General features: G+C 42.2%; 216 protein-coding genes, 6 riboswitches and 3 other annotated features (2 of these 225 cut by a window edge). Of the genes, 163 read left to right on the forward strand and 53 right to left on the reverse strand.

Going from position 1 to position 230686, the window contains the following annotated elements; genetic code table 11:
• The 9 genes from AC0MXB_RS00980 to AC0MXB_RS01020 form a co-directional block, all read left to right on the forward strand.
• Positions 1 to 369, forward strand: the 3' end of a protein-coding gene (locus AC0MXB_RS00980) for an ABC transporter permease subunit (protein ID WP_474037583.1). 471 nt of this gene lie to the left of the window's left edge; 369 of the gene's 840 nt are visible here — the last part of the coding sequence; the start codon falls outside the window, past its left edge; its stop codon occupies positions 367 to 369.
• Between the two features lie 15 nt (positions 370 to 384).
• Complete coding sequence (locus AC0MXB_RS00985) at positions 385 to 1389, forward strand: ABC transporter ATP-binding protein (RefSeq protein ID WP_474037584.1); 1005 nt, start codon at positions 385 to 387, stop codon at positions 1387 to 1389.
• Positions 1367 to 2332, forward strand: coding sequence for an oligopeptide/dipeptide ABC transporter ATP-binding protein (locus AC0MXB_RS00990; protein ID WP_474037585.1), 966 nt, complete (start codon positions 1367 to 1369; stop codon positions 2330 to 2332). Before AC0MXB_RS00985 ends, AC0MXB_RS00990 begins: the two co-directional genes overlap by 23 nt.
• Positions 2325 to 3233: an aminopeptidase gene (locus AC0MXB_RS00995; RefSeq protein ID WP_474037587.1), complete on the forward strand. Its 909-nt coding sequence runs from the start codon at positions 2325 to 2327 to the stop codon at positions 3231 to 3233. The genes AC0MXB_RS00990 and AC0MXB_RS00995 overlap by 8 nt, the downstream gene beginning before the upstream one ends.
• Positions 3234 to 3265: 32 nt before the next feature.
• Entirely contained in the window at positions 3266 to 3805 is a 540-nt protein-coding gene (locus tag AC0MXB_RS01000; protein ID WP_474037589.1) for a helix-turn-helix domain-containing protein, read from the forward strand.
• 333 nt (positions 3806 to 4138) lie between these two features.
• On the forward strand, positions 4139 to 5725 hold the full coding sequence (gene pckA, locus AC0MXB_RS01005) for a phosphoenolpyruvate carboxykinase (ATP) (protein ID WP_474037591.1): 1587 nt from the start codon (positions 4139 to 4141) through the stop codon (positions 5723 to 5725).
• Between the two features lie 112 nt (positions 5726 to 5837).
• Positions 5838 to 6839: a nucleoid-associated protein gene (locus AC0MXB_RS01010; RefSeq protein ID WP_474037592.1), complete on the forward strand. Its 1002-nt coding sequence runs from the start codon at positions 5838 to 5840 to the stop codon at positions 6837 to 6839.
• A gap of 19 nt (positions 6840 to 6858) precedes the next feature.
• Complete coding sequence (locus tag AC0MXB_RS01015) at positions 6859 to 7089, forward strand: hypothetical protein (protein WP_474037593.1); 231 nt, start codon at positions 6859 to 6861, stop codon at positions 7087 to 7089.
• Between the two features lie 14 nt (positions 7090 to 7103).
• Positions 7104 to 7568 (forward strand): CRISPR-associated protein Cas4, encoded by a 465-nt coding sequence (locus AC0MXB_RS01020; protein WP_474037594.1) that lies wholly within the window; start codon positions 7104 to 7106, stop codon positions 7566 to 7568.
• A gap of 24 nt (positions 7569 to 7592) precedes the next feature.
• Here AC0MXB_RS01020 and AC0MXB_RS01025 read toward each other — a convergent pair whose 3' ends face one another.
• From AC0MXB_RS01025 to AC0MXB_RS01045, 5 genes are all read right to left on the reverse strand, one after another.
• On the reverse strand, positions 7593 to 9272 hold the full coding sequence (locus AC0MXB_RS01025) for a sensor histidine kinase (protein ID WP_474037595.1): 1680 nt from the start codon (positions 9270 to 9272) through the stop codon (positions 7593 to 7595).
• Positions 9269 to 9961 (reverse strand): response regulator transcription factor, encoded by a 693-nt coding sequence (locus AC0MXB_RS01030; RefSeq protein ID WP_474037596.1) that lies wholly within the window; start codon positions 9959 to 9961, stop codon positions 9269 to 9271. Before AC0MXB_RS01030 ends, AC0MXB_RS01025 begins: the two co-directional genes overlap by 4 nt.
• A gap of 118 nt (positions 9962 to 10079) precedes the next feature.
• The gene (locus AC0MXB_RS01035; protein ID WP_474037597.1) at positions 10080 to 10514 is read right to left on the reverse strand and encodes a DUF2680 domain-containing protein; all 435 of its coding nucleotides are present in this window, start codon (positions 10512 to 10514) and stop codon (positions 10080 to 10082) included.
• 94 nt (positions 10515 to 10608) lie between these two features.
• Positions 10609 to 12825 carry a heavy metal translocating P-type ATPase gene (locus AC0MXB_RS01040; protein WP_474037599.1) on the reverse strand — a complete coding sequence of 739 codons (2217 nt, stop codon included), beginning with the start codon at positions 12823 to 12825 and terminating at the stop codon, positions 10609 to 10611.
• 37 nt (positions 12826 to 12862) lie between these two features.
• Positions 12863 to 13132 carry a metal-sensitive transcriptional regulator gene (locus AC0MXB_RS01045; RefSeq protein WP_474037600.1) on the reverse strand — a complete coding sequence of 90 codons (270 nt, stop codon included), beginning with the start codon at positions 13130 to 13132 and terminating at the stop codon, positions 12863 to 12865.
• Positions 13133 to 13464: 332 nt separating this feature from the next.
• Between AC0MXB_RS01045 and AC0MXB_RS01050 the strand changes: the two genes are divergently transcribed.
• The 16 genes from AC0MXB_RS01050 to AC0MXB_RS01125 all read left to right on the forward strand — a co-directional run bounded on the left by AC0MXB_RS01050 (position 13465) and on the right by AC0MXB_RS01125 (position 33064).
• The gene (locus AC0MXB_RS01050; protein ID WP_474037602.1) at positions 13465 to 14028 is read left to right on the forward strand and encodes a TetR/AcrR family transcriptional regulator; all 564 of its coding nucleotides are present in this window, start codon (positions 13465 to 13467) and stop codon (positions 14026 to 14028) included.
• 67 nt (positions 14029 to 14095) lie between these two features.
• On the forward strand, positions 14096 to 15262 hold the full coding sequence (locus tag AC0MXB_RS01055) for an efflux RND transporter periplasmic adaptor subunit (RefSeq protein WP_474037603.1): 1167 nt from the start codon (positions 14096 to 14098) through the stop codon (positions 15260 to 15262).
• Positions 15263 to 15273: 11 nt separating this feature from the next.
• Complete coding sequence (locus tag AC0MXB_RS01060; protein ID WP_474037604.1) at positions 15274 to 18414, forward strand: efflux RND transporter permease subunit; 3141 nt, start codon at positions 15274 to 15276, stop codon at positions 18412 to 18414.
• Between the two features lie 95 nt (positions 18415 to 18509).
• Positions 18510 to 19085: a flavodoxin family protein gene (locus tag AC0MXB_RS01065; RefSeq protein ID WP_474037605.1), complete on the forward strand. Its 576-nt coding sequence runs from the start codon at positions 18510 to 18512 to the stop codon at positions 19083 to 19085.
• 116 nt (positions 19086 to 19201) lie between these two features.
• A complete protein-coding gene (locus AC0MXB_RS01070; protein ID WP_474037606.1) occupies positions 19202 to 20596 on the forward strand; it encodes an NAD(P)/FAD-dependent oxidoreductase in 1395 nt (464 codons plus the stop codon).
• 135 nt (positions 20597 to 20731) lie between these two features.
• Positions 20732 to 22084, forward strand: a complete 1353-nt coding sequence (locus tag AC0MXB_RS01075) for an MATE family efflux transporter (RefSeq protein WP_474037607.1) — start codon at positions 20732 to 20734, stop codon at positions 22082 to 22084.
• A gap of 151 nt (positions 22085 to 22235) precedes the next feature.
• A complete protein-coding gene (bioB, locus tag AC0MXB_RS01080; RefSeq protein ID WP_474037608.1) occupies positions 22236 to 23213 on the forward strand; it encodes a biotin synthase BioB in 978 nt (325 codons plus the stop codon).
• A 21-nt stretch (positions 23214 to 23234) separates the two neighbouring features.
• The gene (gene bioB, locus AC0MXB_RS01085) at positions 23235 to 24230 is read left to right on the forward strand and encodes a biotin synthase BioB (RefSeq protein ID WP_474037609.1); all 996 of its coding nucleotides are present in this window, start codon (positions 23235 to 23237) and stop codon (positions 24228 to 24230) included.
• A 364-nt stretch (positions 24231 to 24594) separates the two neighbouring features.
• Positions 24595 to 26142 carry a 2-isopropylmalate synthase gene (locus AC0MXB_RS01090; protein ID WP_474037611.1) on the forward strand — a complete coding sequence of 516 codons (1548 nt, stop codon included), beginning with the start codon at positions 24595 to 24597 and terminating at the stop codon, positions 26140 to 26142.
• Entirely contained in the window at positions 26143 to 27405 is a 1263-nt protein-coding gene (leuC, locus tag AC0MXB_RS01095) for a 3-isopropylmalate dehydratase large subunit (protein WP_474037613.1), read from the forward strand.
• Positions 27405 to 27890: a 3-isopropylmalate dehydratase small subunit gene (leuD, locus tag AC0MXB_RS01100; RefSeq protein WP_474037615.1), complete on the forward strand. Its 486-nt coding sequence runs from the start codon at positions 27405 to 27407 to the stop codon at positions 27888 to 27890. The genes leuC and leuD overlap by 1 nt, the downstream gene beginning before the upstream one ends.
• Positions 27891 to 27892: 2 nt before the next feature.
• Positions 27893 to 28969: a 3-isopropylmalate dehydrogenase gene (leuB, locus tag AC0MXB_RS01105; protein ID WP_474037617.1), complete on the forward strand. Its 1077-nt coding sequence runs from the start codon at positions 27893 to 27895 to the stop codon at positions 28967 to 28969.
• Between the two features lie 120 nt (positions 28970 to 29089).
• Positions 29090 to 29194: riboswitch (SAM riboswitch) on the forward strand.
• Between the two features lie 111 nt (positions 29195 to 29305).
• Entirely contained in the window at positions 29306 to 29455 is a 150-nt protein-coding gene (locus AC0MXB_RS01110; RefSeq protein ID WP_474037618.1) for a hypothetical protein, read from the forward strand.
• Between the two features lie 26 nt (positions 29456 to 29481).
• Positions 29482 to 30303, forward strand: coding sequence for a MetQ/NlpA family ABC transporter substrate-binding protein (locus tag AC0MXB_RS01115; protein WP_474037620.1), 822 nt, complete (start codon positions 29482 to 29484; stop codon positions 30301 to 30303).
• A 234-nt stretch (positions 30304 to 30537) separates the two neighbouring features.
• Entirely contained in the window at positions 30538 to 31794 is a 1257-nt protein-coding gene (locus tag AC0MXB_RS01120; RefSeq protein WP_474037622.1) for an NAD(P)/FAD-dependent oxidoreductase, read from the forward strand.
• Positions 31795 to 31984: 190 nt separating this feature from the next.
• Positions 31985 to 33064 (forward strand): TAT (twin-arginine translocation) pathway signal sequence, encoded by a 1080-nt coding sequence (locus AC0MXB_RS01125; protein WP_474037624.1) that lies wholly within the window; start codon positions 31985 to 31987, stop codon positions 33062 to 33064.
• A gap of 71 nt (positions 33065 to 33135) precedes the next feature.
• Here AC0MXB_RS01125 and ilvD read toward each other — a convergent pair whose 3' ends face one another.
• Positions 33136 to 34788: a dihydroxy-acid dehydratase gene (gene ilvD, locus AC0MXB_RS01130; RefSeq protein ID WP_474037625.1), complete on the reverse strand. Its 1653-nt coding sequence runs from the start codon at positions 34786 to 34788 to the stop codon at positions 33136 to 33138.
• Between the two features lie 191 nt (positions 34789 to 34979).
• Here ilvD and AC0MXB_RS01135 point away from each other — a divergent pair, with 191 nt between their 5' ends.
• The 5 genes from AC0MXB_RS01135 to AC0MXB_RS01155 all read left to right on the forward strand — a co-directional run bounded on the left by AC0MXB_RS01135 (position 34980) and on the right by AC0MXB_RS01155 (position 43197).
• Positions 34980 to 36734, forward strand: a complete 1755-nt coding sequence (locus AC0MXB_RS01135) for a SpoIIE family protein phosphatase (RefSeq protein WP_474037627.1) — start codon at positions 34980 to 34982, stop codon at positions 36732 to 36734.
• Positions 36735 to 36747: 13 nt separating this feature from the next.
• Entirely contained in the window at positions 36748 to 37050 is a 303-nt protein-coding gene (locus tag AC0MXB_RS01140) for an STAS domain-containing protein (RefSeq protein ID WP_474037628.1), read from the forward strand.
• A 102-nt stretch (positions 37051 to 37152) separates the two neighbouring features.
• A complete protein-coding gene (clpB, locus tag AC0MXB_RS01145; protein WP_474037629.1) occupies positions 37153 to 39729 on the forward strand; it encodes an ATP-dependent chaperone ClpB in 2577 nt (858 codons plus the stop codon).
• Between the two features lie 150 nt (positions 39730 to 39879).
• Entirely contained in the window at positions 39880 to 41721 is a 1842-nt protein-coding gene (gene asnB / locus AC0MXB_RS01150; protein WP_474037630.1) for an asparagine synthase (glutamine-hydrolyzing), read from the forward strand.
• 150 nt (positions 41722 to 41871) lie between these two features.
• Complete coding sequence (locus AC0MXB_RS01155) at positions 41872 to 43197, forward strand: sensor domain-containing diguanylate cyclase (RefSeq protein ID WP_474037631.1); 1326 nt, start codon at positions 41872 to 41874, stop codon at positions 43195 to 43197.
• Here the strand turns inward: AC0MXB_RS01155 and AC0MXB_RS01160 are convergent.
• The gene (locus AC0MXB_RS01160; RefSeq protein WP_474037632.1) at positions 43194 to 43532 is read right to left on the reverse strand and encodes a cupin domain-containing protein; all 339 of its coding nucleotides are present in this window, start codon (positions 43530 to 43532) and stop codon (positions 43194 to 43196) included. The two genes, AC0MXB_RS01155 and AC0MXB_RS01160, sit on opposite strands and share 4 nt — an antisense overlap.
• Before the next feature lie 187 nt (positions 43533 to 43719).
• On the opposite strand from AC0MXB_RS01160, the gene AC0MXB_RS01165 reads away from it, so the two are divergent.
• Complete coding sequence (locus AC0MXB_RS01165; protein ID WP_474037633.1) at positions 43720 to 44169, forward strand: nuclear transport factor 2 family protein; 450 nt, start codon at positions 43720 to 43722, stop codon at positions 44167 to 44169.
• A gap of 50 nt (positions 44170 to 44219) precedes the next feature.
• Here the strand turns inward: AC0MXB_RS01165 and AC0MXB_RS01170 are convergent, their stop codons facing one another.
• A complete protein-coding gene (locus AC0MXB_RS01170; RefSeq protein ID WP_474037634.1) occupies positions 44220 to 45149 on the reverse strand; it encodes a bile acid:sodium symporter family protein in 930 nt (309 codons plus the stop codon).
• Between the two features lie 191 nt (positions 45150 to 45340).
• Here AC0MXB_RS01170 and AC0MXB_RS01175 point away from each other — a divergent pair, with 191 nt between their 5' ends.
• From AC0MXB_RS01175 to AC0MXB_RS01190, 4 genes are all read left to right on the forward strand, one after another.
• Positions 45341 to 47065 (forward strand): hypothetical protein, encoded by a 1725-nt coding sequence (locus tag AC0MXB_RS01175; RefSeq protein WP_474037635.1) that lies wholly within the window; start codon positions 45341 to 45343, stop codon positions 47063 to 47065.
• Between the two features lie 209 nt (positions 47066 to 47274).
• A complete protein-coding gene (locus tag AC0MXB_RS01180; protein ID WP_474037636.1) occupies positions 47275 to 48300 on the forward strand; it encodes a glutamate cyclase domain-containing protein in 1026 nt (341 codons plus the stop codon).
• Positions 48301 to 48351: 51 nt separating this feature from the next.
• Positions 48352 to 49143: a putative hydro-lyase gene (locus tag AC0MXB_RS01185; protein WP_474037638.1), complete on the forward strand. Its 792-nt coding sequence runs from the start codon at positions 48352 to 48354 to the stop codon at positions 49141 to 49143.
• 178 nt (positions 49144 to 49321) lie between these two features.
• Entirely contained in the window at positions 49322 to 50458 is a 1137-nt protein-coding gene (locus AC0MXB_RS01190) for a zinc ribbon domain-containing protein (protein ID WP_474037639.1), read from the forward strand.
• 54 nt (positions 50459 to 50512) lie between these two features.
• Here the strand turns inward: AC0MXB_RS01190 and AC0MXB_RS01195 are convergent, their stop codons facing one another.
• The 4 genes from AC0MXB_RS01195 to AC0MXB_RS01210 all read right to left on the reverse strand — a co-directional run bounded on the left by AC0MXB_RS01195 (position 50513) and on the right by AC0MXB_RS01210 (position 52749).
• On the reverse strand, positions 50513 to 50974 hold the full coding sequence (locus tag AC0MXB_RS01195; RefSeq protein WP_474037640.1) for a hypothetical protein: 462 nt from the start codon (positions 50972 to 50974) through the stop codon (positions 50513 to 50515).
• Between the two features lie 65 nt (positions 50975 to 51039).
• Complete coding sequence (locus tag AC0MXB_RS01200) at positions 51040 to 51723, reverse strand: energy transducer TonB (RefSeq protein ID WP_474037641.1); 684 nt, start codon at positions 51721 to 51723, stop codon at positions 51040 to 51042.
• On the reverse strand, positions 51720 to 52130 hold the full coding sequence (locus AC0MXB_RS01205) for an ExbD/TolR family protein (RefSeq protein ID WP_474037642.1): 411 nt from the start codon (positions 52128 to 52130) through the stop codon (positions 51720 to 51722). The genes AC0MXB_RS01200 and AC0MXB_RS01205 overlap by 4 nt, the downstream gene beginning before the upstream one ends.
• A complete protein-coding gene (locus AC0MXB_RS01210) occupies positions 52117 to 52749 on the reverse strand; it encodes a MotA/TolQ/ExbB proton channel family protein (RefSeq protein ID WP_474037644.1) in 633 nt (210 codons plus the stop codon). The genes AC0MXB_RS01205 and AC0MXB_RS01210 overlap by 14 nt, the downstream gene beginning before the upstream one ends.
• A gap of 167 nt (positions 52750 to 52916) precedes the next feature.
• Between AC0MXB_RS01210 and AC0MXB_RS01215 the strand changes: the two genes are divergently transcribed.
• The 5 genes from AC0MXB_RS01215 (at position 52917) to AC0MXB_RS01235 (ending at position 62211) form a co-directional block, all read left to right on the forward strand.
• Positions 52917 to 54080 carry a DEAD/DEAH box helicase gene (locus AC0MXB_RS01215; RefSeq protein WP_474037645.1) on the forward strand — a complete coding sequence of 388 codons (1164 nt, stop codon included), beginning with the start codon at positions 52917 to 52919 and terminating at the stop codon, positions 54078 to 54080.
• Positions 54067 to 55371 carry a DEAD/DEAH box helicase gene (locus tag AC0MXB_RS01220; protein ID WP_474037646.1) on the forward strand — a complete coding sequence of 435 codons (1305 nt, stop codon included), beginning with the start codon at positions 54067 to 54069 and terminating at the stop codon, positions 55369 to 55371. The genes AC0MXB_RS01215 and AC0MXB_RS01220 overlap by 14 nt, the downstream gene beginning before the upstream one ends.
• An 18-nt stretch (positions 55372 to 55389) precedes the next feature.
• Positions 55390 to 55776, forward strand: coding sequence for a CoA-binding protein (locus AC0MXB_RS01225; RefSeq protein ID WP_474037647.1), 387 nt, complete (start codon positions 55390 to 55392; stop codon positions 55774 to 55776).
• 315 nt (positions 55777 to 56091) lie between these two features.
• Positions 56092 to 60699, forward strand: a complete 4608-nt coding sequence (gene gltB, locus AC0MXB_RS01230) for a glutamate synthase large subunit (RefSeq protein WP_474037648.1) — start codon at positions 56092 to 56094, stop codon at positions 60697 to 60699.
• Positions 60700 to 60726: 27 nt separating this feature from the next.
• Positions 60727 to 62211 (forward strand): glutamate synthase subunit beta, encoded by a 1485-nt coding sequence (locus AC0MXB_RS01235; RefSeq protein WP_474037649.1) that lies wholly within the window; start codon positions 60727 to 60729, stop codon positions 62209 to 62211.
• A 293-nt stretch (positions 62212 to 62504) separates the two neighbouring features.
• Here the strand turns inward: AC0MXB_RS01235 and AC0MXB_RS01240 are convergent, their stop codons facing one another.
• The 3 genes from AC0MXB_RS01240 to AC0MXB_RS01250 all read right to left on the reverse strand — a co-directional run bounded on the left by AC0MXB_RS01240 (position 62505) and on the right by AC0MXB_RS01250 (position 64292).
• Positions 62505 to 62780, reverse strand: coding sequence for a hypothetical protein (locus AC0MXB_RS01240; protein ID WP_474037651.1), 276 nt, complete (start codon positions 62778 to 62780; stop codon positions 62505 to 62507).
• 37 nt (positions 62781 to 62817) lie between these two features.
• Positions 62818 to 63759 carry a hypothetical protein gene (locus tag AC0MXB_RS01245; RefSeq protein ID WP_474037652.1) on the reverse strand — a complete coding sequence of 314 codons (942 nt, stop codon included), beginning with the start codon at positions 63757 to 63759 and terminating at the stop codon, positions 62818 to 62820.
• Positions 63760 to 63938: 179 nt separating this feature from the next.
• On the reverse strand, positions 63939 to 64292 hold the full coding sequence (locus AC0MXB_RS01250; RefSeq protein ID WP_474037653.1) for a helix-turn-helix domain-containing protein: 354 nt from the start codon (positions 64290 to 64292) through the stop codon (positions 63939 to 63941).
• A gap of 143 nt (positions 64293 to 64435) precedes the next feature.
• On the opposite strand from AC0MXB_RS01250, the gene AC0MXB_RS01255 reads away from it, so the two are divergent.
• Positions 64436 to 64603, forward strand: coding sequence for a helix-turn-helix domain-containing protein (locus AC0MXB_RS01255; protein WP_474037655.1), 168 nt, complete (start codon positions 64436 to 64438; stop codon positions 64601 to 64603).
• A 1000-nt stretch (positions 64604 to 65603) separates the two neighbouring features.
• A complete protein-coding gene (locus tag AC0MXB_RS01260) occupies positions 65604 to 66320 on the forward strand; it encodes a DUF4145 domain-containing protein (protein WP_474037656.1) in 717 nt (238 codons plus the stop codon).
• A gap of 302 nt (positions 66321 to 66622) precedes the next feature.
• On the opposite strand, the gene AC0MXB_RS01265 is transcribed toward AC0MXB_RS01260, so the two are convergent.
• Positions 66623 to 67168: a cysteine hydrolase family protein gene (locus AC0MXB_RS01265; RefSeq protein WP_474037658.1), complete on the reverse strand. Its 546-nt coding sequence runs from the start codon at positions 67166 to 67168 to the stop codon at positions 66623 to 66625.
• A gap of 138 nt (positions 67169 to 67306) precedes the next feature.
• On the opposite strand from AC0MXB_RS01265, the gene AC0MXB_RS01270 reads away from it, so the two are divergent.
• The gene (locus AC0MXB_RS01270; RefSeq protein ID WP_474037659.1) at positions 67307 to 67720 is read left to right on the forward strand and encodes an Lrp/AsnC family transcriptional regulator; all 414 of its coding nucleotides are present in this window, start codon (positions 67307 to 67309) and stop codon (positions 67718 to 67720) included.
• 71 nt (positions 67721 to 67791) lie between these two features.
• Here the strand turns inward: AC0MXB_RS01270 and AC0MXB_RS01275 are convergent, their stop codons facing one another.
• From AC0MXB_RS01275 to AC0MXB_RS01285, 3 genes are read right to left on the reverse strand one after another with little or no spacing between them, the layout of a single operon-like run.
• The gene (locus tag AC0MXB_RS01275) at positions 67792 to 68268 is read right to left on the reverse strand and encodes a hypothetical protein (protein ID WP_474037660.1); all 477 of its coding nucleotides are present in this window, start codon (positions 68266 to 68268) and stop codon (positions 67792 to 67794) included.
• A 30-nt stretch (positions 68269 to 68298) separates the two neighbouring features.
• A complete protein-coding gene (locus AC0MXB_RS01280; RefSeq protein WP_474037661.1) occupies positions 68299 to 69555 on the reverse strand; it encodes an NRAMP family divalent metal transporter in 1257 nt (418 codons plus the stop codon).
• Positions 69552 to 70841 carry a magnesium transporter gene (locus AC0MXB_RS01285; protein ID WP_474037662.1) on the reverse strand — a complete coding sequence of 430 codons (1290 nt, stop codon included), beginning with the start codon at positions 70839 to 70841 and terminating at the stop codon, positions 69552 to 69554. The genes AC0MXB_RS01280 and AC0MXB_RS01285 overlap by 4 nt, the downstream gene beginning before the upstream one ends.
• A 185-nt stretch (positions 70842 to 71026) precedes the next feature.
• On the opposite strand from AC0MXB_RS01285, the gene AC0MXB_RS01290 reads away from it, so the two are divergent.
• Both AC0MXB_RS01290 and AC0MXB_RS01295 read left to right on the forward strand, forming a co-directional pair.
• Positions 71027 to 71626, forward strand: a complete 600-nt coding sequence (locus AC0MXB_RS01290; protein ID WP_474037664.1) for a manganese efflux pump — start codon at positions 71027 to 71029, stop codon at positions 71624 to 71626.
• A gap of 169 nt (positions 71627 to 71795) precedes the next feature.
• A complete protein-coding gene (locus AC0MXB_RS01295; RefSeq protein WP_474037665.1) occupies positions 71796 to 72860 on the forward strand; it encodes an alpha/beta hydrolase in 1065 nt (354 codons plus the stop codon).
• Positions 72861 to 72929: 69 nt separating this feature from the next.
• On the opposite strand, the gene AC0MXB_RS01300 is transcribed toward AC0MXB_RS01295, so the two are convergent.
• Entirely contained in the window at positions 72930 to 73817 is an 888-nt protein-coding gene (locus AC0MXB_RS01300) for a LysR family transcriptional regulator (RefSeq protein WP_474037667.1), read from the reverse strand.
• A gap of 168 nt (positions 73818 to 73985) precedes the next feature.
• Here AC0MXB_RS01300 and AC0MXB_RS01305 point away from each other — a divergent pair, with 168 nt between their 5' ends.
• From AC0MXB_RS01305 to AC0MXB_RS01345, 9 genes are all read left to right on the forward strand, one after another.
• A complete protein-coding gene (locus AC0MXB_RS01305) occupies positions 73986 to 74288 on the forward strand; it encodes a hypothetical protein (protein WP_474037668.1) in 303 nt (100 codons plus the stop codon).
• 81 nt (positions 74289 to 74369) lie between these two features.
• Positions 74370 to 74747 (forward strand): MerR family transcriptional regulator, encoded by a 378-nt coding sequence (locus AC0MXB_RS01310; RefSeq protein ID WP_474037669.1) that lies wholly within the window; start codon positions 74370 to 74372, stop codon positions 74745 to 74747.
• A gap of 47 nt (positions 74748 to 74794) precedes the next feature.
• Positions 74795 to 74989 (forward strand): hypothetical protein, encoded by a 195-nt coding sequence (locus AC0MXB_RS01315; RefSeq protein ID WP_474037670.1) that lies wholly within the window; start codon positions 74795 to 74797, stop codon positions 74987 to 74989.
• Positions 74990 to 75025: 36 nt separating this feature from the next.
• Positions 75026 to 75430 carry a cupin domain-containing protein gene (locus tag AC0MXB_RS01320; protein ID WP_474037671.1) on the forward strand — a complete coding sequence of 135 codons (405 nt, stop codon included), beginning with the start codon at positions 75026 to 75028 and terminating at the stop codon, positions 75428 to 75430.
• Positions 75431 to 75441: 11 nt separating this feature from the next.
• Positions 75442 to 76545, forward strand: a complete 1104-nt coding sequence (locus AC0MXB_RS01325; RefSeq protein ID WP_474037672.1) for an MBL fold metallo-hydrolase — start codon at positions 75442 to 75444, stop codon at positions 76543 to 76545.
• 150 nt (positions 76546 to 76695) lie between these two features.
• Positions 76696 to 77487, forward strand: coding sequence for a carboxymuconolactone decarboxylase family protein (locus tag AC0MXB_RS01330; protein WP_474037674.1), 792 nt, complete (start codon positions 76696 to 76698; stop codon positions 77485 to 77487).
• Positions 77488 to 77551: 64 nt separating this feature from the next.
• Entirely contained in the window at positions 77552 to 77755 is a 204-nt protein-coding gene (dmpI, locus tag AC0MXB_RS01335) for a 4-oxalocrotonate tautomerase DmpI (protein WP_474037675.1), read from the forward strand.
• Positions 77756 to 77821: 66 nt separating this feature from the next.
• On the forward strand, positions 77822 to 78370 hold the full coding sequence (locus AC0MXB_RS01340; protein WP_474037676.1) for a flavodoxin family protein: 549 nt from the start codon (positions 77822 to 77824) through the stop codon (positions 78368 to 78370).
• Between the two features lie 135 nt (positions 78371 to 78505).
• Complete coding sequence (locus AC0MXB_RS01345) at positions 78506 to 79603, forward strand: DUF362 domain-containing protein (RefSeq protein ID WP_474037678.1); 1098 nt, start codon at positions 78506 to 78508, stop codon at positions 79601 to 79603.
• A gap of 130 nt (positions 79604 to 79733) precedes the next feature.
• Here AC0MXB_RS01345 and AC0MXB_RS01350 read toward each other — a convergent pair whose 3' ends face one another.
• Both AC0MXB_RS01350 and pyc read right to left on the reverse strand, forming a co-directional pair.
• On the reverse strand, positions 79734 to 80030 hold the full coding sequence (locus AC0MXB_RS01350) for a zinc-ribbon domain containing protein (RefSeq protein WP_474037679.1): 297 nt from the start codon (positions 80028 to 80030) through the stop codon (positions 79734 to 79736).
• A 176-nt stretch (positions 80031 to 80206) separates the two neighbouring features.
• The gene (pyc, locus tag AC0MXB_RS01355) at positions 80207 to 83653 is read right to left on the reverse strand and encodes a pyruvate carboxylase (RefSeq protein ID WP_474037680.1); all 3447 of its coding nucleotides are present in this window, start codon (positions 83651 to 83653) and stop codon (positions 80207 to 80209) included.
• A 293-nt stretch (positions 83654 to 83946) separates the two neighbouring features.
• On the opposite strand from pyc, the gene AC0MXB_RS01360 reads away from it, so the two are divergent.
• From AC0MXB_RS01360 to AC0MXB_RS01420, 13 genes are all read left to right on the forward strand, one after another.
• On the forward strand, positions 83947 to 84246 hold the full coding sequence (locus tag AC0MXB_RS01360) for a hypothetical protein (RefSeq protein WP_474037681.1): 300 nt from the start codon (positions 83947 to 83949) through the stop codon (positions 84244 to 84246).
• Between the two features lie 108 nt (positions 84247 to 84354).
• Positions 84355 to 85521: a putative heme d1 biosynthesis radical SAM protein NirJ1 gene (gene nirJ1, locus AC0MXB_RS01365; protein WP_474037682.1), complete on the forward strand. Its 1167-nt coding sequence runs from the start codon at positions 84355 to 84357 to the stop codon at positions 85519 to 85521.
• A gap of 57 nt (positions 85522 to 85578) precedes the next feature.
• Positions 85579 to 86268 carry a VIT1/CCC1 transporter family protein gene (locus tag AC0MXB_RS01370; protein WP_474037683.1) on the forward strand — a complete coding sequence of 230 codons (690 nt, stop codon included), beginning with the start codon at positions 85579 to 85581 and terminating at the stop codon, positions 86266 to 86268.
• A gap of 128 nt (positions 86269 to 86396) precedes the next feature.
• Positions 86397 to 86661, forward strand: a binding site (T-box leader).
• Between the two features lie 33 nt (positions 86662 to 86694).
• Positions 86695 to 86958: a binding site (T-box leader), on the forward strand.
• Positions 86959 to 87002: 44 nt separating this feature from the next.
• Positions 87003 to 88043: an anthranilate phosphoribosyltransferase gene (trpD, locus tag AC0MXB_RS01375; protein ID WP_474037684.1), complete on the forward strand. Its 1041-nt coding sequence runs from the start codon at positions 87003 to 87005 to the stop codon at positions 88041 to 88043.
• Entirely contained in the window at positions 88040 to 88657 is a 618-nt protein-coding gene (locus AC0MXB_RS01380) for a phosphoribosylanthranilate isomerase (protein ID WP_474037685.1), read from the forward strand. The genes trpD and AC0MXB_RS01380 overlap by 4 nt, the downstream gene beginning before the upstream one ends.
• The gene (trpC, locus tag AC0MXB_RS01385) at positions 88647 to 89411 is read left to right on the forward strand and encodes an indole-3-glycerol phosphate synthase TrpC (protein WP_474037686.1); all 765 of its coding nucleotides are present in this window, start codon (positions 88647 to 88649) and stop codon (positions 89409 to 89411) included. Before AC0MXB_RS01380 ends, trpC begins: the two co-directional genes overlap by 11 nt.
• Positions 89412 to 89466: 55 nt before the next feature.
• A complete protein-coding gene (gene trpB, locus AC0MXB_RS01390) occupies positions 89467 to 90660 on the forward strand; it encodes a tryptophan synthase subunit beta (protein WP_474037687.1) in 1194 nt (397 codons plus the stop codon).
• Positions 90648 to 91439, forward strand: coding sequence for a tryptophan synthase subunit alpha (trpA, locus tag AC0MXB_RS01395; protein WP_474037688.1), 792 nt, complete (start codon positions 90648 to 90650; stop codon positions 91437 to 91439). The genes trpB and trpA overlap by 13 nt, the downstream gene beginning before the upstream one ends.
• Before the next feature lie 3 nt (positions 91440 to 91442).
• On the forward strand, positions 91443 to 92927 hold the full coding sequence (locus AC0MXB_RS01400) for an anthranilate synthase component I family protein (protein ID WP_474037689.1): 1485 nt from the start codon (positions 91443 to 91445) through the stop codon (positions 92925 to 92927).
• Between the two features lie 3 nt (positions 92928 to 92930).
• On the forward strand, positions 92931 to 93497 hold the full coding sequence (locus AC0MXB_RS01405) for an anthranilate synthase component II (RefSeq protein ID WP_474037690.1): 567 nt from the start codon (positions 92931 to 92933) through the stop codon (positions 93495 to 93497).
• A 65-nt stretch (positions 93498 to 93562) separates the two neighbouring features.
• Positions 93563 to 93822, forward strand: a binding site (T-box leader).
• Between the two features lie 39 nt (positions 93823 to 93861).
• Positions 93862 to 94707, forward strand: coding sequence for a prephenate dehydratase (pheA, locus tag AC0MXB_RS01410; RefSeq protein WP_474037691.1), 846 nt, complete (start codon positions 93862 to 93864; stop codon positions 94705 to 94707).
• A 59-nt stretch (positions 94708 to 94766) separates the two neighbouring features.
• Entirely contained in the window at positions 94767 to 95606 is an 840-nt protein-coding gene (aroF, locus tag AC0MXB_RS01415; protein ID WP_474037693.1) for a 3-deoxy-7-phosphoheptulonate synthase, read from the forward strand.
• 134 nt (positions 95607 to 95740) lie between these two features.
• Positions 95741 to 98668 (forward strand): ABC transporter substrate binding protein, encoded by a 2928-nt coding sequence (locus AC0MXB_RS01420; protein ID WP_474037694.1) that lies wholly within the window; start codon positions 95741 to 95743, stop codon positions 98666 to 98668.
• A gap of 78 nt (positions 98669 to 98746) precedes the next feature.
• Here the strand turns inward: AC0MXB_RS01420 and AC0MXB_RS01425 are convergent, their stop codons facing one another.
• The 3 genes from AC0MXB_RS01425 to htpG form a co-directional block, all read right to left on the reverse strand.
• The gene (locus tag AC0MXB_RS01425; RefSeq protein WP_474037696.1) at positions 98747 to 100312 is read right to left on the reverse strand and encodes a diguanylate cyclase domain-containing protein; all 1566 of its coding nucleotides are present in this window, start codon (positions 100310 to 100312) and stop codon (positions 98747 to 98749) included.
• Between the two features lie 232 nt (positions 100313 to 100544).
• Positions 100545 to 100772 (reverse strand): hypothetical protein, encoded by a 228-nt coding sequence (locus tag AC0MXB_RS01430; protein ID WP_474037697.1) that lies wholly within the window; start codon positions 100770 to 100772, stop codon positions 100545 to 100547.
• 129 nt (positions 100773 to 100901) lie between these two features.
• The gene (htpG, locus tag AC0MXB_RS01435) at positions 100902 to 102794 is read right to left on the reverse strand and encodes a molecular chaperone HtpG (protein WP_474038723.1); all 1893 of its coding nucleotides are present in this window, start codon (positions 102792 to 102794) and stop codon (positions 100902 to 100904) included.
• A 317-nt stretch (positions 102795 to 103111) separates the two neighbouring features.
• Between htpG and larE the strand changes: the two genes are divergently transcribed.
• The 9 genes from larE (at position 103112) to AC0MXB_RS01480 (ending at position 115050) form a co-directional block, all read left to right on the forward strand.
• Positions 103112 to 103930: an ATP-dependent sacrificial sulfur transferase LarE gene (larE, locus tag AC0MXB_RS01440; protein WP_474037698.1), complete on the forward strand. Its 819-nt coding sequence runs from the start codon at positions 103112 to 103114 to the stop codon at positions 103928 to 103930.
• 26 nt (positions 103931 to 103956) lie between these two features.
• A riboswitch (SAM riboswitch) is annotated at positions 103957 to 104056 on the forward strand.
• 75 nt (positions 104057 to 104131) lie between these two features.
• Positions 104132 to 104479, forward strand: coding sequence for a DUF2292 domain-containing protein (locus AC0MXB_RS01445; protein WP_474037699.1), 348 nt, complete (start codon positions 104132 to 104134; stop codon positions 104477 to 104479).
• Between the two features lie 62 nt (positions 104480 to 104541).
• A complete protein-coding gene (locus AC0MXB_RS01450; RefSeq protein WP_474037701.1) occupies positions 104542 to 105912 on the forward strand; it encodes an N-acyl-D-amino-acid deacylase family protein in 1371 nt (456 codons plus the stop codon).
• Between the two features lie 152 nt (positions 105913 to 106064).
• Positions 106065 to 108089, forward strand: coding sequence for an ATP-binding protein (locus AC0MXB_RS01455; protein WP_474037702.1), 2025 nt, complete (start codon positions 106065 to 106067; stop codon positions 108087 to 108089).
• Between the two features lie 23 nt (positions 108090 to 108112).
• Entirely contained in the window at positions 108113 to 109432 is a 1320-nt protein-coding gene (locus tag AC0MXB_RS01460; RefSeq protein WP_474037703.1) for a hybrid sensor histidine kinase/response regulator, read from the forward strand.
• A 33-nt stretch (positions 109433 to 109465) separates the two neighbouring features.
• A complete protein-coding gene (locus AC0MXB_RS01465) occupies positions 109466 to 110632 on the forward strand; it encodes an HDOD domain-containing protein (RefSeq protein WP_474037705.1) in 1167 nt (388 codons plus the stop codon).
• A gap of 147 nt (positions 110633 to 110779) precedes the next feature.
• A complete protein-coding gene (locus AC0MXB_RS01470) occupies positions 110780 to 111175 on the forward strand; it encodes a DoxX family protein (protein ID WP_474037707.1) in 396 nt (131 codons plus the stop codon).
• A 166-nt stretch (positions 111176 to 111341) separates the two neighbouring features.
• On the forward strand, positions 111342 to 112967 hold the full coding sequence (locus AC0MXB_RS01475) for a mannitol dehydrogenase family protein (RefSeq protein ID WP_474037709.1): 1626 nt from the start codon (positions 111342 to 111344) through the stop codon (positions 112965 to 112967).
• A gap of 16 nt (positions 112968 to 112983) precedes the next feature.
• Positions 112984 to 115050 (forward strand): tetratricopeptide repeat protein, encoded by a 2067-nt coding sequence (locus AC0MXB_RS01480; RefSeq protein WP_474037711.1) that lies wholly within the window; start codon positions 112984 to 112986, stop codon positions 115048 to 115050.
• Here AC0MXB_RS01480 and AC0MXB_RS01485 read toward each other — a convergent pair.
• Both AC0MXB_RS01485 and AC0MXB_RS01490 read right to left on the reverse strand, forming a co-directional pair.
• Positions 115042 to 116052, reverse strand: coding sequence for an ATP-binding protein (locus tag AC0MXB_RS01485; RefSeq protein WP_474037712.1), 1011 nt, complete (start codon positions 116050 to 116052; stop codon positions 115042 to 115044). The two genes, AC0MXB_RS01480 and AC0MXB_RS01485, sit on opposite strands and share 9 nt — an antisense overlap.
• 209 nt (positions 116053 to 116261) lie before the next feature.
• Positions 116262 to 117146 carry a lysophospholipid acyltransferase family protein gene (locus tag AC0MXB_RS01490; RefSeq protein WP_474037714.1) on the reverse strand — a complete coding sequence of 295 codons (885 nt, stop codon included), beginning with the start codon at positions 117144 to 117146 and terminating at the stop codon, positions 116262 to 116264.
• 183 nt (positions 117147 to 117329) lie between these two features.
• A riboswitch (cyclic di-GMP riboswitch) is annotated at positions 117330 to 117415 on the forward strand.
• A 63-nt stretch (positions 117416 to 117478) separates the two neighbouring features.
• Here AC0MXB_RS01490 and AC0MXB_RS01495 point away from each other — a divergent pair.
• The 4 genes from AC0MXB_RS01495 (at position 117479) to AC0MXB_RS01510 (ending at position 121158) form a co-directional block, all read left to right on the forward strand.
• Entirely contained in the window at positions 117479 to 117967 is a 489-nt protein-coding gene (locus tag AC0MXB_RS01495; RefSeq protein WP_474037716.1) for a response regulator, read from the forward strand.
• A gap of 336 nt (positions 117968 to 118303) precedes the next feature.
• The gene (locus AC0MXB_RS01500; protein WP_474038724.1) at positions 118304 to 119677 is read left to right on the forward strand and encodes an NAD(P)-dependent oxidoreductase; all 1374 of its coding nucleotides are present in this window, start codon (positions 118304 to 118306) and stop codon (positions 119675 to 119677) included.
• Positions 119678 to 119959: 282 nt separating this feature from the next.
• Positions 119960 to 120310: a hypothetical protein gene (locus AC0MXB_RS01505; RefSeq protein WP_474037717.1), complete on the forward strand. Its 351-nt coding sequence runs from the start codon at positions 119960 to 119962 to the stop codon at positions 120308 to 120310.
• The gene (locus tag AC0MXB_RS01510; RefSeq protein WP_474037719.1) at positions 120307 to 121158 is read left to right on the forward strand and encodes a diguanylate cyclase domain-containing protein; all 852 of its coding nucleotides are present in this window, start codon (positions 120307 to 120309) and stop codon (positions 121156 to 121158) included. The genes AC0MXB_RS01505 and AC0MXB_RS01510 overlap by 4 nt, the downstream gene beginning before the upstream one ends.
• A gap of 1 nt (position 121159) precedes the next feature.
• Here the strand turns inward: AC0MXB_RS01510 and AC0MXB_RS01515 are convergent, their stop codons facing one another.
• A complete protein-coding gene (locus AC0MXB_RS01515) occupies positions 121160 to 121903 on the reverse strand; it encodes a response regulator (RefSeq protein WP_474037721.1) in 744 nt (247 codons plus the stop codon).
• A gap of 92 nt (positions 121904 to 121995) precedes the next feature.
• Positions 121996 to 122097, reverse strand: a riboswitch (cyclic di-GMP riboswitch).
• Positions 122098 to 122238: 141 nt separating this feature from the next.
• Between AC0MXB_RS01515 and AC0MXB_RS01520 the strand changes: the two genes are divergently transcribed.
• Both AC0MXB_RS01520 and AC0MXB_RS01525 read left to right on the forward strand, forming a co-directional pair.
• A complete protein-coding gene (locus tag AC0MXB_RS01520; protein WP_474037723.1) occupies positions 122239 to 122811 on the forward strand; it encodes a 3D domain-containing protein in 573 nt (190 codons plus the stop codon).
• A gap of 123 nt (positions 122812 to 122934) precedes the next feature.
• Entirely contained in the window at positions 122935 to 124095 is a 1161-nt protein-coding gene (locus AC0MXB_RS01525; protein ID WP_474037725.1) for an aldo/keto reductase, read from the forward strand.
• Between the two features lie 71 nt (positions 124096 to 124166).
• Here the strand turns inward: AC0MXB_RS01525 and AC0MXB_RS01530 are convergent, their stop codons facing one another.
• Positions 124167 to 125435 (reverse strand): nickel-dependent lactate racemase family protein, encoded by a 1269-nt coding sequence (locus AC0MXB_RS01530; protein ID WP_474037726.1) that lies wholly within the window; start codon positions 125433 to 125435, stop codon positions 124167 to 124169.
• A gap of 193 nt (positions 125436 to 125628) precedes the next feature.
• Between AC0MXB_RS01530 and AC0MXB_RS01535 the strand changes: the two genes are divergently transcribed.
• The 4 genes from AC0MXB_RS01535 to AC0MXB_RS01550 all read left to right on the forward strand — a co-directional run bounded on the left by AC0MXB_RS01535 (position 125629) and on the right by AC0MXB_RS01550 (position 129514).
• Positions 125629 to 126516, forward strand: a complete 888-nt coding sequence (locus AC0MXB_RS01535) for a LysR family transcriptional regulator (RefSeq protein WP_474037728.1) — start codon at positions 125629 to 125631, stop codon at positions 126514 to 126516.
• Between the two features lie 103 nt (positions 126517 to 126619).
• Positions 126620 to 126720: riboswitch (purine riboswitch) on the forward strand.
• Positions 126721 to 126827: 107 nt separating this feature from the next.
• Positions 126828 to 127397, forward strand: a complete 570-nt coding sequence (locus AC0MXB_RS01540; protein WP_474037730.1) for a xanthine phosphoribosyltransferase — start codon at positions 126828 to 126830, stop codon at positions 127395 to 127397.
• Between the two features lie 26 nt (positions 127398 to 127423).
• A complete protein-coding gene (locus AC0MXB_RS01545) occupies positions 127424 to 128722 on the forward strand; it encodes a nucleobase:cation symporter-2 family protein (protein ID WP_474037731.1) in 1299 nt (432 codons plus the stop codon).
• Positions 128723 to 128872: 150 nt separating this feature from the next.
• Complete coding sequence (locus AC0MXB_RS01550) at positions 128873 to 129514, forward strand: hypothetical protein (RefSeq protein ID WP_474037733.1); 642 nt, start codon at positions 128873 to 128875, stop codon at positions 129512 to 129514.
• On the opposite strand, the gene AC0MXB_RS01555 is transcribed toward AC0MXB_RS01550, so the two are convergent.
• Positions 129478 to 129810, reverse strand: a complete 333-nt coding sequence (locus AC0MXB_RS01555) for a winged helix-turn-helix transcriptional regulator (protein ID WP_474037734.1) — start codon at positions 129808 to 129810, stop codon at positions 129478 to 129480. The two genes, AC0MXB_RS01550 and AC0MXB_RS01555, sit on opposite strands and share 37 nt — an antisense overlap.
• Positions 129811 to 129924: 114 nt before the next feature.
• On the opposite strand from AC0MXB_RS01555, the gene AC0MXB_RS01560 reads away from it, so the two are divergent.
• The 5 genes from AC0MXB_RS01560 to AC0MXB_RS01580 all read left to right on the forward strand — a co-directional run bounded on the left by AC0MXB_RS01560 (position 129925) and on the right by AC0MXB_RS01580 (position 133824).
• Positions 129925 to 130587 (forward strand): flavodoxin family protein, encoded by a 663-nt coding sequence (locus AC0MXB_RS01560; RefSeq protein ID WP_474037735.1) that lies wholly within the window; start codon positions 129925 to 129927, stop codon positions 130585 to 130587.
• Positions 130580 to 131386 (forward strand): nitroreductase family protein, encoded by an 807-nt coding sequence (locus tag AC0MXB_RS01565; protein ID WP_474037737.1) that lies wholly within the window; start codon positions 130580 to 130582, stop codon positions 131384 to 131386. The genes AC0MXB_RS01560 and AC0MXB_RS01565 overlap by 8 nt, the downstream gene beginning before the upstream one ends.
• Positions 131387 to 131432: 46 nt before the next feature.
• Positions 131433 to 132314: a lysostaphin resistance A-like protein gene (locus AC0MXB_RS01570; RefSeq protein WP_474037739.1), complete on the forward strand. Its 882-nt coding sequence runs from the start codon at positions 131433 to 131435 to the stop codon at positions 132312 to 132314.
• A 24-nt stretch (positions 132315 to 132338) separates the two neighbouring features.
• On the forward strand, positions 132339 to 133523 hold the full coding sequence (locus tag AC0MXB_RS01575) for an MFS transporter (RefSeq protein ID WP_474037741.1): 1185 nt from the start codon (positions 132339 to 132341) through the stop codon (positions 133521 to 133523).
• Positions 133524 to 133611: 88 nt separating this feature from the next.
• Positions 133612 to 133824 carry a small, acid-soluble spore protein, alpha/beta type gene (locus tag AC0MXB_RS01580; protein WP_474037743.1) on the forward strand — a complete coding sequence of 71 codons (213 nt, stop codon included), beginning with the start codon at positions 133612 to 133614 and terminating at the stop codon, positions 133822 to 133824.
• A gap of 75 nt (positions 133825 to 133899) precedes the next feature.
• Here the strand turns inward: AC0MXB_RS01580 and AC0MXB_RS01585 are convergent, their stop codons facing one another.
• Positions 133900 to 135102, reverse strand: a complete 1203-nt coding sequence (locus AC0MXB_RS01585) for an MFS transporter (RefSeq protein WP_474037744.1) — start codon at positions 135100 to 135102, stop codon at positions 133900 to 133902.
• Positions 135103 to 135234: 132 nt separating this feature from the next.
• Between AC0MXB_RS01585 and AC0MXB_RS01590 the strand changes: the two genes are divergently transcribed.
• Positions 135235 to 136590, forward strand: coding sequence for an aminotransferase-like domain-containing protein (locus AC0MXB_RS01590; RefSeq protein WP_474037745.1), 1356 nt, complete (start codon positions 135235 to 135237; stop codon positions 136588 to 136590).
• A gap of 262 nt (positions 136591 to 136852) precedes the next feature.
• Here the strand turns inward: AC0MXB_RS01590 and pdxR are convergent, their stop codons facing one another.
• On the reverse strand, positions 136853 to 138247 hold the full coding sequence (gene pdxR, locus AC0MXB_RS01595; RefSeq protein ID WP_474037747.1) for a MocR-like pyridoxine biosynthesis transcription factor PdxR: 1395 nt from the start codon (positions 138245 to 138247) through the stop codon (positions 136853 to 136855).
• Between the two features lie 194 nt (positions 138248 to 138441).
• Here pdxR and AC0MXB_RS01600 point away from each other — a divergent pair, with 194 nt between their 5' ends.
• On the forward strand, positions 138442 to 138819 hold the full coding sequence (locus tag AC0MXB_RS01600) for an FMN-binding protein (RefSeq protein ID WP_474037748.1): 378 nt from the start codon (positions 138442 to 138444) through the stop codon (positions 138817 to 138819).
• Positions 138820 to 139117: 298 nt separating this feature from the next.
• Here AC0MXB_RS01600 and AC0MXB_RS01605 read toward each other — a convergent pair whose 3' ends face one another.
• Entirely contained in the window at positions 139118 to 139606 is a 489-nt protein-coding gene (locus tag AC0MXB_RS01605) for a VOC family protein (RefSeq protein ID WP_474037750.1), read from the reverse strand.
• A 161-nt stretch (positions 139607 to 139767) separates the two neighbouring features.
• Here AC0MXB_RS01605 and AC0MXB_RS01610 point away from each other — a divergent pair, with 161 nt between their 5' ends.
• The 4 genes from AC0MXB_RS01610 (at position 139768) to AC0MXB_RS01625 (ending at position 144224) form a co-directional block, all read left to right on the forward strand.
• Complete coding sequence (locus AC0MXB_RS01610) at positions 139768 to 140115, forward strand: winged helix-turn-helix transcriptional regulator (protein ID WP_474037752.1); 348 nt, start codon at positions 139768 to 139770, stop codon at positions 140113 to 140115.
• Between the two features lie 198 nt (positions 140116 to 140313).
• Complete coding sequence (locus AC0MXB_RS01615; RefSeq protein ID WP_474037754.1) at positions 140314 to 141684, forward strand: diguanylate cyclase domain-containing protein; 1371 nt, start codon at positions 140314 to 140316, stop codon at positions 141682 to 141684.
• Positions 141685 to 142018: 334 nt separating this feature from the next.
• Positions 142019 to 143257 (forward strand): beta-ketoacyl-ACP synthase II, encoded by a 1239-nt coding sequence (gene fabF / locus AC0MXB_RS01620; protein ID WP_474037756.1) that lies wholly within the window; start codon positions 142019 to 142021, stop codon positions 143255 to 143257.
• Positions 143258 to 143336: 79 nt separating this feature from the next.
• Positions 143337 to 144224 (forward strand): AraC family transcriptional regulator, encoded by an 888-nt coding sequence (locus AC0MXB_RS01625; protein ID WP_474037757.1) that lies wholly within the window; start codon positions 143337 to 143339, stop codon positions 144222 to 144224.
• 33 nt (positions 144225 to 144257) lie between these two features.
• Here AC0MXB_RS01625 and AC0MXB_RS01630 read toward each other — a convergent pair whose 3' ends face one another.
• Complete coding sequence (locus AC0MXB_RS01630) at positions 144258 to 145175, reverse strand: DMT family transporter (RefSeq protein ID WP_474037759.1); 918 nt, start codon at positions 145173 to 145175, stop codon at positions 144258 to 144260.
• 117 nt (positions 145176 to 145292) lie between these two features.
• Here AC0MXB_RS01630 and AC0MXB_RS01635 point away from each other — a divergent pair, with 117 nt between their 5' ends.
• From AC0MXB_RS01635 to AC0MXB_RS01695, 13 genes are all read left to right on the forward strand, one after another.
• Positions 145293 to 146654 (forward strand): aminotransferase-like domain-containing protein, encoded by a 1362-nt coding sequence (locus AC0MXB_RS01635; RefSeq protein ID WP_474037761.1) that lies wholly within the window; start codon positions 145293 to 145295, stop codon positions 146652 to 146654.
• A gap of 352 nt (positions 146655 to 147006) precedes the next feature.
• Entirely contained in the window at positions 147007 to 148941 is a 1935-nt protein-coding gene (locus AC0MXB_RS01640; RefSeq protein ID WP_474037763.1) for an aconitate hydratase, read from the forward strand.
• 157 nt (positions 148942 to 149098) lie between these two features.
• On the forward strand, positions 149099 to 149845 hold the full coding sequence (locus AC0MXB_RS01645; RefSeq protein ID WP_474037765.1) for an MBL fold metallo-hydrolase: 747 nt from the start codon (positions 149099 to 149101) through the stop codon (positions 149843 to 149845).
• 21 nt (positions 149846 to 149866) lie between these two features.
• Positions 149867 to 150829, forward strand: coding sequence for an NAD(P)-dependent oxidoreductase (locus AC0MXB_RS01650; RefSeq protein WP_474037766.1), 963 nt, complete (start codon positions 149867 to 149869; stop codon positions 150827 to 150829).
• Between the two features lie 26 nt (positions 150830 to 150855).
• Positions 150856 to 152319 carry an SLC13 family permease gene (locus AC0MXB_RS01655; protein WP_474037767.1) on the forward strand — a complete coding sequence of 488 codons (1464 nt, stop codon included), beginning with the start codon at positions 150856 to 150858 and terminating at the stop codon, positions 152317 to 152319.
• A gap of 63 nt (positions 152320 to 152382) precedes the next feature.
• The gene (locus AC0MXB_RS01660; RefSeq protein ID WP_474037768.1) at positions 152383 to 153648 is read left to right on the forward strand and encodes a lactonase family protein; all 1266 of its coding nucleotides are present in this window, start codon (positions 152383 to 152385) and stop codon (positions 153646 to 153648) included.
• Positions 153649 to 153788: 140 nt separating this feature from the next.
• Complete coding sequence (locus AC0MXB_RS01665; protein ID WP_474037769.1) at positions 153789 to 155642, forward strand: sigma 54-interacting transcriptional regulator; 1854 nt, start codon at positions 153789 to 153791, stop codon at positions 155640 to 155642.
• A 108-nt stretch (positions 155643 to 155750) separates the two neighbouring features.
• The gene (locus tag AC0MXB_RS01670; protein WP_474037771.1) at positions 155751 to 156281 is read left to right on the forward strand and encodes a TetR/AcrR family transcriptional regulator C-terminal domain-containing protein; all 531 of its coding nucleotides are present in this window, start codon (positions 155751 to 155753) and stop codon (positions 156279 to 156281) included.
• A 159-nt stretch (positions 156282 to 156440) separates the two neighbouring features.
• Positions 156441 to 157403, forward strand: a complete 963-nt coding sequence (tyrS, locus tag AC0MXB_RS01675; RefSeq protein WP_474037772.1) for a tyrosine--tRNA ligase — start codon at positions 156441 to 156443, stop codon at positions 157401 to 157403.
• A gap of 138 nt (positions 157404 to 157541) precedes the next feature.
• Complete coding sequence (locus AC0MXB_RS01680) at positions 157542 to 158414, forward strand: LysR family transcriptional regulator (RefSeq protein WP_474037773.1); 873 nt, start codon at positions 157542 to 157544, stop codon at positions 158412 to 158414.
• A gap of 68 nt (positions 158415 to 158482) precedes the next feature.
• Positions 158483 to 158860 carry a PrpF domain-containing protein gene (locus AC0MXB_RS01685; RefSeq protein ID WP_474037774.1) on the forward strand — a complete coding sequence of 126 codons (378 nt, stop codon included), beginning with the start codon at positions 158483 to 158485 and terminating at the stop codon, positions 158858 to 158860.
• Positions 158861 to 159188: 328 nt separating this feature from the next.
• Complete coding sequence (locus AC0MXB_RS01690) at positions 159189 to 160154, forward strand: NAD(P)-dependent oxidoreductase (protein ID WP_474037775.1); 966 nt, start codon at positions 159189 to 159191, stop codon at positions 160152 to 160154.
• A gap of 18 nt (positions 160155 to 160172) precedes the next feature.
• Entirely contained in the window at positions 160173 to 160793 is a 621-nt protein-coding gene (locus AC0MXB_RS01695) for an RraA family protein (RefSeq protein ID WP_474037777.1), read from the forward strand.
• A gap of 228 nt (positions 160794 to 161021) precedes the next feature.
• Here AC0MXB_RS01695 and AC0MXB_RS01700 read toward each other — a convergent pair whose 3' ends face one another.
• Positions 161022 to 161786, reverse strand: a complete 765-nt coding sequence (locus AC0MXB_RS01700; protein WP_474037778.1) for a serine hydrolase — start codon at positions 161784 to 161786, stop codon at positions 161022 to 161024.
• 162 nt (positions 161787 to 161948) lie between these two features.
• Here AC0MXB_RS01700 and AC0MXB_RS01705 point away from each other — a divergent pair, with 162 nt between their 5' ends.
• The 7 genes from AC0MXB_RS01705 to AC0MXB_RS01735 all read left to right on the forward strand — a co-directional run bounded on the left by AC0MXB_RS01705 (position 161949) and on the right by AC0MXB_RS01735 (position 167158).
• A complete protein-coding gene (locus AC0MXB_RS01705; protein ID WP_474037780.1) occupies positions 161949 to 162395 on the forward strand; it encodes a MarR family winged helix-turn-helix transcriptional regulator in 447 nt (148 codons plus the stop codon).
• Positions 162396 to 162528: 133 nt separating this feature from the next.
• Positions 162529 to 163110 (forward strand): hypothetical protein, encoded by a 582-nt coding sequence (locus AC0MXB_RS01710; protein WP_474037781.1) that lies wholly within the window; start codon positions 162529 to 162531, stop codon positions 163108 to 163110.
• Between the two features lie 61 nt (positions 163111 to 163171).
• Positions 163172 to 163657: a pyridoxamine 5'-phosphate oxidase family protein gene (locus tag AC0MXB_RS01715; RefSeq protein WP_474037782.1), complete on the forward strand. Its 486-nt coding sequence runs from the start codon at positions 163172 to 163174 to the stop codon at positions 163655 to 163657.
• A gap of 153 nt (positions 163658 to 163810) precedes the next feature.
• Positions 163811 to 164416 (forward strand): hypothetical protein, encoded by a 606-nt coding sequence (locus AC0MXB_RS01720; protein ID WP_474037783.1) that lies wholly within the window; start codon positions 163811 to 163813, stop codon positions 164414 to 164416.
• 243 nt (positions 164417 to 164659) lie between these two features.
• Positions 164660 to 165424, forward strand: a complete 765-nt coding sequence (locus tag AC0MXB_RS01725; RefSeq protein WP_474037784.1) for a 4Fe-4S binding protein — start codon at positions 164660 to 164662, stop codon at positions 165422 to 165424.
• Positions 165425 to 165562: 138 nt separating this feature from the next.
• Positions 165563 to 166261: a helix-turn-helix transcriptional regulator gene (locus tag AC0MXB_RS01730; RefSeq protein WP_474037786.1), complete on the forward strand. Its 699-nt coding sequence runs from the start codon at positions 165563 to 165565 to the stop codon at positions 166259 to 166261.
• A gap of 96 nt (positions 166262 to 166357) precedes the next feature.
• Positions 166358 to 167158: an epoxyqueuosine reductase gene (locus AC0MXB_RS01735; protein WP_474037788.1), complete on the forward strand. Its 801-nt coding sequence runs from the start codon at positions 166358 to 166360 to the stop codon at positions 167156 to 167158.
• Between the two features lie 18 nt (positions 167159 to 167176).
• Here AC0MXB_RS01735 and AC0MXB_RS01740 read toward each other — a convergent pair whose 3' ends face one another.
• On the reverse strand, positions 167177 to 167620 hold the full coding sequence (locus AC0MXB_RS01740; protein WP_474037789.1) for a MarR family winged helix-turn-helix transcriptional regulator: 444 nt from the start codon (positions 167618 to 167620) through the stop codon (positions 167177 to 167179).
• A 191-nt stretch (positions 167621 to 167811) separates the two neighbouring features.
• Between AC0MXB_RS01740 and AC0MXB_RS01745 the strand changes: the two genes are divergently transcribed.
• From AC0MXB_RS01745 to AC0MXB_RS01755, 3 genes are all read left to right on the forward strand, one after another.
• Positions 167812 to 168726: a bifunctional helix-turn-helix transcriptional regulator/GNAT family N-acetyltransferase gene (locus AC0MXB_RS01745; RefSeq protein WP_474037790.1), complete on the forward strand. Its 915-nt coding sequence runs from the start codon at positions 167812 to 167814 to the stop codon at positions 168724 to 168726.
• A 170-nt stretch (positions 168727 to 168896) separates the two neighbouring features.
• Positions 168897 to 169790 carry a LysR family transcriptional regulator gene (locus AC0MXB_RS01750; RefSeq protein ID WP_474037791.1) on the forward strand — a complete coding sequence of 298 codons (894 nt, stop codon included), beginning with the start codon at positions 168897 to 168899 and terminating at the stop codon, positions 169788 to 169790.
• A gap of 20 nt (positions 169791 to 169810) precedes the next feature.
• Positions 169811 to 171007, forward strand: a complete 1197-nt coding sequence (locus AC0MXB_RS01755; protein WP_474037792.1) for an MFS transporter — start codon at positions 169811 to 169813, stop codon at positions 171005 to 171007.
• Positions 171008 to 171088: 81 nt separating this feature from the next.
• On the opposite strand, the gene AC0MXB_RS01760 is transcribed toward AC0MXB_RS01755, so the two are convergent.
• From AC0MXB_RS01760 to AC0MXB_RS01770, 3 genes are all read right to left on the reverse strand, one after another.
• Complete coding sequence (locus AC0MXB_RS01760) at positions 171089 to 171925, reverse strand: 4Fe-4S binding protein (RefSeq protein WP_474037793.1); 837 nt, start codon at positions 171923 to 171925, stop codon at positions 171089 to 171091.
• A 201-nt stretch (positions 171926 to 172126) separates the two neighbouring features.
• Positions 172127 to 172711 carry a helix-turn-helix domain-containing protein gene (locus AC0MXB_RS01765; RefSeq protein ID WP_474037795.1) on the reverse strand — a complete coding sequence of 195 codons (585 nt, stop codon included), beginning with the start codon at positions 172709 to 172711 and terminating at the stop codon, positions 172127 to 172129.
• Positions 172712 to 172775: 64 nt separating this feature from the next.
• On the reverse strand, positions 172776 to 173696 hold the full coding sequence (locus AC0MXB_RS01770; RefSeq protein WP_474037796.1) for a carbon-nitrogen hydrolase family protein: 921 nt from the start codon (positions 173694 to 173696) through the stop codon (positions 172776 to 172778).
• Positions 173697 to 173805: 109 nt separating this feature from the next.
• Between AC0MXB_RS01770 and AC0MXB_RS01775 the strand changes: the two genes are divergently transcribed.
• On the forward strand, positions 173806 to 174696 hold the full coding sequence (locus tag AC0MXB_RS01775; protein WP_474037798.1) for a LysR family transcriptional regulator: 891 nt from the start codon (positions 173806 to 173808) through the stop codon (positions 174694 to 174696).
• Between the two features lie 77 nt (positions 174697 to 174773).
• Entirely contained in the window at positions 174774 to 175109 is a 336-nt protein-coding gene (locus AC0MXB_RS01780; RefSeq protein WP_474037799.1) for a winged helix-turn-helix transcriptional regulator, read from the forward strand.
• Positions 175110 to 175228: 119 nt separating this feature from the next.
• Here the strand turns inward: AC0MXB_RS01780 and AC0MXB_RS01785 are convergent, their stop codons facing one another.
• Positions 175229 to 176416 carry an MFS transporter gene (locus tag AC0MXB_RS01785; RefSeq protein WP_474037800.1) on the reverse strand — a complete coding sequence of 396 codons (1188 nt, stop codon included), beginning with the start codon at positions 176414 to 176416 and terminating at the stop codon, positions 175229 to 175231.
• Positions 176417 to 176598: 182 nt separating this feature from the next.
• Here AC0MXB_RS01785 and AC0MXB_RS01790 point away from each other — a divergent pair, with 182 nt between their 5' ends.
• Positions 176599 to 177171: a TetR/AcrR family transcriptional regulator gene (locus AC0MXB_RS01790; RefSeq protein WP_474037802.1), complete on the forward strand. Its 573-nt coding sequence runs from the start codon at positions 176599 to 176601 to the stop codon at positions 177169 to 177171.
• Positions 177172 to 177198: 27 nt separating this feature from the next.
• Here AC0MXB_RS01790 and AC0MXB_RS01795 read toward each other — a convergent pair whose 3' ends face one another.
• Positions 177199 to 178107 carry a LysR family transcriptional regulator gene (locus tag AC0MXB_RS01795; RefSeq protein WP_474037804.1) on the reverse strand — a complete coding sequence of 303 codons (909 nt, stop codon included), beginning with the start codon at positions 178105 to 178107 and terminating at the stop codon, positions 177199 to 177201.
• 129 nt (positions 178108 to 178236) lie between these two features.
• Between AC0MXB_RS01795 and AC0MXB_RS01800 the strand changes: the two genes are divergently transcribed.
• On the forward strand, positions 178237 to 178920 hold the full coding sequence (locus AC0MXB_RS01800; RefSeq protein ID WP_474037805.1) for a hypothetical protein: 684 nt from the start codon (positions 178237 to 178239) through the stop codon (positions 178918 to 178920).
• An 87-nt stretch (positions 178921 to 179007) separates the two neighbouring features.
• Here AC0MXB_RS01800 and AC0MXB_RS01805 read toward each other — a convergent pair whose 3' ends face one another.
• A complete protein-coding gene (locus tag AC0MXB_RS01805; RefSeq protein ID WP_474037806.1) occupies positions 179008 to 179646 on the reverse strand; it encodes an acyloxyacyl hydrolase in 639 nt (212 codons plus the stop codon).
• A gap of 173 nt (positions 179647 to 179819) precedes the next feature.
• On the opposite strand from AC0MXB_RS01805, the gene AC0MXB_RS01810 reads away from it, so the two are divergent.
• Positions 179820 to 180638 (forward strand): amidohydrolase family protein, encoded by an 819-nt coding sequence (locus tag AC0MXB_RS01810; RefSeq protein WP_474037808.1) that lies wholly within the window; start codon positions 179820 to 179822, stop codon positions 180636 to 180638.
• 6 nt (positions 180639 to 180644) lie between these two features.
• Here AC0MXB_RS01810 and AC0MXB_RS01815 read toward each other — a convergent pair whose 3' ends face one another.
• A complete protein-coding gene (locus AC0MXB_RS01815) occupies positions 180645 to 181094 on the reverse strand; it encodes a DMT family transporter (RefSeq protein ID WP_474037810.1) in 450 nt (149 codons plus the stop codon).
• A gap of 164 nt (positions 181095 to 181258) precedes the next feature.
• On the opposite strand from AC0MXB_RS01815, the gene AC0MXB_RS01820 reads away from it, so the two are divergent.
• The 4 genes from AC0MXB_RS01820 to AC0MXB_RS01835 all read left to right on the forward strand — a co-directional run bounded on the left by AC0MXB_RS01820 (position 181259) and on the right by AC0MXB_RS01835 (position 184615).
• Positions 181259 to 181738 carry a YbaK/EbsC family protein gene (locus AC0MXB_RS01820; protein WP_474037811.1) on the forward strand — a complete coding sequence of 160 codons (480 nt, stop codon included), beginning with the start codon at positions 181259 to 181261 and terminating at the stop codon, positions 181736 to 181738.
• Between the two features lie 144 nt (positions 181739 to 181882).
• The gene (locus tag AC0MXB_RS01825; RefSeq protein WP_474037812.1) at positions 181883 to 182449 is read left to right on the forward strand and encodes a helix-turn-helix domain-containing protein; all 567 of its coding nucleotides are present in this window, start codon (positions 181883 to 181885) and stop codon (positions 182447 to 182449) included.
• A 65-nt stretch (positions 182450 to 182514) separates the two neighbouring features.
• The gene (locus AC0MXB_RS01830) at positions 182515 to 183705 is read left to right on the forward strand and encodes a pyridoxal phosphate-dependent aminotransferase (RefSeq protein WP_474037814.1); all 1191 of its coding nucleotides are present in this window, start codon (positions 182515 to 182517) and stop codon (positions 183703 to 183705) included.
• Entirely contained in the window at positions 183695 to 184615 is a 921-nt protein-coding gene (locus tag AC0MXB_RS01835; RefSeq protein ID WP_474037815.1) for a DMT family transporter, read from the forward strand. The genes AC0MXB_RS01830 and AC0MXB_RS01835 overlap by 11 nt, the downstream gene beginning before the upstream one ends.
• An 80-nt stretch (positions 184616 to 184695) precedes the next feature.
• Here the strand turns inward: AC0MXB_RS01835 and AC0MXB_RS01840 are convergent, their stop codons facing one another.
• Together AC0MXB_RS01840 and AC0MXB_RS01845 are read right to left on the reverse strand one after the other, a co-directional pair.
• Entirely contained in the window at positions 184696 to 185709 is a 1014-nt protein-coding gene (locus tag AC0MXB_RS01840) for a molybdopterin-binding protein (RefSeq protein WP_474037816.1), read from the reverse strand.
• Positions 185710 to 185731: 22 nt separating this feature from the next.
• Entirely contained in the window at positions 185732 to 186931 is a 1200-nt protein-coding gene (locus tag AC0MXB_RS01845) for a molybdopterin molybdotransferase MoeA (protein WP_474037817.1), read from the reverse strand.
• Between the two features lie 151 nt (positions 186932 to 187082).
• Between AC0MXB_RS01845 and mobB the strand changes: the two genes are divergently transcribed.
• The 5 genes from mobB to AC0MXB_RS01870 all read left to right on the forward strand — a co-directional run bounded on the left by mobB (position 187083) and on the right by AC0MXB_RS01870 (position 192996).
• Complete coding sequence (gene mobB, locus AC0MXB_RS01850) at positions 187083 to 187571, forward strand: molybdopterin-guanine dinucleotide biosynthesis protein B (RefSeq protein WP_474037818.1); 489 nt, start codon at positions 187083 to 187085, stop codon at positions 187569 to 187571.
• 13 nt (positions 187572 to 187584) lie between these two features.
• Positions 187585 to 188049 carry a pyridoxamine 5'-phosphate oxidase family protein gene (locus tag AC0MXB_RS01855; protein ID WP_474037820.1) on the forward strand — a complete coding sequence of 155 codons (465 nt, stop codon included), beginning with the start codon at positions 187585 to 187587 and terminating at the stop codon, positions 188047 to 188049.
• Between the two features lie 130 nt (positions 188050 to 188179).
• Positions 188180 to 188761 carry a TetR/AcrR family transcriptional regulator gene (locus AC0MXB_RS01860; protein WP_474037822.1) on the forward strand — a complete coding sequence of 194 codons (582 nt, stop codon included), beginning with the start codon at positions 188180 to 188182 and terminating at the stop codon, positions 188759 to 188761.
• A 48-nt stretch (positions 188762 to 188809) separates the two neighbouring features.
• Complete coding sequence (locus AC0MXB_RS01865) at positions 188810 to 189895, forward strand: efflux RND transporter periplasmic adaptor subunit (protein ID WP_474037824.1); 1086 nt, start codon at positions 188810 to 188812, stop codon at positions 189893 to 189895.
• Positions 189895 to 192996, forward strand: a complete 3102-nt coding sequence (locus AC0MXB_RS01870; protein WP_474037825.1) for an efflux RND transporter permease subunit — start codon at positions 189895 to 189897, stop codon at positions 192994 to 192996. The genes AC0MXB_RS01865 and AC0MXB_RS01870 overlap by 1 nt, the downstream gene beginning before the upstream one ends.
• 103 nt (positions 192997 to 193099) lie before the next feature.
• Here the strand turns inward: AC0MXB_RS01870 and AC0MXB_RS01875 are convergent, their stop codons facing one another.
• A complete protein-coding gene (locus AC0MXB_RS01875) occupies positions 193100 to 195160 on the reverse strand; it encodes a methyl-accepting chemotaxis protein (RefSeq protein WP_474037826.1) in 2061 nt (686 codons plus the stop codon).
• A 247-nt stretch (positions 195161 to 195407) separates the two neighbouring features.
• Here AC0MXB_RS01875 and AC0MXB_RS01880 point away from each other — a divergent pair, with 247 nt between their 5' ends.
• Together AC0MXB_RS01880 and AC0MXB_RS01885 are read left to right on the forward strand one after the other, a co-directional pair.
• A complete protein-coding gene (locus AC0MXB_RS01880; protein WP_474037828.1) occupies positions 195408 to 198161 on the forward strand; it encodes an ATP-binding protein in 2754 nt (917 codons plus the stop codon).
• Positions 198162 to 198189: 28 nt separating this feature from the next.
• On the forward strand, positions 198190 to 198573 hold the full coding sequence (locus AC0MXB_RS01885) for a response regulator (RefSeq protein ID WP_474037830.1): 384 nt from the start codon (positions 198190 to 198192) through the stop codon (positions 198571 to 198573).
• A gap of 76 nt (positions 198574 to 198649) precedes the next feature.
• On the opposite strand, the gene thiM is transcribed toward AC0MXB_RS01885, so the two are convergent.
• Both thiM and thiW read right to left on the reverse strand, forming a co-directional pair.
• Entirely contained in the window at positions 198650 to 199480 is an 831-nt protein-coding gene (thiM, locus tag AC0MXB_RS01890) for a hydroxyethylthiazole kinase (protein WP_474037831.1), read from the reverse strand.
• Positions 199461 to 199994 carry an energy coupling factor transporter S component ThiW gene (gene thiW, locus AC0MXB_RS01895; RefSeq protein WP_474037832.1) on the reverse strand — a complete coding sequence of 178 codons (534 nt, stop codon included), beginning with the start codon at positions 199992 to 199994 and terminating at the stop codon, positions 199461 to 199463. The genes thiM and thiW overlap by 20 nt, the downstream gene beginning before the upstream one ends.
• 252 nt (positions 199995 to 200246) lie before the next feature.
• A riboswitch (TPP riboswitch) is annotated at positions 200247 to 200355 on the reverse strand.
• A 191-nt stretch (positions 200356 to 200546) separates the two neighbouring features.
• Here thiW and AC0MXB_RS01900 point away from each other — a divergent pair.
• The 6 genes from AC0MXB_RS01900 (at position 200547) to AC0MXB_RS01925 (ending at position 205544) form a co-directional block, all read left to right on the forward strand.
• Positions 200547 to 201515, forward strand: a complete 969-nt coding sequence (locus AC0MXB_RS01900) for a diguanylate cyclase domain-containing protein (protein ID WP_474037834.1) — start codon at positions 200547 to 200549, stop codon at positions 201513 to 201515.
• Between the two features lie 194 nt (positions 201516 to 201709).
• A complete protein-coding gene (locus tag AC0MXB_RS01905) occupies positions 201710 to 202783 on the forward strand; it encodes a transketolase C-terminal domain-containing protein (RefSeq protein ID WP_474037836.1) in 1074 nt (357 codons plus the stop codon).
• Positions 202784 to 202795: 12 nt separating this feature from the next.
• A complete protein-coding gene (locus tag AC0MXB_RS01910; RefSeq protein WP_474037838.1) occupies positions 202796 to 203584 on the forward strand; it encodes a thiamine pyrophosphate-dependent enzyme in 789 nt (262 codons plus the stop codon).
• On the forward strand, positions 203568 to 204311 hold the full coding sequence (locus AC0MXB_RS01915; RefSeq protein ID WP_474037839.1) for a 2-oxoacid:acceptor oxidoreductase family protein: 744 nt from the start codon (positions 203568 to 203570) through the stop codon (positions 204309 to 204311). Before AC0MXB_RS01910 ends, AC0MXB_RS01915 begins: the two co-directional genes overlap by 17 nt.
• On the forward strand, positions 204304 to 204573 hold the full coding sequence (locus AC0MXB_RS01920; RefSeq protein WP_474037841.1) for a 4Fe-4S dicluster domain-containing protein: 270 nt from the start codon (positions 204304 to 204306) through the stop codon (positions 204571 to 204573). Before AC0MXB_RS01915 ends, AC0MXB_RS01920 begins: the two co-directional genes overlap by 8 nt.
• Positions 204574 to 204722: 149 nt before the next feature.
• Positions 204723 to 205544, forward strand: coding sequence for an RMD1 family protein (locus AC0MXB_RS01925; protein ID WP_474037842.1), 822 nt, complete (start codon positions 204723 to 204725; stop codon positions 205542 to 205544).
• Between the two features lie 55 nt (positions 205545 to 205599).
• Here AC0MXB_RS01925 and AC0MXB_RS01930 read toward each other — a convergent pair whose 3' ends face one another.
• From AC0MXB_RS01930 to AC0MXB_RS01940, 3 genes are read right to left on the reverse strand one after another with little or no spacing between them, the layout of a single operon-like run.
• Positions 205600 to 205812, reverse strand: coding sequence for a hypothetical protein (locus AC0MXB_RS01930; RefSeq protein WP_474037844.1), 213 nt, complete (start codon positions 205810 to 205812; stop codon positions 205600 to 205602).
• A 25-nt stretch (positions 205813 to 205837) separates the two neighbouring features.
• Positions 205838 to 206968: a zinc-dependent alcohol dehydrogenase gene (locus tag AC0MXB_RS01935; protein ID WP_474037845.1), complete on the reverse strand. Its 1131-nt coding sequence runs from the start codon at positions 206966 to 206968 to the stop codon at positions 205838 to 205840.
• A gap of 25 nt (positions 206969 to 206993) precedes the next feature.
• A complete protein-coding gene (locus AC0MXB_RS01940) occupies positions 206994 to 208331 on the reverse strand; it encodes an FMN-binding glutamate synthase family protein (protein WP_474037846.1) in 1338 nt (445 codons plus the stop codon).
• Positions 208332 to 208559: 228 nt separating this feature from the next.
• Here AC0MXB_RS01940 and pruA point away from each other — a divergent pair, with 228 nt between their 5' ends.
• From pruA to AC0MXB_RS01975, 7 genes are all read left to right on the forward strand, one after another.
• Complete coding sequence (gene pruA / locus AC0MXB_RS01945; protein WP_474037847.1) at positions 208560 to 210191, forward strand: L-glutamate gamma-semialdehyde dehydrogenase; 1632 nt, start codon at positions 208560 to 208562, stop codon at positions 210189 to 210191.
• A gap of 149 nt (positions 210192 to 210340) precedes the next feature.
• The gene (locus AC0MXB_RS01950) at positions 210341 to 211228 is read left to right on the forward strand and encodes a LysR family transcriptional regulator (protein ID WP_474037849.1); all 888 of its coding nucleotides are present in this window, start codon (positions 210341 to 210343) and stop codon (positions 211226 to 211228) included.
• A 132-nt stretch (positions 211229 to 211360) separates the two neighbouring features.
• The gene (locus AC0MXB_RS01955; RefSeq protein WP_474037850.1) at positions 211361 to 212494 is read left to right on the forward strand and encodes an HD-GYP domain-containing protein; all 1134 of its coding nucleotides are present in this window, start codon (positions 211361 to 211363) and stop codon (positions 212492 to 212494) included.
• 138 nt (positions 212495 to 212632) lie between these two features.
• Positions 212633 to 213760 (forward strand): HD domain-containing phosphohydrolase, encoded by a 1128-nt coding sequence (locus AC0MXB_RS01960; protein WP_474037851.1) that lies wholly within the window; start codon positions 212633 to 212635, stop codon positions 213758 to 213760.
• 23 nt (positions 213761 to 213783) lie between these two features.
• Positions 213784 to 214152, forward strand: coding sequence for a response regulator (locus AC0MXB_RS01965; protein ID WP_474037852.1), 369 nt, complete (start codon positions 213784 to 213786; stop codon positions 214150 to 214152).
• An 11-nt stretch (positions 214153 to 214163) separates the two neighbouring features.
• Positions 214164 to 215006, forward strand: coding sequence for an HD-GYP domain-containing protein (locus tag AC0MXB_RS01970; RefSeq protein ID WP_474037853.1), 843 nt, complete (start codon positions 214164 to 214166; stop codon positions 215004 to 215006).
• A 205-nt stretch (positions 215007 to 215211) separates the two neighbouring features.
• Positions 215212 to 217245 (forward strand): OPT family oligopeptide transporter, encoded by a 2034-nt coding sequence (locus AC0MXB_RS01975; protein WP_474037855.1) that lies wholly within the window; start codon positions 215212 to 215214, stop codon positions 217243 to 217245.
• 74 nt (positions 217246 to 217319) lie between these two features.
• On the opposite strand, the gene AC0MXB_RS01980 is transcribed toward AC0MXB_RS01975, so the two are convergent.
• Positions 217320 to 218243, reverse strand: a complete 924-nt coding sequence (locus AC0MXB_RS01980; protein ID WP_474037856.1) for a TIGR01777 family oxidoreductase — start codon at positions 218241 to 218243, stop codon at positions 217320 to 217322.
• A 141-nt stretch (positions 218244 to 218384) separates the two neighbouring features.
• On the opposite strand from AC0MXB_RS01980, the gene AC0MXB_RS01985 reads away from it, so the two are divergent.
• The 7 genes from AC0MXB_RS01985 (at position 218385) to AC0MXB_RS02015 (ending at position 223491) form a co-directional block, all read left to right on the forward strand.
• Complete coding sequence (locus AC0MXB_RS01985; protein ID WP_474037857.1) at positions 218385 to 218879, forward strand: ferritin; 495 nt, start codon at positions 218385 to 218387, stop codon at positions 218877 to 218879.
• Positions 218880 to 219015: 136 nt separating this feature from the next.
• Positions 219016 to 219399, forward strand: coding sequence for a holo-ACP synthase (locus AC0MXB_RS01990; RefSeq protein WP_474037859.1), 384 nt, complete (start codon positions 219016 to 219018; stop codon positions 219397 to 219399).
• Entirely contained in the window at positions 219396 to 220949 is a 1554-nt protein-coding gene (locus tag AC0MXB_RS01995; protein ID WP_474037861.1) for an NAD(P)H-hydrate dehydratase, read from the forward strand. The genes AC0MXB_RS01990 and AC0MXB_RS01995 overlap by 4 nt, the downstream gene beginning before the upstream one ends.
• A gap of 125 nt (positions 220950 to 221074) precedes the next feature.
• Entirely contained in the window at positions 221075 to 221350 is a 276-nt protein-coding gene (locus AC0MXB_RS02000; RefSeq protein WP_474037862.1) for a CopG family ribbon-helix-helix protein, read from the forward strand.
• A 3-nt stretch (positions 221351 to 221353) separates the two neighbouring features.
• A complete protein-coding gene (locus AC0MXB_RS02005) occupies positions 221354 to 221704 on the forward strand; it encodes a type II toxin-antitoxin system PemK/MazF family toxin (protein ID WP_474037864.1) in 351 nt (116 codons plus the stop codon).
• A gap of 141 nt (positions 221705 to 221845) precedes the next feature.
• Positions 221846 to 222907 carry an N-acetylmuramoyl-L-alanine amidase family protein gene (locus tag AC0MXB_RS02010; protein WP_474037866.1) on the forward strand — a complete coding sequence of 354 codons (1062 nt, stop codon included), beginning with the start codon at positions 221846 to 221848 and terminating at the stop codon, positions 222905 to 222907.
• Complete coding sequence (locus tag AC0MXB_RS02015) at positions 222904 to 223491, forward strand: GerMN domain-containing protein (protein ID WP_474037868.1); 588 nt, start codon at positions 222904 to 222906, stop codon at positions 223489 to 223491. Before AC0MXB_RS02010 ends, AC0MXB_RS02015 begins: the two co-directional genes overlap by 4 nt.
• A gap of 43 nt (positions 223492 to 223534) precedes the next feature.
• On the opposite strand, the gene alr is transcribed toward AC0MXB_RS02015, so the two are convergent.
• Positions 223535 to 224647: an alanine racemase gene (gene alr / locus AC0MXB_RS02020; RefSeq protein ID WP_474037869.1), complete on the reverse strand. Its 1113-nt coding sequence runs from the start codon at positions 224645 to 224647 to the stop codon at positions 223535 to 223537.
• Between the two features lie 193 nt (positions 224648 to 224840).
• On the opposite strand from alr, the gene thiL reads away from it, so the two are divergent.
• The 7 genes from thiL to AC0MXB_RS02055 all read left to right on the forward strand — a co-directional run.
• Positions 224841 to 225833, forward strand: coding sequence for a thiamine-phosphate kinase (gene thiL, locus AC0MXB_RS02025; RefSeq protein WP_474037871.1), 993 nt, complete (start codon positions 224841 to 224843; stop codon positions 225831 to 225833).
• 8 nt (positions 225834 to 225841) lie between these two features.
• Positions 225842 to 226315 (forward strand): tRNA (adenosine(37)-N6)-threonylcarbamoyltransferase complex ATPase subunit type 1 TsaE, encoded by a 474-nt coding sequence (gene tsaE / locus AC0MXB_RS02030; protein WP_474037872.1) that lies wholly within the window; start codon positions 225842 to 225844, stop codon positions 226313 to 226315.
• Entirely contained in the window at positions 226296 to 227036 is a 741-nt protein-coding gene (gene tsaB / locus AC0MXB_RS02035; protein WP_474037874.1) for a tRNA (adenosine(37)-N6)-threonylcarbamoyltransferase complex dimerization subunit type 1 TsaB, read from the forward strand. Before tsaE ends, tsaB begins: the two co-directional genes overlap by 20 nt.
• On the forward strand, positions 227023 to 227469 hold the full coding sequence (rimI, locus tag AC0MXB_RS02040; RefSeq protein WP_474037876.1) for a ribosomal protein S18-alanine N-acetyltransferase: 447 nt from the start codon (positions 227023 to 227025) through the stop codon (positions 227467 to 227469). Before tsaB ends, rimI begins: the two co-directional genes overlap by 14 nt.
• Before the next feature lie 144 nt (positions 227470 to 227613).
• Positions 227614 to 228651 (forward strand): tRNA (adenosine(37)-N6)-threonylcarbamoyltransferase complex transferase subunit TsaD, encoded by a 1038-nt coding sequence (gene tsaD, locus AC0MXB_RS02045; protein WP_474037878.1) that lies wholly within the window; start codon positions 227614 to 227616, stop codon positions 228649 to 228651.
• 109 nt (positions 228652 to 228760) lie between these two features.
• Positions 228761 to 230191, forward strand: coding sequence for a sensor histidine kinase (locus tag AC0MXB_RS02050; RefSeq protein ID WP_474037879.1), 1431 nt, complete (start codon positions 228761 to 228763; stop codon positions 230189 to 230191).
• A 5-nt stretch (positions 230192 to 230196) separates the two neighbouring features.
• Positions 230197 to 230686, forward strand: the 5' portion of a protein-coding gene (locus AC0MXB_RS02055; protein ID WP_474037880.1) for an ANTAR domain-containing response regulator. 89 nt of this gene lie beyond the right edge of the window; 490 of the gene's 579 nt are visible here — the first part of the coding sequence; its start codon is at positions 230197 to 230199; its stop codon lies beyond the right edge, outside the window.

Consider the following 230686-nt stretch of genomic DNA (forward strand, 5'->3'; position numbering starts at 1 on the left):
TTAGTACGCGGGCAGGTACTGTCCCTCAAGGAACAGCCTTATGTGAAGGCGGCGCGAACTTTTGGCGCAAATCGGTTTTGGATTTTATCGCGCCATATTGTACCGAATTGTCTGGCGCCTGTTTTAATTCAGGTTACCCTTGGCATCGGCGAAGCCATTTTGACAGCCTCTTCCCTTTCTTTTATTGGACTGGGGGCGCAGCCGCCTACGCCGGAATGGGGCGCTATGATCAGTACAGCTAGAATTTATGCCTTGGATCAGTGGTGGTATGTGGCTTTTCCCGGCATTGCAATCTTTATTACGGTGGTTGGGTTTAATCTATTAGGCGATGGGATTCGCGACTTATTAGACCCCCGTTCCAAAAATTAGACAGGGAGAGTAACAATGGCAGAAACGATATTAGAGCTTCGGAATGTGGTTGTTGATCTTCCCGTAGGCAAAGAAGTAAGGCGTATTTTGCATAGCATTAGTTTTACCGTGCAAAAAGGTGAAATTCTCGGCTTGGTAGGGGAGTCCGGTTCGGGAAAGTCGGTTACGGCTAGTGCCATTTTGCAACTTTTGCCTGGCGGGTCAAAAGCCATTCAATCAGGTAAGATTTATTTCAAAGGACAGGATATTACGCAAAATAGTCCTGAAGGGATGCGGAATTTGCGCGGCAAAGAGATTGCCATGATCTTTCAGGAGCCTATGACGAGTCTCAATCCAGTATTTACGATCGGTCGCCAATTTACGGACATGCTGCGCACTCACCAGCCTTTGAGCGCAGCAGCAGCATTAAAGCATGCTGCTTTCATGTTGCAGTCTGTACAAATTCCTGAACCTGAGCGGATTTTGAAAAGCTATCCTTACGAATTAAGCGGCGGCATGCGGCAGCGGGTAATGATTGCCATGGCCCAGGCTTGCGCGCCAGCCTTACTTATTGCTGATGAACCGACAACAGCCCTTGATGTTACGATTCAAGCGCAAATCCTACGTCTTTTTCGCGCTGCTGCGGCGGAATCAGGCGCTTCGGCTATTTTTATTTCCCATGATTTAGGTGTTGTTTCCCAGCTATGTCAACGCGTAGCAGTCATGTATGCCGGTGAAATTGTTGAGGTGGGGCCAGTAGACGCTATATTAAAAGCGCCGAAACATCCTTATACAAAGGCGCTCCTTCATTCAATTCCTGATTTTCAAACCGAGCGCGGCGCGCTGCAAGCGATTCCGGGGAGCGTGCCTGATCTAAGATCGCCCCTAGCAGGCTGTCCCTTCACCCCTCGGTGTGAGCAGGCGCAGCCCTTGTGTCAAACAGCTAAGCCTGCTTCGCGTCAAGTTGATGCAAGTCATCAGGTAAGTTGCTGGAACTATGCAGAGGAGGCGATCACTTATGGCAGCGCTGCTGGAGCTTGAAGCAGTAGAAAAACATTTTACGAAAAAATCTTTTTTAGGGCACAAGCAGACTGTCCGTGCGGTTGATGGTGTGAGTCTGAAGGTAGATAAAGGCGAAACTTTAGGAATTGTCGGAGAATCAGGCTGTGGCAAAAGTACTTTGGCTAGCTTAATGATTCGGTTGGAGGAAGTGACAAGCGGTCAGATCTTACTCGAAGGGACCGACTTGGGAAAACTGTCTGAAAAAGAGCTTAGACCGCTTCGCTCACGGATTCAAATTGTTTTTCAAGATCCTTATTCATCCTTTAATCCTCGGTTTACAGTCAGACAGATTTTGTCAGAGCCCATGCGGGTTCTTGGTAAATGGAGCCGTAGTGAGATGGAAGTAAAAGTAATTTCTTTACTGCAGAAGGTTGGTTTAGGTGCAGAGCATTTAGCGCGGTATCCTCATGAATTTAGCGGTGGACAGCGCCAGCGACTGTCGATTGCCCGAGCTTTGACTACCGAACCGGATATTTTGATATTAGATGAACCGACTTCGGCCCTTGATGTATCTGTTCAGGCGCAGGTTTTAAATTTACTGCTGCAGTTGCAGCAAGATCTTGGCCTTACTTATATTTTTATTTCTCATAATTTATCTGTCGTGAAATATGTAGCGAATCGCGTGGCTGTCATGTATCTTGGCAAGGTGGTAGAAATTGGCCAGCGCGACGAAGTACTTCTTGAACCGCAGCATCCTTATACCAAGGAACTGATTCAAGCTGTTCCGTTGATTGGCAAGCCGCTAAGTCAGTCAGGCCTTGACTATGAACAGCGACAAGGGGCTCGTCAAAGGAATTGTGGCTGTGCTTATTTTTCACGTTGTTCTTTTGCTGTCCAGAGCTGTCAGCAAACGATTCCCCAGCTAGAGCAGTATCGCCAAGGCCATTGGGTTTCTTGTTTGGAGATGAAAAAATTTGAATAAATTACAAGCCAATTTATGTGCTTCTATCGAAAAAAGTGATTTTCCAGTTCGTCTTGTAGCTGTCTATTATCAGAAAAATCAGCAGCTTGCCGAAAAGATTGCAGATCTGCTACCTTACCCTACGATTGTAGTCGATGCTGTTAGGCAAGGCTTTACCGAAAAAATGCGTCATGACGTCAGCCATGCGATCGAGTTGTCCCATCCCGCTGAGCCAGACTATGAACTTTGTAAGTGGCAACGTGCCAGACTTCTATCTGCGGACTGCTTAGTTCTGAATCTCTATGATTGGCAAGAGTCGTATTTAGCAGATTCTTTTTGGGGGATTACTGATTATCGTGAGCTTGCTGGCTTTTTAGAAAACATTAAGCATGATTTAGAAAAAGTGAGCACTTTTCATATTACATCAGATATTGGTACTGATATTTCTTTTTCAGTGAAAAATCGTCGCTGGATTATGGCAAATGGTTTGTTTCGTCAAGATGAACTGTCGCAAATGCCTGACGGTGAAATTTATACCTGTCCCGTTGAAGATACTTTCGAAGGGGTGCTGATGGTTGACGGAACGATTACGCGTTCGTGGGTTCCTAAGGAGCCGCAGCGTCTGGAATTTGCTGCGGGAAAGCTAGTCAAGGCGTCGCCTGATTTTGCCGAGTATATTCGTCCGCTGGGACCCGATATTTATTTGATTGGCGAGTTTGCTCTTGGGTTTAATCCTGCCCACAAAGCGATTGTCCATAATATATCGGTGGATGAAAAAGCAGCCGGAACGATTCACTTTGCCTTAGGGGATAGTTATCAAATCGGAAAAAATCATTGTTCTTGCCATGTGGATATGGTAATTCGCGAACCGAAAATCGTAACAGATCCTTTAATTTCTTTACCGTTTTTTACCAAAAGATAAATTTAGAAAACTTTGTATTGTGTGGTGAATAGATGGAATTTGGTAAAAAGATTCGCCAGTTAAGAAAAAAACAAAAATTAAGTATTGAACAGTTGGCGGCGAAAGCGGAATTGAGCAGCGGCTTAATCAGTCAGATGGAGCGAGATTTGACGACGCCGTCCGTTGGATCTTTGTGGAAGGTAGCGAAAGCTTTGTCTGTTCATATTAACTATTTTTTTGACGAATATGAACAGGAAAGTCCCATAGTGAGAAAAGCGGAGCGAAAAAAAATTATATTGCCTCATTCTAGTATTACTTATGAGCTATTAAGCCCTAGTTTGCAGAAAAAAATGGAATTCTTAATGATTACCATTGAGCCTGGACAAGAAAATTTTGAAGAGCAGATTTGTCATGATGGAGAAGAATGCGGTTATATGCTGCAGGGAACAATGAAAATTAAATGGGGCAGTCGTGAGTTTATTTTGGCGGAAGGGGATAGTATTTATCTTGACAGCGCAATGCCTCACCGATTTATTAACTGCGGAACTGTAACGGCTGTTTCGATTTGGGCGATGACACCGCCTAGCTTCTAAAGTCTGCTTAATTTAACCATGGCTAGTGCCGTGGTTTTTCTTTTAAATTAAATAGTATATACTATTTGACAAAATATAATTAATAGTATACTATTTAGAAGTCGCACATTTACGGCATTCTTTAAGCTTCAATTCAGGGGTGTATTAGTCGGTTGGATTTAAATTTTTATTAGACTGCACCTATGTATACAATGTGCAAAATTCTTTTTTTTAGCAGTAAGACAAGTTTTTTTGTTTGTTCACAAAGCATAGACTAAAGATAAGAATTTTCGTATGACTATAATGAAGTAACTGTAAAGTCACTATAAAATGAGCTAGAAGGATGGGAGAGTTATGGAAAACCTGCATCAAGAAAAAGAACGAATTATTGTATCAGCAAAAAAAGTTCATTGGAATCTTTCACCAGCAAAACTTGTTACTGAAGCACTTAGCCGCGGTGAAGGCGCACTAACCTCTACAGGCGCTTTCCGGGTTCTTACAGGCAAACATACAGGACGCTCTCCTTACGATAAATATGTTGTGAAAAGCAAAAATGTTGCAACAGAATTAGACTGGGTGTGCAATCAGGCCATTAGTGAAGAAGCTTTTCAAGCCCTTTATCTGCGGATGGAAGCTTATCTTAAGAATCGTGAAATTTTTGTTTTTGACGGACTAGCTGGGGCCGAACAAGCAAGTCAGCTAAAGGTACGGTTTATTAATGAATTCGCTTGGCAGAATTTATTTGTCCATCAGCTTTTTATTCGTCCCGAAGAAACTGCTGCAGAGGCTGACAGTGATTTTACAGTTCTTTGCGCACCGGGATTTGCCGCGATACCGTCAGTTGACGGGACCCGCTCTGAAACGTTTATTATGATTCATTTTGAACGCAGACTTGTCTTAATTGGCGGAACGAGCTATGCAGGCGAGATGAAAAAGTCAATTTTCACTGTGATGAATTATTTGCTGCCGAAAGCAGGCATACTATCGATGCATTGTTCGGCAAATGTAGGCGAATCGGGCGATACTGCTCTGTTTTTCGGACTGAGCGGTACAGGAAAGACAACTCTTTCCGCTGATCCAGCGCGACGGTTAATCGGCGATGATGAGCATGGCTGGAGTGAACAGGGGATTTTCAATGTAGAAGGCGGCTGTTATGCCAAGTGTATTCATTTGAGTCAGGCTGGCGAGCCGCAGATCTGGTCGGCTATCAAATTCGGTACAGTACTTGAAAATGTAGCGATTGATGATACGAACCGGACTGCTGACTATGACAGCGCTATTCATACGGAAAATACACGGGCAGCTTACCCGATTGATGCGATTCCCAATGCTCTTTTGGCTGGGCAGGGACGCCATCCGAAAACCGTCATTTTCTTGACGGCTGATGCTTTCGGTATTTTACCGCCTGTAGCTAAGTTGACGCCGGAACAGGCCATGTATCACTTTTTATCAGGCTATACAAGTAAGCTAGCCGGAACAGAAAAGGGCGTAACTGAGCCTGAAGCAACTTTTTCCGCTTGCTTTGGCGCACCGTTTCTCCCTCTATCACCACTCGTTTATGCAAACCTTTTGAAAGAAAAGCTGACAGCTCATAACACGAACGTCTATCTGATTAACACCGGTTGGTCCGGCGGTCCGGCAGGCGTAGGCAAACGCATGAATCTTGCCTTTACGCGCGCTATGGTCACAGCCGCTCTCGATGGTTCTCTTGCACAGGCTGAGTATCGACAGGATCCTCTATTTCAACTGTTTGTACCGACGACTTGCCCGAATGTGCCTGACGCCGTATTGCAGCCACGTTCTACATGGCAAGATCCAGCCGAATATGATATGACGGCATTGCAATTGGCTAAACGCTTCATTCGGAATATGGAAAAGTTCGGCGATCAGATTCCTGAGGAAGTTTTACAAGCTGGTCCCGTAATCGATGGCGTAAAATAAAAAGCAAGGCTTTTTGGCGCAAGCAGCCAAGAAGCCTTGTTTTGTTTTCGCGGCCTTGCTACAATAAAGGGCAGAGTTATACAGGGCAGAGCAAACAAAAGAGGGGATTTTTTTGATTACAATTCATAAAGCAATTTTGCATATTTTAGATTTTCAGTCAGGTCTTACGGTCTTTTCCGAAGAAGAACTGGATCTGGGCAGTGACAGTATTTTTACATTTTTAACAAAACATTTGGAAAGGGCCAGTCAGGATCAACAAGCGCAACCAGGCGAGTTTTATCCGGAAAGTTCTTTCTTGATTCAAGTACAGGATTATTTTACGGAGCAACTTGATTTTGTAGAGTTTTCTCGCCATATTGCGGAACTGCTTTACAAAGCTTTATCTCAGTCTGACGCCCTTGTGTCTACTGATTTATTAGTATGCGATGCAGCACTTGATGATGCGCGGTTTTTGGCAATCTTACTCTGCAATAACCGCGTTGGTTTTACTCACCAAGTGAATCAGGCGGATGGTAAAGTAAGAAATGAGATTATTCATCATTACGCTATCTTGCCGGGGTTATCGCAGAAAATTGACGAATATGCTTTGATTTCTGTTGACCCCTTAGCGATTCGACTAGTTGAGAAAAAGCGATCCATGAACGGACAGGAGGCCTTAGCGCTGTCGGAACAAGTTCTTCAGTGCAGTACGAAAATTTCACCGCAGGAAACGGTTAAACTTGTCAGTACGATTGCAAAAACAGTAGCGGAAAATCACGGTGAAAGCGCTGTTGCTGCTGTGTCTCGTGCCAAAAGCTTTATGGTGGAAAATACGGAACTATCGGACTATCTTGACCCGAGCGATCTCAGCCGTGAAATTTTTCCCATGTCGCCGATGTTGCAGGCTGAATATTTAAAGGAAGTACAGGAAGCCGGGATTACTGAAAAAGTAAAACTTGATAAGGAATTTACCGTAAAAAAAGGACGCAATCATAAAATTAAGACAGATACGGGGATTGAATTGTCCTTTCCTGTGGATTATTTTGACAGCAAAGAGTTTATTGAGTTTATTAATAATCCTGACGGGACAATTTCGATTTCCCTTAAAAACATTGGTAAAATTGTAAATAAGTAGGATGAAAAGGGGGGAGACTGTGAGACCGTCTTTTTTATCGGCTACGGAATTAGCGAAAATGGGAAAGTGTGAACAACAGCTCTATTATGATTGTTGTTATGGCGACGATCATAAATATACCAAAGAACAAATCCGCCGCGGCAATCAGGCTCATCAAGCTTTTGCTGACCGTATTACTGGCAGAAACAGTAGTTTTTTAGCTCGGCTATGGCGTGGTTTTTGCCGTTGGCTAGGGCTAGGGATTTCTTAGAACGAGGTTGATTTATGGATGGTCTAGGTTTAGTAATTGGTGCCGTGTTTCTCGCGGTCTGGTATTTTTGGCATAGGTCAGCGGCAAAGCTAGTGTTGTACCGCACCGAATGGTATATGGAAATCGTTGATCCAGTGCCGCTATGTGGTGCGCCCGATGTAGTATGGCGCTCTCGCAATAAGCTGATCGTCGGTGACTATAAAAGCCGCAGTTCTTGCAAGGTCTATCCTTCTGATAAAATTCAGTTGTCTGTGTATCGCTTGCTGCTCAAGAAAAATCAGAAGATGCCTGTAGCTGATTATGGTTTTATCCACTTTGCGAATGGTAGAAAAGAAACGGTAAAGCTTTATTCAGAAAAGGAAATTCTACAGCTTGTTAAGCGTTATGGTGCGATTCGGGCAGGAAAAATAAAACCAGAGAAAAAATGTGATACTTTTTATTGTCGCTATTGTTCACATCAAGGGCGCTGTAAAAGGTGATAGGCTGTCTCACCATGAGACAGCCTATTTTTTCGGAAAGTAAATCGTGAAAGTGGTGCCATGGCCTATTTCACTGCTGATTTCAGCTGTAGCTCCATGACGGTCTAATATGGCTTTCGCAATGGCAAGTCCTAAGCCAGTGCCGCCGGAAGCACCTGAGCGGGTTCGGCTTTTATCGCCTTTATAAAATCGGTCCCAGATGTAGGGAAGATCAGCTGGGGCAATCCCGTGACCTTGATCAGATATTTTGAGACAGACTGTGTTGGCTGCGGTAAATACTTCTAGGGAGATTTCGCTTTCTGGCGGTGAGTATTTTACGGCATTATCCAAGAGAATCAAAATAAGCTGAGTCAAACGATCTCCTTCTGCTAAAATAAGCGGTAAATCTGGGGCGATGGCGCTGATCAGTTTGACATTTTTTTGTGCGGCCTGTTGTTCCAGGAGAAACAGAACATTGACGGCGACTTCGCCGATATTTACTGGTTCTGGTGTCCAACTAATTTCTTCTGATTGCAGGCGACTTAAATCAAGCAGCTCGGCGATTAACTTTTCGAGCCGAGTCGTTTCGCTGCGAATGAGTTGTTGGTAGCGGGTGATTAGCGATGGATCTGTTACTGTGCCATCAAGGAGCGCTTCATTATAACCGCGGATAATTGTCAAAGGCGTGCGTAGTTCATGAGAGATATTTGCCACAAAATCACGGCGGACTCGGTCCATTTTGGCCAGTTGATCTAAGGAGGCGCTGAGGGCTTGACTTAAAGAATTCAAGGATTTTCCTAGATCGCCTACTTCATCACGCGGCAGGTTGGTAATTTTAGAATTATAATTGCCTGCGGCCATGGCTGCGGCAGTAGATCGCATGGCTTTGAGCGGACGAATAATTTGTAGCGATAGAAAATTAGCCAACAGTAAAGCTAACAGGCAGGCCACGAGGGCTGTCAGCAGTAAATAAAGATAAATATGCTTTAAGAAAAAATCAATATCCGCAAGGGGCGTATGAATCAGGACAGTGCCGTTTACAGTTCCGTCACTTTTGATCAGGGGAATGCCTACCATGAGCATATTTTCTTCATAATAAGGATGATAATAGGAGACTGACCAAGTTTCACCGCTATGGTCTTGAATCAGCTTGATAATATTGTCCATTCCGGTGATATCTGACAGTGACAAAGGGGCGTCAGTGGATTTAAAGGCAGCGGGAGGTTCCGGTGTTGTCTGTGTCGGTAACTGTGGCGTCGGCGCTGGCGCTTGTGGCGGTAATGGCGGCTGTTGATTCAGCGGACCGCGGTGGTTGTGATGCTCCGCCATCATCGGCCCCATCATATCGGGCCGCATGGAAGGGTTCATGAAATGATGCATAGGGCTTTCGCGGATCGGACGGCGGTTGGGAGCTGGCGTATCAGGCGCTTGTTCTTCGGAAACGGTAATGAGTTTTAGGTCTTTATCAATAATCCAGACGCGAGAATCCAGAAAACTGTCAATATGGTTGACAAAGAGGTAGAGCTGACGCTGTGTTAATTGTCCATCGTAATAGTCGTTAACAATTTGAACAAGTTCTTTGCCTTTTGTCATTAGTTCATGTTCTTTGCTTGTAATAAAATAAGTGCGGATTAACGGCGGTAAACCAACGGCGATACTAACAAGCAGCAGAAGGACGGCAGCAATGAAGGCGCCCATTAATTTGTGTTGTAGCGAAATTTTCATTGTTTTACCTCAAACTTATAGCCAATGCCCCAGACTGTTTTAATATCCCAGGGGAGATTGTCTTTGACCATAAGCTTTTTGCGGATGCGTTTTACATGGGTATCTACGGTACGGGTATCGCCGCAATAGGTATAGTCCCACACAATTTCTAAGAGCTGCTCGCGGGAAAAAACTTTTCCTTGATGGGAGGCAAGATGCCATAAAAGTTCCAATTCTTTATTGGCAAAAGCAATTTCTTCATCAAAGGCTGTTACCTTATGTTCCGCGAGATTTATGGTCAGATTTGGTAGGCTTAAAATTTCGCCGCTAGTAGGAGGCGGTGCTGCTGTCCGGCGGAGAACGGCTTTGACTCTTGCGACAATTTCACGCGGATTAAAAGGCTTGGTTACATAATCATCAGCACCGATATCGAGACCTAAAATTCGGTCTTCATCTTCTGTTTTTGAAGTGAGCAGAATAATCGGCGTATCGCTAATCTTACGGAGTTGTTGACAGACAGCCAGACCGTCAAGCACTGGCATCATAATATCTAAGATTACAATATGCGGCTGAATCTGTTGGAAAACAAGTAATGCTTCAGCGCCGTCACTAGCTTCGGCCACTGTAAAACCTTCTTTAGTAAAGTAGAGAGACAGAAGTTCGCGGATCGACGGTTCATCGTCAACGAGAAGAATCGTAGGCTGCTGCATGGAAAATCACCGCCCGAAAATGTATTTCTTTTAGCATAGCATACTTTTTTTCGTAAAGAAAACGGACCTCGTCATCCAAGAGGTCCGTTTTTGAAATCTCTGTTTGTAATGGCTGTGTTTACTGATTAGAGGCTGGCGGAGCGACCGGAGCGCAATTAGCGCCGTCCATCATGCCGTGACCGCCCATGCCAGGTCCTCTCATGCCGCCGTGATGGCCAGGGCCCATCATGCCAGGTCCCATGGCGGACGGATCAAAGCCTTGTTTGCTCCAACTATCGAGACGTTGTACTTCAGCATCAGCTTGAGCTTGAGTAATCCAGCCCCAACCTACTTGTTGCTGAATGAGTTCTTTGCGATTTTCAATCATTTTTTGATGAAAAGAGGTGAAGGCTTGTTTTTGTTCATCCGTCAGAGTATCACGGTGCGTAAAAAAGGGACACATGAAATTTCCCGGTCCAGGGCCTGGCTGATCTGTCGGTGCGGCAGCAAAAGCGGCGCCGGCGATGCCGAGAACAAAGAGACCGACGAAAGCATAGGTAGTTAATTTTTTCAAGAGAATCACTCCTTATGTTTAATTTTCCTTCTGCTTTTATTATAGAAAAACTTTACGGCAAAAGTATGGAGAAAGTGTGAACAAAATCGGAACTTTACGTTTTAAACGGATCAAACTTTTTTAGCCGTAGTGCATTTGTTACAACTGAGACTGAACTACAAGCCATAGCAGCGCCTGCTAGTATGGGGGATAAGTAGCCAGCAGCCGCTATCGGGATGCCTAGCAGATTATAAAAGAGAGCCCAGAAGAGATTTTGTTTAATATTGCGCATCGTTCCCTGGCTGAGACGAATAGCGGCAGGCAAAGTGCGAAGATCACCATTCATTAATGTAATATCGGCTGCTTCAATCGCTACATCAGTTCCTGTTCCCATGGCAAAACCGATATCAGCAATAGCCAGGGCCGGAGCGTCATTGATGCCGTCGCCTACCATAGCGACAGTTTTTCCTGCTGACTTTAACTGGGCCACTGCCTGGGCCTTATGCTCAGGTAGTACTTCGGCTAGAATATGATCAGTCTCAATGCCGATTTCCTGACCAATGGCTGCTGCTGTTCGCTCGTTATCACCAGTAATCATCCATAAGGTAATTCCTAATTGTTTTAAAGCCGTGATTGCAGTCAAGGAATGTTCTTTGATCGTGTCTGCAACTGCAATGAGTCCCAGAAGCTCTGTTTCATCAGCAAGCAGCATTACCGTTTTACCGGAAGATTCAAGCCGGGTAATTTCGGTTGTAGCGGTTTCGTAGGAAATTTGACGCTCTGTTAATAATAAGCGATTTCCAACAAAATATTTTTTTTCGGCGAAAACTGCTTCAATGCCGCGACCTGGCAGAGCGGTGAATGTATCGACAGTCAGAGCGGGCGTTTGTTGTTCTTCACTATAGGCGACAATCGCTGCTGCGAGCGGGTGTTCTGAATTCCTTTCGGCGCCTGCTGCTAGCGCAAGTAACTTTTGAGGAGTTAGATTACTATAAGGGATCAGATCAGTCACCCGAGGTTTTCCCTCGGTAATCGTTCCCGTTTTATCGAGAATTAGATCGGTAATTTTGTGAGCCGTTTCTAAAGTAGCTGCGTTTTTGATCAGAATTCCTTTTTCAGCGCCTTTGCCTGTGCCGACCATAATTGATGTCGGTGTAGCGAGCCCTAAGGCACAGGGACAAGCTATGACGAGAACCGCGGTGAAATGAGTAAGGGCTTCCGTGAAGTTTCCTGGTAGCAGCCAAAAATACCATAAGGTAAAAGTGAGGCAGGATAATGCCACAATGGCAGGTACAAAATAGGCTGAAATTGTGTCAGCAAAGCGTTGAATCGGCGCTTTTGATCCCTGCGCTTCTTCGACGATGCGGACGATTTGGGCCAGAACAGTATCTTTGCCGACTTTAGTAGCTTCTATTTCAAAAGCGCCCAGTTTATTTAAAGTGGCACCAGTGACAAAATCGCCAGGGCCTTTGTCCACAGGCAGGCTTTCACCTGTCAGCATGGATTCATCAATGGCAGAGGTTCCTTTGAGAATCTTGCCGTCAACCGGGATTTTTTCGCCAGGGCGAACTAATAGACGATCGCCGGGAAGGATGACTTCCACGGGAACCTCCTCTTCTTTGCCGTCTTTCAGGCGTCTCGCTGTTTTAGGCTGCAAGTTAATCAGACTTTTAATGGCTTCTGATGTACGCCCTTTCGCGCGCGCTTCGAGTCGTTTTCCTACCAATATAAGTGTAATTAAAATTGCCGATGTTTCGAAATAGAGGTCAGGCGAGCCGTTTAACACATTTGCCAAGCTGAAAAAATAGGCGGCTGAAGTTCCGAGCGCCACTAGGACATCCATGTTAGCGCCGCCACTCCTTAAGGCGCTAAAGGCGCCGTGGTAGAAGGGCCAACCAGCAATAAACTGAACTGGTGTTGCTAAGGCGAGTTGAAAGTACGGATCTTTTAAAAGATGGCCTAACGTACTTTCGATCGAAAGACTGTGAAGCAGCATCGCAAACAGTAAGGGGAAAGAGAGAACAGCTGCAAAGAGTAGACGCAAGGTTTCTTTACGGGCTTCTTGCTGGCGGATTGCTTCCGTTTCTTTAACCGGAGCGGAGGGGTGGTTCAAATGAGAACCAAAACCGAGCTTTTCGATTTTCGCTTGGATGGTTTCCAAAGAAATTTGATTTTCATCATATTCGATCGTTGCTTTTTCAGCAACGAGATTGACTGTCGCCTGAGCAACGCCAGGCAGACGAGAAACTACTTTCTCAATGCGGGTAGAACAGGCGGCGCAGTGCATTCCCGTAATGGAAAGTTCTATTTTTTTTGCTGGTATTTCAGGCATGTTGCCACATCCTTTCAAAGAAAATCTACTGAGACATTTATTTTGTGAACTGTTTTATTACAGTCATGAGTTCATTGATGCTTTCCTCACCATGATCTTCTTGGATTGCTTTTACAACGCAACTTTTGGCATGACTGTCAAGAATCAGCAACGATACTTTATTGAGAGCCGCTCTGGCAGCCATAAGCTGTTGCAAAACATCAATGCAGTAGCGGCCTTCATCAACCATTTTTTCAATCCCGTTAATTTGACCAGCTATTTTTTTTAAACGCGGTTTGATCGTTTGTTTCTCTAACTCTGTTAACATAGTTTAACGCCCCTTAATCTTACTATACCCCGGTAGGGTATAGTAAGATTATACAATAAATAAGCTGTAATCACAATAGCTTTTGGTTAGCTTATCCTTGCTTGAGCTAAGTATGTGTTTGTATCTAAAAATCATCTTTGGAGTAAAGCAGGAACTATAAAAATTTTGTCGAAAAAGATTCTCGGAAAGCTTCCTTTCGTTTTACTAGATAAGAATTGTATGACAATTAGAAAATATTGACAGGTGAAGAAGAGTAGTGTATTATGAGAGGATGGTACGCAAAAAACAAATAGAGTACCGTGCGTTTATTTTTAACATAAAGGGGGGAGACAATGCGACAAAGAATCATGACAGCAGCCAGAGAGGCAATGGAACAACATGGTGTTAAGTTTACGATGCATGATCTTGCCAGACAGCTTGGTGTTAGCAAACGTTCGCTTTATGAACATTTTGCTTCGAAGGAGGCGCTGATTGGTGCGATTGTCGATGAACATCTGAACGAAATTCGCCGTGCCCGTCGTGAAGTTGTAAGCAATCCCCATTTATCATTTGTTGAAAAACTGCGGCAAAGTCTGTTCATTGTGCCACAAGTTTGTACGGCCACCAAAGGGCGCGTTGCTTCGGATATTAAGCGGTTTATGCCACAGGAAAAAGAAAAAATTGATCGTTTTTTTGATGAAGAATGGATGACGCTAGAAGCCATGCTTAAAGAAGGCATTGACCAGGGGGAGTTTCGACCTGTCTATCTTCCTATTTTGCAGCGGATGATACGCGGTACTATGGAGGAAATTATTGAGTATCCTTTTTTAACGGAGCACAATATATCGCTAAAAGAAGCCACAGATTGTATCGGTGATATTCTTATGAACGGAGTCCTTTGCGCCGGGAAAGAATAAAGCCGTCACAAATAGAAGAGTAACAGTGTGAATGGGCATGTTTGCCTAAAAGGAGGAGAGATTACAGATGTGGATGGGAAAATCTTATGGCCGACTTAGTAAGCAAGTAATAGGCTTGGCCGCCATCGCTTCTTTGCTATTGGCAACCGGTTGCGGCAGTCAGCAAGCAGCAAGGCCGCCACAGGCTGTTGCCGTAAAGGCAATGCAAGTCCAGCAGAAAGATACGCCGATTTCTTATGAGTATATCGGTCAAGTGGAAGCAAAAGATCAGGTCGATATTCGGGCGAATGTAACAGGTCGTATCTTGGAAAAAATGGTCCAGGGCGGTGCAATGGTTCATAAGGGGCAGCCTTTATTTCGAATTGACAGCCGTCAGTATGAAACAAATTTATTGAACAGTCAGGCACAGCTAGCTCAGTCGCAAGCAACGCTTAGTAATTCACGGCGTGATACAGCGCGTTATCGGACTCTGATTGAACAAAATGCTGTAGCGCAACAAGTTTATGATAATGCTGTAGCGGCAGAGCAGCAGAATGAGGCTCTTGTCGAAGCCAATAGCGCTAAAGTACAGCAGTCGCAAAATGATTTAAATGATACCATCGTCGTATCCCCGATTGATGGGAAAATTGATTTGACAGATCTGAGTGTTGGCAACTTTGTAACAGCTGGTTCGACGAGTCTAGGTACGATTTCATCGAGCGGCCCTGTAAAAGTTGTCTTTAAAATGAGTGAAAATGAGTATTTGCGATTTGCTCAGCAGGGAAAAAGCGATACGGCTAGTTCTTGGGCCCAACAGCTTCGTCTTGTTTTAAGTGATGGTACGGCTTACCCTTATATGGGACGAGTCGATCAGATTGATCGTGCCTTAACGCAGCAGACAGGCACACTTTCGATTAAGGCGACGTTTGATAATCCCCAGGGGTTATTAGTTCCTGGCATGTTTGCTCGGATTTTATCAACTGGTGAAACGCGTCAAGGCGCTATTTTGATTCCGAAACGGGCGATACAACAGATTTTGGGTAAGAACTTTGTGACTGTTGTTGTCGATGGCGATAAAGCGGAAAATCGACCAGTTACGCTAGGACCCGTTGTCGGGAATTTCCAGATTGTCGATAGCGGTTTGAATGCACAAGATATTGTGGTTGTAGAAGGTGCAAATAAAACGCAGCCAGGAGCTACGCTAAATATAGAAATGGTTGCTCCGGATGCTTTTAATGCACCGGATGCCAAGTAGGAGGGGGTTTCATGGCCAAGTTTTTTATTAATCGCCCAATATTTGCGATTGTTATCTCCATTATTATCGTATTGGCCGGGGCAATCTCCATGTATAGTCTGCCTGTAGGGCAGTATCCGCAAATTACGCCGCCGCAGGTTACTGTCAGCGGCAGCTACAATGGTGCAAATGCCCAAACGGTAGAACAGTCAGTGGCTCAGGTTATTGAACAGCAGGTAAACGGTGTTGAAGGTGCTGTTTCACTGCAGTCTACCAGTACTGACAATGGTACATATACGCTCAATGTAAAGTTTGAGCTAGAAAAAGACGGCGATTTGGCAGCTATGCAGACGCAAAATCAGGTTGGCTGGGCTAACTCACAGTTGCCTAATGATGTTTTAAACGCCGGTCTTGTAACGAAAAAACAGGCGCCTGATACAGTTATGTATTTTTCTTTGTGGGCGCCTAATGGCGATTATGACAATGTCTTTTTGAAAAACTACGGCAGTATCAATATCGTCGACGCCTTGAAGCGTGTTAAAGGCGTCAGTAATGTTAACGAGTACGGTAGCGATTACGCTATGCGTATTTGGGTTCGTCCTGATAAACTAGCGCAGCTTGGTATTACCGTGAATGATATTGGAGCGGCGATTCAGGCGCAGAATGTGCAAGCGCCTGCTGGTAAAATTGGCCAAAGACCGACAGGTCCCAATCAGGACTTTCAATATACGGTCAATGTAAAAGGCCGCTTGGTAGATCCTGAAGAGTTTGCCAATATTGTTGTTCGAGCGCAGCCTGACGGATCCTTTGTGCGGATTGGCGATGTGGCCAGAGTCGAGCTGGGAGGCAAAGATTATTCCTTCAGCAGTGACCTGAAAGGACGCGATTCCGTTACTTTTGCCGTGCAGTTAACACCAGATGCGAATGCACTTGATACCGTTTCGGCAGCCAAACAAGTTATTGAAGAGGCTTCGAAGAAATTCCCTGCTGGTATGGAATATAAAATCGTTGTAGATAATACGCGATTTGTTCGCGAATCACTGCATGAAGTGGCGATCACCTTTGTGGAAGCGTTGCTGCTTGTTATGATTATTGTCTTCTTGTTCTTACAGACTTGGCGGGCTACATTGATACCGCTCTTGGCAGTACCGGTATCATTAATTGGTACATTTGCTTCTTTCGTGTTGCTCGGGTTTACCATTAACACACTAACGCTGTTTGCAATGGTTTTGGCTATCGGCCTTGTTGTCGATGATGCCATTGTTGTTGTGGAAGCAGTTGAGCACCATATGCGCAACTCGAAAATGTCGCCTTATGACGCTACAGTACAGGCGATGAGTGAAGTTTCCGGTCCAGTTGTGGCGATTGCAGCTGTACTGGCTTCCGTATTTATTCCTGTCGCTTTTTTCGGCGGCACCGTTGGTGTTCTTTACAAGCAGTTTGCTATTACGATTGCTGTTTCAATGGCGCTTTCTGCCATTGTGGCGCTGTCGCTAACGCCTGCTTTATGTGTAATGTTATTAAAGCCTCATGTGGAAGAGGGCCATCCTGGCGTTTTAGGTCGTTTCTTTGCTGGGTTTAATCATGGCTTTGACCGTTTAGTCGAACGTTATTCGGCGGGCGTGCAAAAAGCGATTCGCCGTTCGGCCATTACGATCATTTGCTTGCTTGTTCTTGTGGTATTGTCTGGTGGTATCTTTAAGAATCTGCCATCTTCTTTTGTACCAAGTGAAGACCAGGGATTTATGTTTTCTGCTATCACTTTGCCAGAAGCAGCAAATCCCAATCGTACGCGTAAAGTGGCGGAAGATATTGCTGCGCAAATCCGCGAAATGCCAGGTGTTGAAACAACGCTGGCGATTACTGGGTATGACATTTTGGCTGGGGCGCCAAAACCAAATGCAGCTCTCTTAATTACAGCGTTAAAGCCTTGGTCAGATCGACCGACTGCGGCGCTCAGCGTTGATGCCAAAATTCGCGATGTATTCCGTCTGACAGCGAATATTCCTGAGGCAAGTGCGATCACCCTGAACGTACCGACACTGCCTGGGATTGGTTCTGTTGGTGGCGTAACCATGATGATTGAAGATAAAGGCGGCGGAACAGTTGCCGATATGGATGCTATTTCTAAGCAGTTTGTGGCTGCTGCCCGAAAACGTCCAGAATTTGCCATGATCAACTCGAGTTTCCAGGCGAATACACCGGGGTATCAATTTGAGGTAGACCGTGATAAAGCCGAGAAGCTCGGAGTTGCTTTGCCTGATGTTTATCAGGCGCTGCAAGCCTTTTTAGGTGGCTGGCAGGTCAATGATTTTAATGACTTCGGCCGTATCTATAAAGTAGTTATGCAGGCAGAGCCGCAATTCCGTTCTGATGTAAATGATATGCGTTTCCTCTTTGTTCGCAGCAATTCTGGTACGATGGTTCCGTTGAATACGCTCATTAAGCCAGTGGAAACGTCGGCGCCTACTTCGTTAAAACGATTTAACGGTTTTAGAGCGATTCAGATTAATGCGAGCCCGGCGCAGGGGTATAGTAGTGGCCAGGCCATGGATGCTCTGGAATCTGTAGCAAAAGAAGTTTTGCCATCTACTTACGCCTATGAATGGGCCGATCAAAGCCGCGAAGAAAAACTTTCTGGCGGTCGAGCTCCCATTATCTTTGGTTTTGCTTTAGTTTTCGTTTTTCTGTGCTTAGCGGCTCTCTACGAAAGCTGGAGGATTCCTTTTGCCGTTATCTTATCAGTTCCTACAGGCTTGTTCGGCGCGATGCTCTTAACTTATGCGCGCCATTTGGAACTGAATGTGTATATGCAGATTGGTCTTGTCGTACTAATCGGTCTTGCCGCGAAAAATGCAATCTTGATTGTTGAATTTGCCAAGATGCGGACAGATCATGGTATGGAACCAGTGCAAGCCGCTATTGAGGCGGCGAAACTGCGGTTACGTCCGATCATTATGACTTCCTTTGCTTTTATTCTCGGTTCGATTCCGTTGGCAATTGCCGCTGGGGCTGGCTCAGCTGCTCGTATTGCTATGGGAACGGCTGTAGTCGGGGGTATGGTTACCGCAACAATGTTTGGGATTTTCATTGTTCCTGTGCTGTTTGTGGTCATTGAAAAATTTGGTTTGCGTAAGAAAAAGAATCTAGAACCGAAAACGTTGGCTCAGTAGAATTTTTACGATGCAGCGTTTCGTGAAGTAACTTCGATAGGCCGGGCAGTATTCTGCTTCGGCCTATCTTGCTAACTATAAGGAGGGGAAAGAAGATGAAAGTTCTCGGTATTAATGGTAGCGCAAGAAGAAATGGTAATACGGCAATTTTGCTGAATAAAGTGTTTGCTGAGCTGCAGCAAGCGGGGATTGAAACAGAGATGCTTCAACTGGGCGGTGAAGGGATTCAAGGCTGTATGGCTTGCTATGGCTGCGTAAATTCGCGTGATCAAAAGTGTGTGATTACGGAGGATATAGTAAATATTTCCCTGCAAAAGATGATGGCTGCTGATGGTATTATTTTGGGATCGCCAACCTACTTTGCCGATGTTACCTCAGATATGAAGGCGTTTATTGATCGCGTGGGTTTTGTGAGTCGCGCTAATGGCGGTCTCTTGAAGCATAAGGCGGGAGCGGCAGTTGTAGCCGTAAGGCGTGGTGGCGCGCTGCATGCTTTTGATACGATGCAGCATTTCCTTCATATTTCGGAAATGTTTTTAGTAGGCGCTAATTATTGGAATTTTGCTTATGGTCGGGATATTGGAGAAGTGGAACAAGATCAAGAAGCCATGGAAAATATGAAAGTGCTTGGTCGCAACATGGCTTACTTAATGCAAAAATTAGCAAAGTAGAATTAAAAATAAAAATTTAAAATACCTCTATACAAAATATGTTTTACAGAGTATAATCTATATGTTTGGCCTGTAATAAGTGATCCAGGGTATTTTAGTAAAGAGGTGACGCTTGAATGGCTCAAGAACAAAATTCGTTTCAAGTTGGTATTATCGGCGGCGGACCTTCCGCGATTTTTGCCGCCTATGAGATGATTACAAAACAGCCGGATTTAAAGATTGTATTGATTGAAGAAGGCAATGATATTTATTCGCGACGCTGCCCTATTGCCGAGAAAAAAGTGGAAAGCTGTATTCGCTGTACGCCTTGCGGTATTATGCGCGGTTTTGGCGGAGCCGGTGCTTTCTCTGATGGTAAATATAATTTTACGACTCAGTTTGGCGGCTGGCTTCATGAATATTTGCCAGAGAGTCAGGTTATGGATCTCATCGAATATGTCGACCAGATTAATTCCGGTTATGGCGCTCCAGCGGAAATGTTTAGTACGCAAAGCAGTTCCATTGGTCGCTTGGCTTTGCAGAAAGATCTGCATCTGCTGGAAGCGCGCGTGCGGCATTTGGGAACAGAGAATAACTTGAAGATTTTAGAAGGTATTTTTGATTTTCTTAAAGAAAAAATTACTATGCGGTTTAAGACGCGCGTTGAATCGATTCAACCCCAGGAAAAAGGCTTTAAACTTCTAGTAGGTGAAAAGCAGGAAGTAGTTTGCTGTGATTATTTGATTGCGGCTCCTGGGCGAGCTGGCTCGGAATGGTTTAGTCATCAGTGTCGCGAACTCAATTTATCGTTGCACAATAACCAAGTGGATGTAGGCGTTCGCGTCGAAATTCCCGCACAGGTTTTTGAGCATATTACCGATGAGGTTTATGAAGCAAAGCTTGTCTATCGGACGAAGCAATATGGCGATCTTGTTCGTACTTTCTGCATGAATCCCAAAGGCTATGTCGTAGCAGAAAATACTGACGGGATTGTTACTGTGAACGGTCATAGCTTTCGCGATGAAAAACTGCACAGTAAAAACACGAACTTTGCTCTGCTTGTGAGCAATACTTTTACGAAACCTTTTAACGAGCCCTTGCAATATGGTAAAAGAATTGCGTCTTTTTCCAACATGCTGGGCGGCGGCGTGCTTGTGCAGCGCTTTGGCGATTTAATCAAAGGACGGCGTACCAATAGCCATCGTTTGGAAAAGAGCTTTGTAAAGCCTACTTTGCAGGCGACGCCAGGTGATTTGAGTCTTGTTTTGCCTAAACGGCATTTAGATAATATTATCGAAATGATTTATGCGCTGGACGAAATTGCACCAGGTATGGCCAATGATGATACGCTTTTATATGGTGTTGAAGTGAAGTTTTACAGCTCACGCCTTGCCTTGACAAAAGAGTTGGAAACAGAAATTCCCGACTTCTTTGCCATTGGCGATGGCGCCGGCGTAACGCGCGGCCTTTCCCAAGCCAGCGCCAGCGGCGTTCATGTGGCTAGAGTGATTTTAGAGCGGCTAAAGGCTTAATTGGTTTTTCCCTCGTGGTTCAGTAATCTTTCTATATTGGCATTCCCTGCGGGGAGTGCCCTTTTTGTATGACGGTAAAAGTGCCCGGGCATAATGAAACAAGAAGTTTTCGATAAGGTGTTTCGAGGAGGGCTTATGGAACAAGAACGGTCTAAGCTGCTTGGTACTGAGGAAATCGGCAAGCTCTTATGGCAGTTTTCTCTACCGGCAATGGCCGGTATGATTATTAATGCATTATATAATGTGGTGGATAGTATCTTTGTGGGCAACGGCGTAGGCGAGATCGGTTTGACGGCTGTTACTATTGCCTTTCCTATTATGATTATCTTTATGGCTTTTGGCATGCTCGTCGGGGTGGGGGCTACCTCGCTTGTGTCGATTAAATTGGGAGAAGGAAAGCCTACAGAAGCGGAAGCAATTATGGGAAACGCCTTATCAATGGCGTTGCTACTAGCAGTTATACTTACCCCGCTTACGCTTTTTTTGCTTGATCCCCTGTTGATTTTTGCTGGGGCTGGCCCTGATGTTCTGCCTTATGCTCGGGAATTTTCGCGGATTATTGTGAGCGGAACGATTTTTATGTTTTTAAGTTTTGGCTTAAATAATCTAATCAGAGCGGAAGGTCATCCGAAAATAGCCATGATGACCATGGTGATTTCAGCAAGTTTAAATATGATATTAAATCCTCTATTTATTTTTCAGTTTCACTGGGGAATCGCTGGTTCAGCTGCGGCCACTGTTTGTTCGCAATTTGTCGCTTCCCTGTGGGTTTTGGCTTATTTCTTCGGGGGAAAAAGTACTTTGAAGTTTCGCTGGCATAATCTTATTTTGCGTAAATCAATTCTCTCTGGGATTTTCTCTATTGGACTGTCTCCTTTTTTGATGCAGATTGGTGCTAGTGCCATTACGCTGTTTTCCAATGAGGCATTGTTAGCCCATGGCGGTGATTTAGCTGTGGCAGCTATGGGGGTTATCAATCGAATCGTCCTGCTTATTTTGATGCCTGTATTTGGCATTCAGCAGGGCGTACAGCCTATTATTGGCTTTAATTACGGAGCAAAACAATATGAGCGGGTGACTGAAGCGCTGCATAAAGCCGTTTTTGCCGCTACGGCCCTTTGTATCGGCGGGTTTCTCATTGTACAGTTATTTGATCGCGAGATTATTCGTCTATTTAATGACAATGAAGAGCTTATTGCCATTGGTTCCTGGGGAATTCGTCTATCTTTATCGATGTTGCCTGTAGTGGGGTTCCAAATCGTGGGCGCTAATTATTTTCAAGCTGTGGGACGGGCAAAATATGCTATTTTGTTTAGTTTATCGCGGCAGGTTATCATTTTAATTCCGCTGCTATTTATTCTACCTTCTTTTTGGGGTCTTACGGGCGTTTGGTTGGCCAGTCCTACGGCTGATTTCGCTTCCTCCTTGTTAACAGGCTTCTTTTTGTGGCGGGAGTTGAAAAAGTTAAGACAGTTGCATCAAGCCTAGATTTTGGTTTTGTTTTTTCGCTTTTTGCTTTACTTTTATGGTTACAACAGTTACAATAAAATGGTTAACGTAAATGCTTGTTTGCGTTAACCATTTTATTGTTTTATAAGTTAACTTGAAATTTAATTGTGGTTAACGAATGAGGTGGGTTATGGAAGATACAATCATTGCTTTAGGGAAAAAAGTACTGTCGGGCCAATCAATCAGCCCGGAAGAAGCTCTTAGTCTTACGGAAATCGCGGCAATTGATGTGCCGCTTTTAGCTGCCTATGCGAATAAGATTCGCGATCATTTTGCCGGAAACTCTGTAGAACTTTGTGGTGTTATTAATGCACGGTCTGGTCAGTGCAGCGAAGATTGTAAGTTTTGCTCTCAGTCAGTCTATTATGAGACAAATTCGCCTGTATATGAACTGTTAGACAAAGAAGAAATTGTAGCAAAGGCTTTAGAGATTGCTACTCACGGAGCGAAACGGACAAGCCTTGTAACAAGCGGCAAAGGAATGGAGAATGATCCTGATTTTCCCGCGTTAGTAACCTTGCTGAAAGAGACAGGCAGAGCGACAGGACTTGCTGTTTGTGCCAATTTAGGGACCTTAGGCGAAAGCGAAGCTAAAGCGTTAAAAACAGATGGAATTCGTCGTTATGCCCATAATATTGAAACAAGCGAGCGGTTTTATCCTTCTATCTGTACAACTCATCCTTATACTGAGAGAATTGCAACAATCAAGGCGGCGAAGGCCGCTGGGCTGGAACTTTGTACTGGCGGAATTATTGGCTTGGGGGAAAGTTGGGAAGATCGCATTGCTATGGCTTTTACCTTAAAAGAGCTTGATGTAGATTCTGTTCCGTTAAATATTTTAAATCCGATTCCCGGTACCGCTCTGGCCGATCAGGCGCCTCTTGCGCCGCTAGAAATTTTGCAAACCTTTGCGCTGTTTCGGTTTATTTTACCAGATAAAGTGATTCGTCCTGCCGGAGGACGCGAAGTGAATCTACGTGATTTGCAGGGATCTTTGCTAATAGGCGGCGCTAATGGACTTATCATTGGCAATTATTTGACGTTCACTGGGCGGAATACGTCTATGGATTTACAGCTTGTAACTGATGCCGGTTTAAAGGCGAAATAGAAGAATAGGGGAGAAAATAATATGAGTTATGATTTGATTTTTTCATTAGGCAAGAAGGTATTAGATGGCGGCAGTTTAACTTTTGAAGAAGCGATGGCTTTAACGGAAATTGATCCAATTGATGTACCGATTTTGCTTGCTGTGGCGAATAAAGTACGAGAAAAGTTTACTGGTAATGCTGTTGATACTTGTCAGATCGTCAACGCTCGTTCGGGCGGCTGTAGTGAAGACTGTAAATTTTGTGCGCAGTCAGGCCATCATGAAGTAAAACTGGAAGTGTACCCACTGATGACGGAAGACGAGATCGTGGCAGCAGCGAAAAAAGCAGAAAATGCCGGAGCCTATCGGTTTTGCATTGTTACAGCAGGACGCGGCATGGAAAATGATGCTGATTTTGCTAAAATTCTTGGAGCGATTCGCCGGATTGGTCAAGAGACGAAGTTAAATCGTTGTTGTTCTTTAGGTACATTAGAGGAAGAGCATGTAGCTGCTTTAAAAGAAGCTGGCATTACACGTTACCATCATAATCTAGAGACAAGTGAAAATCATTTCTCCAGTATTTGCACAACTCATACGTTTGAAGAACGGATCGCCACCATAAAAAAAGTGAAGGCTGCCGGTCTTCAGGCTTGTTCTGGCGGCATTATCGGTCTTGGTGAGTCCTGGCGTGATCGCGTAGAAATGGCTTTTACGCTCCAAGAACTTGATGTAGATTCTGTGCCGATGAATGTGTTAAATCCTGTACCAGGTACGGCTCTTGATGGTCAGGCACAGCTACCGCCCCTAGAAATTTTACAGACATTTGCTATTTTCCGCATGGTTTTGCCAGGAAAAATTTTGCGCTATGCTGGTGGTAAAGAACGCAATTTAGGCGATCTTGTGCCGTTAGGATTCCTTTCCGGTATTAACGGTATGTTGATCGGCGACTATTTGACGACAAAAGGCCGGGGAGCTTCGAAAGACATTCATACTGTTACTGAATTAGGGATGGATCCTTTGTGTGCGAAAGCCGAGTAATCGAAAAAAAGTTTACAAATATGCTTGACAAACTAACAAAACATTGTAATAATGTAAAAAAGCAATGAACAGGACATACAAGTTTAGTCAGGCGAATGCAGAGAGCCGGTGGTAGGTGCGAACCGGTAGAGTCGATTAAACTCATCTCACCTGGGAGCTCTTACTCTGAGCCATTTGATGAATGGTTAGGAGCTAGGCGATTTCGAGCGTTAATCGAGACCTATTTCTGTGAAGCAGAGATAAAAGTGAAACATAGGGTGGTACCGCGGATCACGCCCCTATTCGACTGATAAGTCGGATAGGGGCTTTTTGTGCTTTCATTTTTACTTTGCCAGAAAAAAATATAGTAGATGGGGAGAGCGGCATGAGAGAAAAACGCATTTATATTTTTGATACGACCCTCCGCGATGGCGAACAGACTCCAGGCGTATCGCTTGGCGCTGATGACAAACTGGAAATTGCCAAGGCACTAGCCAAGCTGAATGTAGACATCATCGAAGCCGGTTTTCCTGTTGTTTCGCCAGGCGATTTTGCTGGTGTAGAACAAATTGCCAAAACAATTAAGGGACCAGCGATTGCGGCTTTAGCAAGAGCCCATAAAAAGGATATTGAAGCAGCGTATCAGGCCTTGAAAGCAGCCGAGTGTCCGGTTATTCATACTTTTTTAGCGACGAGTGATATTCATTTGGAATATAAACTGAAAATGAGCCATGATCAGGCTTTGCAGCAGGCAGTGGAAGCCGTAAAGTTTGCTCGGACGCTCGTCAAGGATATTGAGTTTTCGGCAGAAGATGCGTCGCGCAGCAATTGGGATTATTTGAGCAAAGTCTATAGCGCAGTTATTGCCGCTGGAGCTACCGTCATTAATGTACCTGATACGGTGGGGTATATGGCGCCCAACGAATTTGCCGCTCTAATCCGGCATTTACAACAGACTGTCGTGGGGATTGATCAGGTCAGGATCAGTGTGCACTGTCATAATGACTTAGGTATGGCCGTCGCGAATTCTCTAGCGGCAGTCGGAGCAGGGGCGACGCAGGTGGAAACGGCTGTAAATGGCTTGGGAGAACGGGCTGGCAACGCTGCTTTAGAAGAAATCTTAATGGCCCTAGCAACTCGTAAAGATTATTTTGGGGCGTCTGCTAAGGCTGATACGAAACAGATTTACCGGACTTCGCGTCTTGTGGCAAATCTAAGTGGTGTAGCTGTACAGCCTAACAAAGCGATTGTCGGCGATAACGCCTTTGCTCATGAATCGGGGATTCACCAACATGGTGTCTTAAATAATGCCCTTACTTATGAAATTATGTCGCCGGAAACGGTGGGAATTAGTCGTAATGCACTCGTTCTCGGTAAGCATAGCGGCCGTCATGCTTTTGTCTCGCGCCTGCAAGAAATGGGCTACCAGCTTGAGGATGATAGGCTTGATGAACTGTTTGTGAAATTTAAAGATTTAGCCGATCGTAAAAAAACAATTTTTGATAAAGATATTGAAGCGTTACTTACGGAAAAAGTTTTGGAAGTAAAAGAGACGTACCGCTTATTGTCGCATCAGGTGATTAGCGGCAGTCAGGCGATGGCTACAGCTACGGTTCGGCTAGAGTCGGAAAGTACAATGATTGAACAAGCTTGTTCGGGAACCGGACCGATTGATGCCCTTTTTAATGCGATTGCTGCTGGGATTGGCGAAGCGATTGTATTAAAAGATTACCAGTTGAAGGCCGTTACTTCTGGCGAGGACGCCTTAGGCGAGGCAACAGTACGAGTGGAGCGAGACGGTCGAAGTTTTAGTGGTCGCGGCTTAAGTACCGATGTCATCGAGGCTAGTGCTAAGGCCTATTTACAGGCTGTGAATAAACTTTACTCTGCTTGCGGACAACATCAGGCAGTAGAAGCGGTAGGAGGAATGTAAATGCAACCCATGACAATGACAGAGAAGATTTTGGCAAAACATGCGGACAAAGAGTTTGTTCGCCCTGGTGAATTGATTGAGTGTAAAGTAGATCTTGTCTTAGGCAATGATATTACGGCGCCGCCAGCGATGGATGAATTTGAAAAAATCGGTAAGAGCGTGTTTGATAAAGATAAAATTGTCTTAGTTCCTGATCATTTTGTGCCGAATAAAGATATTAAATCGGCTGAAATGGTGCGTCGCGTTCGCGAATTTGCTAGAGAACACGAAATTACGCACTTCTTCGAGGTGGGCCGTATGGGCATTGAACATGTTTTACTGCCAGAAGCTGGTCTTACCTTGCCTGGTGAAGTGATTATCGGCGCCGATTCCCATACTTGTACCTATGGTGCGGTTGGCGCTTTCGCGACAGGCGTTGGCTCGACGGATATGGGAGCTAGCATGGCCACAGGCCAGACCTGGTTTAAAGTTCCTGCTTCGATTCAGGTTGAACTTACTGGCGCTTTACCCAGAAACGTAAGCGGGAAAGACGTGATCCTGACCTTGATTGGAATGATTGGTGTTGAAGGGGCCCGCTATCAATCATTGGAATTTACCGGTTCAGGCCTAGCATCATTGTCTATGGCTGACCGTTTTACTATTGCGAATATGGCGATTGAAGCAGGTGGTAAAAATGGAATTTTTCCGGTCGATGAAGTGACTAAGAGCTATTTAACCGGGCGGACAAATCGCGTATGGGAAGCGGTTACGGCTGATACTGACGCTGTTTATGAGCGAAAAATAACAATTCATTTGTCAGATTTAACGCCTGTTGTAGCATTGCCTCATTTGCCGGAAAATGTGAAAAAAGTTTCGGAAGTGGGCCAGATTGAGATTGATCAAGTGGTTATTGGTTCCTGTACGAACGGACGGATAGAAGATCTGGCTATTGCGGCGGAAATTATGGCGGGGAAAAATGTTCATCCTAAAGTCAGAGCTATTATTATTCCTGGTAGTCAAGCGGTTTACATGGAAGCCGTAAAAAAAGGCTATGTAGAAACCTTTATCAATGCTGGCGCTGTTGTAAGCACGCCCACTTGCGGACCATGTCTCGGCGGCTATATGGGGATTTTGGCTAAAGGCGAAAAGGCTGTTTCCACAACGAACCGCAATTTTAAAGGCCGTATGGGTCATATTGACAGTGAAGTGTATTTGGCTGGGCCTGCTGTGGCTGCAGCTAGTGCGATACTGGGGAAAATTGCGGCACCAGAGGAGGTACAATAATGTTTACAGGAAAAGTTTGGCGTTATGGCGATAATGTAGATACAGACGTAATTATTCCGGCAAGATATCTCAATACGTTTGATCCAGCAGAACTGGCGAAGCATTGCATGGAAGATATTGATTCAACCTTTGCCCAGGAAGTAAAAGCAGGTGATATTATTGTAGCAAGCCGTAATTTTGGCTGTGGCTCGTCCCGTGAGCATGCACCCATTGCGATTAAAGGCAGCGGCGTTCCCTGTGTTATTGCGGAAAGTTTTGCCCGGATTTTTTTTCGAAATGCTATTAATATCGGTCTGCCTGTTCTGGAAATCGGCAGTGACGTTCATAAAATTAACGTAGGTGATACGCTGGAAGTGGATGTGACGGCAGGAATTATTAAAAACATAACTTCTGGCGATACGTATCAAGTGCAGCCCCTGCCCTCATTTATTCAAAAAATTACTGCCGCTGGCGGCCTGATTGAATATGTGAAAGGCGGGAACTGACTGTGAGCTATCAAATTACGGTAATTGGCGGCGATGGAATCGGTCCGGAAATTGTAGCGGCGGCAGAGCCGATTTTAGCGCAAGCCTTGCAAAAATGCCATAAGAATGTTACTTTTACTGCGGCGCTAGCTGGCGGTGCTGCCTTGGATGCTACGGGAATTCCTTTACCTGCGGCAACGATAGAAGCCTGCCGGAAAGCGGACGCCATTTTGCTTGGTGCGGTAGGCGGTCCTAAATGGGATCAGGTAGCGCCTGAACTAAGGGCGGAAAAGGCGATTCTTGGATTGCGCCAAGAATTAAAGCTTTTTGCCAATCTGCGTCCGATCAGGGTGTCAAAGGCCTTAATGGAGCGGTCTCCCTTAAAGACGGAACTTGTTGATGGCGTTGATATTATGATTGTCCGAGAATTAAACGGCGGTATTTATTTTGGCGAACGTCAGGAAGGAAACGAAGTGGCAGGCTTGACTTCTGCTTATGATAAAGAAGAGTATACTGTGGCTGAAATCGAACGGATTGCTGCTGTAGCTGTAGCGGCAGCAAAGCTGCGCAGTCGCAGGATTACTTCTGTTGATAAAGCTAATGTACTCGCTACGTCGCGCCTGTGGCGTCGTACGATGGATCGCATTGCCGCCAAGGAATCTGAGCTAGAGATTAAGCATCTTTATGTTGATAATTGCGCCATGCAGCTTATTTTAAATCCTAAGCAGTTTGACGTCATTGTAACAAGTAATCTTTTTGGCGATATTTTAAGCGATGAGGCGGCTGTTTTAACTGGTTCGATTGGTATGCTACCTTCGGCTAGTCTTGGTGAAGGACCTGGTCTCTATGAACCTATCCATGGTTCGGCGCCTGATATTGCCGGACAAGATCTGGCGAATCCCCTTGGCACTATTTTGGCAGCGGCCATGCTTTTGCGTTATTCACTGAAAGAAGAGAACGCTGCAACTTTGATTGAACAGGCTGTTGACAATGTTTTGGCCCAAGGCTATCGGACCGGTGATTTGTATGAGATTGGCTTCACTAAGGTATCTACAAGCAAAATGGGCGAGCTAGTGGCGGCAGAACTGGCCAAATTGTAGTTTTTGAAAGGAAAGTTGTTGTCTGTTATTTTACGTATTATAGAAAATTCCAGTAGAAAGCTGTTGACAGATTTTTATCAGAGTGATATGATCTTAACAACAAATTCATAAAAACTATGACTCTTATCGAGAGTGGTCGAGGGACTGGCCCTATGACGCCCGGCAACCTGCAGCAATGCGGTGGTGCTAAATCCAGCAAGACGTATTTGTCTTGAAAGATGAGAGGAAATGCGGGATATATATGAAACCCCTTTCCTCGGAAAGGGGTTTTTCGTTTTCCCCTCGTAAGAGTCGCTACAAGGTTGCTGTGAATGAACATTAGAAAGGGTGAGGACCATGAGTGAGGTGAAAGCCGGCGCTTGTGAAGGAAAAGGAATAGAACAGGCAAGACAGGAGAGTCTCGGTAACGAGCAGGATCATGAAATTACGATCGTGATTCGTAATGGAGTTGTAGTGAAGTTTGAACAAAGATGGGGCGTTTTATAAATCAATTACGAAAGAGGGTTCATAAAATGAAAAAAATTTCTTTGGCTGCTATTGCGTTAGTCCTAACTGCCTTTTTGCTAGGGGGCTGCGGTGGCGGCGATTCACAAAAACAAGCATCAAATTCAGGTAAAACAGTATTAAAAGTGGGGGCGACAGCCGTACCTCATGCCGAAATTCTGAATGCTATTAAACCGACCTTAGCCAAAGAAGGCATTGATTTGCAGGTTGTTGAATTCAGCGATTATGTACAGCCGAATATGGCTCTTGCTGATAAAGAATTAGATGCTAATTTCTTCCAACATATTCCTTATTTAGAAAAGTTCAGCACAGAACATAATTTGAAATTGGGCTATACGGTGGCAGTTCATATTGAACCAATGGGCGTTTACTCCAAAAAGATCAAGAATCTTAGTGAACTACAAAATGGAGCGCAAATCGGTATTCCCAATGATCCAACCAATGGCGGCCGGGCGCTGGCTTTACTAGAAAAAGCTGGATTGATTACTTTAAAAGAGGGCGTTGGGATTAAGGCAACCGTTGCTGATATTAAAGACAATCCGAAAAATTTGAAATTCCGCGAATTGGAAGCTCCTCAGTTGCCTCGTTCTCTTGATGATCTGGGGGCTGCGGTGATTACGACAAATTATGCTTTGGAAGCAAAACTGGTACCGACGAAAGATGCCTTATTTATTGAGACGAAAGATTCGCCTTATGCCAATATCTTAGCAGTACGTAAAGGCGATGAAAACCGTCCGGAAATTCAAAAATTATCAAAAGTCCTAAACTCTGAGGAAGTTAAGAAGTTTATTGAAGAAAAATATAAAGGCGCAGTAGTTCCTGCTTTTTAAACAGCGGTTTTATTGAACCATAATCTATACACTAAAACTTGAAACTGTCTTTGGCGGCAGGAATCGATAAAAGATTCTTATGCGGCTAAAGACAGTTTTTTAGCTATTATTATTATTTTCAAATAATTTGTCGAATCATAGAATTATTTTTTGCTAAGAGAAGGGAATAGCAGGAAAGTGTCAGTTACATGTGGAAGTATTCCTAGTAAATTAGTATGAATTGAAGGTGATACTATGAATAATCCTTCACAAAATAAGCGGCCCCATGTGGTCATTATCGGTGCAGGTTTCGGCGGGATTAAAGCAGCGCAGTCTTTGGCGGATGCGCCAGTAGATGTTACTTTGATTGATCGTCATAACTACCATTTGTTTCAGCCTCTATTATATCAAGTAGCTACAGCTGGTTTGGCCCCTGACGATGTGGCAAAGCCTGTAAGGGCTATTTTACGGGGACAAAAGAATTTGATTTTCTGCATGGCTGAAGTGCAGGGGATTGACTGGGATCATAAAGTGGTAAAGACCGATTCTCGTGATTTTTCCTATGATTATTTGATTCTTGCGGTCGGCGGCGAGACCAATCATTTTGGCATGAAGAACGTGGCCGAGAAATCGTTTGGCTTAAAAACAGTCAATGAAGCGATTGAAATTCGTAACCACATCTTGTCAATGTTTGAACTGGCTGAACATGAACGGGATTTGGAAAAACGGCGGGCCATGCTCACCTTTGCGATTGTTGGCGGTGGTCCTACAGGCGTGGAATGCGCTGGCGCTTTATCAGAGTTGGTACATCATGTACTTGTGAAAGAATACACCAATGTTAACTTCAAAGAGGTCCGCATTATGCTGATTCAAGCAGTAGACCATTTACTGCCAGGTATGCCTGCGGATTTAAGCGAGGTAACAGCAAAAATACTTTGGGATAAAAAAGTAGATGTTCGTTTTGCGGCACAGGTCATTGATGTAGAAGGCGATAAGATTCTGTTAAAAGGCGGCGAAGTGATTCCTAGCAGAACCTTGATTTGGGCAGCTGGGATTCGTTCCGCAGCTCTGCTTGATCAACTAACGATTGAGCAAGGGGCGCAAAAGCGGGCTGTAGTTAATGAAAAACTACAGATACCAGGCCATGAAGAAGCTTTTGTGATTGGTGATGCGGCTGCGTTTATTCAAGATGGCGCACCTTTGCCGACAATTGCCACTGTGGCCATTCAGCAAGGCGTTGTTGTGGCGACAAATATTAAAAATTTGTTGGCAGACCGAGAACTGGTAACTTTTCGTTATAAAGATCCTGGTACTATGGCTACGATTGGTCGCAATGCCGCTGTGGTCAAAATTGGCAACTTTAAAACATCAGGCTTCTTTGCTTGGTTTTTGTGGCTTTTTGTTCATATTATGGCGCTGATGGGCTTTCGAAATCGCGTTTTTGTTTTCTTTAAGTGGGCTTGGGATTATGTTTTTTATGACCGAGCTGTGCGGATTATTACAAAAACGTAACTATACACTAGGAGGCAGGCGTGAATAACGCCTGCTTATTTTTTTTAATGTATGAAAAATTGTCACTGTGTTATTAAGCAGAACGCAGGAACTTTGCCTGGGTTAAGGCGAAATAAAGAGTATATCAGCCGTTTTTGTATTATATTAATAGTTAAAGCTATATGGATCGAAGTGGTAAGGAGAGATACCTGTGAACATGAGTGAAGAAGATGACCTACATCATATACCTTTGAAAACTTTGAGCGAAGTTATTGCAATGACCTCGCAGGAAATGGCTACCGCTTCGCCTTTCGTCGCCTGTCATATGAAGTATTTAATGAGCCAGGCTGAATCCATTGCCGATACCGCTCTTAAAAAACAGACTTTGCAGCTTTTAGAAAATCCTGCACCAACTTTTATGGTAAAGTTGAGTCGAACTGTTGAACAAGCAAAAATTACGGATCGTCTAGTTTCGGCGGGACTCTATGACAAAAATTCCAGCGGAACAGGGAAAAATCTGCCGTTGTTTCCGCCAGCAAAAGATTATCGAGTTGCACCTCAGCCTTTTTCCAGCGCTCCCGGCAGCGGTTACTTTCGCCATCATGCCTATCCTGGCGGATTGGCTGTTCATACTTCAGTCAATTTACGCTCGGCTTTAGCTCTTTCGGCTATTTATGAAGAGAGTTACGCTGTATCGACGAATCAAGATATTTTGATTGCGGCGCAGATAGCCCATGATTGTCAAAAACCTTGGGTATTGCAATGGTTGGAAAATGGACGGATTTTTCCTCAGGCTACGCTAGCTTTTACAGGCAGTCATCATGTCTTTGGTCTAGCAGAAACGATGACGCGCAATTTTCCGTCGGAAGTGATTATTGCGCAGGCTTGTGCCCATAATCACTTGGCGGCAAAGGAAGCGGAGGCGCTTATTGTCGGTTGGCTGCGGGCAGCAGCGATTCTTGCTGGTAAAGATCCTGTAAAAGAAAAATATCTTGAGCCGAGCGGACGAATTTTGAATCGGCCCAGACGGCTAGAAAACTGCATGACTCATTTGGGAGATCATAATTGGGTGGTTAGTTTACCAGCCAGCCAGTGGAGCAGTCCGCTGTTAGAAAGACTAGCAGTGCAGGAATATCGTTTCAGCGACAGTGATCTAAAAGGTAGACCTTTTTATCAATTAAGAAACTATATTTTTTCACAAGTGACAACTCTGTTGTTTTACGATACTTATGCGCAGGAAGGCATGAATGGCTTACGGCGCTTAGTACGACGTTTTGTAAAGCCCGAATGAGAAAAGGCCCTCGTTTGCCGTAACGAATCCTGCGGCATTTGAGGGCCTTTTCTCATTTGTTTCTTGTGAACTTATTTTAAAACGGCGCCCGTGTTCGCAGAGGTTACTAGGCGAGCGTAGCGGCTTAGATAGCCTGTTTTTACTTTCGGTTCAGGTTTTTTCCAGTCAGCGCGGCGTTTTTCCAGTTCCTCTGGAGCAATTTTAAGATCAAGTTGACGATTGGGGATATCAATATGAATCGTATCGCCTTCTTGAATTAGTGCGATCGGGCCTCCCTCCATAGCTTCTGGCGAGATATGACCAATGCAAGCGCCTTGGGTCGCACCGCTGAAGCGCCCATCAGTGAGCAGGGCTACGTTTAAGCCCATACCGGTAATCACTGCTGTTGGATTTAGCATCTCTCTCATACCAGGGCCGCCTTTAGGACCTTCGTAACGAATTACGACAACATTACCATCAGTAACTTTTCCGCCCATAATCGCTTCAATCGCGGCTTCTTCTGAATCATATACTTTGGCTGTACCATTAAATACCAGCATAGACTCTTTTACGGCGCTTTCTTTGACGACAGCGCCATCGGGTGCTAAATTGCCTTGTAAAATAGCAATTCCGCCGCGTTGACGGTAGGGAGTTTCGATGGAGCGGATGACATCAGGTCTGATAATAGCACTTTGGGTAATACGGTCGCCAATGGTGCCAGCGACAGTCTGACAGTCTTGGTGAATGACACCTGCTTTAGCAAGTTCACCAAGGACAGCGTTTATTCCACCAGCTTCATTCAAGTCGACCATATGATGGGCGCCGCTAGGACTTAATTTTGTAATATAAGGTGTTTTGGCGCTGATTTCATCAAATAATTCTAAGGGGAGCGTTAAACCTGCTTCATGGGCAATCGCGGTTAAATGTAACACCGTATTAGAAGATCCGCCAATACCCATATCGACAGCAATCGCATTTTCAAAGGCTTCTTTAGTGAGGATTTGTCGCGGTAGTAGCTGTTCTTTTACTAAATCAAGAATGATATGCCCCGCTTGTTTGGCTAAAGCGCGGCGGGCGCCAAAATAAGCGGCGGGAATAGTGCCATTGCCGGGAAGACCCATGCCGAGCACTTCTGTTAAACAGTTCATGGTGTTTGCCGTAAAGAGACCGGCGCAGGATCCACAGCCAGGACAAGCGGCTTTCTCAATATTTTGTAATTCTTCCTTGTCGATTTGTCCAGAGGCAAATTTACCTGCTGCTTCAAAGACCGTGCTGACACTAATATCGCGGCCTTCATAGCGACCAGGCAGCATGGGGCCGCCACTGACGACAATGGCCGGAATATTGATGCGGGCTGCGGCCATAAGCATGCCAGGAACAATTTTATCGCAGTTGGGGATCAGTACTAGACCGTCAAATTTATGGCCGATTGCCATCGCTTCAATGCTGTCTGCTACAAGTTCCCGCGAGGCTAAAGGAAATTTCATTCCTTCATGGCCCATGGCAATCCCATCGCAGATTCCGATCGCCGGAAACTCTACTGGCGTACCGCCAGCCGCTAAAATACCATATTTTACAGCCTCCGTAATTGTATCAAGGTGCATATGCCCTGGGATAATCTCATTTTTGGCGTTTACAACACCAATTAATGGTTTTTTAAGATCATCATCGGTATATCCCATAGCATAAAAGAGTGAGCGGTGCGCAGCTCTCGTCGGACCAATTTTCACTTCATCGCTTAACATAAGTAATCCTCCTTAACCAAACAATTCAATATGTTGAAATAAAAACAGTGTAAAGTTGTACATTTCGCTCTGGCGGCAGATATTCCTCTTTTGTTTATGAAAAAAGAAAAAGCTTTTATAATCAGCAGGACTTAGCTGAAAAAATGGCGAAATTTACTAGATTAAATTAATGCAAGGAAAGCGAGCAAATTATGTCTAAAGACACGAGTCTCAGGCAATTTATCCGATTCCATTCTGACCCGATGCTGGTCGTCGATTCAGAACAGAAAGTCTTTTTTATCAATAAAGCGGCTAAAAAAAGGTTGAATTTTTCGTCAACCTTACAACTAGGACAAGTTTTTCCTTATGAACTCAAGTCAGGAAATGTTGTGCCTGTAGACGCTGATCAATCGGGAAAGATTTTTTGGATGGAGCTTTCTGTTGCCCAGGCTTTATACGAAGAAAAGATGCTGTCCATAGTAACTTTTCGCGATGTGACAAAACAGTATGTGCAACGTGAGAAAATTCTTAAATTAACTCGGGCTGTGGAACAGAGTCCGGTTACTGTTGTTATTACTGATAGAGAGGGAAATATTGAATATGTCAATCCTCGCTTTACGCAAATTACTGGCTACACTTTTGCGGAGGTTTACGGCAAAAACCCTCGTATCTTAAAATCGGGGGAACAGCCAGCGGATTTCTATCAGGAACTTTGGAACACGCTGTTGGCTGAAAAGGAATGGCGCGGTGAATTTCAGAATAAGCGTAAAGATGGCAGCTTTTATTGGGAATATGCGCTCATTGTACCTATTCGCAATTCTTCGGGTGCAGTAACCCACTATTTGGCGGTGAAGGAAGATGTTACGACACAGAAACGACAGCAAGAGGAATTATATCTTGCGCACGAAGAGTTGGAACGGATTTTCAATTCAGCAGCTGACGCTATGTGCGTAGTTTCCTCGGATGCTACGATTTTGCGGATTAATAATGCTTTTATGGAATATTTTCAAATTGCCAGGGAAGAGTCCGTTGGCAAAAAAGACTATGAAGTTTTTAACAACGCTTTTTGCTGGATGGATTCCTATAGACCTTTGCCAATGGCTGATGGCTCCTATCATAGCGAAAGAGATGTCGATATTCAGCGGCGCGATGGGCAATGGCGGTCTTTTATTGTTTCGACAACTCCTTTTTTTGATGCAACAGGCGAGCTTGCTGGTACGATTAAAAATTTTAAGGATATTACCGAACGCAAACGATCAGAAGAGTCTTTAAAAAAGGATTTTTTGTTGGCGAGTCGAATACAAAGAGAAAGTCTACCCGTTCCGATTCAAAATCATCGCGTCAGCATGGATATGATTTATGCGCCGTTAAATCATGTAAGTGGTGATTTTTTTGGCTATTCTTATGATCCGATAGATGATACGTTGAATGGCTGTGTGCTCGATGTAATGGGCCACGGTTTAGCGACGGCGCTGCAAACGATGGCAATTCGCGTTTTGTTTGAGCAGACTAGAGAAAGAAAAGGCTCGCTTGCCAGTAAGATGGCTTGGTTAAATCAGGCAATTACCCCTTACCTTGCGGAGGATACTTTTGCTGCAGCTATTATTTTTGAATTTGATTTTAAAGCGCAAAAACTGACCTATGTTTCTTGTGGGATTCATTATTTTCTCATGAAGCAAACAGGAAAAGCTGCTAAAATGCACCGCGTTTCCGGTGCTTTCTTAGGTCTCTTAGAAGATACGGTTTTTGAGGAAGAGCAGCAAAAGATTCAGGCAGGCGAACAATATTACTTTTTTACTGATGGGATTTACGATTTGTGGCAGGACGATTTATCGCAAGAAGCGACTTTTGCTGATGTGATGGCCCGACTGCAAAACCTGGCTTACTCAGAGGAACGGACTGATGATGCAACTGTTGTAGCGATCGAAGTGCTAAGTTGCGATGAGACAAGCCGTTCTGAGAATTAAAGGAGGAGTAAAGATGGTACAAAATGTAACTGTAGTAAATAATGAAGTCCAAGTGAGTTTGTCTGGAAAAATTTATGTAGAGGAAGCCGCGACACTTAGACAGAATCTCATAGATTACATTGAAAAAGGCCATAAAGATTTTGTAATTAATATGGCTCAAGTTGATTATATTGACAGCTCTGGATTAGGTGTGTTAGTAGCAATTCAAAAACGGGCTCTGCAAAATGGCGGCGGCGTAGTAATTAAAGATCTACAGGGAATCGTCAAAGAATTGTTTGAATTGACCCGCTTAACAAAAGTTTTTACGGTAATTTGATCAGGCTGTTAAAAGCAGCAATTTAATTTTAACTAGGAACTTGCTGTGTAGCCTGCAGCAAGTTTTTTTATTTTGGAGAAAACTATTGATGAGGTGATTGAAATGGCACAGGAAAATTATACGGATGAAGGGTTGGCTCTGATCCAGGAAACGCAGCAAATTACGGCATTAGCCCATCACCAGGAAGTGACGACAAGGCATTTGCTGTTAGCTTTGGTAAAAGCAGAACCGGAGTGGCTAGATTATGTTTTAAAAAGTTTGGCCGTTAAAAAGCGCGATCTTGTTCGCGGCGCAGAACGACTTGTTGGACAAATTCCCGCTGTTCGTGGGGCGGAAAGCGCTTTGCGGCTGGGGACTGACATGGTTCGCGTCAGCGCTAAGGCGCAGCAGCTGGCCCAATCTTTTCATGAAGACCAGATAGCGTCGACACATTTGTTTTTAGCGTTACTTAACGAAGGTGAGCAGGAAGTCGTTGCACTTTGTCGGTCTTTAGGACTTGACTATGGTCGCGTACAACAGCAGCTTGATAGCTATCAACAAGAACAAGGTGAAGGCAGTGGTGAATATAAACTGCTATTAAAATATGGGCGGGATTTGACGAAACTAGCTAAAGACGGCAAAATTGATCCTGTGATTGGTCGTGATGAAGAAATTCGCCGCGTTATGGAAATTCTGTCGCGCCGCATGAAGAATAATCCAGTATTAATTGGTGAGCCTGGTGTTGGGAAGACCGCCATCGTTGAAGGGCTAGCGAGACGGATTGTAGCCGGAGATGTACCGGAGAATTTGAAAGACAAGCTGCTTTATTCGCTTGATTTAGGTTCCCTTGTTGCTGGCGCTAAGTATCGCGGTGAGTTTGAGGAACGATTGAAGAAAGTTTTAAATGAAATTGTTCATTCCGAGGGACAGATTATTTTATTTATTGATGAGATGCACACGCTAATCGGCGCTGGCGCCGCGGAAGGCGCTATGGACGCCGGAAATTTATTAAAGCCGATGTTGGCTCGCGGTGAATTGCATTGTATTGGGGCGACAACGCTGAATGAATATAGACAGCATATTGAAAAGGATGCTGCTTTTGAACGACGGTTTCAGCCAGTTCTTGTTGCCGAGCCGTCGGTAGATGATACGATATCTATTTTGCGCGGTCTCAAAGAACGTTATGAAGTGCATCATGGCGTTAGAATTAAAGATGCTGCTCTAGTAGCGGCTGCGATGATGGCTGAGAGGTATATTTCCGATCGCTTTTTACCGGATAAAGCCATTGATTTAGTCGATGAAGCAGCAGCGAAGCTGCGGACGGAAATTGATTCTATGCCAGCGGAGCTTGACGAAGTGTCACGCCGAACATTGCAACTTCAGATTGAAGAGCAGGCACTGAAAAAAGAGACCGATCTTGCGTCAAAAGAGCGACTGGCAGTGATTCAAAAAGAATTGCAACAACTAGAAAGTGCATCGGCTAGCCTAAGAGAACAGTGGCAGAATGAAAAAAGCGGAATTGTGAAATTGCGTGCGATTAAGGCGGAATTTGATAAGGTTCGCACGGAGATGGAAGCGGCGGAACGGGCCTATGACTTAAATAAATTAGCCGAACTAAAATATGGGCGTCTGCCAGAGTTGGAAAAGAATCTTGCAGTTCAGGAAGAGGCTTTGCGCAGTGCTGCGGCGCAGTCGGTCCTCTTAAAGGAAGAAGTTGACGAAGACGATATTGCTAAAATAGTGAGTCGGTGGACGGGAATCCCCGTACAGCGCATGCTTACAGGCGACAGACAAAAATTGCTGCATCTTGCTGATATTATGCATGAACGGGTCATTGGGCAGGAAGAAGCTGTGACAGCTGTAGCAGAATCGGTAATCAGGGCAAGAGCTGGACTGAAAGACCCAGGCAGACCGATTGGATCCTTTATTTTTCTGGGGCCTACCGGGGTTGGTAAAACAGAACTTGCTAAGACTTTGGCGGAAGTCCTCTTCGATGACGAGCGCAATTTAATCCGGTTAGATATGAGTGAATATATGGAGAAACATACGGTAGCTAGATTGATTGGGGCTCCTCCTGGCTATATTGGCTATGAAGAAGGCGGCCAACTGACGGAAGTAGTACGCCGTAAGCCTTACAGTGTTATTTTACTTGATGAAATTGAGAAAGCTCATTTTGATGTTTTTAATATTTTACTACAAATCTTAGATGACGGACGCTTGACAGACAGTAAGGGGCGTACTGTAGATTTTAAAAATACGATTATTATTATGACGTCAAACTTGGGATCGTCTGAAATTTTGGCGAAGGATTTTGATGAGGCGAAACAGGCCGTTGCGGCTCTATTGCAAAAATATTTCCGACCAGAATTTCTAAACCGAATTGATGATACGATTGTGTTTAAGGGATTGACCAAACCAGAAGTTGGTAAGATTGCTGGACTATTGCTGGAAAAGCTCAAGGAGAGGTTGCAAGAGCAACGGCAGCTTGAGCTGAAATGGGATGACTCTGTGACAGCCTATTTAGCGGATCATGGCTATGATGCTCAATTTGGCGCTCGGCCGCTCCGCCGCTTTATTACGAAAACGGTAGAAACCAAGCTGAGTCAACTCCTGATTGCCGAAGACATTGCAGCCGAAAGCACAATTTTTATGCATGCTGCTGCCACGATTGAATTTACTGTTACACCAAAAAATAAATAAAAAGATTTTGGTTTGATTAGACCAAGAGGCTGTTGCAAATAAGTTTATGCAACAGCCTCTTTTTGTAGCAAAGCATTTTTTTATGGCATAGTTTATTTTATCAAGGCAAGATGGCGCGACAAGGCGGTTCGTGCAAAGGAGATGAGCTTAATGTGCGGAATTACCGGTTGGGTCGATTGGCAGAGACCTGCTCCAGAGCAGGAAAGACTGCTATTAGCGATGATGGATACTTTGGCAGTGCGGGGACCTGATGCAGCAGGTTTTTATGTGAAAGGTCATGCGGCTTTGGGGCATCGGCGCTTAAGCGTCGTTGATTTGGTCGGTGGCGCCCAACCTATGATTTGTCGACGAGGCGAAGCGGAATATGCGATTACTTATAATGGTGAGCTCTATAATACGCTGGAAATAAAACGTGAACTTGAGGCGAAAGGCCATAGCTTTATGAGCCACAGTGATACAGAAGTGCTGCTCCATGCCTACATAGAATGGCGGGAGGGCTGTCTTGAAAAATTTAACGGCATTTTTGCTTTTGCTATTTGGGATGACCAAGCACAGGAATTATTTATTGCTCGTGATCGAATTGGCGTAAAACCTTTTTTTTATGCATTAAATGATAAGAGGCTGCTCTTTGCTTCAGAAGTCAAAGCACTTTTGCAGCATCCCGACGTTGCGCCGCGCGTTGGTAAAGTGGGGCTTGCTGAAATTTTACTTATGGGGCCTGCTAGAACGCCAGGCCAAGGTATTTATGAAGGCATTAGCGAGTTGAAACCAGGCTTTTGCGGGCGCTTTAGTCAAAACGGGTTAGAGGTGTATCCCTACTGGCAACTGATTTCGGCAAGACATGAAGATACTTTTGCTGAAACGACGGTAAAAGTACGGGAACTTGTCACCGATGCGGTAATTCGTCAGCTTGTTGCGGATGTTCCTGTTTGTGCTTTTTTGTCAGGAGGTCTTGATTCTAGTGCGCTCACTGCGATTGCTGCGGAAAAGTATCGTCAAGAAAAGCGAGTTTTAGGTACCTATTCGGTCGATTATATTGATAACGAGCAGTTTTTTACCGCGAATGATTTTCAGCCTAACAGCGACGCTCCTTGGGTAGAAAAAATGCAACGCTTTGTACAGACAGACCACCACAAGGTTCTGCTTTCGAATGAAGAGTTAGCCAGTACGTTGGGGCCTGCCACGATAGCTCGGGATTTCCCGGGAATGGCTGATGTTGATACATCGCTGTATTTGTTTTGCCGTGAAATTAGAAAAGGGGCCACAGTGGCTTTGTCTGGTGAGTGCGCTGATGAAATTTTTGGGGGTTATCCTTGGTTTCAGCGGCCTGATATGATTGAAGCAGCTACATTTCCTTGGGCGAATCATCTTGACTATCGCGCTGCTTTTTTAAAACCGGAGATTCGCGACTACTTAGAACCGGAAAAATATGTGCAGGATCGCTATGAAGAAGCTTTGGCTGAAGTTTCCACTTTGGCGGGCGAGGAACGCTATGGTGCTAGAATGCGGGAAATTTTCTATCTTAGTTTAACGCGGTTTATGCCTACCCTGCTTGATCGTAAAGATCGGATGAGTATGGCCTTTGGGTTAGAGGTGCGGGTTCCTTACTGTGATCATCGAATTGTTGAGTATGTCTGGAATGTTCCTTGGCAAATGAAATATCATCAAAAACGTGAGAAGGGACTGCTGCGACAGGCTTTGCAAGGGATTTTGCCTGATGATGTACTTTGGCGGCGCAAGAGCCCCTATCCTAAAACCCATCATCCTGGGTACTATCAATTAGTCAGAGATCAGTTACTTTCGCTGCTAAAAGATCCGCTCTGTCCGCTTCATCAATTGATTGATAGTGAAAAACTTTTTGCCTATGCTGCTCAAAATGAAACAGGTCCGGGCGTTCCCTGGTTTGGTCAATTGATGACAAAAGCGCAGTTGTTTGCTTATTTTTTACAAGTCTATACGTGGTTGGCCCATTATCAGGTAAAAATTGTGTAAAGAAAGTAAGATCAAAGGAATTAATGCTAGGCAGCAAGACAGCTTTCCTGTATTATTAAGGATAATACAGGAAAGCTGTCGTTTTTTATTCGGTCCGATGGCGGCGGACGGGTATGCTTTAGATTTGAATTTTGGGGGATGGATTTAGCAATGATCCAAAAAGAAGAAGAGCTCCGTCGTTTATTAGCAGAGCTTAGCGGAACGGTCGCTGGCCCGGAACTGCTGCAGCAAATGCTTGACGCGATGAGCCAGGGCGTATTGTTGTTAAATAGTGAACGCAAGGTATTACTATATAATCGTCAATTCGTTCGCATGCTGCGCTTTAAAGCGTCAGAGGTTTATGTTGGACAGGAATATGAGAGTTTATTGTCGCTCTGGTGTCGGCGTAGTAACCAACCGGAAGAATTGCTCCAGAAAAATCTTTTATCTATCAGTAAGAAAAAGTCATACGAAATAGAATACAGCTGGCAAGATTCGCTCGCTAAGCTGCGTTGGCTTTACGTGGAAAACCGTCCGCTTGCCAGTGGCGCTATTTTACGCACTTATACCGATATAACGAAAATGAAGCGTGATGAACAGATCCTCAAAGAAAGTGAAACAAGTTTTCGTAGTATCTTTGAAGTTGCGCCATTTCCTGTAGCTGTTATTAGTCAATCAGGAAAAATTTTGCACGGTAATAAATGTTTTATGGATTTTTACGAGTTGCAGGAAGACGATTTAGAACAGCTCTATCCATTAGACTTTTTTTTGGACAGCTCGGTGCGGCGACGCCTGCTTCATAACCTTACGATAGAAGGGGCTGTCGATGGCTTTGAAGCCCAAATTCGCACTTTTCGTACACAACTGGTACGATGGGTAATGATTGCCGCAAGACCGCTTTCTGTACTAGGACAGTCTTGTTTACTTACCATGCAAATTGATTTAACAGAAAGAAAGCGTTTGGAAGAAGACTTGCGGCGCTTAGCGACAAGCGACGGTTTGACTGGATTAAATAATCGTCGTTACTTTTTGGAAATTGCCGAGCGGGTTTTTCAGCAGGCGAGCCGCTATCAAGAACAATTGGCAGTGCTTGTATTAGATATTGACCATTTTAAAGGCATCAATGATACCTATGGACATCAATCTGGCGATATTGTTCTGCAAGAGCTGGCGCAGTGTTTAAGCCAAATCCTGCGCGAGGTAGATGTAATCGGTCGTATTGGCGGGGAAGAATTTGCTGTGTTGTTGCCGCAGACAGATAGTAAAGGCGCACTCTCTCTAGCAGAAAGAATGCGCCAAGCCGTGGAAGCCTATTGTTTTCATTTACCTGATGGGCAAATCATCAAAGTGACAATTAGTATTGGTTTTACACTTTTTTATATTAATGACAAGGATTTTGACCAGGTGTTGCGTCGGGCTGACGAAGGTCTCTATCTGGCGAAAAAATCAGGACGAAATCAAGTACAGCAAGGACCTGATCCTAGTGCCGCCAATTAAGCAAAGAGAACGAGCAGCAGCATTTTAAAGTTTTTGTCAGCCTGCAGACCGTGTGGTGTATTCGCTGGCATTAAAATAGACTCACCGGCTTTTACTTGATGGGTTACGTCGCCAATTGTGATTGAGGCCTCTCCGTCTAATAAATAGACAAAAGCATCGCCTGGCGAGGAATGCGTGCTAATGCTTTCTCCCTGTGAGAAAGCAAAAAGGGTCATTGTTAGAAACTCTTTTTGGACAAGGGTTAGACTGACAACGCGGCCAGCTTGGTATTCGACTAAGTCGGCAAAAGTGTTAATTTTACTTGCTTCTATGTTTTTAAAGAAACCTTGGTTCATGTGAATTCCTCCTATATGTTGATCTAAGATGATTGTAAAATATAAACTTCCCTTCGAATGTGATCCTTATCACAAAAGTGGGAAGTTTTTTTGTACCAGCAATTACCTATGACGGTTTTTCATTTTTTCTTTATAATAGGCTTAGTAAGTTAACATAATTATAAACTTACTGAAAGGATGATGTCTATTGCGTAAAAATGTATACTTAGGGTTGTTGGGTTTGCTGCTTGTTGTGCTACTAGGAGGCTGTACACCGCAGATTCTAACGCCGCGGGTGCCGGGACTGGCGCCGGAAGATACGGTCAAGGCTTTTTTTAATGCGGTTCAGGCAAATCATCTTGCTGATGCCAGTCAGTATGTTTCTCCTGAGTTTTTGCCCAAAGCAAATGATGGTGAAAATGGCAATGAAATCATTGCTGATCTTAAGGGTCAGAAGCTGATTCATGTCAAAGAAGCGGCTAGTCAGGGAAACTACTGCGTTGTTGTTGCGACGTTGCAGGGACAAGATAGTTTTGCTGTAAAAGTAAAGCCAGTTGGTTTGGAAAAAATCAATGGCGAATGGTATCTTGTCGATATAAACAAAATCTATCAAAGTGCGAAATATGAATTACTCCTTAAAATGCTGTTTAGCTTGTAACAAAAAAGGTAGGAGCCTCTTTGCGAGGCGTCCTACCTTTTTTATGAAGTTTAATCAGCGGAACGGTTGCTCCAAAAACCGGCCAAAGCGGAACCGGTAAGATTATGCCATACGCTGAAAATCGCGCCGGGAATTGCTGCTGACGGGTCGAGATGAACTAGGGCCAAGGCTACAGCTAGTCCTGAGTTTTCCATGCCAATTTCAAAGGTGATGGCTCTTGATTTTTTTTCAGTAAGGCCAACTGTTTTGGAAGCGCCGTATCCTAAGGCTAAGCCAAAAGCGTTGTGCAGTGCTACAGCTAAAAAAGCAACACCAGCTACAGCGGCTAACTTCGTTGCGTTTAAGGCGATGACGATAGCAATGACTAATATAATGACAACAACAGAAACAACTGGGACGATTTTCATAATCTTATCAACAAAGGCGGAAGCCACCATACGAAGTCCTACGCCAATTGCTACAGGTACAAGAACAATTTTCAAAATATCAAGGAGTAGAGCTTCCGCTTTAATGGGAATCAAAGTTCCGGCTAGCATAAGAAAAATATAAGGCGTCAAAAAAGGAGCAAGAATGGTATTGACGCTGGATACCGTAACAGAAAGGGCCGTATCTCCCTTAGCCAAAAAGGTCATAACGTTAGAGGCAGTGCCGCTTGGACAGCAGCCAACCAGAATAATACCAGCAGCCAAGGCTGGCGGTAGATCAAGAAGTTTACCGACAGCAAAGCCAACAAAAGGCATAATCAGATAACGAAAGCCTACGCCATAAAGTACGTCTTTGGGGCGGGTCAATACGAGCTTGAAATCATCAATAGACATTGTAAGTCCCATACCAAGCATAATGATACCGAGCAGATAAGAAATGTAAGGAGCTAGGGGCTTTAGTGGCTCAGGGGAGAAAAAAGCATAGAGAGAGAAAATGATGACCCAGAGTGGAAAAAGTTTTGTAATGAGTTTCGCAATCTTTTCTAATACAACCATATTAGCCTCCTTCATAAAGATATTCTAATTACAATTATACATCTAAAGATCTTTTCCTCTTTCCGTTTTAGTTAATTTTAAAATTATTATTTGGCAAAATTTCGGCAATGGACACAGAATGCCTTTCATTGCGCTATGAAAATCTTTATGCTACACTTTTCTTAAATAGAAGGCATAAGGAGAGACGTTTTGTGCGAGTAGGAATTCTTGTTGTTTTATTTACAGCAGTTTATATTTTTTCTCATTTGCCAGTATTTGCTTTCGGTTTTATCGACTGGTCCCTGTTAGCGATTATTTGGGGCGTTGCCTTGTTTTTTTATGCGTTGCAGCGGGGAATGAAAAATATGGCTCGACTGCTGGAGGCGAACCGTTGGTTGCTGGCTCTTTTGCGTCTGCTGGGATTTCGCGTAAATGGCGAAGGCCCAGTGATTGATATTTCCTATTATAAAAAGCCTTTAGCTTTGGGAAAAATGAAAGGATTTGCTATAGCTGGCATAATTCTTATCGGGATCGGCGTAGTAAACTTATTTATTCTCCCCTTTCTTACAAGTAATCCCTTGCTGTTTAATCAAGCTTACCGCAATCTGTTAGGACCTGTGACAGAAAGTTCCTTTACGGCTGATGTAGCGCCGATTGCTTTATCGCAGATTCGGATTGTTGATAGTGAGTCGGCCCGTAAACTAGCGGAAAAGAAAATTGGCGAAGTACCTGCTTTAGGCAGTGAAGTACAGCTAGGCGAATTAGTATTGCAAAAAATTCAAGACAAGCTGTACTATGCCGCACCGCTCGAACATCGCGGTTTTTTTCAGTGGTTGAGCAATCATCAACTTGGCAGTAAAGGCTATGTTCTGGTGTCGGCGACAAACCCTCAAGATGTGCGTCTAATACAAAATGTTGATGGCGATGAGGTTCATATTAAAGTGCAACCGCAGGGGTTTTTGTGGGATTATCTGCCGCGTTATCTTTATTTTCATGGTTTCTATAATGTAGGAATGACCGACTTTTCTTTTGAAATCGATGATAATTATCACCCATACTGGGTTGTTACGCTATATAAGAATAAAGTCGGATTTTCCGGTCCAGACGCAGTCGGGGTGGCTGTTGTCGATGCCGAAAGTGGTGAAATTTCTAGTTATTCTTTAGAAAATGCGCCGCAATGGATTGACCGTGTGCAGCCAGGTAATTTAATCTATAAGCAGATTGCTGATTGGGGCGAGTATATTAATGGCTTTTGGAATGCTCTCTTTACGAAGGCGGGAACCTTAAAGCCAGCTGGTGACACAGTACATTTGATTTATGGCGAAGACGGCAGTGTGTATTGGTATACAGGCATCACTTCTTCCGGTAAGGATCAAAGCACCGTTGGTTTTGTTCTCGTGAATTCGCGGACGAAAGAAGCTAAATGGTATAAAGTTGCCGGCGCGACGGAGGAAGGGGCCAAGAAGTCGGCAGAGGGGCAGGTACAGGAAAAAGGGTATCGCTCAGCCAATCCGATTCTCTACAATATTTATGGCGTACCAACTTATATTGCTTCGCTAAAAGATAAAGAAGGGCTACTAAAGGCTGTTTCTTTTGTATCGGTAGAAAACTATAATCTTGTCGGGGTTGGACCTGATGTGGAAACCGGGCTTAGAAACTATCGCCAAATGCTCGCTAGCCAGGGGAATCAATTCATTCCTGGTAGTGAAAACCACGATATTTGGCTAAATGGAAAAGTATTGCGAGTAAACTCTGTTGTCAAAGGCGGCGAATCTTATACCTACTTTATGATAGAAGGCGACCCGCGCGTATTTGCTGGTACAGCTCAGATTTCCCCGCGCTTGCCGCTGTTGCAGGCTGGTGATACTGTGAAAGTTGGTTTTTTAGACAATCAAGAGTCTATGATTATGATACGAGAGTTTACTCCTTCCTTTTAAATTCTTTGCTGACGGAATTCTTGTATATTTTTTTAGAACATGTTATACTTTTGTAGTAAATTAATAGTTAAAATGTAAAATAAATAAGTATAAAGTCAATGATGACTTCCTTTGTTTGTACAGGGGAAGTCTTTTTAATCGGCGCAGCTAGGTGTAAGATCCGGTTTTGCCGAAATACTCAATTGATAATGATGGGGGAGCGGTGACACATGAAAGAAGAAGGTATTATTAAAACAGCAGATACGCTAGATAGGCTGATGACACTGGATATTAGCGCCAGAGGTATTATTGGCAAGCTGTATGAAGCGGCGCGAGAAAAAGCTGGAGAACCTTTGACATTAGCAGCTGCTAAATTCTTACAAACGCACGTTAAACCAAAGGATTTCGTTATGATTGCGACAGGATTTATTGATCAGCCTGTGGCAGCTCCCGGATTTGCTGAATCTGATGGACCTGCTGGCGCAGTTGCTCTAGCCAAGGCTGTTCGTACGGTTTTAAATGGGTTGCCAATTATTTTAGTTGACGAATGTTCAGTAGAGCAGGTTAAGCAGGTTGCTCAGGCGGCAGGCTTTCATTGTCTTGCACCAGAACAACTTGTGCATTCTGTGGAACGACAGAAACTGATGACTGTAGCTGTTTTGCCTTTCCCATTAGGGGAGGAAGCTGGTAAAGTAAAAGCAACAGAACTTTTGGATACTTACAAACCGGCAGCTTGTATTGCCATTGAACGTGGCGGTATGAATGAACAAGGCAAGGGTCATAACATGATTGGTTTTGATACTGGCTCTACCATGGCGTTTCTTGATCTTTTATTTGCCCAAGCGTATGACCGCTCTATTCCTACTATGGGAATTGGTGATGGCGGGAACGAGATCGGTATGGGAAATATTAAGGCGGCTGTACAGCAGCATGTCCCTTATGGCACGCAGTGCCAGTGCGGTTGCGGCGGCGGGATCGCGGCAGCTACGCCAGTGAGTCTCTTAGTTACTGCAGCAATTTCTAACTGGGGCGCCTATGCCATCTGCGATATGCTTTCTGTATTGGCTGACGCGCCAAAAGGACTGTGCCAACCGGAACAGGAACAGCGCGTCATTGAAGCAGGCGCCGCAGTAGGTTTGCATGATGCTATTTATGGATCGGTTGCCCCGAGCGTAGATGGTTGCTATGTAGATGTTCATCATGCGATTGTTCGGATGATGCAAGAAGTTGTAGCACAGGCACAGATGCGTTATTAATAGTTTCTCAACGTATGCAAGAGCGAATAAGGCTAAAGGAGCTTGATAATTATGGAAGATTATGCACAAATGAGTCCGCAAGCTGTCAGAGCACTGATTCGGAAAAATCAGCTAGTCATTCCCACTGCGGGAATGGCGAAGGGGTATAATCAGGCTAATTTGGCGATTTTGCCGAAAGAGCTGGCTTTTGACTTTTTACTATTTTGTCAGAGAAATCCCAAGCCCTGCCCAATTCTTGACGTGACGGAAGTGGGGTCTTCAATTCCTCGTTTGGTAGCGCCTGATGGTGACATTATGACTGATATTCCTAAGTATCGGGTCTATAAAAAAGGCATTTTGGTTGATGAGCCGTTGGACCTCAAAGAATATTGGCGCGACGATCTTGTGGCTTTTCTGATCGGTTGCAGTTTTTCTTTTGAATCCGCCCTGCTTGATGCTGGCGTACCTGTACGTCATATTGAAGAAAATTGCAATGTACCTATGTACATTACCAATGTGGAATGTACGCCAGCTGGCGTTTTCTCTGGTCCGACAGTTATGTCGATGCGGCCAATTCCTGAATCACTTGTCGTTAAAGCTGTTCAAGTGACCTCTCGTTTTCCTTCAGTTCATGGCGCGCCGCTTCACATTGGTTCACCTGAAAGCATTGGTATTAAAGATATTAACAAGCCTGATTTTGGCGATGCTGTTCCTATCAGGCCAGGTGAAGTTCCTGTATTTTGGGCTTGTGGTGTCACGCCGCAGGCAGTAGGGATGAAAGTCAAGCCAGATCTGATGATTACGCATGCTCCTGGCCATATGTTTATTACCAATAAAAAAGATGTTGATTATGCGGTTTTGTAAGAAAAATAAAATTTTTGTCAAATCCTACGAAAGTCCGAGGAAAATCCTATGAAAAGGCTCTGCGAAAAGCAGGCCTTTTTTTAGTGTTTAGCGAACCATATAGAAATGGCTTTTATTTTTAGGCAAGAACGGGATTATGTACCTTGGATGTGGAGGCTTATGAAGGAGGGAGATATTTTTGTCTTCAATGGAACAAAAAACGTTTCACTTTTGTCCCTTTTGCGGTGAAACGCTCAATATTTCCGCAACATGTCGATTTTGTCCCTACTGTGGAAAACGTCTAAAAGAAAAGGTACCCAAAACAAGAAAAAGAACAAAGGAAGATACAGGTGTCGCCGATAAGGCGGAAGCCCCGGTTATGCAAACGTCGCCTGCGACTGATATAGTTGAAGTGCTAGATACTTTAGCCGTTTCGGCGAAGATAGCTAAAGTGGTAGAGGCTTCCGCAACTGTAGAGCCGGTTGATAAAGTAGTAGAGGCTCCCATAGTTGCAGAGAAGACAGCTAAAGCGGCAGAAGCTCCAGTAGCTCCAGTGGCTGCAGCAAAGGTTGCTAAAGCGGTAGCGACTCCCCTAGTTGTAGAGAAGACGGCTAAAGCGGCAGAAGCTCCTGCAGTAACGACCGATATGCTTGCCAGAGCAAAGGGCAGCATACAAGAACCTTCTAAGCGTGCTGAACTTGCCGCTGCTGTTCAACCTGTGGCTGATGAATGTACCCTTGTTTTGAAATATTGTCCCGATAAAGAGAAATTATTGCGTAAATTAGAGTTGTTGTTGCGACGCGACCGATTTGCTATACGTCTTGCTGTTGATATGGCTCCAGCTGTGCTGATGTATAAAAACAAACTGGAAGATGTATTACCTGTAGCTGACGCCTGTCGTGAAGTGGGGGCTTTAACTGCTGTAGTTATTGGTCCTTTTTCTTTGCAAAGCGATTTTCCCCCAGCGGCGCTTGCCTATTTAAGTGAAGAAGAACATGCTATGGTAAAGAAAGCGCCTGCTGCTTTATGGGCTGGCGAGCAAATTTCTCACTTTGCCGGTGCTGTGGATAATAGTGGTGAGCAAGGAATTTTAGCTTTGTCAGAACAAAATTTGATTTTCTTTGCCTTTCCTCAAAATGATTTTATATTGCGCATGATTGCTTTAGAAACTCTTGATACGGCGCAACTAGTAGAGCGACCTGAAGGGATGCGCCTTGTAATTCGTCAAAAACGTAAAAATACCGAAGAAGTATATGAACCAATCCATACGAAAGCTTTTCTTGCTTTAGACAAGGCACTACAGGCTATTTTGCAACGGGCTAATTATTTAAAATAAAAACAGGCTGCCCTAGATAGGTTTATCCTATTTTCGAGCAGCCTGTTTTTATTATTATTCTCTCGGAGCGCCAAAAGTCAGATTCGGTTCGATGAAGTCAGGCGGTGCAATGGTTATGTATTCAGTTTGACCATTATTGCGGACCTGAAAGCTTAATGTTCCATGTTTTTGTTTATCGGCATCGAGAACTACTACTTGAAAATTAATCAGTGCGCCTTTTTCTGTGGTAATTTCCACACGGCCTTTTCCTTTTCCTGGAGCTATAAGCGGCTGGGTCTGTTCTTGGCGCTTCGTATCGCCAATACCCCAAGTCAAGTTTACGGCGGCGGCTTTACCAAAATCACTACTATCCTTTGTTAAATAAGTTGTGTTCCAAAAAACATCAGCTTGGTCAACTTTTACATCAATGCGCATCGTGGCTGTTGGCGCTGCTTCGGCAAAGGTTGTTGTCGGTATAGACAGCAAGGCAAAGCAGGCAAGAAATACCGATAAAATAGCTTGAGTCAGTAACTTCATAGTAAACCTCCATCAACATGATTTTATAGTTCTAGTAATTCGGGTCAAAACGAGGAAAACCCTTTTTATGGCTTGGTCGGAGCGGGGGACGCTGGAGCAGTTGCATCAGATGGCCCTACTGGCAAGTCTTTGTCGTCTATAGGATATGTAAGCTCATAAAGAAAGGGATGCGGCACAGGACGATTTTTCGTTCGATCATAGGCAGGATAGAATTGCCACTGTTTTATGGCGGCTTTAGCCGCTTCATCAAGTTCTTTGATGCCTGATGAGGTTTGTATTGCTACGTAGGTCGGTTGACCTGTTTCAGAAATCATGATGATGAGTTTCATTTTAAAGGCGGGCAGTTCCGCAAGCTTTTTTTCGGGATAGCGGGGATTTACAATTGTCTTGAGACGGGGAGGCGTGATTACCCGTTGCTCAATCGTGAGATCGCGAATTGGCGCCTTCGGCGGCGTTTTTTCAAACGCAACGGTAGCGGATTCTTGAGGTGGCTGCGGCGGTGGTGGGGCGCTAGGCGCTTCTGGCACGGGCTTTGCTGATTCTAATGGTGAATCAGAAGCGTCATCAGGGGTGTCTGATGGCGCGATATCCATTTCTAAGGCTGACTGTTTTGTTGTATCGACAATTTGTAGTTCCTGTTCCGCTGAATCATCAGGTAAAAAAAACAAGCAAAAGAGAATCAGGTGAAACATGAGCGAGAAGAATAGAGCCTTATGCCAGGGCGATAAAGAATGGAGGAAATTTTTCATTTTTTACCCTCGGTAGCAAAGGACACTTTTTTTACGCCGATCTGTTTGAGTTCGTCAAGCAGGGCGATGACGCGGCCGTACTCTACGGCTTGATCAGCTCGCAAAATAAAGGGGGCGTCAGGATGCAGCATTAATTCACGGCCAACCGCTTCCGACAAGGCTTTTTCAGCGATTTCTTGTTTATTAAGATGGATTTTTCCAGTGGCATCGATTACGATGATGACAGGCTGATCAGGTATTTGCTTGGCCGCTGTTGCTGCCGCTGGCAGCGTAATTGGGATCATTCTTTGCTCATTCATGTATAAGGTACTCATCATAAAGAAGACTAAGAGAAAGAAAATAATATCAATCATGGGGATGATCATGAGGCGCGGGCTTCGTTCAATTCGTAAATTACGCAGTTTCATGGAGATTCCCCTTATTGGCAGCATCCACAATGAGCGAAGCAATTTCTTCAGTATCAGTAATCAATTGATCAAGTTGCTGCGCAAAGAAACTATGAGCGATCAAAGCGATAATCGCAATACATAGACCTGTGGCTGTGGCGATCAACGCTTCGCCGACGCCGCCGCTGATGGCCGCTGTTTGGCCGCTTTGAATGGTAAGGACGCTGAAGGTATTAATCATGCCTGTTACTGTGCCGAGAAGCCCCAAGAGCGGCGACAAGGTAACGATCAGATCTAGGTAGTTTAGACGATTACGCAACTTAGCGGCCCAGTGCGCCGCGCTACTTTCTAAAGAATGTTCAAGACCTTCTGGTTTAGCGCCAACGGCAAGATAAGAAAGTCCTGCGGCTGCTACCAACGAAGGAACTCCCGAGAAAGCCTTACAGGTATCCTGCGCTCTTAGCCAATCACCTGCCGCTAAGAGCGGAGTGAGCACTTCGGTAAACTTCGGCATAGCTGTCTTGGCCTGGCGATAGAAAAACAGGCGTTCGATTACAATGGCTAGCAAGAAAACAGAACAAAAAAGCAGGGGAATCATAACGATTCCGCCTTTTTCCAACATGAGAAAAAATTGTTGCATGGGGTCACCTCATTACAGAATTTAGATTCGTTTATTTCCCATACTTTCTGGATGGATTACAAAAATCCTGCTTTGATTCTATTCTGTTCAAGCTGCCATGATTAGGGTAAAATAGAAGAGAGTCCTTTTGCCAAATTATTTTGGCGAAAGCTTAGAGGAGAGTGTCAATGAATCGTTTTACAGAATGGGATTTACCGGCTTCGCTTGTCGAAGCCTTAACAGAGAAAGAAATTACGGAACCGACGGAAGTTCAGAAAAAATTAATTCCGCTACTGTTGGCAGGGAACAATGCGATTGGTCAGGCGCCGACCGGAACGGGGAAAACGCTGGCTTATTTGCTGCCACTGCTAGCAAGATTGGAGACTTCTGATCAAAAGGATCAGGCTTTGATTGTAGCTCCGACCTATGAGTTAGCGTCGCAGATCCAGCAGGTGGCGCTTGAGCTGTTGCAAAAAGCCGGTTTAGCCATAAAGACTGCTTTATTAATTGGTAGTGGCAATAAGGCGAGGCAGATCGAAAAGCTTAAGGAAAAACCGCAGCTGTTAGTGGGGACAAGCGTCCGTTTGCTAGAATTGATTGCAGCAAGAAAAATCCAAGGACAAAATATCAGAATGATCGTTTGTGACGAAGCAGATCGGCTGTTGAGTAAGGAGCAGCAAGATACTACCGAGAAAATTATTCGTTCGGCCTTCAAGGATTGTCAAGTTGTGTTCTGCTCGGCCACTTTTGCTGGTAAGAGTTTAGAGGCGGCGAAGCAGCTAAAAGAATCAGTTGAAATTGTCCAGACGACAGAGCGACCGAGTCTGCCTCAGTCGATTGTTCATAAATATATGATTGTAGCGCAGCGCGATAAATTTTCGGCTTTACGGCGGTTGCTGCAAGAAGAGCAGCTCCAGCAAGCATTGGTATTTGCTGATAATCCGGTGTTGTTACAGGAATTTACGGAAAAGTTGCAGTTCCATCAAGTGGCTGTAGCTGGTCTTTACGGCGCTAAGGATAAAGTGGCGCGCAAGCAGGCTGTGGCTGATTTCCGCAAGGGCAAGCTCAAGGTTTTAGCTGCTTCTGATGTTGCGGCAAGGGGCCTTGATTTTCCCGCCGTCAGTCATGTATTTCAATTGGATTTTCCTGATACGCCTCACGTCTATTTACATCGGGCTGGCCGCACAGGCAGGCAGGGACGAGCTGGCGTTGTCATTTCACTAGTTACGCCAGGCGAAGCAGAAAAGCTAAAAGAGACGGCTAAAAAACTACAAATTGAGCTTACAGAGCAAAAAGTGAAACAAGGGCGCCCCAAAGACAGCAAGAAAGGAGCGAAACATGGAAAAGTTTAAGCAATTAGGAATTGAAGAAGATTTACTCGTGTCGCTGGAACGTCAAAAAGTGACCGAGCCTACCCAAATTCAAAGCCAAGCGATTCCACCGCTATTGGCTGGTCGTGATGTGATTGCGCAGGCTCAGACTGGTACGGGAAAAACCTTTGCCTTTTTGCTACCGCTATTGCAGAAAGTCAATCCTCGTCTCGGTCACCCTCAGGCGCTTGTTTTGGCGCCGACGCGCGAGTTGGCTCTGCAGGTGAGCCGGGAAGCTCAAAAAATCGCTGAAAGCCGGGGCATCAAGGTTTTGTCCATTTACGGCGGCGTGGATACGCAAAAGCAAAAAAATCAATTGGCTGCAAAGGCACAGGTTCTTGTAGGAACGCCAGGCCGTATTTTAGACCATTGGCGGCGGGAACAAGTACAGTTGCGCGGTGTTCGCTATCTCGTACTTGATGAGGCGGATACGATGCTTAGCATGGGCTTTATGGAGGAAGTAGAGCTGATTTTCGCTGAGACATCTGAGAAAAAACAGACTTCGCTTTTTTCGGCTACTTTGCCGGATCTTGTCAGAGGGCTTGCTAAACAATATTTAAAGGATCCCTTATCAATTGTTGTAGCTACGCCGACCGTGACTTTACCGGAAATTGATCAGCAGCTTGTGCTAGTCAATAACGATAACAAAGGTGCACTGGTTGCTTCGTTGCTGCAAAAACACCGCCCTTATCTGGCAATCGTCTTTTGTTTGACCAAGCAGCGTTCCCAAGAAGCGGCACTTTATTTGGCGTCAGTAGGGATTGAATGTGAGGAACTAAACGGTGACCTATCGCAAAATAAGCGAGAGCAAGTTATGAAGCGGTTCCGCGCCGCTAAATTTCAAGTGTTGGTAGCTACCGATTTAGCAGCACGCGGTCTCGATGTAGAAGGCGTTACTCATATCTACAACTACGATATTCCTCATGACAGCGATACCTATATTCACCGAATCGGTCGAACTGGCCGGGCTGGTGAGAAGGGGCTGGCCGTAACTTTTGCGACGGCGCGTGATCGGCAGTATGTCGCCATGATTGAAAAAGCCATTGGGAAAAAACTGCCGGTCATTGATGCGAGCGGCGAGGTCAAAGTAAGCCGACCGAAGCAATCGGCAGAAAGAAAAATAGGCAAAGTAAAAACGACACCAGCGAGTGAAGGCAAACAATTCTTTGCGCCGAAAGGTGCGGAAAAATATAAAAAGATAAAGAAAGAGCATGGCGGCAAGAATTCTCGTAGCCGTCGTAAGCCAAAAGAAACAACATCATCAGGCAAGTAAAAAAGGAGGCTGAAGGAAATGGATCAAGCGGAAAAAATGTTGCAAGTAAAAACTTGGGCACTAGTTGGTGCAACGGATAATCAATCAAAATTTGGTTATAAGATCTTTAAATTCATGATTGATCGGGGGTTTACTGTATATCCGGTGAATCCTGGCGTAGCAGAAGTGTATGGACATAAATGCTATGGAACACTGGAGGAATTGCCAGTGAAACCAGAAGCTGTCGATTTTGTTGTGCCAGCTAGAGTCGGCGAGCAAGTCGTGCGTGATTGTGCAAAACTCGGGATTCAAAATGTTTGGTTACAGCCGGGAGCCGATGCTCCCTCGGTTGTAAAACTTGCCGAGGAGTTAGGTCTTACCGTCGTAACGGATTGCGTAATGGTTCGTTTCGGCGGGCCCCATTGATCAATCCAATATAAAAATACAAATGTACTTTAGAAATGGATTTAAATTTTATTCAAATATGAGACCTGTTAAGCGGGATTTTACCGTTGATTTATCAAGAGTATTGATAAATCAACGGTTTTTTTCTGTATGTTAGCTATAAAAATACAATATACATACTTGAAAAGTTTACAATATTACACTATGATATAAGAAGCTTTTAAAATAAAGCAAACAGACATCCTTTAATAACGGAGAAAATCTGTTTTGCCGACAAAGGCTAAGCCCTTTGGGGGAGGATTATTTTATATTGATAAGAAAGGCAGGTTGAAGAATGTGAACAAGAAGGGCTTGCCACCTAAACAGGGGCTATATAATCCCGACTATGAACATGATGCTTGCGGGATTGGCGTAGTAGCAAATATAAAAGGAAAAAAATCAAATGCTATTTTGCATCAAGCATTGACGGTGCTTTGTAATATGGAGCATCGCGGCGGGCAGGGAGCCGATACAAATACAGGGGATGGTGCTGGCGTACTGTTGCAGATTCCCCATAAACTATTTCGGCATGAATGCAGTTTTTTAAATATTGAATTGCCGCCAAGTGGTTCTTATGGCGTAGGGATGCTGTTTTTGCCCCCTGAGGCGAATGCGAGAAAAATTTGCGAGGAAAAACTGGAGCAGATTATTGCTGACCAAGGACAAATCCTGCTAGGCTGGCGCACTGTTCCCTGCGATTCTTCGGTAATCGGCGAATCGGCCCGTCTAGTGCAACCGAGTATTCGCCAAGTTTTTATTGCACCAGATTTGCGTACGCTGGAAGCGATGAAACAAGACGAAAAAGCTTTTGAGAGAAAGCTCTATATTATTCGTAAGCGCGCTGAAAATGAAATTCGTCGCAGCACTTTGGACGGCGCTGAATATTTTTATTTCTCCAGTCTGTCAGCTGCAACCATTGTTTATAAAGGCATGGTCACGCCGAAACAGCTTGATGAGTTTTTTATTGACTTGCAGCATCCGATGGTAGAAACGGCTGTAGCCATGGTTCATTCTCGCTTTAGTACGAATACGTTTCCCAGTTGGGAGCGTGCCCATCCTTATCGCTATATCATGCATAACGGCGAGATTAATACGCGGCGAGGCAATTTGAACTGGATGCATGCCAGACAGGCGCTCTGTAAATCGCCCCTCTTTGGCGATGACATGAAGAAGATTTTGCCAGTGATTGATGAGTCAGGCAGCGACTCTGGTATGTTTGATAACTGTCTGGAGTTTTTGACAATGGCTGGTCGTTCACTGCCACACGCTGCGATGATGATGGTTCCTGAACCATGGGCGAAACATGAGAGCATGAGTGATGAGAAGAAAGCTTTTTTTGAATATCATGGCTGTATGATGGAGCCGTGGGATGGCCCGGCAGCCGTGGCTTTTACGGATGGCAAACTGGTTGGGGCGGTTTTAGATCGAAACGGATTGCGTCCGGCTAGATATTATGTTACGAAAGATGACATGATTGTTTTAGCGTCTGAGGTTGGCGTCGTACAGATTGCACCTGAGAAGATTGCTGTAAAAGAACGGCTGCGTCCGGGGAAAATGCTGCTTGTTGATCTTGAAGCTGGGAGGATCGTTGCTGACGAAGAGATTAAAAACCGCATTGTGAATGCTCATCCCTATCAGCAGTGGCTTGATGAGAATATGTTAAGTCTGGAAGATTTACCGGATGCACCGCAGGAATCGACGATTGACTATCCGACAGTAGTGTTGCAGCAGGCTTTTGGCTATACGTTTGAAGAATTAGGCAAATTATTTCGGCCTTTGGCTAAAGACGGCATTGATCCAATTGGCGCGATGGGAACGGATACGCCTTTGGCTGTTTTATCAGAAAAGCCACAACTTTTATATAACTACTTTAAGCAACTTTTTGCGCAAGTGACGAATCCGCCCATTGACGGTTTGCGCGAAGAGATAGTTACAGCTACTGGCACCGCGATCGGGCCAGAACATAATCTGATTGATCCTCAGCCGGAAAGCTGTCGTCAGATTCGGGTGGAAACTCCCATATTAACCAATCAGGAGCTCGGAAAAATTCGCTATATTAAAGAATCAGGTTTTGAAACCGTTACGATACCCATGGTTTTTCCGGTGAAAGAAGGCGGCGCTGGTTTACAGCGGGCCTTAGAAAAAATTTGTTCTCTCTCTGATGACTATATTGAAGAAGGCAAAAATCTACTCATTCTTTCTGACCGTATGGTAGATGAAAATTATGCGCCTATTCCGGCGTTACTCGCCGTAGCCACACTGCAGCATCATATGGTACGGCAGGAAACACGGCTAAAGGCCAGTATGATCGTAGAAACTGGCGAACCGCGGGAGGTTCATCATTTTGCTCTGCTTCTGGGGTATGGCGCCAGTGGTGTGAATCCTTATCTTGCCTTTGATACGATTGAAGATCTAATCAACCGTAACTTCCTCTCCGGTATTTCCTTAGAAGATGCGATGCATAATTATTGCAAAGGGATTACGAAAGGGATTGTTAAAGTCTTATCGAAAATGGGCATATCCACAATCGCCAGCTATCGCGGCGCACAAATTTTTGAATCGATTGGCATCAGTCAGGCCGTGATTGATGAATACTTTACGGATACACCAAGCTCGCTTGGCGGTATTGGCCTAGACGAAATTGCCCAAGAAGCGGCTTTACGTCATGAACGGGCCTTTTCCACACAAAATGGCCGCGATGCCACTTTAGACAGCGGTTCCAACTATCAGTGGCGCTCGAATGGCGAAGAACATTTGTATAATCCGGAAACGATTACTCTGTTGCAGCAAGCCTGCCGCAAAGACGATTACAACCTCTTTAAGGAGTATGCTGCTAAGATTGATGAACATACGGCAGGGCTTACGCTGCGCGGTATGATGGCCTTTAAAAAAGTTAGAAAGGCAATTCCTTTAGCGGAAGTAGAGTCAGTAGAAAGTATTTGTAAGCGCTTTAAAACAGGCGCTATGAGTTATGGCTCTTTAAGTCAGGAAGCCCATGAATGTCTGGCGATCGCCATGAATCGCATCGGCGGCAAGAGCAATACGGGCGAAGGCGGTGAATCATCAGCGCGGTTTGTGCCTGATGCGAACGGCGATAGCCGTTGCAGCGCGATTAAACAAGTCGCTTCCGGTCGTTTTGGCGTAACAAGCCATTATCTAGCTCATGCTGACGAGATTCAGATTAAAATGGCGCAGGGGGCAAAACCGGGAGAAGGGGGCCAGCTGCCTGGCCGGAAAGTCTATCCCTGGATTGCGGAAGTGCGTGGTACAACAGCTGGTGTTGGACTAATTTCCCCGCCGCCGCATCATGATATTTATTCCATTGAAGATTTGGCAGAGCTCATTCATGATTTGAAAAACGCCAATCCGAAAGCAAGGATTAATGTAAAGCTCGTTGCTGAATCAGGTGTTGGTACGATTGCCGCCGGTGTGGCAAAAGCCCGGGCTGATGTGGTTCTAATCAGCGGCTACGATGGCGGAACTGGTGCATCGCCGCGCACCAGCATTCGCCATACAGGCCTTCCTTGGGAAATCGGCCTTGCTGAGACGCACCAGACGCTATTATTAAATAATCTGCGTGATCGTATCACAGTGGAAACAGACGGTAAGCTTATGACTGGTCGCGACGTAGCTGTTGCCGCTCTCTTGGGCGCCGAGGAATTTGGCTTTGCCACAGCGCCGCTGGTAGTCATGGGCTGTGTAATGATGCGGGTTTGCAATCTTGATACTTGTCCAGTCGGGGTAGCGACGCAAAATCCTAAGCTGAGACAGAATTTTACGGGAAAGCCGGAGTATGTAGTTAGCTTCATGCGTTTTATTGCCAGCCAGCTCAGAGAAATCATGGCAGAGCTCGGTTTTAAAACGATAAATGATATGATTGGGCATACAGAAGTTTTAGAACAAAATCAAGCAATTGCCCATTGGAAGGCGAAAACCGTTGATCTTTCACCGCTCTTTTATCAGCCAGCCAATGAGAGCAACTCCACTTTGTATTGTTCGAAAGTCCAAGATCATAATTTGGAAAAGGCCATGGATCTTCGTTTGTTGAAGGAGCTTTGTGATCCGGCGATTGAAACAGGCGAGAAAGTGGCTGTAAGTCTGCCGATCAAAAATACCGATCGCGTTGTTGGCACGCTGCTAGGCAATGCCATTACCCAGCGCTACGGTGAACAAGGTTTGCCGGAAGATACAATCTATTTAAAGTTTACTGGTTCGGCTGGTCAAAGCTTCGGCGCTTTTGCCCCCAAAGGCATGACGCTTGCTCTAGAAGGCGATTCCAATGATCATGTCGGCAAAGGCCTTTCCGGTGGCAAAATTATTGTTTATCCGCCAGCGAATGCTTCGTTTGCGGCGGAACAGAATATTATTATTGGCAATGTAGCTTTATATGGCGCTACTTCAGGTGAAGCCTATATTCGCGGTGTAGCTGGCGAACGTTTCTGTGTCAGAAATAGCGGCGTGAATGCTGTAGTTGAAGGCGTCGGCGAGCATGGCTGTGAGTATATGACAGGCGGCCGCGTGGTCATTTTAGGAAAAACTGGACGCAACTTTGCCGCAGGTATGTCCGGCGGAATCGCTTATGTCTATGATCCAGAAGGGACCTTCGCTATTGCTGTAAATCAAGAAATGGTGCTCTTAGAGCGGCTCGATGACGATGAAGAAGTACTATTAGTGAAACAGCTTTTAGAAAATCATATTGCTTATACGAATAGCGAAGTGGCCAAACGGCTTATGACCAACTGGTATCAATCGCAGCGCTATTTTGTCCGGGTTATTCCGAAAGACTATAAACGGATTCTCGAGGGGATTCGCCGTTTCCGCAAAAAGGGTATTTCCCCAGAGTCGGCGGTTATGCGGGCTTTTGAAGAAAATATACAAGATAAGTCAAGGGTCAGCGGTAACTAAGCCGATCTGATGAAGGGAGTGTCTTTGATGGGAAAGCCTACAGGCTTTATGGAATATAGCGCTTGTCTGCCGGCAGATCGACAGCCGCAGGAAAGAATCCGTGATTGGCGGGAATTTCATCTGGCGATGCAAGGCGAGGAACTGCAAGTTCAGGCCAGTCGCTGCATGGAGTGCGGAACACCCTTTTGCCATACAGGCATGATGATTGGCGGCATGGTTTCCGGTTGTCCGCTTCATAACCTTATGCCAGAATGGAATGATCTTGTCTACGCTGGTCTATGGCAGGAAGCTTTAAGTCGTCTTTTAAAAACTAATAATTTTCCTGAATTTACTGGCCGAGTCTGCCCCGCTCCCTGTGAGGGAGCCTGTACGGCCGGGCTGGCGGCCAAGCCTGTTACGATTCGTAATATTGAGAAAGAAATTATTGATCGAGCTTTTGAAAATCAGTGGCTTGTGCCCGAGCTGCCGACAAGTCGCACTGGTAAGAAAGTTGCTGTAGTCGGTTCTGGTCCAGCCGGTCTTGCCTGTGCTGCTCAGCTTAATAAAGCAGGTCATCTTGTGACGGTATTTGAACGGGCTGATCGGCCTGGCGGTCTTCTCGTTTACGGAATTCCCAATATGAAGCTTGATAAGGACGTTGTAAATCGGCGTGTTACCTTGCTGGAGGAAGAAGGAATTCAGTTTATTACGAATACCGAAGTTGGCAAAGATTATGAGGCCGAAAAGCTTTTAAAAGAGTTTGATGCTGTCGTTCTTTGCGGCGGTTCTACGGTGCCGCGTGACCTTCCTGTTCCCGGTCGCAATTTAGCAGGAATTTATTTCGCTGTTGATTTTTTGAAAGCAAATACAAAAAGTCTATTGGACTCTAAATTGCAGGACGGCTCTTATGTAAGCGCTGCCGGAGCCGATGTACTCGTTATTGGTGGTGGTGATACCGGTACCGATTGTGTGGGAACTGTTGTCCGTCATGGTTGTCGGACTGTGAGTCAGCTGGAAATTATGCCGCAGCTGCCATTAACACGCGGCAGTGAAAATCCTTGGCCGCAATTTCCTCGCGTTCACAAAATTGATTATGGTCAGGAAGAGGCGGCAGCACGGTTTGGTGCTGATCCTCGTAACTATTGTGTTACAACAAAGAAATTTGTCGGCGACAAAGCCGGGCGCGTAAAGGAAGTTCATACCGTGAAAGTGGAATGGCGAAAAAATGAGCAAGGGCAGTTTGGTTTTAGCGAGATTCCTGGCACAGAAAAGATTTGGCCAGCTCAGCTTGTCTTACTTGCCATGGGCTTTACCGGACCAGAGCAGGGGCTGCTCGAACAATTAAAAGTCAAACGGGATCAACGCTCTCTAGTAAAAGCGGAATTTGGTTCCTTTGCTACGAGTGTACCTGGTGTTTTTGCCGCTGGCGATATGCGGCGCGGTCAGAGCCTTGTGGTTTGGGCCATTCAAGAGGGACGCAGCGCTGCTCGCGAATGTGACCGTTATTTGATGGGGAAAACTCAGCTCAGCTAATATTTTGTTAATAATTTTAAAATAATAAACCCGCGAAATGTAGATTTTTCGCGGGTTTGTTTATGTATAAGAAAACCTAAAATAGCCTGAAATATGAATTGTTAGTAACAAACTAGTAACGTATTAGATAGGGGAGTGCGGACGTTTTCTTGGACTGCGCTTATGCAGATAATCCAAGATTATGCCTATACTTCCCTATCAAATTGCTCTACATGACAAATAGTATGAACGACACTCATTTAGATTCCCCCATTTAATGGTCAAGTTTCTGAGTGGTGCTGGCTTATTTGTTATTATATATTTAGTTCTTTTTTTAACCATTTTTTTGCTTCAGTGCGGGTACGGATTTCGACAGGCATTTCGGTCTTAATTAATGTTTCGATTGCTAGACCGCTTTTTTTAGTTAGAGGTACTTTTATCTCTTCTAAAAAAGAAACGATAAAATAATGGACTTCATACTTTTCTGTTCTACTTAACAGATCGCTATCTGGGTGGCCAATTTTTCGGGGGTTGTCCCAAGAATGAATGGGATCATATTGATACTGCATATCTTCCATAGAAAAAGCCATATGTTTTTCCTCCCTCTATTATAATATGTAAAAACTTTTATTGGTCTGTAGGAGATGAGGAAGCATCTGGTTCAGAAGAAGCAGATGCTTCTTCTGTGGTAGTAGACTGAGAAAGTAATTTTAATTCTTCTTGTTGAGATGATATTTGTTTAGCAGATTGCTTAAATGCTTCTTGGATTTTGGAAGGAGCTGTTAAAGATGCCACAACCTTATTCCCATCAATCATTACTTGAGCAAGATTTTGAATTGATAATATTGTAAAGCCTATTTCCTCATTAGTAAGTTGTAAATTAGGGTCCTCTTGTCTTCTAACAAGATCTTTTGCCATAGAGGATAGTACGCTATTAGCGGTTTCAGTTGCATCATTTTGTAATTTTGCCGCACGGTATCTTTGTTGCATTAATTTTAAATGCAGAAAATCATTAGTAAGAGTATAAGCCATTTTTACTATATAATGTACGACCGGAACATAGGATAAGTTAGTAATGTCAAAATTAAGCCAACTTGTTCCGGCTTCAAAACCGGAAAATTGAACACTTCCTTCTATGTTTGTTAAATTGGAAATAGGAGAAAAAGCTTCTTTTAAATTGTTGACTAGTTTCTGAACGTCAATTATATCGGCATTGTCTGATAATTTTATTGAAATAGAGTTTTCAGATGGTCGGGGAATTATCATATCAGACATTGAAACTATCACAGAGCATTGATCACGAAGTTCAATAAGAGTTTTTTCAAAAGGATCAAACTCGTGAGTAGCTAAAGTGATAGAATTGCTTCTGGAAGTGTAAATGTTTGAGTGAGAACGGAGCTTATTTATAGTCCCAGCTAAGAAGGTAAGCTTAGATAAATTTTCTAAAGCATTAACTACAATGGGAATACTAGATATTGTACAAGTATTGCCACCGTTAGATAAGGATTTTTGAATTGCTAAATGATCAATGTTTTCAAGTATAATGTTGCGTATTTCGCTAATTCTCAATTGTATCGCTCTCCCCTTAAGTAATAACAAACAATTAAAAAATGGCGTAATTTTTCTCCTTACCGATTGTAGTATATATGAGATCGGTAGGGAGAAAAAATAATACCAAAATGGTATCAGCGTCTCGTCGTTCTTTTGAGTTTTAAAGCGATTCTAACATCCCTAGGTAAAAATCCTAATTACTTTCCCTCAGCGGCGGATTGTTCATCCTTTAAGGCTTCATCAACTTTAATAACTGTTTCAACTATCTCGCGCTTATCAGGTGCGAGATTTTTTATTTTTCGGGCAAGGTCTGAAGAAGAAATGTCATCGCTTGCTGGCTTATCAAGGGGATCTTCTGTGAAAAATTCAGCCATTGTAACTCCTAATGTAAAACAAATACGTTCTAGTAAATCAATTGATGGGTTTGTAACTCCGTTTTCGATTTTAGATATCTGAGAGGGGACAACCCCGACTATTTCAGCTAGAGCTTTGCCTGAATAGCTTTTTTTTCGCGGATCTTTTTTAATCTTAAACCAGTATTCATTTTTCATTCCTCTATATCTATTAATGTGAATTAATTTCACAATCTTAGAATAACAAAATATGTTAGAAAAATAAAGTGTGAAAATAAGAAAATGAATGCATTAATAATATGAATTTTAGGAACTGAAATAATGACATAGACGGTATGAAAATGAAGAACCTAGGAGGTGGAATTAAATTCACAAGAAAGAAATTGAAATTAACTCAATCAGAATTAGTCGCAAAAGTAGACGTTGATCGTTCTTTAATTAGCAAAATAGAAAAAATGGATCTAACGCACTTGATACCATACACAAAATCGCAATTGCTCTTGGGGTAACGGTCCATGATCTATTAGATGACACAGATTCAGAGCTTTGTAAAACGGGATGAAAGGGGGTGGAAGGGTGAAAATGTTTCAGCAAATCAGAGATTTCACAGTCTCATATATTTTCGATACCAGAATGGCTTCCATTAGTAATGGCTATTATTGCATTAGTTCTTGTAGTGATAAATCAAAGCCAATGATATGATTTCGCTAAAGCAAATAAAGAGATAAGTATTGGAATTACGCGCCAGAGTGTTTCTTCATATTTACGGCGACGAAGTAATTGTTTTTCCATCCTATAGTCCTGAAGCGTTTTTTTTCCAAAGGAAGATAAATGGTAGATTTCTTTTTTTATAAAAGTTACTCCACCAAATTATCTTGTTGTTTATCAATCAATTCTACAATATAGCTGGGTTTTATCAATTTAGGACCCAAGTATTCTGATTTAGATAAAGTATTTAGTCTGTATTCAATAGTATCAACATTTGATTTGAAATGATTTTGTATTTCAGACTTTGACATTGGCTCGCGTTTGCGAATAAGCTCCAATATCTGATAATCAAAAGACGTTAATTCCATATTTAGCATTATTATCACCTCTTTATATGGTGATAATTCGACAGAATGAGGATATTACCTATTGGCCTGAGATGACAGAAGGTGTAAAAGAAGTATAAAATAGCTGATATTAATGGGTTTTAATAAAACGTTAGTGAGTGTGAGCGCCCTTATCCTGGCTGCGGCTGGGGTAGGGTGCTTTTTATTTAATTTGGAATTTTTTTATAGAACTGCTGACTTTTTTTAAAATTAAGATAAGATTCTAAAGAAAGTTTTCTTGTGACTGTTCAAAAGGGCCGGATCTTGAAAATAAGATTTGATCTAATTTATTATTATTTGCCATAATGAAGAAAAAATTAAAGGATTATGTTAAATATAGAAAAATAGTATTAATATAATTTGAAGAAGTTATTGCTCATATTGAGAATAATATAAGTTTTTGGAGGTGGATGAAATGAATAGAATTGAAGACACGATAGTAAGTAACGAATCGAAAGGTTTTCAAATAAAAGTATCTTGCGGACAATGTAATTCAAAAACTAATCATGATGTAATGCAATCAGTAGATGTTAAAACTACTGAGTATATAGAAGAAGATGAGGGGATAACTGTTGATGGTGTAAATCGTTATCAAATTATCAAATGTCGGGGTTGTGACTCAATTACTTTTCGCCAGACGAGTTGGTTTTCTGAAGGAAATGATGTTGTTGAGGAGTTTCTATATCCAAGACGAGCGCATATCGAAAAGAATTTTGTGGAATTGCCCAATCCACTTAAGGCTATCTACGATGAAACGGTCGACAGTTATAATAATGAATTAAACATTTTATGTGCTGCAGGCATGAGAGCTATTATTGATGGAATATGTGAAGATCAGGGCATAGAGGATGGACCTATTGAAGTGGAAAAAGGCAATGGAGTTAAAGTTATTAGGAGTAAGAATTTGCAAGGGAAAATTGCAGGGCTTTATGAAAAAGGACTTCTGACTCAAACCAATACTGATATTTTAAATGAATATCGTTTTATGGGAAATGAAGCAATTCACGAATTACAAGTTCCCAAAAAGGAGACACTACATTTAGCACTAGAAATCATTGAGCATTTGCTTGAAGGCTTATATGAAATTCCAGAAAAAGCTGATGAGCTAAAAAAGAAAAGAACGAAAAAGTGATCATTGGTTTAAGTTTTTTAGCAAAGTATGTTTACTGATAATACATACTATAACGAATGAAGTATTTTGTTGTGGCGATTTAAGAATTGATTTATTAGAATCACGTTAGTAACAAATAAGTTAAAAATATAGATGAAATGAGGGTACTCAATTATCGTTTACAAAATTTAGCTGGAACCTTTATAAATAGAAGAATTTAAATAAAAAGGTTGGCTAACTAGGTTTTTTCTTCCTGGTTTAAGCCAACCTTTTTGGTTATGAGGATTTAGTTTATGCTGTTAGGTATAAGCTGCGCTGAATGACTATAGCTTATTGCTCCATTCCTGGGTGGAAAGCACTTGGGAAAAGCGCATGGCTTGGGTTACAAGAATGGCCCTGTGAAGTTCTTCCGCCGTAACCTGCCCTGCTGTATTTTTAATAGCCAAAGTGCCTGTTGCATCTGAGAGGAATTCTACGGCAAAACCAAGATGTAATGCCTGTCTAGCTGTCGTATCACAGCACATTTGCGTCATATAGCCAGAAATGGTAACTGTATCAATGTTTTGCTCGCGCAGGAATGCTTCCAGATCGGTGCCCGTAAAGCTGCCAGGCAAAGTTTTATCAAAAATCTGCGTGTATTTTCGCTCTAAAACAGCTGAATGAATTTCCCAATTAAAGCTGTTTTTTACAAAAGCCGTAGCATCCGCTTGGGGAGATCCGTGGCGAATTAAAATGACAGGAATGTTTTTTTCATTGGCTGTATCAATTGCTTTCAGGATCTGATCAAAACTGTTTTCGGGATAACTTATCGGCAGAGCTCCAGTAAAATATTCATTTTGTACATCAATTACGAGCAAGGCTCTGTTCATGACACTCATCCTTTCTGTTTATCAAAATGGAATTGTTTTATTGAAAGAGATCTTTGTTATAATTATAGCGATAAGCAAAGTTGCGCCGCACAATAAAATAGCTCATTTTACTTTCGGCAAGAAAGGAATCAATATAAAATGCTTGGTCATACGGATTTGCAAATCCTAAACTTATTAAAAGAAAACAGTCGGATGCAATATCGTGATATTGGCGACTTGGTTCATCTTACGGGCCAAGCCGTTTCTAACCGTGTTGCTAGAATGGAAAAACTGGGAGTGATTAAAGGTTATTCCATTTTACTTGACGAGAAACTTTTAGGGAAATCGCTCTTAGCCTATATTACTGTCTTTATGAAAACAACGGAGCATGGTCTCTTTCAAAGCTTTTTACAAGAGCAGGAATTTGTCACCGAAGCCTGCCGCATTAGTGGCGAAGGTTGCTATATGCTACGGGTTGAGACGCAATCGGCGGAAGAGCTAGATCGCCTTTTAGATTCTTTGCTGCCTTATGGGAATTATCGTATTAATCTTTCCATTAAGAAGATCAAATAACAAGATACCCAAGATTAAATAAAAAACTGGGTGCAACATAACCCAGTTTTTTCATTTGAATTATTCTGCTTTTACCAAGGTCGCAGGGCCGAAGACATATGGCCGCACCATTCAGCTGTTTCTGAAATCACCGCTTCTAACAGGAACGTATAGACACTGTGAGCTAGAGCATCGAGGCATGCTCTTTCCGTTAAGGGGCCAAGGCGGCCATAAGCATCCCAGTCAAGCTCTGCAAAGCTTCCTTCTAGAGTAGTCGCAATCGTTACGGTAAGGGCCGGACAGATGACATGGTGTAAATCGTATGACGCTTGAAGCTCTGGAGGGCACTGCCAGTGACCTATAAACAGAATGACTTTGGGGAGCAGTTCTTGTAAGCGGGAGATCGCCGTAGTTTCTTTCGTCCATTCTGGCGAAGCCGGCAGCAGCAGCAGATCGGGTCTTGTTTCAAGCTGCTCTGGCTGAGGACAGAAAATGAATCCGTTATCAGTAAATGACGCAAGTACATTAGGCGCGATTTCAGTGAGTGACACTACTTGGAATTGATGCATTTTTCCCACTCCATTTCTGCCGAATTTTTCTTAAGCGAGTAAATCCGGAAATAAGGAAGTCGTTACAAGCGCTAAAGTCAATCCAATCATAATGACGGTAGTTAGCCAGGCAATGCCGTTATACCAGCGGGAATTTACATGGTCGCCCATGAGATCACGGTTATTAATTAAGCGAAGCATGAAAAAGAGAACGAAGGGCAGCAGCATGCCGTTAATCACCTGAGACCAGAGCATGATTTGAATAAGCGGTGCGTTAGGTAGCAGAATGATCGCAGCGCCGATGACAATAAGAAAAGTATAAAGCCAGTAAAAGACAGGTGCTTCTTTCCAACTTTTATCGATCCCAGCCTCTAGGCCAAAGGCTTCGCAGATGTAATAGGCTGTGGCTAGGGGTAAGATCGAAGCAGAAAAAATAGAAGCATTTAAGAGGCCGAAGGCGAAGAGGGCTGAGGCCCATTTTCCAGCTAATGGTTCTAAGGCGACGGCAGCGTCTTGCGCTGTTTCGATCGAAATATGATTCGTAAACATGGTGGCGGCGCAGGCAACGACGATAAACAAAGCGATAAAATCAGTCATAAAGCAGCCCACAATAACATCAAGACGTGAGTAGCGGTATTCCTCAGCGGTAATCCCTTTTTCTACGACAGCTGATTGAATGTAGAATTGCATCCAAGGGGCAATGGTTGTGCCGATAAGGCCGATAATCATGGCTAAATATTCATTTTCAAATTCGAAATGCGGCGTTATGAGTTCGTGACCAACGATACCCCAGTCAGGACCGGCCATAAACCCAGAAGCTACATAAGTCAAATAGAGTGCCGAAGCTACCAAGAAAATTCGTTCTACTACTTTGTAGGAGCCGCGAACAACCGTCCACCAAATGAGAAAAGCACTAATCGGAACTGCAATATATTTACTAATACCGAAAATTTCTGTACTTGCTGCGATACCGGCAAATTCGGAGACTGTATTGCCAAGATCGGCTAGGAGCAGTCCCAGCATGACAAACAAGGTGATTTTTACGCCGTAGTTTTCTCTGATTAAATCGGCGAGTCCTTTGCGGGTTACAGCTCCCATGCGCGCGCTCATTTCTTGAACGACAACGAGAGCGATTGTCATAGGGATGAAAATCCATAATAGTTTATAGCCAAAAGCGGCGCCAGCTACGGAATAAGTCGTAATACCGCCAGCATCATTATCTACATTGGCTGTAATAATACCTGGACCGACTACGGCAAGGAAGAGAAAAAGGCTGCGAAACACTTTATTATTTTTTATCAAATTCATTTCATCCACTCCTTGCGCGAGGCCAACATAAAGTTTGAAAAGGTGCGCAAATTACTGCGATCGGGAATAAACGTATAGAGGAGGTCATCGACGGTAATGATGCCGACAAGCTGTTGTTCTTTATTGATTACAGGCACGGAAACAACGCCGTATTTCATTACGATATCCAGGGCTTTGCGTGGATTATCGAGATCCATTACGGAACGAACCTTTACGTGCATGACATCACCTAATTTATCGTTGGGGGCGGCGATGATTAATTCTCTAAGCGATAAGACGCCAAGCAGATGCTGACTCTTATCAACCATATAGAGATAGGTAATCGTTTCTGCTTCGCGACCGATTTCGCGCAGTTGGCAAATTGCCTCTGAGGCTGTTAGTTCAGGCGAGAATGCTGGGAATTCTGTAGTCATCAAGGAACCGGCCGCTTCATCTGGATATTCCATGAGATCCCTTACATCTTCGGCATCTTCTGGTTCCATAAGCTTTAAAATTTCATCGGATTTTTCTGCAGGAAGTTCTCCTAAAATATCGGCTGCTTCATCAGCAGGCATTTCTTCTAGAATATCGGAAGCGCGGTGGACATCAAGGCTTTCGATAATGTCTACCTGCGTAGCCAGATCGACCTCAGTGAGGACATCGGCGGCCTGCTCACTGCCTAATTTACGGACAAAATCAAGCTGTTCATGATGATCCAGATCTTCAATAATTTCGGCAATATCGGCAGGATGAATCGTAGCAAGTTCTTCAAAGGACTCACGCAGATGCAAATTGGCCAATCTGTTTTCAAGCGGCGTGATATGCTGCCAGCTTACGAAATGATTTGGCCGGTTTTTTAATAAAAATTCTAGACCAAGGCGACGGAATAAGCCGCGTAGGCCAATATCAATCGAAATAAGAACAAATTCTTTGTGATCGTCATGACGAACCCAGGACAGCTGAATATCGTTGACGCGTACAAGTTTAGCGCCGCTTAAATCAATAATTTGCTTATCTAAGAGCCATTTGCCAACGAAAATCTCTTGGTCGAGAATTGGACGGGTAATCATTTCTTCGGCTGTTACGTTTAACACAAACCCTTGGTCATCCCATTTGTCAATCTGAGAGACTTCCAAATGTTTTTGTAAGCCCTTGGTAAATTTTACACACGTGACAATCGGGGCAGCCCCATTCCAACTTACTACGAGATCAAGCACTTTTCCTATCTGTTTCTTGTTTACATCATAAATGGTTGTGCCGATAATTTGGCTGAAAAAAGCGTCGCGCAGAAGCGTTACTTGTGCCATGGCCATCCTCCTTTTGTCCTAGCGTCCCTTAGTATTGTACACATAAATTGCCTATAGGGCAAAGATTATCTTACTGTATACTATTATATTAAAGGACCTGCGCCATAAAAGCCACGAAAAATATTTTAACACTCTCTGCGATCTTTTTTAATAGATTATCCTAAGAGTAAGAAGGAGGAGAGAAAATGCAGTGTTTTTCGGCTTTGCTGCTGGCTATTTCATCAAATCTTGATAATTTAGGAGTAGGAATCGCCTATGGAATTCGGGGAGTAAAGCTTTTGTGGCCATCCAATTTATTGATTGCCTGTCTGACTAGCGTAGGAACTTTTCTTTCCATGTCATTAGGCAGTTTGATATCGCAAGCTCTGCCGCTGATTATGGCAAAATATATTGGCGCTGTGCTGATGATTGTAGCGGGAGGCTGGGTCTTCTGGCTGGATCGATGCCAAAGCCGTTCAGGCTTGTTTCGGTTTTCTCGGCTATCGCTATTTTTAAAGGAACCCTTTCGCGCTGACATCGATCATTCTAAATCGATTAATTTAAAAGAGGCCACGCTACTCGGCCTGGCCTTAATGCTTAATAATATTTCCAGCGGTATTGGCGCCGGTATGATGGCGATGCCGTTGTTGCTTACGACAGGTCTTGTTTTTTGCTTCAGCCTATGTATGATGACAGGTGGCGTTGCTTTAGGAAAACATTTTGCATCGACGCGACTTGGCGACAAGGCCGGAGTATTAGGAGCTTTACTGCTCGTGTTTATTGGCTGCTATGAACTGTTTTTTTAGTAAGAAAGGATCAGAAAATAAGTGACTTGCATTTTTGTGACTGTAATATTCCATGCTTTATAAGCATTATAAGTCATTGAAACTAAGTATTTGTTATTAAGGGAAAATGATTTTACAATAAATCCATGCAACAAATACTCTTAGTAAGATGAGGAAAGGGGTTTTTATAATGACTTTTATGAAGCATGGTCGCAGGCTGCTCACGACGATGGTGCTGGGAGCGGCATTATGTACAACAAGTATGGGAAATGTATCGGCAGCAGATCTGCCGCATGGGGCTGATAATTTTTATAAAAGCGATGAGGTAATTGTTCAGCGGGTAGAATTTAACAACCAATATAATATGAAGGTTGTGGGAAATCTCTTTACTCCTAAGGCGATGAATCAGAGTGCGAAGAATCCTGCTATTATCGTAGGGCATCCCATGGGGGCTGTAAAAGAGCAGAGTGCGAATTTGTATGCCACTAAAATGGCAGAAAAAGGTTTCGTCACTTTATCGCTGGATTTGTCCTTCTGGGGCGAAAGTGAAGGGGAACCGCGCAATAGTGTTTCTCCAGAGATTTATGCGGAAGATTTTAGTGCAGCGGCAGATTTTCTTGGGACAAGGACTTTTGTTGATCGAGAAAACATTGGCGTTATCGGTATTTGTGGTAGCGGGAGTTTTGTTATCAGTGAGGCCAAGATTGATCCGCGCTTAAAAGCGATTGCCACAGTCAGCATGTATGATATGGGGGCAGCGAATCGTGATGGACTTCGGCACTCACAAACACTCGAACAAAGAAAAGCGATTATCAATGAGGCGGCTGAACAACGCTACACCGAGTTTCAAGGCGGCGCGAGGAAATATACGGGCGGGACTGTGAATGAACTTAAGGCAGATACACATCCCATTCAGCGAGAATTTTTTGACTTCTACCGCACACCGCGCGGCGAGTTTACTCCAGCGGGGGCATCGACAGAAACTACAACACATCCAACTATGACGAGTAATGTAAAATTTATGAACTTTTATCCCTTCAATGATATTGAAACAATTTCGCCGCGGCCGCTGTTATTTATTACTGGGTCGGAAGCTCATTCCCGAGAATTCAGTGAAAAGGCCTATACATTAGCCGCTGAGCCGAAAGAACTCTATATTGTTCCAGGCGCGGGTCATGTTGACCTGTATGATCGTGTTGATCTGATTCCTTTTGATAAACTCAATGCGTTCTTTTCGAAATATCTAAAAAAATAGTAACAAAGCGGGCTGTGGCTAACTGCATTTTAAGTTTAGCCACGGCTTTTTTATGGCAGTCAGAAGGGGTTAGTCGTTGCTGTCAGCCATTTTTTGCAGTTCATCGAGAAATAGCAGGGCTGCTTTGGAGAATAGCTGCTGTTTTTTCCAAATCAGAAAAACCTGAGCTGGGAGCTGTGGTTGTAATGGCCGAAAACAGAGGGAACTATCCGTTCCAGTGTAGACTAATTTATCCAAACAAAGGGCATAGCCTAGGCCTGCTTCTACCATAAGCGATGCGTTAAAAATTAAATTGTAAGTCGTGATAATGTTAAGTTCTTCTTGCTCTTTTTGCAGCCAGTGATACAGCTCGTGAGTAGATAGAGCTTGCTGAGAAACTAATAACGGTAGATTCCACAGATCTTGTGGCGCAATTTGTGTTTTATGACTTAATGGTGCGTCTTTGCGCATTAGTAGGCCCCAAAAGTCAGTATCTGGGAGCTTGAGAGAATGATATTTGCGGATATTATTAGGCTCAATGAGAAGGCCAAAATCAAGCAAGCCCTTATCTAACCTCTCTGTTACGTCATCTGCTTTAGCACTGAACAAATGATAGCATATATGAGGGTGAGTGTTTTGAATTTTTTTGGCAGTTTTGGCCAGACGCCGCATCGCGTTTGTTTCAGCGCAGCCAATGTAGACATCACCGTTGGCGGCTTCTGTTGTCTGGTTCAATTCGAGCAGAGTCTTTTCTGTAAGAGCGGTGATTTCTTCCGCTCGTTTTCGTAAGAGAAAGCCTGCTTCGGTTAAAGTAGTTTTGCGTTTACCACGGTTAAATAGTTGTACACCAAGCTTTTCTTCAAGTTCAGAAATCTGGCGTGAAAGGGTTGGCTGGGTGATATGAAGGTTTTCAGCAGCTTTAGAGATGTTTTCTTCTTTAGCTACAGCTAAGAAGTAGGATAAAACTCTAAATTCCAAGGTAAACACCTGCCTTATCTATAAAGTAGCATTGCTGAATTAATGCTTTTAAAGCATGATTTCTTATTTGATATAGGTATTTTTTATTGTATTGAAAAGATTTTATAATAAAGCCATAAAAACAAATTGATCATTTTATTATAACTAGTTTATGGAGTGGGAAGCGTTATGTCAAAGAAAAATAATTTGTTAGTTTATATTTTGGCAGTTGGTGTATTTGGCATCTTAAATACAGAAATGGGGTTCATTGGTATATTACCGTTCATTGCTGAGCAATTTCGTGTCGATATTGTGGAAGCTGGTTTGCTTATAAGCTTATTTGCATTAGGCGTAGCAATCGCCGGGCCGACAATGCCCCTATTATTTTCTGGTATGAATCGCAAAAGAGCAATGTTGATGGTTTTGGGGACTTTTTTTGTAGGAAATGAAAAAAGTGAAGAAAAGAGCTTGAAAGCGGAAAAAAGTATTTGATTTGAAGTTAACTCCATGGTTTATACTGAAAAAAATTAAAGAGTATTGTTTCGTCATTTAGAGATAGGAGGAATGCGTACTATGACAATTTCTGAAGTAAGTGAAAAATATGATTTAACTCAAGATACGCTGCGTTACTATGAGCGTATTGGCCTTATTCCATCGGTGCCGCGTCGGCCCAGCGGTTTTCGCGACTATGATGAGCAAAGCTGTGGTTGGGTAGAATTTATTCGCTGTATGCGTTGCGCTGGTTTATCGGTTGAGTCGCTTATTGAATATGTAAAGCTTTATCAAGGCGGTTCAAAGAATTACGAAGCTTGTAAACACATTTTAGTGGATGAATGTGCTAAGCTTGATGTTCGTATTGAGGCAATGACTGCAACAAGAGAAAGATTGGCTGGTAAGATTAAACATTATGATGAACTTAGCCAGTATGAGGGCTTTTTAAAAAAAGAATAGGGGGAAATTTGTTGTAACGAACCTATTGACAAAAGGCGGTGGGGTTGATGAAAAAACTTTTTATGGGAGCGGCTCTCGTAATTTTAGCGGGAGGAATCTATGCTTCTTGTTTCTTGCTTTACTTAATCAATGGTAACATTTCAGACGAAGATTATCGACGTATGTCTCAAGAAATTGTCAATCAAAAAGTACAATCAACCTCAGATTTTTGCGAGAAATTTCATAAAGAAAGCAAGATATAAGAATCAGTTTATAAAAATTTTACGGAGGTTTTAACTATGGATAAACAAGAACAATCAGGCGTATTTTCTCTTGGTGAAAAAAACGATGCTTATGCGCAATATTTTGTTGGGCAAAGTTATTTGAATATGCTTTCAACCGAACGAGTTGTGATTGGAAATGTAACTTTTGAACCAGGTTGCCGCAATAACTGGCACGTTCATCATAAAGGCGGGCAGATTTTGCTTTGTACATCAGGCCGAGGCTATTATCAGGAATGGGGCAAAGCGGCACAGGAACTTCACCCTGGCGATGTTGTAAATATTCCGCCTGAAGTGAAACATTGGCATGGCGCTGCTCCAGATAGATGGTTTGCTCATGTTGCAGTTGAAGTTCCGGCTGCAGGCGCTACGAATGAGTGGCTGGAACCTGTGGATATAGAGGAATATAATAAGCTGCCATGAAGGGGCGAAAAATGTTAATAATAATTGTAATTTTTTTATTTATACTTCTTGTTGGGAGCCTGTTCTTTGTAAATCAGCCAGAGTTTGGTCGTAGTCCGACCGGCGAGCGTTTAGCAAGAATTCAGGCCTCATCGAATTATGTAAATGGGAAATTTCAATGTTTAGAACCTGTAGAAAAAGTTGTTGAGGGCAGCCAAGTTAGCGCTATGGGGAATTTTCTATTTGGTTCTAAACAAAACTTGGTGCCTCGTGAAGCGCTGCCTACTGAAAAAACAGATTTAAAATCGCTGGATGTGCAGCAAAATATTGTTGTATGGCTTGGCCATTCGTCTTTCTACCTACAGGTCGGAGGATACCGAATTCTTATTGATCCCGTATTTAGCAGCTACGCTTCGCCGCTTTCTTTTATTAATAAAGCTTTTGCTGGGAGCAATGTCTATACGGCTGAAGATATGCCCAATATTGATGTACTTATTATTTCACATGATCATTGGGATCACCTTGATTATCCGACAATCATGGCGCTGAAGCCTAAAATTAAAGAGCTTGTATGTCCCTTAGGTGTCGGCGAATACTTTGAAGAATGGGGTTTTTTGCTAGAGCAGATACATGAAGAAGATTGGTTTACGCAAGTGAAGCTTGCTGAGAATTTTAATGTTTATGTGTTACCTGCACAGCATTTTTCAGGTCGGTTTTTAAAAGAAAATCCCACACAATGGGCTAGTTTCGCTTTTGTGACGCCAGATTGTCGTGTTTTTTATAGCGGTGATGGTGGTTATGGAAAACATTTTAAAGCGTTTGGCGAGATGTTTGGCAGTTTTGATCTAGCAATTCTGGAAAACGGTCAATATAGTAGGGATTGGCCTCGGATTCATATGATGCCGGAAGAGACGGCTCAAGCAGCTGTCGATATTCATGCCAAAACAGTGTTACCTGCTCATAGTGGCAAATTTGCCTTAAGTCGTCACAGTTGGGACGAGCCTTATCGTCGTATTGTGGTAAGCAGTCAAAATAAAGAATATAAATTAACTACGCCGAAAATAGGGGAACTTGCACATGTTGGCGATGTAAGAGAAACTTTTGATTTTTGGTGGGAGAAAATCAAAAAGGGGTAATGGCAGAATGGATTGTTACAAGGGGTTGTTTCATATGAACTTAAAGAATCTAAGAAAATGATTCGATTAGCTTCAATGTTATGCTTAGGTATTTTTATTATGGCAGGATCGTCTCATTCTGGTTTTGCTGCAGGCGCTAGGGAGGAGAATATGAAAGAGTCGGATACAATGAAACAGCGTGTCGAAAATGCAAATGAGAGATATCAGAAGCTCTTTGAAAACGAAAAAATGCCAGAAGAAACAACTGATCCAGATTTCGCTAATACTATGAAGCGATTTATTTATGGGGAGGTCGAACAACAAGGCAATCTTTCCGACAAAGAAAGGGCGCTTATTACCTTAGTCATATTGGAAACTACGGGAAACGAAGATCTTCTTGCAGTGAATGTTAAGAGCGCTTTACATGTTGGCGTGATGCCAATAGAGATAAAAGAGGCTATTTATCAGGTTGCGCCCTATGTTGGATTTCCCAAGGCGTTAGAAGCACTGCGTGTTGCTAATCAGGTTTTCATTCAACAAGGTATTCAGCTTCCCTTAGAAAATCAGTCTACAGTTACGGAATCTACACGTTTTGAAAAAGGCTTGGCAGTTCAAAAAGACATATTTGGTAGTTCAACTATTAATACGATGTATGAAAAGGCAGCAAAGGAGCAATTGCATTTTCAACATTATCTTTCTGGTTATTGCTTTGGCGATACCTATACGCGCCGAGCTTTGGATCTTAAGATGCGTGAAATGCTTACGATGGCAGCCATTGCTGCTTTAGGCGGTTGTGAACCGCAATTGAAGGCCCATATCCAGGGGAATCTTAATGTCGGGAATAGTAAAGAAACTATTGTTTCTGTTATTACAGAATGTGTGCCTTATATTGGATTTCCTCGTTCTTTAAATGCCATGCGCTGCGTAAATGAAGTTTTTGAGACAGCGACAAAGGCAAAATAGGTTGGTAGCAGCGTTGTAAAAAAAGTATTGCAAATTTAAAATAAAGAAAGCGAGTGTGGTCAAAATGCCATTTATTCAATTAGAAGCGGGTGCAGTAAGCAAAGAGCAAAAAGAAAAACTGATCGCTGGTTTCACGAAAATTGCCAGTGAAACGTTGGGCGTGGGAGAGGAGCACTTCTTAGTTTTGATCAAAGAAAATAGTCCAGATAATTGGGGTGTAAGCGGTGAGCCGCTTCTTCAGTTTTTAGCTAAAAAGCAGAAAGATTGATATTTGCAAAAAAAATTCTGATGGCTTTTAACTGTTTATTATAATAAAGGTTAGGTGATTATTAATATGGCAAAAAATATTCTTGTACTTACAGGTAGTCCTAGAAAGGGCGGAAACAGTGATAAGTTAGCTGATGCATTTATCAGCGGCGCTCAAGAAGCAGGCCACACAGTTACAAAATTTACAACCGCAAATAAAAATATTAAAGGTTGTATAGATTGTAAAACTTGTTTTAGTAAAGGCGGCGCTTGTTCGATCCCTGATGATTTTAATCAGTTAGCTCCGCTCATTGCACAAGGGGATGTGCTTGTCTTTGCAACTCCGCTATATTGGTTTTCATTCCCTACGCACTTGAAGGCTGTGATTGATAAACTTTTTTCATTTATGATCGGACAAAAGCCTTTGAAAGTAAAAGAAAGTGCTCTCTTGGTTTGTGCGGGTGATAATAATGAAGCTAGCTTTGAAGGGATCGTTACATCCTACAGATTAATCGCAGGTCATATGGGGTGGGAAGACCGTGGCACTATTCTTTTGGGTGGGCTTCTTGATAAAGACGATATTTTGAAAACGGACGCTTTGCAGCAAGCGAAAGATTTAGGAAAAAGTATATTGTAAAAGTTTTATTTGTGAGGATACCTTTGTCAATAGTAAGGAACATAGTTTGTAAAAAGATACGCAGTAGTATATTGACCTGGAGTTTACTCAATATGTTATGGTAAGACAAAGAATATAAAAGGATGGTGTTTAGCTATGGCAGAAGAAAATCAACCGGAAGGAACAGCAAAAGCTGGTATCAATCGCCGCACGTTTATAAAGGCAGCGGGAGGTGTTGTAGCGCTTGCGGCATTGCCTGCTTTATGGCAAACCCAAAAAGTGCAGGCTGAGTCCGCAGCTGCAAGGGCTAGCTCTTATAGTGGATCGCAGCGACTTGCAGCCTATGACTCCTCTAAACCGACTGTTTTTTTTACGCGAAACTTAAGTCCGGAAGGGGTTGCGCTTATTTATGAAAAAATTAAGCAGCCGATACAGGGAAAAGTAGGGATTAAGCTTCATACCGGAGAGCCTCATGGTCCTAATCTTTTGCCGATTGAATATATTAAGCAATTGCAAAGTAAAATTCCTAATAGTAATATAGTAGAATGCAATGTTCTCTACAAGAGTCCACGACGCGAAACAGAAACGCATCGAGAAACGATTCGTATTAATGGATTCGATTTTTGTCCTGTTGATATTTTGGATGAATCCGATGATGTTATGTTGTCAACTGGAATCAAGGATTTTTTAGATCGGCAACTTGATAATTTTGGCGGAAAAACACCTTTTGCACCGGGCGTTCATTTGCAGGAAGTTGCTATCGGTCGCAATGTATTAAACTATGATTCTCTTTTGGTTTATACGCATTTTAAAGGACATGCCATGGGTGGATTTGGCGGATCACTAAAAAATATTGGAATTGGTATGGCGTCAGGAAAAGTGGGGAAACGAATGATTCATGGCGAAGGTTGGCCGCTAGGAAAAGAGTTTCTCGAAAGGATGGTTGAATCAGGCAAAGCAACAGTAGATCATTTTAAAGATCGTATTGCTTATATTAATGTTTTGAAAAATATATCTGTTGATTGTGACTGTAATGCTCATGGCGCGAAGCCTACTTGCAGCGATATTGGAATTTTAGCATCAACTGATATTTTAGCGATTGATCAGGCTAGTGTTGATCTTATTTACGGTATGCCTGAGCAGGAGAAAAAGGATATTGTAGAAAGAATGGAATCACGCGAAGGTTTGCATCAACTTGACTATATGGAAGTCCTTGGTATGGGCAGTCGCAGCTATAATCTGGTTGAGTTATAAACTACAATATAAATAAAAGGACGAGATTTTCCTTTTGGGAAAGCCTCGTCTTTTTATTTATAAAGAAATTAATTTACAATAAAAAAATCCCTGATTTGTCATGGACAAAATCAGGGAACTTTTTATTGTATTAGTACTGTCTGCTGTTTTGGTTGAAACAATCGCGACAGAAAACAGGACGATCATTGCTAGGTTTGAAAGGAACTTGCGTTTCAACACCACAAGCTGCGCAAGTTGCAGGGTGCATTTCACGACGCTGTGAGTTGTTGTTGTTGCGAGGGTTTTGTTGTTTACGTGCAGAACGGCAGCTAGGGCAGCGGCCTGGTTCGTTCGTAAATCCTTTTTCTGCAAAGAAATCTTGTTCTGAAGCCGTGAAAACGAAATCAGCACCGCAATCGCGGCAAGTTAAAGTTTTGTCTTGAGCCATATTAAATAGCCTCCTCAAATCGATTACCCAAATAATTAATTTAGAATACTCATTGGGCTTCTCACTTATTGAGAAGGGACTAATGAAAACTCTTCGTTGTCTATAGTGGGTAATTATATTGTAAATGTATTTCGAGAAATAGTCAAGAAATACATTTTGACTATTTCTCATTTGATTTATTTTTGTTTCGGTGAGAGGATCATGAGTAAGTCGCCTGTCTGGATAGACGCGCCATTTCCTGTAACAATTTCTTTTACAAAGCCATCACAAGGAGCCTGAATCGTCGTTTCCATCTTCATAGCTTCTGTAACCATAATCGGTTGATCTTTTTTGACGCGCGTTCCTACTTCGACAAGCGATTTGACAACAGAACCGGACATAGTAGCGGCAATGTGATTCGGATTGTCGCGGTCAGCTTTACGGTTGGTAATAGCTGAGGCCACAATACTGCGGTCTTGCAAAATAACTTGACGTGTCGAACCATTGAGTTCGAAATTGACAGCGCGTGTTCCGTCAGGTCGCGGCGCTCCAATTGACAAGAGCCGGATTACTAGGGTTTTACCTTGCTCAATTTCAACGCGGATTTCTTCGCGTGGCGTCATGCCGTAGAAGAAGGTTGGCGTATTGAGTAAAGAGATATCGCTATATTTTTTTACAGCTTCCTGATAGTCGAGGAATACTTTGGGATATAAGGCATAAGAAATGAGATCTTCGCAAGTAATGGGACGATGCAAGGAATTGTGAAGCATGTCTTTCAAATTGTCGAAATTAACAGGTTCAAGCAGTTCGCCGGGGCGTTCTGTTAAAGGTTTGCGGCCTCGGAGAATAATACGCTGCAGTTCTTTCGGGAAGCCTTGGTAAGGTTGACCAATCTGACCTTCAAAAAATTCAACGACAGAATCAGGGAAGTCGAGGCTTTCACCTTGTTCATAAATATCGTCTTCCGTTAATTCATTTTGCACCATATACAGGGCCATGTCGCCGACCACTTTGGAAGAAGGTGTTACTTTAATGATATCACCGAACATTAGATTTACCTGACGGTACATGGTTTTTACTTCTTCCCACCGTTCGGCCAAGCCTACAGCTTGAGCTTGCTGACGAAGATTGCTGTATTGGCCGCCAGGCATTTCGTGTTCGTAAATTTCGGCATTAGGAAACTTCATGGCAGCTTCAAAGTTACGATAATAGTGCCGCACATCTTCCCAATAGTGTGATAAGTCATTGAGACCGGTAATATTGACATCAGGCTGACGACTATGACCGGAAAGCGCATAATAGAGGCTATTGGCGCTTGGCTGGGAAGTCATGCCTGACATGGCCGCAAGTGACGTGTCAACAATATCAACGCCAGCGTCAATGGCGCGTGCTAACGTATAAATACCATTACCGCTCGTATCATGAGTATGTAAGTGAATCGGAATATCGACAGCTTCTTTTAGGGCGGAAACAAGGACGTAGGCCGCTTCTGGTTTTAAGAGGCCAGCCATATCTTTGATACCTAAGATGTGAGCGCCAGCCTTTTCCAGCTCCTTAGCCATGGTCACATAGTACTCAAGATTGTATTTCGGACGTGCTGGATCAAGAATATCACCAGTGTAGCAGAGGGCGGCTTCCGCCACTTTACCTGATTCACCTACGGCATCAATAGCTACTTGCATTCCTTTGAGCCAGTTGAGACTGTCAAAGATTCGGAAAACATCCATACCAGCATCGGCGGATTTTTTTACGAAACGCCGTACTACATTATCAGGATAATTCTTGTAACCTACCGCATTAGATGCTCTGAGCAGCATCTGGAAGAGAATGTTAGGACATTTTTGCCGTAGCAACTGAAGTCTTTCCCAGGGATCTTCTTTTAAAAAGCGAAGCGCTACATCAAAGGTGGCGCCGCCCCACATTTCGAGAGAAAAGAAGTTTTGCATAACCTGTGAGGTTGGTTCCATGATTTTAGCCATATCATAGGTGCGGACACGGGTAGCTAAGAGCGATTGGTGACCGTCACGCATGGTTGTATCTGTCAACAGAACGCGAGGCTGTTCTTTGATCCAGCGGCTAAGTCCCGCCGGACCTTCTTTATCGAGAATTTGTTTAGTACCGCTTAGATTTTTTTCGTATTGTACGGATGGATAGCGTGGCGTTAAGAAAGCGGGTTTTTCGCGATTGGCCATACCAGGATAGCCATTTACCGTAATATCACCGATGTAAGTCAAAATTTTAGTACCGCGATCCTGCGGTGTAGGGAAGACAAAAAGTTCCGGTGATGTATCAATAAAAGAAGTATCGTAAGTGCCATGAAGAAATTTTTCGTGGTTTACTACATTATATAAGAATGCGATATTTGTTTTTATACCGCGAATTCTAAATTCGCCAAGCCCGCGCAGCATTTTGGAAATTGCACTACGATGGGTAAGACCCCAAGTGGATAATTTGACAAGCAAGGAATCATAATAGGGGGTAATGACGGCGCCTTGAAAAGCATTAGCTGCATCGAGACGAATGCCAAAACCGCCGCCGCTGCGGTATGCTGTTAGTTTTCCTGTATCAGGCATGAAGTTGTTAGCAGGATCTTCGGTTGTAATACGACACTGGATGGCATGGCCATGACAGCGGATTTCTTCTTGCTGGGGAATGCCAGTGATTTCATCATGGAGTGTATGACCGTCAGCAATAAGCAGTTGGGATTGAACAATGTCAATGCCAGTTACTTGCTCGGTAATAGTATGTTCTACTTGAACCCGAGGGTTTACTTCAATGAAGTAAAACTTATGGTCGGGTGTTACGAGAAATTCTACGGTACCGGCGCTAACGTAGCCGACATTTTTCATGAGTTTGACAGCCGCGTTGCAAATTTCATGACGGAGTTCATTCGGTAAAGATAAAGCAGGGGCAATTTCAACGACTTTTTGATGACGGCGCTGTACGGAACAGTCTCGTTCAAAGAGGTGAACAAGATTGCCGGCATGGTCGCCAAGGACTTGTACTTCAATATGTTTTGGCTTTTCTAACAGTTTTTCTACGTAAACTTCATCGCTGCCGAACGAAGTTAGCGCTTCTGATTTAGCGCGATTATAAGATTCTTCAAGGGAAGCAGCGCTACGAACAAGACGCATACCGCGTCCGCCGCCGCCGAGATTGGCTTTAATAATAATAGGATAGCCGTATTTTGCGGCAAAATCTTTTACTTCTTCTAAACTACTTACAGGTCCGTCGCTGCCAGGGATGACGGGAAGACCAGCGGCAATTGCCTGTTTACGGGCATTAATTTTATCGCCGAACATAATAAGATGCTCTTCTTCCGGTCCGATGAAAATAAAACCTTCTTCTTTACAACGGCGGGCTAAGTTACTGTTTTCAGATAAAAAGCCATAGCCGGGATGAATGGCGTCAACGCCATGTTCTTTAGCAATTTTCAAAATGCCTTCTAAATCAAGATAGGCTTCTGTTGGTTTTTTATTGGCGCCTACCTGATAAGCTTCATCGGCTTTATAACGATGCAGCGATAAAATATCTTCTTTGGCGTAAATGGCAACAGTTCGAATGCCCAATTCATTGCAGGCGCGGAAAACACGGATGGCAATTTCACCGCGATTGGCAACAAGTACGGTTTTAATTTTTTTCATGAAAATTCCCCCCAAAAAAATTTCCCTGTTAGCAGTTGTCGCTAAGATGAGCGCAATTGTAAAGTAAACAGTATTTTTCATAAAATAAGAATAGTTTTAAAGCTAACTGTAACATTACCATAGTTTTTAAGGGAATACAAGGCGGCTAAAGTAAATATACTGCATCCTTGTACAATGTACAAAGATTAGTGTATACAAAATACAGTATAACTACTGAACTCGCTGCTTTCATTGACTTTATGGCGGCAAATCGCTACAATTACAGGTAACTAGAAGGAAAGCGGGCGATTAATATGGCTAAAATTATAAAGAATCGTAGCGATAAAGAAATGTTTGCCAATTGGCAAGAAGAATCAACTTTTGAAAATATGCTCGACGGACGCCAGGAAACAACGGTTGCAAAGAAAACCGTTAAAGTGGAAGATAAAGGCTGGCAAAGTTTTTTTACGGACGAATTTAAAGAATCAGTGGGAAAAGCTTTATTAGAATTGAAAGTAACGCTTTACAAACAAGGCGTTGTAGACTTTAAGCTCCAGACGGCAGTGAAGGACAATCAGATTATCTTAACGGCTGTTCCGAAAAAGAAACGCTAACAATATTTATTATTAGGTAATGATCTGGTATAATGATCACAGATATGGTAGGGATTAAAAATAGTTTCACCAAATGAACACAATTAAATTAAGGAAAGAAGTGAGACGATGATCGGTGTTAGTACTTTACTCTGTGATACGCAAAATTACGGCGATACTCTGCGTTATGCCAAAAGCTCTCATGGCCAGCGTCATGGTGCAGCTGCTGGCATGGGGCCAGTAATTGCCTGGAATATTACTCGTACCTGCAATTTGAAATGTCGTCACTGTTATTCCGATTCAGCGGCAAAACAGTATGAAGGGGAGCTGAGTACGGCTGAGGCCTTAAAATTTATCGATGACTGTGCGGCTTTTAAGGTTCCTGTACTGTTATTATCAGGTGGCGAGCCTCTCATTCGTCCTGATGTCTTTACTTTAGTAGAACGGGCGACAAGTCATAATATTCGAGTCACCTTCTCAACGAATGGAACATTGATTGACGCTGCTATGGCGCAAAAAATCAAAAGCCTTGGCGTAGGCTATGTGGGCATTAGCCTTGATGGTTTAGGCGAGGCTAATGATAGTTTTCGCGGCAAAGATGGCGCTTTTACAGCAGCACTGACTGGAATTCGCCACTGTATGACTGCTGGTCAAAAAGTAGGGTTACGATTTACAATTAATCGCTATAATTACCAGGACCTAGAAAATATTTTTAAACTCATTGAAACGGAGCAGATTCCTCGTGTTTGTTTCTATCATTTAGTCTATTCGGGGCGAGGCTCCAGTATGATGCAGCACGATATTACGAAAGAAGAAGCGCGTGCAGCTATGGATTTGATCATGGCGAAAACGATAGAATTGGGAGACCGCTGCGAAATTCTCACAGTGGACAATCACGCTGACATTGTATATTTATACTTAAAACTCCAAAACAGTGATCCGGTAAGAGCGGCAAAAGTATGGGAACTTATGCAGCGAAACGGTGGCAATCGCTCCGGGATCGCTTTTGCCAATGTCGATCCCCTAGGCAATGTTCATTCGGATCAGTTTACGCAAAATCACACTTTTGGCAACGTGCGTGACCGTGCTTTTGGCGATATTTGGACCGATGTATCGCAACCAATTTTAGCGGGGCTGAAAGATCGAAAACCACTTTTGAAAGGACGTTGCGGTCAGTGTAAGTGGCTTTCTGTGTGTAACGGAAATTTTCGGGCGAGAGCTGAAGCTGTGACTGGGGACTTCTGGGAGTCCGATCCGGCTTGCTATTTGACGGATGAGGAAATCGGAATTTTATGATAGGAAGGACCGCGCTGATTTTAGCGCGGTCTTTTCATATAGAGAGGAGAGCTATCGATGGATGCCCATAAAGAACATCATTTTACGGCTTCCGATACGATTCGAGATATTGTAATTGGCATGTCTGACGGCTTGACTGTTCCCTTTGCCTTGGCAGCTGGTTTATCAGGCGCTATTGATTCTAATGGAATCGTGGTAACGGCTGGTCTTGCTGAAATTGCCGCAGGTGCTATATCTATGGGGCTTGGCGGTTTCTTAGCAGCACGTAGCGAGGCGGAGCACTATGAAAAAGAACGATTGCGCGAAGAAATGGAAACGAAATATCGCTTGGCTGATGAGGAGCAAGAAATTATTGATATTTTCGCTTCTTACGGCATAGCTCCGGCTGAATGTGCCAGCGTTGTAGCCGCTTTAAAACGAGATCCGCAAGCGATGGTTGATTTTATGATGAAATTTGAGCTGGGTCTGGAAGAGCCGGATCGCAAGCGCGCTTTCTATAGCGCTGTAACGATTGCCGGTGCTTATGCAGCCGGCGGGATTGTGCCGCTTTTGCCCTATATGTTGGTAGACGGTACTTCTCATGCGTTAGGGTTTTCTGTATTCGTTACTTTAGCTGCACTCTTTTTATTCGGTTATGGCAAAGGTTATTTTATTGGGGAACAGCCGTGGCGTAGCGCGCTGCAGACGACTTTAATCGGCGGTGCTGCTGCTAGTGCTGCTTTTTTCCTAGCCCGATTATTTTCTTGAACCGTCCTAGTACGGTCCCCAATTACAATTCGTGTATTTTAATGCGCAAAATTGAATAAAAATAAATAAAAATAAAAGTGTTGACAAACAAATGATATCACGTTAAACTAAACACAATTACAAAACAACGCAAAACTGTGATCAGGACGAGTAAGTATGTAAACAAAAGTGCAGCGAGTTGGTGACCGGGAGACCGGAGGTGCGATGACCAACCTTACGAGCATACTGAATGGACCTGTGAGTGCTCTCCGAACGTTTTAGGCAAGTAGGCAGAGACGGACGCCGCCGTTATCAGGCTAGAGTATCGGACGAGGAATCCCGTACTTGAAAAGAGGGAAAGCTTTTTCAGGCTTTCTAAATTAGGGTGGTACAGCGAACCATTTCGCCCCTTTAGCGGGTGAAGTGGTTTTTTTATATTTAAAAAGCAGAAAAACTGTGATCAGGACGAGTAAATATGTAAACGAAAGCGCAGCGAGTTGGTGACCGGGAGACCGGAGGTGTGATGACCAACCTTACGAGCATATTGAATGGACCTGTGAGTGCTCTCCGAACGTTTTAGGCAAGTAGGCAGAGACGGATGCCGCCGTTATCAGGCTAGAGTATCGGACGAGGAATCCCGTACTCGAAAGAGGGAAAACCTTCGCAGGTTTTCTGAATTAGGGTGGTACAGCGAACCATTTCGCCCCTTTAGCGGGTGAAGTGGTTTTTTTATTTGGGAAAAGGAGAGGATAGCAATGCTAAAAAAATTCTTACTGCAAGTTGTTTCTGGACGGAACTTATCAAAAGCAGAGGCTGATGAAGCCATGACTGTGATTATGTCAGGACAGGCCACTGAGGCTCAAATTGGCGCATTTTTAACAGCGCTGCGGCTAAAAGAAGAGACAAGTGAAGAAATAGCTGGATTTGCCGCCGGGATGCGTCGACAGGCTGAAGGGATTCAATGTACCTTACCGGATATGATTGATACCTGCGGTACTGGCGGTGACGGCACAGGCACTTTTAATGTTTCTACAACCGCGGCTTTTGTGCTAGCTGGCGGCGGCGTACCTGTTGCAAAGCATGGCAATCGCGGTATTTCGAGCTCCTGCGGCAGCGCAGATGTGCTTACGGAATTAGGCATTGCTGTAGATATGGCGCCAAAGCGGACCGAAGAAGCGATTCATTCGCTCCAGATTGGGTTCCTTTATGCTCCCGTTTTTCATAAAGCAATGAAATATGCGGCTGGTCCCCGGCGAGAGCTCGGTTTTCGAACGGTTTTCAATTTGCTCGGACCCTTAACGAATCCAGCTAAAGTAGAGCGTCAAATGATTGGTGTTTACGATAAAAAACTGACAGAGAAAGTGGCGCAAGCTCTGCTAGATTTAGGGACGAAGCAGGCTATGGTTGTGCATAGTTTTGATGGTATGGATGAAATATCGACGTCGGCTCCTACCTGTATTGCTGAAGTGAAGGCAGGGCAAGTTATCTCCTACACATTGCATCCCGAGGAGTACGGTTTTTATGGTCAAGGTCTTGAAAGTTATAAAGGCGGCACTGCGAAAGACAATGCCCAGATTGTACGACGCGTTTTACAAGGCGAAGCAGGACCTCACCGAGATATCGTTCTCTTAAATAGTGCCGCTGGCTTTGTCGTAGCTGGCAAGGCTGAAACAGTTAAAGAAGGCTTGGTCTTGGCGGCTTACAGCATTGATAGCGGCGCCGCTTTCACCAAGCTCGAGGAATTAGCCGCTTTTAGCCGGAGCGCGAAAGCGGCGGCAAGGGCGGTTGGGCAATGATTATTAAGATTTGCGGCATTCAAACAAGCGAAGCTGCTAAGGCGGCGGAAGCCTATGGCGCCGACTGGATTGGGTTTGTTTTTGCTAAGAGCCGTCGTCAGGTTTCGTTAGAACAGGCAGCTTTGATTAGTCAAGAGCTTCACACGGTGAAGAAAGTCGGCGTTTTTGTGAATGCGCCTCTTAACGTAGTAGACGCAGCCATTCGCTCTTGTTCTTTAGATTTCGTCCAGCTCCATGGTGACGAACCGGAAGAATATTGCCGCCAAGTTTCTGTGCCTGTGATTCGAGTCATGGCAGTTGGGGCTCAGGAGAAAGCGTCTTTGCCGCAAAACGCTGATTATCTGCTGTTTGATACGGCGAAGGCAGGAGAGCGCGGTGGAACTGGTGAGGTCTTTGATTGGAATAGTCATTATTCACTTAGACAAACCGCTTCGGTTCCCGTGCTTGTGGCAGGCGGTCTTAACGAACAGAATGTGGGTAAGGCAATTGCAAATTTTCGGCCTGATGGAGTGGATGTATCAGGCGGTGTAGAGACAGATGGCAGTAAGGATATTAGTAAAATTCACCGTTTTATTACAGCCGTCAGAAAGGTGGAAAGAATTTATGCTAAATAAGATTGTTGCCTTAAAGCGGCAAGAGGTTGAACAGACGAAAGTTAAAATGCCTATAGAAAATTATCAAAAAGTCCTTACAACAGGTGACCATGCTTTTGCTAAAGCTCTGGTAAAGACGCCTTGGGCGCTTATTGCCGAATGTAAGCTGGCTTCGCCGGCGAAAGGAAGGTTGTGTAAGGATTATTCGGTGCCAGAGTTAGCAAAAATCTATGAAACAAATGGCGCCTGTGCTTTGTCAGTTCATACTGACCAACATTTTCTTGGTAAGCTTTCTGATCTTGTTGCAGTGAAACAGGTGAGTTCACTACCAATTTTACGCAAAGAATTTATTATTGACGCCTACCAAATTTATGAAGCTAGAGCGCACGGCGCTGACTGCGTTTTGCTCATTGCGGCGATCCTGACAGATAAGGAACTGCAAAATTTTCTCGCAATTGCTAAGGAACTAGCCATGGATGCATTAGTGGAAGTCCATAGCCGAGAAGAGTTAGAACGGATCAATGTTCTGCCGGTTCAGCTTGTTGGTCTTAATAACCGTAATTTAAAGACCTTTGAAACAACGATTGAAACATCAGTAAAACTTCTGCCCCATTGTCGGGAAGGTCGCATTGTGATTAGCGAGAGCGGCGTAGGGAGCAGAGAAGATGCTTTGTTATTACAGCACGCTGGCGTCAAGGGGATTCTGGTTGGCGAAGGACTTGTTACGGCAGAATCTATTGCTGAGCAGACGCGGCAGTTCGCTTTATTAAAATAAACCTTTTTCAGTTGGAGTTTGAACTCGAACTGAATGGATACTAGGAGGAAGAAAAATGCCAAATAAACAGGGACGCTTTGGACGCTTTGGCGGACGGTTTGTACCGGAAACAGTAATGCCAGCTTTAATCGAGTTAGAAAAAAAATATGAAACGCTGAAAGAAGAACCTGAGTTTCAGGCCGAACTGGCTTTTTACTTAGATGAGTATGCTGGTAGGCCCACACGCCTTTATTACGCTGAAAAACTAACTAAGCATTATGGCCGGGCTCATATTTACTTAAAGCGCGAAGATCTTTTGCATACAGGCGCTCATAAAATTAATAATGCCATCGGGCAAGCTCTCTTAGCGAGAAGAATGGGTAAGAAACGAATTGTTGCTGAAACTGGCGCTGGTCAACACGGCGTAGCTTGTGCAACTGTTGCGGCTCTCTTTGGGATGGAATGTGTTGTGTTTATGGGAGCTGAAGATATGGAGCGGCAGGCATTAAACGTATTTCGTATGCGACTTCTAGGCAGTCGCGTTGAAGCTGTCACAAGCGGCAGCGGTACGCTGAAAGATGCCACAAGTGAAGCCATTCGCTACTGGGTTACCAATGTAGAGGATACGCACTATATTATTGGCTCGGTTGTAGGGCCCCATCCATATCCGATGATTGTGAGAGATTTTCAATCAGCCATTGGCGAGGAAGTGAAAGCAGAACAAGAGAAGCTGAAGGCGCCGCTGAAATATTTGGTAGCTTGCGTCGGCGGCGGCAGTAATGCTATGGGGCTGTTCTATCCTTATCATCAGGATAAAGCAGTTATCAAAATTGGCGTGGAAGCTGCTGGCAAAGGCTTGCATACAGGCGAACATGCCGCTTCCTTGACCCAGGGGCGTCCCGGCGTCCTTCATGGTGCTTACAGTTATTTGCTGCAAGATGAAGACGGCCAAGTGATACCGGCCTATTCGGTTTCAGCTGGACTTGATTATCCTGGCGTCGGACCGGAACACTCCTTTTTTCGCGATAGTAACATTGCCTCTTATCGCGCCGTGACAGATGAAGCCGCATTGGCAGCATTTCAGCGAATTGCCAAATTAGAAGGAATTATTCCGGCCTTGGAAAGCTCGCATGCATTGGCTTATTTAGAAGAACTCATGCCACAGACAAACAGCGATGAATCCGTAGTCCTGTGCCTTTCCGGGCGGGGCGATAAAGATGTTCAACATGTAGCTGGCTTATTGAAGGGGGTATTACCATGTCACGAATAGAGAAGCGTTTTTCTGCACTAAAAGAACAGGGCCGTAAAGGACTTGTTATTTATGTCAATAGCGGCTATCCCGATTATGAAATTACCTATGAAGCTGTCTTAGCTATGGCGGCAGCTGGCGCCGATGTGATAGAGTTGGGGCTTCCTTTTTCCGACCCTATGGCGGATGGGCCAGTGATTCAAAAAGCGGCTACCGAAGCGCTGGCGAAAGGCGCTACTACCGCAAAGGCACTAGATTTAGCCAAGCGAATTCGGCAGCAATCTGATGTTCCTTTGGCGGTTATGACTTACGTGAATACTATTTTAAATCGAGGGGTAGAAAAATTTGTGCAGGATTTCGCTGCTGCCGGTATTGATGGTCTTATAGCGCCTGACGTGCCAGCGGAAGAAGCGGCGCTTTTGCAAGGGCCTTGTCAGAGTGCCGGGATGGATCTTATTTCTTTTGTAGCGCCTACGACAGACGCCGCTCGACTGCCCGGTCTATGCCGTCAAGCCTCAGGATTCATTTATTGTATTGCTACAACTGGTGTGACTGGCGTTCGCCAAACAGACTATAGCGCCATTGGTAAGGTGATTCAATCAGTACGCAGCCAGACGAAGCTGCCGCTTGCTATCGGCTTTGGAATTGGCAGTCCTGAGGCCGCTGTGGCGGCGGCACAACATGCTGATGCTGTAATTGTCGGCAGTGCTGTAGTAAAACTTTTAGCCCAAGAGGGGGTTGACGCTGCTGCTGCATTTGTGGCTTCAGTGCGACAAGCTCTTGATGAAGGCAGGTGCTAGACTGTGAACATTTATCCGGGAGAAAATGAATTTAGCCAGCTAGCGCAGGAGTTTACGCTGATTCCTGTGTATACGGAACTGGCGGCCGATCTTGATACGCCCATTTCTTTTTATTATAAGCTAGTAGGCGATCAAGCCGGGTTTATCTTAGAAAGCGTAGAGACAGGAAAGACTTTTGGCCGCTATTCCTTTATTGGCGCGGAACCTTTTGCAACTTTTACCTGCTATAAAACAAAGACAAACGTTGTCGAGAACGATCCTTGCCCGAAAGAATATATTCTACCAGGCACGCCGAAAGAGGTTTTACAATCCTACTTAAATAACTTCAAGGTCCCATCACTTCCCGGACTGCCGCCCTTTATGGGGGGAGCTGTAGGCTATTTTGCTTATGAATCAGTAGCTACCTTTGAACGCGTACGCGGACTTGAAGTTGATGATAATCAGATTCTTTCTCAGTTGTTATTTTGTCGAATTCTCGTTGTCATGGATCATTTAACGCACGTGGCTCGCCTTGTCTACTTAGCAACAATCAAGCCAGGCGAAGATTCTGCGATCGTTTATCAGAAAGCTTGCACCGAGCTTGAAGCAGTTAAAGCGAAGCTGCAGCAAAATACGAAATTGGTTGAATCGGAAAGCGAGGCGGAATTTCAAAACATCGTTGGGCAGCAGCCAGCGGTAGCGAATGATGATTACGGCAAAATCTATATGGACCTTGTTGAAAAAGCGAAAGAATATATCAAAGCAGGCGATATCTTTCAAGTCGTCTTATCACAGCCCTTTTGCCGTAAATTGAATCAGCCGCCTTTTGCCATATACCGCAGTTTGCGGCGGCTGAATCCGTCACCTTATCTCTTTTATATTAATTTTGGTCAGGAAAAAATAGTCGGAGCCTCGCCGGAAATGCTAGTCAAAGTAGAAAATAAGAAGGTTTATACTTGTCCGATTGCTGGTACGCGGCCGCGCCAAAAAGACGAAGCAGAAAATCAGCGGTTAGCTGACGAAATGGCCTGTGACGCAAAGGAAGTCGCTGAGCATGCCATGCTCGTCGATTTAGGCCGCAACGATATTGGTCGCGTCAGTATTCCTGGCACAGTCAAAGTCGATCAGCTTATGACAGTTGAACATTTCTCGCATGTTATGCATATGGTTTCTCACGTGTCCGGTACGATAAAAGAGGGACTTACAGCGCTAGATGTACTTGCCGCTTGTTTTCCCGCTGGAACTTTAAGTGGAGCGCCGAAGGTGCGTGCTATGGAGATTATTGCTGAGCTGGAACAAAACGTACGAGGTTTTTATGGTGGTGCTGTTGGTTATATTGATTATCGCGGCAATATGAATACATGTATTGCCATTCGGACTCTATTTATTGACGGCGACGCTGTGGCGATTCGGACCGGTGCTGGCATTGTAGCCGACTCTGTACCGGAAACGGAATATCAGGAAGTGCTCGCTAAGGGAAAAATACTTTTTCAGGTCATGGGGGAATGACGTATGATTCTACTCATTGATAATTACGATTCTTTTACTTACAATGTCTATCAGTATATTGCCGAACTAGGCGCCAATGTAGAGGTCGTCCGCAATGATGCGGCAACTCTAGACGAACTTAGCCAAAAAGATTATGAGGCTGTTATTATTTCTCCTGGTCCTGGCAGACCGGAGGATGCGGGAATTAGTGTAGAAGCGATCCGTTATTTTGCTGGTAAAAAGCCTGTTCTCGGTATTTGTTTAGGCCATCAGGCCATTGGTCAGGTTTTTGGGGCGAAGGTAGTGCGAGCACCGCTGCCGATTCATGGCAAGACTTCACAAGTGAGTCATAATGGTACGGGAATTTATGCTGGAATGGAACCGGGGTTTATCGCTGGGCGCTATCATTCCTTGATTGTTGATAAAGAAAATTTACCTGATTGTCTTGAAATTACGGCAGAGGCTGATGGGTTAATTATGGGATTGAAGCATAAGGAGTGGGATGTAGAAGGTTTGCAGTTTCACCCTGAATCAGTGCTCACGCCGCAGGGGAAAAAGTTATTAGAAAATTTTCTGGGAAAATTAAAATAAAACTAAGACAAAGAGCTTGCGTGTAACCTTGTAATGTGCTATAGTAAGGATCAAATCATAACGCTTCAAAAACGATGATAAGGAAAAGTAGATATAACCGCTTGGCTACAGAGAGCCGGGAAAGATGAGAACCCGGTCCGGTTGTTGTATTGAAGTTCCCCTTAGAGTTTCGTGCTGAAACCTGTAGAGGCTGTAGGCGGCGACGGCAACCTTCTCCGTTACCTAGGAAGGGGGATATCGGCTTATGGCCCGCATCCTGATGAGTGATTCGCTGCTATAGCGAATAAGCAAGGTGGTACCGCGAGAACAAGCTCTCGTCCTTAGTTGGACGAGGGCTTTTATTTTGTTTTAGGAGGAAATGAAGATGACGGTGATTGGTTATTTGGGACCGGAAGGAACTTATAGTGAGGAAAGTGTCAAGTGTCTTTATAGTGAACAGCACGGAGTCTTTAAACCTTACCCCACTATTGATGGCGTAATTCGGGCCTTGGCGGCCGGGGAAATTACGGAGTGTGTTGTACCGATTGAAAACTCCTTGGAAGGAGCCGTAAATGTAACACTTGATCTATTAGCTCATGAGGTGAATTTATCCATTATAGCCGAGCTGATTTTACCAATTCGTCATAACTTGCTGTTGCATCAAAATCATAAAACAAAGTCGGTAAAACGCATTTTATCTCATCCACAAGCTTTAGCGCAATGTCGGCAAACACTGTTTAAATTATACCCTGATGCCGTGTTTGAAGCTGTAGCAAGCTCCGCTGAAGCAGCTAGTATTGTCGCTCAAGGCGGGGAGGAGATTGCTGCTGTGGGAAGCCGCGCCGCTGCTGCGCGCTATGGCTTAGCAATTGCTGCCGCCGATGTACAAGATAGTGACAATAATTCAACTCGGTTTATTGCACTTAGGCAAAAGTCGGCCCAGCTTCTTACTACTGAGTCAGTTAAGACTTCGGTGATTTGCCAAATGAATGGCGAGAAACCAGGGAGTTTATGTGACATATTACAAGAGTTTTCGCGGCGACAAGTGAATTTGACCCGTATTGAATCAAGACCAGCCAGAACGGGGCTGGGAAATTATATTTTCTTTTTTGATTTAGCTGGCGCTAGCAATCAGCCAATTCTGGCCGAGGCACTTCGGGCTGTAGAAAAAAAATGCTTATGGTTTAAATTTCTCGGATCTTATGGCGTAAGACAAATCAGTTCTTGCTAGCAAGATGCAGTGAATTCAATCAAGACGAATCTATTTTAATAAATAAAGGAGCGATATATATGGGATCGAAAAATTATAAATTAGTAAGTCGCGAATACCAGTCGGAAAATACGGTGATTCAAGTTGGCAATATTATCATTGGTGGTGAAAATCCGGTAGTTATGGCCGGTCCCTGCGCGATTGAAAGTCGCGAACAGCTGTTAGAAGCGGCGCAAATCGTAAAAGCTGGCGGGGCGCAATTTTTACGAGGCGGTGCCTTTAAACCGCGTACATCGCCTTATGCATTTCAAGGACTGGAAAGTAAGGGACTGGAATTTTTGGCGGAGGCCCGTGAGCGTACTGGCTTAAAAATTGTTACAGAAGTTATGGATATTGAATCAGTTGCGATGATTTCAGAAGTAGCCGACGTTTTACAAGTTGGTGCAAGAAACATGCAAAATTTTGCTTTACTCAAAGCACTGGGACAAAGTAAGAAGCCGATTCTTTTAAAGCGCGGTATGGCGGCTACGATTGAAGAATGGTTGAGTGCAGCCGAATATATTGTGAGCGCCGGAAATTCGCAAGTCGTTCTGTGCGAACGAGGCATTCGTACCTTTGAAGAGTATACGCGTAATACCTTAGATCTCAGTGCGGTCAGTGCTGTTAAAATACTCAGTCATTTGCCTGTAATCGCTGATCCTAGTCATGGAACGGGAAAATGGAAGCTTGTACGATCCATGGCATTAGCATCTGTTGCGGCTGGCGCCGATGGTTTGATGATCGAAGTTCATCCGAACCCTGATGAAGCGCGCTGCGATGGTCCGCAATCATTGAATCCGGCAAACTACAACGCTCTAATGAAAGAAGTGGGCGGTCTTTCGGCTTTTTTACAGCAAAATCGGCAAATTGCACAAGGTTAAAGAAAAGTTATGTTGAAGTGTGGCAGGGATACAATCAAAAATGTCAAATCAATACATCAGGCCTAAATGAGAGTCATGTTTAGACTGTGATGAAATCGTTTCGTAAAACCAGGCCGGGACTGGACGGATAAATTATGATATTAGCATTTCGCAGAATTCTTGTGCTAGGTCTTTTTCTATTAGTTAGTTGTTCTTTTATGCCAGTTTCTGCCGATGCAGTAGCGGAGGAATCAACGGTCCTTATCTTAAACTCCTATTCGCGTGATTTTGCCTGGACGGATGATCAGACAGCTGGTATTTTGTCGGGGCTGAAAAGAGGCGACAAGGATGCGAATGTGCGTATGGAATATTTGGACTGGAAAAATAATCCGCGTGAAGATCGCTTGCCGCTTCTTTATGCTCTATTTAAGGAGAAATACAGCCGAACAAAAGTAAACCTTGTTTTTGCAACTGACGATGCCGCATTGAAATTTGCCTTGCGTTACCGCCAAGAGCTTTTTTCGAATGCACCTATTGTATTTTCTGGCGTCTTTCCAGAATCAGCTCAGGCCATTATTGGGAAAACACGCAATATAACTGGCGTGTTTGAACAAATCGACGCGCAAGGAAATCTAGACCTAATGCTTACGTTAAATCCATTTTTGAAGAAGATTGTGTTACTTTCTGATCAAACCGAAACAGGACTTGCATCCAAAAAAATTATAAGGGAAGCGGTTCGTAAAGTACGGTCTGATTTAACTTTAGAAGATTTTAGTTCGCTCTCGGAAGCGGAAGTAGTTGAGCGATTGCGTACTCTGCCAGCTAACGCTGCCGTTCTTGTGACGAGCTATGTAAGTGATGGCGCTGGAATGATTCGTGCGCCGGAAAAATACGTTCGGCTTTATGCGGAGCAAAGTAACGCACCTTTATATGTGACCTATGACTTCAATATGGGAGACGGGGCTTTGGGCGGGAGCACTGTGAGTGGTAAGTTACAGGGAGAAGCCGCAGCGAAACTGGCTACTCGTATTTTACAAGGGGAAGATCCTGATACGATTTCTCCGCTAGCTGTGGGGACAACTGTGACTATGGTAGACTATAATCAGCTTGTTCGGCATAATTTGAGCTTAGGACGAGTGCCACAAGGCAGTATTTTGCTGCATAATCCTCTAGCTGTTTATGAAGAAAATAAAACAATCGTATGGTCGATAGCCATTATTTTTATATTTCTTATTGTGTATATTCTCGTTCTTAGTAGTAATATTCGCCAACGGAAAGCGGCAGAACTTGACTTAAAGCAAAAGAATGAAGAATTAGGCGCTCTGTATGAGGAAATTTACGCATCACAAGATGAACTCCATTATCGCTATCAGCAGCTAGAGTCAGTTCAGGCTGCTTTGAAAAAGAGTGAAGAACGCTATAAACTCTCCTTGGCAGGCGCTAATGACGGATTGTGGGATTGGGATTTAGTTACAGGTCAGATTTATCTTTCGAAGCGCGGTAGTAGAATTTTGGAGATTGAATGGCAAGAGTCTTACGGCGTTTCCGATCTTCCCACTGTCCTGCGGCAAGAAGAAACCCACGACAGTCTTTTGAACAAATTAGAGAATCTGATCGCTTTAGGTAAAACGCACTTTTCTTTTGAAAAAGAAATTTTCTTTAGCACTATGGCAAAATGGCTTTTGATTCGTGGCAAAGTCCTGCTAGACGAGGCGGGAATGCCGGTTCGGGCTGCTGGATCATTGACGGATGTAAGCGATCGAAAAAGAAATGAAGCTGTCATTCACTATATGGCGTTTCATGACAACTTGACGGAGTTAGCCAATCGTTCGGCTTTAAATGAAAAATTGGCAGCTTTGTTTGTACATTGTCAGGCCGAGAGAAAGCGAGGCTGCCTTTTTTTCCTCGATATCGATAATTTTAAAACGGTAAATGATTTATTTGGTCATACTTTTGGTGATCAACTGCTAATTGCTTTTGCGGATGTGCTAAAGCGAGAAAAGGAGGAGGCTTTTCTTGCCCGAATGGGCGGTGATGAGTTTGTCTTGCTTGTGGAAGACATGGAAGAACCGCAGCTTGCTGCCGATTTTGCACAAGAGATCGCCGACTTATTTGCAGAACCTTTGCGTGTAGCCGATAAACAAATTCATTTAACAATTAGTATAGGAATTGCATTTTATCCTAGCAATGGTCAAAGTCAGGAGGCTTTGCTGAAAAATGCTGATTTAGCAATGTATCAGGCTAAAAATAAAGGGAAAAATCAATATGCTTTTTTTGATTATGCCATGGAAGCGGCGATTCAAAAGAAAGCGTTGCTGGAAACTGATTTACGGTCGGCTATTGCCAGCGGTGAAATTTTTGCCTGGTATCAGCCAATTTTTGACCTTAAGACCAAAAAAATTAACCGATTTGAGGCTTTAGCTCGTTGGCACAGTCCGCAGCACGGATTTGTAGCGCCTAATGACTTTATTCCTTTGGCGGAAGAAACAGGACTTATTTTAGCGCTGGGCTATGAAATTTTGGGGCAGGCGTGTTCTTTCTTAAGGGATTTAATGCTGCAAGGTGAACAGCAAGTTGTTGTGACAGTAAATATTTCCGCTGTTCAACTGATGCAGCCTGATTTTGTGGACTTAGTTCAGGAAGCGATTGATCTTTACTCAATTCCGCCAGAATTACTCGGACTTGAGATTACAGAGAGTATTTTGATGCAGTCTTTCGACGACAATGTAGCTAAACTGAAGAAATTAAAGGAAAAGGGTATTTTAATTTACTTAGATGATTTTGGTACAGGCTATTCGTCGTTGAAGTATCTTAAGGATTTACCAATAGATGTAGTTAAAATTGATAAATCCTTTGTGGATGGGATTATTGAGAATCAAGAGGATCGTGAGTTTACTCATATTATTATTCGTCTCGCTCACTTATTAAACATGAAGACGGTAGCTGAAGGTGTGGAAACTAAGGATCAGCTAGCTCTTTTAGCACAGTATGAGTGTGATGCTGCGCAAGGATACTTATTTAGTAAGCCATTGCCAGTAGGGGAGGCCCAGTCTTTTTTAACAAGGGAAAAAATTTCTCAATAGGATCATGAAAAAGAGAGAAATCCGCCAATAAGGTCTGAGTATTCAGGACCTTGTTAGCGGATTTTTCTTTAGAAAATTCTAATCTGATTTTATTTCCACATCGGCAAAAATATAGCCATTTTTGCCGTGCTTTTTTATTTGGTACATAGCCTGATCGGCTTTGGTAATTAAGTCTTCTACGGTGGCGCCGTGAAGTGGATAGAGACTGATGCCAATACTTGCTGATAAGAAAAAGGATTGACCTTCTAATACAACCGGTTTTTCTAAGGCAATCAGAATGCGTTCAGCAATGGTGCCAGCATCAAGCCAAGTGGAGATCCCAGGTACGATGGCGGTAAACTCATCGCCGCCTAAACGTGCGATCGTATCTCTGGCCTTAAAGGATTGTCGTAATCTTGTCGCAATAATTTTTAAAACAAAATCCCCAATGGAATGACCTAACGTATCATTAATCTGTTTAAAGCCGTCAAGATCGATAAACATTACAGCAAGCAACTGATTGTTTTTTTGTACTTCCGTAAGTTCCTCTGCCAGTTTTTCGAGAAATTCTGTGCGATTCGGCAAGTCTGTTAAGGTATCGTGTTTTGCTAGGTAGTTTATTTTTTGTTGCGCTTTATAATAGGTTGTCATATCAATTAAAGTAATAAGATACCCATCAATGGTAGGATCGTCGAGACGGCAGACTTTTGCATCAAGTGACTGTTCATTCTTGCCAACTTGCTTGGTTAATGAGGCAAAAAGACAAGTATCTTGTTGTGACGAAATATTTAATTTGGTTAGGTTGATCTGCAAGGTTTGCAAAAGTTCTGCTATATTGCAGTCAGGCTGGGCCCAGGCGAGCATTTCTTCACTAGCGGCGTTGCGGCGGATAATTTCCAGCTCAGAATCTACAAGGAGAATGCCGACAGGCGAACTGTCGATAATCTGATCCATTAAATGTTCTAATAGATTAGGATCATAGACTCGTTTTAGGCTGCCAACAGCGGCATAGTTTTGCAGAATAGCAAAACCCATCATAATAAAACCTGTCAAAACAAGTAATTGTCCTATCCACCAAGAAAGATTCCAGGGATATCCGATGAGAAAAGCAAAGGAAGATTGGGTAAAAATAAATTGAGCCCACAGGTGATACGTAAGCACAGTGGCTTTTTTCGGCATAAGATATAGTCTTATGGTAGCTGTAAATGAAATTACCAGAGCTAATAGTTCCAGACCTTGACGCAATAATGTAACAGAGAATGTGCAAGATGCAGCGAAGGTAAGGAGAATAGCTGTAAGTATGATTAGAACAATGCAGTGTTTTTTCCAGTGAAAGAGCGTTAGATTATTGCGGTCTTTTAAATAAAAAAGCCCTAAGAGTAAATAACAAGATAGAATAATTCGCGCAACTGGCGCAAAGATCAGAAAGGAAAAGGGAAACGGTTCAAGGAGAACTAGGGCGCCGCTATAAACGGTATAAAGCAGCGTAAAGCCGCCATAGGCAAGGGTTGTGCAAGCGAGAAAACGATTTTGACGCCTTAGGGCATTCTGGTAGGCTGTATAGGCAATAAAGCCAGCGAAAAGATCAACAAGAAGCACGCCAGCGATATGGGCATGTTGAATGGCAAAAAGGCTTTCCGAAAGAAAGCCAGTTTCATAAAGCATAAGAGTGCTGGGAAAAAGGAAAAGCCAGAAAAGAAAAAAATATTTATATAGGGCCATTGTGCAGCGAGTCCTTTACTGCCTCTACGGCATCTTTATTTGCAAAGAGAAAAGTAAAACTTTAAAAATAATTATACTGTACTAGGCGAATTATGTCTATGAGCAAGGAGGGCTAAAATAAACTCCTGCGGCTATTCTAAGCGGCAGGAGTTTAGCTTTTTATAGTTTCAACGGGTTAGGAGAAGGCGTAAGAGGTAATATCTCGTACGCCGGTTCGACCTTGGTCGGTACAAAACTCGTAACCGCAGGTTAAATAATCAAGTTTGTGATTTTGGTGTTCGCCGCTATCAATTAGATTCTGATAGAGTTGCACGGCACTTTTCATATTTTCTAGATAGATACAGGGACTTTGCTTCGGATTGTCTTTGTAGCTTACAAATACGTAACACTTGCTAATGGACATCGTAACCATCCCTCTCTAAATTTGTATTTAATTTAGATTATTCTAATTAGTTAAAGAAATTCCTGCTGTTAAAAAGAAAAAGACTTGACTGTTTTTACACAATCAAGTCTTTGTTAGACAATCCTATACTTATTTTACGGTTTTTGCCATAAGTTCAGCTAGTTTATTGGCAAATCCAATCGGATCTTCTGGGGATAGACCTTCAATCAAGAGAGCCTGATCATAGAGAAGTCGGCAATAATCAGCAAACTGCTCCGAAGAAGCATCTGTTTCGTAGAGATCTTTTAAAACGTTAAATAAAGCATGCTGCGGATTTAATTCTAAAATGCGGCTTGCTTTCATCATAGTCCGGTTCATTTCAGACAAGATATGTTCCATCGATAAGCTGATGCCTTGATCACTGCTGACAAGGCATACAGCACTTGATTTTAAGCGAGTGCTGATTTTTACTTCGGTGACTTTGTCACCAAGCTGATCCTTAATTGCTTTAATGAGCGCTTCATTTTCCTTCGCGAGCTCTTTCGTATCTTGTTGAGTTTCCGGTGAATCAATATCTGCTAAATCTAAGTCACCGCGACTTGCGGAATGAAAGTGCTTTTCCTTATATTCACGTAACGCTTCAATAGCAAATTCATCGACGCGATCAAAGAGATATAGTATTTCCAATCCCTTTTCTTTCAGTAGTTCTAGCTGTGGTAATTTGTCAATTGTATCATAATCTTTTCCTGTAGCGTAATAGATAGCTTTTTGTTTCTCTGGCATACGGCTAATATAGTCAGCTAAAGTGGTGAGCTCTTCTTTATTCTTGGAAGAAGGGAATAGCAAAAGATCTTGCAATTTTTCCCGACTGGAAAAATCGGAATAAATACCGGCTTTTAAAGCTGTGCCGAATTCTTTCCAAAATTTCTCGTATTTAGGGCGATCATTATGTAGGAGGCGTTCTAACGATTTGAGTACGCTTTTCTCTAAATTTTTGCCAATGAGTTTAAGCTGTTTGCTATGCTGTAATAATTCCCGGGAAATATTTAAGGAAAAGTCCGGTGAATCAACGAGACCGCAAACAAAGCGAAGGTAAGGCGGCAGCAAGTCTTTGCAGTTTTCCATAACAAAAACATGTTTGGAATACAATGAAATTTTTGAAGCTGCGTCACGTTCATAAAAATCGAAAGGTGCATGAGCCGGGATAAAGAGCAAAGTGGTATATTCGACAGCTCCTTCAACACGAGAGTGAATGACCTCTAATGGCTCTTCCCAATCATGGAATTGACTTTGATAGAATTTTTGATATTCTTCTTGGGTAATTTCATTTTTACTACGCGACCAGAGCGGTGTCATAGAATTTAAAGTCCGCACTTCCACTGATTCTGTTTCTGGGGCATCCTCGATAACCTTTCCTTCGTTATCAAGCGGTTTTTCTTTGTGGATGAAATTCATCTTTATAGGATAGCGAATATAATCGGAATACTTCTTGATTAGATTTTGCAATGTATAGCGTTCTAGAAAATTTTCCTCGCCAGCTTCTTTACCGCAGAAGGCGTCATGAAGCGTTAAAATAATTGTAGTGCCGCGAGTGTCTTTGTCAAATTCCTCAATCGTATAAGTTCCGTCGCCTGCTGATTCCCATTTTACACCCTTTTCTTGTCCGGGAGCTCGTGTCAGAAGCGTGACTTTTTGGGCAACCATAAAGGCGGAATAAAAGCCGACACCAAATTGGCCAATCAGCTCTGTATCAGAATTTGTGCCTGATTCTTTCATTTTAGCTAAAAAGGCCTTTGTACCTGATTGAGCAATTGTACCGATAGTGGCGATGACTTCGTCATAGGTCATGCCCATGCCATTGTCAGAAATCGTTAATGTTTTTGTACTTTCATCAGGGGATAGCAGAATTTCAAAGGTATCATTTCCTTCTAGTAAATTCTGATCGGTTAACGATGCAAACCGAACTTTATCAATGGCATCCGAGGCATTGGAGACCAATTCACGCAAAAAAATCTCTTTGTTTGTATAGATGGAATGGATCATTAAATCGAGAAGTTGTTTCGTTTCAGTTTGAAATTCGCGCGTTTCTTTTGCTTTAATTTCCTGTGTCACGGTAAAGCCTCCTAAAAGTATGGTGATTCTGTACTCTATTATTTTGCGAAATTCCCAACAAAATGGCAAGTAAAAATTTCCCATATCGGGAAATTTTCATTGACAGAGTTGTAGTTCCATGCTATTTTATATTAAAACAAATACGCTAAGTAGCTGATCAGAAATACTGAAGGCTCATTGTATCTTTTGAAAAATAAGGTGCAGTGGCCTTTTTTTGTTGTTTTATTTAAATGAACGGGGGGATTGTGATGAATACTCTATCTGATAAGCTGGCGAAGCTTGAAACAATGCTTCGTAGTTATGAAAGTGTAGTCATCGGTTTTTCTGGTGGGGTCGACAGTACTTTTTTAGCCGCCGCTGCTTATAAAATATTAGGTGAAAAAGCTCTTGCAGTTACTGCTTACTCAGCAACCTTGCCGCAAAGCGAAAAAACTGCTGCTATAGCGGTAGCCAAAGAAATTGGCATTCGTCACGAGTTGCTGCCAATTGATGAACTCGCTAGCCCTGACTTTAGAGAAAATGACGCAGATCGCTGCTATCATTGTAAAACACTGCGGTTTTCTGCGTTGGTATCCTGGGCTAGACAACATGAGTTTCAATGGATACTCGAAGGATCAAATCAAGATGACCTCGGCGACTATCGACCAGGCATACAAGCTGTTTCAGAATTGGATCAAGTCGCATCGCCTCTGCTAGAAGCTGGTTTCACCAAAAAAGAAATTCGTCAACTTTCGAAAAAGTGGGGGCTGGCAACCTGGAATAAACCAAGCGCAGCCTGTTTGTCGTCTAGGGTGGCTTATGGCGAAGCGATAACTGCGGAAAAGCTTGGACAAATAGAGCAAGCCGAAGAGTATATCAGAAAGTTTTGTTCTGGTTCGATACGAGTGCGTCACCATGGGCAGGTAGCTCGCATTGAAGTCGAAGCGGAATGGATCCCCAGTTTATGTCAGGATAAAGTACGAGAGCAAATTGTAGTCGAGTTTAGGCGTCTTGGCTTTACTTTTATAACAATCGATCTTAACGGCTATCAAACAGGCAGTATGAATGCTTTGCTGCAACAGAATTGATAAAATGATATAAATTACCGAATAAACTCTTATCTAGAGTGGTCGAGGGACTGGCCCGATGACGCCCGGCAACCGGCTTTTTAGCAAGGTGCCAATTCCAGCAGGAAATTTCCTGAACGATGAGAGAAGCGCAGAAACGTAAGAGCTTCTTTCAAAGGGGCTCTTACGTTTTATTTTTTAGTCTAAGGGAGAGAAAACAGTATGCTAGAAAAACAAAATCAAATTTCGGTAAAGCAACTGGACCAGATTTTAGCTATTTTGCAGCAAGTGTATCATGGACATCTTACGCTCACTTGGCAGAATTTCCGTTTGATTCAGATTGAACGCAATGAAAAAATTCGTCCTGATGAATCGTTAGGCTCATTTCGTAAAAATAGTGAACGTAGTAAGGAGTTTAAAGCGGTGCGCAAGGGGCTGGAAGAAGCCTGTGAAGGAATTGAGTATGGTCAGGTTACTATCGTAGTGAAAACAGGGAAAGTCGTCCAGATTGATCGGACTGAAAAACAACGTTTTACTGCTTTGGCAGGACTTGATGGCGATGGTATTTAGATTAAAACCACGGTATAATGAAACAAACTTGATTCATTATCGTAGAAAGAAAGGCGGCCACCATGATCTATGACATCGTAATTAGCGATGGTTTGCTTATTGATCCTGAAAGAGGGATGCGACGACGTGGCAATATAGGAATTTTCAACGGGAAAATTGCGGCAATTACATCAGAAGAATTACAAGGACGCGAGGTTCTCTCTGTGGCAGGGCGGATTGTTTCGCCAGGATTTATTGATATTCATGGTCATGTAGATCTTGACGATTATTGCGGTGAATTATCTTTGCGGCAAGGAATTACAACAACGATTGGCGGTAATTGTGGACTTGGCCCGCTTGATATAGAAGCGTTTTTTTCCGCGCAAGAAAAGCAGGGGTTTATTCTTCATCAAGCGGAAATGATTGGTCATTCGATTAGTTTGCGAAAAGCTGTCGGAGCATTGGATCCTTTGCAGCCAGCTACGGAAGAGCAGCTACAGCAAATGGAACTCTTTGTAGAACGAGCTTTTATTGAAGGGGCCTGCGGCTTGTCACTCGGGTTAGCCTATGCGCCGGGGACATCTGAGGCAGAAGTTATACGTTTGAGCCAAATTGCCGCTCGCTATGGACGGGTTATATCAATTGACACAAGAATGATTACTGCAATTGATATGTTTTCTTTAGTGGAAGCGATCCAAATTGCACGGCAAACTGGGGCGAGAATTCAGGTGTCTCATTTAGTTTATCAATATGGTACCGGTATGGTAGCCGAGGCATTGGCGCTCATTAACCAAGCGCGCGCTAGCGGGATTGACATTCGTTTTGACAGCGGTATGTATACACAGTGGGCGACGCACATTGGAGCTGTATTATTTAATGAAGAGTCCATGGCGTTAAATGGCTGGGGATTGGAAGATATTCTTGTAGTTACCGGAAAATATAACGGTCAACGATTGACGCCCGCTATTTATGAAGAATTGCGTAATGTAGATCCAGGGGCTTCTGTAGTTGTTCTTACAGGTATTGAAGAAGAAATTTATGAGGCTTTGCGTCATCCTTTTGCTATGCCATCCACCGATACTGGCCCTTATGCTAAAGGCGAAGGCCATCCCCAGATTGCCGGTAGCTTCCCGCGTTATTTGCGTAAGCTTGTGCGTGAAAATTACGAATTGAGCTTACTTGAAGCGTTGCGCAAAGCCACGTATTTACCTGCTGAGACGTTGGGCCTTACTTATAAAGGTCGGTTGCAGGAGGGCATGGATGCTGATATTACGATTTTTGATATTCGCACGATTTGCGATAAAGCTGATTTTGGAAGACCCGATGCCTGGCCGGAAGGGATTGATTATGTTTTGCTCGATGGACAGATCGTTTTTGCTGACGGTAAAATTCTAAGTCGTTGCGCCGGTAAAGCGGTACGTTCTCATTATCCTGTTTATGATTATCAAATATAATAAAACTTATGCAGCTGCACAATAAGGCAGCTGCATTTTTCTTGGGAAAATTCAGTTATTTGATTTGATAGACAGGAGAGTGGAAAAATATGTCGAATTAAAACGGAAAAAGAAGTATGGTGTTTTGCTTATAGGAAAGGGAGGTTTGTAAGATGAACGCAAGTACTGTTTCTTGGCAACGATGGCTATGGCAGAGAAGTACATTAGTCATTCTATTATTTGCGTTTCTCTTACTTTCCTTAGTTTGGGGCGGACTTTATTATAAAATACGGGCGGAACAGCAAATTGAGATTGAGCAGGCTATAAAAGAAACAAGCAATTTTGCCCGCGCCTTTGAGGAACATTCACTTCGGACGATTCGCAGTGCCGATCAAACGGTGCTGTTTTTAAAATATCAATATGAAACAGATGGGGCGATCATTAGCATTCCTCGTTATATTAATGAGGGTCGGTTGACCAATCAGCCCTTTGTATTATTGAGCATTGCTGGCGAGAATGGTGATTTATTATTAAGCAGCCAAGTGCCTTTTGTGCCCTCTAATTTAAAAGATCGAGAACATTTTTTTGTGCATCAAAAAGCAGATACGAATCAATTATTCATTAGCAAACCTGTTCTTGGCCGATCTTCCGGTAAATGGTCGATACAAATGACACGGCGTATTAATAAGCCCGATAAATCTTTTGGCGGGGTAGTTATCGTTTCCGTTGATTTAAATTACTTTACGAACTTTTACCGTCAGGTTCATTTAGGTGATAAATCATCGATTGCCCTTGTAGGTTTTGACGGGATTGTCAGAGCTAGGCAGGCTGGCGAAGATCATACTGCAGGACAAGATTTAACGGGAAGTGCTTTGTTGCAACAAATTCAAACACAAGAGTCAGGGTCTTTTATTGGCGAAGGGGCCCTTGATCCTGTGAAGCGTATTTACAGTTATCATGTATTGCCAGATTATCCTTTGGCTGTTGTAGTGGGGATTGCCGAAGAGGAGGTTTTGGCAAGCTTACATGAAAGAATCATCGCTTACTATCAGGTCGTTGGCGCGCTTACTTTTATTCTTTTGTTGTTTATTTGTCTACTGCTCTTAGTGATACGGCGGCAAAAGCGGACAGAAATGTATTTGGCTGCCGCTCGTGACGAGCTAGAAGAGAAGGTGAAGGAGCGGACGAAACAGCTTTTTACTGTCAATGGACAACTTACGGGGAAAAACCAGGAATTGCTTGAAATCAACACCGAATTACAAAAGGAAGTCCATGATCGGGAAGCTGCCGAAGGCGAACTGAAAGTCAAAAATGTGGAACTGGAAAATGCCTACAGTGAATTGAAAAATGCGCAATCGCAAATTCTTCATCAGGAAAAAATGGCTTCGATAGGCCAGCTAGCAGCTGGAATTGCTCATGAAATTAATAATCCCTTAGGATTTGTACTTAGCAACTACGAAACCCTTGAAGAATATACAAAACGCCTTATTGAAATGATTGCTGCTTTAAAAAAGGTAGCAGAAGAAGCTAGAAATCAGGATCCTGAAAGACTGAAGCAGTCCTTACAAAACTTGAGCACCTTAATGAAAAAGAAGAAAATTGATTACATTTTAACAGATATTGAACCGGCTTTTTCGGAGAGCCTGGAAGGGCTTCAGCGGGTTGGCAGCATTGTTAAAGCCTTACGAGCCTTTTCACGTAGTGATCAAAGCGGTAGTTGGGAAGCTTATGACTTAAATGAAGGAATTCAAAGCTCACTAGTTGTTTGCCGAAATGAATTCAAATATATTGCGGCAGTAGACCTTCAGTTAGGCGATATTCCGCTGATTCAAGCTGTGGGAGGGCAGATTAATCAAGTATTGTTAAATCTGCTGCTAAATGCCGCCCAAGCAATTACTATGAAAGAAGGGGAAAGCATACCTTGGGGGAAAATCGTAATCGAGACATATGTACGCGATTCTTTTGTTTGCTGTTCGATTCGTGATAATGGTAGCGGGATACCCGAGGAAATTGGCCAAGATATTTTTAATCCCTTTTTTACGACAAAGCCTGTTGGTAGCGGTACAGGGCTTGGGCTTAGTATTTCTTACGATATTATTGTGAATAAACATCATGGTAAAATTTCATTTACAAGTAAACTGAATGAGGGTACGCAATTTTTGCTGGAATTGCCGCTAAAACAAACGGAGCAAGAATAAGAATTAACATAAGAAAGTCGGTGATGACGATGAAAATGTTAGTTGTTGATGATGAACGCTTCAATCTTACCTTAGCTAAGGATTTAATTGAGGCGCACATTCCAGGCAGTGATGTTCTAACTTGCAAACTTCCTGAAACTGTCATAGATTTGTTGCGGGATCAGGAAATTGATATTATTTTACTTGATATTGTTATGCCTAAGTTGAATGGTATGGAACTTTTACAGCAGATTCGTCGCCATGATGAATATAAGGATATTCAAATTATTATGTTTACAGGATTAACCGATAAAGAAAGTTTTCGGACTTGTTTTGAATATGGGGCCAATGATTATATTGGAAAGCCAATTGACGTTATTGAATTTACCACAAGGATGAGAGCTGCCGTAGAGGCGCGAAAACGAATTCTCATGTTGCGTGATATGTTTGATCAAATGTCTCAGCAATATCAAGAGCTGCAAGCGGTAACCCAGAAACTGAAAGAAGCGCAGTTTCATTTGATTCAGTCAGAGAAGCTAGCTTCTCTGGGGGAAATTGCCGCAGGAGTGGCTCATGAAATCAATAATCCGATTGGATTTGTCAGCAGTAATCTGGAGATTATGGCGAAATATCTTACTCGTATTCAGGAAGTTATCGAACTTTATCGATCCTTTGTTGATTTCGCTGCTGATGAGCAAAGCACCAAGGAGCAGTTGCTTGAGGTAATTCCATCTTTGCGTGAAGGCGAGAAAAGTCATAAAATCACTCGAGTATTAGCTGATTTTGGTCCGACGATTGCCGAATCGCAAGATGGTGTGAATCGTGTGGCTAAAATCGTTCGGAGTTTGCGGAATTTTGCCCGGACAGGCTTAGAAGATGAAATTGCCATGCATGATATGAATCAGATTGTAGAAGAAGCACTGTTGATTACTAAAAACGAAGTGAAATATACGGCGGAAGTAGAGAAGAACATGCAAGATTTACCTGAAATAAAATGCGATAAAGGTCAGATTGCTCAGGTATTGATGAATATTCTTGTCAATGCGTCTCATGCGATCAAAAGTCAACACAAAGAGGGCATGGGAAAAATTACGGTGGAAACGTATGTAGAGGATGTTTTTGCCGTATGTAAAATTACTGATGATGGTCCTGGCATTCCACCGGAGTATTTGACTCGAATCTTTGATCCCTTTTTTACGACCAAAGAGGTGGGCAGTGGTACTGGTCTTGGCCTTAGTATTGCTTATGGCATTATTAATAAACATGGTGGACAATTTTTAGTGGAGAGCCAGATCGGCCATGGTGCTTCATTTTTTATAAAAATTCCCTATGGAGAAAGAAATATAGATGAAGTGGTTTCATAAGCGAGAAACGGGAAAGAGGGGGACAAAAAGAAGATGGAAGATCGTATTTTATTTGTAGATGATGAAAAATCAATACTGAAAGCCATTGAGCGGCTCTTTTTTGATACAGATTACGAGTTGTTCGTAGCCGAAAGCGGCGAAGAAGGATTAGATATTTTAAAAGAAAATCCCATTGATATTGTTGTCTCCGACATGCGCATGCCAGGTATGGATGGACACCAGTTTTTAAAAAAAGTCAAAGCGCTCTATCCAGCTACCACAAGGTTAGTTTTAAGCGGTTATGCCGATGAAAAGGAAATTCTTGATAGTCTCATTGATGGATCCAATAGTTTATATTTGTTTAAACCGTGGAATGGAGAGGATTTGAAGAAGAAGATTGAGCAAATTTTTACAGCTCGTAAAATTTATCGTAATCCTATTTTGCTGAATCTTGTCAACGGATTGGAAAATCTCGCTGTTGTCACGGGAATTTATGATTCTGTAGGCGAGCTAATTGCCAAAGATGCCGAAGCAAGTGCGATTGCCAAAGTGATTGAAACAGATCCTGCCGTTACAGCAGCTATTTTACGAGTCGTAAATTCAGCGTTTTATAACGTAAAAACAGCTTCTGTTTTACAGGCTATTAACTATTTAGGTCTCTCTATTGTCAAATCAATAGTGCTTTCTTGCAGTCTCTTTAAACTCGTTGATTTGTCAATACCGCCTTTTTCGGTAGAAGAATTGACAAGACATGCTAATCTGACCAATCGCTTTATGAGTAAAATCTATCGAGAATTACTCCAAAAGAAAATGCCTGACAACTTATCAACAGCTGGACTTTTACATAACTTAGGCCTCGTTTTATGCATCCATTATTTCGCGAATGACTACCAAGAAGTGTTGAAAGCCGCTTTACAAACAGATACGCTTGTTTTAACAGAACTTGAGAAAGAGCGTCTTGGTGTTACTCATGAAGAGATGGGCGGCTATTTGCTTGATTGGTGGGGAATTCCTTATCCTATTGTAGAATGTGCTTTATTTCATCATCAGCCGCTTCATAGTGCCGTTATTGATCGCGAAGCCGTAAGCGCCGTCCATTTGGCCAATTATTATGCCTGGAAATTGATTGCGCCAGAATTACAAACCCCTTTGGAGGAAGGCGTTTTTGACTTTTTGCAAATTGCTCAGTCTGACTGTGAAGCGGTTCTGTTGCAAGATTAAAGGAAAAGTATATTTGTAATAATACAATTCTATACTTGCTATCGATTCCTAATGGAAAATAAATTTTAATATCTTATTAGTTTCCCCGTATCTTTTTACTAGCTTTCTATGACTAAGTAGATAGAAAGAAAAGAGGGGGAACTTACTATGATGGAAAAACGATACTATGAATGGAGTCTTTTATTGCTCCGTCTTACTTTAGGCATTATTTTCTTAGCCCATGGCTGGCAGAAAATAAATGGGTTTGAGCAAGTAGCAAAATTTTTTGCTTCCCTAGGATTGCCAGGCTTTTTAATCTACTTTGTTGTGACGATAGAAACGCTTGGGGGGTTGTTCCTACTGCTGGGAATCTTCACGCGGCTGGCAGCTGTTGGCATTGCAGCGGTTATGGTTGGCGCTATCGCTACGGTGAAAGCGCAGGCTGGTTTGGTTGGCGGTTATGAATTTGAACTAACTTTGTTGATTGGTGCGGTTGCATTGGCTCTTTCAGGCAGTGAATTGTTTTCGGTACAAACTCTATGGAAAAAAAATAGACAAAATTAAAGCTTTGCAATAGGGGCCGCAAGCGAGAATTTTTTCGCGCTTGTGGTCCTTAATTTTTTTCTGAGTAGAAAACAGGAAAATGACGGTTTTTTCGCAAAATTATATAAGATCAGTAAAAACGAGTTTGTATTTACATTTTGCACGAACATCAGAGAGGGGCTAAAAAATGTTACATTTACGAAGAACGGCATTAAGCGATAAAGAGTCTTGGCAGCAGGCTGGGATTGAAACAATTGCTTTTGATGATGCTAAAATGCGAACTAATACAAAAGAAAGACCCAATTGGGTACACTTCGGCGGCGGTAATATTTTTCGCGCTTTTTTAGCCGCGATTCATCAAGAATTGTTAAATGACGGAAAGGTTGATACTGGGATTGTAGCTGTATCAACCTATGATTTGGAAATTATCGAAAAGGTTTATGAACCTTATGAGAATCTAAGCTTACTGGCGGTGATGCATGCTGATGGCAGTCTTGACAAGAAAGTGATTGCCAGTGTAGCCGAAGGCCTGTTAGGAGATTCATCTCGCCCAACTGATTGGCAGAGATTATGCGAGATTTTTCAAAATCCATCTTTACAAATGGTAAGTTTTACGATTACCGAAAAAGGGTATCAACTAACGGATTTATCGGGAAGTTATTTGCCGGAAGTTTTGCAAGATATGCAAAACGGACCTAAGGCGCCTGTTCATGTTATGGCCAAAGTGGCTGCCCTTGCTTTAGCGCGCTATGAGCAAGGCGAATTACCTATTGCTTTTGTAAGTATGGATAATTGCTCGCATAACGGTGATAAATTAGCGGAAGCAGTATTAACATTTGCGCAGGCTTGGGAAAAACAAGGATTTGTACCAAGTCAGTTTGTTACTTATTTGCAAAATCGCCAAAAGGTCGCTTTTCCCTGGACGATGATTGATAAAATTACGCCAAGACCTTCCGAAATAGTTCAGAAAAAGCTCCATGACTGCGGCTTTGGCGATACGGAACTGATTCGTACGAAGAAGAATACTTTTATTGCTCCCTTTGTAAATGCTGAAGGTCCACAATACTTAGTGATCGAAGATCATTTTCCCAATGGGCGCATGCCTTTAGAAGATGTCGGTGTTTTATTTACTGATCGACAGACTGTAGAGAAAGTTGAAAAAATGAAGGTTACAACTTGCCTTAATCCTCTGCATACGGCTCTCGCTGTTTTTGGCTGTTTGCTTGGTTATACTTTGATTGCCGATGAAATGAAAGATCCGGAGCTAAAGCAACTGGTTGAAAAAATAGGATATGATGAAGGCATGCCTGTAGTAGTAGATCCGGAAATTCTAAAGCCGATGTCTTTTATTCAGGAAGTACTAGAGGTGCGTTTGCCGAATCCCTACATTCCTGATACACCACAGCGGATTGCTACAGATACTTCGCAAAAAGTTGGTGTGCGATTTGGTGAAACCATCAAAGCTTATCAAAAAAGTGATTCTTTACGGCCAGAAGATTTGCGGTTTATTCCTTTAGCTATTGCCGGTTGGTGCCGCTACTTGCTTGCTATTGATGACCAAGGGAAGCCTTTTGAGCTTAGCCCCGACCCCTTAGCGGAAAAATTGACTGCTTATTTTCAGCAAGTAAAGCTAGGAGATACTGACTGCTTAAAAATTCATGAAGCTCTTGCACCCATCTTAAGCAATGAAGACTTGTTTGGCATTAATCTATATGAGGCAGGTCTCGGCAATAAAATTGAAGAATATTTTGCTGCGATGATTGAAGGCAGCGGCGCGGTACGAAAAACGTTGCAACAGGAACTTGCGAAATAACCGGAAAGGAACTGTCATGAACGAACAAGTATATTTAGCACTTGGGATGGAAAAAGCCAAAGATGCTAAGTGGCATGAAGCAAAGACAGCTTTTTCAAAAGCTATCGAAGAAAACCCTCAGTCCTATGAAGCTTATGATAAATTAGGCCTTGTTTTGAAGAACCTAAAATGCTATGAAGAAGCGGAGGAGTATTTTCTTACTGCGCTAAAACTGATGCCAAAGTATGCTCCAGCCTATAACAATTTAGGTATATTGAAGACAGAACAAGAGGATATAAAAGGGGCAAAAGCGGCTTTTCAAAGGGCAATCCAAATTCAAGACGATTATATAGACGCTTATTATAACTTAGGATTGCTGTATTATGGAATTGGCGAACTTGAGGAAGCGCTTGCCGTCTTTGACATTCTTTTGACCATGGCGCCGCAGTTGCATGAAATTCACACGTTAAAAGGCGCTGTATTGGAAAAGCTTGAGCGTCTAGAAGAAGCGGAACGGGCGTTTCAAGAGTCTGATAAGCAAGATCCTAAACAAATTTTCAATCTGCTTGCTTTGGGCAATCTGCAGTATCGAGTCGGACAATGGGAAAAAGCCGAACTGAGTTTTTTTCGAGTGATTCAAATTGATCCTAACCATGCTGACGCGCATTTGAAAATGGCTTTAGCGGTAAAAGAGCAGAAGCGGCTACCTGAGGCCGAGGCCTTGCTTCGCCAGGCATTGCTTTTACAGCCTGAATTTCCTGAAGCTTGTAATGCTCTAGGAATTGTTTTAGCAGAAATGAAAAATTTAGGTGATGCAATTTCTTTTTTCTGTCAAGCAATTGAACAAAATAAAGAGTATGCTGAAGCCTATGGCAATTTAGGAATGGCTCTTAAGGAAACACATGGGCTTGCTGAGGCTGAAGCTTGTTTATTGCGGGCAATTGAGCTTAAGCCCGATTATTTGGAAGGATACAATAATCTGGGAATTGTTTTAAAAGACCAGAATCGAGTTGATGAGGCTAAGACATGCTTTTTGAAGGCTCTGTCATTAAATGAGAATTGTTCAGAAGTACATCATAATTTGGGAAATCTCTGTCGATATATGAATCAACTTGATGAAGCGGAGGCTTTCTATGAAAAAGCGATTACTTTGAACCCCGCTTGCTTGATTGCGAAATGCTCCTTAGCCATTATTTATTTGTTGCGAGGCGATTATGAACGTGGTTGGAAAAATTTTGAGATTCGTTATCTAATTGGCGAATCTTTTGATCCGAAATTACCCCGCTGGCATGGGGAGGACTTATCTGACAAAAGTATTTTAATTTATTTTGATCAGGGGTTTGGTGATACTCTGCAATTTATTCGTTTTGCCTATTTAGTGGCAGCTAAGGCCAAACATACAACTGTATGGGTGCAAACACCTATCAAGCGTCTTTTAGCGGGTACGCAAGATCAGTTTACTATTTATGCTGGCAGTGACTATCCGCCGGGAAACTATGATTTTGCTTGTCCGTTGTTAAGTCTGCCCTATGAGTTCTCAATTCCTTTTGATCAAGTTAGTTTTAGATTACCCTATATTCAGTCTATGCCGTCTTTAAGGGAACAGTGGCGTATCCGCCTACAAAATGTTCTTCCGGTAGGAAAGCGGTTAAGGGTTGGTATTGTTTGGGCGGGAAACCCTAATCATGATAATGATCATAATCGTTCGATTCCTTTTTCTTTATTTAAAGATTTATTTACAGTTCCGTCAATTAATTGGGTTAGTTTGCAAGTCGGTTCAAAAGCAGCGGATATACAGGAGGCTCCCGTTGGAAGTATACTGAATCTAGCGGAAGAATTAAGTGATTTTGCAGAAACAGCTGCTGTGATTGACAACCTAGACCTAATTATTACTGTAGATTCTTCTGTATCACATTTGGCAGGCGCAATGGGAAAACCTACTTGGATTTTTATTCCCTTTTCGCCGGATTGGCGTTGGGCAATGGACCGAGAAGATACGCCGTGGTATCCTCATACTCGATTATTTCGACAAAAAACAGCCGGCGATTGGCCGACTGTAATAAAAACTGTAAAAAAAGCTTTGCTAGAGTTTAAATTAAGATAGTTTTTGCAGTTTTTCTGGAAAGGAATTGGCAAAGCAGATTGTAAATATTGTTCCGCTACTGGGGGCGCTGTCAACAGTTAAGGTAGCGCGATGTCGCTCTAAAATGCGATAGCAAATAGTAAGTCCAAGACCCGTGCCTGTCTCTTTCGTTGTCAAAAAAGGCGTTCCTAGTTTGGCTTGGATTGTTGGTGAGATCCCTGGACCGTTGTCTTTTATGGCAAGCAAGACTCCCTGGGCGGTTGACTTTGTTGCTATGACAAGTTGGCCGTGATTTTCTATCATTGCTTCAAGACCGTTGCGGACTAAATTTAGAATTAGTTGGCGAATGCTATTTGGATCAATAAGTAGATTGGGTGTTGGTGTGAGGTCTAGTTTAATTTGACAGTTATTGCGTAGTGCATCTGTTTCTAGTAGCGGATAAATCTCACAAACAATGTCATTTAGGTTTTTTTCTTTAAATTCTAATGGGCGATTTTTAGCAAGTGATAAAAATTCAGTGATAATACTATTGGCTCGATCAATTTCATCAATCATGAGACTAAAATTATCGTGATGTGCCGCCAATTCTTTCTTATGACTTAGAAACTGGAGCAATCCTCTTACTGTTGTCATGGGATTGCGAATTTCGTGGGCAATTCCGGCTGACATTTCGCCAACCATATTTAGACGATCTAGTTTACGCATCGATTCTTTTTGTTGTGTTAGATATTCGAATAGAGGCGCTAGATCAGGCCAACTAGTTGGACAGACTTCAGAAGAAGATGTGATTAGCGTTTTAGCTGTGTAATTTAGTTTGGCTTTGAAGTTCGTAAAAAAATGATGGGTGAGACTGATGCAAGCGATAACCAGGAAAACGTTTAAAAGGGTAATCAGTCGATGGAGCTGATGATCTGTATCTTCCTCAAGGGGAAGATTTGGTTCCGCTATCAGTAATAAAAAAAGCAGCAATAAAATGGATAAGATATTTCCTTCCAGTCGTAAGATGAGATCGCCATTTTTCAAAGTTCAGCACCTCTATCATTCGTAGTTTCTAATGATTGTACAAAATTTCACTTGCACCCTATAAATACCTATTCGTTCCTCAAAAGGAAAATCCTTCCTTTTGAAAGGAGGAGATTAAATCTTTTTGACTTAATTTGCTATTTCATTAAAAAAGGCTGTCTCTAGGAAGTTACAAAATCTTTTGTACTTCCTTAAAGACAGCCCTAAATTTATTGTTTGGGATATTTTGTATTCCAGCGTTTGCGAAACCAAATCCAGTCTGATGGATGGTTACGAATCGCTTCTTCAATCGCTTGCGTCATTTTTGCAGTGTTTTCATAAAGTTCTTGTGTTTCATCATCGTATCGTTCATAAGGAAAAGCTGGTTTGATAACAATTTGATGGCCTCCCTCAGGACGATGAAAAATAAAGGCCGGCACAATAATAGAACCGAACTTGCGGGCAAATACTGCCGGACCTGCTGGCGTGGCTGATTTTCGATTAAAAAAGTCAACAAAAATGCCGTCAACACCACCGTCTTCATCTGCTAAAAACCCTAGGGCTTTTCCCTTTTTTAAGGCTCGTGCCGCTTTTACAAGCTCGGCGCCACTACGATTAAATACTTCCAGCCCCATTTTTTCGCGATATTCATTGAGTAATCGCGTATAGTGAGGATTTGGTTGTGGTTTGGCGATCGTTGTAATCGGCAGTCCTGTGTTAGCTAGGACTGCGCCGAGCCACTCCCAATTACCTATATGGGCGGTAAGAAGTACCACGCCGCGTCCTTGTTCAATGGCCCCCCTTAAATGCTCCAGACCTTCAATCGCAATATGTTTTTTGATTTTTTCTGGAGTAAGGGCAGGCGTATAGAGAACTTCCATCAAGGTTTGTCCTAAATTACCAAAAACTGTATGGACGATTTGTTTCGCCTCGGACAATGAAATTTGCAGACAATCCATGCTTTGACTGATGGCACGGCGTCGTTGGCGCGCACCGACAAGATAGAAGAGGTAACCTAGACTTCGTCCAATATGGCAGACAAGCGAATAAGGTAGAAGGCAGACGAAAGCACTGATTGCCTTTAGTAGATTATATTGAAAATTTTTAAATAGCATATGTGTCTCTCCCTAGATAGACAATTAAAATAAATTTTTGACATTAGTTTAATTGTAGTTTATTTATAAATGTTTGTAAACAAAAGAGCTAAGCAACAAATATTGTCACATTTCTACTTGTTTCCGCTTTTGTTTTACGGTATAGTATAATTAAACAAAATAAATAAGTAGAACTTTACAAGCTCTACTGATTGGCAAACCTTCTGAAAGGATGGGACGCAAAGCCATGGGTCTAATGATTTTATATCGAAGACTGCCAGGTTGTATTCACGCAAAGTAAGAGCGGAATGAACAGGCAGTTTTTTTATTTTTCAAAGAGCAGGAGGATGGCGTTGAAATTATTATTTGTTACCCAAGACGAACTTTGGCTGCAACGATTGCAGGAGCAGTGCAAAAAAAAAGATTTTTGTTGCGATGTTTTTGAGGACGTCGCTGCGGCAATAAGTGCATATCGCCAACAGTCTGATGAATATAGTTTGGTTATAGTGGATTTTTCGGGAGATTTTGACGGGTTTGACTTTACGCAAAAGCTTCGTGCTGTGTCGACGAAGCAATCTATTTTAGCTGTTAATAGCATGATCGAACCACAGCTGTTGCTGAAAGCAGCACTTAGCGGAATTTCTTTTTTCTTACCGAAGGCGGTTGAAATGGACGATTTTCTGGCTTTACTATGCCAAATTAGCGATCAGTTTAAAGTGCAAAAAAAAGAACAAGATGAAAAGGACGGGCTTGCGAAAGAATATATTCGCTTACGTCGTGAATATGGTGAGATGCAGGTTCAAATTAAAAAATACGAGGCTTTGCTGGCAATGCAGCAATAAGAGCATTTGTATTCTAGAAAATAGTAAAGGGCTACCGCATATAAGAAAGATTTCGAGCCTATGTTGTGAGGGGTGCGTAAACAAATCACAAGATAAGCTAGAGTTTTTCCTTGGTGCGGTAGTCTTTTTTTTAGAATCCGCCGCTCCATTTAATTATTCTAGAAATTTTTATATGTTTAGTGTATGATAGCAATAAGAAAAAATCGAATTTTATCTATAGGAAATTCGATTCTTTTGTTAAGACTAGAGGATATTGTTCGTTATCCAAAGGTTTTTGCTTACTGCAAGCGAGAAAATATAGAAGTGCAGAAGCTTATGGATGTGGAGGGGATTGGATTGCTTATTGATCAAAAAAGTAATTTTGAAGAACAGTCGTTAGATTTTCATGAAATTGACGCCGGTTTTACGACGAAAGAGGCAATTGCGGAAGCAAAACGTTGTCTTAATTGTGCAAAACCGTTTTGTCGTACAGGCTGTCCGATTGAGAATGAAATTCCTAGTTTTATCGCAGAACTTGCTAAAGGGAATATTGGCGCTGCTAGTGAAGTGATTGCCAGACGCAGTAATCTTCCTGCTGTATGTGGGCGGGTATGTCCTCATGAAAAACAGTGCGAAGCTGCCTGTATATTAAATAAAAAGAACGCAGGTATTAAGATTGGCAAACTAGAACGTTTTATTGCTGATTTTGATGCAGAAATGGATATTAGTCCAATTCATAAAAAAATCGTTCATAAAGGGAAGGTTGCCGTAATTGGTTCGGGTCCTGCCGGATTAACCGTAGCAGGTGATTTGGCGAAGCTAGGTTTTACTGTAACTGTTTTTGAAGGGCAGAAAGAGCCTGGCGGTGTTTTGATGTATGGAATTCCTGAATTCCGTTTAAATAAAGAAGTTGTTCGTCGTGAAATTGCTCGAATTGAAAGATTGGGCGTTTCATTTGAAACAGGAATTTTAATCGGTCCTGATAAAACCGTTGATGAGCTTTTTGCTGACGGTTATGATGCTGTGTTTATGGGGACAGGAACTGCTTTGCCTAAAGAACTTCATATTCCTGGTAAAGATTTGCCTGGTGTTATTCAGGCGACGTATTTTCTTGGTATGGTTACATTAGCAAATGAAAAAGGGATTGACGGACAGGAAATTCCGGTACAAAAAGGAGATTCTGTTATTGTAATTGGCGCAGGCAATGTTGCTATGGATGCAGCTCGGACGGCACTTCGTGTTGGTGCAGCAAAAGTTACTCTAGTGTATCGGCGTACGCAAGATCAGATTACGGCGCTTCGTTCCGAATATGAGGAAGCGAAGGCTGAAGGCGTGGAGTTTTCTTGGCTGATGAGTCCAAAACAATATTTAGGTGATAAAGAGGTTACTGCTTTAGAATGTGAGCGCCAAGTTTTATTGGAAGATGGCTCCGTGAAGGGCAGTGGGCTTTTGGAGAAAATTAGTGCCAATAAAATTATTGTGGCAATTGGTCAAAGACCAGCGGCTCGCATTGTTTCAACAACAGAAGGGATCGAAGTTAATCCTGCTGGTTTTGTTATTACTCGGGAACGGCCTTATGGTATGACTACGCGACGCGGTGTTTTTGCTGGGGGCGACGTAGTTCATGAACCAGCAACGGTCGTGTTGGCTATGAAAGCGGCAAAACAAGTAGCGCAAGGTATTGCGCAATATGTAGAAGCAAAAAAACTTATGGAAGAATGCGGTTTGTAAACCGATAAAAATAAGACTAAATACCTAAAAAAACTTGACCTTTTCTAGCAAAATATGGTTTAATCAATATAGCAGGATTTGGTAACTAATTGATTAGTGACTTTTACCGAGCGGATATATGAAAAACTGCCTATGATTATTAGGCTAATGCTAGAGTTAGCACAAAAAAATCAGGCGTAAGCCTGGTTTTTTTTACTTCCTGGTGAGATTTTCATATAAGATTTACTCTGCTGTAATCATGTAGACGTTTACTATACTTTGCGGTACAAGAGAGGTCAAGAGATGGGCAGTCAGATTGAAAGCAGTAAAAAAGTTGAAATTAGTATGCGCTTATCGGAATTTGAAATGCCGCCAATGCAAGATGTTTTGGTTGTCGGCAAACGGGCGCCGATCGGTCCGGAAGCGGCACGGCGAATGGGGGATATTTTATCACCTGGTCAATATATAGTAAAAAAAATTGAACACCCATCAATTGAAGCAATGGTTGTTCGTAAGTCTTTGCTTGCTATGGTGCCGGAAGATCAGTTAATTTCTCTTATGATTGATGAAGTAGATGAAATGATTCATGAATCAATGATTGTAAGAGTTCAGATTAATGTGACCGTAATAGTAAAGAAGTTGATTGAATTATGATGCGCCAGTTATCGCATATTATGACAGTTAAATTTCCCTATGTAGATGCGTTAGCTGGATTAAGTCAGGTACAGGAATTTATGCTTTCGACTCAACTAGAAAGTCTCCCGGTCATTGAGAACGGTAAAATACTCGGTGTGATTGATTATTGGGATGTGTTGAAAACACATCCTAATCGGATTGCCGCTGATGCCATGTCTGATTATTTTAAAGAAGTTGTGCCTGGCACATTCGTATGGGAAGCAAAAGAGGCTATAGATAGCCACGGTATTAAGCTTTTCATTGTGAAACAGCAGGACCAGGTAGTGGGAATTGTTAGTCCAAGCCAAGTTGCGTTAGAAATCGGCAGGCAATTTGATGTGTTAACAGAGCTTTACAAAAAAGATTATATCTATTATCAAGCTGTTAAAGTCTTAAAAGAAAGACAATTGCTTTCTTTGATTTTTCTTGATGTTAATAATTTTGGTAAGATAGACAAACAGTATGGCCATATTGCTGGGGATCAGATTTTACGAGAGATCGGTCAGCTTTTAAAGGCTAAAATGTCAAAAGAAACCCATGTGTCGCGGTTTGGCGGTGATGAGTTTCTTATATTGACTCCCTACAAACTAGAGAAGACTCGTAGTTTTGCTGAAATATTATTGCGCGAAGTAAAAGAACATCGCTTTTACAAAGAGATTCCTGTTAGTTTTTCAGCGGGAATTGTAAAGGGAATATGTCATGGATTCATGAAAAATAGTGTTCCCGCGCTAGAACGGCTGATTAATTGTGCTAGCCTAGCGTCAACTCAGGCGAAAAAAGAGTCTATAGACTTAGTCGTCGCCAATCAAGTCGAATTAGGTTATTAATTTAGCAGATTTTTAAAATTTCGGCAATCATATCAGGATCGCTTTCATCAGTAGGAAAGGTGATATAATGAATTGCGGGATCATTTGCTGTCGGGAGAATTTCCGATAGCTTTTTTCTTGCTTTATTAATGACAACATTTGTTCCATCTTGTTTGGTAAAAGGTAAAATAAGTAAAAGGTTTTGCGGTGTGGCCAGCAGAACGGAATCATAAACACGCAGCGTATTTTTTAGTTGTTCCATAATAAAGCTTCCATTGGCAAGGTTTTCATTAAAACCGAGTGATACAAAGGAAACTTCAGTATGATCTCGTTTCGCTCGGTAAATGCTATTAAGAATTTCTTTTTGACTGCTTGCTTGCATTGGCGCGGCAACAAGCGAACCCATTACATTTTCGATACGATCAAGCAAATCTTCATCAGAGAAGGGTTTTCGAATGTAATGGGAAGCGCCGAGACAGAGTGATTTCTGAATGACAAGACGATTGGCGATCCCTGAAACCATAATAACAGGGATTTGCTGTTGCAAATTTAGACGATGCATTTCTTCTAGGGCTGCAATTCCGTCCATTCCTTTTAAGTTAATATCTAAAAGTAACAAATTGATATCGCGGAACCGCCAGCGCTGCGCGAAGAAATCTTCGGCATTATCTAGCTCATATACTTCCACTCCATATTCTTCAAGAATCCTTTTTACTTGCAGGCGAATGAACCTTGAGTCATCAATGACTAATATTTTTTTTCCCATGGCAAGCCTCCAACTCCTCTCATAAATCATTCATTAAATCATTCATTAAATCATAAAAACCAGGTTGATCAGATAAATACATGACGATTTATCGATGCAACCTGGCAATCATTGATAGACTTTAGCAAGCAGTACTATCTTTAGATCCAATGGTTTTGCGTCCTTGATTTTCATCAAGTTTGCCCAAAATTTGATTTTTATTTAGTTTATGAAAATGTTCTCTGTGTAGAGAAAAAAATCCTTTTTTGTAAAAAAAAACGCGTGAATTTCTTGTGAAATATTGTAAGTTTATAAGAAACGCTTACTGAAAATAATAAGACAAAGGAGGGATTTTTATGAACGATAAAGTACGCCATAAAGTGAAACGGCATTATAAGAAAATTGCCGCTGCACTTGGTGGAGCTTTTGTGCTCGCTGCTTCGGCAATGCACGGTTTAGGTGCTGTTGCTCAGCATCAGTCTGCAACACCACAAGTAGATCCACCAATTAATACGGCGGAAGTGCAGACTGCGAATCCCCTTAGTACGCAAGAACTTGTGCAAAATATTGCAACGCAGGATACCTTGGGAAAAGAAGCGATACATGTAACGGCAACTGCTTATGCCCCAGGACCGCATGATAATGATCAGTGGGGAAGTAAAACGCGGCTAGGTACAGAAATAAGGCCGGGTGTTATTGCAGTAGATCCTCGGATTATTCCGCTCGGTTCCCGCGTGATGATTCAATATCCTGACGGAAGTAAAGAGTATGCTGTAGCAGAAGATACGGGCGGTGCTATAAAAGGGAATCGTATAGATGTGGCTAAATGGACGGTGCGAGAGGCAAATCATTTTGGAATCAAGGCTGTTAAGGTATATGTCTTAAGTAAACCAGATCAGGTTACAACTGAAACAGGAGAACAAGTATGAAGGGCAGCTGTAAGAGGCTGCTCTTTTTTTACACAAAAGTGTTGAGTGCTATTGACTTATAGTACACTCTAAAGTATACAATAAAATTGGAATTTTCTATTACGAATAAGGGGTGAGTCGATTATGCTTTACAGACAATATGGCAAAACAAAGGAACAAGTATCAATCTTAGGGTTTGGTTGTATGCGTCTACCTGTTATGGATGGCGATGCGACAAAAATTGATGAAAAGCAGGCGATTCCGATGATTCGCCAAGCCATTGACGCTGGCGTGAATTATATTGATACAGCCTATCCTTATCATGGAACAGGAATGCAAAGCGGCGGGGCTAGCGAACCCTTTGTGGCTAAGGTGTTAAAAGACGGCTATCGGGAAAAAGTAAAGCTTGCGACAAAATTGCCAAGCTGGCTCATTAAGACAAGAGCTGATATGGATCGTTACTTAGACGAGCAACTCCAGCGGTTGGAAACCGATTATATTGATTTTTATCTTGTACATAGCCTTGGATCTCATACCTGGTCTGCATTGACGAAAATCGGTATTGCTGATTTTCTCGACCAGGCTAAAAAAGATGGTAAGATTAAACATGTCGGTTTTTCCTTTCATGATCGGATCGGGTTATTCAAAGAAATAGTGGATTATTATGACTGGGAGTTTTGCCAGATTCAATATAACTACCTTGATGAAGACTATCAGGCCGGAACGGAAGGTTTGCATTATGCAGCGTCGAAAGGTCTTGGCATTGCCATTATGGAACCATTACGTGGCGGAAAGCTAGCGAATCTGCCTAATCAAGCGCTAGATTTGCTAAAAGAAAGCGGCACCCAGCGCACCCCAGCGCAATGGGCCTTACGCTGGGTCTGGAACCATCCTGAAGTTTCTGTTGTTTTAAGTGGTATGTCAATGATGGAACAAGTGACTGAGAACTTAGAAACGGCAAACGAAGGTCTACCCAATTCTCTTACAACAACGGAACTGGCAGCTCTTAATAAAGTAAACGCACTGTTTAAAGAGCGGATGAAAGTGAACTGTACAGCTTGTGCTTACTGTATGCCCTGTCCTAGCGGCGTGAATATACCAGGATGTTTTAGCCTCTATAATGATTACTCTGTATTTGGCGAAGGGGAAGCTTCTAAGGCTCGTTATCAGTTCCTTTATGGTTTCCGTATTGGGGAAGCGGCGCAGGCGAATCGTTGTGTCGAATGCGGTAAATGTGAAGATCACTGTCCTCAGGGGATTGCCATTCGTAAAGAGTTAAAGGCTGTAGAAGCTGTGTTAAGATAACCTTGTAAAATAACAAGAAGCCAGATTGCAATGTTCATATTGCAGTCTGGCTTCTTTGTTTATGAAAAGAGTTATTGATTGCCAACAAGTGGAACTGTCATACTGCCTAAGGGCATCAAGGTAATACTTGGAGTCGGCCCTAGCTTTTTATAGGCTAGTTGGAGGGCTTCTTCTATGGTAGCTGCTGGGGTAAAGAGCAATAGTTCAGCTAATTCTGGCGTCATAGAAGAAACAAGAATAAATTGTGCTTTTTTCATTAGGCGGGTTACGGCATAAGCTTTATGGGCCCCAATTTGAAAATCTTTCCTTATGGCAGCTTCTACCTCTTCCGGACTGCGATAAAGCTCCATGGCTTTTTCATAGGTAGGCGATCCGGAGCCCTCACGGCACTCGCCGAGGATAATGATAACGCCGCCGTCACGGACGGCGCACCAAGCGTTATCCATGGTTTTTTGTAATTGATAGACATTAATATCTTTCGGATAACCGCCGCAGGAAGCAATGACAAGATCGGCTTCTTTTTCAACCTTGGCGCCGTTCACTTCGTTGACAAATTCACAGGCTTTATTGTGAGCTTCAATGTAATCACCAGCAAAGATTTTTAGAAATTCCTTTTTTTCACTGAGAACGACATTGATTAAGAAGGTAGGGCGGCACATTTCCGCGCCTTCAACTTGGTCGTGATATATAGGATTTCCTTCTAGTTTGCCGATCACGGCATTGGTATCAAGCATCATACTGTGATTTTTTCGAACTGTTTCATAGTAGGAAACACCAGGAAGCATGGCTTTGCGGCCACCGCCAAACCCAGAAAAGAAATGATGAACCACACTGCCTGTACAGACAATATGATCAGCTTCTACAACTTTCTTATTGAAGTATACAGGCGTGCCGTAAGACGTATCGCCAAAGTACGTAAACTGATCTTTGTCTTTGCAGTCGCTATTGTACATTTTAACTCGTTTAGCCACAGCAGGGCCGACTTCTTGAGCCATTTCCGCTTCGGTCATGAGACGATGGGTACCAAGAGCAAAAACAATCCACATATCTTTATCAGGAATTCCTACTTGATTTAGCTCATCTAATAATAACGGCATAAAAATGTGGCTGTTTGCCACACGAGTCGTATCATTTACAATAAATACAACAGTTTCGCCTGGCTTTACAAGTTCCCTCAGTGGTTTTGATCCGATGGGATTTCGAATCGCTGTCAAAATAGCAGCTTCCGGATCGGCTAAAACCGGAAAATCTTTAAGATGTAATTCAGCAATCACTTTTTCTGCATCAATGGAAAAAGAAACCTTTTCTTTACCATATTTATATGTATATTCTTTTTGCATAAGCGCCTCCTATGATTTTACTAAGCTTATTATATTTTATAGTAGATTATATTTTTGTAAAATTCCAATAGCAATAATTCATGAACTCATACATAAGGAGTATATGTTATAATGATGCATAGCTGCTATGAAACCATAAGAATTGATAGCTTTTCTGAAACAACGATTTATTATAGGGGGCCTTTGATTTGTCATGGAGTTACGACAACTTGAGTATTTTTGCATGGTTGCGAAATTGAGCAGTTTTACGCGGGCTGCTGAACAACTGCATATTGCCCAACCGTCTGTAACGAGGGCGATTCGAAATTTAGAGGAAGAGCTTGGCATTCAACTTTTTGATCGTAACAAAAAGAAGATTGCCTTGACGAATGAAGGAGAAGTAATTTTTAATCGAATTGAGAAGATTTTAAAAGAATTGCAGCAAGCTTTTCAAGAGGCGAAAGATTATCGCAATTTGTTAAAAGGAACCGTGAAAATCGGCGTTCCACCCATGATTGAAGCCTATTTATTTCCTGATATCTTTACTCAATTTACGGCGAACTATCCCCAACTTCGGCTAATCGCATCCGAAGAAGGATCTTCCTTGGAGGCGGTTGCTAAAATAGAAAATGAGGAGTTAGATTTAGCAATTATTATTCTGCTTGATCAGTCGCCGACATTAAATACTCTGGAAATTACGCGAGAGGAGTTCGTACTTTGCACTCATCCGGACCATCCGCTGTGTCACGAAACGGCGCCTGTTCCTTTTTCTAAATTGCGCAATGAGTCTTTTATTTTACTGAAAGAACGTTCTTATCAGCGGGAAGTTGTTACCAATCGTTGTCTTAGACACAGCTTTATGCCCGATGTGGTTTTTTCCTCCAGTCAGATCAAAACAATTAAAGGTCTTGTCGCCAAAGGGGCTGGGATTTCTTTTCTTATGAATATGGTTGTTCGCGATGATCCTAAAATTGCTGTAGTTCCACTAGTAGAGCCAATTCAATTTTCTGTTGGCTTAGCATGGAAGAAGGAAAAATACCTATCTCATGCATCCTTGGCTTTTGTGAACTTTATTGAAAAACTTTATAATCTTTCAGAATAATATTGGAAGAATATTTCTAGGCTTTAAATTGCAAGAATAAAAAGTCGTAATTTATAGTAAGGAATATCGTAGGGAACATTGACAAAAGTATTTTTGTCTTGCTAAAATAAACTCTATTGACTCTCGTATAATTTTGGGAATAGGGCCCAGAAGTCTCTACCGGCGACCGTAAATCGCCTGTCTACGGGTGAGAAAGTAAACTTCGGGTTTTATGAAAAAGTCCGACGGGTATGATCGCTCACTTTACGTATGCGAAAGTTCCTGTTTGGGCTTTTTCTTTTTGTGTTACCCCAAAAATCAAGGAGGCTATCATGGAATTATTGCAACAAAAAATCCAGACAGACGGACAGGTTCTAAATGATTCGCTGCTAAAGGTTGATTCCTTTTTAAATCATCAACTCGATCCGCAGTTAATGTATGAAATGGGTAAGGAATTTGCAAAACGCTTTGCCGGGGAAGGGATTACTAAGATTCTTACGATTGAATCGTCCGGTATTGCTGTAGCTATTATGGCCGGGCTGGCCATGAACGTGCCTGTCTTATTTGCCAGAAAGAAAAAGTCGGTTGTAACGACTGGTAATTTGTATTGTACCAAGGTCTATTCGTTTACGAAGAAAGAAAGTAATGATGTGATTGTGGATAAGCAATTCTTACAGGCAGAAGATAAAGTTTTGATAATTGATGATTTTTTGGCAAATGGGGAAGCTGCTTTAGGTCTTATTAATATTGTGAAGCAAGCAGGCGCTGCGGTAATTGGTGTGGGTATCGTGATTGAGAAGTCCTTTCAGCCAGGAGCGGATAAGCTTAAAACGGCGGGGTTCCGCGTGGAATCATTGGCGAGAATTCAATCTTTTCAAAATGGACAAGTTCAATTTTTATAACAAAAAGGAGCTAAGCAGAATTTATTATGAATCAATATAATGGAAAGAGCTTATTGTTGGGAGCCCAGCATGTACTAGCTATGTACGCTGGTGCGATTATTGTTCCGCTCATTGTCGGCAGCGCCTTAAAACTGACTGCTTGGCAGATGAGTTATATTATTGCCGCCGATTTGTTGACATCAGGCCTTGCGACGTTATTGCAAGCTAGACAAAACGCCTTATTTGGTATTGGCCTGCCTGTTGTCCTTGGCTGTACCTTTACAGCTGTTTTTCCTATGATTACCATTGGAAATCAATACGGTCTTCCGGCTTTGTATGGTTCGATTATTTGTTCTGGATTCTTTGTTGTTTTAATTGCGAAGTATTTTTCAAAACTCGTAAAATTTTTTCCGCCGGTCGTTACTGGTTCGGTTGTTACGATTATTGGCGTTACCTTGGTACCTGTAGCTATTAATAATATGGCTGGCGGCGTAGGTAGCCCTGATTTCGGCTCGCTAGCTAACTTTGCTTTGGCCTTTACCGTTCTTCTATTTATTATTCTCGTCAATCGTTTTACTACCGGCTTTATTCGTTCTATTTCCGTATTGCTTGGTTTGATTTTTGGTACGGTTCTCGCCGGTTTATTTGGTACAGTTTCCTTAAATAGCGTCGCAGAAGCTTCTTGGTTTCATATGGTGATGCCCTTAACTTTTGGTATGCCTGTATTTGAACCAGCTGCTGTCTTGACAATGATTATTGTGGCGATTGTCAGTATGATTGAGTCTACTGGCGTGTTCATGGCTTTAGGGGAAATTTGTAAACGTGATTTAACGCAAGATGACTTAACACGTGGTTATCGGGCTGAGGGCCTTGCTGTTATGCTTGGTGGTTTTTTCAATTCCTTTCCTTATACTACTTTTTCGCAAAATGTCGGTCTTGTACAGCTATCCAATTCCAAAACGGCAAATGTGACAGTCATTGCCGGCGTTATGTTGATGCTCCTTGGTTTTATTCCTAAATTTGCCGCTTTAGCCATGATTATTCCTAATGCGGTGCTTGGCGGCGCTATGGTTGCCATGTTTGGCATTGTTGTAGCTTCAGGCATTAAGATGCTCAGCAAAATTGATTTCTCCAGTAATGAGAACTTATTGATTATTGCTTGTTCGGTCGCACTAGGGTTGGGCGTTACGGTAGTGCCTAATTTATTTGCTAAATTCCCGCCCCTGTTAAAGCTGTTTTTAGAGAACGGTATCGTAACAGGTGCGTTGACTGCTGTTATTTTAAATATCATTTTAAATATGACACCGAAAAAGGCTGTACCTGTTGCTAAAACAACTCATAGCTGATTTTTCTAATGTGACACAAAATTCTAATGTAGCACAAAAACTCTCCCGCGTTAATTTTAGCGAAGGGAGAGTTTTTCATGTCTTTATTAGCGTAAGGTATGATAGAATAATGCTACAGTTATAGAAAATGAGTTGCAGGTGATATATATTATGAAAATTAAAAATCCGCAATGGCTACAGGTCAGCGAAATAGAGAAAGCGCCTTATGGTTTTAGCCAATATTGGTACAGTACGGATTTTAAACGAACGCGAGGCTGCGGCCCGCGGGCGGCTGCGATGCAGCTTGCCTACGTAAGCAGACGAGAACAAGACGATACTTTTTTGTGTGATAATACAGTTGCAGCGTCTCAGTTGCTTATGGAGAAAGTTTGGGATTTTATTACGCCTGGTCGTTTTCTGGGGTTAAATAGTACGGAAAAATTTTGTAGTGGCATGTCCGTTCTTTTACGATATTATCATTTGCCATGGCAGTGTCAGCGATTGAGTGTTCCGCTTCTATCTTTTCAGCGGCCTGATTTAGACGAGGTAATTGCCTTTATTGAAGCAGGACTTGCACTCGATTGTCCTGTAGCTTTTTTGAATTTGCAGCGAGGACAAGCTATAACGATGGACAGCTGGCATTGGACGATTCTGGTAGCTCTGGAAAAGAATTCCCAAACGAATCAATATCAAGCGACTTGTTATGATAATGGCCGTTCGATCACTTTTGATTTAGGGCTGTGGCTCAAGACAACTAAATTAGGCGGCGGCTTTGTTTACTTAACAACCGATTTATTTTCAGCGCCCCATTGAGACATGAGCTCTAGAATGGGGATGAGTGTTTCGCCTTTACTTGTCAGTTTATATTCTACTTTGGGCGGAATCTGCGGATATTCTTTGCGGCTAATGAGGTTTTCTTCTTCCAATTCTTTTAGCTGTAGGCTTAGCATTTTGTGAGTAATCGGCGGGATGCTGCGTTTAATTTCACCATACCGCTGTACGCCATTTTGAAAGAGTTTATAGAGAAGCAGCCATTTCCACTTACTGCCGAGAATAGACAAGGTATAAGTAATGGAGCAATCGCACATTTCTTTCGACCATTTTTTCATAGTACTCTCCTTTATGATAGTATCTATCTTTAAAGTGCATACTTTTCATTTTTTCTCTTTGCTATACAATTATAGCAGGGTTTGTTAGGAAATAGAAGGAAGGATTGATGCACGATGAAAAAAGTGATTGTTATCAATGGAAGTCCGCGTAAGCAGGGAAATACGGCTATGCTGTTAGAAAAGGCTATTAGCGGTGTTCAGTCAGCCGGTGCTGAGGCTGAATTGATTCATTTATATGATTTGCAATTTACCGGCTGTAAAAGCTGTTTTGCCTGCAAGCGTATTGGCAGTAAAAGTTATGGGAAATGTGCTGTTCGTGACGATTTGCAGCCGCTGCTCAATAAAATAGAGCAGGCTGATGCATTACTGCTCGGTTCACCAATTTATTTGGGGACGGCCACAGGAGAAATGCGTTCTTTTCTCGAACGACTTATTTTTCCCTATTATGTCTATGATGAAGCGGGAACCTCATTATTTCCTAAAAAGATATCGGTTGGTTTCATTTATACGATGAATGTTCCAGAATCATTTATTACCGAATGGGGTTATGATCATTATTTTTCTCTTACAGAAAATATGCTTGCTCATGTATTTGGCAAGGCCAAATCATTGTATGTGACAGATACGTATCAGTTCTCCGATTATTCCCAGTATGTAGCTACTCGCTTTAATGCCAGTGAAAAGGCGAAGCGACGTCGTGAAGTATTTCCGTTGGACTGTGAAAAGGCGTTTCAATTAGGAAAACAAGTTATAGCCGGAGGCGAGGACCTTGATTAAAGTCAATAGGGAACTGTGTACGAAGTGTGGTCTTTGCGCGAGCATTTGTCCGGCAAAAGTATTAAGCTTGCCGAAACAGGATGGCCCTATTGCAGTCAGAGGCGAATTTTGTAACCATTGTGGTCATTGTGTAGCGGTATGTCCCCAGGGAGCGCTTGATCATGCGATGGCGCCATTAGCTAAGCAAAGCGAGATCAACCCTTCTTTAGCAATTTCATCAGAGCAGGCGGCTTCTTTTCTGCGGTCGCGCCGTTCTACCCGCTGCTATAAACAAGAACCTGTTGCCAGAGAACTTGTAATGAAACTGCTCGATATGGCCCGGCTTGCGCCAACAGCAAGTAATAGCCAAAACATAGCTTATCTGGTTATTGAACAACGTGAAGTGTTAAACAAGGCAGTTGAAGTAATTGTACAGTGGATGGAGGAGCAGGTTAAAACCGGTCTTTTCCATAAAAGCTTTCCACTTCATATTTCAGCTTGGCGCGAACGACAGGAAGATACGATCTTACGCCAGGCGCCACAGATTATCCTTGCTACAGCGCCGCAAGAGTTTGCCAAAGGCCGGGAAAATACAATTTCTGCTTTTTCCTACTTGGAGCTTTTTGCACCCGCTCTCGGGCTTGGCTCTTGCTGGGCGGGAATTCTTGAAATGTGTCTTTTCGCTGACTACGATCCTTTGCTTGCTTTATTTTCAATTCCGGCAGGACAAAGAGCTACTGGCGCCGTAATGATTGGCTATCCACGCTATAAATTTAAACGGCTGCCTGACAGAGATCCATTAAAAGTGAATTTTCTCTAAATCTGGTTTTATAAAGTATCGCGAATTGATCTAACGGAGTGATTTTGTGTTACTAGATATGTTAACTTGGCTATGCTATGGCTTTCTCTATTTTGCCGTGCTTGCTTTGTGGTTGCCGCCTGTGAGGATTTTACAGCGAAAAGTTAACTTGTGGCCGATCTTTACCAGCGGCGCTATTTTATTCGGCCTAGCGAGTCAGCAAATTGATTTGGCGGCTGTAGCGCCAATTGCTATTCTAGGATACAGTCTGTATCTGTTTTACCAGAACGGCATTTCTCCAGGCAAGAAATTTGTGACGGGGCTTTGCATTATAAGCCTCGCCTTTCTTTTAGGCGCTCATAAAATTCCTTATTTCCATAATCTTAATGTGCTATCCAATATACAGATTAGTCAAGACGGCATTCCGTTTACCATGTATTTAAACTTTGACAAGGCGCTTGTTGGCTTGCTCCTACTTGGTTTTGGTCATAGGCTGATTGCAAGCAAAACGCAATGGGCTTCGCTGTGGCAAGCAATTAAAGTTAGGTGCCTGTTATTTGTTGGTATGTTAGTGCTTCTTGCCGTGGCTTTTGGTGAAGTCCATTTTGATCCTAAATTGCCTGATCGTTTTCTCCTATGGCTTTTTACGAATCTATGTTTTGTCTGTGTCCCCGAAGAAGCCTTCTTTCGCGGTTTTTTGCAAAAACAACTCGGTGAACTTTGGCAAGGCTTTGCTTGGGGCGGTTATGCTGCACTTATTGTTACGGCCTGCTTATTTGGTTTTGCTCATTATGCCGGCGGCATTGCTTACAGTATATGGGGAACCATCGCGGGATTAGGTTACGGCTGGATTTATGAGCGGACTAAACGAATTGAGGCCGCTATATTGTTGCATTTTATGTTGAATGTAACTCATTTTTTATTCTTTACCTATCCGGCATTAGCTTGACAGAGATGAGAGGGAGTGACTTTAGTGAATTTAACGCGATCAGCCTGGCTGTTTGTGCTTAGCGCTGCTGCTATTTTAGCCATTACTATGGGGGCTAGGCAGACAGCAGGATTGTTTGTAGCGCCAATCCATGATGCGACAGGGCTTGGGATTGTAGCAATTAGTTTTTCTTTAGCAATAGGACAGTTTGTCTGGGGGTTAGCTCAGCCAATTTTCGGTGCTATAGCTGATAAGCGCGGCCCCCATGGCGTTCTGGTGGCTGGAGCGTTGATTCTTGCTGGCGGCTTAGTATTGACTCCCTTCGCACAATCAGAAAGTATGCTCATTTTGGCTATGGGGATTTTGAGCGCCGCTGGCGCTGGAGCAGGCAGTTTTTCCATTTTGATTGGCGCGACTTCGCATCAACTCTTACCAGAGCAGCGTTCTTTTGCCGGGGGCTTTATTAATGCAGGCGGATCGCTTGGCCAATTTATTTTTGCTCCTTTGTTGCAGGCCATCATTCATGGAGTTAGCTGGATTGCCGCGTTATTTACTATGGCCGGATTCACGCTGCTTACTATTCCGCTGGCTGCGTTGTTTCGTCAAAAGCCAGTGGCGCATTCAAAAGAGGCGATTCACAATACTAGTGAGGGAATTTGGCAGCAGATTAGGATTGCTTTTGCGGATCGGAGCTATTGGTGTCTTCATGCCGGATTTTTTACCTGCGGTTTTCATATTGCCTTTTTAGTGACGCATTTACCAGGCGAAGTCGCGTTGTGTGGTCATTCCGCGACTGTATCAGCAGCGGCTTTGGCAATTATTGGATTAGCTAATGTTGGCGGTAGCTTAGCTGCTGGTTCACTGGGGATGCGTTATAAAATGAAGTACATTTTAGCTGTCATGTATGGAAGTCGGGCCTTGATGATTATGGCTTACTTATTAGCTCCCAAGACCGAGGTGACTTTTTATATTTTTGCTGCCTTCTTAGGATTTACCTGGCTAGCAACGGTGCCGCCAACGGCAGGGCTTGTAGGAAAACTTTTTGGCACAAGATATTTGGCTACTTTGTTTGGTCTTACTTTGCTAAGCCATCAAATCGGCGGCTTTCTTGGCGCTTGGCTTGGCGGACTTGCTATGGCTCATGATGGCAATTATTTGTGGGTATGGTATGTTGATATGTTCTTGGCCTCGTTAGCTGCAATTGTTAATTTTCCAATTCGAGAAAAATAAAAAAATCTATGCCATTGAAACATAACAAGATTTAAATGGGTAAATACTATATTTAGGCTTCCTAAAAATATTTATGGAGGTGTTTTCTATGTCTCATAAAGGCGGCGTTATGTCAGAGGAAACAAAGTATAAATTAGCCCATGATCTTGGCTTTGGCGAAAAAGTGGAAGATAATGACTGGAGCGATGTGACAACAGGCGAAGTTGGTTCTATGGTTAGAGAAGCAATTAAGCGCGGCAGTGCGGCTGTAGAGAAAGAAGCGCAAGCAGAGAACGGTGCAGCCCATCAAAATGCAAAATAAACAGGAAAAGGCTTGAAGTTCTATTTTGGACTTCAGGCCTTTTTGTTGCAGGATATGCTGCTGGTGCTGCCTTTGTTAAGGTACCATAATATCTATTGGTTGTATATTTTTAGCCATCATGAGTACTGGTATGACAGCGAATATAGCAATAACGGACATAATAGCATAAATCCAAATTACACCAAGTGATGAAGCGATAAAGCCAAAAAGCAGAGGAGAAATTATATTCGTAGTTCCACGACAAAAGGTACTAATTGCAAAAATGTCGTCATATTTGTCTTTTCCTTTAACTGGTTCTGTAATGATAGTTTGGATAACTGGAATTGTCCCTTTTGTTACAATGCCAAGCAAAAGCGATGCTCCAAGAATGATAAAAAGTTGCTGGCCTATAACAAGAATCACCAGGAGTATCGCCATAATAACTTCTGATATAACAAATACTTTCCGTGTGCCGAATATATCAACCATTCTTCCACATGCTATTTTTCCAAGGAAGCAGCCAAATGTAAAGGCAAGAGCAAAAGTTCCAAGAATTTTTGGATCCATACTTTTCGCAAAGAGTAGAAAAGGTAAAAATGTAAATATCTGGTCACTTCCAAATGCATCAAGTATATTTGCGCTTATTGGTAGCGCATATTCGGGATTGCGTAAAAGTGAGAAGGTAGGTAAATGGCTTTTTGTTTCTACTGCTGGCGAATTATTTTGATTGATTTTTTCTTTTATGTTGAAGGAGGAAACAGATATATATACTGAAAATAACAAAACTCCCAGGCCATAGGTTAAACAGACAATTCGCCACCCTGGAAACTCCAATATAGGGCAAGCGGCAATAAAAGCCGCTAGTGAAGCAAAAGGAATCCTACCAATATCACCGATCGCAGTGAAGTTACCCATAATCTTTCCAAGCGATTGTCTTTCAGAGTTTAATGTAAGATACGAAAAAGCAACATTATGAAATATACCATATCCTGCAATTGCTATGGTAAAGCAAAATCCTGCAAGATAGATATTTGGGGTAAAGGCATTAGTAAGAAATCCAAAGCCGTATAATAACATTATTATGATTAAGGTGCGCAACACCCCGAATTGTTGGGAAAAGAATTTCGTAGATAATCCGGCAAGAGTACTTACCATAATTGCAAGCGAGAAAATGATACCAGCATCTTTTTCGCTAGATCCAAAAGAGATAATCATAAATGAAAGGAGTACTGGTACACTAGCAAATAGGCCATCAATAATTATATGAAACGTATTAAGCAGGCATTGTTGTTTCAGCATATTCGGTCAACCCCCTAAGTTTAGATTCTTTCGTATATTGCGTTTTGCTAGCAAATCCATTATAGCTCTAAAAAATTCTAGTAACAATTGTGTTATACTCATACTGTACCGATACAGTTAGGGGCTGAATGTGTGAGAAAAGCATATGAGCGGATTGTCGAAGACATGGAATCATTTATACAAGAAGGCAGATTTATGCAGTGCAAAAGATTACCGTCTATACGGGAATTATGCGCCACGTACCAATGTAGCAAAAACACCGCAGTGAAAGCGTATGATATTTTAAAGAGTAAACATTTAATCTATTCTGTTCCCCAGAGTGGATGTTATGTTGTGGAGAACCGCCTAAAGACAGAACAGACCAATACTGCAATAATCGACTTTTCTAGAGGAAATCCGTTGTTTGGTAATAACTATATCCCTGACCTAAAGCATTGTCTCGACCGGGCGGTTGATATATGCAATACAAATAGCTTTGCGGGGCATAAGCTCTATGGCGTTCCTTCTCTAAGAAATTTATTGCCCAAATACCTAGCTGATTTTCAAGTATTCACAACTACCGATAATATTTTTGTTAATCTGGGCGTTCAGCAAGTCCTTAACATTTTAAACCAAATGCCATTTCCAAATAATAAAGACACTATCTTGATTGAGCAACCTACATTTAGGTATTATAATAGCTTTTTGAAAATGAGTGGTACCAAAATTCTTGGCATACCACGAGATAAAGCAGGAATTGATATAGACTTTCTGGAGGCTCTTTTTAAAAAAGAAAAGATCAAATTTTTTTATACAGTGCCGAGCAGTCACAATCCGTTAGGTACTTGTTACCCTAAGGAGCAACGAAAAGCTATTGCACGACTAGCGGAAAAATATGATGTATATATTGTAGAGGATGATTATTTTGGCGATATTATATTTGGCAACTATGGAGATCCCATATACGCCTACGGTGATCATAAACATCATATCTACTTGAGAAGCTTCATTAAAATAATACCCTGGATTAGAATTGGTATAACCGTTATTCCATCGCATCTGTTGCCTGTATTTACTGAACATGTACGGTACTCATATTACCATTCTTATTTCTCACCATCGCTGGTGTCACAATCTACTTTGGAGATCTATATACGCAGCAATTTGCTTAAAAAGCATAGTGGTTCCGTTAAAAATGAATTGTCGTCAAAGCTTGAATGTCTTAAGATGCATTTTGTAGATGCAGCAAAGTTTGGGGGGGAATGGGTAGGCGGCGAGAGTGGTTTTTATAGCTATCTGAAATTGCCTAAACATATTAATGAAACCCAATTTGTAGAAAACTTAAAGAGAAGACAGGGCATTCTAGTTACTCCAGGAATTGATTGTTTTGTTAACAGTCATTATTATGAAAAGGGAATAAGAATTAGCGTGGCACGCACGACCGTAGCAGATATTCATAAAGGAATTTCCAAAATTTACACTGAACTTGAGAGGATACCTTTGAAATAAAAAGGGATTATAGATGTCGAAATACTGAATAAGATATGAATAGCATATTGTTTCCCGGATAACATATTGATGCAATAATTAATAAACCTGAAGCTTATATTTGGCTTCAGGTTTATTAATGGAAATCATGGACTATTTAAAAGGATAATAGCCCTATGAATCTATGAATCTATGAATCTATGAATCTATGAATCTATGAAGGCATGAGGACAGGAATATTGCTAAATAAAGATGTCATTGAAGCGATGAAAATGAAGAGCTATTAGGATAGATTCCAGGCGCGAGATAATAATGCAATGCCTTTCTCCAATTCATCAGGGCTCATGTTTCCAAATCCAAGCATGATTCTTGGTGCATGAGCCTTGTTTTTCTGGAAAATACTAGGAAGGGGCAATAAACGGACATTCTTCTCTTCTGCACGGCGTATAAGTTCTTGTTCATCTAAAGAACAATCAACTAATTCTAAAACGATATGCAGTCCAGCTCCTTGTTCAAGAATATGGGCGTGATTCCCGAAATGACAATCAACAGATTGGACAAGGGCATCGTGCTTTTTTTTATACTTTGTACGCATTTTTCTCAAATGTTTTTCTAAATATCCTTGTTGCATAAATCGTAATAACGTTCGTTGTTCTAATAATGAGACGGTTGCGGCATATTTGCCAAATAACTTGTTATAAGTACTTAAGAGCTGGTGCGGCAAGACCATATAACTTACTCTAAGGGCAGGCGATAAAATTTTGGAAAAAGTACCTATATATACGATTTTTCCTTCTGGATGCAGGCCTTGCAGTGCCGGAATTGGTTTTCCGTGGTAGCGCAATTCGCTATCATAATCATCTTCGATAATTACGCCTCCGACAGTTTCTGCCCAATGAATTAACTTTAGGCGATTTTCCACAGGCATAATGTAACCTAATGGGAACTGGTGGGATGGAGTAACATAGACAAGCGTGCTATTGGTGCTTTTTAGATAGTCTAGATTTATGCCATCAGAATTTACTGGAATAGAACGAATCGAATAAGAATGGTTTTTAAACACTGATCTAGGAATCCAATGTCCAGGATCTTCAACCGCCAATACCGAGTGATCAGATTTTAATATTTGGGCAAGGCTGGACATGCTATCTTGTATTCCACAGCAGATAATGATTTGCTCAGGAGCGCAAGAAACGCCGCGAAAACGCTCTAGATACTGTTGGATTTCCCGGCGTAACTCAATTTCTCCGCAGGGATCACTGTATAAGGCAAATTGCTTGGGATCTTCCTGCAGGCAATCTGTTAGCTGTTTACGCCAAAGTTTAATGGGAAAACTATCTGATGAGAGAAGCGCTGGATGAAAGTCAAACAAATATGTTTTTTTATCGGCTTGGTGTACAGGGGATGCTATCTTTAGGGGATGGGAATGGGAGAATTCTTGTTCTAGTAGAGAAATATAGTATCCACTCTGGGGTTTACTATAGATAAATCCCTCGATACATAATTGTTCATAAACATACTCTACAGTATTGCGGCTTATCGATAGCTCTTGTGATAAATTTCTAACAGAGGGAAGTCTGGTTGCTGGAGTCAGTTTTCCAGATAAAATTTGATTTTTAATCTGATTATAGAGTTTAACATGTAAGGGACGACGATCATTGCTATCTAATATAAACATCAATTTTCACCTATCAATCATCGTAATTTAGAATAGCTAAACTGCTGCTAGCTATAGGAAGAAGGTAATGTCATATGCAGAATTGCCCCTGTTAAATTTCGAAAAACTGTCTCTATTATTGGGGTCAATTGTATTTTATAATAATACCTATCAGATAATCAATTAGATTTGTAAAAAGAAAGGATGTTATTATTATGCTCAACGAAAAATTATTGGAGATTCTTTCACATCCTGTCGATAGCGCGGTTTCGATTGTAACTAGCGGCGATGATGGTCCTCATTTAGTGAATACTTGGAATAGCTATATCGAAGTAACGCAAAATGATAAGCTGCTTATTCCGGTTGCTGGTTTTGTTAAAACCGAAAAAAATCTTGCAATCCACAACGAAGCAATTCTTTCGATTGCCTGCCGGGAAGTAATGGGGTATAAAAACAAAGGAACAGGTTGTATCGTCAAGGGAAGTACTCGCTTTATAAAATCCGGTGAAGACTTTGATCGTATGAAGGCAAAATTCTCTTGGATTCGTGCGGTCATGGAAGTAACGGTGATAGCTGCAAAACAAATGCTCTAATAATGTTCATAGAACATATTTCAGAGAGCGTTAATTTTACGACAAATTCGAGGACGGTTCTATAGTCAAGGAATCGATAAAGCGTGGCAATGAAATTGCCAAAAAAGAAATAAAAGCAGAAAATGGTGCAGCCCATCAAAATATGAGATAATAAAAAGTGCTCCAAAGTTTATTTTCAGTAGACTTTAGGGCACTTTTTGTTGTGTAATATAACGTGGTTATCTTGGAGCATAATGACATAAGTGTGAGATGATTTGATTAGTCTTATAACTGTATTCAAATTTTCATGATGGAGTATTTAGCGAATGATCTTATCGGGAATAGGGAATTTATAGTTATTTGGAATATCCCAAATTTCAATACAAGTGCCGATTGTTTTTTCCGTATCCATATATGCAAACTTAATTTCTCCCCAATTTCCTTGCATGGTAGATACTATACCAATTTGTGCAAATTGAGATATGGTCTCATCAAAGCTACCCTTATATTCACAGGCAATATGATGAAGACCTTCTCCGTGAAGAGCCAAGAAATCATGATAAATACTCGGACCAGCTAGCGGTTCTATTAACTCATATTGCAGACCGTCTTTGGACATCGCGACTGCTTGCCGCATGGAAAATTGGCCAGGCATTCCCCGATAAATTGAATGAGTTAGAGTAGGCGAGGCGATTGTATATACTTCCCAGTTGGTTAATCCAAAAATTGTTCGATAATATTCGATCCCTGTCTCAAGCTTATTAACGACAAACGCAAGTTGTATGACTTTGGTGATAGGGTTTAGCATTTAATTCACTTACCTCTCCGTGATTTTAAAATGTACATTTTTTAAATCAAACTATTTTGTCATACTAGTATGATAGAATGATACTATAAATAGGAGTTGCAAACTAGTACGCACTTATATGTGTTATAGTACCTCTATGGATACTAAGGAGGGAAAGCAATGTGTTAAGATTATATAACGATCAATTTAAATGTGATATGGAGCTAACTGTTTATCTTATCGGCGGCAAGTGGAAGATTCCAATTATCTGGAACTTGAAAGAGGGAAAAATGCGTTTTGGTGAAATTAAGCGACAACTGGGACCTGTTACACAAAAAATGCTTACGCAACAACTGCGTGAGCTGGAAGAGGCTGGTCTGGTAAAAAGGATAGTATACGCAGAAATCCCACCTAGAGTTGAGTATTCTTTGACAGCGGATGCTATAAGTATTCTTCCAATCTTGGAGCAATTATCTCAATGGGGAAATCGCTATTATAATAAACGCAAGTTAAAATTAGAAACCTATTAAGTAAAGGTCTGAAGTTTCATTTCGGGGGAGTATTTTTTATTTATAAAGCGTCTTATTGAGCAATTGTATGCTATCGATGGTTAGCGAAACTAGCTGTTCGTATCAGAGCTGAAAAAACTATATATTTGCATAAATGAAATTGCTTGAATGGGAGATCGGCGAGATGGTTTCTCTTGAATTGTGTGAGGAGTGAGATGTTTGACAACCGGACGCTTTTCTCAAGGGAATAGTGACAGCGAGATAAAGGACATTTTACAAATTTTAAAAGAAGTAAAGCTTAAAGAAAAATTGGATGAAAAGTTATATTTTATTATAGATAGTATTTCTGTCTATATTTCATATATCAATGCTGCTACTTTACGGTACGAATTTGTTAATGAAGCATTTGCTCGAGGCTATAATATTCCTAGAGAACAAATTATTGGTCGGCACATGAAGGAAATACTGCCGAAGGTAAACTATCAAAATGCAATTCAATATATTAAAGCAGTTAGAATGGGCAAGCCTGTAACTTATGAGCACTACTTTGAGGTAGCAATCGGGAAACGCTGGGTCAAAGTTGACTATATACCCGAATTTGACAATGCAGGGAATGTTGTTTCGTTTGTCGTTCTTGGTATGGATATAACTGATCGTAAAATAGCAGAAGAAAAAGTAAAAGAGAGCGAAGCTCTTTATCGATTTATTGTTGAAACTGCCAGTGAGGGTATTTTAATTTTGAAGCGAGATTTAACGATTACATTTGCCAATGATAAATTAGCAGCTATGTTTGGCTATGAAATAGAAGAATTAGTAGGAAGTAATTTTGAACAGTTAGTATTTGAAGAACATTTGGGTGAACTAGCAATAAATCTGCAAAAAAGAATGCGTGGCGAAGACGCAGTATATGAGATTTATTTGCGAAAAAAAGATGGAGCAAGGCATTGGGTGATTATTTCTGTAAAAGCGATGATGGATAATGATGGTTATTTTACGGGACTCTTCGTCATGCTAACAGATATTCATTCGCGAAAGCTCGTTGAAGAAAAACTGGAAAGTACGATTAAAAAACTTGAAGTATTAAGTAATATAGATGGATTGACGAACTTGGCTAATCGGCGTTATTTTGATCAGATACTGTCTGTAGAGTATGACCGGTTATCGCGCTCAGGGGCAATGTTATCTTTTATTATGATTGATATTGATTATTTTAAAGCGTTTAACGACTATTATGGGCATCTTTGTGGCGATAACTGTCTGCAACAAGTTGCAAGAATCTTAGAAAGCAGTATTTGTCGCACTGCAGACATTGTTGCTCGGTACGGAGGAGAAGAGTTTATTTGTATGCTGCCAGAAACAGACCTGGAAGGTGCCAAGGTAATTGCTGAAAAAATGAGAAGCGGTGTTGAACGGCTGCGTATTCCCCATACAGGTTCGAGAATCTCTGATTATGTTACAATCAGTCTCGGTGTTGCATCAATAAAATGTTCGCCTAAGAATAATGTACTTGAAAATATTAGTGAGGCGGATAAGGCTCTTTATAAAGCAAAAGCCAATGGGCGCAATAGAATTGAATTTGCTGAAGAGTAAATTGGGTTCAGCATGCTTTTGAGTGCAATACCTGATAGATCTAATTTCTGTGAAGGAGATCAGTGAAAATCATTATATAAAAACCAGCTCTGTATCGCACAGAGCTGGTTTTTATGTATAATGCTGATTTTGAATAATTGCAGTAACTATTATTGCCGATATGATCTGATTATTTCGTAATGTCATTGTCAAAAAGCAACAGCTGTTCATTTTTGATACTGAATATGTGTTATTTTTAGTAAGACTCAGGAAAGTTGAATTTTGATTACTCTAATAGACTTAAAACCGATTAGCAATTATTAAAATAAAATTATGATAAGAGAGGGATTATAAAATGAATAGACGAGTTGTTATTACCGGGATGGGAGCTGTATCTTCTTTCGGGTGTGGCGCAGATAAACTCTGGCAGTCAATTAAACAGGGTAAGTCAGGCATTCGGAGAATAGAGAGAATGGATGTATCCGATTTACCTACACAGGTAGGGGCCGAGGTAAGGGACTTTGAGCCAGATCAATTTTTAGAGAAGAAAGAAATTAAAAGAATGGACCGATTCGCCCAGTACGCCATGGCGGCTACGCAAATGGCAGTGGATGAAGCTAAAATCGATTTTACAAAATTGAACAGAGAGCGTGTGGGAATACTTATTGGAACTGGGATTGGTGGGATAGAAAGCATTGAACAGCAGCATAGCGTACTCTTAGAAAAGGGAACTAGCAGAATTAGTCCTTTTTTGGTGCCAATGATGTTACCTAATATGGCTGCTGGACTTATTGCGATCAAATATGGTGTCAAGGGATTTACAGAATGTACTGTTTCAGCTTGTGCATCGTCGACTAATGCCATTGGTGATGCTTATAAAATTATTCAAAGAAATGGTGCTGACATGATGATTGCCGGTGGAACAGAGGCCTCTATTACCAGGTTAGCATTCGCTGGCTTTTGTGCAATGAAAGCCATGACGACCAATCTAGATGCAGCCATGGCGTCTAGACCTTTTGATTTGGAGCGAGATGGGTTCGTACTGGGAGAAGGTGCCGGTACGCTTATTATCGAAGAACTTGAGCATGCCTTAGGGAGGGGTGCTACTATTATTGCAGAAATCGTGGGTTATGGTTGCACCAATGATGCATATCATATTACCGCTCCAGCTGAGGCGGGAGAAGGTGCGACCCGGTGTATGAAGCTGGCAATAGAAGATGCAGGGATACAACCCGATGATATTGGTTATATAAACGCTCATGGCACATCAACGCCCCTAGGGGACAAAATTGAAACACATGCCATAAAAACTGTTTTTCAAAAATATGCCTATGAGCTTGCAGTCAGTTCAACCAAATCAATGACCGGTCACTTATTAGGAGCCGCGGGAGCCATAGAGGCAATTATTACCGCTTCAGCGCTTAAGGATGGATTTTTGCCGCCAACAATCAATTACAAGACGAGAGATCGGGAATGTGATTTATACTATGTGCCTAATGAAGGAAAAGAGGCAGCCATAAACTATGGTTTGACTAATTCCTTCGGTTTTGGCGGACATAATGCAACACTGATTCTTAAGTCTTATTCAGCCTGAAACAGGAGAAGAGATACTGCAACTGAGGTATTTTGAAAATGGATGGGAAATGATCAGGAGAGGTCAGGAGTATATAATCATGGATTTAAAAGCAACGATTGCTGCATGTCTTCAATATATAGAAGCAAATTTGTACAATAAGGTCATTTTAGATGATATAGCTATGCATTGTGGCATATCGAAATACCACTTGCACAGAATGTTTAAATCGTTGACAGGTGAATCATTGATGGAATATGTTCAGTTCCGTAAGCTTTCATCTAGTATTTCTGACCTTAAAGATACGAATCGAAGAGTCATTGACATCGCCATGGATTACGGCTTTGATTATGAGCAGTCTTACATTAGAGCTTTTCGCAAGAAATTTGGGGTTACGCCGCTAAAGATCAGATTGGAGCCGATGTCACTACTCATTCAAGAAAAGTTAAATATCGATGACATTATGTCAGTTAATAATTCTGTGATCTACAAGCCTTCGTTTATGTTTAAACCCCAGTTTTATCTAGTTGGCGTGAAACATAAAATCCTTAGCAAGTCTGGTGATAAGATTGCTAACCTTTATGGCAGAGACTTTTTTTATAACCAGAGGGATAAGATTACGAATCCCGTTGATTCAGAAGTTTACTTTGGTTATACAGATTGGAGTGACACGGGGAATGGTTGCATTTATTATATGCCATCGCTGCAAGTTAAGGATCTTGATCATACCCCGGATCATATGGAGGCAATTGTCATACCTGCGTACAAATATGTAGTTTTTCGTTTTGTTGGCTTTTTTCGCCCTGATGAAATTAATGGCAGACAAGTGGGACGATTACTCGTTCATCTATATTCGAAATGGGGCTTAAAATCAGGTTATAAATTTGCTGATACATTTAGATTTGAATATATCAATAATAATTTATGTAAAGATAATTATTGTGAGTTAGATATATATCAACCGATTGTCGATTTGAATAGAATATGACCCCCAGGAAGGCTTAAAGAAAACTATTTGAATTTAATCGATAGTTTTCTTTTTGTTTTTTCCTAAATAATTCGTTCCGATCACGCCGAGAATGATGATAGCTGCGCCGATTATGTGAAAGGATTCTAATTTTTCCTGTAGAAACACGACTCCGGCGAAGATGGTAATAAGTGTAGCTAAGTTACTGAATACACTCATCTTAGAGGCTTCCATTCTTGACAGTACATAGTTAGATAAAAAAGCTGTACCAAAGGATGAGATTACACCAAGATATAAGGTGGCGATTAAAAACGATTTGTTGGCAAAAGGTGCAAAATAATAAGCTAGAGTATGAGCTGTGGCATGCTCGATAAGAGCGATGCCGTTGAAAGTAATCATGCCAAGCGTCGCCATAATATAGGTGATTACAGTGAGTGAATACTTTCTAGCTATTTTTCGGGCCAAAACATTATAGCAAGCTGCGGACAATGTAGAAAGCAGAATTAGAATAATTCCTTTCATGTTTGTAAGATCAAGCATAATGCCTTTCATCGCAAAGATGTAAATGACTCCAGCTACAGATAATAAAGTCGATAGTTTTTGCCATTGGGTGGATTGTTCTTTTAAAAAATAAGTAGCAAGAACTAAGGTGAATATGGGCACTGCGGCTTGGATGATTCCTGCTTCCGACGAAGACGTATAAACTAGACCAAAAGCCTGAAAAGTGAAAAATAATGCTGGGTAGAGTATGGCTAAAGGGAGTATCGCTATAAAGTCTTTGCTAGTAATATCCAAACGGACTTGTTTTGTAATAAGCGGTATGGCAGCAGCTAAGAAAGCAAGAGTGAAGCGGTGCGCGAGTGTATCTATAGGACTAGCTGAAGCTAAAGCTATTTTTACAAACATAAATGAGAAGCCGATAATGAGAGCATATAAGAGTGCGGCAACATAGGCCTTGTTGAGTTGTGTCATGAGAATCATCTCCCTAGTGTGGATAAATTTTATTTGAATTTATAGTAATACAAATAGAACAGATGTACAATTAGAATAAAAGTAAATTGTATGGTTACAGTTTGGTGGGAGAGCATCATGTATAAATATCTTTCTTTGGTCAATGAGTTGGAGAAAATGATTCAAACGAATCAATATAAAGCGGGGGAAAAGCTTCCATCAATCCGTGATTTGTCAAAGCGATATCAATGCAGCCTCAATACGGTCATTAAAGCATTTCAAAAATTGGAACGACAGGATATGGTATTTACTATACCTCAGAGCGGCTATTACGTAGTGCAAAAGCGGTTTGATATAACAACAAAGAACAAAAGTGAAGAATTGAACTTTGTCTCTAGTGCGCCGAGTTGGAGTGTATTTCCTTATCTGGACTTTCAGCATTCTTTAAATAAAGCCATTGATACGTATCGGCAAGAGCTATTTAATTATGGAACACCAAAGGGACTACCGTCCTTAATCAAGGTTGTGCAGAAACAACTAGCAACTTATCAAGTTTTTACAAAGCAAGAAAATATTTTTATTACTTCTGGTGTGCAGCAGGCGTTGGCAATTTTAAATACTCTGCCTTTTCCCAATCATAAAACTAAAATATTAGTGGAACAACCAAGCTATCACTTATTTCTTGAGTACTTACAGGTATATAACATACCAGCAGTTGGAATAGCTAGAACCGTCAATGGCATTGACTTAGTTGAGTTAGAGCGCATTTTCCGTGATGAAGAGATTAAATTTTTTTATACTATGCCAAGATTTCATAATCCGTTGGGAACTTCCTACTCCCAAAAAGAAAAAATAGCAATTGTTAAATTAGCGGCAAAATATAATGTATATATTGTCGAGGATGATTACTTGGCTGATTATGAACAAAACTCTAAAATCGATCCGCTGCATACTTATGATAGAGATGATAAAGTCATTTATTTAAAAAGTTATTCGAAAATTATGTTCCCCGGGTTGCGGGTTGGCGTAGTGGTTCTACCTAAAGATTTAGTCGAAAAATTTCAGCAGTATAAAAAAATTGCTGATATTGACAGTTCCATGATCTCGCAAGCGGCGCTCGAAATATATATAAAAAGCGGTATGTTTGAACGACATAAACGAAAAATTTGCTCTCGCTATCTCTTACGTGCAAAACTTTTATATGAGTCGCTTGCTAAATATAGTAATGAGACTTTAGATATAGAGAAGATAACAATGCCTTCATCGTTTTGTATGCATACCCATATTGTTTTACCGGAACATATTAATAGCAATCAATTACTTAGAAATCTGAAGCGACAAGGTGTCCTAGTTGAACTGGCAAAAGCCAATTATCTAGACTCATTTCCGTCAAGCAAGCTTTTAAAACTAAATGTTTCTAGTGTTGATGAGTCTAAAATTGAGGAAGGCGTCAAGAAAATAGTAAAAGAAATTAACAATGCAAGCAGAAAGAAATTTTAATAACGAAAGGTTGTATCTCTCCCCGGACTTTTAGATTCGGGGATTTTTTATGTTTTAGCGGGAAGAGCTCATTAGAAATATTTGAAATAAATAATGTTTGCTTTGAAATTAATGACCTTACTATTGCAATGAATCCGCCATTTATTGCAACAAAATGCCGATTAAATGAATTTTATAACCGGAATATTGAAATGAAGACATGTAATTCAATCGTTTTTTCTTGCTATGTAGGAGAAAGTGCATCGTTACGGCTTTTATAGAATTGGCATAAAAATTGCAATTAACTTAGATTGACTAGTAAATTCAGAAATTTATTCTTTGAATTACTGAGCTTTTAAAAACAGGGGGATTTATGATGGGGCAAACAGTAACTGAAAAATTGCTTGCGGCTTCTTTAGTAGAGGGCGTACTGGAACGGGGCGCACGCATTGGAATCAGAGCGCATCAGACTTTATCGCATGATTTAAATGGCGTTATGGCGCATTTGGCTTTTGAAGCGATGGGAGTCGAGCGTGTCAAAACAGAAGTTTCGGTTCATTATACGGATCATAATATGATTCAAGCTGACTATAAAAACTTTGATGATCATCGTTTTCAGCAAGATATAGCAGCAAAGTACGGGATTATTTATGCGAAGCCAGGCAGCGGGATCTGTCATCAGCTTCACTTAGAACATTTTGGCAAGCCGGGAAAAACTCTAATTGGCTGTGATTCTCATACCGTTGCCGCTGGTGGAATTGGCATGCTTTCTATCGGTACAGGCGGTTTTGATGAAGCCATGTCCTTAGCGGGAGAACCCTTTTATTTAACAATGCCAAAGATTGTTAATGTCCGTCTGCTAGGCAAATTGCCGCCGTTGGTATCAGCAAAAAATGTAATTTTGGAATTACTCCGTCGTGTATCGGTAAAAGGCGGCATTGGCAAAGTGTTTGAGTATAGTGGCGATGGGGTCGCTACATTAAATGTTACGGAGCGTTCCACAATTACCAATATGGGAGCGGAAACCGGGGCGACTACTTCGGTATTTCCGAGTGATGAACAAACGAAAAAATGGCTTGCAGCTTATCACCGGGAAGAAGACTGGATTCCTTTAATTGCTGATGAAGGTGCAGTCTATGATGAAGTGATTGAGATTGACTTAAGTACTTTGGAACCGCTAATCGCATTGCCGCATCAGCCTGATCGCGTTGTGCCTGTACGCGAAGTAGCCGGAACGCCTGTAGATCAAGTGATGTTTGGTAGCTGTACGAATACGTCCATACAGGATGTGGCGATTATCGCTCACTTTTTAAAAGGCAAAAGAGTTCACCCTAATGTAGATGCCGGTTTATACCCGAGTACTCGTACGGTTGTAAGAGAAAGCATTGCCTCAGGCGCTTATGAGCAGGTCGCAGCTGCTAACGTACGTATTTTTGAACCGATTTGTGGCGGGTGTAATGGCAGTGGTTTTGCGCCTCAGACTGATGGCGTCTCCTTACGTACAGGCCCGCGCAATTTTTTGGGACGCTCAGGAACAGCATCAGCTCAGGTTTATCTTGTAGCGCCAGAAACTGCTGCCGCCTCGGCGCTTACTGGTGTGATTACAGATCCTCGTGACTTAAATATCGAGCCCTTTACATTTACTCTTCCGGAAAAACTGACTTATGATCGGGAACAAATTTTCATTCAGCCGTCGAACGAGCCTGAGAAAATTTCGATTCGTCGGGGCCCTAATATTAGACCGCTTCCTGAGATGGATGCAATAGCTGATGTGATAAAAGGCGAAGTTATTATCAAGGTTGGCGACAATGTGACAACAGATCATATTTGCCCTGCCGGTGCTCTGTATTTGCCGATCCGCTCTAACATTCCTGAAATATCCAAACATGCTTTTAAAGTTGTCGATGAAACCTTTTCGACTCGCGCCCAAGCAGCCGGCGGCGGTTTTATTGTAGGCGGAGTCAATTACGCCCAAGGGTCTAGTCGGGAGCAAGCAGCTGTTGTGCCGCGCTATCTAGGCATTAAAGCGGTTATTACCAAAGGCTTTGCTCGCTTACATTTGGCCAATATGATCAATTGGGGGCTTTTACCGCTTCTCTTTAAAAATGAGAGCGACTATGAAAAGATTGATCAAGGCGACCAATTATCGTTAGATACGAGTGTTTTAACCGAAGGTCAAAATTTCATTTTGAAAAATGAAACAAAAGGCATTGAAATTGCGCTCTACTCCCCGCTTTGTCAAGCCGATTTAGATGCGGTAAAACTAGGCGGACGCATTAACTGGGTTAAAAATAAGTATAAAAAATAAATTGATACAAAAGGCTTAAGCAGTTTGCAGTGGTTTGCAGCTAATCATGCTGCAAACTTTGCAAATGCCGAAAGATTTCCTTTAAAAAGACGGAATTTATTGAATAACCTTACAGATTTTATTTAAAAAATTTATATATTGAAAGGTGGATAAGTCTATGAAATACGAAGTGATTGTGCAAGGATTTCCCGGAAAGCGTCTTAGCGGTTCTTTGGCTTGGAGTTCTGCCACGTATATAGAAGCAGGCAAAGAAAAGATTTTATTTGATACAGGTGGTCCGAACGTAAGATCAAGTATAAAAAAGCATTTGCAGGCTAGGGGCGTAGCTCCGGAAGAAATTACAATGCTCATCATCAGCCATTTTCATGATGACCATGTACGTAACTTTGACTATTTTTCCAAAGCGCAGATCTTTTTGCATGAAATTGATGCGAACTGGGCGGCAACAGAGCCAGAGGATTTTGCTGTTCCGCTGGGACTCTTGGATATCATGAAGAAAACCGGCCGTTTAGAACTTGTTAAACAAGACGGTGAACTCATTACCGGCGTTGAAACGATGCTTGTGCCAGGACATACGCCAGGCAGTATGGCTGTTTTTCTTCACGATGACTCGATGCCTGTTACTGCGTTAACAGGAGATGCTGTTAAGAATCTGGCAGAATTGGCAACTGGCGTAGTTTCGCATAGTAAAAATCCTGAGGTCAGTGCGGCAAGTATTAAGAAAATCAGAGATAAGGCACAGATTGTAATTCCGGGACATGACCGAATCCTAGAAATCACCAAAGATCGAATTATTGCAAAGACAGCGGCGCGTCAGACGATCGTGGTCCCAGCGAATGTAGTCGATACGGGCGAACGTTTCCTGGAATTGACACTGGAGCCGACTTGGCTTCCCAAAGAATAAGTGGGGAATAAAGGAGAAATTATGAAAAAGGTATTGTTCATAAATGGAAATGACAAGCGTATCGCGGAACTGTTTCAGCAAATAGCGCCGCCGGATTTTTCTGTTGTTTGCATATCAAACAAGGATAGTGAGGAACAACAGGCTCTTTTGTTGGCAGAAGCGGATTATCTTGTACTGCATCCCGCCGTATTGTCCGAAAAACTGTTGAAAGCAGGCGTGAAGCTGAAGCTTGTACAAGCTTTATCAGCTGGCTATGACCAAATAGATATAACAGCCGCACAGAAGCGACAAATTCCCGTAGCGACAAACGGTGGAGCAAATTCATGGGCTGTGGCTGAGCATGCCATTACATTGCTTCTTGCACTTTATAAAAAACTTTCTTTAAGTGAAGAGTCAGTTCGAGCTGGAAAGTGGCGTCAAGCAACAGACAGCTTCAATATTTTTGAAGTGGCGGGCAAGACTGTCGGCATTATTGGTGCCGGAAATATTGGCAGTAAAGTGGCTCGTCGTCTGAAGGCTTTTGAAACAGAAATTTTATATACGAACCTTGGTAAAGTTCCTGATTTGGAAAAGAATACCGGGGCGATCCGAGTTCCATGGGAAGAGCTGCTAGCAAAGTCTGATATTCTATCGCTGCATGCGCCGTTACTCCCCAGTACCCGTGGCATGATTGGCGAAAGGGAGCTCTCTTTAATGAAAGCGACTTCTGTCATTATCAATACTTCTCGAGCAGAATTAATTGATCAGGCAGCGCTAGTCAATGCACTACAATCTAATAAAATCGCTGGCGCTGGAATTGATGTATTTACGACAGAACCTGTTTCCCTAGACGATCCGCTGCTAACACTTGCGAATGTGCTGGTTTCGCCGCATATCGCTGGTCATTCTTGTGAGGGATGGTCGCGTCGAATTCGCTTTGCTTGGGAAAATATCCGGCGGATTGAGCAGGGCGAAGTACCCCTTTCTGTCGTTCGAGCAGAGTAATTTAACTTGTATTTAGGAGGAAATATATGCAAAGTCTATCAAAATGGAAGATTATTTGGAATCTATTAGCCCTTGCGTTGATGCTAGTCATCGCTTTTTGGCCACCTTTTCCCGGACTGTCCTTAGCTGGGCAGCGAGTTCTGGCAATTTTAGCTTTTGCTGTAGTCATGTGGGTGACTGAAGCAGTTCCTTATACAGTCAGCGCTGTAGCAATCGCCGTATTTATGGTGCTATTTATCGGCTTTTCTCCTGTGAAAGGAATTGACGGTCCATTATTAGGAACAAGTAAAGCATTGCCGATTGCCTTCGGCGGCTTTATTAATGGCGGACTGATCCTTGTCGGCGCCGGTTTATTTATGGCTGCTGGTATTTTGCAGACGGGTCTTGACCGCCGAATTGCTTTGTCAATTATGAAATTATTTGGTGCAAAAGCGAACAATATTATTGCTGGTATGATCGTGATTATGTTTGTTCTCGATTTTCTGATTCCTTCGATGACAGCAAGAGCTGCCGCGGTTGTTCCTTTAGCTGTTGGTATTTTAAAAGCCTTTAATATTGAATTAAAGAGCGTTTTTGGCCGCAGTCTGCTGTTGACGGTTGCCGCTTCTGCCTCTATTTCCGGTATTGGTATTTTAAGCGCCGGAGTTCCAAACCCTATTGCAGTTTCATTTATTTCACAAAATGTAAATCATTCGATTTCCTGGATTCAGTGGGCTGTTTACGCCATGCCCTTTTGTTTCTGCATGATGATTGCGCTTTATTTTCTCGTGACAAAATTGAATCGCTTCGAGTTTACTGAAATACCTGGCGGGCAGGACACGATCAATCGCCAGTGTGCTGAGCTTGGACCTATGAGTAAAGATGAGAAAAAGATTGGTGTCATTTTTGTGATTACCATCTTATTGTGGGCTACTGACTTCTTACACAAGGTTGACTCCAATAGCATCGCTGTTGTGGCTGTTTTGATGATGCTGTCTCCTTATATTGGGATTACTACTTTTAAAGAAATGGCGTCAAAAGTAGAATGGGGAACACTTGTTATCTGCGCTATTGCCATTTCTTTAGGGGAAGCTTTATTTAAAACAGGCGCTGCTTTATGGCTTGCGAAAACGATGCTAGGCGGTCTCGGTTTAGAAACTCTGGCGCCTACCGTGATGATGGTACTCATGTCTTGCGCTCTGTTGATCTTCCGCTTCGCCTTCGCAAGTATTGCTTCGGCAACCGCGGCGCTAGTACCAACCGTTCTCGGGTTTCTGCTTAGTTTAAATGCACCTGATCTTCCTGTTTGGGGGATGACGGTCATTGCTACTTTTACTATTTACTTTGCTTTTATTTTACCAGTCAGCGCACCGCAAAACATGATTGCTTATGCAACAGGCGCTTTTAGCGTAAAACAAATGATGAAGGTAGGCATTCCTTTAACTGTGGTCGGTTTTGCCTTGCTTGTCTTATTTACCTTTACTTATTGGCATTGGTTGGGGCTTGTTTAAGTAGAGTGTTTAATGATTTGCCTGAAATATAAAAAGAAATATCAAAGGGGAGAGGTGTTTAGATTGAAAAATATCATGCGTCTGAGTCTCTATGTATGTTGTTTCCTATTCTTTGTAGCGACCGCCTATGCGAGTTCCAGTAAGGACAAATCTGAGATTTTTGTTTACACAGCTTTAGATACGGAACTATCTCGCTATTCATTGAATGTCGATCAGGCTATTTTGACCAAAGAAGGTTCGATTACTTTGCCTGCAAATCTTCAATTTGCTGTGTTTCATCCCTCGGGCCGTTATTTGTACGCGATAACAAGTAATGCTGGCTCCGGAACTACCGGGGCCAAAGGTGACAGGCATTTGTTGCAGGTTTTTACCGTTGATAAAGAAGATGGATCGCTGCAGGCTTTTGGTGAACCGACAATTTTACCGGAAAGACCAATTCATGTGACTGTAGATCGAGATGGTCAATATGTACTGGTAGCTTTTAATCAGTCAGGTACAGTAAAGGTTTTTAAGATTGAGAAAAATGGCGGAATTGGCGAAGAGGTTTTCCAATCTGAAAGACCTGATGGCGGTATTTTTACGCATCAGGTGACAGTAACGCCGAATAATCATACGGTCATTGCCCTGGGAAGAGGGAATGAAGCTGTTGGCGCGCGTCCTGCCGATATCGGTAGTTTATCGCTTTTCGCTTTTGATCAAGGCAAACTATCTCTAATCAAGAAAACTCTTTACGAAGATGGTATTGGGCCTAGACACTTAGCTTATCATCCGACAAAACCGTGGGTTTATGTTGGAATGGAGCGAAGCAGCAAGCTCTTTATGTACAATATTGATAAACAGGGAGTTATTGCATCTGAACCATCTTTTAAACAAAATACTCTTCTTGATCCGGCGAATGAAACGAGAGAGCGGCAAAAAGGCGGCTGCATTGAAATTCATCCTAATGGGAATTTTATCTATGTAGCGAATCGGGCTGACGGTGTTAAAAAAGTAAAAGATAAGAAAGTTTGGGCTGGCGGCGAAAATAACATTGCTGTATATGCTGTAAATGAGAAAACAGGCGAACCTGTTTTGATTCAGCATATTGATACTCAGGGAATTGAAGCAAGAACTTTCCAAATAGATCCGTCGGGAAAATTGCTGCTTGTAGCAAATCAAAAAGCAATGAATGTACAGGACGGTGAAACTGAGAAAGTGGTACCGGCTAATATTGCCTTGTTTCAGATTCAGGTGGACGGAACGCTGAAATTTATTAGAAAATATGATATTACAACTGATTCGAAATTGCTTATTTGGCTTGATATATTAAATACAAAAGAGCATAAATGAGTGTTGAAACGAAAAAGTTATTGTCTTTAGGAGATAACTTTTTTCGTTGTCTCTAGATCGAATTGTAGTGCTTAGAGAGAGTTGGTACAATGATGATAGAACAGTACAATCTTTTTACTTTGCATAAGTAGGGGGGAACTATGAAAAAGATTGCCATTTTAGCACCTAATGACATAAAACTCTCTCATATTCAATCGATACTGAGTCAGTATAAAAAAGAAATTATTTTTGAAGTTGGTTCATTGGAAGATGGTCTTATTCAAGCTAAAAAGCTCAGGCAAAAAGGCATAGAAGTCATCATTGCTAGAGGGGAAACTGCCTTCAATATTCGGGATCGTTATCCCGATATTGTTGTTGTTGCTGTGCCGATTACGGGGATTGATTTTGTGCAAAGCCTGGAAGTGGCCAAGCAGTATGGCGGTCAGGTAGCTGTTGTTTCTTTTCCATCGATGATGCGAGAAATTGAACGGCTTGAGTCAGCTCTCGGCGTAAAGATCAGAAAATATGGCTTGCAGAAACGAAGTGATGTTGATGCTGCCCTTAAACAAGCCGTAAAAGACGGCGCCGATGTGATACTAGGCGGCTATACGGCGATGCAAGCAGCGAAAAAATATGATTTTCCTTATGTAGAATTTGTTACAGGGGATCAGGTGTATTTAGATTGCTTTCATACCGCAAAAGGCATTTTACAATCTATTTCGCAGCAAAAAAGACGGTCTGGGATGATCAAGACTGTATTGAATCATGCCTATGAAGGTATTTTATCTGTCGATGAGCAGGGGCTGATTTATTCGGTCAATCCCATAGCGCAGCGGATACTACAAATTTATGATAACAGTCGTGAGGCGGTAGATAAGGTATTGCCTGAATTAGGCTTAAGTTCTGTTTTGCGTTCTGGTCGTGAAGAGTTAAATCAGTTTTTAACAATGAACAACATCCAAATTCTTTGCAATAAAGTGCCGATTTTGGACCGGGGACGGATCATTGGAGCTGTTGCCACATTTCAGGATGTTACTAAGATACAAAATATGGAGTCAAAAATTCGCCATGAGTTTTATGCGAAAGGCCATCGGGCTACCTATCATTTTCAAGATATCAGTGCCAAGGACCTTACCACAAAAGAACTGGTTCGTATGGCCAAGCGTTTTGCGGTAAGCGAGGCCAACATCTTATTAAGCGGTGAAACTGGTGTTGGTAAGGAAGTTTTTGCGCAAAGTATTCACAATTATAGCAAGCGAAAGGACGGTCCCTTTGTAGCTGTAAACTGTGCAGCTTTGCCAGCACAACTTTTAGAAAGTGAACTGTTTGGCTATGTTAGCGGCGCTTTTACCGGCGCTAAAAAAGAGGGAAAGCCAGGCCTGTTTGAAGTGGCTCATGGCGGAACTATTTTTCTCGACGAAATCGGCGAAATGGATTATGTAAATCAAGGAAGGTTATTAAGGGTTTTACAGGAGCGATCTGTAGTAAGACTAGGAAGTACGAAAGTGACGCCTGTTAATGTTCGCGTTTTAGCGGCCACCAATAGAAATTTGGAACAGTTTGTCAAGGAACATAAATTTAGAGAAGACTTATATTATCGACTTAATGTACTTTTTCTTAGTATTGCGCCGCTACGCGAACGGAAAAAAGATATTATTGGTTACGCTCATCAATTTTTAGAAGAATTTTGTCGCCAGAGCTCTATATCAGGTCTAAAACTAAGCAGTGAAGCGAGTAATTTATTAGAGCAGCATCCTTGGCCGGGAAATATCAGAGAATTGCGTAATGTAATCCAGCGCGTAGTTGTGCTCTCGACAGGGAAAACGGTAAGTAAAATTCAGATGCTTACTGCTATCGGCATTCATAATTCTGGCAGGGCAGATAAGGACAGTGAAGAAGCCAAGGGGATTTTGGCAGCGTTGCAAGCTTGTGATCGAAACTTAGAGAAAACTGCAGAAAAACTATCTATCAGTCGGTCCACTTTATGGCGCAAGATGCGAAAGTTCGGCTTGTAAGAACGTATCAATTATCGAGCTTTATATTGCAAAAAAAGCGTGTATTGTTTTCAAGATTTGGAATAAATAGCTTTGATTTATTTGAATCTGTGGCTAGGGAGCACTATGATGAATACGAAAGAAAAATTAGCAGAATCGCTTGAGAATCTTCTTCAAAAGAAAAATCTCGATGATATTCAGGTAGGAGATATTGCAGCAGGCGCATTGTTGTCGCGAAAGACCTTTTATCGTCATTTCAAAGATAAATATGATCTTGCGAGTTGGTACTTTTCCCAATTTTATGAGTCGAGTTTTGGGCGTATAACTGATGATTTGGATTGGGAAGACGCTTTACTGGCGTATCTTGATACTTATCAAAAAAAATCCGGTATTTTAAAAAATGCTTATGCAAGCCGTGATGTGAATAGTCTTCGCAGTTATGACATTGCTGTTACCAGAAAAACATATGAAAAGTTTCTAGCTGATAAAGGCGCTGACATCCATTCTGAGATTATGGCTTTTGCAATTAATATAGCGGCACGAGGGGGGACTGATATCGTTATTGAATGGCTGCTTACTGGTATGAGAATGGAAAAGGGTCAACTAGTTTATTTTCTCAAACGCACCTTGCCTAAGGGTATTCTTAAATATATGGAATAACGACAGTAAAGTCACAGATGTGTCATTCTGTGACTTTACTGTCGTTTTAAGATCCGTTAGAATGTAAATTACTTAAGAAAATATAGTCATTTTGTCTTCTGCTTCCATTAGAGCAGAAGGCATTTTTGTTTGTAAAATATAACAGAAAGGGTGAATCGGATGAATCTTTATGATGAACTGATTGCTCGTGGATTGATTGCTCAGGTGACAAATGAAACAGAAATGAGAGAATTTATTAATACAGGTCGTGCAACTTTTTATATCGGATTCGATCCAACGGCAGATTCTTTGCATGTTGGCCATTTTATGGCGTTATGTTTGATGAAACGGTTACAAGTAGCGGGAAATAAACCAGTTGTTCTAATCGGCGGCGGAACAGGTTTTGTCGGCGATCCTTCTGGACGGTCAGATTTACGATTGATGATGACGCCAGAAAGAATCCAACATAATTGCAATTGTTTTAAAACCCAGATGGAAAGGTTTATCGACTTTGATAATGGAAAAGCCATTATGGTTAATAATGCCGACTGGCTTTTGAAGCTGAATTATCTGGAAGTGTTGCGAGAAATTGGATCGCACTTTTCTGTAAATACAATGTTGCGGGCAGAATGTTATAAGCAGAGAAGTGAAAAAGGCCTGTCCGTTTTAGAGTTTAACTACATGGTGATGCAAGCCTATGATTTTTATCATTTGTATCAGAACTTCGGATGTAATATGCAATTCGGCGGTGACGACCAGTGGTCGAATATGCTGGCAGGTACGGAACTGATTCGTCGGAAATTAGGAAAAGATGCCTATGCTTTGACTATTACATTATTAATGAATTCGGAAGGCAAAAAAATGGGGAAAACAGCGAATGGCGCTGTTTGGCTTGACCCGCAAAAAACGACGCCTTTGCAATTTTTCCAATACTGGCGCAATATTGGCAATGCTGATGTTCTCAAGTGTATTCGTATGCTCACTTTTTTGCCGCTTGCCCAAATCGAAGCGATGAAGTCCTGGACTGGAAGTCGATTAGAAGAAGCCAAGGAAATACTGGCTTTTGAATTGACTGAGCTGGTTCATGGTGAACGAGAAGCAAAGTGTGCACGAACAGCAGTTCGGGCTTTGGTTACTAACTAATGTCGTTGAGTTCTAATTGGTATGTAGCGAAATAACAAATCGTTGACCAGATTGCAGAGTTGATCAGTGCCGTGTAAAATATGATGTAACAATCAGAGATGAGTCGATGTTTACCAGACTGACACTGGGAGGTTACTGATGGAAACGCGAGATTGGATGATTTTAAAAATTCTTCACCAGGAAAATAGCATAACAAAGACGGCAGAATTACTGTATCTTTCCCAGCCAGCAATGACAAAGCGCTTGCAGCAAATTGAAAAGGAATTTGGCGTAGAAATTGTTCATCGGGGAAAAAGAGGGATTCACTTTACACCACAAGGCGAGTATTTAGCAAAATGCGCTTCTGATATTTTGATTATGCTAAATAAAATCAATGACGGGTTAGTGAATTTGAATGATAGCATTGAGGGAACCTTGCGGATTGGCGCGTCTTACTTTATTACGCGGCATAAACTGCCGGAATTATTGTCTCGTTTTAAAAGAACGTATCCAAAAGTGAATTTTAAAGTTACAGCAGGCTGGAGTAAGGATATTTTTAATTTGGCTCATAACCAGGATGTGCATATTGCAATTATTCGAGGCGACTACAATTGGAAAGATCAAAAGTCCTTATTAATGGAAGAACGCGTCTGTGTCGTTAGTTCTGAACCATTAGATTTACAAGACCTTCCTCAGTTACAACGAGTTGACTATAAGTTGGATTATAAGTTAAAAGAGCTCATAGATCATTGGTGGTGGGAAAACTATTCAGAACCACCACACGTGTGTATGGAAGTAGATAAATCGGATACTTGTAAGGAAATGGTGGTTAGGGGCTTGGGGTATGCGATTATGCCGGAATTTGTATTAAGCCAGACGGAAGGGCTTCATACGATTGCCATCAAGGATCAAAATGGTACAACGATTAAACGCAATACTTGGCTGCTTTACCACAAAGAGTTTCTTGATCTAAAGCTTGTTAAAACCTTTGTCGAATTTACTAAAGAACTGAATTTTGCTGAGTTACGCTAAAATTAGACTGTAAATATTTTTCTTGCACTATATGCTTTTTTGATAGATAGCCAAAAATTTTCGCGATAATGGCCGAAAGTGAGGAAGACGCGCGGAAAAACAAGCCAAATGCTCCTAAAATTGCCATGGTAGCAGAACCTCAAGACTATGTGACCACAGGCGGAGACGTCATAAAAAAAGCGCAAGTAGATATTTTAATTAAAGCCGTATCAATGGGAAAATTGCATCGTACTTGCCCGGCCAGCGGTTTATATAATGTAGCAGCCGCTTCCTTGCTTTCTGGCACGGTGCCGAATCAAGTTGATGGTTTTACTCCAGAGACGAAAGAACAGATGGTAAGAATCGGACATCCGGAAGGAGTCGTAGAAGTTTTAGTCACTGTGGCTGACGATGGCGTAAGTGTATCTAGAGTTGGAATGGAACGGCAGAAAAATTATGAAAGGTGAACTTTTTATCTCTAGTTAAAACATATGAAAAGAGCAAAAAAAGTGTAGCTACAAAACTGTCGTTGCTTAGGTAATGGCAGTTTTTATATTTAAAAATGTTATGACTACCTATGAAAAACATCTATTATACTTATTGTCTGATAAACGATACAGTATATTTATAAAAAAATTATATGAGCTGCCCAAACGCCTAGCAACTCCTATGGCAAGTCCTCTTTCCGAGCAAGAGCTTGCTTATGTAAAAGTGGGCGGTCGATTAAACTGGATCAAAATGAGAAATCGAAAACGGTTAAAACAGAATTAAGAAATATAATGAACACAGGGGGTCATGATGAATAAGGTAGTGTTTTTTAACGGCAATGATCAAAGAGTGGCCGATATCTTTGGCGAAATGGTGCCAGAAGGATTTGAAGCTGTAGTTGCTTCGAGTGAGTGGTCTGATGCCGATAAAATAGAGCTTTTAGCTGATGTCGAGTACGTGGTGCTTCATCCTGGGGTTGTTTCCGGCGAGGTACTTAGAAAATCCCAATCGTTAAAGTTGATTCAGTCGTTAACTGCTGGCTATGACAAGATTGATATTGTAACGGCGAAAAAGTTAAATATTCCCGTAGCTACAAATGGCGGGGCAAATTCTTGGGCGGTGGCCGAGCATAGTGTGGCTTTGTTGTTGGCTCTTTACAAACGGCTGATTTACTGTAATCTATCAACTCGGTGTGGTGAGTGGAGAAAAGCCATAAATGGCTTTGACACGTTTGAAGTTGCTGGGAAAACTGTCGGTATTATTGGCGCTGGAAACATTGGTTGTAAGGTAGCAAGAATCTTAAAGGGATTTGAAGCAAAGATTATTTATTATTCGCCTAAGCGGTCTGTTGAGATTGAAACAGAGTTAGAGGCGCGACTCGTTACTTTAGATGAACTAGTAAGTACAGCAGATATTATTTCGATGCATGCCCCATTGCTAAACAGCACGTGGGGCATGATTGGCAAACGTGAAATTTCTCTGATGAAACCGACAACTGTGATTATCAACACTTGTCGTGCCGAACTTGCTGATGAAACAGCGTTATTCGATGCTTTGCAAAACAAGAAAATTGCTGGAGCTGGTCTAGATGTATTTTATAAAGAGCCGGCGCCTAAGGAAGATCCATTTTTGAAATTGGACAATGTTGTTGTATCGCCGCATACAGCAGGTCATACTGCCGAAGGCTGGTATCGTCGCATTGGTTTTGCTTGGAAGAATATACAACGCGTAGCTAATGGTCAAGCGCCCTTAGCAGTGGTAGAAAAGGTATAGACAATAGGAGGAAAGACTGTGGAAAAAATCATTGAAGAATTAAAAGTATTACCTGCTACTTGTATTTCCGATGCGCTGAAGGGCTTTAATCATTGTCACCCCACAGTAAAACCGTTAAAAGAAGAATATAAAATCTGTGGCCGCGCCGTGACTGTCAAGGTTCCAGCTGGTGATAACTTATTAGTACTTAAAGCAATGTTGGAAGGAAAGCCAGGCGATATTCTTGTTGTTGATACTGAAGACTTTTCTTATCGTTCTTTTGCTGGCGATATCGTAATCGGTCTTGCTCAAGTCATTGGCTTTGGTGGTGTTGTGGCAAATGGACCAGTTCGTGATGTTGTCTCGATTAAAGAAAGTAATTTTCCAGTTTTTTGTACGGGAGCTACTTTAGCCTGCAGTAAAAAAATCGGAAAAGGTCAAATCAATGTACCTATTTCTTTTGCCGGGGCGGTGATTCATCCTGGCGATATTATTGTCGGCGATGCTGGCGGGATTATTGCAGTGCCCCAGTCTATGGCACAAGAAGTGCTGGAAGGCGCTAGAAAAAAATTACAAAGTGATGATGTCAGGAGTGCGAAGATTTTAAGCAGCCGCGAAGCAGCGATTGCCTATATTAAGGAATTGCTGCCGGAAAAATAATGGTGGTTTGTGAGGTGGGAAATAAGCATGGTTGAATTGATCTATGGCGGAGTTTATTTATTGCAAGGCAGGTTGCTGGTTTAGGCTGCCGATCAAGTAAGCTCTGCGGTGCTGCGGTAAAAGACAATTATCGAAGGTCTACAATCTATCCTAAACGGATAAAAACTGCGATATCATAATCAGAAGCACTATATGCCTGATTAGAGGCTCATAGTGCTTTATTGTTTGCTATTTTCTGCGTAGGGCATTATAAAGTTTCGCTGATTCGGTTGCAATAAAATCACTAGAATAGGTATGATCCGCTGTTGAAGTATAAAAGCTGATTAATATGGGATCATGGCCGTCCTGAATGACCCCGACATCACAAAGAATATCATCTAATTCGCCGACTTTATGAAATACCGTTGTCGCCATATAGCGGGGAATTTCATCGTGAAAGATCGTATTAGCGAGTTCTGATTTTAATTGCTCGCCTTTGGCTTTGTTCAAATATTTGTTAGTGTAGATGCTTTCGAATATTTTGGCCATCTCGTAGGGGGTTGTGATGCTATGATAGCGATAACTATTAAAAGCGTCTTCACTATGAATTTTTGTTTTACGAAGATGAAGGTCTTTCGTTACTTTGGTTAGTGCATCTTTGTTAGTAGCATCTATTTCATCTAGTAATTCCTGAAAAGAGTTATTATCGCTTATTGTCATCATTAATTCTATATCCTGATCATACTTATTGGCCGTATCCGCTCCGGCTTTGGGATAGAGATATTTGTAGGTTGCCAATGCCACAACTAATTTACTGGTTGAAGCTGTAGGGAACACATCGTCCTGATTAAATTCAATCATTTTTCCGGTGTTTAGGTTTTTAGCAAATACACCAACTCGACCATTAAATCCTTTTAAATCATTTTTTATTTCAATCTCCGGCTTTGCTGCCGCAAAAGCATTAGTAGTAAAAATTGTTAAGACAATTACTAGAAGTATCATTTTTCTTATCATTCGGGCACCCCCATTAAAAGATAGAATTGTTTTATTTATCATATCAAAAAACGATGACGAAACGATGACAATTTTCACTTTACAAATTTATATTGACAATTGATAGTGATGAAATGTACTATAAAGTTAGTTTTATGAAACTAATATTTGGTGAGGCTCAAAATGATAATCGAAGATTTAATTGTAAAAACGATTGGTGTATTATCGCAATCGATGCGGCAAGTCATGCGAAAACATAAGGAGGAATCGCTTGAGGGAAAAGAGCTTTTTGATCTTACAATAACCCAACTTCATTATCTTTATGCGATTCGGGAAAGGGGAAACCCAACTTATACTGAGTTAGCTCAAAGATTTAATGTTCAAAAGTCGACGGTAACAGTTACAATTAATAAACTAATTCAACGGGGGTATGTCTATAAGACACAGTCAACGGAAGATTTGAGAGTTTTTCATCTCCAACTTTCGGATAAAGGTCAAAAGCTGTTGGATATAGAGGATCAAGGGTATCGTCAGTTTGCTGTCCAAATTACAGCGTGTTTAGACGATTCGCAAAAAGAACAGTTTAAGGAACTATTAATGATCATTGCTGAAGCTTCGTCTCGCAAGTAGCGAGATTCTATTTTGGCTAAACGATTAGTTTCATATAACTAATCATTTAGCGGATAGACCGATTATAGTTTTTGTTGATTAGATAGATGGACTGAGGGTTATTTTTTATAATATAATTCGCGGAGGTGTCAATATGATGATTTTGAAAAGTTTTTTTTATACCGTTATAATTACTCTGCTTTGTGCAAGTTTCGTACAGATACAGACTTGTCAAGCCAGTGCAAGAGATGATGTGCTTTTAGCTGTTGTCGACAGTTCGAAGGAAGCCTATGGCAGTCAGTTGAAAAAGGAAGTGAATCAACAGTTAGAAACACACTTATCGCTTCAAGGTAGCACAGAACAGAAAATAGAAACGATGATTCAGGCGCTTGGAGTTAAAGAGTTTTCAAACGTGGAGAAGCCCGAGTTGGCAGAGTTGACAAAAAAAATGGGGGTCCATAAAGCCGTTATCGTAGAAATACTTCCAGCTATGATTGAATATAATCAGATTGCTTCTTTCCAAAAAATTCAGGCTGATGCCACGTTGCGAATCCGCCTATACGATGCCGATAAGGAGCAGTATATTTTTATGGGCAATATTTCAGGAAAGGGGAGTAATAAAACCTTCCTTCCTTTTACTTCCATTGGAACAAAACCCGCTGTGCTAGAGGCGGTGCAAAAGGCAGCGTTGGTTGCAACTGAAAAGATATCGGGAGCTTTGCATCAAGCAATGTAATACAGACCCTGGTATAACATGATTTAGCTATTTATTGCAAAAAAATGATAGGAGCGATTCCATGAACGAGACAACTAACATATTTACTGAAATGAGGCATAAGAATAAGCTTATGTCCGAGACAGACGCTATTGAAGTTTTGACAAAAGCCGAATTTGGAACTTTAGCTTCTATTGGCAAAAATGGTTATCCCTATGCGGTGCCATTAAATTTTGTTTATGAAAATGGCGCAATATACTTTCATTCCGCTCATGAGGGAAATAAGATTAATAACATTAAAAATGATGCAAAAGTTAGTTTTTCTGCAGTTAGCTACGTTAATTTAGTACCAAGTAAGTTTGATACAGAATATGATAGTGCCGTAATCTTTGGGACAGCTGTTGAAGTTACCAATGAAATAGACAAGCGGCAAGCGCTTATTGCCTTAATAAAAAAATATTCAAGTGAGTATTTTGATAAGGGAATGGCTTATATAACGAATAGTATCAATACTACGGCCGTTTATAAAATACATATTGAACACATGACCGGAAAACGAGGCCGGTAGCTAGACCAGATTGTGATGAGAAAAGCGTCTTTGCAAGAAACCGTTTCTAAAGTTCTAAATGCATTTTAGGTAATTTTTTACTTATATTTTATCCACAAAGTACCGATATAATAAATAGTGATAGAGTAAGATCTTACGGATGGAGTGGAGAGTATGCCAATTGACCAAGCAAGTTTAAATAGTTTGTTGACTACTCTTATGCCAAAAGATAATATGACGGCTTTACGTGAACGACGGGCCAATTTATTGCAGAATCTACAAGATCGAAAGGACAACGAGAACAATGACGACGGTCATCAAGTTGTAGGCGATGCCAAAAAAGAGCTTGCAGAATTGGCTGAAGTCGATCAACATATTGCGCAAGAAGTATATGATGAAACAACTAGAAAGCTCGAGGAAGAAAGGCTGAAGTTGGAAGAGGCATTTGCTAAAAAGGAACGCGATAGAGAACGGCTGTTGGCTAAACACGAACGTCTTTTGGAAAATAGAAGTATGAGCAAACTTTTGTCTGCTGCTATCAAGGCAAATCATCCAGGAAGCCCCTATATTGGTGACTTTAACAGTGGTCGACAAGGCGATAATGCCTATGTCTCTGAGGTGGAGCGAGACTTGCATGAGTCTGTACAATATGGGATTGCAGCAGCGGAAGTAGCTGCACGTAGGAAAAATGCCGAAACAAAGGCGCAAATCGAGGAAGCTGCTGAAAAGAAGCAGAAGGCTTATAAGCAAAGGATGAGACGCATCAATATAAAGGTTTAAGAAGGATTAACATCAAAAATCTCCCTATAAGTCTATATTTAAATAAAAATCAGATGACTTGAAACGAAACAGTTTCAGGTCATTTTTTATAAGGAAGAAATTTCTGAGAGGACTTGACGTCGTAAGATGAGTTATATTATCATTAACGTGTATATACACGTTAATGATTTTGAGAACTGTATCATAAAAAAGCGAATTTTACTATGGACTTTATTAGAATGAGAAAGAATAAGGGAGGTAAAAATGCTTAAAGAAGAAATTAGACAGTATATTTTAGGATTAGGGGTAGATGATGTAGGCTTTGCAAAAGTGGCGGATTATCAAAGTCCTAAGTCGTATCCAATCGATAATTTTTTGCTAGGAGCAAAGACGATTATTTCGTTAGTATTTCAGGAATTGGACACCTGTGAAAGTCCCAGCACTACTATAGCGATGAATGGTAGATTAGATATGAACTATTTTCAGCGGTCTTGCAGCTACCAAATCAATCGTTTTTTGAAAAGAAAATTTCAGGCCAAGACTGTAGATATGCCTTATTCTTCTCCTATGGAACAAGACAAGGATCGAAGGGGAGTGGCGGATTTTTCTCAACGCCATGCGGCGGTAGCCGCTGGACTCGGAACATTTGGTAGGCATAATCTGGTTATTCATCCTCGTTTCGGAACGCGTATAGGTTTAGCGGCCCTTATCACCAATCTTGAGCTGGAGCCAGATGAGAAAATTGCGGAAGATCTGTGTATTCATTGTGATTTATGTGTCAAAAATTGCCCGGGAGGCGCCTTGGACGAAGCTGGAAAAACAGATATAAGCAAATGTATTAAGCACTCGCAACCTTATGGACTTGGTTCTGATATTAGTTTTTGGCACCAATTTGTCAGCAGTTCACCGGAAGAGCAAAAGCAGCTGTTTGTTGATGAGCGATATTGGCGCATACGACAGGCCCACTCTATCGGGATGCAATATTATTGCTTTAATTGCTTCAAGTCGTGTCCGGTTGGTCTAAAATAAATACGAATCCAGCAAAATTCATTAATAATAAATATTTGTTGTGGCGGAATTGAGTGATGTAGTTGAGTGACGTAGTTGCATTAAAGGCCCGTTTATTATAAGATAGTTAAAACTGGGTTGCCTGAGGAGAGTGAGGTTATGGAAGCATTTTTATGTGAACGTCGTACTTATGAGAATAAGCCATTTACTCATGCTCACTCCTATAGTCAGCTGATTGTTCCTATCTATGGATCCTTAACAGTTTCTGATGGTCAGGCTCTCGAAGAGAGCAAACAGGTAATATTTATACCTTCTGCAGTTGTTCATTCTTTTTATGCCAGGGCATCGAACCAATTTTTTGTTTTTGATATACCCTTATCTTATTTGCCTGAGGCAATGGGGACTCATGCTAAATTTTACCCCTTCAATGGACGCTGGCAAGCCATTAAATCCCTATTGGCAGCAGAGGTAGGGAGTAGGCCAGTATCAAATCAGCGTCTAATCGATTTGTTTCGTTATATAGCAGGTGTTTTAAGGGAAGATAACTTATCAAGTTCTATTGATTATATCAAGAAAAATTTTCATGAGCCGTTAAAGATACAGCAACTTGCCGACATGGAGCATTTTAATCAAACCTATTATGTAGAATGGTTTAAAAAACGCTTTGGGATATCACCGATTGCCTATATTCGCGAATTGCGATTAAGTAAGGCTAAAGAACTTCTTTCCCATACTAATTACAGTATACTGCAAATTGCTCAACAAATAGGATATGCCAATCAGGAAACGCTGACGCGATTATTTCGCAAAGAGACAGGAATGACTCCGGGAGCATATCGTCAAATGTGCCGAAAGTAAGTCAAATTAAATCAGAATATAAGTCAAAAAGAACAAAACTCCTTCTGCTATGATAAATTATGCAGAAGGAGTTTTGCTATAGAAAGGGAGATCATAATGAATCTAAAAGAAACAATAACTAACACGATTCAAACTTATGTTTCTAAATATCAGGAGAGAATAGCTGGCGCGTGTGAATGGGGTGCCCCTTTAGTTGGATTTGCTGATGCCAATCATCCGGAACTTTTTAAATTAAGAGAGCTTATTTCGCAAAATCATATTATGCCCCATCAAGTAATCGAAAAGCCAACAATTATTATTGCTTATTTCATTCCTTTTACTCGGGAACTGGCGAATACCAACCAAGTAATTCATGAGGCGGCGTCTCCAGAGTGGGCCTATGCTTATGAAGAAACCAACCGGATGTTAGGAGAACTGAATCGTTATCTTATTAGCGATATAAAACAAAGAGGCTATAATGCGGCAGTTTCTAAAGCGGCAGCAACCTTTGATCGGGAAAAATTAATAAGCAATTGGTCGCACCGTCATATTGCGAGGTTAGCGGGACTAGGTACCTTTGGTATCAATAATATGTTAATTACGAAACAGGGGTGCTGTGGTCGCTATAGCACCTTAGTTACAAATTTAGACATAGTGCCAGATAAGCCGCTAGATGAGGAGTATTGTTTATATAAGAAAGCGGGGGCGTGTGGTATTTGTGTGAAAAAATGCCCATCAGGAGCGTTGACTTTGTCTGGCTATGATAGAAAGAAATGTTATCAAGTGTGTTTAAAAAATGCCGAGCTTTATAAAAATCTTGGGAGTTCCTATTTGGATGAATCGGCACAACATTCGAATGATACTGGCAGCGAGATTTGTGGCAAGTGTGTCGTTAATGTTCCTTGTTCTTTTAAATAGTGAATTGCGATCCATTAATTAAGGTGCGATCGCTTCCAGTTTAGATAGTAACTCGACGAGTTTGTCAAGAGCCTCTGTGCCCATATATTCTTTTAAGGCGTCTTGAGCTTCGTTCCATAACGACAACCCTTCCGCTAAGGCCGTCTGGCCTGATTCGGTCAGTACGATGAGCTTAGTGCGCATATCTTTGCCTGGTTTAACTGCGATAAATCCGGCCTCAATCAATGGTTTCATATTGCGGTTCAAGGTGGTGCGATCAATGCGTACTGTTTTAGCTAATTCAGAGATGGTAGAAGTCTCAGATAGTTGGATATGCTTCAGCAGAGACATTTGGGCGGTAGTAAGGCCGCTTGCTTTTAATGTATCATCGTAAAATTGAGTAAGAGCTCTTGAAGATCGCCGCAAATTCAGGCAATAACAGGGACTTGGCGTCTTGGGATAAACTTCTTTGATCTGTTTCATATTGTAACCTCTGTCACTTCCTGTGTATATACACAAGAATTATTTGGAATGATTATAAATCATACTTCTTACTGGCGTCAAGCCTAATGAGTGATAATAACAATTAATTGACTAAATCAAATATTTAATTGACAAAGTCAACTTATTGTTCTATTCTATCATTAAATATGATAAAGGAAGCTTGATGGATTATGAAAAAAATTGAAAAATATGCTCAGGAAATTAGAAAATTTAATCGGTTTTATACAAATCTAAGTGGTCTCATGAATCAAACCATACTAGGAAGTTCCTACTCGCTTGCGGAAGCTAGGATACTGCTTGAAATTGATAGCGCCAGCCAATGCACTGCCAGCGATTTAGCAAAGGTCCTACACATTGATTCAGGTTATTTAAGTCGCATACTTTTGCGATTTACCCGTGATAAGCTGCTTGTTAAAGCGAAATCACTGACTGACGGCCGCGCTCAATTATTATCACTTACTGAAAAAGGTCTTGAAGTCATTCATAAACTTTACGAAGATTCGACAGCACAAGCCTGTAAAATCCTTGAAACTTTGACAGAGGAAGAACAGGAAAAACTTATGAATCATATGGCAGCCATGAGAAATCTTTTGGATAAACCAGAGCAAAAGACTTATATCATACGAAACATGAAGTATGGCGAGGCTGGCTATATTGCACATCGGCATTGTGTTCTTTATGAAAAGGAATATGGTCTTACCGGATCTTTTGAGAAATATGTACTTGATAGTCTTACAAAATATATTGATGAACAGCCGGAAGGCGAAGTTTGGGTAGCGGAAGATAATGGACAAATTATTGGTTTTATTGCCATTGTTAGTACGGGTGAAAACGAAGCGCAGTTAAGATGGTTTTTGCTAGAGCCCGAATATCGTGGCGCAGGCTTGGGGCGTCAGCTAATGAAGACCGCTATCGATTACTGTAAGCAAAAGAATTTCCGTCATGTCTTTTTGTGGACTTTTCAAGAGCTATGTGCGGCTAGGCATTTATATAAAAATTTTGGCTTTACCCTTACTGAGCAGGTGGCAAGTACTACGTGGAAAAAAGATTTAGTAGAAGAACGCTGGGATCTGGAGTTGAAATGAGTAAATTGAATTTTTTTATTAAGGTAATTACTATATTCAATTTCATTCTATCAAATAAACAGGGTAAACTGAAAGCAGTCACGGGAGCATGGTAGGAGGTCAAATGAATTGTCAGATAGATCGATATATCCTACAATTGAAATAGATCAATTTGTGGGATGTGCTAGAATATGGATTTGCGGTTATTAAAAACTTTTCTTTGCGTTGCTAAAATAGAAAATATTACTCAGGCGGCAGAAACGATGAATTTTAGTCAGCCTACTGTAACAGCTCAGATTAAGACACTGGAAGAACATTTTGGCGTTTTGCTTTTTGAAAGAGTTGGCAAAAAGTTGTATATTACTGAAGCGGGAAAGTGTTTAATGGGCTATGCAGAAAAATTACTCCTAATTCACCGGGAAGCGCAAACTGCTTTGGAGGAAATCTCTTGCCATCGAACAATTCGAATTGGTTTGGGGACAGCTGTAGCAGCGCATATGCTTTCGCCTGTTTTGCAAGAACTGCATAATAATAAATCGAATGTTGCCGTAAGCATTGAGCATTGTGTCGATTTACCAGAAACGATAAAAGGAATATTAAATAATAGCTTTGATTTTGCCTTGGTACATGATACAGTCTCGCATCACAAAATTTTACAGTTTAATCTAGGTCTACAAAAGTTAAAAGGGGTTGCTCATACAGCATTGTTGCAAAAGTACGGCAATGATATTTGGCAATATCCAATAGTTGCTTTAAGGCAAAGCAGTCTTTATCGGAAAATATATGATGGTGCATTTCAGGAACGCAATATCCGGCCTATTTTGGAGTACAGTGATTCAGAAGCGGTAAAAGAAGCTGTGCTAAAGGGTCTGGGAGCGGGAATTTTACCAGAGATACTAGTGGCAGATTCCATTCGAGATGGTATATTAAGTGAATTACAGCAAGTTCCCAATTTTTCGATCACCTTTTCTATAATTTTTCATAAAGAAAAAATTTTTACCGCGGAAACACAATTATTGTTAACAAGAATTGCCGCTCAGGCCGACCAAGGAACAGCTTTTCTAGAGTATTTGCAAGCAACCTAAGTGACAGGTGGTAATTCTTTATGATACAACTTTTAGCGAATATTAAGGGGAAATATAATCAAGCTTTAATGACAGGCAGTTTGGCTCATTTTATTCACGATGGCTTTAGCGATATGTTATATATCTTTTTTCCTATTTGGCAGGCGCAATTTTCATTGACTTTTGCTGAAGTCGGTTTTTTAAAAACGCTTTTTTCTGGGTTTCTAGCTGGATTTCAAATACCGTCAACTTTTCTTGCCTCGCGACTCGGTGAAGCCCGAACTCTCTTGATCGGAACTATTATTACAAGTATTTCTGTGTTTTTTTATGGTTTAGCACCGGCCTTTTTATTTTTATGTTTGCTGCTAGTTGCTGGCGGGCTTGGTTCGAGCGTACAGCATCCTTTGTCATCATCCATCATCTCTAGTGAATATAATGATAGCAATCAGCGAAGAGTTGCGTTAAGTACATTTAATGTAGCTGGTGATATGGGAAAACTTGTTTTGCCAAGTGGTGTTTCGTTTATTGTCAGTCAATATAGCTGGCAAGCGGCAAGCCAGATTATGGGGATTGTGGGACTAGCGATTGCAGCGCTAATATTTATAAATAGCAGAAATTTAATCTCTCATAATGGGCATTTACAATCTGACAAACAAGCGGGTGGCTTCAGTGGGTGGAAAGCGAGTAAAGCTTTTTGGGCCTTGTTACTGATTGGTATTATTGACAGCAGTACCCGAATGGGCTTCCTGACTTTTTTTCCTTTTTTAATGCAGCAAAAAGGGGCAGAAGTGGCGACAATCGGTATCGCTTTTTCTCTAGTATTTGCCGGTGGGGCCATGGGAAAGTTTTTGGTGGGGACCTTGGCTACGAAGGTGGGCGTGCTGCGATCAGTCATTATTACAGAAATACTAACTACGTTTTTTATCATAAGCATACTGAATTGTTCTTTACATATTGTGATGATAATTTCTTTGCTATTAGGAGTTGCTCTAAATGGCACGTCTTCTGTGCTTTATGGCAGCGTTCCTGATTTAGTGAAAGCAGAAAATCAAAAACAAGCATTTGCGTTATTTTATACAGCCACGATTGCTTCTGGCGCAGTTTCCCCCTGGCTGTATGGAATTTTCAGCGATGTAGCTGGCATTAACATCTCTGTATTTGTTGTAGCGCTTGTAGCGTTAGTTACAATTCCTTTGACCATACCGATCAATAAACATAATCAAACTGCGCAGTCATAGTACGCACTGCAAAATAAAAAAGACTAGCTGGTTATACTCAAAAAAGTATAGTCAGCTAGTTTTCTTTGTCAGATTGATTCATTATGTTTTTTTATAAGGAATTTTACTTTCGCAAGGTACGCCTGTCTGACACTTGCCGCAGCCGTAACGAGGGGCGTATTTTTCGGTTGTTTTATCGAGAAAGGCAGCACAAAGTACATGATTTTTTCCTTCTTCTAGTGAAATTGCTTTGGCTGGACATTTTCGAATGCAAGCGCCGCAATGGGTGCAATATTCATAAAGAGACTGATAATTTCTTGAATCAGGCGGTATTTCTAAATCAGTAATTAAACTACTGAATCTACCGGCGATGCCTTTGCTTGTGATGAGTCCTTTAGAAAGGCCGAAGGTACCAAGTCCGCAAATGAAAGCGATATGACGTTCTGACCAATTACTCGTAAACGCGGCTTCGGGATGAGGCGTAGCTGGGTTTAAGTATCTTTTTGCCCAAAAACGTTCATCTAGTGAAGGAATAATACTATGATAGCCCGCAGCTTCTAAAGAAGATTTAATATGTAGGGCTAGCTTATTGATGAATAGCTGTCCTTCAATGCGGGCATGAAGCCATTCGTCTGGCGGCCAAAGCGGATCTTTGTTATTTTCTTTCTTTACTTGTTCAGTAAAGGGAAGGAAAAAAGAAATAACTGTTTTTCCTTCTGGCAGCCATTCTTGCGGCAGAAGAAAATGTTCACCGATTCCAGTGGCTTTTTTCAATTCACTAAAATAGGGATCCGTGGCAGCTCCAAAGGAAAAGATTGGACTTTCGTACATCTTTAAACCAATTACTTTGGGGGAAAGCGCAATTTCTTTAGCGATATAATTGTCTTTGGAAGTCTCGGTAAAGTGGGCGGCTAATTCGCAGATGTCTGTTTTATTCATATTACCACCTAACCTTAATTTTTTAGATAGAGAAATGTCAATCGTCTGTATATTTACTATACTGTATCAAATGGAATCTGTAAATTTCTAATTTATTATAAAAAGGCTGCCGTACTAAGACGGTTTCATACCAGATATGGTGAGTCCCGCTTAGTGCGACAGTTCTTTTGTTTGGCTATATCCAATACTTTGGGAAGAGCCTTAGATGACTTGATAGTACAGCCCATGTTCCACGCAGTAAAAATAGAGTTTGCCGTGTCCGAGCTTGGCAAAGCGAACTTGCATATTCCATTCAGGGTATTGTTTTACTAGCAAGACTCTGTCGCCAGTTACGTAGGCGATAAAGGAAAGATAATGGACTTTGCTCATTTCATGAGGGGAAGTAATATATAATTCATCTTCCACCGTATCGACAACGAGTCGATGATCTTCCAGCGCCTTTATCGGTGTTTGCGCTTCTAGTTTTTTGCCGCAGCAAGATACGGTGGCGTTGCCTGAGGCTGTGACTAGGTTATTACAGTTTGGGCAGACGTAAAATGCAAGTTTTTTCATGTTTCCTCCATTCAATTCGTTAAGCGCAATACTTCCTGATAAAAGTTCTTCAATATTTACATTGAAAATTTTCGATAGCTCAGGCAGCAAGGAAATGTCAGGGCAGCCGAGACCTCTTTCCCATTTGCTAATCGCTTTATCGCTGATATTCATGGTATCGGCAAGTTCTTTTTGAGTCATGTTTTTTTCTTTGCGCAGAGTATAGATCAATTTACCAATTTTTTCGCAATTCATCGTATCACCTCACAAAGCTAGTTTAGCGGATCTTTCATAAGGAGACAATAAACGAACCGTAGAGTTATTCGTGAATAATCAATTCTAATACGTCAGGTCTAGAATAGTGACCGGTTGGATCAAAATCCATGCGGCTTAAAGGAACTAAGTCTAAATTTAAATCGGCATACAAGATTTCTTCCCTGTCCCAGACAGGAGCGACAACGTATTTTCCAAATGGGTCGACAATGCAACTACCGCCGGGACAGAAGTTTCCTGGATAATTTTCCAGTTCATGCTGATAGTTAAAATCGGTGGGATACATATCTGTGGTTACATATTGATTACAGCCAATTACAAAGCAGCGCCCTTCTAACGCAATATGCCGCATGGTGCATTGCCATTCTTCGCGGCTGTCCGCTGTTGGCGCTAAATAGATGGATACTCCTTTTTGATACATAGCGGCGCGAGCTAAAGGCATATAATTTTCCCAACAGATGAGCGAACCTACTATCCCATAAGGGGTATCGATTGTTGTTAATGTATGGTCATGGCCTTCACCCCAAATCAGGCGTTCTGTGCCTGTCGGTTTTAGCTTGCGATGCTTACCTAAAAAACTGCCGTCAGGGCCGAAGAATAAGTATGTGCAATATAAAGTACAGTTTAATTCATCTCGTTCGGTTACGCCCATGCACACGTAGGCATTGGCTTCAGCGGCGGCTTTTCCGATAGATTCGGTGTCGATACTTGGTACCATGACTGAATTATCATAATAGCGTTTCCAGTCTTCACGACCTTTCATAGTTCGTGTTCCCACTACGTAACCATAAGAAAATCCCCGCGGATAGGCCGGAATAAATGATTCGGGAAATATAATGAACTTAGCTTTGGCCTGGCTGGCTTCTTTTATTAGCTCGATGGCCTTGTCAATAGTTTTCTGTTTATCAAACAAACTAGGAGCAGCTTGTACTACGGCTATTTTTACATTCTTTTCGGTATCCTTCACAAATAAAACCTCCTAAGTATTTCTTTGACTTTACTTTATCATAACTTCCTAATATGATAAAAATGAATTTATTTAATTTAACTTATGAATTATATTGATAAGGAGAGCTATGAATCACAATTATCTAAAGACTTTTCTTAAAGTTGCCGAGTTAATGAATTTTTCGCAGGCGGCGCAGCAGTTAGGATATTCTCAATCGACAGTTACGATACAAATTCAGCAACTAGAGGACGAACTGGGGGTTCAGTTATTTGATCGGTTTGGTAAAAAAGTTTATATATCGCAACAAGGCGAGGCTTTTTTGCCTTTTGCGCAAAAAATTATTAAGCTAGCCATGGAAGCGCAGGAAGCTCTCATTGTGCAGCAAGAGCCGACTGGCGTCTTACAAGTAGGCATTGTTGAATCGCTTTGCAGTACTGTATATCAAGAAATTATTGAGACTTTTTTATTACGTTATCCTAAAGTTGCCTTGATAATCAAGATAGCGACTACATTAGAACTGGTAAAATTGTTGCAACAAAATCAAGTTGATGTAATAGTAACTTTAGATAAAAAAATTAATGAACATAATTTTTGCCGGGCTATAGAAAGAGAAGAAAGGATTGTATTTCTTGCTTCTAAGGCGCATCCATTGGTTTACAAAACACATTCTGTTTCTTTACAAGATATAGTTTGCGAAAAGTTTATTTTGACGGAGAAATATTGCAATTATCGCGAGGTCTTTGAAGAAATACTGCGAGAGCGTAATTTAGCAGTTGCGGCGCGACTAGAAATTGGTAGTACGAATTTAATTTTTGATCTAGTAGCAAAAGGGGTAGGCATTACGCTTCTACCAGAGATTTGTCTTTCTTATTATCCTGTGCAACAAGAAATAGCCATTTTGCCAATCGCGGATTGTTCTATTAAGCTATTTACGCAACTTATTTATAATAAAAATAAATGGGTAAGTCCGGCCAAGCAGGCATTTATTAATATAACAGAGCAGTATTTATTTCATTGATATCTTTTAGGATATAACTATTTTTAAGAAAGTTTTGTGGTATAATAATAAGCAAATAATTTAAGGGAGCCACTGTAATGAATACAATAGAAATTCAATTGACTAAAGGCGAACCGGGACAGCCTTGTCTCATCGCTAAAACGCTTGATGTTATTGGAACGAAGTGGACCTTTCTTATTATCAGAGACCTACTGATTGAAGGAACCATGCGCTTTAGTGATTTGCAAAAATCCATGAAAGCGATCAGTCCCAAGACCCTTTCATTGCGGTTGCGAGAATTAGAGGAAAAAGGGATCGTGAATAGGAAAGTCTATCCGGAAGTACCGCCGCGCGTGGAATATTCCCTCACTGAGAAAGGTCGCTGTTTGGAAAAAATTTTTATTGAACTGAAACGTTTTGGACTTACTTTATAAATAAATGAGAGCAAAAAGAGCTAATAAGCTTTTTGCTCTTATTTATTTTTGGGGTTTTTCCTGTGATAGTACAAAAATTTCTTTTTGGTAACTAGGCGCTAGTAATGTATTTCTTAAATTTATTTAGTCTTTTCTGTGAAAAAATAGATTAGGGCTATGATAGGCAGACTTAGTCCGAGGAGTGACGCGGCGAACCAGCCACCATAAGCGTAAGACCAGCTGCCCAGTGATGAACCGGCGGCTCCTCCTAAAAAGAAGACAGCCATAAATACTCCATTCACTCTCCCGCGGATTTCACTGCCTAGAGAATAAATAACTCGTTGGCCAAGAACGAGATTGCCTGATACGGCCATATCTAAGGCGATTGCGGCGATCACTAGTATTGTTAAGGCGAAAGGGGAAGGTTCGTTGGTGATATTTGTTAATAGGAAAGCAAGTATCGCAATGATAATGGCCAATCCTGTTAAGGGCTTCGTCCAGCCTCTATCAGCTAATCTACCGGCAATGGGAGCCGCAACAGCACCAGCCACGCCAGCAAGAGCAAATAGTGCAATTTCTTGCTGTGATAAATGAAAATGATGCGTGAGCCATAAGGGAATGACTGTCCAGAAAAGACTGAAGGAACCAAACAAGCAAGCTTGATAAAAGGCGCGGCGTCGTAAGAGCGGCTTGGTAGCAAAGAGTGATATAAGCGAAAGTAACAAACGACTATAGCTCAGGGTTGGTACAGGAGTTCTTTTGGGTAGAAAAAAGGCTAAGAGAAGCGCAAGCAGTGCTGTTAAGATAGCCGAGATCAGAAAAATAATCTGCCAACTCCATAAACCGGTCACTAGGCTGGCTAAGGGACGGGAGAGCATGATCCCAAGCAACAGTCCGCTCATGACATTGCCGACGGCCTGCCCGCGCTTTTCCTCAGGTGCGAGATGGGCGGCGTAAGGAACAAGAATTTGCGTTGCTACAGAGCCAAGCCCAAGTAGTAAAGCAGTAGCGAGGAAGAAGAACGCATTGGTTATCTGGGCGGCGCCGATTAGAGCGGCGATTAAAGCAATTAACAAGATAAAAACGAGTCGGCGATTTTCGATAAGATCAGAAAGCGGTACGATAAATAATAGACCAATGACATAGCCGATTTGTGTTAAAGTGACGATGAATCCGGCTAAAGAGAGGGGAAGGCCAGTGGCGGTGCTGATAGGGCCGATTAAGGGCTGGGCATAATAGAGATTGGCAACAATTACGCCACAGGCGACTGCCAGGAGCACTGTAATCCAAGTAGAAATTTGTTGGGAGTTTTTTTGATCTTGCTTCATAGAGAATCCCTGCCTTTATATTTTTTTGTCAATTTACAATACTAAACGTTTAGTTTTTTGTTTAAGTAAATTATATACTATACGTTTAGTATTGTAAATATCTTTTTCGTTTTATTATGGAAAGATATTTAGTATAATGTACGTATGGTTTTTAGCACCTGAAGTAGAATGGAGGTGTTTGTTTGGAAAAGAAACGAGGACGCCCGCGCGACGCTGCTACGGAAAAAGCGATTCTTGCGGCTTCCTATGAATTGCTCTTGGAAAAGGGCTTTAGCTCCGTCACTGTAGAAAAAATCGCGGAACGGGCTAAAGTGAGTAAAGCTACGATTTATAAATGGTGGCCTAATAAAGCAGCTGTTGTAATGGCTGGCTTTTTATCAGCTGCTATGTCTAGACTCCCCGTACCAGATACAGGATCAGTAGTAGAAGACACTATTATTCAAGCAGGGAATTTAGCTCGCTTTTTGGCGAGTCGCGAAGGACAAGCGATTAATGAGCTAATTGCCGAAGGGCAATTTGATGCAAAGATAGCAGAGGAATATCGGTTAAGGTATTTTCAGCCGCGTCGCCTAGAATCAAAGCGAATTCTGGAACGAGGCGTTCAGCGAGGCGAACTGAAAAAAGATTTGGATCTTGAATTATGTATTGACTTAATTTATGGTCCGCTATTTTATCGGTTGCTGATAACGGGAGAACCTGTTAATGAAGTATTTATTAAAGCTGTGGTGTATCATGTTTTTAATGGAATTCAATGATGAATAAAAAAATCCAAGGCCTTTTTCTTAGGCTTTGGATTTTTTGTTTGCATGTTTAAATGTTTCTGTAGTTACGTCAATAAAGGCTCGTAAGGCAGGCGACAGCCATTTATCTTTATGATAAATAATTTGTGTCTTAATTTGAAAGGGTGGACCGATCCAGGGAAGAATCGCGAGTCGGCCTTCTTTATATTCTTGCTCTACAGCGATTCGCGGTAAAAAGCCAATGCCCCAGCCATCCATGACGAATTTTTTTATTACGTCATTGCTGCTGAAGGCAATGACCGAGGCTGGAGTGACGCCAGCTTGGGTGAGAATGCTTTCAAAAATCCGGCGATAACTGCACCCTGGTTCTGTCAGAATAAAGGACTGATTGTTCATATCCTGTACTGTAACCGTTTTTTTGTATGCCAGAAGATGGTCAGGGGCTGTTATAATTGCCATTGGTTCTTCAAAAAGCGTATGACTTATAAAATCAGTTTCTTTGGTGGGTACATCAAGGGAGACCATAATATCGACAGTGTTTTTTTTCAAGTGGGAACGGTAATCTGAACAGATATCCAGAGTAATGTTGATCTCAACATGGGGATAGCGAGTGCGAAATATTTTAAACACTTCTGGTAAACGATGCGTGCAGAGTGATTCGGCAGTACCAATACTGAGAGAACCGCAAGGTGAAAGTGAATTGGCCAGGACAGCTTTGGCCTCTTCTGATAATTTTAATATTTTTTCTGCATAAACATAAAGATCTTCGCCTGATTTCGTAAGCTTGATTTGTTTGCCTAATCGCTCAAAGAGTAATGTTCCAAATTCTTTTTCCAACTCTTGAATTTGGTTAGTAATGGTTGATTGCGCGTATCCCAAGTGCTGAGCTGCTTGGGTAAAGCTTAGTTTTTTCACAACAATTGTGAAAGTTTTCAGTTGTCGCAGTTCCATAAATTAACCACCTATCAATTTTATTGAATTAATAGATCAAATCTATCCATTTTATCTATAGATAGCTCTATGGTAATATAACTTCAAGGATAAATCCAGTCTGAGATAATCAATTTAGGGAGGTTTAAAATGGGAAATATTACTGCTGTGACAATAAAAGAACATATGGAGAAGCTAGGCGCCGATTTGTGCCAAATCGCTGCTGTTGAACATTTTACAAAGGCACCGTCTGGATTTCATCCTGATGATATTTTTCCTGGTTGCCAAAGTGTCGTTGTTTTTGCTGTAGCTATACCAAAAAGTATTTTCTGTTCTTCCTCGCAAGCTCTGTATACTTTCGCTCACTTAAAGTTATTTGATAAACTTAATTCGATTGCCCTTACTGCTGCGATGGAATGGGAGAAGCACGGAATTAGTTCTGTTCCTGTGCCAGCATCGGATCCTTATGAATATTGGGATGAAAGTCGGCGTCGCGGACAGGGAATACTTTCTTTAAAGCATGCGGCAGTACAAGCTGGATTAGGGAAGATCGGAAAAAATACGCTTCTTTTAAATGAACAGTTTGGCAATCGGCTTTTACTGGGCGCTATTTTACTCAAAGTCGCGGTAGAGACTGATCAGTTATCGAAAGAGGAAGGGTGTTTGCCCAATTGTCGCATTTGTTTAGATTCCTGTCCAAGTCAAGCGTTAGATGGTGTTACTATTGATCAAAGCAAATGCCGCGCCGTTTGCGGCAAATCTTCCGAAGGCGGCGGTTTTATTTACTCCTGCAACATGTGCCGGACTAGGTGTCCCAAACATCTAGGAAGATAAGTGGGATTAAAAGTCAGAGGAAACTAAAAGGGCGCCAGTACAAAAATGATTTTGTATGGCGCCCTTTATGATAATATAATAAATTTCTTAGAACTTACTAGAAAAACCTAAAGTAACGCCTGTGGCGTTATAGGAAGGATTGCGTGTTTTAAAGCCATCGGAAACATGCATAAGCATATAACCGAGATGAATGGAAGAATCTTTATCAAATTTATAAATAAGTTCCGGACCGATTCGCCACATAAAATTAAAGGATCTTCCGCCAGCCGGAAAAGCTTTATCATAAAGAATAAGTCCGCCGCTCATATCAATAGCTGCTGAGAATTTGCCTGAGCGATATTTTTCGTTACGCACCATATAAACAGGGCCGACGCCAACAGTGGAACTATCACGAGGCGTATGCTGGTTCAGATTTGTTAGTGTAACATTGCCATAAGCCCGAGTAACGGTGAGACCGCGATAAACAGAGCGTGTCTCGCTTTCAGAAATTTTTTGTAGGATATGTAGGGAATAAGTATCTACTTTACGATCACTCGAAATCGGTGTGAGGTAATCAAAATCTAGCTCAATCTGATTTTCTGTCGGAGCAGCAGGTGTTGTTGCAGTTGTGGCAGCTGCTGCAGTCACTGCAGCAGTGCTAGTTGTAGTCTCAGCAGCCGATGCTTCCGGTAGTCCTAGTAAAAGTAGCGGAACAGTAAGAGCTAATGGGATAAAATTGCGCATCATGAAGCACTCCTTGTGTAACCAGTTTGTGGAACCCTTCTAGTAAGAAAAGCAGTATATCTTTGATTCTCTATTGAGTAAAGTTTTCCCTGTTTATCAGGAGTCTTTTCAAAAAACTCGCTGAAGTGGTATGATACAGATAGTAATTATAGTGGAACAAGAAAGGACTACATTTTATGAAAATTATTGATGCGCATCTTCATTTTTGTGATGAACCTTATTTCGACCAGATTGCTGAAGCGGCTGGCCATAAAAATACAAGTGAACATTTACAAGAACAATACATAAAAAACAATATTGTTTGCGGTGTTGTCATGGGAAACCGCAGCTTAGAATTGACGGAGCATCATTATCCCAGCTATCTTCGCTACTGCATTGGCCTTGATAGCAATTGTTTTAATCCGAAAGAAGTGAAAGCGCAAGCGGATTTAGTGGAAAAACACTTACAACGAGAAAATTGTGTCGGTATTAAGCTCTATCCTGGCTATAATCATTTTTATATTTACGATACAATTGTGGATCCTTTTTACGAATTGGCGAGGGCCTATAGAAAGCCGGTGGCGGTTCATACGGGATTAACTGCTACAAGTAATGCCTTATTAAAATATAGCCATCCCATGGTTTTGGATGAGGCGGCAGTCCGTTATCCTGAGGTGCAGTTTGTTATGTGCCATTTGGGAAATCCTTGGCTTGTTGATGCCATTGCGGTTATGGAGAAAAATAAAAATGTAGCGGCCGATCTTTCAGGAATTTTAGAAGGGAAAATAGCCAGTTTGCCCAAGTTTTTTGCGAAAAAGCACGGGTATATAGAACTCTTTAAAACTTGGCTCGAATACCTAGATGATTATGATCAATTTATGTTTGGTACAGACTGGCCTTTAGCAAATTTAACTGATTATATTGAGTTCGTAGCACAGATTATTCCCGAGAAACATCACGACAAAGTATTTTTTGACAATGCCAATCGAATTTATCAACTAAAAATCGGCGAGTGAATGGATTCAGTGTGTTTGGATCAGGTAGACGCCAGTGACAAGTAAAGCAACCCCTAAAAGGCGATAGGGATTAAGCAGATGCAGCGTGTTGCCTAGCAGACCATAATGATCAAAAAATATGGCCAGCAAGAGTTGTCCGGCGACAATCAGGCTAAATAGGTTGGCAAAACCAATTTTAGGCAGACAGAAGATCGTTGTAAAGACAAAAAAAGCGCCTAATAAGCCGCCGCTCCACATCCAAATGCTTGTCTGAGTGAGACTCGCGAAAGACGGAATTGGCTGAGCTTGATAGAAAACGGTTGCCAAATAGGCCGCGCCTAAGCCGACAGAGCCGACTAAAAAACTGACAAAAGAAGTGAGCAGCGGACTGCCAAGAAAGACTTGGAGTTTTCCGTTAATTCCTGCTTGCAGCGTTGCGGCGAATCCTGCCAGCAAAGCAAATAAGTAATAGATCATAGCTTATATCTCCTTAGTTGAAACGAATGAATGTAGTGTAAAGAAATGGTACATTATTTTCAATTCTGATGCAATAGTCTTATTATCTTGTTGTGCTTTATTGCGCACAAAGGTATAATGATTTCTATAGACGTTATAACGCACAAAACGGGAGGGATTACGCTATGCAACATTTGGTAAAAGAAAGCGCTTGTCGTGTACAAGCAGCACTAAATCAGTATGGACTAGATCTACAAGTTGTAGAGATGCAAGATTCTACCCGTACAGCGCAAGAGGCTGCTGACGCTGTTGGCTGTCAAGTAGGACAAATTGCGAAATCCTTGATTTTTAAGGGGAAAAAAAGTGAAGAGCCGCTGCTGATCATTGCTAGTGGCAGTAACCGCGTAAATGAAAAGAAATTTAAAGAATTGATTGGCGAACCCCTTGTTCGCCCAGATGCCAGCTATGTTCTTGCTAACACTGGTTATGCTATAGGCGGGATTCCTCCTATCGGTCATAGCCAAAAACTAAATTGTTTTATTGATGAAGACTTGTTTCAGTATGAAAAAATTTGGGCTGCAGCTGGGACGCCTTTTGCTCTTTTTCAGCTTACCCCAGATGATTTACTGAAGATTACCGAAGGCAAAGTAATTTCTGTTTTATAAAAAGTAGTTATAAGCGTAGGAAGAGGCATAGTTTGTAAAAATGCCTCTTTTTATTTTGGGTTAAAACAAGAAAAATTTGCATAAGTGTATAAAAAAGTATACAATATAACAGATCTTTTCTGCAAAAAATAAGGGGCGTATTACATGGAAAAGCAGCCGGATATTGGTGCAAGACTAAAAGCCACTCGAAGAAAACGCCGCTTGAGCCTTGATAAAGTGGCCGAATTAACTGGTGTGAGTAAAACTATGCTCGGACAGATTGAAAGAGGCGAATCCAGCCCAACCTTAAATACTTTGTGGAAAATCGCGACAGGATTAAAAGTATCCTTTTCTTCGCTAGTGAGTGAACCAATTCAACAAACTGACTGCAGCAGCGGCCAATTTGTTGGTTTTTCAGCGATACAAGCTTTAGCCGAGGACAAGGGCCTTTTAAAAATTTATCCGCAATTTTCCTTTGACAGTATGCGCGGTTTTGAAATGTTCCTATTAGAGCTCGAACCTGGCTGTAATCATCACTCAGAGGCCCATGACGATGGTGTGGAAGAATATATAATGGTACTGGAAGGCGAAATTACGATTGGTGTTGCTGCACAGGAGTATCGCTTAAAAAAAGGCGATGTTCTTCGGTATTTTGCTAATCAGCCTCATTGCTATCAAAATCTCTCTAAACAGCAAGCTTCTTTTTATCACTTAATTTATTACATGTCCTAACTCTATGTGAGCAAGGGGACTAGAAAAATATAAAAACTTTGGATGTTTATTTAGGAGGAGAAGTTATGATTGCAAAACAGTATAAGAAGATGCTGGAAGGCAAGTCTGTGATTCGTGAGTTAGCCGAATTTGCGGCAGCGCGCGGGAAGGAAATCGGCTACGAAAATGTTTTTGATTATAGTCTAGGGAATCCTTCGGTTCCTGTTCCCGGTGACTTTACACAAGTTATGCAGACGATGCTTGCCGAAAAGAGTCCTGTAGAGCTCCATAGTTATAGTCCTAGTCTGGGGATTGCTTCTGTGAAAGAAAAAATAGCGGAGTCGTTAAATCGGCGTTTTGCCATGAATTATACGGCAAATCATATTTTTATGACTTCCGGCGCGGCTGGCGCTTTAGCCCATGCGGTACGCTGTGTTACGGAACCAGGTGACGAAGTGTTGACTTTTGCGCCGTTTTTTCCGGAATATCATCCATATATTGATTTGACTGGGGCAGTTTTAAAGGTGGTTCCGCCGAATACAGCAGACTTTCAAATTAATTTTGCTCTTTTTGAAGAAATGCTGACAGAGAAGGTGGCGGCGGTACTGATCAATTCGCCCAATAATCCTTCCGGTGTAGTTTACTCTAAAGCTACGATTGAAAGACTGGCTGATTTACTGACTAAAAAAGAAGCGGAATATGGTCACGAAATTTTTATTATATCTGATGAACCTTATCGGGAAATTTTGTTTAATGGTGTGGAAAATCCTTATATTTCCAAGTTTTATCATAATACCTTATCGTGCTATTCTTACTCGAAATCACTATCTTTACCAGGCGAACGAATTGGCTATGTAGCAGTAAATCCCACTTGTGTTGATGCGGCATTGATTGTTAGTATGTGCGGTCAGATTTCACGTGGGATTGGTCATAATTGTCCTTCGTCGATTATTCAGTTGGCTGTAGCGGAGGTAGTTGATTTAACTGCTGATATGGCTGTTTACGAGAAAAATATGAATTTGCTTTACGAAAAACTCGTTGAGCTCGGCTTTAGCTGTGTGAAACCAGGCGGCACTTTCTACATTTTCCCTAAGGCTTTGGAAGAAGACGCCAAGATATTTTGTCGTAAAGCGTTAAAGTATGATTTGATCTTAGTGCCTGGCGATAGTTTTGGCTGCCCTGGCTATTTTAGAATGGCCTACTGTATTGACACGGAAAAAGTGGAACGTTCTCTAGCTGCATTCGAGAAATTTGTGCAAAACGAATATGGTAAGTAATTGGGGAAAGACGGCCGAAAGCAGTGATAAAAGCGCTTTTTTTCTGCTGGGGATTGTTGTTGTTTTATGGGGACTCAATTCTGTGGCTATTAAGTATCTTACTCAGTTTTTTCCGCCGCTCGCACTAGCGCCGATTCGCTTAACTTTGGCAGCTGCTTTACTTTTTCCTACGGTGATTTATCAATATGGTTGGGTAAAAATACCTGCCGCGGCTTGGCTGCCAATTAGCGGAATTTCACTTTTTTGCATCTTTTTGCATCAAATTGCCTTGACTTGGGGAATTAGTGCCACAAGCGGAATTCATGCTGTGCTTATCCTTGGTTTAAGTCCGTTATTCACGACATTGCTGTCGGCCTTATTCTTAAAAGAGGCTTTTACTGGCACAAAAGGTGTAGGAATTCTTATTGGATTTTGCGGGCTATTGTTTATTGTTGCTGGTAAAGCCCAAGGTGGTGCAAGCTTATGGGGCGACAGTGTAACTTGTATTGCAACAATTACTTTTGTAATTGGGTCTCTCTTTGTAAAGCAGGCGACCACCTATGTCTCGCCGCTGCATGTGACTGCTTATAGTCATGTTTTAGCCGCGGTAGGCTTGGATATTTTGGGGCTTTTCAGTCAGGCGCAGTGGACTTATGGCAAAGATTTAAGTTTTTCCGTGATCGCTGTCCTGCTGTTTTCGAGTTTTTTTAGTACGGCATTAGGGGCCTTATTATGGAATATGAGTATTCAAAAAGTGGGTGCTTCAAGAGCTTCGCTTTTTCAAAATGCTTCGCCTGTTGTCGGTGTGTTTGCTTCCGCGTTTTTTTTAGGAGAACAGCTATACTTGAATCATTTGTATGCCCTATTGCTTGTCTTAATAGGCGTTAGTTTTGGTGCAGGTCTTATCAAAAAACCGACATGGCTTTCATAGAGGAGTAGCGGCTATCATAGTATAAAACTAGGGGCAGTGTTGAAAGTAATATTCAACACTGCCCCATTTCTCGCCCAATTTTATTTGCAAAAATTACAGTGAGGGTAACGGCAGATCTCGCAATTTAAGCAAAGCCCGCCATGGCCCATAGCCGCGATTAGGGCGGCCGTGATTGTTTCATTTAAAAGAATTCTAGGTAGTAGTACATCAAGGATCGTAATCTTATGATACATGCCGCAGGCTGGAATACCTAAAATTGGCGTTTCCTTCAAACGAGCTAAGAGAAACATGTAGCCAGGTGAAACGGGTGTGCCATAGACTGTAACGTCCGCACCTGTTTGGCGAATCGCTAGAGGTGTTACGTCATCAGGATCTACGGACATGCCGCCTGTTACCAAGACAAGATCGTTAGTTTGCGCCAGCGTTTCAATAGCAGCGCTAATCTCAGCAGGGTTATCAGGCGTGAAAATCGTTTTTACTACTTGGCTACCTAAACTGGCAAGCTTTGCTTGCATGACTTTTTCAAATTTATCGGGAATCCGTCCGTAAAAGACTTCATTGCCAGTGATAACTAAGCCCACTTTTTTCGCTGGAAGCGCCATGACTTGAATGATGGGGCCATCTGCGCAAATCTTTTGAATGGCGGCAAGGGTAGTCTGAGGGATAGCTAAAGGAATAATTTTAGTTCTGGCGACAAGCTCATTTTCCTGAACAAGTGTATCAGTGTGGAGTGTCGACACGGCAATTCCTGGCAGAGAATTAATTTGTTGTAGCTTTTCTACATTGATTTTTAATAAGCCTTTACAGGTCGAACGCAGGGTTACTTTTCCTTCCGAGGCCGATTCATCAGCAATATTCAAACCAGCTACAAGTTGGAAAAGCTTTTGAGCGGCATCATTTTCGTGGATGTCCCCGGCTTTAAGTTCTAAGATATACACATGATCTTTTCCCATACTCAGTAAAATGGGAATATCTTCGGGTTGAATCTTATGCCCCTTTTTAAAAGCTACGCCTTTAAACTGTCCCGGAACGACTCGGGTGAGATCTTGACCGAGAATTGAGCCTATGGCCTCCGTAACATGAATCGTTTTCATTACTATTATCTCCTTGCGTAATTTATAGAAGAAGCGCTTCAAACTGCATGCCTGGTGTAAGCGCGGGGGTATTTGGCGGAATATCTAATAAGGCATTGGCTGATGCCGCCGCTTTTAGCATACCATTTCCTTGACTAGAAAGGGGATCTGCATACATTCTTCCGTTGTGATTATAACAGCGTGCCCAGACGAAGCGTCGAGTTGGGGACGGTTTTGTGAACTCACTGTTTAAGGTGACTAAAGAGCGCTGATGCTCCCAGCAAGAAAAACCGGCCAGTTTTTGGATTAAAGGTCGGAGGAGAACTTCAAAGGATACGCTGCTTGCCGCCGGATTTCCTGATAGCGCAATGAGCAGGGAGTTTTTCCACAATCCGGCTATGACTGGCATTCCTGGCTTGATATCGAGTCGATTAAAGAGAATGGGAATTTTGAAATGCTGAAAAAGCTGTTCCATTAAATCATAGTCGCCCACGGAAGCACCGCCAGTAGTGAGATAGATTGGCAAAGGCGGCGCTGTTTCAAGACTTTCGATAATGGCTTCAAGGCGATCTGGTACGAGGCCGAGTAAATGCGGTTCGCCACCGCACTTTAATATTTTTCCAGCCAACATAAAGCTATTGGTATCACGGATTTTCCCTGGCGTTAACGGAGCTTCAGGTGGCACTAGTTCGCTTCCTGTAGCTAATAAGCCGATTCTTGGTTTGGTATAGACGAGCGGCTGTGTTTGTCCCACTAACGCTAATAGACCGAGAACGCCTTCATTGATGTAAGTTCCTGGCGTTAATAAAGTTTCACCAGAGTGGATCTCTTCGCCGCGGCGGCAAATGTTTTTGGCTGCTTGCTGATCCGTATAAATTGTTACAATATCGTCGACAAGGTTTGTATCTTCTAGTCTTACGACTCCGTCAGCGCCTGGCGGTAGCGGTGCTCCGGTCATAATGCGAGCGGCTTCGCCTGGGCAAACCGGTTTGGTGGAAAAGGTACCGGCAGGAATGTTATCCGTTTGTATTAACGTTTTAGGAGCGGCGGCGGAGGCGCCCTGGATGTCAGCGCTTCTTACTGCATAGCCGTCAAGCGGGGATCGATCAAACGGCGGAAAATCAAGCGCAGCTATAATCGGTTCTGCCAGAAGTCGACCGAAGCTGTCAGCCAAAGGAATTCTCACTGTTGGATTTTTCGGCAGCAAGGGAGTAAGTAGATCGCGAGCTGTTTCTAATTCCATAAATTCACCACTTTGCAAAAAAATTAAATTACGATAAATCTTTCTAGTGAAAGTATATCAGTAATTTAGAATTATTTCTAATAGACTTTCTTTGCAGGAGTTCTAAATTAAAGTAGGAATATAAGAAATGTGAAAGGCGGGTGATATTACCATGATACCCGTTATTTGTATTGTGGCAGCTGTTTCTAATATGGGGAAAACAACTTTTATGGAAAAAATAATTGCAGAAATGGTAGAGCGCGGCTACCGTGTGGGCGTCGTAAAGAGTGACAGCCATGGCTTTGAAGTCGATGTGCCTGGCAAAGATTCCTGGCGATTTCGCCAGGCTGGCGCTAATGTAACAGCTATTGTTGGTAACAGTCAGTATGCTGTCATTCAAAAGACTGATAAAAAAGCTGAACTGGATGAAATTGTCTCAGTGATGCGCGATGTCGATCTCATTTTAGTCGAAGGATTTAAACAAGCGAGGATGCCTAAGATTGAAGTGGTGAGAAGTGAACTCAGCAGTCAGATTGTTTCAGATCCGAAGGAGTTAATTGCAATTATTACGGATCTTAAGGAAGAAACTTTTTCAGCGCCGGCTTTTGCTTTTCATGATTTTAGCGGTGTAGCTGATTTAATTGTACAGAAATTTTTATAGGGAGGCAGTTTTTATGAGAGAACTGAGAAGAAAAGATAGAGCTATGGCCCAAGAGGCGGCACAGGAGGTTTTAAATACAGCGCAATATGGCATACTTGCTACGATTAATGAAGATGGTACGCCCTATGGCGTTCCACTAAGTTTTGTGTATCGCGATCAGGCTATTTATTTTCATTCGGCTACTACTGGGCAAAAATTAGACAATATTGCTTGGCGCGATGATACATGCTTTACGGTTGTAACTGACACAGAAGTGTTGCCAGCAGCTTTTTCGACGAAATATAAGTCAGTCATGGTTTTTGGTAAAGTCCAGCTTGTAGAAGATTTAGCAGAAAAAAAACAAGCAGCGATTTATTTTATCGAGAAATATAGTCGTGATTTTTATCAAGAAGGATTGGCTTATATTGATAAAGCCATTGAGCAAACAAAGTTTTTTCGGTTAGATATTACAGCCATGACTGGAAAAGCAAAAATATAGGCGTGGGAAATTTCGTTGTCAAGAAAATAGGGCAAACTAGTTTTGCTGTATTTTCTTGACAATAGAAAACTAAAACACTAATATAGTTTTTAAGTGGTGATTTTATTATGATCGGGAAAGAGGGCGAGACATGGAAGATATAAGAAATCTCATTCTTGATAAGGCTAAAGAGCGATTTGACCGTTTTGGCTATCGGAAAACAACGATGGATGAATTAAGTCGCGACTGTAAAGTTTCTAAGCGGACTATATACGAACTGTTTCGCGATAAAGAGGATTTATTTACAAATTTAATGATCCGGGAAAATCAAGCTTTTCAAAAAGTTCTTTTTGAACAAATTGCTATCATTGACGATCCGCTAGAACAGATTACGCAGCTTATCAGGACGGCCATTCGGTTTTTTAATGAAGATCACTTTTTAACTCGCCTGTTAAAGGCTGATGATCAGCTTTTTTCCGCCTTTATTAGTAAAAAATATAATACGATGGTGCGAGAAGAGGTTATTTCTCTCATCAGTGATATTCTGTGCAAAGGCAAACAGCGAGGGTTATTTCGCGAGGTTGATGAAGAACTTTTTGCTTATGCAGGTGTTCGGTTATTCGAAGCTTTTAGTTATATGCGGACAATGGAGTTTTCCGGTAGAAAAGGGGAAGAAGCTTATTATACAGAGGTATTAATTGATCTTATTGTCCATAGTATTGTGAAAAAATAAGAAGTACCCTATTTTTTAGAACGAGTTGTATAGAGGAGGGGAAAGCTTATGCAAAAATCTTTATATAAAGGTCTGTGCTGCTTCGTGTCCGCTTGGATTTTTTTAGCAGGATGCGGTAATGCACCCTTAGTTGAACAAAAGGCAGCGTTAGTTCAGACCGAAGTTATTAAGATGAGTGATAAGGGCCAGTCTGCTGTGTATTCCGGTGCGGTACGGGGTCGCTATGAAACGCAGCTCAGTTTTCAAGTGGATGGGAAAATTATCAAACGGTCTGTTCAATTAGGCAGTCAAGTGCAGGCTGGCGATGTCCTGATGGAAATTGATCCGAAAGATATTAATCAGTTGGTAAACAGTAATTCAGCGCAAGTCGCCTCAGCTCAATCGCAATTGAAACTGGCGGAAAGCAATTTGAATCGCTACCGGCAGCTGCTTGAACAAGATATTATTAGTCGAGCGCAATATGATCAATATCAAAATGCCTATGATGCTGCTGCGGCTGCGCTGCAACAAGCATCGGCTCAATATTCCCAGGGAATCAATAAATTAAATTATAGTCTGCTGCAAGCTGGTAGTTCTGGTGTTGTTTCGGCAATCAATGTTGAGGCTGGGCAAGTCGTCAGTGCTGGACAACCTGTTCTTACTCTCGTTCAGGATGGCGAACGAGAGGTAGAAATTTCTGTGCCGGAAAATCAGGTAGAGTCACTTCAGAAAGCGGCGCAGCTTACTATTACTTTTTGGGCTTTAAACAATACAACGGTTACTGGTGAAGTCAGAGAAATTTCGCCCATGGCAGACCCCGTTTCGCGAACTTATAAGGCCAGGATTCGTCTAATAAATCCCCCTAGTGCTGTAAAATTAGGGATGACGGCAGCTGTTAATGTAGCTCAGGGAGTATCAGGCGGTAACGGTTCTGGTGTGTATATTCCATTGGCCGCATTATATCAGTCGGGGAATCAGCCGAATGTTTGGGTTGTTGAAAATGGAGCACTTACGCTACGACCAATTAGTGTGGGAACTTTTGGTGATAATCAGATTCAAGTTTTGTCAGGTCTTCAGCCAGGCGAGCGAATCGTAACAGCTGGAGTTCATAAGCTGCAGGCCGGACAGAAAGTAAGGACGGCAGGTGAAGAATAGTGAAGCGAGTCAATTTAACAGAGTGGGCTTTGCATAATAAACCAATTATTTATTACTTTATAATTGCTACGTTTATCATGGGGATTTTTTCCTACTTTCGGTTAGGACGGATGGAAGACCCTGATTTTGTCATCCGTCAAATGATTGTTTCTGTCTCTTGGCCGGGAGCAAGTGCGCGCGAGGTAGAAGAACAAGTTACGGATAAAGTGGAGAAAAAGCTTCAAGATACACCGGGGCTTGATTATTTAAAAAGTTATTCAAGGCCTGGTCAAGCTGTTATTTATGTAAATTTAAAAGACGAAGTCAGCGAAAAAGATATTCGCCCAACCTGGCGGGAAGTACGCGATATGGTGAACGATATCAGCCATACACTGCCGCAGGGCGTGGCGGGAATCGGATTTAATGACCGCTTTGACGATGTATTTGGTTCCATTTACGCCCTTACAGCCGACGGTTTTACTTATGAAGAAATGCGGGACAGAGCCGAGAAAATTCGTCGGATGCTACTGGCGATTCCCAATATTCGTAAAGTAGACTTACTTGGCGTACAGGATGAAAAAATTTACATTGAAATGGAAAGTGCAAAGCTGGCTGAGCTTGGAATCGATCCTAATTTGATTATGAATACAGTGAAAACGCAAAATGCTACGGCAGCGGCAGGCATGGTCGAGACGTCCTCTGATAATGTTTACCTGCGGGTTACGGGAATGTTCGATGATTTGGAAAGCATTAAAAATTTGCCGATCCGAGCCGGGGGACGGACTTTCCGTCTTGGCGATATTGCCAAAATTGAACGCAGCTATAGTGATCCGATCAATCCGAAAATGTACTTTAATGGTCAGCCTGCTATTGGTCTGGCTATCTCGATGGATAAAGGCGGCAATATCCTCACTTTGGGTGAAAATGTAACGGCAAAAATTAAAGAGATTCAGCAAGAGCTGCCTGCAGGGCTAGAATTAAGTCAAGTATCGAATCAGCCGAAAGTCGTTGAAGAATCGATCGGCGAATTTACAAAATCTTTGAAAGAAGCTATTTTTATCGTTCTAGCTGTGTGTTTTGCCAGCCTAGGTATTCGCTCTGGTATCGTGGTAGCTTTATGTATTCCTCTTGTGATTGCGGGAGTTTTTGTTTGCATGCAGATTGGCGGTATTGATTTGCATAAAGTTTCTTTGGGCGCTTTAATTATCGCCTTGGGGTTATTAGTCGATGATGCCATTATTGCGGTCGAGATGATGAGCGTTAAACTAGAACAAGGCTGGGATACGTTTAAGGCTGCATCTTTTGCCTATACAGCTACAGCTTTCCCTATGCTGACAGGTACATTGATTACGTGCGCTGGTTTTATTCCGATTGGTTTTGCTAAAGGGAATGCCGCCGAATTTACGAGTTCGCTATTCAAGGTTATAACAATTGCCTTAATAATTTCTTGGCTTGTTTCTGTTTTAGTTACGCCGCTTTTAGGCAGCCTGCTTATTAAAGTTAAGAAAGATCACCAAGCGGACCATAACCTGTATGATACTAGGTTCTATCGATTGTTTCGCAAGGTTCTCGTTTGGTGTCTGACTCATCGCAAAATCGTACTTGTTTGTACGTTAAGTGCTTTTATTGGGGCAATAGGTCTGTTTCAATTTATCAAGCAAGAGTTTTTTCCACCGTCAATCCGGCCGGAACTTATTGTGGAAATGACACTGCCCGAAGGGGCTTCACTGAAGGCTACAGAGGCCGAAGCCAATCGGTTTTCTCAGGAAATAGCTAGTGACGAACAAATCGAAAATTATAGCTACTACGTTGGTGAAGGGGCGCCACGTTTTGTTTTAACTACCGAGCCCAAACTCCCTGCTAATAATTATGCTCAGTTTGTTATTGTGGCAAAAAGTCCTGAGGCGCGCGATATCATTCACAAGAAAATTGATACTCTCTTTGCGGAACAATTTCCCAATGTGCGCGGCAATATTAAATTGATTCAGACAGGGCCGCCTTCACCGTATCCGGTGATGCTGCGCGTAGCTGGCTACGATCATGATAAGGTGCAAGCCATTGCGGAAGAAGTGCGCCAGGTTATGAATAATAATCCGAACATTCTTGATGTGAATTTTGATTGGAATGAAAAAAGCAAAGTTATGCATTTGGCAGTGGATCAGGATAAGGCTCGATTACTCGGTATTGATAGTCAAACCCTGGCAAATAACCTACAAATGCAGCTATCTGGTGCAGCTATTGCTGAGTTTCGTCAGCGAGATAAGACGGTTGATATGGTATTTCGTTTAAATAATCAGAATCGCTATGACTTATCGCATATGAAAGACCTCAATATTCATATCGGTAGCGGCAAGTTTGTTCCATTAGAGCAAATCGCTAAAATTAGTTATGATGGGGAGCAGGGGCTTGTTTGGCGGCGTGATTTAAAACCGACAATTACGGTGCAGGCCAATGTGATTCCTGGGGCAATGGGCAACGACGTGACTAAAGCAGTGTATACCTCTTTGAGCCAAATTCGCAATCAGCTGCCGCCCGGCTATAGCATTACGATTGGCGGCTCTTTAGAAAATAGCGAAAAATCCATTAAGTATTTGTTGCAGCCTGTGCCTGCCATGATCTTTGTGATTTTAACACTGCTTATTTTCCAGTTGCGCAAAATATCGCTGATGCTGTTGACTGTGCTAACAGCGCCGTTAGGCATCATTGGCGTGAGTCTGGCCATGCTGGCCACACAGCGCCCACTAGGTTTTGTAGCTGAGCTTGGCATTTTAGCTTTGAGCGGTATGATTATACGCAATTCAGTCATTTTGATTGACCAGATTGAGCAGCATAAAGCAGCAGGTGAAACGGTATGGGATGCAATTATTGATTCGACCATTCTGCGATTTCGACCAATTATGTTGACTGCGGCTGCGGCGATTTTAGGGATGCTACCGCTGGTTATCAGTAACTTTTGGGGTCCCATGGCTGTGGCCATTGCCGGTGGTTTATTTGGCGCTACCGTACTTACTTTGCTCGTGCTGCCGACTATGTATGCGGCATGGTTTAAGGTCGAGGTTCCTCAAGCTATAATTGGTACAAAAGATTCTGTAAAGAGTGACCAGGTGGACGGTTCCATTTAAAGATTCTTTGTTGAATTAGCAATAAAGAAGGCTGACGTACTACACGTAGATTTTACGTGGATGCGTCAGCCTTTTATGTTTAGTTTTTGGACTCGTATGAGGGTTACTTGACCTGGAAGTTAGTCACAGCACTTTGGAGTTCTGTTGCTGTAGATGCTAAGGATTTGCTGGAGAAGGCAATTTCTTGCATCGCGGCGGCCTGTTCTTCTGTTGCGGCAGAAACGCTTTCCGCTTCTGTTGCATTTGCATTTGCTATTTTATCGACATTTTGAACTGATAGAACAAGGGTTTCGCTGCCAGCGGCAATCTGATCAATGGATTCGATAATGCCTTGCATCTGTGTTGATAAGGTTTCTACAGTAGCTGCAATTACTTTAAAGGTATCTCCAGCAGATTCAACTACTTCGATCCCTGTTTGAACGCCAGTGGCGCTAGCGTGGCTGGCAGTAATCGCCTGACCCATAGCAAGCTCGTTTTGTTGAATTAAAGCGGTAATCTTTTGTGCCGCTTGGTTAGACTCTTCGGCGAGTTTGCGAACTTCGTCAGCAACGACAGCGAAGCCACGGCCCGCTTCACCGGCGCGAGCCGCTTCAATGGCGGCATTAAGAGCTAGAAGATTTGTTTGACCAGCAATGGAGGAAATCAGTGTTACAATTTCGCCGATTTCGCGTGAGCCTTGTGCTAAATTTTCGATCGTATTTTGCACTGTTTCAGAGCCAGTACCAATATTACGCATATGTTCGGTGGCTTTTTCAATAGCCTCACGACCTTGCCCCGTAGAAAGACTTGTTTTTTGGGTCATTGAGGAAATTTCTCGAACTGTTACCGTAATGTTTTCTATGCCAGCAGAGATTTTTTCAACAATCGTCGCCATTTGATCAACTGCTTTTGCCTGTGATTCAGAACCTGCGGCAATATGGCAGGTTGCCTGGGCGACCTGATTTGTTACTTCGGCGGATTGTTGGGCGCTGGCTGTCATTTCTTCGCTGGCAGCAGCAACGGTTTCTGATTTTAACTGTACATTGGTAATGAATTTACGAAGTTTTTCCGCCATTTCGCTAAAGGCTTTGGCTAGTTGGCCAAATTCATCATCAGAATTGATTTGAATGGGACGAGAACGTAAATCGCCTGCGGCTAATAAGAGTGATTCATCACGGATTCTGATAATGGGGCGGGCGAAATTGTTACTGATAGCAACAACAGCAATGGAGCCAAGTAAAATACAGACTAGGGAAGCACCTATTAGAATCAAGCTCATTGTTCCTACTTCACGTGTGGCTTCAGCGGCAGGGGCGGTAATCATCATGACCCAGCGCTGGTCGCCAGGAAGCTCAATGGGAGTTAGTACACTGAGATAAGACGTATCTTTATTTAGAAAGTTGTGAGTTCCTTCGTGTTGCCCGCCGTTTTCGACTGTTTCTTTGAATAAAGCGAGAATTTTATCGTCTAGTTCAGCAATCGGTAAATTCAGCTCAGTCGCTACTTTTTTTTCTGTTAACATTAGTTTGCCATTGAAGTCAGCGCTTTTGCCATTGGCAATGACCATACCGGATTTGGCAATAATCAGGCCGTAACCGCTGTCTTCAAATTTAATATCTTTTACCATGTCATTTAAACTGTCAAGTGGAATAGTTGCCTGCAGTATGCCGGTTACATTGCCATTAACGAAGACCGGAACGGCAACGGCCAGAGAAATTTTGCCTGTTCCCTTGGCAATGAGTGGGTCCGATATAGCAATTTTTTTAGTTTGAATCGCTTTTTTATAATATTCGCGATCGCCTAAAAAAACCGTATCTCCTTGCGCGCGGACAACATTTCCTTGCAAATCGCCATAATTTAAGCCCGTAAACTTATTGTTGCGCTTAATTCCGTCAGCTAAAGCACTGACGATTTGCGGGCGATCTGTGCCGGCTTTTATGTAAGGATTATTCGCCAGTTCCTGGACAAAGATAATTAGTTCATTTGTAGAAGATTGTACACGGTGCGCATAATCAACACCAATGGAAGAGGCAATTTCATTGACGCTGTTAGATAAGTAGTGTTTAGAGAAATAATAACTGATTCCAGTCAGAACGCTTAAAGAAATGATCATGATCGCAAGAATTAAGAACAACAGACGTGTACGGATGCTTGTCATGCGAAACTGAATAGGAAAGGTTTTCATACTTTCACCCCAATTTGGATTATTTAAATATATTTTAAAATATTTAGGTGGAACTTAAAAGAAGATAAGAGAGGAATTCTGTATACTTGGCCGATTTCCTGTTTAATTATACTATAGCTTGACAAGTAAGGCTAATTTTTACAAAAAATTAACCTCAAATTCACCTGATTTAAGCTATATTAGCCTAAAATAGGACTTGAAGGCTAGTGCTTTGGTATAGTCGAGAAAAAACGGTCAGGTGATAAGAATGAATCGTTTATTGGAACCGGCAATACGCTTTATGAATCGACTAAAATACGCTTATAAATTTACGATCATTGGGCTTCTTATTTTTATTCAGGCTTTTGTGTTAATTTATATGTTGGTAGCCGAGTTAAATCGGACGATCGAATTATCGGAAAAAGAGCGTATGGGGATTCACTATGAAATTGTATTAACTGATTTATTAGCAGCAGCTCAGTCTTATCGTACAGTTCATTATGAGTATTTGTCGCAAACAGATGAACATAGCCAAGCTTTGCAGCAAGAGAGGGCTAAGGTTGATCAAGCTTTGGCCAAGGTAGTTGAGGAAGAGAAGCATCTTGGAAATCAATTTGATACCGACTGGAAAGTACAGTTAGTGCAACAAGACTGGGGGAAACGAAAAGCAGCGACGCAATTAGAGCAAAGCCAGAATCAGACAGAGTTAGACTTAGATAGTCGCTGGATTGAAGAGATCAATGAATTGATGCAACATGTCGGCTATGCTTCTAATCTAACGATGGATTCAGACTTTACTACATCTTACCTTATTGATGTAACCTTAAGAAAACTGCCTCAGCTTATGGACTATTTGACTGTAACGAAAGCTCTTGCGGTACAGCGGCCCCAGAGTGGTTTTTCCGAAGACAGCAAGAATCGTTTACTGCAGATTGTTGGGCTGGAGCGGTCTGTACTAGAGCAGGTTAGTCATGATATCCAGCTTATATTTCGGCATAATGAGCTAGTAGAAAAAGAATTAAAAACCCTACAGTCGGCACTGACTGATTCTGTACCGATTTTTACTTGGAATGTGGAACAAAACCTATTAGGGCAGCAGGGATTACCGATTCCGCCGGAATTACTTGCCGCCGCAGGCGTTCAGGCTATACAAACTTCCATAGACATGGAGAAAAGTACCTTACAGGTTGCAGAAAAAATGTTAGCAGAGCGAGTAGACCGTTATCGTCAATATCGTGATGGTGTAGTGGTTTTTTCAGGGGCTGTACTATTTCTTGTTTGCTATCTTTTCTTAGGATTTGATTTGTCAGTTCGTAGATCTGTCTATGAATTGAGTGGTGTTATGCAGCGCGTTGGTCAGGGCGATTGGGCGGTGCGAGGGCGGCTTTTTTCGAAAGATGAAATGGCTTTTCTGACAAATTCGATTAACACTACGCTTGATTCTTTGCAGAAAATGTATGAAGAAGTGCAGCGGTCTCATGCTTGCATGGAAGAATGGAATAAAGAATTGGAGAAAAAAATTGCGGAACGAACTGCCTCATTACAGAGCCTATTAGACCATGCTGGACAAGGATTTCTTTCTTTCGGTCCTGATCTTACAGTTAATGAGGAATACAGCGCTGAATGTGAAATGATTTTTTCTGGCCCAATTGGCGGTAAGAATATTTCTGTATTGCTCTATCCGGATAATGAAACCGAGCAAGATTTTATAGTTAATCTCTTTGCTAAGGTCTTTACAGAACAACGTACGATGGTGCGAAAAACTTATCTTTCGCTTTTGCCAGAAGAAATTATGCTAGGAAATCGATCTATTGGGCTTGCCTATAAGCTAATTGAAGGCAAGAAAGAGCTTTGGGATCGAAGAATTATGGTGATTCTTACAGATCTTACTCTTCAAAAAACGATGGAACAGCAAATTCAGGCAGAGCGAGATGTTTTATCAATGGTGGTTCATGTTGTTACCCATGCCGATGACTTCTTTGCTGCTGTGAAGCAATATAATGCTTTTTGCCAAGAGGGGATCGGACAAAAACTCAAAGAAGAACAGACCACTACAGATATTTGCTCTGCCTTATTTCGAACGGTCCATACTTTTAAGGGAACGTTTGGGCAGCTTCGCATGAAGCACTTGATGGCAAAACTACACGAGATGGAAGATTGGTTAGGGAAGTTTTGCGCCCATAAAGCCGGAGCAAGCGATCAGGCTTTGCAAGCAACCCTTGCTGCTTTTCCACCTGCAACCTTACAAGAATGGCTGCAGGAAGATATGACGATTTTAAAAGAGATATTGGGAGAGAGCTTTTTTGAACAAGAAAATCGCTTGGTTATTGAAAGTGAACGTTTATTAGAACTAGAAGCGAAAGTGCAAGAGCTTTTACCGCCGGAAGAATGTCGTTTCCTACTTCCTGAACTAAGAAAGCTGCGGTATAAGCCATTTAAAGAATTATTGCAATCTTATCCTGAGTATACGGTAGGATTGGCGGAACGAAATGGCAAAGTGATTAAACCGTTTGTTATTGAAGGCGGCGAGAATCTCGTCGATCCAATTATTTATCAAGAATTTATTAAATCACTTGGTCATGTATTTCGAAATGCTGTAGTGCATGGCTTAGAGTCCTTAGAGGAAAGAATCGTGCAAGGGAAAGATGAAATCGGCCATATGCGTTGTTGGATCCATCACGATGCTGAGGGCATGAGGTTACATATTCGTGATGATGGCAGGGGAATGGATTCAGAGCAAATCAGCTCTATTGCGTTGCAAAGAAAAATTTGTACAACAGTAGAATTGGCAGGGATGGATGAGCAAAAAAAGTTGCAGCTTGTTTTTGCTGAAGGCTTTTCCGGCGCTCCCAAAGTTACTGAATTAGCAGGACGCGGTGTGGGACTTTCTGCGGTTCTAGCAGAGTTAAAGCAACTTCATGGGACCGTACAGATTCATAGTGCGATTGGACAGGGAACTGAATTTGTTTTCTTTTTGCCGCATAGAAAAGCGAGCGACGTAGATGGTTTTGCTATTAGATAAACGACATATAATATAAAGGAGAAAACTTATGGCAAGAATAATGATTGTAGATGATGCTTTAATGATGCGTACAGTGCTGCGCAAGATTTTTGAAAAAGCCGGGCATGAAGTAGTAGCGGAGGCCGTAAACGGCGAAAACGCCATACAAGAATATCCAAGATGCGGCCCGGATATTGTTACAATGGATTTAACGATGCCCGGATTGGGGGGGATCGGGGCATTAAAGGGAATTATGAAAATAGATCCTTTGGCAAAAGTCATTGTTGTAAGTGCCTTAGGTCAAAAACACGTAATCTTTGAAGCTTTGCAGGAAGGGGCTAAGAATTATATTATAAAACCGCTTCAGGCGGAGAAGCTTTTAAGTGCTATAGACATTGTTTTAAATGAGGCTAGTTTTTGTGAGGCAAAATAAAAATAGTAAGACTGCCTGGAACAAGGCAGTCTTAGGTGACGCTGCTTTTAGGAGATTCCTGAAAGCAGTTTTTTTATTATATTAAAAAATAGTTTGCTTTATGTTGGAACGTTTCGTCGGTAAGGGTATAAAGTTGATCAATCAGGCTGGAACGAAAAGTTCCGGGGCCACTCGTTTGAATGGCTGTTTCGCCGCAGACGCCTAAGAGCGTTGTAGCGAGCAAGGCGCTGCCCAGGATATTTTGACTTGCTAAAAAAGTGCCGATGAGAGCATTTAGCATGCAGCCTGTGCCAGTCACTAAGGACAGCATTTCGCAGCCGTTTTTCACAGCGTAGGTATGGTGTCCATCGGAAAGTAAATCAATTACGCCTGAAGCGACAACGACAGAAGTTGTTTTTTGTGCTAGGGCAGCTACAATGGCGGCATTTGCAATTAAAGTATTTTCGGTAATTTGATCTTGAATGCCTACATCAATTCCCAAAGCAGTGTTCTTTACGCCTGCCAAAGCTTTTAATTCCGACATATTGCCTTTTATGACAGAAGGGCGGCACTGCGTAATGAAAGTTTCGGCAAATTGAAGCCTTAGATTGCTGCAGGCAATGCCAACTAAGTCAATAATAATGGGGTGCTGTAGTGCTAAGGCTTTTTTTCCTGCCAGAGGAATGGATGCCATACGCGCATCAGTGATGTTTCCCAGATTTACAGCTAAAGAACCTGCTAGCGTTGTAATCGCTTCCACTTCTAAAGGATGTTCGGCCATAATTGGTTTAGCGCCTACGGCGAGGATCGCATTGGCGCAGTCATTGATAGAAATAGGATTTGTGATACAGTGAATTAATGGTTTTTCGTGACGAATTTGTTCCCTAATTGTAAGTAAATCAGCTACATTAAGCCTGGACTTTATCATAAATTTTCGCTCCTAAGTTGCGTTGGAAATTTACTAGCATACCAGATCGTTTCAGTGAATTTAAGAAGAAATAGGCGATTGTTCCGCCGATTAAAGTGCCGCACAGAAAAAGCGGTACATAGAAGAGCCAAGTAAGGCCAGTTTTGCCATAGATAAAAGCCATAACCGGATAGGATACGATTGCACCGATAATGCCTGTGCCAATGACTTCGCCCGCTACGGCGCCGAAAAGATTGCCTTTTGATACGCGATAGAAAACTCCTGATAAGAAAGCGCCAAAGACCGCACCTGTCAGAGCAAGCGGCGGGATGCCCATAAACATCATGCGAATGACCCCGATGAGCGTTGCGCAGAGCAGCGCATACCATGGACCTAGCAAAACAGCGCAAACAATATTGATAAAATGCGCCATAGGACACATGCCTTCAATGCGTAAAATGGGAGAAATGACTACACCAAGCGCGACTAGCATCGATAGCATAACTAATTTTAGTACCTTTGAATTTTTTTGCATAAAAAAACCTCCTTGAGTTTGGTCGGCAGCGACTCGCTCAGGAGAGTTCTTAAAAAAGGATATACTGATACACTAAATAGCTCTCCTGCGGTGTGCTGCAGGTCGGTCGAAGCTTAAAAGCTTCCTCTCAGCTTGAAACACAAGCTCCCTCGCTATTTAGTTGTCGGTTTGTTCTGACGCCGGACGCTCCTCCGTCATCTTTTCTTGTTGCCGGTAAATCAAAAAACAGGATAGACCGAAGCGGTTACCCTGTTTGTACAAGCGAAACTTTTCCTACGTTGGCATTATCCAAATCAGGTTTAAGGGTCAAAGTTTGATTACTTTTTCTCAGCCTGCACTACAAGCTCCCCTACTCAATTTATTTTCATTTATTGTAGCATAAGATGGCAAGAATCGCAATGAACAGCGCTGTTATTACTCTGACAAAATAGAAAGTTTTTTAAAAGATATAAAATAGCAGGAAACTGTCGAAAAGGTTCGAAAAAAATATAATGGAAAATCATAGAGAATCTTTAATAGATAGAGCAGGAACAAGGTTGTAGGAGGAAAACCATGAAATCCATTGAAATCATAAAATTACAGAGACGCTGTAACAAGCTAACAAAAATCAATGAGGAATTAGGGAAAAGCGAACAGATGTATCGCTTTTTAGCGGAAAATTCCCTGGATGTGATTTGGCAACTTGATGAAGCTTTTCGATTTGTTTACGTATCCCCTGCGGTTCAGCCTGTTTTTGGTTATCAGACGGAGGAGTTGATTGGACGTTCTTTATTTACTCTTCTTACAGCAGATTCGGTGAGAAAAGTGCAGAAAAAATATGAAGAGCGTAAAGCTTTGCCCCTTGAAGAGCGAAATAAGCAAAGTTTTATTTATACAGTAGAAGCTTATCATAAGGCAGGGTATACGCTTTGGCTGGAAGTGACAGTCAATCCGCTTTTGGATTCGCAAAAACGCTCCAAAGGATTTATTGGCGTTACGCGTGATATTAGCGAACGACGTAAAAATGAAAAGCTTATGTATCAATATGCTTTTTATGATTCGCTAACTAACCTGCCGAATCGTCGCTTTTTTGAAGCAATGCTGGAGCGAGCCGTAGGCGAAGGAACAAAATATAAACGTTTCTTTGCGGTGCTGTTTATGGATATTGATGATTTTAAGCAAGTAAATGATCGCTTTGGTCACAATACCGGTGATTTTTTATTACAGGTTCTGGCGGAGCGGTTTCGTCGTACCTTGAGAGCGAAGGATTTTGCCGCGCGCTTAGCTGGCGACGAATTTGTTGCCATTCTGTCTGATCTGTCTGAACGTGAGGAAGCGTATAGTATTGCGAATAGACTGCTAAATTATTGTTTAGAGCCGATCACAAGAGAAGACAGTCAAGTAGAAATTGGGATCAGCATTGGTCTAAGTTTTTTTCCTGATGACGCCGAAGGTGCTGCTGATTTGATTGCTTATGCGGATCATGCTATGTATGCAGCTAAGCGATCTGGCGGTAGAACCTATCTTTCCTATGCAAAGTAGAAAAATTTTAAAATCGAATTGAAATATAAAAGCCGGAAATCCAGTAACGGATTTTCCGGCTTGTTTTATTGTTGCGGTGTAGTGTTTCGGTCAGGAGCTTGAAAGGTTGGCGGCTGGGGATTTTTTATATCTTATGAATAGACTTAAGAGATTGGTCAAAGCTATCTATGTAAGGAGTTCATAGGAGGGATGATATGCCTAAAGAAACATTGGAAAAAGGGCGTCGCTTTATTACTGGCAATCAGGCAATCGCCTTGGCGGCGCTGGCGGCGAAGGCCGATGCCTTGTTCGGCTACCCTATTACACCGCAAACAGAGGTCATGCAGTATTGGACAAAATATGCGCCTGATTTTAATAAACTTTTTTTGCAGACAGAAGATGAGCTTTCAGCAGGCTATTACACGCTTGGCGCTGTAATGACAGGAAAAAAAGCTTTTACGAGTACAGCTGGACCAGGAAACGTATTAATGCAGGAACCGATGGCTATGGCTGAGATGATGCGTATTCCTGCTGTGTTTGTAATTCAGCAGCGCGGCGGCCCCTCTACGGCAACTGTTATTTATGGTCAACAGGAGACGACTCTGACTGCTTTCGGCGGCAATGGTGAGGGTCTTCGAATTGTTTATTCGACAGCGAGTCATCAAGAATTGTTTGATTATACCATTAAAGCTTTTAACCGAGCTTGGCAATATCGCTTTCCCGCCTATGTTCTTGGTGACGGCTACCAGGGGAAAATGCGCGAATCCCTTACGGTGTATGATCCAACTGAGGCGGGAATGGAACTTGTAAAGCCTTATCCCTTAGTGGGGAAGGACGCGGCGTCAGACTATGAACATTATCGTAATACCTATAATACGGAAGAAGAACTCTATGAGGTTTTGCAAGAGCATCTTAGCGCCTATCAAAAAATGGCGCCACAAATCGTGGAATGGGAAGAGGAGAATTGTGACAAGGCCGATGTTATACTGGTAAGCCATGGCATTGTAAGTCGATCCTGTCGGGCCGCCGCTAAAATTCTGCAACAAGAGGGGCGGAAAATTGGCTTTTTTCGGCCCATTACCTTACGTCCTTTTCCCGCTGAGCAAATGCGGCAAGCTGTTCAAAAAGCGAAACACCTCTTGCTATTCGAATCGGCCGAAGGACAGTTTTATCGGATGGTAACAGAAGCGCTTTATGGTCTAAATGTGCCAATTACTAAAGTGTTTCGCCCCGGTCTTGGTATTACGACGGAAGAGGTTTACCGGGAAACGGCAAAACTTGAAATATGAAAGGGTGAGTCCATGCAGGAATTAATTGAAGACCAGATTTTTCAGCCTGCTTTCCCTGCTTCTTGGCTGGAAACTTCTAAACCTCATAGTTTTTGTCCTGGCTGTGGTCATGGGATTGTTTTAAAATGCTTAGGACAAGCAATTGACGAACTGGGCATTGTAGATAAGCTGCTTTATGGCTGTGATATTGGCTGTTCCCTGCTTAGCTGGAATTTCTTTCAGGCCGACTGCGTACAGACCCATCACGGTCGAACAACTCCTTTTATTGCCGGTGCTAAGCGGGTTAGGCCAGATCTAGTGGGCGTGGCTTATATGGGTGATGGCGGTGGCTACGCCATTGGCAGTCAGCATTTAGTAAATGCTGTTTTACGTAACGAAAAAATTACGATTGTTCTTGTTAACAATGTGAATTACGCTATGACCGGAGGACAGATGGCGCCGACGACTTTGCCAGGGCAGGTAACGGAAACGAGTCCCTATGGCAAAAAGGTAGAAGAAGCGGGGCCGCCGCTTTTGGGACCGGAAATGGTAGCAGCTATTAGTCAAGAAGGCGCTTATGTAGCTAGAGGTACAATTTCTAATATTAAGCAGTTAACTAAATTTATCCGCAAGGGGTTAGAAAATCAAATGGCTGGTCGCGGTATTTCTTTTATTGAGGCTCTGTCATCCTGTCCGACAAATTGGAAAACCAATGCCGAACAAACCTGGCGATTTGTTGAAAAAGATATGACAGCCTATTTTAAGGTGGGCGAATTGAAATTGCCGGAAGCAAAGGGGGAAGAGCATGCACAAAATCCTTAAAATTTTGCTTGCTGGCGAAGGCGGGCAAGGAATTCAATCTATTGCGGAAATCGTTGCCGAAGCGGCAAATCGCGAAGGTAAAGAAGCTTTATATATACCTAACTTTGGTGTTGAGCAACGTGGTGGCATTTCTATGGCCTACTTGCAAATTACCGAAGCAGATGAGAAAATTGGCGCTCCTAAATTTGAGACGGCTGATATTTTGATCGCCTTAAGCGCCAGAGCGATAGCTAGGACACGCCATTATGCCGGAGAAGAAACTCTGTATATTTATGACAATTCGCTGATTGAGCCAGCGCAAGTTAATGATGAGATCATTGGTTTGCAGTATTTTGAGAGCACGCCACCTTGTCCGACCGATCAAGCCGAGATTAAAACGGCAGCAGAAGATTTAGGCGATAATCGAAGCTGTTTTTACTTTCATGAAGCAGAGAACGCGGAGAATAAGGAAAGAAAAATTCCGCGCAAGGTAGGACGAGTGATTGCCATTGCTGCTAATGATACGGCCAAGAATGAACTGCATCCTCGTGTTTTTAATATTATGATTTTAGGAACGCTACTTGCGGCGACTTCTATTATGCCTTTAGAAGCTGTTCAACGAGCGTTGGAAGAAAAACTCGGCCATAAATTTCAGAAGGATCCTAAGCTGCGGGAATTGAATGAACAAGCTCTAGCTAAAGGCTATGAAATGTTTGCTGCGCTGGTGGAAGGAGGCAAAAATGGCTAAAGAAGCGGACACCGCTACAAGAAAGATACAATGGAAGTCAGTTCGCTACGATAACCCACGGGGAATTTGGCTTGGATTTCCTGGTTTATGCAAGGGGTGTGGTTTGTGTATACAAAAATGTCCCACGAAAGTCATTGAATGGTCAAAGGAAGTGGGGGTCTATGGGACGCCTCGCGTAGAACCGCGGATTGAAGGCTGTATTGTTTGCGGTATGTGTCAAATGGTTTGTCCTGATTGTGCCATACGAATCGAAAAAAAATAGCCGGATGTTCCGGTTATTTTTTTTCGATTCGTATCAATGACTTTTTTACTTACTTTGGGCAGGACATTTTTTGTGCTATGGAAAATATAATTAGTTACAAAATATTGTTTTAAGATTAAACTGGCAGTAAGAAAGTATTTGGAGGTTCTATGAGTAGTGAAGAATTTAAAGCGGTTGTTTTATGTAATGAATTGGATTTAAACAGTATAGCCGCGCATTTTGGGATTAACAGAAAATGGAAATGGGAAGATTCCTTAGTATTGCAGGAGGAAGCGCTCAAGGGGATTATTAAAGAAACGCAGGGACGACGCGTGAGACTCTTTCATTTTGGCAGTGTTGTTTTTATTAATTGTGCCCATCATGAGATGACTGACTTGATTAATTATTTGCGGACCATTGATAAGCGGATTATCACAAAAGATCCCTTTAAATATATGGATGACTATAAAATTGAGATTGATGCCTCACAGGAGCCCATGGTAAAAAATGATTATATGTTGGCCGCAGCGGAAGCTGACTATCATCGGGAAATTGTTTCAACGATTCTGGCAAAATCAGTAGCCCTTGATCGAATTGAAACCAATATTGATACTTTGCTTGATGACGTCGAAGTCACCGTAGAGAGACTTCATGAGGGGAATTTAGTGGCCTCTGATGAAAAACTTGCCAAGATATCGGCAAGAATATTGGGTTTTAAGCTCAATACAATTTCGTATATCATGCTGTTGGATAAGCCGGAAGTCACTTGGGTTAATGAGGCAGCATCCGATCTTTATGCCGAACTTAGCCAAATCTTTGAGCTTGATGATCGGCGCGATATTGTCAATCACAAAACGCAGGTACTTATGGATATTACGGAGTCTTTCTCCAATTTAACCCATGCGAAACGCGGGACAAAATTGGAATGGGCGATTATTATATTAATTGTCATTGAAGTCATTTTGTCACTGATCGATAAAATTAAATGGTAATTGGCAGGGGCTGTGCAAAATTAAAATTTTGTACAGCCCCGTTTGGTATTCTTAATTAGTGAACTGGGCGCCATTGTGACAGTTCTTTACGGAAAATTTTGCATGTCCCATGATACCAATAGACACAATCATTGCAGCGTTGTTTAAAATCTTGTGGCGATACATTAAGCAGCGAATAACCATATCCCATAGCGTTTATAATATGTTCGAACTTTTGACATTCTTCGGCGATTTTAAGCAGGATTTCTTCAGGGTATTCTTCATCCATTGGCTGAATCTCACTTCCTTACATGCTATGGTTTTAATATAACCTTGATGCAGTTATCAAGGCGGTGATCAAAGAGCTCATAGGCTTTTTTTCCTTCATTAAGAGGGAGGCGATGCGTAATAATATCAGTGGCGTCAAACTTGTTTTGTTCAATCAGTGCTAGAATTTCGTCCATATAAGATTGGGCTGGACACTGCCCCATTTTTAACGTAATGTTGCGGGAAAAGAAATCGCCAAAGGGAAAGTTATTATAGCGCATTCCGTAAACGCCGACGACTGATACAGTACCGCATTTTCTTACGGCCTGAGATGCCATCTCAATCGCTGATTTGGACCCGCCTTGCAGCATAAGTAAGGTTTCAAGCTCTTCAATAGGTGACATGACGCCATCCATGCCGACACAATCAATCACAACATCAGCGCCGCCATGGGTAATTTCTTTTATTGTTTCACCGGTATTGTCATAGTCATTAAAATCGATAGTTTCTACGTGATTGAATTTTTTAGCATGCTGTAGGCGGTAGTCAATATTATCAACAGCAATGATGCGATCTGCGCCCTTGTATTTCGCCCATTTTTGTGTAAGCAGTCCCACTGGTCCGCAGCCCAGAACGACAACCGTATCGCCTGGTTTTACGCCGCCATTAGCGACGCCCCAGTAGGACGTAGGTAGGATATCTGATAAAAATAAGACTTGTTCATCTGTTAAGCTTTCAGGAATGATTCTCGGGCCGACGTTTGCGTAGGGGACGCGCAAAAACTCTGCCTGGGCTCCGTCGTAGCCGCCCATGAGTTCGCTGTAACCGAGAAAACCGCCTACTTCGCCATGCTCATTGGAATTATCGCATTGGCTAAACTGACCATGGCTGCAATAAAAGCAATGGCCGCAGGCCACAGGAAAAGGGACGACCACACGGTCGCCTTTTTTTATTTTGGCAACGGCTTTTCCCGCTTCTTCGACGATACCCATCGCCTCGTGTCCGATAATAAACCCTTCCGGCATTTTGGGAATGCGACCACGAAACAGGTGTAAGTCAGAACCACAAATGGTGGTTGTAGTGATACGGACAATAATATCATCATCTTTTAGAATTTTTGGATCGGCGACTTTTGTGACGGCTACTTCACGTACTCCCTGATAAGTGATCGCTTTCATCTCTGGCGCTCCCTTTCGTGTTTTATTATCGGCTGGTACGCGGTGAGCCCCCGTAGCGAATGCCACTAAACTGCGCAATCTCAGGGGATACTGTTACAAGATCAGAACGATCTAAAGCGCTTAAGGAGCCTTTGCCTACCGCCTGTGCGGCCAGCTTCATTTCTTCGAGGCAGGAGGTCAGAAAATTGGTTAGAGCCGCCGCCGCTTGATCAATGTCAAGTTCATCAGCCTCTTTGCCGGTGTAGAGGGCCAGTTGTACTGGCGGTGTTTGCGGCATAACCTTGCTTACTTGACTATGCAGAGCAGCCATAAGGGCAATTGTACCGATATAAACGGCATCAGCTCCTAAGGCTAGAGCTTTCAAAAAATGTCCTGGCGTGGCAAGACCGCCTGCGGCGATTACGGAGATTTTTCCACGAAGGTTTTTTTGTGTGAGCCAGTCAACGGTGCGAACCAGACTATGAAATGTCGGGAGTCCTACATGGTCTTGCAGCGTTGGATTTGATGCAGCTGTACCGCCTTCCGATCCGTCAATGACAATATAATCAGCCTGCGTATGAGAAATCACTTCTAATTCATATTCAAGATAGTCAGAACCAGCAATTTTTACACCAATAGGAACATCATATTGCTGCTTCATTTCATTGATCATCGTAATGTAGTCACTCGTGGTAGTTTTACCGGGCATACGTCCGTGAATAGCCGTATCTTCTCCTTTGGCAAGCTGCCAAGTTAATCGCAGATGTTCGCCAATTTGATCGGCACGGATCGGTTCATCCACAGCGCCGCCCCATGCTCCTTGGCCAAGTTGAATTTCAATAGCGTCTAATTGACTAAGCTGCTCAGGTCCGCTTAAAAAATGGCCGCGATGGTATTGGCCGATCAATAAAGCGGCGCTGCGACGTTCCTCTGCCGTTACGGCTGATTCACCGGTATTCGTTGCTGTACCGGCAAGACTGGCGCCTTTGGCTAACGCCATTTTTATTGGCAATGCCAGGGAACCGCCATAGGACATACCGGTAATTAAGATGGGCAGGGCCAGGCGCAAAGGCTTTTTCGCTTGTGGCCCAATGATGGTTTCCGTAGTAACGGAGCTAGCTTCTTGCCAGGGGAGCTGAAAAAGCTGTTTGGGATTTAACAGTAGCTGATCCCAGGGAGATAAGACGACAGGGCTTCCCAAGGGGCGGGAAATGGCTTGGCCTGATTGGGATCGCAGTGCAGCCTCGACAATGGCGCGAGGCGATAGTTTTTCAGCGACTGTCACGAGTAGAAAAGGATTTTTAGCATATTCATCAGATAATATTTTTTTTGTAACCTCATCCATGGCGGGATCAAGTAATTTCATCAAGAGCCAATCCAGCATTCCTTTAGCCTCCTTAAGAGCGATGTATCAAGAGTTTGTAATGAAGTTAGTCCTTGCCTGTTTCCACATTTTTTATGCAGAACATCGAGGTAGTTCAAAAAAACTAATACCTGCCATAAAAGATTCTGAATGTACTTTAGCCTAATATTGCGGTAAGCTAAGACTATAGAAAAAAACACACTAAACAAATTTCAATACATTATTACCAATACAAGGGGGAAGTGTAACGTGAACAATGCTTATTTTCAAATTATGAGTCCTAAAAATGAACCGATTAAAGGTTATATGCCAGGATCACCTGAGAAGATTGCCTTGAAGGCGGAATTGAAGCGGCAAATGGAAAATCCTGTAGATCTTCCGATTATTATTGGCGGTAAAGAAATCCGTACAACGAAAAAGGGGAAAATGATCTGCCCGCATAATCATAAAATGGTTTTGGGCGAATATTCTATTGCCGGCCCTGAGGAACTAAAATTAGCAATTGAAGCTGCAGAAGCGGCAAAGGCCGAATGGGAAGCTATGCCGTGGGAACATCGGGCTTCGATTTTTCTAAAAGCAGCAGAGTTTTTGACTGGAAAGTATCGGGCGAAAATTGCTGCCTCTTGTATGTTGATCCAAAGTAAAAATGCTTTTCAAGCTGAAATTGATATTATTTGCGAATTAGCTGATTTTCTGCGGTTTAATCCTTATTATGTGCAGGAAATTTATAAACAGCAGCCAGCGAATACCGATGGAGTGTGGAACCGCGTAGAATATCGTCCGTTAGACGGTTTTGTAGCAGCCATTACGCCCTTTAACTTTACTTCGATTGGCGGCAACCTTTGTACTGCACCGGCCATGGTTGGCAATACGGTCTTATGGAAACCTTCTTCCACGGCAGTTCTTTCCAATTATTATTTTATGGAAATTCTTTTGGAAGCAGGCTTGCCTGCCGGCGTCATTAATTTTGTTCCTTGTAGCGGTGCTGATTTTTCGAAAGTCGTTATTGATCACTCTCATATGGCTGGTGTTCATTTTACGGGATCCACGGCTACTTTCAATCAGATTTGGCAGCACGTAGGGCAAAATCTTGACAAGTATATATCCTATCCTCGTTTGGTGGGAGAAACAGGCGGCAAAGACTTTATTTTTGCTCATGCATCAGCTGATGTAACGGCGCTTACCTGCGCTATGGTCATGGGATCTTTTGAATATCAGGGACAAAAATGTTCAGCAGCATCAAGGGCCTATGTTCCGGCAAGTCTTTGGGCACAGGTAGAGGTACAATTGAAAGAACGAATCGCTAAAATCAAAATGGGCGATGTAAGCGATTTTACAAACCTAGTTAATGCGGTAATTGATCAAAATTCTTTTGATAATATTAAAAGCTATATTGATTATGCTAAGGAGTCCAAAGACGCAGAAGTCATTATCGGCGGAACCTGTGATGACAGCGTGGGCTATTTCGTTGAACCTACAGTAATTTTAGCCAAATCGCCTCGTTTTAAAACAATGGTAGAAGAAATTTTCGGACCGGTTCTCACTGTCTATGTTTATGAGGATGCCCAATTCGAAGCCATGTTAAAAGAGTGCGATGAAGCGACTAAATATGGTTTAACAGGAGCTATCTTTGCTCAGGATAGAAACATAATTGTGAAAATGGCCAAGGCGCTTGGTCATGCAGCAGGAAACTTCTATATTAATGATAAACCAACTGGTGCGGTAGTCGGTCAGCAACCTTTTGGCGGCAGTCGTTGTTCTGGAACGAATGATAAAGCGGGTAGCGCAATCAATCTGTATCGTTGGATGAGCCAAAGAGCGATTAAAGAAACACTTCTTCCTCGTACTATCGTTGAATATCCTTACATGACAGAAGAATAAATTTATTTTGATTGTAAATGAAAAGAAGCCGTTACCCTCGGCGCAGCAAGCGTCTGGTGAGTAACGGCTTTTTTATGAAAAAACATGACAGGCTCCGCTTGGTTGTAGTATAGTGTGAATAAGATACTGCCCAAAGAGGAGTTGGTTATTTGTCGCTTTCAAAATATGAGATTTTTAGCGCTATTGCTGAAGTCGGCAGTTTAACCAAGGCTGCCGATAAACTTCATTTAACTCAGTCTGGCGTAAGCTACGCCATGTCTAGCTTGGAAGGAGAATTGGGGGTGGCTCTTTTAGAGCGAGGCCATGGCGGAATTCGCCTAACACCTAATGGCGAGCGGATTTTACAGCGCATTCGGCGTATTTTAAAGGAAGAAGAACTTTTAAAGCAAGAAATTGCTGCTATTAAAGGTCTTGATACAGGCGTTGTTCGTCTGGGAACTTTATCAAGCGTATCACAGCAATGGCTTCCGGGGATTTTAGCTAGTTTTAGTGAACAGTATCCCCATATTGAAGTAAAAACCTACTTAGGCTGTTATGATGAAATGGATACGTGGATTTCTAATGGGACAGTCGACTTTGGCTTTGTTTGTTTGCCTATGGCCAAATCTTTTGATACGATTCCTTTAAAAAAAGATAAACTCATGGTGATTTTACCGCCGAAGCATCCTTTACGCGAGGCTAAGAAAATTTCTTATGAGCAGATGCAGGATGAATGTTTTATTATGCCGCAGTGGGGCAGTGACGATAATATTCGGCGGATTTTGAAGGAACATAATTTGAATTTACAGATTAAATATGAACTAATGGAAGAACGAACGATTTTAGCCATGGTGCAAAGAGGGCTCGGAATTAGTATTTTGCCGGAACTTATTTTAGAACATGTGCCAGAGGGAGTACAACTTGTTGAGCTGGCCGAAGCCGATTATCGCCTCTTAGGCGTGGCGGCCCTATCCTTTAAGAATATTTCACCGGCAGCTCGCAAATTTCTTGATTGTACTCGCTTATGGCTGCGTGAAAATTATGAAGTGGATTTTTAAACAAATAAAACTGCGTGGCGAAAGCTAGGCAGTTTTTTTATAGATTTTTCCAAAAGTTAAGGATTTTGATTCTTTGTCGATATAATGAATAGAAAGATAAAGCGACGGTACTTTGATTGCGGGAGGATTTCTATGCGGAGCATCAGTTTAGACCAAATTGCGCCAGGGATGTATTTATCTCAGCCACTTCTGGCTGATGACGGGACTATATTGCTTCATGAAGGCATTGTTATGAAAGATCGCTATATAGAGTATTTAAAAAATCGCGGTTTTACCACTCTTTATGTGGGAGAGCCACAGACGAGCGTCATGGAAACTACAAACGATATGTTGTATGGCCTTAAGCAACAGCAGGCAGCCATTGGGGCTGCCTGTGATTTAGTAGATCAGTTTCAAGTAGGAAAAGATATTTCTTTGACAAAGATGAAGGGTTTTGTTACTAACTGGATTATTCAATTGGCGGACGATCCGCGTAGTATGATGAAATTGCTTGATATAGGACGTAAAGCCGGGTATATGTTTTCCCACGCAGTAAATACAGCTATTTTGTCGATTATGACAGGTTTGGCCCTAGGATATGAAGAAAAGCAGCTTAATGATTTAGGGTTAGCCGCTTTGCTTCATGATGTAGGAAAAATAAAATTTCCGCCAAAGGTGGCGGAGCAGTTTCCTGATCGGTTAACGCCAGGAGAGCAGGAAGAATACAAACGGCATCCCTTTTACTCTTTAGAGATCTTGCGGGAAAATCATACTGTGTCGGTAGATGTTTTAAACGGTTGCTTTCAACATCATGAGCGATGGAATGGCAGTGGTTACCCCATGGGTTTAAAAGGGGATTCTATTTCGCTGTATGGTCAGATTATTGGTATTGCCGATGTGTATGAACGGTTGATTGTAGGAATGCCGCATCGTCTGCCCACTCCTGTATATTATGCAGCCGCTATTTTGAACCGAGCGGCGGGAACCTATTTTAACCCACGTCTAACGGAGATTTTTGTTCAGAATGTAGTCGTTTATCCTATTGGCAAAAAAGTCTGGCTTAATACACAGCAAGAAGGTTTGATTCTTGGTGTTGATATTCATAATAAGACGACGCCGGTTGTTCGAATTCTGTCTCAAGCGGAGCCCGGCCAGTCGGAACGTGTTTTTTCGCTTGATTTAGCAAAAAATCCGGGACTGTTCATTGTGGATTTTGCAGAAGAATCGCCTTGCTACTCACAACTCTATGCTGAGCAGGCTTATAATTTACAAAGTAAAATTAATTAGATTGTTTCAAACAATTATATTATGGGAAAAAAATGTCACTTTATATTTTTTCGTGAAGGTGAAAAGAAATAAATGTCAAATAATAAAACTGAAATATAAACAAACAGGTCATTTATTAAAGAGCGGGAGTCTTTCTATATGAGAGAAATTATACAAGGCGCCAAAATTATGATTGTAGATGACACACCGTTTAATCTTACTATTTTAACAAAAATGCTCGAATCATTAGGCGCTTGCGCTATGACTTTTACGCGCGGTTGGGAAGCGTTGGCAAGTGCGGAAAAAACTCCTCCTGATTTGATACTGCTTGATATAACGATGCCGGAAATGGATGGATTTGAAGTATGCCGAAAAGTGAAAGAGAGTATTCGGCTTAAGGATATACCGGTTATTTTTATCAGTTCACTCACTGAAATTCGTGATAAAATGCAAGCCTTTGACGTAGGTGCTGTTGATTATATCACGAAGCCTTTTGATGTACGCGAAGTAGAACTTAGGGTTCGTACTCATCTGAAAATTGTTAGGTTGCAGCGACGGGTCGATATTTTTAATCAGCAACTGCAACAACTGGTGCAGGAACAGTATGGCCAAATCTTGAAAGAACAAAATAAGGTAACAGAAGCACAAACGGCAATGATTGTGGCTTTGGCTAAATTGTCAGAATGTCGTGATAACGATACGGGGGCGCATTTAGACAGGGTAAAATATTACTGTCAGATTTTGGCGAAGGACTTAGTAACAAAAAGTTTATTTAGTACTCAAATTGATGAGAAATTTATTAATGTAATTATGTATGCAGCGACGCTGCATGATATCGGGAAGGTTGGAATTCCCGATCGGATTTTGCTAAAACCAGGCAAATTAACAGTAGAAGAATTTGAGGTCATGAAAACTCATACGACACTTGGCGCAATTACAATTGCGCGGATCGTCGCTAAATATCCTGATAATAGTTTATTGACTATGGCTATGGATATTGCTCAGTCGCATCATGAAAATTGGGATGGGACAGGATATCCCTTTGGTTTAAAAGGAACCTTTATTCCTTTATGCGCTCGCATTATGGCTATTGCCGATGTTTACGATGCCTTGCGCTCGAAGCGGCCTTATAAAAATGGCTTTTCCCATGAAGATACTTGTGCGATCATTGTACATGACAAGGGGAAAAAATTCGACCCGGACCTTGTGGACGCGTTTGTAGAGATAAATGGCGCTTTTGCTGAAGTTTTTGAACAAAATAGTGAGCTAGGGCGAAGTGGCTTGTAATAGTCTAAGCAGGAGGGAAGTCCGTGAAAATTCTCATTGTCGATGATTCTGGTTTATCGCGGGCGCAATTACGCTCTTTTTTTGAAAAGGCCCAAAATGTCCAATTTGATGAAGCTGTAAATGGTATTGATGCTTTAGAAAAACAACGATCCTTTCAGCCAGACATTATTTTTCTTGATTACATTATTCCGGCGCCTGATGGGCTTGCTGTTTTAAAAATTATTTCTCAAATTGATGAGAAAGTTAAAATCTTTATGATTACTACTTTGGGCAATCAGCAATTTTTGCAAGACGAGTGTCAAAAATGGGGGGCTGCCGGGGTTATTACAAAACCTCTTAGCCAAGAAGCTGTTGTAAAGGCTATGACTAAATTATTTAAATCGCAGTCGTAGGATGTGGTAGAATGAAAAAGATTTCCGTCGAAGATCTGAAAGAAGGTATGATCTCTGATCAAACGATTTGCGATAAGCGAGGGATGGTTCTTGTCGCTAAAGGGCTTGTTTTAACTAAAACGATGATTCAGCGGTTGCGCAATTTTGATGTTGCTTTTATCGAAATTTGTGATGAAACTGACGAATTGCCTGAGGCCTGCTCGACTGATACAGTGATTGCCAAACAAACACTTGCTGATACAATCAATCTTACTTATCAGATTAATGAGTTAAGGGCGCTCACCGTTAAGAATAACATGGAGAAAATTGAAACAGTCATTTATTCTGTTTTAAAGCGATCTTTTATTCAAGAGTTTCTTGAAGTTTGCAGCAAGACAAGTATTCTTTATCAACATACTTTGCGTACGACAATTTTGGTCGTTCATTTAGGTCTGATTAAACAGTATGATACTTTGAATTTAGAATATATAGCTATGTGCGCTTTGTTGCATGACTGTGGAATGAATGATGAATTTCACGACGAAGATAAAGAACATCCTTTTTTAGGGTTCGTAAAATTGCGTGAAAATCCGCAAGTTGATATGGTTATTGCCCTTGCTTGTTTGCAACACCATGAATATTATAACGGTACCGGTTTTCCTTTTTCATTTAGTCGTACTCAAATTTCGGAGTTTTCAAGCTTGCTTAGTATCGTGGACTATTATGATCGTCTGATCATCAGTGAGGTTCATCCGCGCAAAGCGCTATTTGATACGATCGGTAAAAAGAAAATTTTATTTCCGCCTGATGCAGTTGAACTGCTGGCAGGCACGATTGATTGGACTCGGCTGTATCAACAAAGGCCTCTTGCGTAGACGATGCGAGAGGTTTTTGTTTTTTTATCGTTTTACACATTTTTACAAAGGAATTATCAGGAAAAACGAGAATTTTTTTAAAAAGTCTTCTGAGTAGAGACATGGTAAAATAAAGTCGGTTTTATTAGCCTATTTTATTGTGTGGAAGGGGGATATAAGCAGAGATTCTTGCGAAACAAAAAATAATGAGATAAGGGGTTTTCGTATGCAAGCGTTTGATTTTAAAAGCGATAAACTGACTGTGCCTGAACTGACAGTTCGCGGTATCGTACTAGGAATGCTGATTACTGTTATTTTTACAGCATCGAATGTGTACTTAGGACTAAAAGTCGGTCTAACTTTCTCCTCTTCCATTCCAGCTGCTGTTATTTCAATGGCTATTTTAAAAATGTTTAAAGATTCTAATGTGCTAGAAAATAATATGGTACAGACCCAAGCATCGGCTGCCGGAACGCTTTCTGCTGTTATTTTTATTGTTCCTGGTTTATTAATGCTTGGCTACTGGCAAGGCTTTGCTTTTTGGCAGACCCTGATGATTTGCGCCTGTGGCGGTTCTTTAGGTGTTTTATTTACGATTCCGTTGCGCCGGGCCATGATTGTTAACAGTGATCTGCCTTATCCCGAAGGCCTGGCAGCTGCTGAGATTCTTAAGGTCGGCAGTGGTCAATCGGTACAGGGAAAAGAAAATGGCATAAAAGACATTCTAGCTGGCGGGGTAGTTGCTAGTTTTGTCAGCCTGTGCGCAGATGGTTTTCAAATCCTTTCTTCAGCCATTCATTATTGGTTTTCTTTTGGCAAAGCGGTTTCGCAGTTGCCGCTTGGTTTTTCTTCCGCTTTGCTTGGTGCTGGTTATTTGATTGGTATAGCCAGTGGGATGGCTATATTAACAGGGACGATTTTGTCATGGGGCGTTTTTGTTCCTTATCTAACTTCAATTACTGCACCGGCCGATGGGCAAAGTATCGGTGCCTTTGCTTCTTCGATTTGGGCGCAAAAGGTACGACTTATTGGCGCTGGAACAATTGGTATTGCTGCTATTTGGACATTGCTTACTTTAACAAAACCGATTCTTGAAGGCATGAAAATCTCGCTTGCTGCTATGCGACAATCGGGTGAGAATCATACCTTGCATCGTATGGATACCGATTTATCGCCTAAAGCGACTGGCGCTGTTTTAGGCGTTGTTGTGTGCGGCTTGTTAGCTACTTTTTATTCTTTTATTTCTGATGCGCATCTTTCAGCAAGCGTTACGGGAGTATTTGTGATTGTTGGTGTTCTTGTTGCGATTTGCATGGGTTTCTTTGTCGCTGCCGCCTGTGGTTATATGGCTGGCTTGATTGGTACATCGGCTAGTCCTATTTCTGGCATTGGTATTTTAGGCATTATTACTTCATCCCTTGTTGTTTTATTGATTGGTTCGGCTGTAAGTTTGTTTGATACGGAACTTGGTAGTAAATTTGCGATTGCTTTGGCCATTTTCATGACCAGTGTAATTGTTAGCATTGCGGCTATTTCTAATGATAATATGCAGGATCTGAAAACTGGCTATCTTGTTGGCGCTACCCCTTGGAAACAGCAGGTTGCTTTACTGATCGGTTGTCTCGTTGGCTCTTTTGCCATTGCTCCGGTTTTAAATCTGCTGTACCAAGCTTATGGCTTTGTTGGCGCTATGCCGCGAAGCGGTATGGACGAAAGTCAGGTTTTATCAGCGCCTCAAGCTACCTTGATGACGACGATTGCCAAAGGTATCTTTAGTCATAATCTTGACTGGAGCTATATTTTATTTGGCATTGCCGTGGGAATTGTTATTATTTTGATTGATTTAATGCTGAAAAAAAATACTGCTAAATACACGTTGCCGCCTCTGGCTGTTGGCATGGGTATCTACTTGCCGCCTACGCTAGAAATGCCTTTAGTGATTGGGGCGGTCATGGGGTATGTCGTAAACCGCTATTTGCAAAAACGAGCTGTTCAGCGTAAGACTCAAGATGTAGACGCTTATGTGGAAAAAGCGAGTCGTCACGGTGTATTATTTGCTTCCGGGCTTATTGTTGGTGAAAGTCTGATGGGGGTTATTATTGCCATTGTGATTGTTTTTTCTGTTTCGAGCGGCGGTAGTGATGCTCCGTTAGCACTTGTAGGGAAAGCTTTTGGTCCAACGGCGGACTTCCTAGGACTTGGCGTGTTTATCGCGATGATTTGCTTATTTGTCTATCGCGTTTTAGCGATTAAAGAATAATTATATAAAAAAGAAGTGTTATACATAAATATAATACTGTAAACAATGAGAAGGAGGGCTTTTAGCCCTCCTTCTCATTGTTTTGCTAGATAAATTTGTTGTAATGCTTTATCTAATGTAGGGTATTTAAAAGTAAATCCTTGTGCTAAGGCGGCGCTGGGAACCGCCTGTTGACTACAAAGCAGAACTTCATCAGCCATTTCGCCAAAACAACAACGAGCCAGCCAAGCAGGAAATTGCGTCCAGCAATGTTTGTTAAGCGCTTCGCCGAGTGTTTCGCCGAACTCTTGCATAGTAACAGGTCGAGGCGCTGTGGCGTTATAAGGGCCATCTAATTTTCCCGATAAAGAGACTTCAATCAGAGCAATAAGATCATGAAGGTGAATCCAAGAGACATGGTTTTGGCCATTGCCAATGATGCCGCCTAAACCATAGGCGAAAGGCTGGGCGAGTCTTGTTAAGATGCCACCATTGGGGCCTAGCACCACGCCAAAGCGCAGTCTGACAATTTTTACTTTGGCATTGCGGGCTTTTTCCGCGGCGGCTTCCCAATCACGGCAGGTTTTGGCTAAAAACCCTGTACCGGAGGGGGATTGCTCGGTGAGCGGACCAAGCGGTGCTGTTCCATAGTAACCTACGGCTGAGGCGTTAATAAGCAAAGACGGTGTTTTTTGACCTGTGCTGAAGTTATATGAGATACTGTTGGCAATTTGGGCTGTTCTGCTTAGACGGCTGTCGCGAATTTTATCTTTGATAGCCTTAGTCCAGCGTAAATCTTTGCCGATGTTGTACCCTGCCAAATTGATTATGGCTTCAAATCTAGCAAGAGTGTCCGCGGGCAAGAGTTCCTGCGGATTTTTACTAACAATATAGGGAATGTTATAAGCGTTAGCTGGCTCTTGCTGCAAAAGGTGTGTCACTGCATGCCCTTTATGTAAAAGCTGTTTGGTGAGAGCTGTACCGATAAAACCTGTGCCACCTGTAAGTAAAATGTTCATAAAGCACCCTCCTTCAGTAAATTTACACAAAGCTTTTTTTATAAATTCTGCTTTCGATTAGAAACTCCTGTACATTTTTAGGATATTTTGTTAGAATATAGCTAATAAGCGAAGCTGTTACGAAGAAAGGGCGGGTAAATCATGATCAATGAAAAAGTACAAAATGCTTTTAACAAACAAATTCAAAAAGAATTTTATTCTGCTTACCTCTATCTAGCTATGTCTGCTTATTCTGAAGAAAAAAATCTAAAGGGATTTGCGCATTGGCTTAAAGTTCAGTATGAAGAAGAACGAGCTCATGCTCTGAAACTTATGGACTATTTGTCTGAACGTGGCGGGAAAGTCTTGTTAGAAGCGCTTGAGGCGCCTGAACATGACTTCGGTTCTCCTGTAGAAACTTTTGAAGCAGTTGTAAAACATGAACAATCTATTACAGAAAGCATCAATAAGCTTTATGAAGTCGCTTTAAAAGAAAAAGACTATGCGGCCCAGATCTTCTTGCAGTGGTATATTACGGAGCAAGTTGAAGAAGAAGCAAGTGCCACGGCTGTACTGGAACGCCTTAAAACTGTAGGCGACAAGGGGAGCGCGATCCTATATATTGATAAGGAATTAGGAAAACGAGCTGCTGAATAAATCATTGTTTTTTAGTAAAAGAGTGCATGAGACCATGCGCTCTTTTTTTGATTTTTTCTCTGACTGTAGACTGTGGTATACTTAAAAGAAAACTAAGGTTGTTGACATAGTTTTGTTTGAGATGGGAGGCAGTATCTTGATTATTGGAATTGGACTTGATATTGTTGAAATTGATCGAATTGCTGCTGCCATAGAAAAAAATTCTTTTGTAAAGCGAGTTTTTACTCCTGCTGAGCAAGCGTACTGTGAAAGTCTCAGGGCAGGCTGCGCGGCTTCTTTTGCAGCGAGATTTGCTGCCAAGGAAGCTTTCTTAAAGGCTTTGGGAACAGGACTAAGAGAAGGCAAATGGATTGATATGGAAGTCTTGCCTGATGAACTAGGAGCACCGCATCTTTCGCTTTCAGGTCGGTTTGCTGAGATGGCAGAAGAAAAAGGAATTTCTGAAATTTATATATCACTGACGCATGCGAAAAAATATGCGGCGGCACAGGTAATTTGCTGGGGAGGTAAAAAAATATGAAAATAGCCATGGCGGAAGAAATGCGGGAGATAGACCGCAAAACAATAGAAGAGTATGGAATTCCTGGCGTTGTCTTAATGGAAAATGCCGGAGCGGCTGTCGCTCGATATATGGAAAAAATCCTTGGTGATGTGACGGGAAAACGGATTACTATTTTAGCTGGTAAGGGAAATAATGGCGGCGATGGTTTTGTTGTCGCTCGTTACTTGGCAAACCGCGGCGCTAAAGTTAAGGTTTTTCTTTTTTCTGAACAAGGTGATGTAGCGGGTGATGCGGCAGTTCATCTTGACGTTTTGTTGCAAATGGGAATTGATATTTTAGAAATCTCTGCTGAGCGTGATTGGGACCGTTTAAAAGTTTCTCTGTCATTTTCCGATTGCCTTGTTGATGCGTTGCTAGGAACTGGTATGACAGGCGAGTTATATCCTGTATTTTCCCAAGCGATTGAAGCGATAAATAAGGCGGCAAAATTGACTTTTGCGATTGATTTACCTTCTGGCGTTCAAGCAAATGATGGACGGGTTATATCGACTGCAGTAAAAGCAGATCATACCATTACCCTAGGGCTAGCTAAACCTGGGCTGTTTCTTTATCCTGGGACAGAATACGCCGGCCAGGTTGTTATCGATGATATTGGGATTCCCGCCGCTTTGCTGTGCCAAGATCGGATTCGCCAAAATGTGCTGACCGCAACTGATATGGTGACAAAAATCCCTTTGCGATACGCAGAAAGTCATAAGGGAGACTGCGGTTGGACGCTAGTATTAGGCGGGTCTGAAGGATATACTGGCGCTGCAGCGCTGACTGCAGCTGGGGCGCTTCGTGCAGGAACAGGGCGAGTTACTTTAGGTGTAGCTGAATCAATCTATCCAATTCTTGCGGCAAAATTAACCGAAGCCATGGTAACACCCTTGCCTGGCGGGGCAGGGGCTATACTGACACCTGATTCGTTGCCAGAGATTGAACTATTAGCGGAAAAAGTCTCTGTTGTAGCAATCGGGCCAGGTTTGGGACGAACGGAAGAGACGCTGAATTTGGTGCGGGAATTAGTTCATAAGGTAGACAGACCCTTTGTTATTGATGCTGATGCTCTCTATGCAGTAACAGTCGATCAAAATTTGTTTCAGGAAAGTCCCGCTTTGTGTGTATTGACGCCTCACCCTGGTGAAATGGCGGCGATGACTGGGCTTTCCGTTAAAGAAATTCAAGAGAATCGTTTGACTGTAGCTAAAGAATATGCGGAAAAGTGGCAGAGTATTGTTGTGTTAAAGGGTGCTGCTACGATTATCGCTTTTCCTGACGGCGAACTTTATATTAATTCTACGGGCAATGCCGGTATGGCTACAGGTGGCATGGGTGACGTGCTCACTGGTATGATTGCCGCCTTTATTGCTCAAGGCTGTTCAAGTCATGAAGCAGCTTTGCTTGGTGTATATTTGCATGGTTTAGCTGGTGATTTAGTTGCAAAAAGTAACCCGATTGGCATGGCGGCAAGTGATGTAGCGGAAGTGATTCCTGCTGCGATTTATGGCCTGCTTTCTGAAAAATAACGGATGGTTTTTCAAAGGGCAATTTTGTCAGCTGGTTTATGATAGATAAAAGTTGACATTCGTCTATATGGTTCTATATACTGTTGATAGATGTAGGCGCCGCAAGAGTCAGCGGGGGTGAGAGAGTGGCCGAATTAAAACGGATTATGATTAGTCTTCCCAATAGTTTACTACAGGAAGTGGACGGAATTATTGCCATGGAAAAATTAAGCCGCAGTCAATTTGTTCGAGAGGCAATGCGGCTGTATATCGAGGATAAGAAACGCAAGGCTGTACGGGACATGATGAAAAAAGGGTATCAGGAAATGGCGGTCATTAATTTGGCATTAGCAGAAGAAGGTTTGCCTGCCGATTGTGAAGCTTCTGATTTGATGCCTACTTTACTGGCGGAGCGTGAATAAGCGGTGGTCGTAAAACGCGGAGACATTTATTTTGCCAATTTAAGTCCTGTAGTCGGTTCAGAACAGGGAGGACACCGTCCTGTTTTAGTGATTCAAAATGATGTGGGCAATAAATATAGTCCAACTGTAATTGTGGCGGCAATTACCTCACAAATTGCTAAGGCTAAATTGCCAACTCATATTGAAATTAGCGCGAAACTCTTTCAAATGGATAAAGACTCCGTTATTTTGCTGGAACAGCTTCGAACGATTGATAAACGGCGTCTTCGAGAAAAAGTGACTCATTTAAGCGAAGAGGTTATGGAAAAAGTCGATGAGGCGATTCGCGTTAGCCTTGGTCTTATGGAGTTATGAAATAAAGAACATAGTCATTAAAGCTGAATTCTATGATGGTTTCAGCTTTTTTTGTTTGCCTGCGACATAGGTCCTGCAGGATTTATTTTTTTTGCGGCGAAAATAAAACAAAGTATGTCGCAGAAACAGGAGGTGTGGTGAATGCGGCAAAAAATTGCCATCTTATTGTTTATGGCAATCTTATTGATTCCTCAGTTGGTTTTTGCTGGAGCAGGGACCACGTCTTTAACAAATATCCGTTGGGCCAATCATGTCGATGCAGCAACAGGTGCTCTATCATTTCGGATGGTTGTTGATGTCTCAGGCCCGGTACAGGCGGCGGGGACGATTGTATCGACGGCACAGCCGCGATTAGTTGTCGATATAAAAAATGCAGCGGCAGGCCGTGTAGGTCCTGTCAGTTTTGATGGGAAGATTGCTAGCAAAGTCAATGTGGTTTCTGGCGCTAATGCAGCAAAACTTGTCATTGATTTAGCAGATGTTATTACGGCAAGCAATTTCAAAGTGTTTACTCTTCCTTCCGACAGTAAGAATAATAAACCCTATCGTGTTGTCGTAGATATTAGTAAGCCAATAGCTAAAGCGAACTTTTCTTATTCTGCAGGACTTGCCCAGAAGACTATTGTTTTAGATCCTGGTCATGGTGGGAGTGATCCTGGCGCTATTGGTCCGGGGAAAAATCAGGAAAAAACGGTTACTTTGGCTGTGGCTGCGAAAGTAAAAGCCATGTTGGAACGAGCTGGCGCTAAAGTGATCTTAACGCGTGACACGGATGTGGACGTTTATGGACCAAATGCAAGCGGCGTAGAAGAACTAGGGGCAAGGGCCGATGTTGCAAACAGTCGCAAGGCCGATATCTTTTTAAGTATTCATGCAAACTCTTTTACCAATCCAGCTGTTAATGGAGCTGCTACATATTATTATGAGAAATCAGATTATGATGCGCTCCTAGCTCAATCGTTGCAGACTTCTTTTGTACAGGCCACAAATCTTCAGGACCGAGGCACGTATCAGGCCAATTTTTATGTTATAAAACATACAACGATGCCTGCTGCGCTGATAGAACTTGCTTTTATTTCTAATCCTGAAGAGGAAAAAGATTTGATAAATAGTCAATTTCAGCAGAAAATGGCAAACGGAATTGTCCAAGGACTTGATTCTTTCTTTCTACAGGCAGCAAGCAGAGGGGGGAATCGTTCATGAAGCGGTATTTGATTTTGGCGCTTTTTGTTATTTTTCCGATGTTGCTCTTAACAGGGTGCGACAATTCGCAAAGTGCAGCGACTACGGCGACGCCTGGAGCTAACGCTTCAACTGATGCTGCGAAAACACCTGTCCAACCAGTGGCGGCGGGGACTCCTATTGATTCGAAGCTGAGCTATGTCAAGTTTAATTTGTATTTTCCCAGCGATGATGGCGCCCATCTTGTGATGGAACCAAGAACTTTTCCGTTAAATGACCAACCAGCCCATATGGCAGTGGAAGCTCTTTTGACTGGGTCTAATCAGCCGCATACCGCAAAGGTGTTTCCGGCAGGGACAAAATTGCGGCAGCTTACCATCAAAGACGGCGTTGCTTATGTGGATTTTAATAAGGCCCTATTAAAGGGGAATGGTGGATCTGCCACGGAAATGCTTCTGGTTACTTCCTTGGTAAATACTCTTACTGAATTTTCTACAGTGGATAAAGTACAAATTTTAGTAGAAGGCAAAAAAATTGACACTCTTTACGGACATATGGATCTTTCCGTTCCACTAAGCAGGTCCGAGAGCATTGTTAAAAAATGAGCATAAAAAAACCAGCCATTGTGGCTGGTTTTTAGCTTTTCTGTTAATCAATATAGTGGCGAGGTACTCGCTTGCTTACAGCACAAGCTAGTTCGTAATGAATTGTCTGGGCAAGATCTGCTAATTCGCCTAACGTGATTTCTTCTTTGCCTTGTTGGCCGAATAATACGGCCTCATCGCCAGCCTGCACAGTAGGATCATTGCCTAAGTTGACCATGATTTGATCCATGCAAATATTGCCAATCAGTTGGCGGCGTTTTCCCCCAATGAGAATCGGCGCTTTGTTAGAAAGTAAGCGATGGTAGCCATCGGCGTAGCCGATTGGCAGTGTAGCCACATAAACATCTTCGTCTGCTGTAAAGGTCCGGCCATAACCGACCGTCGTTCCGGCAGGAATTTGTTTTACATAGGCAACTTTTGTTTTTAAGGACATAACTGGTTTTAAGTTTAGGTGTTGCTGCATTTCTTTCGAAGGTTCCAAGCCATATAAAATGATGCCAGGGCGAGCATGAGTGCAAATAGTACAGTCTAGGTCCATAATGCTGGCGCTATTGGCGAAGGAAATATAGGGTAGCTGGATGCGTTTGGCTTCCAAAGTCTGCAAGGCATTTTTGAAAGCGCCTATTTGCCTTCCCGCGTATTCTTTGTCAGCGCTATCGGCTGTAGCTAAATGGGTGAAACAGCCGCGTAGATTGGCATTCGGTAAGGATGCGGTATAGTCGACAAATTCTAAGAGGTCTTGCGGTAGAAAACCAATACGACTCATGCCTGTATCGACTTTTAGCATAATCCGCGCCTGTTGGCTTTTGGCACGGGCTGTTGTAGCAAGCAGGTCAATTTGTTCTTTCGTACAGGCGGCTACGGTTAAGTCGTATCTGATGATGTCTTTAGCCTCTTCAGGGAAAGTAAGTCCTAAGATCAGAATAGGAACTTTTATACCTGCTTCACGCAGCTCAATTCCTTCTTGGACGGTCGCAACAGCCAAAGACGTAGCGCCTTCAAACAAAGCCCGTTTGCTTACTGGGATTGCGCCGTGGCCGTAGGCGTCAGCTTTGACGACAGCTGTCATATCAATGGCAGCAGGGAGATGTTTACGAATTTGTCTAAGATTGTGAGAGAGATAACTTAGGTTTACTTGCGCAATGGTTGGTCTCATTTCAGGATTCCTTCTTTACCGTTTGTTAAGATCATGCTGATCCGACTTTGTATGAATTTGCTGTAACGGCTGAATTTTCCTGTTTTCCGTGTAACTTTTTTTCTAAAGGGTATACTGAAAAGGCAGGAAACATTTAGTCGAAGATGGAAATAAAGGAATTGTTCAGGTTGTTGACAGTGATTGAGGTGGAAAAATGAATGTAACAGATCTTGGTGAATTTGGGCTGATTGATATATTGAAACAAGATACGATTCATGATCCTGGCACCGTTGTTGTTGGGATTGGCGATGATGCGGCTGTGCTTTTGCCGACGCCTCATAGATTGCAACTGATGACGACAGATATGCTTGTAGAAAATGTTCATTTTGATATGAAAACAACCTTGCCGTTGCAACTGGGATATAAATCAATGGCTGTGAGTTTTAGTGATATTGCCGCTATGGGCGGCAAGCCGAATCATGCTGTCGTTTCTATTGCGCTTCCGCCTCAGACCGATGTAGAACTTTTAATTAATCTTTATGAAGGCATGAAGGAAATTTGTCGTGAGTATGGCGTCAATATTGTTGGCGGCGATACGGTAGCGTCAAAAGAAAAACTTGTTATTAGTGTAACAGTAACTGGTGAAGTAGATCCATCTTTTTTAGTGCGGCGTTCCGGCGCTCGTGTCGGTGATCTTGTTGTTGTAACAGGAACGCTCGGTAATTCGAGCATGGGCTTTACTTTGTTATCAGAAGGGCAGTGGGAAGAGATTTCTTTTGCTTGGCCACTGGTAACCGCCCATCTTACACCGCGACCGCAAGTTGAACTAGGACAGCTGTTAGCGAAAAATGGGGCTCACAGTATGAATGATATTAGTGATGGGCTCGCCAGTGAAGCAAATGAAATTGCAGCTGCCAGCAAAGTGGGCATGATTCTTGATGAGGCAAAGATTCCTTTATCAGATGAGTTAAAGCAGGCGGCTCGTCTGCTAGAATTGTCAGCAGTGGAATGCGCCCTCTATGGAGGGGAAGATTATCAGCTTGTCTTTACGATGAGCCAAGGTGATTTTGCTTTGCTCACAGAGCAGTATCCTGATTTAGCGCTCACTGCTGTTGGCGAGGTTGTTGCTGGAAAAGAAGTGTTTTTGCGGACGATAGCAGGTGATATGACTTTGCTGGAGCCGAAAGGATACAATCATTTCCGTTAGGAGGATACATGGTTTCAATTCAATGCAATTGTTTAGCCGATACAGAAGATCTCGCTACCTTTGTCGCTTCTTTACTAAAAGACGGTGATGTGCTTGCGCTGGAAGGCGATTTAGGGGCTGGTAAAACTTTTTTTGTCCAGCAAATCACGAAAGTGCTAGCGCCAGACAGCGAGGCGACAAGTCCGACCTTTACAGTGCTTCAAGTTTATGAAGGAACTGTAGAAATTCATCATTTTGATCTGTATCGCTTAGAATCAATAGAGGAACTAGAAGATATCGGTTTTTATGAATATACGACGTATGGCATTTCTTTGATCGAATGGCCTGATCAATTTCGTGAGGCTTTACCTAGCAATTATTTATGGATTACTATTGAAAAAGGCGCGGGCGAGGAAGAACGAATTTTTCAGTTTCAGCCGCAAGGAAAGCGCTATGAATTTTTGTGTGAGGAGCTGAAGCATTTTGCTAATCCTAGCTCTTGATACAGCAACTCTTGTTTCTTCTGTTGCTTTAGATACGGAAGAGAAATTGCTTGCTGAATTTACTTTGCAAACGACAAAAACCCACTCGGAGAAGCTTTTACCGACGATTGATGCGCTTTGCCGCTTTGCTGCGGTGGAGCCAGAACACATTGAGGCTATTGCTGTGAGTATCGGACCAGGCTCATTTACGGGCCTGCGTATTGGCTTGGCAACAGCAAAGGCCATGAGTTATGTTCGTTCACTACCGTTAATTGGCGTACCCACCTTGGCAGGACTTGCTTATAATCTGGCTGGTTCTACGCAAATTTTAGCGCCGGTCTTAGATGCGCAAAAAGGTAATGTTTACATGGCGCTTTATGAGTTTACTGCCGACGGTATTCAGGAACGAATGCCTGTGACGATTTTAAAAGCCGAGGCAGCTTATGAAAAATTGGTTTCCTTAGCAAGAAAAGTTACATTACTTGGTGAGTCAGCCCAAGTAGTACAGGCAACTGGTGACAATAATCCGCTGATTACTGTGGCTCCACCGCACTTACTTATGCCGCGAGCCGCCAGTATTGCTGCAGCCGCGCGACAGCTTTATCAGCAAGGCAAGGTCTTTGATGCGATGACGCTTGAGCCGATTTATATCCGCCGTTCTGAAGCCGAGGTTTTATGGGAAAAACGCCAGCAAAATCAAATGCCCATGTTGCAAACGAAGGAGCATCATGGACAAGCTTAACGTGCGTAGCATGACAGAACAGGATATTGATGGCGTGCTGGCGATTGAGGAAGTATCCTTTTCTGAGCCGTGGTCGCGAGTCGCTTTTGAAGCGGAAGTAGCGGAAAATGATCTGGCCTATTATTTGGTGGTGGAAAAAGACGGGGAAATTGCCGCTTATGCGGGAACTTGGTTGATTCTTGATGAAGCTCATGTAACGAATGTGGCTGTACTGCCAAAGTACCGTCAGCAAGGAATAGGAGCTGTGATTTTAAAAACTCTAATTGAAAGAGTCAAAGCCCAGGGAGCTGTGAGGATGACACTAGAAGTTCGTACGTCTAATACGGCAGCTCAAAACCTTTATAAAAACTTTGGCTTTGAAGCCAAGGGAATTCGTAAGAAATACTATAGCGATACAGGCGAAGATGCCATCATCATGTGGGTCGACCTATGAAAAAAAGCCACTTTCGTGGCTAAGGGTGATTGTGCTACAGCCTATGCGATAACAGGTCGGTTTGTGCTGACTTGTAGACGGGACGGCGCCTAACCGTCCTGCTTATTTTTATTTGGGGTATGTAATGGAGGATATTATAATATTATGGAGAAAGAAAAGAAATCCATTTTTGTGCTTGGATTGGAAACAAGTTGCGATGAGACATCGGCGTCAGTTATACAGGACGGACGGATCATTTTATCCAATGTGATTTCATCGCAGGTCCCAGTTCATCAAAAATTTGGCGGCGTTGTGCCGGAAATTGCTTCGCGCAAACATATTGAACAGGTTATTCCTGTTGTGGATCAGGCTCTTACAGAAGCAGGGCTTAAAATTACCGACATGGATGCTATTGGCGTGACCTATGGACCCGGTCTCGTCGGCGCTCTGTTAGTAGGAGTCGCAGCGGCGAAAGCTTTAGCTTTTGCGGCGAAAGTTCCTTTGGTGGGAGTTCATCATTTAGAGGGACATATTTTTGCTAATCTATTGGCCCATCGTGACTTAGAGCCACCTTTTTTAGCATTGGTTGTGTCAGGCGGCCATACTTCTCTGGTGAAAGTAACTGGCTATAATTCCTTTGAACTTTTGGGACAAACGCGTGATGATGCCGCAGGCGAGGCTTTTGATAAGATTGCCCGCGTCATGGGTCTGCCTTATCCTGGCGGTCCCCATATTGATGAATTGGCTAAATCCGGTAATCCCGTGGCTATTGCTTTTCCGCGGGCGCTTGTCCATGATTCCAACTATGACTTTAGTTTTAGCGGCTTAAAGTCGGCAGTACTGAATTATTTAAATGCTAAAAAGCAAAAACAGGAAAGTTACGATCAAGCCGACGTGGCTGCTAGTTTTCAAGCTGCTGTGGTCGATGTTCTCGTGGAAAAGACTGCGGCTGCCGTGAAAGAAACGGGAATTTCTAAAGTGGTCCTGGCGGGCGGGGTAGCGGCAAACTCTTCGTTACGTCTTCAGTTAACCAAGGCTCTTAATAAGCAAGGTGCTAAGGTTTTTTATCCACCCCTTATTTTATGTACGGATAATGCGGCAATGATTGGTTGTCGCGCCTACTATCAATTTCAGAGCGGTTTTACTTCGCCTCTTACTTTAAACGCTAGGCCAACGATGCGTTTAGGTCAGTCTTTGGGCTAAAGCGCCTTTCAAAATACTTTTTTTCTAAGCAAGGATTTTTCTCTTTCATGTGGAATAGTTAGTACTTTAATAAAGAAAAGTGTAATTCTGTAAGTCGTGGGGGGCGCCTATGGGAGTTATTAGTGACATTTGCCGAAAAACAACAAGTTTAAAATCGCAGCAAATCATGCATTTAGAAAACCAGGCGAAGTTGATGGGAATTGCGGCTGATTTGGCTCATGCTCAGATTACAATTTATGCAAAAACGCACTCTGACAAGTATCTTGTCATTATTGCGCAGGTGCGGCCCAACACGAGTTTTATCGAATATCGCCCCCATCTTCTAGGAACTACGGTGCGAGCTGATGAAGAGCCGCTTGTTTGGCGGACGCTCACGACAGGAAAAAATATTTCTGGTCAACGAGAATGGGAAATTGGCATGGAATCGCTGGAAATGAAAACTTATGCGATAAAAGATGAACAGGGTGAAGTTATTGCCGTGGCGAGCTTTGAAGCCAGCTTTGAAGAGGCGCAGGCCCGCATCGGTTCGCATAATATTCTTGTGGATACGGCCTTTTTGCTGTTTACGACAACAAGTCCAGCCCTGTCTGGCGGCGATATGTACCGACGCCTTAGTGCGCGTGATGGAATTGTGATTGTTGACGACTCCGGTCAGGTTATTTTTGCCAATGCCGTCGCCACAAGTATTTATAAAGTACTTGGCGTGAGTCATATTGTTGGTCGGCGAGTTACGGACCGCCGCACTCATATGAATTTAGTACAAAGTGCAATTGAGCAAAAGCGGGCCCAGGAACAAGAGCTTGAAACAGGCAATTTGATTTTTAATCAAAGGGCTTTGCCAGTAGTAAAGGCTGATATTGTATGCGGCGTACTATTTATTGTCAGCGATATTACAGAAATTAAGAAAAAAGAGAAAGAATTGCTCGTTAAATCAGCGGTGATTCAAGAAATTCATCATCGCGTTAAAAATAATCTGCAGACGATTGCCAGCTTATTGCGGTTACAGGCACGGCGGTCGCCATCGCCAGAAGTAAAGGCGTCGCTAAGAGAATGCATTAACAGGATTCTTAGTATTTCTGTCATTCATGAATTTTTGTCACAGCAAGATGTAGAAGTGATTAATGTGGCTGAAGTGGCAAAAAATATTATGGATGCAGTTATTCAGAATATGCTGGAACCTGATTTTAATATCCAAACGGTATTTAACGGCGAAACCGTGATTTTACCTTCTGACTATGCTAGCAGCTTGGCGCTGGCAATTAACGAACTGATTCAAAATTCGATCGAACATGGTTTTGTCGGCTGTAAGGAAGGCTTGATTGGTATTGATATTCGCGCTCTGCCTGACTGCTATCAAGTAGAAATCTATGATAACGGCATTGGGCTTCCGCCAAACTTTGATCCCCATAAATTGAAGAGCCTGGGCATTCAAATAGTTACAACCCTAATTGAATCCGATCTATCCGGGAAGTTTGAATTGAAGTCGCAAGGCGGAACAAGAGCTATTATTACAATACCCCGGATGACAGAGGGAGGATAAGAGAGATGGACGCATTAAGGATTGTAATCGCTGATAATGAATCAATCATCCGTATGGATTTGAAGGAACTACTGGAAGAAGCGGGGCACGAAGTAGTTGGCGAAGCCTCTGATGGTGCTAAAGCTGTCGATTTGGCACGGCGTCTAAAGCCTGATCTTGTTATCATGGATATTAAAATGCCGGAAATGGATGGAATTACGGCGGCGCGCATTTTATCTACTGATAAAGTAGCTCCCGTTTTGTTATTAACAGCATTTAGTCAGAAGGAGATTGTTGATAAAGCAAAGGATTCTGGCGTTTTGGCGTATCTTGTCAAGCCGGTCAAAGAAGCGAATCTGTTTCCTGCTATCGAAATTGCCTTGTCGCGCTTTAGAGAGTTCAGTGAACTGGAAAAAGAATTAGAAGATGTAAAAAATTCTTTGGAGATGCGGAAAATTTTGGATCGGGCCAAGGGAATTTTAATGGATGCCTATCATCTGAGTGAAAGTGAAGCAT

Source organism: Pelorhabdus sp. sgz311001 (assembly GCF_055901755.1).

Bases quoted from the DNA above. Each gene is read 5' to 3' on its own strand.
- AC0MXB_RS01580 (WP_474037743.1), top strand. From the start codon at position 133,612: ATGTCTCATAAAGGCGGCGTTATGTCAGAGGAAACAAAGTATAAATTA.
- AC0MXB_RS01210 (WP_474037644.1), bottom strand. From the start codon at position 52,749: ATGCAACAATTTTTTCTCATGTTGGAAAAAGGCGGAATCGTTATGATT.
- AC0MXB_RS01970 (WP_474037853.1), top strand. From the start codon at position 214,164: ATGAAAAAGATTTCCGTCGAAGATCTGAAAGAAGGTATGATCTCTGAT.
- AC0MXB_RS01360 (WP_474037681.1), top strand. From the start codon at position 83,947: ATGGCTAAAATTATAAAGAATCGTAGCGATAAAGAAATGTTTGCCAAT.
- AC0MXB_RS01250 (WP_474037653.1), bottom strand. From the start codon at position 64,292: ATGAAAAATGAATACTGGTTTAAGATTAAAAAAGATCCGCGAAAAAAA.
- AC0MXB_RS01505 (WP_474037717.1), top strand. From the start codon at position 119,960: ATGGGCAGTCAGATTGAAAGCAGTAAAAAAGTTGAAATTAGTATGCGC.
- AC0MXB_RS01120 (WP_474037622.1), top strand. From the start codon at position 30,538: ATGAATAATCCTTCACAAAATAAGCGGCCCCATGTGGTCATTATCGGT.
- trpD (WP_474037684.1), top strand. From the start codon at position 87,003: ATGCTAAAAAAATTCTTACTGCAAGTTGTTTCTGGACGGAACTTATCA.
- asnB (WP_474037630.1), top strand. From the start codon at position 39,880: ATGTGCGGAATTACCGGTTGGGTCGATTGGCAGAGACCTGCTCCAGAG.
- larE (WP_474037698.1), top strand. From the start codon at position 103,112: ATGAATACTCTATCTGATAAGCTGGCGAAGCTTGAAACAATGCTTCGT.
- AC0MXB_RS01740 (WP_474037789.1), bottom strand. From the start codon at position 167,620: ATGAAACAGATCAAAGAAGTTTATCCCAAGACGCCAAGTCCCTGTTAT.
- AC0MXB_RS01470 (WP_474037707.1), top strand. From the start codon at position 110,780: ATGATGGAAAAACGATACTATGAATGGAGTCTTTTATTGCTCCGTCTT.
- AC0MXB_RS01090 (WP_474037611.1), top strand. From the start codon at position 24,595: ATGAGAGAAAAACGCATTTATATTTTTGATACGACCCTCCGCGATGGC.
- AC0MXB_RS01285 (WP_474037662.1), bottom strand. From the start codon at position 70,841: ATGGCACAAGTAACGCTTCTGCGCGACGCTTTTTTCAGCCAAATTATC.
- AC0MXB_RS01050 (WP_474037602.1), top strand. From the start codon at position 13,465: ATGCGACAAAGAATCATGACAGCAGCCAGAGAGGCAATGGAACAACAT.
- AC0MXB_RS01635 (WP_474037761.1), top strand. From the start codon at position 145,293: ATGTATAAATATCTTTCTTTGGTCAATGAGTTGGAGAAAATGATTCAA.
- AC0MXB_RS01140 (WP_474037628.1), top strand. From the start codon at position 36,748: ATGGTACAAAATGTAACTGTAGTAAATAATGAAGTCCAAGTGAGTTTG.
- AC0MXB_RS01810 (WP_474037808.1), top strand. From the start codon at position 179,820: ATGAAAATTATTGATGCGCATCTTCATTTTTGTGATGAACCTTATTTC.
- AC0MXB_RS01520 (WP_474037723.1), top strand. From the start codon at position 122,239: ATGAACGATAAAGTACGCCATAAAGTGAAACGGCATTATAAGAAAATT.
- AC0MXB_RS01880 (WP_474037828.1), top strand. From the start codon at position 195,408: ATGAATCGTTTATTGGAACCGGCAATACGCTTTATGAATCGACTAAAA.
- AC0MXB_RS01800 (WP_474037805.1), top strand. From the start codon at position 178,237: ATGGGAAATATTACTGCTGTGACAATAAAAGAACATATGGAGAAGCTA.
- AC0MXB_RS01975 (WP_474037855.1), top strand. From the start codon at position 215,212: ATGCAAGCGTTTGATTTTAAAAGCGATAAACTGACTGTGCCTGAACTG.
- AC0MXB_RS01295 (WP_474037665.1), top strand. From the start codon at position 71,796: ATGACTTTTATGAAGCATGGTCGCAGGCTGCTCACGACGATGGTGCTG.
- AC0MXB_RS01785 (WP_474037800.1), bottom strand. From the start codon at position 176,416: ATGAAGCAAGATCAAAAAAACTCCCAACAAATTTCTACTTGGATTACA.
- AC0MXB_RS01430 (WP_474037697.1), bottom strand. From the start codon at position 100,772: ATGTCCATTAGCAAGTGTTACGTATTTGTAAGCTACAAAGACAATCCG.
- AC0MXB_RS01735 (WP_474037788.1), top strand. From the start codon at position 166,358: ATGAATCTAAAAGAAACAATAACTAACACGATTCAAACTTATGTTTCT.
- AC0MXB_RS01725 (WP_474037784.1), top strand. From the start codon at position 164,660: ATGCTTAAAGAAGAAATTAGACAGTATATTTTAGGATTAGGGGTAGAT.
- AC0MXB_RS01750 (WP_474037791.1), top strand. From the start codon at position 168,897: ATGGATTTGCGGTTATTAAAAACTTTTCTTTGCGTTGCTAAAATAGAA.
- AC0MXB_RS01745 (WP_474037790.1), top strand. From the start codon at position 167,812: ATGAAAAAAATTGAAAAATATGCTCAGGAAATTAGAAAATTTAATCGG.
- AC0MXB_RS01290 (WP_474037664.1), top strand. From the start codon at position 71,027: ATGCAGTGTTTTTCGGCTTTGCTGCTGGCTATTTCATCAAATCTTGAT.
- AC0MXB_RS01905 (WP_474037836.1), top strand. From the start codon at position 201,710: ATGCCTAAAGAAACATTGGAAAAAGGGCGTCGCTTTATTACTGGCAAT.
- AC0MXB_RS00990 (WP_474037585.1), top strand. From the start codon at position 1,367: ATGGCAGCGCTGCTGGAGCTTGAAGCAGTAGAAAAACATTTTACGAAA.
- AC0MXB_RS01840 (WP_474037816.1), bottom strand. From the start codon at position 185,709: ATGAAAACGATTCATGTTACGGAGGCCATAGGCTCAATTCTCGGTCAA.
- AC0MXB_RS01450 (WP_474037701.1), top strand. From the start codon at position 104,542: ATGATCTATGACATCGTAATTAGCGATGGTTTGCTTATTGATCCTGAA.
- AC0MXB_RS01525 (WP_474037725.1), top strand. From the start codon at position 122,935: ATGCTTTACAGACAATATGGCAAAACAAAGGAACAAGTATCAATCTTA.
- AC0MXB_RS01235 (WP_474037649.1), top strand. From the start codon at position 60,727: ATGGGAAAGCCTACAGGCTTTATGGAATATAGCGCTTGTCTGCCGGCA.
- pheA (WP_474037691.1), top strand. From the start codon at position 93,862: ATGACGGTGATTGGTTATTTGGGACCGGAAGGAACTTATAGTGAGGAA.
- AC0MXB_RS01605 (WP_474037750.1), bottom strand. From the start codon at position 139,606: ATGCTAAACCCTATCACCAAAGTCATACAACTTGCGTTTGTCGTTAAT.
- AC0MXB_RS01760 (WP_474037793.1), bottom strand. From the start codon at position 171,925: ATGAATAAAACAGACATCTGCGAATTAGCCGCCCACTTTACCGAGACT.
- AC0MXB_RS01320 (WP_474037671.1), top strand. From the start codon at position 75,026: ATGGATAAACAAGAACAATCAGGCGTATTTTCTCTTGGTGAAAAAAAC.
- AC0MXB_RS01640 (WP_474037763.1), top strand. From the start codon at position 147,007: ATGATGGGGCAAACAGTAACTGAAAAATTGCTTGCGGCTTCTTTAGTA.
- AC0MXB_RS01420 (WP_474037694.1), top strand. From the start codon at position 95,741: ATGATATTAGCATTTCGCAGAATTCTTGTGCTAGGTCTTTTTCTATTA.
- alr (WP_474037869.1), bottom strand. From the start codon at position 224,647: ATGAGACCAACCATTGCGCAAGTAAACCTAAGTTATCTCTCTCACAAT.
- AC0MXB_RS01215 (WP_474037645.1), top strand. From the start codon at position 52,917: ATGAATCGTTTTACAGAATGGGATTTACCGGCTTCGCTTGTCGAAGCC.
- AC0MXB_RS01795 (WP_474037804.1), bottom strand. From the start codon at position 178,107: ATGGAACTGCGACAACTGAAAACTTTCACAATTGTTGTGAAAAAACTA.
- AC0MXB_RS01200 (WP_474037641.1), bottom strand. From the start codon at position 51,723: ATGAAAAATTTCCTCCATTCTTTATCGCCCTGGCATAAGGCTCTATTC.
- trpC (WP_474037686.1), top strand. From the start codon at position 88,647: ATGCTAAATAAGATTGTTGCCTTAAAGCGGCAAGAGGTTGAACAGACG.
- AC0MXB_RS01925 (WP_474037842.1), top strand. From the start codon at position 204,723: ATGAGTAGTGAAGAATTTAAAGCGGTTGTTTTATGTAATGAATTGGAT.
- AC0MXB_RS02010 (WP_474037866.1), top strand. From the start codon at position 221,846: ATGCGGCAAAAAATTGCCATCTTATTGTTTATGGCAATCTTATTGATT.
- trpA (WP_474037688.1), top strand. From the start codon at position 90,648: ATGTCACGAATAGAGAAGCGTTTTTCTGCACTAAAAGAACAGGGCCGT.
- AC0MXB_RS01755 (WP_474037792.1), top strand. From the start codon at position 169,811: ATGATACAACTTTTAGCGAATATTAAGGGGAAATATAATCAAGCTTTA.
- AC0MXB_RS01655 (WP_474037767.1), top strand. From the start codon at position 150,856: ATGCAAAGTCTATCAAAATGGAAGATTATTTGGAATCTATTAGCCCTT.
- thiM (WP_474037831.1), bottom strand. From the start codon at position 199,480: ATGATAAAGTCCAGGCTTAATGTAGCTGATTTACTTACAATTAGGGAA.
- AC0MXB_RS01270 (WP_474037659.1), top strand. From the start codon at position 67,307: ATGCTTGGTCATACGGATTTGCAAATCCTAAACTTATTAAAAGAAAAC.
- AC0MXB_RS01815 (WP_474037810.1), bottom strand. From the start codon at position 181,094: ATGATCTATTACTTATTTGCTTTGCTGGCAGGATTCGCCGCAACGCTG.
- AC0MXB_RS01960 (WP_474037851.1), top strand. From the start codon at position 212,633: ATGAGAGAAATTATACAAGGCGCCAAAATTATGATTGTAGATGACACA.
- AC0MXB_RS01900 (WP_474037834.1), top strand. From the start codon at position 200,547: ATGAAATCCATTGAAATCATAAAATTACAGAGACGCTGTAACAAGCTA.
- AC0MXB_RS01820 (WP_474037811.1), top strand. From the start codon at position 181,259: ATGCAACATTTGGTAAAAGAAAGCGCTTGTCGTGTACAAGCAGCACTA.
- AC0MXB_RS01585 (WP_474037744.1), bottom strand. From the start codon at position 135,102: ATGCTGAAACAACAATGCCTGCTTAATACGTTTCATATAATTATTGAT.
- AC0MXB_RS01445 (WP_474037699.1), top strand. From the start codon at position 104,132: ATGCTAGAAAAACAAAATCAAATTTCGGTAAAGCAACTGGACCAGATT.
- AC0MXB_RS01720 (WP_474037783.1), top strand. From the start codon at position 163,811: ATGCCAATTGACCAAGCAAGTTTAAATAGTTTGTTGACTACTCTTATG.
- mobB (WP_474037818.1), top strand. From the start codon at position 187,083: ATGATACCCGTTATTTGTATTGTGGCAGCTGTTTCTAATATGGGGAAA.
- AC0MXB_RS01830 (WP_474037814.1), top strand. From the start codon at position 182,515: ATGATTGCAAAACAGTATAAGAAGATGCTGGAAGGCAAGTCTGTGATT.
- AC0MXB_RS01480 (WP_474037711.1), top strand. From the start codon at position 112,984: ATGAACGAACAAGTATATTTAGCACTTGGGATGGAAAAAGCCAAAGAT.
- AC0MXB_RS01930 (WP_474037844.1), bottom strand. From the start codon at position 205,812: ATGGATGAAGAATACCCTGAAGAAATCCTGCTTAAAATCGCCGAAGAA.
- AC0MXB_RS01875 (WP_474037826.1), bottom strand. From the start codon at position 195,160: ATGAAAACCTTTCCTATTCAGTTTCGCATGACAAGCATCCGTACACGT.
- AC0MXB_RS01560 (WP_474037735.1), top strand. From the start codon at position 129,925: ATGAAAAAAGTGATTGTTATCAATGGAAGTCCGCGTAAGCAGGGAAAT.
- AC0MXB_RS01465 (WP_474037705.1), top strand. From the start codon at position 109,466: ATGGAAGATCGTATTTTATTTGTAGATGATGAAAAATCAATACTGAAA.
- AC0MXB_RS01045 (WP_474037600.1), bottom strand. From the start codon at position 13,132: ATGTTAACAGAGTTAGAGAAACAAACGATCAAACCGCGTTTAAAAAAA.
- AC0MXB_RS01550 (WP_474037733.1), top strand. From the start codon at position 128,873: ATGAAAATTAAAAATCCGCAATGGCTACAGGTCAGCGAAATAGAGAAA.
- AC0MXB_RS01380 (WP_474037685.1), top strand. From the start codon at position 88,040: ATGATTATTAAGATTTGCGGCATTCAAACAAGCGAAGCTGCTAAGGCG.
- AC0MXB_RS01805 (WP_474037806.1), bottom strand. From the start codon at position 179,646: ATGATGCGCAATTTTATCCCATTAGCTCTTACTGTTCCGCTACTTTTA.
- AC0MXB_RS01515 (WP_474037721.1), bottom strand. From the start codon at position 121,903: ATGGGAAAAAAAATATTAGTCATTGATGACTCAAGGTTCATTCGCCTG.
- AC0MXB_RS01980 (WP_474037856.1), bottom strand. From the start codon at position 218,243: ATGAACATTTTACTTACAGGTGGCACAGGTTTTATCGGTACAGCTCTC.
- ilvD (WP_474037625.1), bottom strand. From the start codon at position 34,788: ATGTTAAGCGATGAAGTGAAAATTGGTCCGACGAGAGCTGCGCACCGC.
- AC0MXB_RS01835 (WP_474037815.1), top strand. From the start codon at position 183,695: ATGGTAAGTAATTGGGGAAAGACGGCCGAAAGCAGTGATAAAAGCGCT.
- AC0MXB_RS01685 (WP_474037774.1), top strand. From the start codon at position 158,483: ATGGCCGAAAGTGAGGAAGACGCGCGGAAAAACAAGCCAAATGCTCCT.
- AC0MXB_RS01350 (WP_474037679.1), bottom strand. From the start codon at position 80,030: ATGGCTCAAGACAAAACTTTAACTTGCCGCGATTGCGGTGCTGATTTC.
- AC0MXB_RS01265 (WP_474037658.1), bottom strand. From the start codon at position 67,168: ATGAACAGAGCCTTGCTCGTAATTGATGTACAAAATGAATATTTTACT.
- AC0MXB_RS01030 (WP_474037596.1), bottom strand. From the start codon at position 9,961: ATGCAGCAGCCTACGATTCTTCTCGTTGACGATGAACCGTCGATCCGC.
- AC0MXB_RS01195 (WP_474037640.1), bottom strand. From the start codon at position 50,974: ATGAAGTTACTGACTCAAGCTATTTTATCGGTATTTCTTGCCTGCTTT.
- tsaD (WP_474037878.1), top strand. From the start codon at position 227,614: ATGGAGAAAGAAAAGAAATCCATTTTTGTGCTTGGATTGGAAACAAGT.
- AC0MXB_RS01155 (WP_474037631.1), top strand. From the start codon at position 41,872: ATGATCCAAAAAGAAGAAGAGCTCCGTCGTTTATTAGCAGAGCTTAGC.
- AC0MXB_RS01280 (WP_474037661.1), bottom strand. From the start codon at position 69,555: ATGAATTTGATAAAAAATAATAAAGTGTTTCGCAGCCTTTTTCTCTTC.
- AC0MXB_RS01000 (WP_474037589.1), top strand. From the start codon at position 3,266: ATGGAATTTGGTAAAAAGATTCGCCAGTTAAGAAAAAAACAAAAATTA.
- AC0MXB_RS01185 (WP_474037638.1), top strand. From the start codon at position 48,352: ATGGAAGATTATGCACAAATGAGTCCGCAAGCTGTCAGAGCACTGATT.
- AC0MXB_RS01625 (WP_474037757.1), top strand. From the start codon at position 143,337: ATGGATTTAAAAGCAACGATTGCTGCATGTCTTCAATATATAGAAGCA.
- AC0MXB_RS01115 (WP_474037620.1), top strand. From the start codon at position 29,482: ATGAAAAAAATTTCTTTGGCTGCTATTGCGTTAGTCCTAACTGCCTTT.
- AC0MXB_RS01060 (WP_474037604.1), top strand. From the start codon at position 15,274: ATGGCCAAGTTTTTTATTAATCGCCCAATATTTGCGATTGTTATCTCC.
- AC0MXB_RS01650 (WP_474037766.1), top strand. From the start codon at position 149,867: ATGAAAAAGGTATTGTTCATAAATGGAAATGACAAGCGTATCGCGGAA.
- AC0MXB_RS01700 (WP_474037778.1), bottom strand. From the start codon at position 161,786: ATGATAAGAAAAATGATACTTCTAGTAATTGTCTTAACAATTTTTACT.
- AC0MXB_RS01240 (WP_474037651.1), bottom strand. From the start codon at position 62,780: ATGGCTTTTTCTATGGAAGATATGCAGTATCAATATGATCCCATTCAT.
- aroF (WP_474037693.1), top strand. From the start codon at position 94,767: ATGGGATCGAAAAATTATAAATTAGTAAGTCGCGAATACCAGTCGGAA.
- AC0MXB_RS01535 (WP_474037728.1), top strand. From the start codon at position 125,629: ATGGAGTTACGACAACTTGAGTATTTTTGCATGGTTGCGAAATTGAGC.
- thiW (WP_474037832.1), bottom strand. From the start codon at position 199,994: ATGCAAAAAAATTCAAAGGTACTAAAATTAGTTATGCTATCGATGCTA.
- AC0MXB_RS01865 (WP_474037824.1), top strand. From the start codon at position 188,810: ATGCAAAAATCTTTATATAAAGGTCTGTGCTGCTTCGTGTCCGCTTGG.
- AC0MXB_RS01225 (WP_474037647.1), top strand. From the start codon at position 55,390: ATGGATCAAGCGGAAAAAATGTTGCAAGTAAAAACTTGGGCACTAGTT.
- AC0MXB_RS01310 (WP_474037669.1), top strand. From the start codon at position 74,370: ATGACAATTTCTGAAGTAAGTGAAAAATATGATTTAACTCAAGATACG.
- pckA (WP_474037591.1), top strand. From the start codon at position 4,139: ATGGAAAACCTGCATCAAGAAAAAGAACGAATTATTGTATCAGCAAAA.
- thiL (WP_474037871.1), top strand. From the start codon at position 224,841: ATGAATGTAACAGATCTTGGTGAATTTGGGCTGATTGATATATTGAAA.
- AC0MXB_RS01705 (WP_474037780.1), top strand. From the start codon at position 161,949: ATGATAATCGAAGATTTAATTGTAAAAACGATTGGTGTATTATCGCAA.
- AC0MXB_RS01715 (WP_474037782.1), top strand. From the start codon at position 163,172: ATGAACGAGACAACTAACATATTTACTGAAATGAGGCATAAGAATAAG.
- clpB (WP_474037629.1), top strand. From the start codon at position 37,153: ATGGCACAGGAAAATTATACGGATGAAGGGTTGGCTCTGATCCAGGAA.
- AC0MXB_RS01545 (WP_474037731.1), top strand. From the start codon at position 127,424: ATGAATCAATATAATGGAAAGAGCTTATTGTTGGGAGCCCAGCATGTA.
- AC0MXB_RS01490 (WP_474037714.1), bottom strand. From the start codon at position 117,146: ATGCTATTTAAAAATTTTCAATATAATCTACTAAAGGCAATCAGTGCT.
- AC0MXB_RS01825 (WP_474037812.1), top strand. From the start codon at position 181,883: ATGGAAAAGCAGCCGGATATTGGTGCAAGACTAAAAGCCACTCGAAGA.
- AC0MXB_RS01180 (WP_474037636.1), top strand. From the start codon at position 47,275: ATGAAAGAAGAAGGTATTATTAAAACAGCAGATACGCTAGATAGGCTG.
- AC0MXB_RS01055 (WP_474037603.1), top strand. From the start codon at position 14,096: ATGTGGATGGGAAAATCTTATGGCCGACTTAGTAAGCAAGTAATAGGC.
- leuC (WP_474037613.1), top strand. From the start codon at position 26,143: ATGCAACCCATGACAATGACAGAGAAGATTTTGGCAAAACATGCGGAC.
- AC0MXB_RS01995 (WP_474037861.1), top strand. From the start codon at position 219,396: ATGAAAATAGCCATGGCGGAAGAAATGCGGGAGATAGACCGCAAAACA.
- AC0MXB_RS01070 (WP_474037606.1), top strand. From the start codon at position 19,202: ATGGCTCAAGAACAAAATTCGTTTCAAGTTGGTATTATCGGCGGCGGA.
- AC0MXB_RS01630 (WP_474037759.1), bottom strand. From the start codon at position 145,175: ATGACACAACTCAACAAGGCCTATGTTGCCGCACTCTTATATGCTCTC.
- pyc (WP_474037680.1), bottom strand. From the start codon at position 83,653: ATGAAAAAAATTAAAACCGTACTTGTTGCCAATCGCGGTGAAATTGCC.
- AC0MXB_RS01885 (WP_474037830.1), top strand. From the start codon at position 198,190: ATGGCAAGAATAATGATTGTAGATGATGCTTTAATGATGCGTACAGTG.
- AC0MXB_RS01665 (WP_474037769.1), top strand. From the start codon at position 153,789: ATGAAAAAGATTGCCATTTTAGCACCTAATGACATAAAACTCTCTCAT.
- AC0MXB_RS01110 (WP_474037618.1), top strand. From the start codon at position 29,306: ATGAGTGAGGTGAAAGCCGGCGCTTGTGAAGGAAAAGGAATAGAACAG.
- dmpI (WP_474037675.1), top strand. From the start codon at position 77,552: ATGCCATTTATTCAATTAGAAGCGGGTGCAGTAAGCAAAGAGCAAAAA.
- leuD (WP_474037615.1), top strand. From the start codon at position 27,405: ATGTTTACAGGAAAAGTTTGGCGTTATGGCGATAATGTAGATACAGAC.
- AC0MXB_RS01220 (WP_474037646.1), top strand. From the start codon at position 54,067: ATGGAAAAGTTTAAGCAATTAGGAATTGAAGAAGATTTACTCGTGTCG.
- AC0MXB_RS01460 (WP_474037703.1), top strand. From the start codon at position 108,113: ATGACGATGAAAATGTTAGTTGTTGATGATGAACGCTTCAATCTTACC.
- AC0MXB_RS01475 (WP_474037709.1), top strand. From the start codon at position 111,342: ATGTTACATTTACGAAGAACGGCATTAAGCGATAAAGAGTCTTGGCAG.
- AC0MXB_RS01680 (WP_474037773.1), top strand. From the start codon at position 157,542: ATGGAAACGCGAGATTGGATGATTTTAAAAATTCTTCACCAGGAAAAT.
- AC0MXB_RS01205 (WP_474037642.1), bottom strand. From the start codon at position 52,130: ATGAAACTGCGTAATTTACGAATTGAACGAAGCCCGCGCCTCATGATC.
- AC0MXB_RS01135 (WP_474037627.1), top strand. From the start codon at position 34,980: ATGTCTAAAGACACGAGTCTCAGGCAATTTATCCGATTCCATTCTGAC.
- AC0MXB_RS01915 (WP_474037839.1), top strand. From the start codon at position 203,568: ATGCACAAAATCCTTAAAATTTTGCTTGCTGGCGAAGGCGGGCAAGGA.
- AC0MXB_RS01775 (WP_474037798.1), top strand. From the start codon at position 173,806: ATGAATCACAATTATCTAAAGACTTTTCTTAAAGTTGCCGAGTTAATG.
- fabF (WP_474037756.1), top strand. From the start codon at position 142,019: ATGAATAGACGAGTTGTTATTACCGGGATGGGAGCTGTATCTTCTTTC.
- AC0MXB_RS01780 (WP_474037799.1), top strand. From the start codon at position 174,774: ATGAATACAATAGAAATTCAATTGACTAAAGGCGAACCGGGACAGCCT.
- AC0MXB_RS01765 (WP_474037795.1), bottom strand. From the start codon at position 172,711: ATGAATTGCGAAAAAATTGGTAAATTGATCTATACTCTGCGCAAAGAA.
- AC0MXB_RS01645 (WP_474037765.1), top strand. From the start codon at position 149,099: ATGAAATACGAAGTGATTGTGCAAGGATTTCCCGGAAAGCGTCTTAGC.
- AC0MXB_RS01955 (WP_474037850.1), top strand. From the start codon at position 211,361: ATGCGGAGCATCAGTTTAGACCAAATTGCGCCAGGGATGTATTTATCT.
- AC0MXB_RS01340 (WP_474037676.1), top strand. From the start codon at position 77,822: ATGGCAAAAAATATTCTTGTACTTACAGGTAGTCCTAGAAAGGGCGGA.
- AC0MXB_RS01555 (WP_474037734.1), bottom strand. From the start codon at position 129,810: ATGAAAAAATGGTCGAAAGAAATGTGCGATTGCTCCATTACTTATACC.
- AC0MXB_RS01940 (WP_474037846.1), bottom strand. From the start codon at position 208,331: ATGCTGGATTGGCTCTTGATGAAATTACTTGATCCCGCCATGGATGAG.
- AC0MXB_RS01910 (WP_474037838.1), top strand. From the start codon at position 202,796: ATGCAGGAATTAATTGAAGACCAGATTTTTCAGCCTGCTTTCCCTGCT.
- AC0MXB_RS01935 (WP_474037845.1), bottom strand. From the start codon at position 206,968: ATGAAAGCGATCACTTATCAGGGAGTACGTGAAGTAGCCGTCACAAAA.
- AC0MXB_RS01710 (WP_474037781.1), top strand. From the start codon at position 162,529: ATGATGATTTTGAAAAGTTTTTTTTATACCGTTATAATTACTCTGCTT.
- AC0MXB_RS01855 (WP_474037820.1), top strand. From the start codon at position 187,585: ATGAGAGAACTGAGAAGAAAAGATAGAGCTATGGCCCAAGAGGCGGCA.
- AC0MXB_RS01455 (WP_474037702.1), top strand. From the start codon at position 106,065: ATGAACGCAAGTACTGTTTCTTGGCAACGATGGCTATGGCAGAGAAGT.
- bioB (WP_474037609.1), top strand. From the start codon at position 23,235: ATGAGTTATGATTTGATTTTTTCATTAGGCAAGAAGGTATTAGATGGC.
- AC0MXB_RS01330 (WP_474037674.1), top strand. From the start codon at position 76,696: ATGAAAGAGTCGGATACAATGAAACAGCGTGTCGAAAATGCAAATGAG.
- AC0MXB_RS01075 (WP_474037607.1), top strand. From the start codon at position 20,732: ATGGAACAAGAACGGTCTAAGCTGCTTGGTACTGAGGAAATCGGCAAG.
- AC0MXB_RS01255 (WP_474037655.1), top strand. From the start codon at position 64,436: ATGAAGAACCTAGGAGGTGGAATTAAATTCACAAGAAAGAAATTGAAA.
- AC0MXB_RS01510 (WP_474037719.1), top strand. From the start codon at position 120,307: ATGATGCGCCAGTTATCGCATATTATGACAGTTAAATTTCCCTATGTA.
- AC0MXB_RS01540 (WP_474037730.1), top strand. From the start codon at position 126,828: ATGGAATTATTGCAACAAAAAATCCAGACAGACGGACAGGTTCTAAAT.
- AC0MXB_RS01025 (WP_474037595.1), bottom strand. From the start codon at position 9,272: ATGAAAATTTCGCTACAACACAAATTAATGGGCGCCTTCATTGCTGCC.
- AC0MXB_RS01985 (WP_474037857.1), top strand. From the start codon at position 218,385: ATGATCAATGAAAAAGTACAAAATGCTTTTAACAAACAAATTCAAAAA.
- htpG (WP_474038723.1), bottom strand. From the start codon at position 102,794: ATGATCCATTCCATCTATACAAACAAAGAGATTTTTTTGCGTGAATTG.
- AC0MXB_RS01170 (WP_474037634.1), bottom strand. From the start codon at position 45,149: ATGGTTGTATTAGAAAAGATTGCGAAACTCATTACAAAACTTTTTCCA.
- AC0MXB_RS01860 (WP_474037822.1), top strand. From the start codon at position 188,180: ATGGAAGATATAAGAAATCTCATTCTTGATAAGGCTAAAGAGCGATTT.
- AC0MXB_RS01345 (WP_474037678.1), top strand. From the start codon at position 78,506: ATGGCAGAAGAAAATCAACCGGAAGGAACAGCAAAAGCTGGTATCAAT.
- AC0MXB_RS01325 (WP_474037672.1), top strand. From the start codon at position 75,442: ATGTTAATAATAATTGTAATTTTTTTATTTATACTTCTTGTTGGGAGC.
- tyrS (WP_474037772.1), top strand. From the start codon at position 156,441: ATGAATCTTTATGATGAACTGATTGCTCGTGGATTGATTGCTCAGGTG.
- AC0MXB_RS01730 (WP_474037786.1), top strand. From the start codon at position 165,563: ATGGAAGCATTTTTATGTGAACGTCGTACTTATGAGAATAAGCCATTT.
- AC0MXB_RS02015 (WP_474037868.1), top strand. From the start codon at position 222,904: ATGAAGCGGTATTTGATTTTGGCGCTTTTTGTTATTTTTCCGATGTTG.
- AC0MXB_RS01040 (WP_474037599.1), bottom strand. From the start codon at position 12,825: ATGCCTGAAATACCAGCAAAAAAAATAGAACTTTCCATTACGGGAATG.
- bioB (WP_474037608.1), top strand. From the start codon at position 22,236: ATGGAAGATACAATCATTGCTTTAGGGAAAAAAGTACTGTCGGGCCAA.
- nirJ1 (WP_474037682.1), top strand. From the start codon at position 84,355: ATGATCGGTGTTAGTACTTTACTCTGTGATACGCAAAATTACGGCGAT.
- tsaE (WP_474037872.1), top strand. From the start codon at position 225,842: ATGGTTTCAATTCAATGCAATTGTTTAGCCGATACAGAAGATCTCGCT.
- AC0MXB_RS02050 (WP_474037879.1), top strand. From the start codon at position 228,761: ATGGGAGTTATTAGTGACATTTGCCGAAAAACAACAAGTTTAAAATCG.
- AC0MXB_RS01260 (WP_474037656.1), top strand. From the start codon at position 65,604: ATGAATAGAATTGAAGACACGATAGTAAGTAACGAATCGAAAGGTTTT.
- pdxR (WP_474037747.1), bottom strand. From the start codon at position 138,247: ATGTTTATATTAGATAGCAATGATCGTCGTCCCTTACATGTTAAACTC.
- AC0MXB_RS01405 (WP_474037690.1), top strand. From the start codon at position 92,931: ATGATTCTACTCATTGATAATTACGATTCTTTTACTTACAATGTCTAT.
- AC0MXB_RS01160 (WP_474037632.1), bottom strand. From the start codon at position 43,532: ATGAACCAAGGTTTCTTTAAAAACATAGAAGCAAGTAAAATTAACACT.
- AC0MXB_RS01370 (WP_474037683.1), top strand. From the start codon at position 85,579: ATGGATGCCCATAAAGAACATCATTTTACGGCTTCCGATACGATTCGA.
- rimI (WP_474037876.1), top strand. From the start codon at position 227,023: ATGGACAAGCTTAACGTGCGTAGCATGACAGAACAGGATATTGATGGC.
- AC0MXB_RS01845 (WP_474037817.1), bottom strand. From the start codon at position 186,931: ATGGAATTAGAAACAGCTCGCGATCTACTTACTCCCTTGCTGCCGAAA.
- AC0MXB_RS01315 (WP_474037670.1), top strand. From the start codon at position 74,795: ATGAAAAAACTTTTTATGGGAGCGGCTCTCGTAATTTTAGCGGGAGGA.
- AC0MXB_RS01600 (WP_474037748.1), top strand. From the start codon at position 138,442: ATGCTCAACGAAAAATTATTGGAGATTCTTTCACATCCTGTCGATAGC.
- AC0MXB_RS01670 (WP_474037771.1), top strand. From the start codon at position 155,751: ATGAATACGAAAGAAAAATTAGCAGAATCGCTTGAGAATCTTCTTCAA.
- AC0MXB_RS01920 (WP_474037841.1), top strand. From the start codon at position 204,304: ATGGCTAAAGAAGCGGACACCGCTACAAGAAAGATACAATGGAAGTCA.
- AC0MXB_RS01690 (WP_474037775.1), top strand. From the start codon at position 159,189: ATGATGAATAAGGTAGTGTTTTTTAACGGCAATGATCAAAGAGTGGCC.
- AC0MXB_RS01020 (WP_474037594.1), top strand. From the start codon at position 7,104: ATGGATGGTCTAGGTTTAGTAATTGGTGCCGTGTTTCTCGCGGTCTGG.
- AC0MXB_RS01305 (WP_474037668.1), top strand. From the start codon at position 73,986: ATGTCAAAGAAAAATAATTTGTTAGTTTATATTTTGGCAGTTGGTGTA.
- AC0MXB_RS01275 (WP_474037660.1), bottom strand. From the start codon at position 68,268: ATGCATCAATTCCAAGTAGTGTCACTCACTGAAATCGCGCCTAATGTA.
- AC0MXB_RS00985 (WP_474037584.1), top strand. From the start codon at position 385: ATGGCAGAAACGATATTAGAGCTTCGGAATGTGGTTGTTGATCTTCCC.
- AC0MXB_RS01530 (WP_474037726.1), bottom strand. From the start codon at position 125,435: ATGCAAAAAGAATATACATATAAATATGGTAAAGAAAAGGTTTCTTTT.
- AC0MXB_RS01065 (WP_474037605.1), top strand. From the start codon at position 18,510: ATGAAAGTTCTCGGTATTAATGGTAGCGCAAGAAGAAATGGTAATACG.
- trpB (WP_474037687.1), top strand. From the start codon at position 89,467: ATGCCAAATAAACAGGGACGCTTTGGACGCTTTGGCGGACGGTTTGTA.
- AC0MXB_RS01425 (WP_474037696.1), bottom strand. From the start codon at position 100,312: ATGCTTTATGAAACTGGCTTTCTTTCGGAAAGCCTTTTTGCCATTCAA.